We start from the raw sequence: 227,622 nt of genomic DNA on the forward strand, positions 1-227,622 counted from the left end.
ACCGCGTTCTTCCAAAGCTGTGATGAGCCGGTGAATACCGGACTTTGACCTCAGATCGAGCGCGTCTTTCATTTCATCGAAAGACGGCGGCACACCAGTTTCCTTCAGTCTTTCATGGATGAACATGAGCAGTTCATACTGCTTGCGCGTCAGCATATCAGCTTCCCCTGAACTTGAGGATCAATTGGTACAAATCAAGAACACCCTACCTGTTCTCATTGTGTTCTGCAAGGGTAAACGTTCTCTTACTGTTCTAATAATCTGATGCAGTTGTCAGAATTGAATGGCATTGGAAGCTATACTTCAGGCCGCAGTTAACTGGCCTCAGTCTGCCAAGTTTGTTTTGGTTTCCATAAATCGTGTTCCTGAACCGGCTCCAATTGTGCCAAGAGGCACACTCTCCGTTATACAGGAGCTTGAGCACCAGCAGGCTACTCGTCCCGTGCATCGCGCCCCTCGTTCTGTGAGAGAAGACGTACTCCACCATCGTGAGATCGCTGAAGTTCGAGATATCTTCATCCGCACAATAGGGAAGTTTTGATGAGCGAAGCATTGAAAAAGGGGGGGACGGGTGCTTTTAGGTTTGTTGACATCTTGGCGAGCCGGGAAATCAGAAAAGCCATGGATGTTGCCCGGGAAATCTCGAATTACCCCGTGCTCACCCGTTCCAAACCGGGCATGGGTAAATCCACTGCCTTGCGGCACCATGCACGGAACCTGAACGCCTATTGTTGTGAGGTCGGGCACGCAGACAAGACCGTCAAGGGTATACTGAATGTTATCATTGAGGCGACCGGCTTTTGAACATCCTATCGTTTTGTGAAAGATCTCAGCGATACAGCTGTGGCGCGCCTGTGTCCGGGGTATCGATCCAAACAACTCTTGATCGTTGATGAGGAGCAAAATCCGGACTTGTCGGCGTTTCGTGAACACCTGTGCATTCATGAAGAAGCTGATTGCGCGCCGGTGCTGAGCGGTAACGACAAACGCTTTGCCAGAACTTGGATTCACGATTCTGCTTTGGACCAGATCGTCAGCCGTTTGGGGTTCCGTGTCGAACTGGGAGTGCCACTGGAAGAAGACTGCAGGGATATCGCTGTGGACTTTAATGGAGAGGGCGCAGAGGCTTATCAGGCCCTTGCTCGCTTTGGCTGTCAGATGTCGTTTTGGGATCTGGTGCGACTTCTGCTTTTTGCTGAAAAGCTGAGGGGCCAATCCGGCGGTATCAGTTTGCACCACCTCAAGGCTGCATTCCTAACTATCTATGGCAGCAAACGGGTTCTGAAAATATTGGTCCGATAGGTTGTAATACTTATCCGAAATCTGATAGTCCGTTTGAGATCCCTAGCGGACGATTATGTGTTTTCCCAGCATCGGCTGCTTTTTGCAGGCAACACTGGAAGCTAAAGACTTCCTATCCCATCGCTGCGAGCGTGTGCTCTACGCCATTGTTAATATGACTTTCGAGCATCTTACAGGCGGCTTTTGTGTCTCTTGCAAGGGCTGCTTCAAACATATCCTTGTGTTCTTTGGCTGCTATTTCACCTCGATAGGTTAATACAAGCATCTGGTAGCGCAGATACTTGTCATACATAATTGCATGCAGCGAAAGCAGGTTGGCGTTGTTGCAAGCCTGGATCATGGCAAGGTGAAATTCCCAGTCATAGCGTTTCCAGGTTTCCTTTTCGCTCTCATCACCAGCGAGCATTTTCTGCTCCATCAGATGCAATTTATGATGCGCGGCCACAAGATTGCCCTCCCAATCTGTGTCGCCGTTTTCGACGGACAGTTTCAAAGCGTGACATTCCAGGAGAACACGAAGCCCTCCGATTTCGACCAAGTCCTCCTTCGAAACGGGTGTCACCCGAAATCCGCGCTGCTCAGGAGCTTCAACAAAACCTTCGCTTGCCAGACGGCTTAAGGTTTCACGCAAAGTCGAGGGACTGGTTGAATAGCGTTGCTTGAGGGCTTCGAGTTTCAGTTTCGAACCGGGCTCGAGTTCGCCGAAGATAATGTCGTGTTTGATCTTCTGATAGGTGCTGGATCCGATTGTCGCGGGTGTCTGCTGTATCATTTTTTTGCCGATTAAATGAAAATCGTCCTGCATTTACCATATTCGATTCTATAGGGCAAATTCCAGAAATATAAGTAAAAAATAAAAATATCAGATATTATTGCAAATCATATTGTTTGTCCCTAACATCAGCGACATTGATCCGGCGACAGCCGAAAGCTGGCGACCGCACAAGATACAGGTGCATAGGAGCCTTAAGTGCAATCAACTTTACGACTTGCCATTGTCGGTCTCGGCTTGGTGGGCAAACGTCACGCAGATGCGATAGCTCTTGTTCCGGATGTTGAACTGGTCGCAGTGGTCGATCCGAACGAAAGTGGCCAAGATGCCGCTGTGGGAATGGGAGTCCCGTGTTTTGAGACAATTGATGGCATGTTTAAGAGCGTCCAGTTGGATGGTGTTATTCTTGCAACACCGACGCTTTTACATATCGAACAGGCGATCACATGTATCGAAAACAAATGTCCTGTTTTGGTTGAAAAGCCGATTGGTGCTTCCGCAAAGGAAGCTTTAGCGCTTGTGCAGATGGCCAGAGCTCGGGACATACCGCTTCTTGTCGGTCATCACCGGCGGCACAATCCTCTCATTCAGAAGGCAAAGGAAGCTCTCGACAGCGGGTTGATTGGTACTATCCGCGCGGTTCAGGGTACTTGCTGGTTCTACAAACCTGATCACTATTTTGAGGCGGCCCCTTGGCGGAAACGCAATGGAGCCGGTCCGATTTCGGTGAACTTGGTTCATGACATTGATCTGATCCGCTATCTTTGTGGTGAGGTGACTGCGGTGCAGGCCGTTGCTGCCCCCTCTGTCCGAGGATTCGAAAATGAAGATGTTGCAAGCGCAATCTTGGAGTTCAGCAATGGTGTGATTGGAACCATCTCTGTTTCCGACAGTGTGGTGGCGCCGTGGAGCTGGGAGTTTACCTCTCGCGAGAACCCTCAATATCCGCCGATTCCAGAAAGTTGTTACCTCATAGGCGGTTCGGAAGGGTCTCTTTCACTGCCCGATCTTCGGCTCTGGTCACACCTGGAAAGGCAACAAGATTGGTGGACACCACTTTCATCAACGACATTAACGCGCGCGGCATCTGATCCTCTCGTCAACCAGATCGCTCATTTCAAGGACGTGATTATGAAGAAAGCGATCCCGCTTGTTTCCGGGGAGGAAGGATTGCGAACACTAGAGGTGATCGAAACCATTCAGCTCTCAGCCAAACACCGCACCCGGTTGGATATTCGAGATCTCACCGCTTCGGATGTGGGGGCGTATCGGACAGTAGTTTCATAAAATATCCGATATTTTTAAAAATATCTTGCAAAACAAAAATAGTCAGGCATGCTCAAAATTGAACAGTGAATATTGAAATCTCAAGGAGGAAGAGATGATCACGTATTTTACGCGCCGGGCCGCGCTTTCGGCTTTTGTTGCCGCTGGGGTACTCGCTGGTAGTTCTGCTGCTGGCTTAGCTGCTGACAAAGTTCAGCTGCGCCTGGCTACATCCGGGTCGGAAACCGATCAACGTTCCGTCGCCATGCGCGATGTATTTGGACCCATGGTGGCCGAATTTGCTGACTACCAGCCGAGTTACAATGGAACCATTTTTGCCCAAGGCACTGAATTGGATGCTATCAGCCGTGGCAATTTGGAGATGTCGATAGCATCAGCCCAGGAGCTTGCGCAGTTTTTTCCTGAGTTTTCAATTTTTACCGCAGGTTATGTCCATCAGGACGCTGCCCATCAGGTAGCTGTCTTCAATGATGAACTGATGGATGCCTTCAAGCAGAAGGCTGAAGAAGAGCTTGGCGTGAAACTCCTGTCAGTGATGTATCTTGGGCGCCGCCAGGTGAACCTCCGGCAATCAAAAGACGAACTAACGGTTAAGACACCAGCAGACCTGGCAGGTGTGAATCTGCGCATGCCTGGCACGGACGCTTGGCAATTCCTGGGCAAGGCGCTGGGAGCATCCCCAACCCCGATGGCATTTGCTGAAGTCTACACAGCCCTTTCGGCCGGGGCGGTCGATGGCCAGGACAATCCACTTCCTACAGTGGTGGATGCAAAGTTTTACGAAGTGACAAATCAGATCATCCTGACGTCGCACCTCGTCGATTTGAACTACATTGCCATGAATGCAGAGGTTTTTAACAATCTGACACCTGACCAGCAGGCTACTGTCCAAGAGGCAGCCGACGCAGCCGCAGAGGCCGGGCGCAAAGCGCAATTGCAAAAAGAACAGGAACTCGTCGCCTTCTTGGAAGAGCAGGGCATGGCGATCTACGAGCCGGATCTTGATGCGTTCCGCAATCAGGTTCAGTCCATGTATCTTGAAAGTGAATTCGCGGCCACATGGCCGGAGGGAGTTCTGGAAAAGATCAACGCACTCGGCAAGTAATCAGGTACTCGTCCCCGCAGGAGAGCTGATATGAAACGCATTTCGACTTGGTTCACCTGCGGGGCTGAAGGGGTCGCCGCGGCCATGCTGGCGGCGATGTTCTTCACCTTTTTGCTTCAGATATTCTCCAGGTATGTGCTTGTCACACCATTTGGATGGACACTTGAACTCTGTCTGATCCTGTGGGTTTGGATTGTGTTTTTCGGCAATGCTTTCATCGTGCACGAGAAAGACCACGTCACCTTCGACATACTCTATCTGGCGATGCCTCGCCGCGGCCAAAAAACCCTTGCCCTGATCGCTGCTGCATCCATTGTTGCCGGAATGGCTTGGTCCTTCCTGCCGACTTGGGACTACATCGACTGGATGAAAATCCGGAAGACCACAACAGTTGAAAATCCGCTTACTGGCAAGAAAATCCCCTTACGCACGATTTTCTCCATCTACCTCATATTCATGATTGCCATCATTATCCGATATTCTTGGCGCTTTATCGACATTCTGCGCCACGGACCACCAAGCGGCGAGCACGACATTCCCGGGCATGACCATGAACCGCCCTCCATTCAGCACGGAGACGAAGCGGTATGAGTATGGAACTTGCCCTCTGTCTGGTCACCCTCTTCGGGTTAGCCGGGATCGGTACTCCGATTGGATATTCTATAATCCTGGCGTCTCTCGTTTACTTAGGGGCGGCGGATCTAGACCTTGCGTTGGCAGGAGAAAAAATTCTGCAAGGTCTTTATAAGAGTTTCGTTTTGCTGGCTGTGCCGCTTTTCATCGCAGCTGCCAACATCATGAATGCAGGTACGATTTCCGAACGTCTGCTCAGCTTTTGTGTTGCCGCCGTCGGGCGCTTCAAGGGCGGGCTAGGACATGTGAATGTGGTTGCCTCACTTATCTTCTCCGGCATGTCCGGGTCCGCGGTCGCCGATGCGGCCGGGATCGGCAAGATCATCATTGGAATGATGACAAAGGATGGCCGATATTCGAGAGGATATGCTGCGGCAATCACGGCGGCTTCAGCCACGATTGGCCCCATCATTCCGCCGTCAATCCCCATGGTTCTCTATGCACTTGTCTCCAATGCTTCGATCGGAGCGTTGTTCCTGGCCGGAATCCTGCCTGGCCTGGTGATGGGTGCAGTGTTGATGGCCATGAACTACTACCTGGCGAGCAAGCGCGGCTTTGCGCTTGAAGAACCTGTGCCCTTGAGGGAGCTACCCCGGTATACGGCCAACGCGTTTCCCGCGCTGTTGATGCCAGTCATCCTGCTTTTTGGCATCTATGGCGGCGTTACGACCCCGACAGAAGCTGCGGCTGTTGCAGCGCTTTATGCCCTGTTGCTTGCAGGGCTCTTCTACCGGGCTCTGTCGCTGCATGGCCTTTACCGGATCTTTGTCGAGAGCGCCCGCTCGTCAGCAGCAGTTGGTGTCGTCATTGGTGGCGCATTGATCCTCAACTTCGTGGTCATTTCGGAAAACATCCCGGGAATGATGTCTGAGTTTCTTCAGGGCATCGATGTTCATCCGCTGGTGTTCCTGATTGGCGTGAATATTCTCGTTCTCCTTTTGGGATGCATCCTGGACGCGACAACAATCATCCTGGTGATTGTCCCGCTGTTTATCCCAACCTGTAAGGATCTCGGCATCGATCTGGTTCACTTCGGTGTTCTGGTCGTTGTCAATTCAATGATCGGTCTGATTACGCCGCCGTACGGCATCCTGCTCTTTGTCATAAACGCTGTGACCGGCATTCCGTTACGGGAGATCATCTCTGAGGTCTGGGCCTTCCTGGTGGTGCTCATCGGGGCGCTAATCTTGATGATCCTATTCCCGGAAATCGTACTCTTTCTGCCCAGGCTTCTTGGATATGTAGGCTGATGTCCCTCTGCATCTCGACAACATCCATTCCCGGCGACTTGCCGACGAAACTGAGAGCTATTGCCTCAGCTGGCTTCGACAGCGTGGAACTTCACGATCCCGACTTCACCGGCTTTCACGGAACTGCCGGGGAAGTCCGGGAAATTATTTCCGGGCTCGGCTTGAAGGTTGCATTGCTGAAACCGTTTCATGACCTGGAGGGTCAGGCTGACCAGCAAGTCGCCTTCGACCGGCTCGAAGCCAAGTTCGATCTCATGGAAGCCCTGGGAACGAAAATGCTGCTGGTCGGTTCCGCCAGGACCATGCAGACGGGGATCGAGCGGGACAGCATCGTTGAAGACCTCAGCAACGCGGCCGACCGGGCACAAAGGCGTGGATTGAAGATTGCCTATCTCGCGCTTCCCTGGGCGCAAGCTACGACACATGACCTTCAGGCAAGTGAATTGGTCGAAGCCGTTGGGAGCGACAGTTTCGGCCTTGCACTGAACAGTTTTTTTTCGCTTGCCGGCGGTCGTCGACCTGCTGATTTGCGTGATCTGGACCTGTCCGCGCTCTTTCATGTGCAGCTGTCCGACGCCCCGCGGCTCGACACCGATATCCGGATGTTGAAACGTCATTTCGGCCTCCTCCCTGGACTTGGCCGGTTGAATCTCTCCGGTTTTGTGAAAGTCTTGGCACGTAGCGGATACCGCGGACCCTGGTCGATAGCGCGTTTGAATGAGCAGGATCAGGAGGTCCGGGCCGAACAGATCACCCGAGACGGGTATCGTGCTCTTGCCACTTTGCTGGACGACGTTTCAGGCTCGGAACCCGGGCTTGGGCTAGGCACACCTACTCTGCCAGATCGCGGACATGTCCGAGGCTTCGAGTTCATCGAATTTGCCACGGATGACAAAAGCCATCGGCTACTGGCCGGCATTCTCCAATCCTTGTGCTTCAGGATGGAACGGCGACACGTTTCCAAATCCGTAGAACTCTGGCGCCAGGGCGCGATTAACATCGTCATCAATTCTGACCAGACCGGCTTTGCCCATTCCGCCTTTCTAAGTCATGGTCCGTGTGTTTGCGACGTGGGTATGCGTGTTGATGATGCCAGCCAGACTGTCGCAAGGGCGACTGAACTCGGAACAGAACCATTCACGCAAGCAGTTGGTACCGGCGAACTTGAAATCCCCGCAATTCGCGGCGTTGGTGGATCCGTGGTTCACTTTATTGACGAGAAGTCGGATCTTCACCGGGTCTGGGACATCGAGTTCGAACCTGTGAAGAAAACAGCTGCGACACGCCCGGCTGGTCTCCGGAGGGTCGACCATGTCGCCCAGACGATGGCTAGCAGTGAAATGCGTAGCTGGGCGATTTATTACATGACGACATTCGATATGCGTAAATGTGAGATCGTCGATGTCGCCGATCCGGCTGGCGTCGTCCGTTCACAGGCGCTGGAATCCCCGGAAGGGGAACTGCGCCTGAATCTGAACGGGGCAGCCGGGCACCGAACATTTGCTGGCTCATTCCTGGCCGACCAATTCGGAGCTGGGGTTCAGCACATCGCGTTTCTCTCTGACGATATCTTCGAAACATCGAGCATCCTGGATGCTGCTGGTTTTCCGAGGTTGGAAATGCCTCGTAATTACTATGAGGACCTTAAGGCCCGGTTTGGCCTCGATAAGGATCTGGTAGCGGCAATGCGCGCAGCCAGCATTCTATATGACCGGAATGGGGACATGGAGTACTTCCAGATCTACAGCCGCCCAATCTTTAACGGCTTCTTCTTTGAAATCGTCGAACGACGCTCTGGATATCAGGGATACGGTGCGTCGAATGCACCGATCCGCCTGGCTGCCCAGATGCGTCTTCAGCGCGCAGAAGGAATGCCTTTGCGATGAGAGCAGCTCTTCTGGGGGACCATATCGGCCCCTCCTTGACCCCAGCACAACACGAACTCGAAGGAGCCGCGCTCGGGCTCGATTACCGATACTCGCGAATTGATACCGGAGGAAAGAAGCTGTCACCGGCAGATTTAGAACAGTTTCTCGTCGATGCTGAAACAGACGGTCTTGTCGGTCTCAATGTCACGCATCCTCATAAGTCTGCCGTTGTCGAATTTCTCCACCGGCTTGAAGGGCCGGCTAAAGAGCTTGAGACAGCAAATACCGTTGTACTGCGGGCAGGAGAGCGAATTGGCTACAATACAGATTACGTCGGTTTTCGCAGAGCAATTCAAAGCAAAATTGCCTCCATCGCTGGAGACAGTGTCATCATGTGCGGTGCAGGTGGAGCAGGTGCGTCCGTTGCGCTCGCACTTGCCGACTTGGGCGTCGGATCATTGTTCATCATTGATCCAGTCGCAAAACGAGCAAGCGATTTGAAAGTGAGGTTGAAGAAGCTCCGTCCCCGGTTTCAGACCGTTGCGTCTGAAAACGTTGATAGCGTCCCGTTCGATCAAATCTCCGGCGCAGTAAATTGTACGCCCCTAGGTATGGCTTCGCACCCAGGCATGGCGTTTGATCCGGTGCGGTTGAACCGTGCAGCCTGGGTCGCAGATATTGTCTATTTTCCTCGAAAAACGACCTTTTTGAAGCTCGCAGAAGCTCATGGGTGTCAGGTGATGGATGGCACGACAATGGCACTTTGGCAGGCAGTGGAAGCCTTTAGGCTGATTACGGGTCATGAGCCCGAAGCGGAACGCATGAAGGCCACTCTTGAAGGTCTCTTGCAGGAAAACAACAACGAGAACAAGGAAACGGCTGCATGACCACGGATAGCGAGGCAATCCAGAACTGGTGGCGAACCTCCATCATCGACATGGAACCCGGGAAGATCGTTTTCCGCGGAACACCGATCGAGGAGCTGATCGGGACAGTCAGCTTTCCGCAGATGATCTGGCTCATGGTTCGCGGAGGCACGCCCACCGAAGAGGAAGCAAGGCTCTTCGAAGCGGCTCTTGTGGCGGGCGTAGATCATGGACCCCAGGCCCCTTCGATTGCTGCCGGGAGAATGGCGGCTACCTGTGGGCTCGGCCTCAACAACGTCATGGCGACGGGCATCAACATGCTTGGCGACGTTCACGGGGGAGCCGGCGAACAATGCGCTGAGCTCTACTATGATATCGCAGATCGGATGGATGCGGGGGCGCGGCTGGAGACGGCGGTTGTTCAAGGTCTTGATCACTGGCGCTCTGAATACGGCAAGATCGTCTCCGGTTTCGGTCATCGGTTTCACAAGCCGACCGATCCACGTGCCCCTAGGTTGATGAAACTCGTCCGCGACGCGGCAGCAAAAGGAACCGTCCCTGGGCGCTTCGCGGACATAGGAGAAGCGGTACAGGCTGAACTGGGACGTTCGCGCGGCGTGCCGATTGCAATGAACATCGACGGTGCAACGGCTGTGATCTTTTGCGAGTTGGGATTCCCCGTACCTCTTTCCAGAGGATTGTTCTGCCTGTCACGCTCTGTCGGAATTCTCGCCCATGCCTGGGAACAAATGGGCCAGGGCGGGCGCAACAAGGGGCCAATGCCGCCTCGTTTTCTCCCTCAATACGAACCTGAAGACAATGCTGGATGAAAGAGCGAAATCCTTCCGGGTCGGCCTGATTGGATGTGGCCGAATAAGTGACATTTACCTGAAAACGCTTGCAAAGTTTCATGAGATTGACGTGATCGCTTGTGCGAGCCTCGATATTGAGGAAAGCCAGGCGAAGGCGGTGGAATATGGGATACCGAAAGCGTGTCTGCCGGACGAAATCTTTGCAGACGCTGAGATTGACTGTGTGTTGAACCTGACGGTTCCCGCCGCACATGCCGATGTTTCCTTGCGGGCTTTAAAGGCGGGGAAGCATGTCTATTCCGAAAAGCCTTTTGTGACGGATTTCGCGGACGGAGACCGAATTCTGGACGTGGCGGCTTCGAAAGGACTGCTTATAGGGAACGCACCCGACACATTCCTCGGTGGCCGTTGGCAGACCGTCCGATCGCTCATTGATGAGGGTGTGATCGGAAAACCGACCGGTGTCTTTGCGCATGTCGGAACGCACGGCACCGAGCGGCATCATCCCAATCCTGACTTCTACTATGCAAGGGGCGGCGGCCCGCTTCTGGATCTAGGCCCCTATTATCTGACAGCCATGATCTTCTGCCTCGGACCGGTTTCGCGTGTCGCTGGAATGTCCCGCCGAACCTTCGACAGGCGCATGATTGAAAACGGACCGCGCCACGGACAATGGATGCCGGTTGAGGTTAATACCCATTCGTTGAGCCTGCTGGAGTTCGAAAGCGGCGCCATTGGCGACATGACGATGAGTTTCGATATCTGGGACAGTGAAACACCGCGTTTCGAGATCTATGGCGAGGACGGGACCATCTGCATTCCGGATCCCGATCCGGTTCATGGAGCAAATGTCTTTCAAGGTGATGTTCTCTACAGAACCAGGGAGACAGCTCGTTGGACACATCAGCCAAGACCGGTCGGTCGCGACGCCTGGCAAGTTGCCAACAACCGCCACGGCTTTAACGAGGACAGCAGGGGGCTGGGCTTACTCGATCTGGCTCTTGCCGTTTCCGAGGGGCGCGAGCCGCGAGCCAGTGGAGCGCTCGCCTATCACGTCTTCGAGGTGATGGCCGCAATCGAAAAGGCTCCGAGAGAAGGCATTTATCAATCGATTACAAGCCGTTGCGATCGCCCGGAACCCTTGCCCCTGAATTTCAAGAAAGATCTGACCGAGACTTCCCATGCCTGTTGAATACCTTGAAATTGGCGAACCGTTTTTTGGCCTGCGCCACGTGACCGGCGAGGCGGCCTTTCAGCTTGAAGGGCGGGCAATTGTTCTCAATCTCGGCACTGACTCCGTTTTTGTCGAGGGCCAGAAGCTTGCGCCCCTACAGTCGACCATTCTCGAGAGCTGCACGATTTCGGAGATCGAGAAGATCATCGTTATCGATCGGTTCGATGCTGAAGATGATGATGCGGAACTCATGACACGCATCCGAGACAAATGGCCCTCAGCATTCGAAGTGCGAGGTGAAGAGCGATTGCGCGGTGTCGAACATTACATGTCGCCAAAGACCTGGGTGGATAGGATCGGCTTCACCATTTACCACTCTGCCTCCGTTCCACTCAATGTCGGCCTCCACAAGGAGCATCCGTTCTGTCCCGTTCCGGGGTTCCGGGAAGTGCACACACAGATCGTCGGTTTAGGCAAGATGCAACAATGCCGGGAGAAGGACCTCTCCACCCTTTACCTGGAAGAGGTGATGGCACCTGGTCACACGCACCGGCCCATGTTCGACGCAGATGGCAACTACCCATGGCATCAGTTTGAAACAATCACGCCGAGCGTGTTCATGGCAGTGGAGATGCTGCCGGAAGGTGCGCAGGTTCCAGTTTGAGGTGAGGCCATGAGCAGAATTTTACCTGAGAGTTTGGACTTCGACGGACCGTTCCCCCGCCAGAGTCGTCGGCTGAGGTTGGGCGTTATCGGCGGAGGGCGCATCTCTGTTACACAGGCAACCGCCGCCCGATTGACCGACCGTTGGGAGGTCGTCGCTGGGGCGCTTAGCTCAGACCCGATAAAGGCACGTCAGCGATCCGAAGAGTGGTTCATTCAGCCGGATCGAAGCTACGCATCGTTCAACGAGATGGCATCGGTCGAAGCCGGTCGGCCGGATGGTGTCGACGCAGTCATGATCACGACACCCAATCACGTTCATTTCGATGCTGCCAAGGCCTTTCTGGATCAGGGTATCGACGTTTTGTGTGACAAGCCGCTGACCAATGATCCCGGTGAGGCGGATCAGCTCGTCGCGATTGCCCGGGAAACAGGCCTCGTCTTTGCGGTCGGTTACACCATGTCCTGTTTTCCCATGATCCGTCAGGCACGGGAAATTGTGAAACAGGGCGGCATTGGAAGGATCAATCAGATCCATGTCGAGTTCATGCAAGATTGGATGACACCAGAGACTGTTGCCGAAGCCGATCATGTCAAATGGCGTCTGGACCCGGCCAAGTCCGGAAGAACCAGCTGTACAGGTGACATCGGCACGCATGCGGCGCACCTGGCCAGTTTTGTTTCAGGGCTGGAGATGACGCATCTGCGTGCGGAAATGCATGTTTGCGGTGCTCCAAAACCTCTTGAAGATACGGTCTTCATGTTTACCAGGTTTGAAAACGATGTGCCCGGTACATTGATGGCAACGCGGCTTGCTCCCGGAAATCGCGGTGGTTTGCGTCTGCGTGTTTTTGGCAGCGAAGGGGGGCTGGAGTGGGATCTGGAAAAGTCGGAACAGCTCAAGTTCAACCGTTTTGGCGAACCTGACCGGATCATCAGCCGGGGGCATGGCCACGGTGTCAGCGCTAAAACGGAACGTTTCGTGCGTGCGGCACGGGGTTTCCCGGAAGGGATCATCGAAGCCTGGGCGAACCTCTATACGGAATTTGCCATGGCGGTCGCGGCACGCAGAGACGGCGTAACGCCTCCCGAGGGCTGGCTCGATTACCCGACGGTCGCTCAGGGGGCCAAGGGCGTTCACTTCGTGGAGGCCTCCGCAAACTCTGCGGAAACAGAATCCAGCTGGCAAAAAATCTGACAAAAACTCGACCCCTCAGTTGGCAGATGCCGCTAGCTGAGGAGTAGTTGTATGAAAAGAATAGGTTTTCTTCGTTTTTTAAAGTCTTCGAAAGCGCAGGCATAAAATATTTGATAAATATAAAAATATCAGATATTTTTAAAAACACAGGATAAATTGTGTCACGCCTTACGGAGCCCGCGCATGCCCGCGAAACATCAGGCAGACCCGGAACAGCCACTCTATTCCCTCGCTCATCTGACGCTGATCAACGCGACGGTGCCGGAGTTGATCTACGTTGCCGCGCGCGCAGGTTATGATGCGGTGTCGCCGCGCTTTCTTCCCATGCATGTTCCGGGCGAGTTCACCCAGTCACCGATCAGCAAGACCCAGGTCCAGGCGACGAAAACGGCGCTCGCCACGACAGGACTGAAAGTCCTCGATATCGAGCTTGCAAGGATCACGGAAGATTGCGATCCACGAGGTTTCGAACGGGCGTTGGAGCTTGGCGGCGAATTGGGTGCCAAGCGCATGATCGTGAGTGCTTGGACGCAGACGCGCGACGATCGGAACTTCCTGATCGACGTCTATGGCGAAACCTGTGACCTTGCAGAGCCCTATGGATTGACCGTCGACCTCGAGTTTCCTTCCTTTTCCAGGCTGCGCACGTTGGACGAGGCCCTCGATATCGTTCGCGCCGCGGACAGGACAAATGGCGGCATCCTCGTCGATACCCTTTATTTGCACCTGAGCCGAGTGGACATAGGCGAGTTGCTCCACGTTCCGTCCGATCTTCTGCATTTCCTTCACATTTCAGACTGCCTGCCGGGGATCGCAGATACGCGCGAAGGCATGATCCAGCTGGCCCGGGATGCACGGCTTTATCCGGGCGAAGGCTGGATCGACTTTGCCGGCATTATCGAGCGCATGCCGCCGGTCGACTACTCCATTGAACTTCCCAACACCGCACGTATCGCTGAGCTTGGATATGAAGAACATGCTCGCCGCTGCCTGCACCACGCCAAACAGAAATTCGGGGCCGCCCGGTCACAGCGCCGCACGATAGACCTCGTTCCCCTTCAGACCAAAGAGGACAGTTATGGGCAAAGAGCTCACTGAAGAAGACCGCGCATTGGCAAATGTAATGCTGGCGCGTGCACGCGCAGCCATGGCCGAGATCGAGGACTGGAGTCAGGAAGACCTGGACCGACTTGCGCAGGCCATCGGCTGGTATGCGGGCAATGAGAAAACCTTCACGCGGCTGGCGCAACAGGGCGTCGACGAAAGTGGTATTGGCGACAGGGAAGGGCGTCCCGGCAAGCGTTTCAAGATCTATGGTGTATTGCGGGACGCATTGCGCCAGAAATCGACCGGGATCGTGGAAGTGGACGAGGCCAGGGGCCTGGTCAAATACGCAAAGCCCGCCGGTGTGATCGCTTCGCTCATTCCGATGACCAACCCAGCGCTGACACCTCCGGTTACCGGCATCTACGCCGCTAAGGCTCGGAACGCGGTGATCTTTTCTCCGCACCCACGAACCCGAATAACAACCTCCCAGATGACCGATGTGCTGAGGCAGGCCTGTCGGGATGTCGGCGCGCCGGAAGACCTCTTCCAGTGCGTAACCCATCCTTCGATCCCGCTGACCCAGCATTTGATGGAAATTTGCGATCTCACGCTGGCGACAGGTGGCAAGCCAATGGTGAAGGCTGCTTATTCTAGCGGCAAACCGGCGTTCGGGGTGGGGGCGGGCAATTCCTCCATCGTGATCGACGAGACTGCCGATATCGAGATCGCTGCCAAAAACACCCGTATGTCCAAAACCAGCGATTTTGGGTCCGGGTGTTCGGCGGACGGCAACATCATCATTCAAAACTCGATCTACGAGAAGATGGTGAAGGCGCTCGAAGATGAAGGTGGATACCTCTGCAACGACGAAGAAAAGGCCCTGCTGGAAAAGGCAATGTGGGACGAAAAGGGCAACCGGACGTTCCCGACGATTGCCTGCAAGCCACAACAGACAGCGGAAGTCGCGGGTTTTGCCATTCCGGAAGATCGCAAGTTCTTGATGGTGGAAAACCAGGGGTGCATTGGACCAGAGCACAAGTTCTCAAAGGAGAAGCTCACCACTTTGATGGCGCTTTATCACTTTGAAAACTTCGATGATGCGCTTAACACGGTGAGCAAAATCTACGAGGTCGGGGGCAAGGGGCATTCCTGCGGCATCTATAGCCATAACGATGACCATATTGATCGTCTTGCGCGCCTGGCGCCTGTCAGCCGCATGATGGTTCGACAGCCCCAGTCGAAAGCAAATGCAGGCAGCTTCACCAACGGCATGCCCATGACCAGTTCATTGGGATGCGGCATCTGGGGCGGTAACATTACGAATGAGAATGTCACGCTCAAACACATGATGAACTACACTTGGGTCAGCCGTCCTATTGCGTCGGTCGGGAGGTTGCGTGATGGACGCCATCCTGAACAAGCCCAAAACCGTTGCAGAGCACATCGTCGATTATCTGGAAAGGCGTCATGTAAAGCACATCTTCGGTCTTTGCGGTCACACCAACATTGCCGTGCTGGCAGCGTTGGCAGACAGTCCGATCGACTTCGTCACTGTGCGCCATGAGCAGATCGCCAGCCATGCGGCCGACGCCTATGCGCGGGTGACAGGAAAGGCATCCGTCGTCCTGTCGCACCTGTCTCCTGGGTTGACCAATTGCGCAACTGGCGTTGCCAACGCAGCGCTCGACTGTATTCCAATGGTTGTCATCGCCGGTGATATTCCAACTCATTATTATGGCAAACACCCGCATCAGGAAGTGAACCTTCACGCCGACGCGGCGCAGTGGGAGATCTATCGCCCGTTCGTCAAGAGAGCCTGGCGGGTAGATCGCGCAGACCTGATGGCCGAAATTCTGGAAAAAGCCTTTCATCTGGCTGACTCCGACAGTTTCGACCGGATCGCTTCGAACACCCGAGCTCTGGTCAAACCGTCCATAGATGATGAAACAGCGCGACAGATCGTGACCAGACTGGCCGAAGCGGACAAGCCGGTTGCCTATGTCGGAGGCGGCATTCTGCTTGCCAAGGCAAGCGAGGAGCTGCGTGAATTCGTTGAGCATATGGGGATGCCGGTCGCGCATTCGCTCATGGGCAAGGGCGCTTTGCGCGACGATCATCCCCAGGTGCTTGGAATGACAGGTTTCTGGGGAACAAGTCTGGTCAACCAGACGTGTCTCGACGCAGACTATGTCTTTGCTGTGGGAACAAGGTTCAAAGAGGCCGACTGCTCCAGCTGGTATCCGGGCTACACATTCAATATTCCCGGGTCCAAGGTGATCCACATCGACATCGAACCCTCTGAAATCGGTCGCAATTATCCGACCGAAATTGGTGTCGTCGCCGATGCGAAGGCGGCTCTGCGGACCCTAACACGCGTTGCCCGAGAACTTTATCCGGAAGGGCTCAAACGTTCGGACCTCGTTTCCAAGATTTCCCAATTCCGGAAAGACTTCAAAGAGTCCAACACGGAAATGGCAACTTCTCCAGCGTTTCCGATGATGCCGGAACGCATTCTTTCCGATACCCGCATGGCGTTGCCGGACGATGCGATCATCACGACGGATGTGGGCTGGAACAAGAACGGGGTGGGACAACAGTTCGACATCCTGACACCGGGCTCGATCCTCACGCCAGGCGGTTTCGCTACGATGGGCTTTGGCCCTCCGGGTGCTATTGGCGCCAAACTGGCAGCTCCGGAGCGTGTGGTCCTCAGCCTCGTCGGCGATGGTGGATTCGGCCAGAACCCTGCCATGTTGGCGACCGCTGTTGAGCTCGACCTCGGCATCATCTGGCTGGTGATGAACAACAACGCATTCGGTACCATCGCTGGGCTTCAGAAAGCCCATTACGGACTGACCTACGGCACTACGTTTCCAGGCACCTCAGCGGAACCAGAACATGGCCCGGACTACGCTCAAATCGCACGAGCCTACGGCGCAGTCGGCATTAAGGTTGGCAGTGCGGATGAGCTGCTTCCGACGCTCCAGGCTGCCGTTGAGAGCGGCAGGCCTACAGTGCTGGATGTGCCCATGATCAACAACCCGACCCCAACCACGGGTCACTGGAACATCCTCGATATTTACTCACCGGACCGGGAAGTCAGCCATGTTGCAACGTGAGACACGTCACGGCTGCAATATGAGAAGATGAGGCCTGTCGAGAAATCTACACCGGCTAGGGTTTATTTGGCGCCAGAATTGTGCCGCTCCCAGTGTTGTTATGTTGCGCAACGTTGCAAATAATCATTGCGCATCAACTGCCGGACAGAAGTTCTGCTCGGGTATCAGCAACCTTATATGCTGATTTAGAAGTAGATCCTGCCCGGCAGTCTTAGCCCGATGCCACCATCCAGTCCTAATTCCGCTAAGATTCTTTTTCGTCCTTTGAGACGATGGCCAAGTCCTCCAGCATCGACACTTTCGGCCCTAAGTTGTCATTTTAACCAGGTTTGGTGGAGGTCTCGATGGAGTCCTATTTGCTAACTCGTCGGGGTGCAATTAGCGGCGGCTTTCATGCTCTCGCTAAAACGCAGTTCGGGTAGCTTCTTCCATGGCATCAACTGTATGCGCAAAAGAACTGCTTTTTTCAAAAAGTTCAATGCCAACATTTTGCTTGCCGATGCTCGTCCCTTATAAATTGCCCTTGATTTGCGCATTTGATCAAAATATCATGACGGATAATATGCAAGTCCCGGCAATAGTTTGGGCTGATTAGTCCTGGTTTTCCGGTGATTGACAAATGATTGGTGGGGAGCCCCCGGAACAGCAGGGGCAGCTACGGGGATCGGATCTGAAGAGATGGTGACGCCAGACGAGCGCAAAATATTGGCCGAGGGTGCCCCTGACGGAACGCCTGTTCTCCGCCTTGCTGGTTCTCGCGTCACCCTGGCGGATCGTGTTTACTTACAAATCCGAAATGCGTTGATGTCTGGCCAGTTCATGCCTGGGCAAACGCTGACGATCGACCTTCTGTCGAAACAGTTCGGTGTCAGCCATATGCCTGTCCGCGAAGCGTTGCGGCGGCTGAGCGCAGTGGAGGCGCTGGAAGTAGCGCAAAATGGCTCCGCGCGGGTGCCTTTGGTCTCTATCGAACGGCTAAGCGATATCTGCACCAACCGTTTGCACATCGAGAGCCATGCAGCGGCTTTGGCAGCTGGTAAAATCGACGCAGACTCACTTTCAAAACTGACTGCCATTGCCGAGGCACATGAAGACTGCCGCCAAAACAACGAAGTTTACCGGATGCTCGAGCTCAATCAGCAGCTGCATTTCGAAATTTACGCTTTGGCCGGATCACCGATCATGATGCAGATCATCGAGAACTTGTGGTTACGTCATGGGCCTTACATGCGGTTGTTGACAGACGATCTGGTGAAGCAGGTCGGGCCGAACTCCAATCTGGAAGTCGGGCCGGGACACAAGATGTTGATGACCGCGCTGAAAGCCGGGGATGAGAGTGCCGCAGCTGCTGCACTCAAAACCGACATTTTGGGTCCGTACGAAATGCTTCAGGAGCTCTGTCGTGAATATATAGAGGCAGAGCGGAGATGACTATTGAGGTGGTAATAATCAGCATAAGCGCAGGTGCATAACAAGAAAAACCAAAGTGAAATACCAAAAGAAAGTGGCAATTAAACAATAACAGCAGCGGCGGGGGGCAAATGGCTGAAGAGATCAGGGCAGAAGTGAAATTGTCGAGCACGGATTTGCGTGCAGATCTACCGTTTATGACTGAGCGCCTGGGTCTAGATCTTGATACGATCTATCCTGCCGATAATCCGCAGGTCGCAGTTCTGTCCGGTCACGGTGTCCGCCTCAGGATACAGGAAGATGGGTCCGGGCCCTCCGGCGAAATCGGGCTGATGGCCAGCAATCCGGATGCGATTGCTGATGGTGCGCGCGACCTCGTATCACCCGGCGGCATCAAGGTGCGGATTGACGAACTCAATCCACCGCTTGTGCTGCCCCAAACCGAACACGCCTTTGTCGTGCGGCGGTTGGCAGACCAAGCGCCTTGGGTCATTGGCCGAGCTGGTATGGAATATCGTGACCTGGTGCCGTCTCGCCTGGGCGGTGCGATGATTGCCTCTCATATAAGGGTTCCCGATGGCCCGGTGCCGGATATGGTTCATTTCCATAAGGTCGGGTTTCAGCTCATTTTCTGTATCCGGGGCTGGGTCGACGTTCTTTATGAAGATCAAGGCGATGTTCGCCGTTTGCATGCCGGAGACTGTTTTATCCAGCCACCGGAAATCCGGCATAGGGTTCTTCATGCTGCGGACGGGATTGAAGTTGTCGAGATTGGGGTTCCTGCCGAACATGTCACCGAAATCGACCACCTAATGAAATTGCCCACGCCGAACTTTCGGCCGGAGCGGGAATGGAACGGGCAAAGATTTGTACATAGTATTGCCAAAGACGGTGTGTTCGCGCCGTTCCGAATTCCAGGTTTTGAAGCACGCGACACAACGATCAACGAAAACACCAAAGGCGTCGCTTCTGTTCTGGTGGCCCGGCCAGTTGGCGGGGATCCTAAATGGACCCGGCATCACGGCGATATTGTCTTCAATTTTGTCATGTCCGGCAGCATGGTTTTGGAGGGTGAGGGCAAAGATCCGTTCCAATTGTCACCGGGCGACGCATTTGTCGTTCCTCCGAAAATGGCAACAAGATACCGAGACATGACAGAGGACCTGCAGCTGATGGAGGTCAGTTTGCCAGGCACTTTCAAAACGGAAATTGAGGGAATTGATTATTGAACGGAGACTTTGGGTTTTTGCTTCTGAGGAGGGGACAAGAACCTGAAAAGTAGATGCGCAGAGAAAAACAATACCGCGCATTTTAATGGGCATTTGCCAGTTGAACGCAGCAATTCACGCGCAAAACTGGATGGGTGTTGACCAAAAAGGGAGGAATGAAATGAGCAAATCAACAAGCTTATTGGCTGCGGCAGCACTGGTCGTAACCGGAAGTGTCGCCTTAGCTGATGACACGAAAGTCGGTATCTTGATGGATATCACAGGGCCGATCGCGAGTTTCATTCCGCCATTGCAAAATGCGGCCAATCTGGCTGTCAATCAAGCGAACGAGCAAGGCGGATTGCTCGATGGTAAAGCCATTGCCGTATTTGGTGATACCACCGGGTCAGCACAAGGCGCTGTCGATGCCGCGGGCAAGCTGGTCAATATTGAGAATGTTCCGATCATCATGGGGTCGCTCATGTCCGGCACGACGATCGCAGCAGCTGAAGCGGTCGCAATACCAGCCGGTGTTGTGCAGATTTCGCCAACGGCAACATCCCCAGCGATTACCGACATTGAGGACAATGACCTGATGTACCGGATCGTTCCATCCGACAATTATCAGGGGGAAGTGCTTGCCAAAATGGTGCTGGAAGCCGGCAACAAGGAAGTTGCCGTCACCTATGTGAACAACGATTATGGTGTCGGCATCGGCCAGACGTTCATTGAAGCTTATAAGGCTGCAGGCGGAAAGATTACCTCCGCTGTCAAACATGAAGAAAAGAAAGACTCCTATCGCTCTGAGCTGGCAACACTTTCGCAAGCTGGTGGCAGTGCGTTGGTCGTCATTGCCTATGCGGGCGATTCAGGCGGCAAGATTGTCAAACAATCGATTGAGGGCGGCCTGTTCACCAACTTCATCGGTACAGATGGTTTGCGCGATGAAGCGTTGATCAACGATATCGGCGCTGAAGCATTGGCGACATCGTTTTTTTCATCGCCAACATCGCCGGCTGACAATCCGAACCAGGGCACGTTGCATGAGTTGTACAACGCCGCTTATGGCGAAGGTGCGGACAAGGCGTTTGTCGATCAGACATATGATGCAACATTCCTGACATTGCTGGCGATTCAGAAGGCTGGATCAACTGATCGCGGAGCCATGGCGGCAGCTCTTCGTTCGGTCGCTTCAGCCCCAGGTGAAAAGGTCGGCCCTGGTGAATGGGCCAAGGCCCGGAAGTTGTTGATGGACGGTAAGGACATTGATTACGACGGTGCTGGCGGGACTTATGACTTCGACAAGAACGGCGATGTGTCTGGATATATCGGCAAGTTCGTTGTTGACGGAAGTACCTACAAACAAACCGAAGTGATGCAATAACTCACGACGGTTTTGACGATATGCATCACCCGGCTCCCGGGTGATGCAAGCGGGTAGGGGGGACAATGATCCGTGTCGAACATGCCACCGTCAGCTTTGGCGGGCTAAAGGCAGTCAACAATCTGAGTTTTGATATCGAAGATGGTCAGATTACCGGTCTAATCGGCCCCAATGGGGCCGGCAAGACAACCATGTTCAATGCCATCGCCGGTCATGTGCCACTGAGCACCGGCAGGATATTTCTGCAAGACACCGATATCACCGCACTGGCACCCCATGCCCGATCAAAACTCGGTTTGGCGCGCACGTTTCAATTGCCGCATGAATTCGCCCGTTTGACGGTTTTAGAAAATTTCATGGTTTCGGCGGCAATGCCCATCGGCGAAAACGTCTTCAACGTTGTGTTTAGGCGGGGGCGGTTTCGCGGCGAAGAGCGTGCGGCCTATCATGAGGCTCGCGAGATGATTGAGCTGCTGGAAATCGACCATGTTGCCGACGAGTTGGCAGGCAATCTTTCCGGAGGGCAAAAGAAGTTGCTCGAGCTTGGCCGGGCATTGATGACCAAACCCTCCATCATTTTGCTTGATGAAATTGGTGCGGGCATCAACCGCACGCTTCTCGCCAAATTATCGGAAAAGATCCTTTATCTGAACCGGGAAAAGGGATTGACCTTCTGCCTCATCGAACACGACCTCGATTACGTGTCCAAACTTTGTAACTCCGTTGTCGTCATGGCGCAGGGCGAGTTGTTGATGTGCGGCACAGTCGACGAAGTGCGGCAAGATGAGCGCGTGATCGAAGCCTACTTTGGCGGTGGTAAATATGAGGCGACGGCATGACCTCTGTGCTCAGTGTCTCGGGCATTACAGCTGGATATGGCGGCGCCTCCATAATCGAAGAGATCAATCTAGATTTGGCTCAACACGAAATTGCAGTTGTCATTGGCCCGAATGGAGCTGGTAAATCGACGCTGCTCAAGACGATCTTTGCTCTGACAAGCATCAGCGATGGTTCCATTCGTTTCATGGGCAAGGACATTACCGGTGTTAAGACCAACGATCTGGTGCCGCTTGGCATTTCCGCGGTTCCCCAGAACCGGAATGTGTTTCCGACGCTTACGATCGAAGAAAACCTTGATATTGGCACATATGCTTCACCGCCTAATGATAAAAAAGCAATACGTGACAAAGTATTGGGACTGTTTCCTGATCTAGTAGATAAGCTGAATCAGCCTGCCGGTGAGCTCTCAGGTGGTCAACGGCAGATGGCTGCTATGGGGCGTGCATTGATGAGTGAACCTTCATTGCTGTTGCTCGATGAGCCGACAGCTGGCTTGTCACCAGCTTACCTGGAAAAGATCTTTGATCTGCTGCTTGATATTCGCAAAAACGGTGTCACCATTTTAATGGTTGAACAAAATGCGAAACAGGCACTGCGCATTGCCGACAAGGGGCATGTGTTGGTGAATGGTCGCAATTTTGTGTCCGACACAGGCGCAGCCCTATTGGCAGATGAGAGCGTACGCCGCTCCTTTTTGGGGGGGATGGACTCATCAACGATATAGTCTTTTTCATAAACCTGTATCTGGTGCCCGGGCTGACCATTGGGTCGATATATGCCTTGGGCGCAGTCGGAATCTCCATGATATTCGGTATTTTGAGGTTCGCTCATTTTGCCCATGGCGATCTGATGACCATCGGTGGCTACGGCGTTCTGACGGCGGTCTGGTTAATCCCGTTGCATCCTTTGTTGCTGCTGCCCTTTGGCATTGCGCTATCCGTAGTTGCTGCGCTGGCCGTTGACCGGTTTTTCTATCGGCCACTGCGCCAGTTGCCGACCATCTACACGGTGATTTCCTCCTTCGGTGTTGCGCTGATTTTCCGCTCTTTGGCACAACTGTTCTGGAGTTCAGGTAATCAGGTTTTCATTCCCGGTGTGCGCCCGCCTTTAGTGCTGTTTGATACATTCCGAATTTCCGTTCTCCATGCCCAGGTGATCGTCCTGACCATCTTGATTGCCTTCGCGTTGCATTTGTTTCTCAGCCGCTCTCGAATGGGCCGGTCGATGCGAGCTGTCGCGGATGAGCCGGAGCTGGCGGAAGTTGCTGGTCTTGATACCGAGCGTGTGGTCCGCTGGACATGGATCATAGGCGCGTCACTGGCGGCAACAGCAGGTGTTTTTGCCGGAATGGACACCAGTATGCACCCTAATCTCGGTTGGAACTTGTTGCTGCCAATGTTTGCCGCTGCGATCTTAGGCGGTATTGGCAGACCTATGGGCGCCATTGCAGGTGGCTTGATCATCGGTCTTGCTGAGGAATTGGTGACCTATCCCTGGATAGGGACAGATCCCTTTATCTCTCCCTCGTATAAAACCGCCATCGCGTTCTTCTTCATGGTTGGTCTGCTGATCTTCCGTCCGCAAGGGCTGTTCAAAGGGAGGCTGCTCTGATGGAGTTGACCGGGCTGTTCTTCTATGTCGTAAGCTTGCTGATTGCCGGTGGTATCTATGCGATCCTGTGTCTGGCGCTGAATATTCAGTGGGGCATGGGTGGTTTGTTCAACGCCGGAATCGCGGGTTTCTTCGCGGTGGGCGCATACAGTTCGGCCATCGTGACCGCGGCCTCCACTCACAAACATCTTGGCGGATTTGAACTACCAATCCCGTTCGGCCTTGCTGCGGCCGCAATGATCGCCGGACTGGCAGGGTGGGCGGTGGCTCGGATCTGCGTTCGGTTGAAGAGCGATTATCTTGCAATGGCGTCGATTGGTATTGCAGAGATTCTACGTCTTGTGATCGTCAACGAAGATTGGCTGACAAATGGCAGTCTCGGGATCTCAAGGATCCCACGCCCCTTTGGTGATTTGGTGCAAGGACGTGCCGGCGACTTTGTCTTCTTGTGTGTGGTTTGGAGCATCGTTGCGATCGTCTATGTGATCGCGCAACGTCTTTATCAAAGCCCTTGGGGCCGTGTTCTGCGCGCGATCCGCGACAACGAACATTCCGCAAAGGCCGTAGGCAAGGATGTGGAGAAATTTCGGCAACAGACCTTCATCATTGGTGCCGCGATTATGGGGGTCGCCGGGGCTTTGTCTGCGCATTATTTCAAGTTTTTGTCCCCAACTGCGACCGAGCCACTGCTGGTAACCTTCCTTGTCTGGGTCATGTTGATGGCTGGCGGATCAGGAAACAATCGTGGGGCGATCCTGGGCGCTATTGTCATCTGGTTCATCTGGTCAGCAACGGAAATCCTAACCAGCAGTTTGCCACCGGAATGGATCACCCGTTCGTCCTACATTCGGATGTTGCTTGTCGGTCTGCTTCTGCAATTCGTGTTGCAGCGGTTCCGTGCGGGGTTGCTGCCGGAGAAACCTCCAAAGATCCACTATGACTAAAAAAGGCCGGCACATGAGTGTTGCGACGAGAAACGCTACTCCAGAGGCTTACTTCCTCTACCATTCCATCGGAATGTATCCGGGCAAGGAAGACGATCTCGTAGCGGCCATGGGCGAATATGCAAGGGTCTGGTCTGCAACGAATGACCAGCAGTGGGGCTATGTGCTGCGAAAACGTCAGGATTTCATTGATCACTGGCGCCAAATCATCAATGCGCCGAAAGGCTCTCTGACAACTTGTGACAGTGTGACCCAAGGGGTGCATTCCATCGTGACCGGCATGCAGCCAAGCCGGTTGAAGGGAAAGAAAGTGCTGGTGGCGGCAGATTGCTTTCCATCGGTACACTTCCTGCTGTCCGGACTGGCGCAACGTTTTGATTTCACACTTGTCACTGTTCCCAAACGGGAGGGCGAAACCTGGGTTGCTGATGAGGATTTCATCAATGCCTGGGACAGGGATGTAGCGCTGGCCTTGGTTACCTGGGTGACCTCAACAGGGTCGTTCCGATGTAATCTGGAAGCTGTCGTGGCTCATGGCCGCGAGATGGGCAGCTTGATTGGGGTGGATATTACTCAGGCAGCGGGATTAATCCCGTTTGACGTCATGGCACCTAAAATCGACTTCGCAGTGTCCACCAGCCTTAAATGGATGTGCGGGACGTCGGGTGCCGGCATGATCTACATGGACAAGGATCTGATCCCTGATTTCGAGCCAGAAGTTCGTGGTTGGTTTTCTCAAAATAATCCCTTCTCCTGGGATCTGGACCGGTTTTCATTCGCGCCCGATATGCGTCGCTTTGACAGCGGAACACCTGCCTCTGTTCCGGCCATCGCGTCTCTTCCGGCGCTGAAATGGCATGCAAAACAAGACAGGGCAGATATGGTTCGCCACAATCGCGAACTCATCGACATGATCATTGGTCACGCTGACAATCTGAACCTGCCACTGCAAAGCCCCCGCGATGCGAGCAACCGCGGCGGTTCAATCATGCTGCAGATGCCAAACAAGGCGGAAGCTGGGGCCGTCGTCGGCGCTCTTGGTGTTGAAGGCATTTCTGTCGACTTTCGCGATCAATTGATGCGCCTGTCACCCGGAGTTCTGACGGAAGCAGATTCTGTTGAGAAAACCTTCGATATTGTTGGTCAGGTGATGAAACGCCGGTCCGCCAGGTTTGCTGGTAAACAACCGGAAAGTGATCAGAAGTCCACGCCCAAATTCAATCCCGATGAAGTACTGGGCAGTCTCGGCACAAAACTCCTGAACGGTGAGATCAAAGTGATTGATTGCACGGCTGTTCTTGGACCGAATACACCGATCCTGCGCTTGCCGGAAGGATTTGCGAAAAACACGCCGAAAGTCGAGATCCACAAAATCAGTGAATATGACTTGGACGGACCATTCTTTGCCTGGAACTGGCTGAAACTGGGCGAACATTCTGGGACCCACTTCGACGCGCCACATCACTGGTTGTCTGGCAGAGACTTTCCCGACGGCTACACCGATACGCTCGATGTTCAACGGTTGATGGCGCCGGTCAATGTGATTGATTGTTCGACGGAATGCGCTGACGATCCCGATTTCCTGCTTACTGCGGAAGCGGTGAAGGACTGGGAAGCAGAGCACGGAGAAATCGGTGCTGGTGAGTGGGTCGTGATGCGCACGGACTGGGATAATCGGGCGGATGTTGAAGACGAGTTCCTGAACGAAGATCCCGATCCGCTGGAGGACGGGGCGCACAGTCCTGGACCGACAACTGGGTGCATCGATTATCTGTTGTCCAAGGGCATCGTCGGCTGGGGCAGTCAGTGTATCGGAACGGATGCGGGAATGGCCGGCAAGTTTTCACCACCATATCCGGCGCATAATCATTTGCACCGGGATAATTGTTTTGGCCTGGCAAGTCTGGCCAATCTCGATCAGCTGCCACCCAAGGGCGCAATCTTGATTGCAGCGCCTCTTAAACTGGAACGTGGTACCGGCAGTCCCATTCGGGCCCTGGCGCTGGTTCCAACCGGGTGAACACTTGATGCATCATGGAATTCGGTTCACTCCCAAACCTGGTTTGGATCTGGGAGTGGGATTGCAGCTAAGAGTTCTTTTGAGTACGCGCTGGCCGGGTGATCAAACAGAGCAGCCGTTTCGGCGTTTTCAACGATTTCGCCATGCTGCATGACGATGATCCGGGTGCAGAGCCGACGGATAACAGACAGGTCGTGACTGATGAAGGCAAGGGTCAGCCCTAGCTCGGTCACGAGATCTGCCAGGAGATTGAGAACCTGTGCCTGGCTGGAGACATCCAACCCGGACACAATTTCGTCAGCTAGAATAAACTCCGGTTTGAGCGCGATCGCGCGGGCGATGCCAACCCGCTGGCGTTGACCACCAGACAGCTCATGTGGGTAGCGGTGGCGGAAATCGCGGGGCAAACCAACATGATCCAAAGCTTCGTCGACGCGTTCACTGATCCGGTCCATATCGTGCAGACGGAGCGGCCCGGCAATAATACCACCAACCCTTCGACGGGGATTAAGTGAAGACATCGGGTCTTGAAAAATCATTTGAAATTTCTGGCGAATAGGGCGTAATTGGTCTTCATTCAAATGCGTTATGTCCTGGCCCGCAAAGTGGATGCTACCGCTTGTTGGCTCCAGCAATCGAAGCAGAGTGCGCCCTAAGGTAGATTTGCCCGACCCCGAGCCGCCCACAATTCCCAATATCTCGCCACGAGGAATGGTGAAACTCAAGCCTTTGAGAATTTCAATGCGTGGCGCAGCACCCACGAGTGGTTTTCGAGCCATATCGGGAAGCGACAATTTCAAATCGTGAATATCAAACAACAAATCACTCATACCTTACCTCGATCGAATGCGTCGACTTCAGCGCGTGTCGCGTCGGTTACGGACTGGGGCACGGGCATAAGGCTGCTGTCGGGGTCGGTATATTTGGGCGTTGCTGCCAGAAGTGCAGCTGCATAGGGATGGGAAGGTCCGTTGAAGAAATCAGAAACGCGCGTGTCTTCAATAACCTTGCCCGCATAAAGGACGGTCAGCGTTTGGCAGACTTTTGAAACCACACCAAGGTCATGTGTAACAAAGACAATTGCGGTGTTGTGTCGTCCCTGCATTTCCTTGATCAGTTTTAAAATCTGTTTTTGAACCACCACATCCAGAGCGGTCGTCGGTTCATCAGCGATAATAAGATTTGGTTCTGCAGCAAAAGCTGAGGCAATCAAGATCCGTTGACGCATGCCACCCGACAACTCATGGGGATACGACTTCATAACCCGATCAGGGTCGGCGATATGCACCTCGTTTAGCAATTCGCGCGCTCTCATTTCGGCATCAGTGCGTTTCCAGTTCAGGATCTGCACCAATCGGTCGGTGATTTGCGGGCCGATACGGCGCGAAGGATTGAGCGCCGTCAGAGGGTCTTGCGGGATCAGCGCCGCCTTGGCTCCAATACGGTTACGCCGTTCGGAATTGGACAATTCAAGCAGGTTTTCGCTGTCCAGCCAGATTTCGCCGCTGCTGATCTCGACGGATCGGGGCAGTGTTCCAAGGATTGCCTTGCCGATCATGGATTTACCTGCGCCGCTCTCGCCAACGAGGCCACGGACATCACCCGCATTGACATCAAAACTGACCGAACGCAGGATTGTCGGCCCATGGCGCAAACGGGCAGTCAGATTGCGAACCTTTAAAAGTGCACTCATCGCAACACCGGATCGAAACGGTCTTTCAGACCCTCGCCTAATTGACTGAAACTGAGCACTGTCAGGAACAGGGCCACAAGCGGAACAACCAAGACCCACCAGGCTTGATGAATAGAAATCCGACCTTCGGAAATCATTCCGCCCCAGGTCGGTGCATCGGTCGAGATCGACAGGTTCACGAAACTAAGGATCGCTTCGACAATGACAGCGATGCCCATTTCCAAGGTGAGCAAGGTGACTATTGTTGCCAGCACATTGGGCAGGATCTCGGCGAGCAATGTTCCCATTCGCGTGCGTCCTGCGACCTGTGCCGACGCGACATAATCCATCACCGACTGGTTCATGGTTTCAGCCCTTATGACACGGGCAAATCGTGTCCAGTCGATCACGACAATGGCGATCACGATCGACCAAAGTCCTGTTCCCAAAACAGCAATCAGCAAGATCGAGAACAAAACTGGCGGGAATGCCATCCAGATTTCGATCAAACGAGAGACAACCAGATCCACCCAGCCGCGATAATAACCTGCCAGCAGTCCCAGCGCGGAGCCGATGAGGCATGTCAGCGTTCCGGCGGTGATTGCAACGATCAGGGCTGTCCTGGCGCCATAGATGACGCGGGATAGGACATCTCTTCCAAGACTGTCGGACCCGAGTGGAAAGCCTGGCTCAGATCCTGAAACCCAGAAGGGGGGGAGCCGAGAGGTGAACAAGTCTTGTGCCAGTGGATCTTGCGGGCTTACCCAGGGGGCAAAAATGGCCACAGCGGCGACCAGCAGCAACCAACCGCCTGAAAGCCAAAGGCGTACACCCAATCCTCTATGAACAGTTCGATTTGCCTCAGCCATGCCGCAGCCTCGGATTCAAAAAGGCATAAGCCAGATCTACGATCAGGTTCACACCCGTGAATATGAGGGCGAATAGTATGACAATCCCCTGAATCAGCGGCAGATCCCGGTTGATCACGGCATCGATGGCCATGTTTCCAAGACCTTCATAGGAAAACAGTCGTTCGATGATCACCGTACCTCCGATTAGGAACGTGAATTGCACACCGACAAGCGTTAGGGTCGGCAGGATGGCATTGGGCAGCGCCTCGCGGGTGATGACGTGGTTTTCGGCATACCCTTTGGTTCGCGCCAGCGTGACATAATCCAGGTGCATGGTTTCCTTCAGGGATTGCTTCAAAAGCTGAGCAATGATCGCCGCAAGCGGGATCGCAAGCGCAACTGCCGGCATGAACATGTGTGAGACAATGTCAGCCCAAATGTCGAAACGAAGCCGCAGAACACTTTCAAACAAATAGAAAGACGTCAGGAAATCGAAATCCAATGACGGTGATATACGGCCGGAAATGTGGAAGATGGGTACTAAAACGCCGAACAGCAGAACAAGCACCAGTCCCCAGAGAAAGTCTGGAATGGAGAGAGCTACGCCATTGGTGACATCAATGGCCGCTTCCACCTTGCTGTGGCGGAAACGCGTTCCTGTCAGGGCCAAGACACCGCCGATGAACACGGCAATTACTAGTGCCATGATCGAGAGTTCAAGCGTGGCGGGAAGGCGGCCCAAGACCAGATCGAGTACCGGTTGGCGTAAAGAAATGGAATTGCCAAAATCGCCTTGAACCACGCCGCCGATCCAGATCACGAACTGTTCTACGATGGATTTGTCGAGGCCATAAAGAGACTTCAAACGATCAATGTCTGCTTCGGAGGCTCCCGGCGGCAGCATCATCGCGATCGGATTGCCTGGGACCACCCGGATCACGAAAAAGACGATCACGGCGGCCCCAAGCAGGGTGACAAATGTGGTCGCCAGGCGTTTTAAGGTACGTCTGAGAATGAGCATGAAACGTCTGTCGCTATTGGCGGACAAGCCCTGCTTCAACACACGGCTTGTCACACCATTTGGCTTCTTTATCCGCGGGTCATCAGATGCGGAAGCAGTGCTCCCGAGGCGTGCGGTGTTACTTTGACGCCGGAAGAATGCAGGATTGGCTGGACATACTGCAGGAGCGGTATGACTTCTGCGTTTTCAGCAATGTGCCGGTCGACTGCTTTCCAGCCTTCAATGCGCTTGGCCTCGTCCTTCTCTCCCCAGAGCGGAAGGATCATCTCCAAAGTTTCCTTTCCGTCCCAGACTGAATGCGGGGAGGGCCCAAACATTGCAAAACCGGTCGATGTGGTTGGATCGCCTACCGAATTGCCCCAGTTGTAAAACGCTGCCGGAGCTAAAGTGTCTGCCGCACGCAGTTCGTAATGTTTGGCAATCTCGTAGACTTCGATTTCCGCCTCGATACCGACCTTGCGCCACAAGCCGACAATGGCTTGAATGATTTCATAGTCCTTCGGTTTGAACCCCCGGGTAGACTGGATCGTGAACTTGACTGGATTGTCCGTCGAATAGCCGGAAGCGGCGAGAAGTTCCTTCGATTTTTCCGGGTCATAGGGAACTTTGATCGATGCATCGAAGGCTGCGTAATCCGGTGTTTGCAACGTATCGATGGCCACGCCATAACCTGACAACAAACGATCGATGATGAGTTGTTTATCGATGGCGTGAGCCGCAGCCATGCGCACATTCGGATCGGTCATGACTTCGATATCGTTGATGAATATCATGCCGATATCTGAAATGGGCTTGGCCACACCGGATATCCCGTTCCCAGACTTCAACCGGTCAAATTCCTCATACGGAACTTCCAGCGTGACATGTGAGTTGCCACTTTCAATTTCTGCGACACGGCTGGCCGCGTCGGTCACGAATTTGATGGTGACGGTTTCGAACTCGGGCTTCCCGCCCCAATAGTTTTCATTGGCTTTGAGACGGACAAAGGCGTTGCGCTCAAAGGAATCGACCATGTAGGGGCCTGTGCCGATCGGAGCGGCTTCAAAACCTTCCGCCCCGACTTTTTCGTAATAGGCTTTTGGTAAAACGTAGCCAGTCAGGAACGACATCCATTTGAAGATTGTCGGCTCATAGGAAATGACATCCGCCGTGATGCGGTTTCCGTCGATTGAAAAGTTTCCGATCTTGCTCCAGATGAACTGAATCGGATTGCCGGTGTCTTCTCTGCCAGCACGTTCCAGGGACCAGACAACATCTTCAGCCGAAAATGCTGACCCATCATGCCAGGTGACGCCTTCGCGCACATCCATGTAGATCTGGCTTGCGTCATCATTCCAGCCCCATTCGGTGATCAGGCCAGGACCAAAACTCAAGTCGGGATTTTGCGCGATAAACAGGTCAAAAACCGACTGATAAATGCCTTGGATGGTCGGATTGACCGCCGATGGACCAACTGTCGGATCCCAGCTCGGCAAATTGACGTTGTAGGCTATCACCAACTCGTCGATATTTTGAGCCCAAACCGGCATTCCAGCCGTGCTCAATGCCATCGCGGCAACAGAAACCTTCAGCAAATTGCGCCTTGAAAGTGTTGTCATTGTTCCCTCCCAGAAATGTTGTTTTTAAATTCCCTGACTCATTTTCCAGCCAGTTTTTGCGCTAACAAAAAGCCCGGTCCAGCACCGGTTCCAGCTCCCGGCCAGACGGCTGCTCCCGTGTGATGCAGGTTGGCGATTGGCGTATTGCCGTCGGCGTGTCCGCGAAATGGCCGAAATAGAAAATGCTGATTGAGGTGGTGGCTGCCGCACACCTGGTCGCCGCCGACCAGGTTTGGATTGTCAGCCTCCAGATCCATCGGGCTGACAATGTGCTTGCCAATGATCTTCGCGCGGGTACCCGGCGCATAGGCCTCTAAGATGTCCAAAGCGCGTTCGGCAAATGGCTCGGCGGCGTCTTGCCAGTTCATGGCTGCAATTTCGCCAGCTGCATCGCCGCGAATTTCGCCAGGCGCCATTCGAACTTGCAGCCACAGAACATGTTTACCTTCCGGAGCCCGGCTGGGATCTACGGTCGTCGGCTGGCCGCAGACAATAACGGGTTCCTTTGGCAAAAGGCCTGCTTGCGCTTCCTGATAGGCCCGCGCCATATAGTCCATCGACGGTGCGATGTGGACATAGGCGAAATCGCGGAGTTCCGGGCCCGCGGTCCAGTCAGGCAAGTCCTCCATCGCCAGATGGATCATCATTGTCCCTGGCGCGTGCCTGAATTTCGAAAGACCCTTGTCGTAGGCCTTGTTGCCCGTCTCACCGGCAAGCCGTGCGAGCGCGCGAGGCGAAACATTGGCAATAACAGCCTTTTTGGCCATCACTTGACGTCCATCAGCCAGTACGATGCCGCGCGCCTGCCCATTTTCATGCAAAACGCGAGTAACGTTGGCGCCGCATTCTATGGTCCCGCCATTTGCATCAATCATGGCTTTCAGCGCGTTCGTGACGGTATTTGCACCACCTTTGCCAAGCACCATGCCAAAGGCTTGTCCGGCCATCGCCTCCAAATAGGGGAATAGGGCACCTCCGGCGATATCGGGTGCAAAGTCCAGATGCATGCCCCAAGCGGCAAGAGTGGCTTTGACATGATTTGATTCAAAGGTTTCATCGAGCCAGCCACGTGGCGACATCATCATAAACCTGGCCAGATCGAGCGTACCGTTTATGCCAAGTTTCGGCAGCGTCTTTAAGGCCAACTTTGCCATAGAGCGCTTGTTCACCGGGCTGCCAAGAAGATCAAATATCGGCGCAGCATCCGAAAAGAAACTTGCGCTCATTTCTCTCCAGGCTCGGGCGTCTGAAGGCGAAAAATCGTCAACGCGCGCTGCGGTCGCCACCGGGTCAGCGCTCACACCAAACCATTTTCCGTCCGGAAAGACGCTTGCAAACGGGTTCTGTGCCGGAACATAGTCCAGCCCGTGACTGGAAAGAACGTCTCCATAGGTCTTGGAGAATTGAGAGCCTGCAAACAGAGACAGGTTCATGGCAGCCCAGTCGTGCCTGAAGCCCGGCAGCGTCAATTCAGCGGTCTTGATCGCCCCTCCAGGTACTGCAGCTTGTTCATAGACAGCCACACTCCAGCCCTTTGTCGCCAGATGAGCTGCGCAGACAAGTGAATTGTGTCCGGATCCGATGATGATTGCGTCTGTCACGAGTGCCTATCGATTTGCTTTATGCTTAAAGAATATTTGCAAATGCATATAATTTTGTCTAGCAAGAAATATGAAAATGAATAAAGTTCTGTAGTCGAAGCCTAGGGAGGAAACCATATGAGCTCCGCAAAAACAGTAGAAATTCTCGGCGCTGCGCTGCTGTCTGGTGATGTTGAAGTTGTCGATTGCTCAGGTGTTTTGGGACCGGAAACACCGATTATTCAATTGCCGCCCGAGTTTGCAAAACCCACTCCCAAAGTGGAGATCAACAAAATCTCAGAATACGATTCCGACGGTCCGTTCTTTGCGTGGAACTGGATGGTGCTTGGTGAGCATTCCGGAACTCACTTTGACGCTCCCCATCACTGGATTACCGGAAAAGACTATCCGGACGGATATACCGATACGCTCAATGTTCAGCGTTTGGTGGCGCCGGTAAACGTCATTGACTGCTCTGAACAGTCTAAAGCCAATCCCGATTTTCTTCTGGATGCTGCCGGTGTGAAAGCCTGGGAGGCTGAACACGGTGAGATCAAGGCCGGTGAATGGGTGGTGATGCGTACCGATTGGGACAGCCGTGTCGACGATGAAGCTCAGTTCCTCAATGCAGATGAGACGGGGCCTCATTCGCCTGGTCCAACTGTTGATTGCATAGAGTATCTGTTGTCAAAGAACATCGTTGGCTGGGGAACCCAGTGTATCGGCACTGATGCCGGTCAAGCTGGCGGGATGGAGCCTCCTTATCCAGCGCACAATCTATTGCACAAAAACAACTGCTTCGGCCTGGCATCGTTGGCCAACCTCAAAAAGGTACCGGCCAAAGGCGCAATCCTGATTGCAGCCCCACTCAAAATTGAAAACGGCACAGGCAGCCCAATCCGGGCACTGGCGCTCGTTCCCAAGGGATAGCGGCATATGGCGCAGCCAGATCACATCATTGTCGGTTCGGGTATCAACGCCCTTGTCGCTGCGGCGATGCTGACAGCTTCCGGAAAAAAAGTTCTTGTGCTGGAACAATCGGACCGGCCGGGCGGGTGTATGCGAACGGATGAAATCACAATTCCGGGATTTCATCATGATGTAATGGCTGCGACATTTGTTTTGTTTCTGACCTCTCCGGCTTATGCAGCGCTTGCAGAAGATTTGACGCGGCATGGTTTTGAACTCTGCCACTCCAATTATCCAACCGCTGTTGTCCGTCCCAATGGCAACGTCGTTCGCCTCACGATGGACCGCGAATTGAACCGAGCTGCCTTCAACTCACTTCATCCCGGAGATGGTGATGTTCATGTTGCAGATGTAGATTCCATCGAACAAGAAGCGCCGTTTCTGTTCACAATTCTGGGCGGGTCTTTGTGGGCCTGGCCAACGGCACGCTTGATGGCCGGACAAGCGTGGAAACGAGGGCTTCGTGGACTTGTCGCCTGGATTGGCGAAGCTTTACGTCCTGCACGCGCCTGGTTGGAGAGCGGCTACCAAAGCCCGGACGTTCAGGCCCTTTGGTCGCCGTGGGTTCTGCATACTGGCCTGACGCCGGAAAGTACGTATTCCGCACAGATGGGCAAGGTGATTGCCTTTGCCCTTGAGGCCGCAGGTGCGCCAATCGTCAAGGGAGGTGCTGGCAAAGCTGCTGAAGCATTTCAGGCTTTGATTGAAGAGAAGGGCGGAGAGATCCGTTGCAATACTGAAGTTGACCGTATTCTCGTTGAAAATGGCCGTGCTGTGGGCGTCCTTACAGCCAGCGGTGAAAAACTCCTGGCAGGCGATGTGATTGCATCTGTTGCGCCCGGTCAGCTCTATCAGCGGTTCTTGCGCGAAGACGTGCCGGCAGATCAAAATGCGGCTCAGGAATTCCGGCATGGTCGGGGCAATTTTCAAATGCATTTTGCGCTCGATAAAGTTCCGAATTGGAAATCTCCGGATCTCGGGGAAGTTGCCCTGATCCATCTAGCGGATAGTATTGATTCCGTTTCAAAATCGGCAAACGAAGCCGAAAGGAGTATGCTGCCCCAAACGCCGACAATTTGTGTCGGCCAACCACACCAGCTAGATCCGACACGCTGTCCTGATGGCAAGGCGATCCTCTGGATACAGGTCCCTGATGCCCCGCGCTTCATCAAAGGTGATGCGGCTGGTGTGATCGAGACCGATGGCTCTTGGAATGAGGCAACGCGGGAGGCTTTTGCGGACAGGGTCGAGGCCATCCTTGAACAGCATATTGAGGAATTCGCTGCAATTAAATTGGCAAGGCGGACTTATTCGCCAGCGGATCTCGCCGAAATCAATCCCAACCTGGTCGGTGGTGATCCGTATGGCGGCGCTTGCACGATCGATCAGTTCTTTGTCTGGCGGCCCTTTTCCGGATCCGTCAACAACGCAACGAAAATATCGAACCTCTATCACATTGGAGCTTCCACACATCCTGGGCCCGGACTTGGTGGAGGGTCAGGCTACAATCTGGCCCGGAAGCTGGGGGCCTGATCAACAACTGATAGATCAGGCAAACGATCTACGAATAACCGAAAAGACTGACACACCGAAGGAGAAGTTGAATGGAACGCAAGGCAGTCAATCCAGCAATTTTGTACGACTCGGTGCAGTTTGGTTTTTCTCATGCTGTCGAGAGCACAGGAGAGCGTCTTCTTCATTTATCTGGTCAGGTGGCATGGGATGCGAACGGCGATCTCGTTGGTCCCGGTGACCTGGCGGCACAAGCTGCCCAGTGTTTTGCAAATTTGACCGAGGTTTTAGCACAGAGCGGTGCTACGGCAGCGAATGTTGTTCGCTTGCGGACATATGTGGTCGGGTATTCGCCTGACAAACTAGAAATACTGGGGCCTGCAATTGCTGCATTTTATGGTGATGTTGTACCTGCGGCCAATACCTTGATAGGGGTTCAGGCACTTGCAATGCCGGAGTTTTTGATCGAAATCGAGGCCACCGCAATTCTCGGATAGCGGGCTGGAATGTGTCGCATAAATTGCAAACCCGCCGTTGGGTTTAGATAATAATTCCAATTGGTTTTCGGTAGGAACTTGTTAGACACTGGCTTCAGTAAGTCCGGCGGAAAACGAAAAGACATCCATGACAAAAACCGATAGTGATGAGCTGACTGCCACCCAATTAACTGAATTTGCGCCCTACCTCATGAACAGAATTGTTCACCGCTACAACCAAACTGCTCAGGTAGCGATGAGCGAACGCGGCATCACCACACCAAAAATGCGCGTGCTGGCGGCTTTGGCATCTCAAGGTGATCTCACAGTCAATGAGCTCACTGTCTTTGCGGTATCCGAGCAGTCCACTATGAGCCGGACGCTTGACCAGATGGAAAAGTCTGGCCTTGTGGTCCGGAAAACCGGCGATCAGGATAGCCGTGTCCGGCACGTCTCGATAACAGAAAGCGGCTTGGCGCTTTACCGGAGTATTTGGCCAGACATGTTGAAAGCGGAAGCGGAGTTGTTTGCCGGGCTAGATAAAAAGAAGAAAACAGCATTTCTCAACACTCTGAACCAGATTTTGCTCAATATCAGGGTGAATAAATTTTAGGTGGTCAGGACTTGGATCGAGTTGGAAATGACCAGGCCAAATTGACTTCGCTTTGCCATAATATATATTCATTTGCATATTATGTGGGGGCGGTATGGCAGAGCGGTCTTTTGCGAAAGAAGTAGAACATCTCAGGATCGGTGCTGGCCAAACCTTTCGCGGTGAGGGCATTCTGGCGATAACAAAAGCCCTGTTGGAAAATGGCGTTGGGTATGTTGCCGGGTACCAGGGATCCCCGATCAGTCATCTGATGGACGTGCTTGCTGATGCCCAGGACATTTTGGGTGAGCTCGGTGTGCATTTTGAGGCGAGCGCCTCCGAAGCGACCGCTGCGGCCACCTTGGCAGCCTCGGTTCACTATCCAATTCGCGGCGCCGTCACCTTCAAATCGACAGTCGGAACCAATGTGGCATCTGACGCCTTGGCAAATCTGTCGTCAGGCGGAGTTACCGGTGGTGCGCTGGTGATTGTCGGTGAAGATTACGGCGAAGGGTCTTCAATCATGCAGGAGCGCAGTCATGCTTTTGCAATGAAAAGTCAAATTTGGCTGCTTGATCCTCGTCCAAATTTGCCGTCAATCGTCAAAGCAGTCGGTGATGGCTTCCGGTTGTCGGAAGCGTCCCAAAGCCCCGTGATGCTTCAAGTCAGAATTCGCTCGTGCCATATGTTGGGTGAATTTGAAGCACAGGACAACATCGCGCCGGCGATGACAGTCAAGGATGCTTTGGAAGCGCCGAAACGCGACATAGACCGGATAGTGTTGCCGCCCGCATCTTTCCTGCATGAACAGGAAAAGGTCACCAAACGGCTACCTGCGGCCCTACAATTTATCAAGGACAACAAACTCAACGAGATGTTCGGTCCCTCCGATCGCAAAGTTGGCATAGTTTGCCAGGGTGGCATGTACAATGCTGTCGTCCGGGCCTTGCAGCGCCTCGGGCTCTGCAATCTTTATGGCGATACCGATATTCCGCTTTATGTCCTCAATGTCACCTATCCATTGCTGGAGGACGAGTTTCTGGAATTTGCCAAAGGCAAGGACAGCGTTCTGGTCGTTGAGGAGGGGTATCCGGAATACATCGAACAGGCACTTCGATCTGCGTTGAACAAAGCAGGTTCGAATACGAAATTGCACGGCAAAGGAGTGTTTCCTCAGGCTGGTGAATTAACCGCTACAGTCATGCTCGACAGTATATCGGCATTTTTGCGGGATACCGCATCTAACCTCATGCCGTCGGTTGCTAGAGCCCCCAATGCCCCCGCATTGGCGCCGTCTACTGAGCTTGCAAATACCGTCCCGGTGCGACCGCCAAGCTTTTGTGTTGGCTGTCCGGAGCGGCCGATATTTGCGGCGACCAAACTGGTCGAAGAGGAATTGGGAGAACATCACATTGCCAGCGACATTGGCTGCCATTTGTTTTCCATCAATGCGCCGTTCAACCTGGGCGCAACGACGATGGGGTATGGACTTGGGCCTGCCTCAGCGTCCGCTTTTAACGACAAGGCCGCAGACAAGCGGTCTATTTCCTTTTTGGGGGACGGGGGCTTCTGGCATAACGGGTTAACGTCATCCATCGGCAATGCCGTATTCAATGACAACGATGGCGTGATTGTCATTGTCGACAATTTTTATTCTGCGGCAACTGGTGGTCAGGACATTCTGTCATCTCGTGCGAACAACAAGACGAAGTCGACCAAACATCCCATCAAGGATGCAGTCGAAGGCATGGGTGTGAAGTGGGTTCGACAGATTGATCGCACCTACGATGTCGGCACCATGCAGGCGACATTAAAAGAAGCCCTGACCACTGAAGAAACCGGTCCCAAAGTCATCATCGCGTCTTCAGAATGTATGCTCAACCGACAGCGCCGCGAGAAACCACTGCGACTGAAAGCTGTTGCGGATGGAAAACGCCTCAAACGCACCCGGTTTGGCGTTGATGAAGATGTCTGTACGGGGGATCACGCTTGTATCCGGCTCTCCGGCTGTCCGTCACTCTCGTTGAAAGAGTTGGATGACCCGCTGCGGGATGATCCGGTTGCCAGCATCGATCAGAACTGTGTTGGATGTGGAAACTGCGGCGAAGTTGCAGATGCTGCAATCTTGTGCCCCTCGTTTTACCAGGCCGATGTCATTGAAAATCCGACCTGGCTGGACCGCTTCTTAAAGTCGGTCCGGTCTTCTGTGATAGGCTGGCTGCAGCGCCGTCGCGATGCCAAACGCCTTGTGTCTGTCAACGGTTCAGCGTGATGGTGCAGGCATTGAAAGAGGACATGACGGACCGCGGGCAGACGTCTGCTGATATCATCAAGATCGCAGTTCTGGCTGTTGGCGGGCAGGGCGGCGGTGTCTTGACCAATTGGATCTCCGATCTTGCCACGCGCGGCGGGTATGCTGTGCAGATGACCTCCGTCGCCGGTGTTGCTCAGCGCACCGGAGCGACCATCTATTACGTTGAAATGGCACCCAAAACCGAGCGCGATCCTGTGTTCGCTCTGAGCCCCTCTCCGGGGGATGTGGATGTCCTGGTCGCTGCCGAATTGATGGAAGCCGGAAGAGCCGTGATGCGCGGCTTTGTTACACCTGATCGAACAACATTGGTGGCCTCGACGCACCGGATTCTCTCTGTTGCTGAAAAACAGGTTCCAGGGGACGGACGATCCGACAGCACATTGGTGGAAGAGGAAATCATAAAGGCATCGTTGTTGAGCGTCTGCTTCGACATGGAGGCAATTGCGACCAATGCCGGCAGCATGATATCGGCCAGCTTGTTCGGCGGATTGGCACGTAGCGGTGCATTGCCTTTCGACAATGCTCTCTTTGAAGAGGTGATAATGGCATCCGGGCGCGGGGTGGATCAAAGCCTTGCAGCTTTCCGCGGTGCTTTGGCGTTCGACGAAAACGCAGGACGAACTGAAGATGTAATTGAAGTTAAGAGTGAGGCAGGACCCGCTAGGCTATTAGAGGAATGGAATGCGCTGCTGAATACAGCTGAGCAGGTTGCACCCGAAAGTCGTGACATGGCGATAGCAGGATTGCGCAAGGTCGTTGATTTTCAAGACACGGCTTACGGCGCTGCGTATCTGCAGCACGTTTTGGATCTGCAAGGATTGGATAGCGCTGATCAAGGCTTCAGGCTCACAACAATCGGCGCCAAATATATCGCAAACGCAATGTGTTATGATGACATTGTGCGTGTGGCGGATTTGAAAACGCGGGCCAGTAGGCACGACCGTTTGTTAAAGGACCAGGAGGCAAGCCGGGATGAGATCGTCCATGTGACCGAGTATTTTCATCCCCGGGCGCAAGAAATTTGTGGCACTTTGCCGGCCGGTCTGGGTGGCTGGATTGAACACTCGCCCAAGGCCTTCAGGATGCTCGATGGCTTGGTGAACAAGGGCCGACGGATCAGAACCGATGGCTTGATCGGCTTCGGACTGTTGTGGTTCGTCAGTTCATTGAAACCTTACCGACGGCGTTTTCTGCGCCATTGCCATGAACAGGCGCATCTTGATCGGCTGTTGAAGGCAGCACATGACGCCAGAGCGTTGGACTATGATCTTGCCGTTGAGGTCTTGTCCGCGCAGCGTCTGGTGAAAGGGTATTCCGACACCCATGAGCGGGGACAGTCAAAGTTTGCCAAGGTACTAGGTGCTCTACCCTTATTGCAGGGCAGAGACGATGCGGCAGAATGGTTGCGGCGCCTGCGGGAGGTGGCCTTAAAAGACGAAGATGGCGCCGCTCTTGATGGTGCCTTGGCGACAATTGCCTCGTTCGTTCAAGAATGACCAATGCAGCCAATTAACTGACAGAAGAAAATCGGTGCGATGGCAAAGCGTTCGCGAACCTGCCAGCGAACTAAAGATACGAGAGCAATGTGTTCCGGACGTCTTCGGGCCAGGTGACGGACGTATGTTTGTCCAAGTCGCTGGCGGCGAGTACCTGTTTGCTACTCCAGCGCTTTTCTTCGCCGCAACTGATCACATGTTCAAAGGTCACTGACGAGCGGCCGACCCTTGTCACCCGCAATTCAAAGGTTAGCAACTCACCAAATAGCGAGGGTTTTGAAAAGTCACAGCTCAGGTGAACGGTAGGCGTGCCCCACCGTTCTTTCCAGATGATCTCGTGCCACGGGTAGCCGATTACCGTCCAGAATTCTTCATTCACGCCATTAAGAATATTAAGATAGGCGGGGAAATAGGCTGTTCCGGAGATGTCGCAATCGCCGAAGCGCAACTCTCTGGTGGTCGTAAATACTTTGGACATTATGACTTCCGACATTCCTAAGTTTGTTGCATTTCTTGCATTGTCGCGCGTGTTCTCAAAAAACTATTGAACCGGTGGGTAGGACACAAGTACGAACTCGCGCCTGAATGACGATACTGTCTTGGTGGAGATTAAATTTGGCTATTCCTGCGGCCGTCGAAATGAGTTTATGAGCAACAAAGCCTGCGCGACGTGAAGATTTTTCGAAATAAATCCGGAAATTTCGCGGTAGAAATAATTGCAGACTTGCCCCGTGGAGCGCTTTTTCGGTTAGTTAATACCGCCAAATCTCACTTAGTCCCGCATATTCCCGGCAAAAAACAACTGGTGCCAAATAATTCCGGCCAGTGCCATTTAATTCTGACAAGTACATGTCTTCTGAAGTTGATTTTGGTTTGGCCTGATCGAACTTGGAAAGGTTTCTTGCGGTTGCTGGATTTGGGGAAACGATCAAATAGGAAACCCGTTCATTTGTAGACGGATCAAACGAACTCAAATTCGGGACTGCGAATACCGGACGGATAGGCACTGCGTCCAGCTACTGCTGGTGTCCGCTCCTGCATTATGTCGATGGGGCGCAGTAGCAGGAGCGGACTGGAGTGCTTCTTATGACCAGCCAATGCCGGTGTAGCAGGACGACACAGGAGCGGTTGACGTGATACGGACCAAGTCCACGATCACTGCGTCTTTCTGCCTGGATTTTAGGGCACTCCTTATCTTTGGTTGGTTTTGAGCGATTACGATCGTATCTGCCGTTTCTAAAGCCGTTTCCGGTGTTTCCGCCAAATAGGTTGGCAGGGCATCTACAACGGCTTTCAAATGCGGGGCGGCATGACGCATGTAATCGAATTGTTTTTCGATATGCGGTCCAGGTTTGATTGCTGGATCATATGCAGTGACTTCAATGCCGTCCTTTTGAAGTGCTGAAATCAATTCCAGAACTGGACTCTCGCGCAGGTCGTCAGTTCCGGGTTTGAAGGCGACACCCAGGATTGCAACCTTTTGCGGCTTCGTGCGCTGAATGAGATCCACAGCCTGATCGATCTGTTCGTCGTTCGAAGGCATCAGGGCATCCATCAAAGGAAGATCGACGTCCAGCTCTCGCGCCAGATGGGTCACCGCACGGACTTCTTTTGGCAGGCAAGACCCGCCAAAGGCAAAGCCCGGCTTCAGGTAGTAGGGGGATAGGTTGAGTTTGGTGTCCTGGACGAAGATGTCCATAACCGCATGACTGTCGATCCCCATCGGTTTGCAAAGACGGCCGACTTCATTGGCAAAACAGACCTTTGTGGCGTGCCAAACGTTGTCGACATACTTTACCAGTTCAGCCACCTCGATGGACGTAACAATCGGATTGGTGTCAACAGGCGCATAGATCTTTGACAGAATGTCGGATGTTTTGACATCAGTGACGCCGATGACCGTTTTCGGCGGGGTATGGAAATCAGAGACCGCTGTACCTTCGCGCAAGAATTCCGGATTGAAGCAGATGCCAAAGCCGTCTCCAGCCCGTTTGCCGGACCATTTCTCGATAACCGGCTTCATGATGTTCAGTGTTGTGCCGGGCGGGACCGAACACCGAAGAACGACGACATGAAAGTCCGGCTTATAACGCAGCGATTTGCCGATACTTTTTGCGACCGCTTCAATCGCCCTTGTATCGCATCCGCCATCTTCGTTGGTCGGCGTTCCAACAGAGACAAAAGTAACGTCGGTCTCCCGAATGGCTCTGTCCAGATCTGTCGTCGCTGATAGCAACTTGTCTGCAACGCCCTGCGTCAGCAGATCAGAAAGACCTTTTTCAACGATTGGGCTGTGGCCCCACGCGATGGATTCGACCTTGGATTTGTCAACATCGACGCCAACGACCTTGTGACCCAACTTGCTCAGGCAGGCGAGGGAAACGGCACCGACATATCCAAGGCCGACAACGCTGATTGCTTCTTTGGTTTCGATTGCTTTGAACTGAAACGGTTCGAATTTTTGAGCCCGTTCGACGTTTCCGACATAGACATTCATTTGACTGCTCCCGTTTGAATGGACTTGCAGGTCAAAGGAACAAGGACTGTGCCATCAGGCTTATTTTGAGAAAATAATATATAGATCAGAATGTTATGGGGATATTGGTTTTGTGGATGTTTGTTCCGCCATTGCCAATATTGAAAACTGTATTCCCAAAACAGAAACAATTTTTGATTGACGGCAAGGACCGCAAGAGGAGGGGCAACATTACCAAGAATTTCTGGTCCGCAGCAGGATCTATTTATAAAGCAATATCCAACTGCGTTTCCGGCATCAGGTTGTTTGCGAATTTGAAATCGGATTTTGGAATTGCGAAGAGTAGCAAGGTTAGAAGACGCGTCTTAGATGCGGTAAATTCTAATTAAATTATTGAATAGAAAAGACTATTTCTTCCTTCTCGGGTCGGTATGGTTGAATGGCCAGGACCTTGCAGTGCTTCCTTCAAGCAACCATTCCGAAGGAGAAAGCCATGTTCCCGCAAGCTGTATTCGCACCAATTGGTCAGGTTTCCGGCCCGGTCATTACACAAGCTTTGCCGCAAGGAGAGGATGTCTTTCTCTTTGATTTGGAGGGGCTCCTGTCCAATACATTGAGTCATATGGACTACTCGTTTGCAGACTATCTGCGCGAATTCCTAGATGAGAGGAAATGTTATCTTCTGTCGCGCAATAACTTCAACGATGCCTGCAGCCGTCTGCCATCGAGCGTCTTGAGGAGATTTGCAGGCGTATTTGCCTCCTGTGGAACAGAACTTTGGGTCGATCAGCAGTTGGTAGACTGTCATGATCATGCGTTCTCTGATGACCTGTACGAGTTCGTCGTCAATGTTGTTCGCAAGAGTGCGTTTTATGAGCGGACCCCGCCACTCGTCGACCAGGGCGCAGCCTGTCTGCGCATATGTTTGGCCGGTGTCCGCGCGTCCGCCGCAGAGCAACGGAAATATGAACTTTGGGAAAAGAAGGCCCAGGAATTGCCGGAGATTGTTCGTGAATTTCAGTTCCGCTTTCCAAAGTACGCAATTTATCAGGATACGGCGACGAGCTTGCTTATTTTACCGGACAGTTTTTCACTCGTCAGCATTCGCGAGCAAATTGAAACACACCAAAAACCGGCGCGTTTGATCAGTTATTTGCACTTAAATACAGCGCAAGGGTTTGCCAAGCCTTTGTGCGATGCCTTGCCACGAACGGATGTTCTTTCAAAGATTGCCGGGCCAAGCGATGTCAGTCAGCTTTTGAGTTACGAAGTCCGGCGCATGTCAGGACGGGACCCTCTCATTCGGTTGCCAGAAAATGCGAGAGAGGAGGCCTGACAATGGGCTCTCTTCTGTCCAAGGAATTCCCCCTGGATCACTGGGCTGTCCTAAATACCAAAAGGGTGTTTGACGCTGGCAAACGCATTCAAGTCAGCAAGCAGATGGTCCGTTTGCCGGACAGCCGGGTGGTGGACGACTATTATCAGGTGGAATTGCCGTCATTTGCCACAATCTATGCCGTCAATGAAGCCAATCAGGTGCTTCTGCTCAGACAGTATAAACACGGCGTGGGCGATGTCTGCCTGACGCTGCCCGGTGGTCAGATCGAAAAAGGAGAGGATCCGGAGTTTTCGGCGCGCCGTGAGATGCTGGAAGAAACAGGCTACGGCGGCGGCCGGTGGTACACTGGGCCGACGCTGGTTCTTCATGGAAACCAGAGAATTGCCCATGCGCATGTTTTTGTCGCGCGCCACGTCATCAAACTTGGTGAGGCTTCTTCAGGTGACCTTGAAGACACGGTGTTGACGACGATGTCGCCATCTGAGGTTCGAACCGCAATCCAGACCGGATTGATGCCGGTGACATCACATGTTGCGACAGCCGGGATCGCGGACATGATCCTCAGTCAGTGAAACCTTTTCATCGTTCTTGAGCGCTCCATCCACTCAAGATGGAGCGTTCTCTTCCAACTGATCGATTACAAAATCCATGTTAGCCGCTCCCTGATCATCAGGCAGATCTGTTGCTGTGTCGTCTTGAGCGGCCCAAATTTCCTTCTTTCGATAAAGGGTCGACGGGCTGACCTGGAGAACTCTTGCGGTTTTGGGAAGACTGCCGCCACAGGCGGTGATCGTTGCTTCGATGAGTTGGCGCTCCAGAGTTTCGAAGGATTGTCCAAGTGCAACAGTGATGGTCGGCCATCCGGCGGGTGCCGGGTTATCCGCGATTGCTGAAACAGCGGGTGAAGGCGATACATTTAAGGGAATTGCAGACGGCGGCGGCGGAGCGATTGGGGCCCTGGTTTGCATCGTGGAGAGCATTTCCGCTTCGACGATCGGTCCTTCATTCAGAACAACCAGATTGCGGATCGTGTTTTGCATTTCACGAACATTTCCGGCCCAACCATGGGCCATCAGCGCTTCTTCGGCTTCTACGGAGAACCCTTCGAACTCCTTTCCTTCTTCTGCCGCAAACTGGGTTAGAAAGTGCTGGGCCAGTTCGATGACGTCTGCGCCGCGCGCGCGCAATGGAGGCAGGCTGATCGGCAGAACATGCAGCCGGTAATAGAGGTCTTCCCGGAACCGGCCAGCTTCAACTTCCTTAAGCGGGTCGCGGTTGGTTGCGCAAACAATCCGGGCGTCCACTTTGCTCAACGTATCGCTGCCAACTTTTTGCACGGTGCCGCTTTGTAGAAAGCGCAAGAGTTTTGCCTGAAGCGACAGCTCGAGTTCGCAGATTTCGTCCAGAAACAAGGTTCCGCCATCGGCCCGTGCCGCGGCGCCTTCACGGTCTGACGTTGCCCCGGTAAACGCGCCTTTCACATGACCAAATATCTCGGACTCGATCAGATCCTTCGGAATTGCAGCACAATTGAGCGGGATGAAGGGCTTTTTAGCGCGTGGGCTCGATCTATGGATTGCCTCCGCACAGACTTCCTTGCCGGTGCCGCTTTCCCCAGTGATGAAGACAGAGGCGTTGGAGCGTGCAACGCTTTCAATCATCTTGTAGACGGCTGTCATGGGCAAAGAAGAGCCAATGAAACCGTGGTTGGCTTTGGAGCGGGCCGGCTTGCGGACTTCTGCCACCACTTCGGTGAGCGTTTCGCGCTCCATCGCGTTTCGTGTGGTGGTGACGAGGCGTTCTTCAGCAACCGGCTTCACAACAAAATCGTAGGCGCCAGCCTGCATGGCTTCGACGGCTGTTTTGATGGAGCCGGAACTGGTAACGACCACAACTGTCACCGGGAGTTGTTCTTCCCGGATTGTGGTCAGGACCTCAAAGCCATTCATGTCCGGCAGTTGTAGGTCCAGGAGGACGACGCTAATGCCGCCTTTACGCAATCTTGAGAGGGCTTCTGCACCGGTTTCGACATGCAGTGTATCCATGCCCGCCCGGGAGAGCTGGTGCTCATAAATGGTTGCCAATGAAAGAGCATCTTCAACAATCAGAACTTTCAACTGAGACGTTCCTCCCTGATTGATTTGGGAAATCATGCTTTAAAATTGATGTCGATCCCAATCTTGTCTGCCAGTGCTTTGACTTCCGTTAATGTACGCTCACATGTTTCCTGAAGTTCATCAACTTTCGCCATGGCGGCAACGGCATTGTTGTTTTGCGCCAGCAAATTTATCTCAGAAGCAATTGTGGTAAGTTCACCGGCGCCAAACGTACCGGCAACGCTCTTCAAAGCGTGTGTCGCCCGCTCCAACATCTCGAGATCATTGTTTTCGACGGCGTCACGTGCAGCCGATTGCCGTTTCAAAGTGTCCTCCACAAATTGACGAAGCAGTTTTGACTGCAGGTCTGCCGGCATCGTTTTCAATATGTCCTGCGCGGCTTGCAGCGTGTTGGCGGCGTGTTTTTCAGCTGTGCTGCGCGCAATTTGGTCCGGCATTTGAATGTTTTTGGTAATGCACGCCAGAAGATCTTCTTTTTCCACGGGCTTGGCCAGGAAATCTGTCATGCCGGCCTCAATGAACCGTTCCCGGTCTCCGCGCAGCGAATAGGCCGTCAAAGCGATGATTGGAGTTCTGGAATTCCTATCGCCTTCCTGGATCTTTTGGGTCGCTTCAATGCCGTCCATTTCAGGCATGGAGATATCCATCAAAATGCAATGGTAGTCCCGGTTCTGTGCGGCAGTCACGGCTTCGCGGCCGTTGTTGGCGATGTCTATGTCACAGCCGGCTTGGGTTAGCGCATGGCTAACGACGATCTGGTTGGTGGCATTGTCTTCCGCCAAAAGAACCACCAGTCCCTCCGGAAGTGTGGCTTCTCCCATGTCTTGTGGAGCGAGTTTTTCGGAAATTTGTTTTTCAGACAACTGGATCGGCACTGTGAAGTGGAACGTGCTGCCCGCACCCGGCAGGCTTTCCAGCGTGACTTCGCCCTGCATAAGGGCCGCGATTTGCCGGCAAATCGCCAGTCCAAGACCTGTGCCGCCATGTTTCTTGGTGTAGCTGCTGTCGACTGTGACGAAATCGCCGAACATCTCGTTCTGCCGGTTTTCCGGGATCCCGACACCCGTATCTTTCACGGAAAAACGGAACGTTGGCTTGTAAGGATGATCCTGTTTCACCTTGACCGAAATCTCGACAGATCCGAGCTCTGTAAACTTGATTGCATTGGATACGAGGTTGAGGATGACCTGTCGTAACCGGCCCGCGTCACCGACAACATTTACCGGAATGCTTTCGGGATAATGCAGGCTCAGATTCAAACCTTTTTCTTGGGCGGTTGGCTGGAATAAATCGACGACACTGCGGACAACCGATTTCAGGCGGAAGGGAGTTCTCTCCAGTTCCATGCGGCCCGCCTCCAATTTGGAGAAGTCCAGGATGTCGTTGATCAATTCCAAAAGCGACCGACCAGATTCCCTGGCTGTTTTCACATAAGCCGATTGTGCGGGATTGAGGTCGGTGTCCCGCAAGAGACTTAGGATTCCCAGGACACCGTTCATGGGGGTGCGGATTTCGTGACTCATCATGGCAAGAAACTTGGCTTTTGCCTCGTTGGCCGCTTCTGCCTTTTCCTTGGCTTCCCTTAAGGCCGCATCTGCTGCCTTTCTTTCCGTCACATCGCGGACGTAACCCAAAAACAATGGGCCGTCAGAGCCTTGCGTATGGCGGATTGCCAATTCAACGATGATTTCGTGGCCATCCTTATGAAGGCCTTCTATTTCAAATCGTTTCCCAAGAACCGGGCCGTCACCGGTTTCCATGAATTTCTTCAACCCCGTGTCATGCGCATCGCGGTATTTTTCGGGAATTATCATGCTGGACATTTTCTGGCCCACAACCTCTTGAGACGTCCAGCCAAAGACGTCTTCAGCTGCGGGGCTGAAGTCCAGCACGGTGCCGTTGCCATCCATGACGATGACACCGTCAAACGAAGCATCGACGACGTTCCTGAGGAGATCTTCACTGCGGCGCAGGTCTTCTTCGCGGTGTTTTAACTCCGTAATGTCCACCCTGAATCCGACCAGGCCACCTTCGCTGGTCCGGGATTCAATGACACGCAACCACCGGCCGTCATCTAGGTGCTGTTCCATCGGCGAGCCCGGATTGACGTGATGATCCATTCTGGCGGCAATCCAGTCTTCCAGGTCCTCGTTGGGAACCTGATATTGGCCTCTATTGGCACCTTCTCTGATGATGGATTCAAACGTTCTGCCTGGTTCAATGAGATCTGCGCTGCTGGCGTAGAACTCGCGGTATTTCTTGTTGCAAATGACCATCCGGTCGTCCTTGTCGTAAAGGACAAAGCCGTCGGGCAGGGACTCGATGGCATCGATCAGGCGTGTTTCGGCCTGCCGGAGTTTTTGTTCTGCGAGTTTTTGATTGCTCAAGTCCCTGAAGATGGCCGTGTAGTTGTCGGTCTCTTCTGTTGGAGCTTCTGAGAGGGACATTTCAACCGGGTAGATATCTCCGTTGATCCGTTTGCCGAGCGTTTCAAACCGGCCATCTTTGGAAACTGCGGCAGCTTGTTTTCCGTTACAGCAGGCAAAGGGGAGGTTCGTGTCTGCGATATCCGGCAGGATCTCGGTGATCAATTTGCCTTTCAACTGATCTGGCATCTGCGCACCGAACATGGCAAGTGCTGACCTGTTGACGTTGCGGATTTCGCCGTCCGCATTGATTGTCAGCAAACCATCCCGCATGGTGTCGAGAATGGCGCCGACTTGAGCTTCTCCGACTTCTGCCCGGTGGATTGCTGATTGAAGTGCTGCGTTCTTTTCCCGTTCCGCATCCGCAAGATCGGCAACCCGTTGCACGGCTCTTTTGCGTTGTTTGGACAGGACATAGGTCAGAGAAAGCGCGGCGCCGAACGCAACGATCAGAAGAAAAACGAGATTGTTTGTCTCCCCAAGTCCCGATCCATAAAACGATGACGCAGGTATGGAGACGGCCTGAATGCCCCGAATATCTCCAACTTCCCAATCGGTCTTGGGCGAGGATTCATGTGTGTTGTGGCAGGCAACACAGCTGCCTTCCATTTTGACCGCGGTCGCACTTCGGTAGACAGATCCGTCGTCCGTGTCTTCAAGCCGTTCAAAAGGCTTATCGGGATTTTGTTGAATGGCGGACAGCGCTTCTATCTCGAAGTCATCCAGTTGCCTGTCAGTGCGCCACGGCCAGGGATAGTCCGATAACATCCGGATGCCGCTTTCTGCGCCGGTATCCTTCAGCTCTTCTTCGAGTGCCAGCGTCATGGATACGGGCGCTGGAATGGTCAAATCCCGGCCGTGAAAATCGTGACTGACCTTCACATCGTCTGATGAATAGAGCTTGTCGACAACTTCACGCGAATAAAACGAGCGGGTCGCAGACAGAAGTTCGGACTGCGCTCTTGCTGCCGCTGAAAGATCTGCTGTCCGGACCTTTTGGCCAAGATCGACGGCCAGCACATAGGCTGCGATTGCCGATGCGGATATGAAAATCAAAACAAGCCAGAAGGTCGCGTCGTGGCTTAATTCCCGAACAATTTTCTGCATGGTTCGATTTTCTCGCCTATGGTCTTCTGGGCCGTCGCTTAAGCCGGGGTCAGTTTGCATATGCTTGCTCACCGGATATGAATTTTCAATTGAGAACAGAATGCTGGCACCATCTGAGTTGTACCGGCTGTCACTCTGATAAGCTCAACTTGAAGAACGGATTTCGATCCAGAAACATCATCCAGCTGCTGTAAGTGAACCTATCTTCGATACGGCAGATGTCGGTACAGCGATGGACATCAATGCTAAGCGAGAAATCGTCCATCGGGTCAAACAGTTGAGCATAGGCATAGATGGAATCTGCCGCGCTTCTATTTGGAATAGGTGTTGTGTAACGCGTCCGGAACGCATCCGTTGCGAAATTCGCCCATCCGCCGGCGGGAAACCATTTTGGTGACTTGGGGCCGGCGCCGTCCAAGTCCCTCGGCGTTCGTACGCCGGAAGCCAGCAGCATATTCAGCCGGGACTGAATGTCTCGAATCGGCAGGGATGAACCCGCGCTGGGAAGCTGAGCGAGCGACAGCAGACTGATCCCGGCGTGCCCAGTGTCTTCGTATCGTTGGCCAGCGATTTGCGCAGCTGTCCGGCCCTTTTCCAGGTGATAAGCGTCGGGCCAATACCGCCAGAGACTGCCATCTTGATTGTCCGACCATGAGGCAAGGAATTTTTCTGTTATGGTCTTCGCGCGGGTTCGATACCGAGGTTCATCGAGATCGCTGAGCAGTCCGGCAAAGGATGTTTGCCAGTTCCAGGGCGCGGCGGCTCCCGCAAACCTGAATTCGGCATCTGCTGCAATCCTGTAAAGTTCCAGATCGTTGTCAAAGTCGGGTTCAAAGGTTTCGGCAAGACAGGATTGGGTCTTGGCGATTTGGGACCGAAGGGCAGTCGGACATGCTTTCGCCAGATCGTTACACCCGTCAGAGAGAGCATTAGCAATCATGGCCTGATTGATCATCAGGTTGAGCCTGTCATCTTCGCCCTTTGAATAGATGGTCGAGCTCCAGGCACATGAAGGGCCTGAGCGTTTTGTTGCACCATTTTGGGCAGCCAAAGTCAGGCGTATGGATTTTTGCGCAAGTGCCGCAAAAACCGGGTGTTTTGTTTTACGGTAAAGTTTTGCAAGCGCGCGGGTGCGATAGCTCTGGTTCCAGCTTTGCAGGCCTTCCGCATCAGAAGAACAGGCACGAACCTCACCGGTTTGGCCCAAAAGAAGTCCTGTTACCGCGTAATAAAACTGCATTGCCGACTGAGAGCCTGAGAGGGTAGCGACAGCTAGGCCCTTTCGGCCCTTTCGTTTCGGTAAGCTGACGAACTCGGCTGTAGGGCTGGAAAGCACTGGTGTGCCGATTTCGCCGGTCTCCAGAGAGATTTTGTAAAGTCCGGAGCCGCGTTCAGGGCAAGACATGCGTGCCCACAAGCTTTCGCCAGAAAGCCGTAATCGCTCCGGCTGGCAAGACTCGAATTCTACCAGCGTGGTTGTGCTCTGATCATCTGAACCGGTGCGATCAATCCGCTGGGTGATGAGACGGGGGGCTTCAGTTGAGCTGTCCAGGAGCAAAGTCACCTGATCCTGGCGCGCGCGGATCAGCTTGACGGCAATACCACGCTTCCAAGTGAGCAATATTTCGCCGTCCTTTAGAAGTTCGGTTTGCTTGTCACCTGTTTTCCAGGTTCGCAAAGAGATCAGAGAACCATCGCGCAACAGCCGGAGTGTTCCCAGGCGCGCCTTGGCCGTCTCTTTGGCCTGGAGCGGTCTTATCTCTCCATTGACCGTGATGGTCGGATGATCATCTCCCGGCGATTTCGCAGCGATGAGTTGGTGGCCTCCCGCATTGGATACGGTTTCGATGCACTGACCCGTGACACCCTTTTTCAGCAGCAAGCCGGTCTGCAGATCGACGGTGACGTCCTGAGCGGGCACCTCCAGAAGAAATTCATTGGACTGATCGGCGGACGCAGGTGCGGTCCATAAACCGGCTAGAGAACTGACCAGAAACGGATAAATCGATTTTCTCATGACTGTGCCCTCAGAAATTGAAGTAGATGAACTCGGTCATTTCTGCGAGCCGATACGTTTGGATCAGAGCGATGCCAAATAGGATCGAGACGCCCAAGGCCCATTGTGGTGACGGCTTCCAGCGGATCGGCAGGAAGTTTTCCGATTTCCGTTGAGACAGCAGTTTTTTAAGACCCAAAACGGGGTTGTAGTTCTCTGTCAGTTCGATGGAGTTCGGAAGTAGGAAAACGATCGCTGCAAGTGCAGTCATGGCCGCCCAAACCGGCAAGGTTCCTGTTGCGAAAGCCTCCCATAGCTTGGGTTCGTAGACGGTGGAGAAACCTGTCATTCCGGCCAGGATGTTGCTGGCCCCGTCGAAACTTTCCGCACGGAAAAACACCCAGGCAACGATCACGGCCAAAAGTGTGAGGCCACGGCTAACGAGAAGCGCTGCAGGCCGCGGTAGTATGTTTGGCACATACCCTTTTTCAGAAAGCGCAGACCAGCCGTGGTTGATGGCCAGATAAGCACCGTGAAGACCGCCCCAGAAGACGAAGGTCCAGCTCGCTCCATGCCACAGGCCGCCGAGCAGCATGGTCACCATCAAATTTGCATATCGGCGGACCGGCCCTGAGCGGTTGCCACCGAGCGGGATGTAGAGGTAGTCGCGCAGGAAATGCGACAGGGTGATATGCCACCGGCGCCAGAAGTCGGAGATGCTGGTCGCTTTGTAAGGTGAGTTGAAGTTGACCGGCAGGCGGATGCCGAAGAGACGCGCCAGGCCAAGCGCCATATCGCAGTAGCCGGAGAAGTCGAAGTAAAGCTGGAAGGTGTAGGCGAGGGCGCCGATCCAGGCCGCCTCCAAAGGAACGCCATTTGTGGTTTCGGCAAGCGCAAAGACACTGTTGGCGTAAGGAGCAATTCCGTCCGCCAAAACGATCTTCTTGAACAGCCCAATCGCAAAGAGCGTGCTGCCAACCGCGAGGTTCAAGACCAGTTTGTTCTGGAAGACAGGCAGCCGGAATTGCGGGATTGTCTCCTTCTGCATCACAATCGGGCCGGCGATCAATTGCGGAAAGAACACGACAAAGAGCATGTATCGCGGAAAGTCGCAGTGTGTGATGTTGCCCTTGTAGGTGTCGATCAGGAACGAAATCTGCTGGAAGGTGAAGAACGAGATCGCAAGCGGCAGCACCAGGTGCAGCATTGGGAAATCGGTTCCGGCAAGAAAGTTGGCGTTGCCAATAAAGAAATCGGCGTATTTGAAGACCGCGATCAAGGAGAGATTGAAGGCAATTCCAACCGTGAGGAGGTAGCGGTCCGGGTATTTCCGCAAAACGCGGTGGAAGCCGAAATTGACGGCAATAGAGCCGAGCAGAAGCGGCAGATAAATGGGCGTCCACCAAGCATAGAAAACAAGGGACGCGATGGTTAGCCACCAGATGATGCCGTTTTCCCATCCCCAATGACGCAGCAGCAGATAGCCGAGCAGAACCGGCGGCATGAAAAGATACATGAATTCGAGGGAACTAAAGACCATGACTTACCCCTCCTTCTGATCATCGGGGTTTAATGGAGACCGCTCGATTGCCGTCACATTTGGCTGATCGGCTTGCATCAAATCTTTGAGGAGGTTTTTGCAGCCGATGTGACCTCGATCGGCTCCTTTTTGGGCGAGTTCGATGGCCTTGGAACGGTCCTGACTAAGAAATGTGCCGGTGGCATAAAGCCGGGCGAGTTCTTCCATCGCGCCGGGATGACCGACAGCAACACTGCGCTCCAGAAGATCAACCGCCTCCATCGGGTCGAGCCCGTACTCAGATTTCAGATGCAAACGAGCAAGGGAGGTCAGGGCACCGCCGTGTTTTGCCTTGGCGCCAAGGCGCAGCCATTTCAAACCTTCAGGAGCTTCGCTGGTCTTGCCGCCGCTGAGCAGCAGATGCCCCAAATCATGCATGGCCCCGGCATCTCCGAGCTCCGCGGACCGCAAAAACCAGGTCTTTGCCTGGGTTCGATCTGCATGTAGAAATTCGCCGTCGCGATAGATGCGGCCAAGGGTCTTGGCAGAGCTTGCAGAGCCGTCACGGGCCTTTCTTTCCAAGCCTTCGATAGCTTTTGCAGCCCAGAAACGGGCTTTGACCGGATCCGGCGTTGACCCGTAGCGGCCTGTCAGGAGAATGCGGGCGTAATTAATCGTCGAGGACGGATAGCCGGCAATCGCGGCCTTTTCATAATGATGAAATGCCAAATCCAGATCACGGTCGGTGCCAATGCCGCGTTCAAAATGTTTGGCGAGTTGCACATGGGCTTTTGGGTAATCCCATGCAAGGGCTTTTTGAAACCACTGCAAAGCGATTTCCGCGCAGTGTTCTCCGGTTGACCGCTGAAACAGGCGGCCGAGTTCGTAGGCAGTTTCGCCGCGATAGGCAAAAGCGTATTTGACCGCTTCCAGGAAGATCAGACGGGCTTGATCGAGGTCTGCCTCCACACCCCAGCCATTCTTGTAAGCTCTGCCTAGATGATAGAGTGCGGTCGGGTGCCCATCGTTTGCGATTTGGGTTAAAAGATCGGCTGCGGCTTCCCAGCGGCCGACTTTTTGGAGGCCCCGCGCTTGCTTGAGCATTTCTTCAATAGATGGATCGATCCGGGCTGATTGGGACTTGCGTTGAGCCGGTGTGTCGATCAATGCCACCGTGCCTGATACACCCAAGATCGTACCAAGAAGGAGCAGCTTCCAAAGCATTGGTTTTGTCGGTGCTTTTTTCATTGTGGTCGCTCCACGAAATCAAAGGTTGCGTAGCGAATTTCAATCATTTGCTCTTCATGAACGTGGCCGCGATCCAACAACCAATCGATCATCTTCAGATCATGATTGAGGGTGTCTTCTGGCCCCATGAGGCTTGCGCCGATGACCACACCAATGGCGAAACCGGTCAGGCTGAGCAAAGTGTCTTCGACAATCCGTCTAACCATTGACTTGCCTCCATATCCGGCAGTTCTGACCTTCAATGAGCTGAAGGGTTCCATGTGTTTGGATTTGAGAAATATCTTCTTGGCGAACCGGGCATGCGAGGTTGGACCGGCGCTTCAATGCCAAGGCTGTAGAGGCACTGTCAGAGGTGATGATCTGCAGAAGTTCGCCCACGATCCGGCGGGCCGGTGTCGATCCGAAATGATAAGCGTCTGTGAAGTTGTTGAGGTCCCGTGTGAAGGGCGTGTCGAAATCCAGATCGACGACAAGTGCCAGGGTCGATAGCCGGTCCCGGAATTGGTGATTGGCACCGTTCAGACCGAAGTCCGCGATCCGGCGCTGCATTTCTGAGATCGTTGGCGGGATCAGGAAAATCAGCTGAACGCCATTTTCGTCAGTCCAGTCTGCGATTTCTTCGATCTTGGCCCAAAGTTCATCGGATTCCTTAAAGCGGCGCCAATCGGCCGCTCCGTTGGTTCCGACCTGCTTGGCAAAAAGCTGAGGCAAATCGCGATCAAGGTCGATGCGCGGCCAATAGGCTCCCCATAAGCCGAGGCCGATGCCGTAACCACGATGGAGTACCGGCAGGATAAGTTTGCCAGGAGGAGTCTTGAGAGCACATTCGTCACAAAGTGCTGGATCGAGCAGGGCTTCAAGAGACAACTGAGAAGGAGCGGTGAAATCGGCAGCTTCTGCTCTTGCGACACTCATCAAAGAGATCCGGTCAAAAGCAGCAAATGCTTCTGGAAATTGGTCTTCCAGAAGACGCCATCCCGTCTTTGCGACAAACCAGTTTGAATAATAGCTGAATGGATTTTCAGCGAGGGAGATCGCTTCAGGGACCCGGTTCATACCGCCCTTGAACCTGGCGTCCATACTGCGCAGCGGCAGGCTAATGATCAGGGTTTCAAGGTCTGCGTTTTCCTTCAAATATTGGAAGGTGTCGTAGATCTCGTAAACCGTCGCTCCGCCATACGCGAAATTGTAGACATCGTTCCTGCCAAGCTCTTGCCAGTATTTGTCCTGCAGCGCACGCGCCCGGCTGTCCCCAAGAATGACTGTCGGTGCCTTGATCCTGGGATATTCGATCATCTTGTAAAGCGGGTAGTGCGCCTTGACGCTGATCTCTTTTTTGTTGAGGCCCAGATCGACAAGTTTGTTGTGATCAAATGAGTCCACGACTGCATTAAAAGCGATCGGAGCCAAAGCAGCCAAACCCGTCAGAGCCAATGCAGCCGTATAAAGTTTTGGTTTGAACCTCATTTGAAACACCCCGATCGATTGCTTTTCAGGGAGTCACATTCAAGATGAAGGCCAGCTAATTCATTTGATGAAAAGATATAAGAATCAGATGGTTATAATAACATTTTGAATTTGCGAACTGGTCCGTTTTCCGATGTTGGAAAGTTGCCTTTGCAAAACGGGAAAACTGAGATGTGCATGGGTCTATGCCGATACGCCAAGCACATGGAAAATCATCCGGCTGCTTGGCGGTTCGATGAGCCCGGCCATTAGGCAGACGCCGACAAAAAGTATGGTGACGTAAAGCAGAGTCAAATATCCGGCCATCAAGTTCTGCAATGTTGCGATCAATCCATCGCCTTCGCCTGCGCGTTGATCTCCCCGGTTCGACCAGCGTTGTTTGGAGAGACGGAAGATGCAGTAGACCTTCACCGATGCATTGATCAGTTGGTTAAAATAGAGAATGAACGGATAGCTGAGATCCACCTTGCGGGCATATCGATACAAAAACAGCGATAGCAACATGCGAGTGATGCAGATGAAGACAACATAACCAAAGATATAGAAGGGATCGAAAAGTACGGTTGTGCAGACCGCCAGAACTGGACTGACGAGCATCGTCCACATGGAGACCCGCTGGTCCAACAGGCACCACCAGATAAAAAACGGCATCCGGCCGGGCCCGAGCGCCAAAGCGCGGCTTCCGTTACGCAGCATGTTGCCGGACCAGCGGCGGAAATTCTGCACCATCCGATCCATGCCGGAGCCTTCGATCACCTCGACCGTGTAGCCCATGGCATCGGGCACGTAGAGCATGCGGCAACCGGACTGCAACATGTAGTACCAGGTGCTTTTGTCATCGCCGGACAGGAATCTGAATTTGCCCCAAAGCCAATGTTCCAAGTGATCGGCTTCCAGCAGGCGGATGAATTTCAGTTTGGTGAGGTGATTGGCGCGAAAGACCGACATCCGGCCCGTCAACGTAAGAACGCGACCGGACAATGAGTGCGATTGCATCGCAAGGCGGCGCTGGGCGAACCGCATCGTCAGCCAGTTGGCTATCCAACGCGGGCCGATACACAACACTTCTTCATCTGTCGTACAAGCTTGTAGGTCCGGATAGAGCTTGAACAGCGGCAAGCACGCACCGACAGCATTCTTGGCAAGAATGAAATCTCCGTCCATGAAGATAATCAGATCGTCGTCTTCAACGTCGCCGCGGCTCATTGCCCTGAGGACAAGGCCAATTGCGAGCCGTTTGCCGGGCTGGTTTTGACGAACAACATGCAGTGTTACGGCCAGGTCAGGCCATTCCCGGATCAGGAGATTTTCAATCAAATCTTCATCATATCTGTCGCCAGAGCCGAGCCAGATGGTTCCTGGAACGCCTGCATCACGGATTTCCCGGCAAATCGAGCGGATGACTTTTTCCGTGATGTCCCGGTGTTCTTTGTAGGTGGTCATCATGAAATGCAGATGCCGTGGCCGCCAGCCGTCCGCCCAGACCTTTTTGCCGGCATCGCGCATGGACGGATAGACAAAACGGCCATAGATCCAGGCCCGGACAGCATGGGTAAACCACCAGCCGTAGCGCCAAATCCCAAGAAGGCCGATCACAAGGGTAATTTCCTTGGTTGTCGGACTGAAAAACACGTTTTCAAAGGTCGTCAGGCCGACAAAACACAGACCGAAATACAAGGTGATCTGAAGCAGGGCGAACGGTGTCCACTTGTTCAATCCCTTCGGCTGGTCGGTGATTTCGTCGACAATAAAACTCTGATGCTGGCGCTGAGTCATTCCGTGCGTCCAAAGTAGCGGGACACCAATCGCAGCACCTTGTTGGACCGATGACGTTCGAAATAGACGATCACTGGTGTTCCGGAGGCCGGCAGCTCGCCTTCACTTGTATTGAGTTGGACTTTCGCAGACCGTGAATCAGGGGCTCTGAACCGGTGCATTTGAGTGATTTCATCGACAAAACCATCTGTCCGGTTGATCTGGCTGACGGTCGCCTCAATCCATCTGTCTTCCGCGGAAACATAGATCCGCGCTGGGCTACCTTTGCGGATTTGAGGTACTTCTTCTTGGGTGAGGAACGCAGTGATCGTCCTGTGAACATCCTCTTCGAGGACAGCGATGGGAGCACCCGCCTTCAATGTCTGGCCTTCGGCGGCAATGACATCGACAACCGTTGCGGTCGAACCGGCTGAAATCGGAATGGTGATCGGCTGGTTCTTCAGGTGATTCAGATCCGCAATCCGGAAGTCGACTTCCTTCTGCCACCGAGCAACTTCGGCAACGCGTTCCGGTTTCAGGCCATTGAACTTGTCACCATTCAAAACGCCAGTGTCTTGTGCGGTCGCGCCAAGCTGCTCCAGTTCAGCGACATGAATGAGATGTTTCTCAAGTCCACTTTCCGCAGCAGCCAGCTCCAGCTGGGCTGTCGCCAGGACATCGCGTTTCAGATACCCTTGGTCAAACAAGTTTTTGTAACGTTCCAGCCGGTCGCCTGCAGTTTCAACTGCTAGGATGAGGGACACCGTTTCGGCGCGAGCCTGACGCAGATTGTTTTTGGCGACCAAAGTGTAACCGGTTTCCCGGTCCGCCTCGGCCTTAAGGTAGAGCTCGTGTTCAGCAAGCTCGACTTGAGCCTGCATCAAGGCTGTTTCAGCTTTGCGGATGTCTGAAACCAGCTGGACATTTTCGATAAAGGCGAGGGGAAGGTGTGCGGCGGCAATGTTACCGGCGCGGACGTTCAAAGACGTCAGGCGACCGCTTACCGGTGCCGTCACCTCGTAGCGGTCCGCACTAACGACTGCCGTGGAAACCTCGAGACGGAAAAGGGTCGCGAAGATGTAGACGCCGACATAACCGAAAACAGCGAGCCCAAGGATCAAGTAAAACAGTGTCATGATAATCTGTCTGACCGGCCATCTGCGCACCGGGATGCTTTGTGCTGGATTGGGGTCCGGTTTGGTTGGAACCGGTGTGACCGGAGTGTCGATCCGAACGATGGTATCCGTCACTTCAGTCATCTTGCCGCGAACAAGATCTTCGATGAAGTGTTGCATCAAGGCGGTTTCGCGCTCGCCAAGTTCGACAAACTTAAAAGCTGTTTCGCGGGTCTCTTGCTGCGTGCGGACGACCTCTGCTTCCGCTTTCAAGGTGATATTGAAGCCTTGGAAGGGGAGTGTGCAGAACAGCGTGTGGCGCGAACCGATTTCCGGAAGCGGTTCTGAAAGGCCGGAGATCCGGCAGCCACCGAGCCCCCAATCCACAGCATCGACGGTCTGCGCATCAAGGGTGACACGCATCGGTGCTGTTACCCTGTAGTGCAGCCTTTGGCTGGGCCTTTCGTGAATAATGTTCACTGGTGCTTCCCTTGATGTCGCCGGTATCCGGAGAGACGCAAGGACAATGCCAGTTGTTTTTGCTTAGGAAACCCAAAATCGCTAGTTTTTGATATCAGTCCAAGTGGTTGAAATAATGGATAATATTCAAACAGACGTTTGCGGGAAAAGATGGGGTTTGCAAAATTGGAAACCTAGCCGCCGGCAGGCAGGAGGTTCAAGTTTCCCATTTTGCAAAAATGTAAGCGTCCTATCTGATAACCCGGTCGCGACTTTGAAGGTCACGGCCGGGCTATTTCTTGATTAAAAAATGAAGCAGTCATTTTCGAACAAGGTGGTCACTGTTTCGTTGTTCGCATTGTTGAGAATACAGACATCCGTATAGGCACCGCCTCCCGACAAATCCGCAGACAGTGTCAGGTTCCCGCTCTCAGATGAGGACTGAAGGCGGGACAAAAACGTCTGATCGTCTGTGCTGCCAGCCAAGTGGCTGAAGTCCAGCAGATCGGTGCCGATTTCAAAGTCGGTAATGATATCGGCTTCATCCAGATCGTAGGTTCGGAACACGAAGGTGTCGCTCCCGGCTCCGCCGGTCAGGGTGTCCGCACCTTGCAACGACCGGATTGTATCGTCGCCGGCGCCGGCCTCGATCACGTTGACGCTTCTCGACCCTTTCAACGTATCATCACCGCCTCCGGAGACGATGTTGTCGATGAACCTGATGGTGTCGGTACCGATCTCGAGCCCGTGGGCCCGGGCGTTGTGAAGCGACACGGACAGGTCAACGTCAAAAGCGGAATAGTCGACTGTGTCGTTGCCGCGCCCGCCGTGTATCATGTCATCGCCGGCATCGCCGTAGAAGACATCATCGTCATGGCCGCCGTAGAGGCTGTCGTTGTTGTTGCCGCCACGAAGCTCGTCATTGCCAGCCCCGCCTCGGATGGTGTCTTCACCATACCCGCCGGTCAGAACATCGTCGCCAGATCCACCAATGAGGCTGTCATCCCCATCGCCACCATCAAGCTGGTCGTTGCCGGCTCCGCCTGTCAGGTCATCTTCTCCATTCCCTCCAGTTAGAATGTCGTTGCCGGCGCCGCCCACGAGTTCGTCGTTGTCGTTTCCGCCGTCGAGCTGATCATTCCCCGCTCCGCCACGCAGTGTATCGTTGCCATATCCGCCGAGCTGAACATCGTCGCCGGATCCGCCGATCAGGGTGTCATCACCATTCCCGCCTTCAAGATAGTCGTTGCCGGTACCTCCTATCAGGGTGTCATTGCCAGCTTCGCCGTATAGAGCGTCGTCGCCGTTGTTGCCGTTCAGATTGTCATCGTGGTTGCCGCCATAGAGGTGATCATTGCCGGAGTTGCCATAAAGATTGTCCTGGCCTGCGTTGCCGTTGAGTTCATCATTGCCCGATCCGCCATGAAGGTCATCGTGGCCGTTGTTGCCGGATAGATCGTCGTCACCGGAACGTCCGTGCAGTTCATCAGCACCGTCACCTCCGATCAAAACATCATTGTCCGAGCGTTCGATTTCGTCGACAGTGTTGCCGTTTCCCGGCTCAGGTTCTGGATCGGTGCTGTCCGTTTCCTGCTGATAGTGTGCGTTGAGAACGAGGGAGTTCGCCAAACCGATATCGACTGTAAATACACTGTCGTCGAAATCCCGGTCGCCGCCATTGTAAAGGTCCTCAAAACCAAGGGTAATGGTACCGGCGTCGGCTTTCAGAACGCCCGTAGTGTGCAGGATCCCATCCGGGTTGAGGTCGGCGGTCTCATCAAAGGCTGCCGTGTGGTAGGCATGCGTGCGGATCCAGGTTTCCGAGCCATCGGCCGCAATATGATAGAGCTTTGGGCCGTCGCTATGGATCGTTGCCTGATTGCCGTCATTGTCGCGGAACACCAGTTCTGGAGCATTTTCTGTGTCTTGAGTGACATCGAGGTCCAGACCCTGGTAGCCGTTGTTTAAGTTGTAGCCGTTGGAGATGATGAAAAAGCCGATCCGGTCGCCGGCCTCCACATCCAAAAACTCCCGGCTCTCGCCTTGAACCAAATCTCCGCCGCTGCCTTGCAGGGAGGCATTGGGCCAAAGGATCTCGACATCGGTGATCAATCCATCGTCCTGGACCTTGTAGTCGCCGAATGTGTTGCGGTAACCGGCCGTTTCCCCTTCAAAAACCACTGAAACGGGATGGTCATCAACAATCTCAATGCCGGTGACATCTATGAGATCCGGTCCGCCCGACCCGTAAAGGATGTCGTTTCCGTTGTTGCCGTAGAGCGTGTCATCTCCAGTGCCGCCCCAGACTTCATCATTGCCGTTCTGGCCTGTCATGATGTCGTCACCGAACCGGCCGGACATCACGTCAGAGTGCCGTGTGCCGGTGAGAACGTCGTCTTCGTTTGTGCCGATCATGGGGCGTGTTGCAGGCAAGCTTGCCATCTGTACCACTCCTTCTTTTGGTGCGTTTAGTCGCAGATCAGAAGGAGAGGTGCAGGTTGAAGGCCAGTTCTGGTGGCCAGTGTTCGTTTTATTTTCTGCTTAAAAAACAACACGCAGAGCTGGGGTGCCGATAAAATAAAACTATCCCAGTTTGCAAAATCGAATTTGAAAAATCCGAATTGGGAACTTCCATCTGGGCGGCACATTAATGTGGAACAGGTTTGCCGGTTGCTGATCCGGCTCGCTAAATATGTCTCTGACGCGATCTCTTGCTCATCCGTTTTTCCGAAACCGCGTTGCCCAAAACTTGGGTTTACCGGGAGAAGGTTGGCGTGACCCGGATCAGGCCTTGGCCCGTGCTGCTGAATTCCAGGGGCATCTCAAAGGCGGGGCTCAGGATGTCGCTTGAAAAGACCTCCTTTAAGACGCCGTGCCGGATTTTGGTTCCCGACTTCATGATGAGAACTTTGTCGGCAAAAGCGCTCGTCAGATTAAGGTCATGCATGACTGCAACAACGCCGCCGCCGCTCTTGGCGTAATCCCGGGCAAGCTGCATGATCTGATACTGGTGTTTGATGTCCAGGCTGGACACAGGCTCATCCAAAAACAGCCAGCGCGGGGTGCCATCTGGCGCAACGGGGTCCCAGACTTGGCACAGAACCCGGGCCAGTTGAACGCGCTGCTGTTCGCCGCCGGAAAGGTCCTGATAGGTCCGGCCGTCAAATCCGGGTAAACCAACTTTGGCCAATGCCTCTTTGATCCGTAGCAATCGAGCAGCCCGTCCGGCGTTTCTTTCAAGGATGCCAAGCCCAATGACTTCTGACACGGTTAGTGGAAAGGAAAGTTGGCTGGCCTGAGGCAATACTCCGCGCACGAGTGCTTGTGCTTCCGGCGTGGTCGAAGAGATTTCGGTGCCGTCCAGGGCCAGTCTGCCAGTGTATCCGCGCTCGCCGGTTATCGCCTTCAAGAGCGTTGTTTTGCCCGAGCCGCTTGGGCCGATAATCGCAAGGAGTTCGCCAGCCTGCGCTGAGAACGACATGTCCTTGACGATCTGCGTCCGGCCAAGTGTGACGCCGACTTTCGATACGTCCAATATCCCACGGGGCCGGTGATCGATGTTTCCGCTGGCAATGTGTGATGCTGCTGAAGTCATAGCCCCATTTGCCCCCGGTTTCTCAGGAGGATCCACAGGAAGAACGGTGCACCAACGAAGGCGGTGATGATGCCAATCGGCAATTCCGCAGGCGCAACAATGGTGCGCGCAAGCGTATCAGCTGCAATCAATAGACAAGCACCCAAAAGGGCGGAGGCGGGCAGCAGGTAGCGGTGATCTGGCCCAATGGTCAGGCGTAGAAGGTGCGGCACGACGATACCGACAAAGCCGATACCGCCACTGACCGCAACAGACGCGCCAGTGGCAGCTGCGACCAGCAGAATGCTGATGTTTTTAAGCCGCTGGACACGAATGCCGATATGCGCTGCTGCAGCTTCGCCAAGCGTCAAACCGTTCAGTCCACGTGCCAGAAAGGGTGTTGCAAACAGCATGAGAAGGATAACCGGCGCGACCGATGCCATCTTTTCCCAGTTCGCGCCGGCAAGAGACCCTAGGCCCCAGAACTGCAAATCCCGCATTTGCTGGTCATTGGAGATGTAGACAAGAATGCCGGTAATTGCGCCGGCCAGGGCGCCGAGCGCAATACCGGCCAAGAGCAGGGTGGCAACGGAGGTAAACCCACCGTGTGTCCCGATCCGGTAAAGCAAAAGGGTGGTGATCAAGCCGCCCGTGAAGGCCGCAAAGGGGGCCGCATAAATCCCCAGGATGGCCATGATAGGAGCCAGAGTAGTGCTGCCCAAAACGATGAAAAATGCAGCACCGAGCCCGGCTCCAGCCGATACACCGACGATGCCGGGATCGGCAAGCGGGTTTTGGAAGAGACCCTGCATCACCGCACCTGAGACAGCCAGCGCCGCTCCGATCAAGGCGCCAAGTAGGATGCGAGGAAGCCGAATTTCCATGACAACGATCCAATTGCGCAAGGAAATACTCTCCGGCAGCGGGCTGCCCGGATCAAAAATCTGACCTGGAATGTGCGGCAGGATCGATAGAACCGGGATTGGAATTGGCCCAATCGCAACACTGGCGAGCATTGTCGCCGCCAGTGCCATGCCCAAAAGCCCGATCATCCAGCGCGCCAGACCGGCCCGGTCACCGTTTTTCACGTTGGTCCGGCCGAGGATATCGGAAAACCCGCGGCTCGGCCGCGTTGAAAAAACGTCACTCACAGCCATGTCAGCTTTGCATCCCGCTCAGCTCCTGTGCCAGATCCCGGATGGCATCGGCCGTGCGCGGACCAAAACCCAAGAGGTAATCTGGCGGCATTTTGATAAGACGGCGCGCTTTGCCGGCCGGCGTTTGGGCAAGGGCAGGGTGGCTGAAAAGTTCATCTGCGGAAGCGCCAAAACGGCCGTGGCGGTCCATCATCAGCACAACATCGGGCATTGCGCTCAAGATGGCTTCATCACTGAGTTGTTTGTATCCGGGAAAATCTTGAACCGCGTTCGTGGCTCCAGCCAATTCCAAGATGCCGTGGGCGGCCGTGTCCCGGCCCGCAGCCATAATGCGTCCGCCCCGCGTCGATAGCACAAACAGAACCCGTAAATCCGTGTCCCTGTCCTCAGCTTCTTTCTGCGCGGCTGCAAGATCAGCTTCCAGCGCCTGAGCCAGCATTTCCGCTTTTTCCGGAACCCCAAGCGCCTTTCCGATGACCCGGACTTTTTCCGTAATGCCTTCGGCTGTAAAGTGATTGGGAATATGCGCGATACCAACGCCGGATTTTTTAAGAACATCAACGGCTTCCAGTGGACCGCTGCCATCCAGCATTAGCAGAAGGTCCGGATCTACCGAGAGGACACCTTCCGGTGAAAGCGCGCGGATATAGCCGATGTCGGGCAGGTCGTGGACTTCACGTGGATGCACGCTGGTCGAATCCCGGGCAATCAGCCGGTCTTGTTCTTCCAACGCATAAACCACTTCGGTTACGGATCCGCCGACGGCAACGATCCGCTTGGCGATCTGTTGTGCCGAAAGCGGATTTATGGTCAGGAGCAGCGCAAGGAGTGCGAGCAGCAATCCGGCTGTCACATCCAGATAAGGCAAACGCAGGATGGTCTTCATTCTGCTGCTCCGAGGCTGATGGCACGATCCAGTTTGGGAAGGTTTTCGGCCAGAGTGCGCCAGTCATCACGTTCGGCGTTGCCTTCTCCGCGCGCGCCAAAGAATTGGATGATCTGTTTGCCATCGCTGTCGAAAGCTTCAATCGACGTTACATGACCGACATCGGCTCTTTTGCGAACCGCCCAAACGTCATGGATGTGATCGGTTCTCAAGTGAAGATGGAACGTTGGGTCCATGATGTTGATCCAAGGTCCCTTTGCCATCACGGTTTTGATTTTTCCGGTGTGAATCTGGATGCAACCTTTGTTGCCGACAAAACACATGATCGGGATATCCTCGGCTGCAGCGAGGCGCAGAAGCGCTGGAACCGAGCCGTTGTCGAGCCGCCAGGCCCAATCGTCCCCGACAAGTTCAAACGCGCTGACCCGGTCAAGGTCCAAATCTCTTAGGAGGCCATGGAATTGATGGATATCGGTCAAGGATTTCCAGCGATTGCGGAGCTGCACCTCCACGCCATCAGCCGGTGTCTTGCGGGTGAAAACTGGTGCCGGCGTGATATACGGCAATGTGCCGGGTTGCTGATCGCAGAACGCCAATTCGCCGATCAGCCGGTCCCAGGCCTTCATATCCGTTTCCGGGCGGGTATGGATCTTCTGAACTGCATCGCCATGAGCATCAAAAAACTGCAATGACCGGCGAACATCCTTGCCATCTTGTTTTTCAACGGCAAATCCATGGACCCAGTTGGAGGGGAACATTCGTGTGTCGATCTGTTCTCCGAGCATCAAGGCTGCCCGTTCGCCGTTGATGAATTTTTCGAACGGGCCGATCTTCTCGTGAACAGCGCTTTCGTTGCGGGTGAGCGCCATCACTTTTCCGACTTGCTGAAGACCGGAAAAAAGGTTTTCGAAACGTGGCTCTATCCGCCGGGTTCCATAGCCAACAAAAGCTCCGGCAAGCTCCGCTTCCGAGATGCCCAGAGATTGCGCAAAGTCACGTTCCCGCATCTTCGGATTTTCTGCGCGTGCTTTTCGGATTTGCGCTGCGTCCAGCCCGCAAACGGTTTGAACTTGGTCAGTGGTCATTAAAAAATTCTCCTTCTCACTTACCAACACAGACGCCGTTACTGAAACGGGGCGGTCTTCTGCAAGACTGTAAGTCCCTGCGTTAACTTGGTAATTTGGAACATTTCTAAAGAGTGTGTCTCTTGGTTTCATTACCAATCCAATGCTTGACTCTCATATTCATGTTTTATATTTGGCGCAATACCTGAGTTTGAGACTCAAGTTAAAAATGCTGCGAGGCAGGCGGCAAAACGGACGCTGAACGCGCACTCTTGGAGAAATAAATGGGGCACAAGAATTCCCGTCATGCTCAGCTTTTGGGCGGCGTTGCTCTTTGGACTTTTGCAGTATCGGGGACAGCTCACGCGCAAGACGAGGTTGCGACCCTGCTGCAGCGGATCGTCCTTGGCAGCGGAGTGGAAAAGGTTGCGATCGACACGCCGCAAGCCGTCACAATTCTCGATCAGGAAGCGATCGACAATGAGCAGGCCCAAACAATCGGGGAGCTGTTTCGCGACATTCCCGGCGTGACAGTGACTGGCAGTGACCGGGCCATCGGTCAATCCTTCAATATTCGCGGTATCGGCGCCCTGAGTTCATCGGATGAATCAAAAATCATCGTCACAGTCGATGGAGCAACCAAATTCTATGAGCAGTACAGGGTCGGTTCGTTCTTCTCCGATCCCGAGCTTTACAAACAGGTTGAGGTTCTGCGTGGGCCTGCGTCTTCGACACTCTATGGATCAGGTGCTATCGGCGGTGTGATCAATTTCACCACGAAAGATCCGAGCGACTTTTTGAAACCGGACGACACCTTCGCAGTTCGCTTAAAAGGAATGTACGATTCCAACAAATATGGCTTCATGACGTCTGCGGTTGCAGCGGCCCGGCTGTCGGAGCAGACGGAAGTTCTTTTGAACGGAAACTTCCGCAAATCCAACGATTATGAAGATGGTCAAGGCATCGAAATTCCAGGGTCCGCATTCAAATCCTTTTCCGGGCTGGCCAAGGTCGTTCATCGCTTTGGAGACAACAACGAACAGGCCGTTCGCCTGTCCTATCAACGCTGGCAGAGTGATGCAGATGGGACGGAGTATTCCCAAACCAACACCTCAGGCTTTGGCACAATCGACCGGGACGTGACAGACCAGACTGTGGTTCTGAACTATGAGAATCCGGCCAGTGACAATCCGTACTTGGATTTGGCGGTGAACCTGTCGTTTTCCGATACCGCGGTTGATCAGGAAAACGCATCCTTAGGTGCTTTCTCTTCATCCCAGCTGTTTGAAGATGCCGAATACGGCTACCGGACCTGGCAAGGGAAGGTGGAAAACACCTTTGAGCAGTCCGGCTCGGGTTTTGAGAACTTCCTGACGGTCGGCACTCAAGTCTCTTATCAAGAGCGGATTGCGGAAACGACCAGCGGGGGAGTTGGTTTTCACCCGGAAGGAACCGACACAAAGGTTGGTTTTTATGTTCAAGACGAATTCATCTGGCAGGACCGCCTGACGCTTATTCCTGGGGTTCGGGTGGATATGATCGAACTCTCTCCGGACAGTTCAATCGCTGAAGCCTCCGATCAGTCAGAAGTCGCGTTTTCTCCCAAATTGGCTGCGCTCTACAAATTCAATGACACATTCTCGATCTTTGGGTCTGTCGCACATACAGAGCGTGCAGCGACGCTGGACGAGATGTTCTCAACGTCCGGGCCGGCCAGAGGGTATCCAGGAGGCCGGACCGCAAGCCTTAACCTGGATAAGGAAAAATCCAACGCCGTGGAAGCCGGGTTCTCTGTTTCCGCCTGGGATTTACTTCAGGACGGCGACGGGCTTCAGCTAAAAACAACCGCTTTCTATAATGACTTGAAGGATCTGATCTCGACCAATCCGAACCAGGGACAGATCACGCCAGTTCGCTATTACGTCAACATCGACGAAGCCGAGATTTACGGTGTTGAACTGGAAGCGGCCTATAACTCCGAATATGTCTACAGCACCGTCGCCTTAAGCCTTGTGCGCGGTGAGGACAAGGCAACCGGCGAGACCTTGACCTCAATTCCGGCTGATACGCTGGCGGTCACGCTGGGCGGGCGGGTTCCCGATTACGACATCGATTTCGGCTGGCGCGGTCTGTTTGCGGCAAGCATCGATTCCGGCGCCACGACCGGACCGTTCGCCGGTTACGCCGTGCACGATGTGTTTGCCAGCTGGACGCCGGACGAAGGCCGGTTCGCCGGCATGGAGCTGCGGGCAGCCGTCGAGAACATCTTTGACAAGTCCTATCAGAATAATCTGGCCGGCGATAAGGGGCGCGGCCGGACATTCAAACTCACCTTAAACAAACAAATCAGCTGGTGAGTTGAATGAGGTGCCGTCCGGCACTGGAAAATGGCTTTTCGTTTTCCCATGCCGGGCGGCCTTAATTCCAAGGTTTGGAGTGTGTGATGATCACAAAAATCTTAGAGCAAGTTGTGTCGATTCTTCAGCTGGGCGGACCCGTTGTCACGGTTATCGCCGGTTTGTCCGTGATTGCATTGGCCTTGATCCTGGTGAAGGTCTTTGAATTTCTGTTCTGCGGCATCGGCAACACCCGGCGGGAAAAGGAAGGAGTTCAGGCTTGGCTGTCCAATCAGCAAAGACATGCCATTACACATATTCAGCGGTCCAAGAGCGCCGCCGGGAAAGCTGTCCTGACCACCTGCCAACTCTTGGAAAAACGGGCCCAAAAGCCCGAAATCGAAGAGCGGGTATCGGTCCAGGCCGCTAGCGACCTTCATCATTTTTCCAAAGGCATCCGAGCGCTTGAAGCGATAGCCCAAGTCGCACCGCTGATCGGTTTGTTCGGGACGGTATTGGGAATGATCGAAGCCTTTCAGGCGCTGCAATCTGCCGGAAGCAATGTCGATCCATCGGTGCTGGCAGGCGGCATCTGGGTCGCCCTTATGACGACCGCCGCCGGGCTCGCGGTTGCCATGCCGGTCTCATTGATCGTGACCTGGCTGGAAGGGCGCCTCGAAGCGGAACGCATTGCCATTCAAACCCTGACATCGCGTCTGCTGCTGCCAGAAAGCGGCATTCTGGACTATCAGCCGGATGGGCCGGTAACCGAACCGGCCTTTGCCTATGCACATTGAACCGCTGCCCAAGAAACACAAGCCGATCTCTCTGACACCACTGGTCGATGTGATTTTTCTGCTGTTGCTGTTTTTTATGCTGTCTTCAACGTTCAGCCAGTTTGGCCAGGTCGAAATCGGCGCACCGTCTGCAGGGGGAGGCAGTGGGGCCGTGCCCAAAGCGATCCTCTCCATAGAGCCGGACTTGATGCGCTTAAACGGGGAAACTGTGTCGCATGACCAGCTCTTGAAGCAGGTCCGAGATCTTTTGGATCGGGATATCGACAGTCTGCTGGTTTTTATGAAAAGCGGCAGCACAACGCAGCAGTTTGTCACGGCGATGGGCGTTTTGAGGCCGGTTGACGGTCTGAACGTGTCTGTAGCCAGTTCTCAATGATCAAACTTCCGCAAAAGGTAGAAAAACGGCCGCTGGAAACCACGATTTCGCTCATCAATATCGTGTTTTTGATGCTGATCTTCTTTCTGGTGGCGGGTCAGCTGGCACCGCCGCAGGACCCAGATGTTGTGCTTTCAAAATCGGAAGATGCGCCGCCCTTGCCACCTCCCGATGCACTCTATGTGCGGAAAGACGGCAATTTGATTTACCGGGACGAGACAACAACGGCTGCGGCCTATTTTCAGGCGCACGGCAAGACCGTCGAAGGTGAGCGTGAGCCGGTTCGGCTTGGTGCAGATGCAGATCTCCCGGCGAAGAAGCTGCTGGAACATGTGGCCGCGCTTTATTCGGCTGGAGCGTCAAACGTTGTGATCGTTACCCGGATGAGCGCTGAATGAGCGGGCTGCGCAAGGCGTTTTTGGCGGCGTTGTGCCTGTCCTTGGCAATCCACATCGGCGCTGTCGCGCTCACCATCCAATCAAAACCGGACCTTGAGATTGCCGGAGCAGGGGAGGTTCAGAGTATTGTTCTGGGCAGTTCCCCTTTCAGCACGATTTCCGCAGGCGCTGTACCCCAAGCTGAAACCGTCCCGCCAGCAGAAAATCCCGTTGCAGAACAGCCGGTCGTGCGACCTCTGACGGATGCCGCTGAAATTTCCCCACCGCAATCAGTCTTGCCGGTTCAGCCGCCAAAGGTGGTTCAGGCCGTTGCCGCCGCTGAGGTTCCGCAGATGGAGGCAACACCGCTTGCTCAAACAGGCGGAGAACTACTGGTCACGCCAAAAGAAGAGGTGAAGGCTGACGTCACATCCCCGCCTGAGGCACCTTCTCATGCTGAGGTTCTGCCTGTCCCAGAAGTTGTGGCCGCGCGCCAGATGAAGGAGCTGGAGCGTAAACATGCCGAACCGGCAAAGGAAGTGTCGACGGAAGCTGCTCTTCAACCCAAAAAACTTAGCGATTCTGCGCAACAAACCGAGGTTAAGGACCAAGCTGAACCCCTGAAGGAAGTTCAAACCTCTGTCCCGGCACCAAAACTGAAACCCGCTCCGTCTAAACGGGAGATTGTTCAAAAATTCAAGACGGCCAAGAATCAGAAAACCGCAAAGAACTCGAAGAAAAAACGGAAAAAAGTCCAAAAGGCACAAAAGGCCAGCCGGGCAGGGGCGGGCGGTCAATCGAGCCGGACTGCGCAAAAGGGGGGCTCCGAACGCAAGGGCAAAGGCAAGACCGCCGGCAATTCAGATGTAACCAACTATCCGGCCAAGGTGCATCGCAAAGTCTTGAGGTCGGTCCGCGCACCCCGGAGCATCGGCCGGCTTAAAACAGATGCGCATGTCCGGTTCACTGTTCAGGCAAACGGCGCTGTAGCAGGTGTTCGCCTCGTGAGATCCTCAGGAAACAAAGCCTTTGACCAGGTGGCGCTGAAGTCGGTCCGCCGGGCGGCCCCTTTTCCAGCGATCCCGGCTGCGTCAAAACGCGAGACCTGGACCTTTACATTGCCGATCGGAGCAAGGTGACAAACGTTGGCAGCCAAAGCCATCATGTTTCGCCAAGTCCACACGCAACGCGTTTGTCATAGCGGATCAGCTGACTGCAAGCTGCGCAGTTTCATATCCGACCTCCCGGAGTGTCTTTTCCACGACTTCTGGGTTTTTCGGTCCATCAACAGTAACGGTCCTGTTTTCCAGATCGCAGATGACGATTGCTGCAGGTTCGAATGAGGTGATGGCTGTCTCGATGGCCGCAACGCAATGGCCGCAGCTCATATCCGGAACGCTGAATTTCATGACGACTCTTCCTTTCGATTGTGTCCCGGTTATCAAGGTTCTTGTCCGGGGAAGGTCAACAGGTGGAACTACGTATGGAGAAATTTGCGCTTTCGTGTTGACCTTCCAGTGACTGGAATCCTTATGTGAGGAAACAACGATCAACATCCCATTGGACTCATCCATGTCCCCAAAACAAAAATTGTCGTTTTCCATTGAAGGAATGTCCTGCGCGTCCTGTGTCGGACGTGTGGAGCGAGGTCTTTCCGGGCTCGACGGCGTGGCAGGTGTCACAGTGAACCTTGCAACAGAAAGCGCGCAGCTGACTGTGGACGATGCCGAACACGCGGTCACAGCAATCAAAACGCTCGAGCAACTGGGGTATCCGGCGCGGATTGAAACACTCACGCTCAGTATTGGGTCGATGTCTTGCGCCTCCTGTGTCGGCCGAGTGGATCGCGCTCTCAAAGCTGTGCCCGGTGTCGTGGAAGTGAATGTTAATCTCGCCGCTGAAACCGCCAGCATTTCCTATGCCGCGGGATCCGTGACACCCCAGGCTCTCATGAATGCGTCTGCTGCGGCCGGGTATCCGGCAACGCTTGTTGAAGCCGGGGCTGCCTTGGACCGCAGCGAGCGTAAGGAAGAAGAAGCGCGGGCCCTGTTCAGAAACATGATTGCCGCGGCTGTTTTTGCGCTTCCGGTATTCGTCATTGAAATGGGCAGCCATGTCATTCCCGGAATGCACCATTGGGTCAATATGACGGTCGGGCAGCAAACCAGCTGGATCCTGCAGTTCATCTTGACCACCATTGTCCTGGTTGGTCCGGGAAGAAACTTCTACATCAAAGGGTTTCCAGCTCTGTTGAAGGGCGCGCCGGATATGAACAGTCTGGTCGCAGTGGGGACAGGCGCTGCTTATGCCTATTCCGTTGTTGCGACCTTTCTACCGGGATTGATCCCGGATGATGTCAGAGCTGTGTATTTTGAAGCTGCGGCCGTGATCGTGGTCTTGATCCTTCTTGGACGGTTCCTGGAAGCAAGGGCCAAAGGACGGACGGGAGCTGCAATCCAAAAACTTCTCGGGCTTCAAGCAAAGACGGCGCGGGTCTTGCGCGATGGTGAGCAGAGTGATGTCGCGATCGATGCCCTTGCAATTGGCGATATGATCATTGTGCGCCCCGGTGAGCGGATCACGGTTGATGGCGAGGTGATCGAAGGGGTGTCCCATGTAGATGAAAGCATGATCACCGGAGAACCTGTGCCGGTGGAAAAAGCCGCTGGTGCCTCAGTCACAGGCGGTACGGTCAACGGTTCGGGCAGTTTGCAGTTTAAGGCGACCCGGGTTGGGGCGGACACGACGCTTTCGCAGATCATCCGTATGGTCGAGGAAGCACAAGGGACAAAACTCCCGATCCAGGGATTGGTCGACAAGATCACCCTCTGGTTCGTGCCTGCTGTCATGGTGACGGCTGTACTGACAAGCCTTGTATGGCTGATTTTCGGCCCAGATCCCGCGCTCACCTTTGCACTTGTTGCCGGTGTGTCAGTGCTGATCATTGCTTGTCCGTGTGCCATGGGGTTGGCAACACCGACCTCGATCATGGTCGGCACCGGCCGTGCCGCCGAAATGGGAGTGTTGTTCCGGAAAGGCGATGCGCTTCAGCAACTGGCAGATGTCGATATCGTCGCGCTCGATAAAACCGGAACTGTCACGGAAGGGCGCCCGGAACTGACAAATCTCATCCTGGCTGACGGATTTGACCGGCAAACCGTTCTGGAGAGGATTTCCGCTGTCGAAAGCCGGTCCGAACACCCCGTCGCAGAGGCAATTGTGCGGGCAGCTGCCATGCAGGGTGGGAAACAGCTGGCGGCAGAAGACTTTGTGTCGATCACCGGCCATGGCGTCAGTGCATTAGTTTCCGGCCAGAAGGTCCTGGTCGGCGCCGACCGCCTGATGATCCGGGAAGGCGTTGAGATTGAGAGCTTGCGCGGTCAAGAAGAAGATCTTGCCCGGCGTGGCCGGACGGCCCTGTTTGCTGCCATCAACGGTCAGGTTGCGGCAGTGATCGGCGTTTCCGACCCGGTTAAAGCCTCGAGCCGGGAGGCGATCGCTGCCCTTCAAGCGCAGGGGCTAAAGGTAGCGATGATTACCGGTGACAAGCAGGAAACCGCCGAGGCGATTGCGGCAGAGACCGGCATCGACACTGTCATCGCCGGTGTGCTGCCGGACGGCAAGGTCGCTGCTTTGAACGGCTTGCGCAAAGCTGACAATAAAATCGCGTTTGTCGGTGATGGGATCAATGATGCGCCGGCCTTGGCCCATGCGGATATCGGCATCGCGATTGGGACCGGAACCGATGTCGCGATTGAATCTGCAGATGTTGTCCTGATGTCGGGCGATTTGCGCGGCGTGGTCAATGCCCTTGAGGTCTCCAAACGCACGATGCGCAACATCAAGGAAAACCTCTTCTGGGCGTTCGCCTATAACACTGCTTTGATCCCGGTGGCAGCGGGCGTTTTGTATCCGGCACTGGGTGTGCTTTTGTCGCCGGTTCTGGCGGCCGGTGCGATGGCCTTGTCGTCTGTGTTTGTCCTCACCAACGCCTTGCGATTGCGCGGCATTAAGCCCTTGATGGACGAAAGGGCAGCACCAAAACCACACCTGACAACGCCGGTCCCGGCGGCAGCTGAATAGGGAAACAAAAATGAACATAGGTGATGTTGCCCGCAAGTCCGGGTTGCCTGCAAAGACCATCCGGTATTATGAAGATATCGGTCTCGTGACCCCGCCGCGCAGCGAGAACGGCTATCGGACTTTTCGCGATATCGAACTACACAAATTGACGTTCTTGGGCCGGGCCCGGGAACTCGGATTTACCATCGAGGACTGCCGGACCCTTTTGGCCCTTTATGAAGACGATGGCCGGGAAAGCGCACAGGTGAAGCGGGTGGCTGAAGACCATTTGCAGAAGATCGATGAAAAGATCGCGCAGCTGCAGTCCATGCGTGGAACCCTGGCTCACCTCGTCCACGAATGTGCCGGGGACCACCGCCCGGATTGTCCGATCCTGGAAGATCTTGCAGGAGAGCAGGGGTAAGTCAGCGGCAGTTTCGCTGCTTGCCCCTTTACCCGGAAGGCTGGCTAATCAGTGTTTTTGAGCTTACCGGTGGCATAGCTGATGATCCGGTCGGCGAAGGTCAGCACCACGAACACGGCCAAAAGACCTGCAAAAAACCGCAGGTCTTTCAAAAGAGCGAAGAACTCCGATCCCCTCGGCAATTGCCGGACACCGATATTGGTGTAAATCCAGGCGTAATACGCCAGCGCGGCCAAAGCACCGGTCAGCACAAGCGACAGGAGGAGGGCTTGCCACTGCGGACGATTTTTGTCTGCGCTCATTTCAAGATCCTCGCCGTTGCCAGATCCGCCTTGAAGACCATCAGATCGTCCAGACGCTCCACGTCACCTTCCACCTCGATATAAAGCGCCAGCAAATCCTTGATCTCATCGCCGAGCAGATTGCCGTTTTTGTCGGCCATCAAAAAGAAGGTTCGGCCTTCAACGGGGCCGGTGGAGACAAACACTGGTGGGATGCCGCCCGTGAGGCAGAGGTCCGCACAGGCTTTATGTGCCAGCCCGCGGCCCGGGCGCATGGCCCCTGCGTAACACTTGCCGTCACAGATCTCGCCAGAGAGTTTCCAACGGCCGAGCGGAACTGGATCCGATGGTTGAAAGCCCGTAGGTCCGTCTTCCGTGGCTTCGACCTTGCCGATCTGGATCATGGTGAGATCGCCGCGGTTGACCGGCACACCCCGCAGATTGACGGGTGTTTCCTTGTTGGCCTTTGCTGGCCCAAACACACCGCGTTTGCCCTGGCCCGAAAGCATGTAGGTTCGGGCAGGAGTGGTGCCATCAGCTGGTACACGGAATACCGGATACGGCCGGAGTTCCAATAAACCGGCTTCTTCAAACCGGTTGCCCCACTGAAAACCACCGCTGCCGGGGTCGTTTTGCGTTGAAGACAGCGCTAGAGCCGCCAGGCCCATGCCGCCGGCGAAACACACGGCAAACACGCTCAGAAAAACCAAAAGTGGTTTTGGAACCGCGTTCAGATAGCCAACATAAAACGGTGCGTCTTTGGTTTGCCGCCAAGTCATGCCGCACCTCCAATTTCCACCGGATCCACATGGGTCCCAGGTGGCAAAGCATTGGGATCAAGAAGGACTGTCGACCCAATCAGTTTCAGCCGGTAGGTCGAGATTTTCTCAGTAAACGGAGCCGGTGCCCGGCCGTCAGCCAGGTTGTACTGATAGCCGTGCCAGGGGCAGGTGATGCAACCCCACAGCACCTTGCCTTCTCCCAAGGGCCCATTCTGATGCGCGCAGGCGTTGGTGATGGCAGAAAGTTTGCCGTCGTACTTGAAGATTGCGACACGCTCATCCTCATCCAGTGTTACGACCTTGGCGCAGTCCTCATCGATGTCGTCGAGCTCTCCGGCAACAACCCATCCCTTTTCTTGAAGAGAGGCTTTAGCCGTTTCCTCACCGCGTTCGCGCGCGGCTTCCATCCGGCCGGTCACAAAATGCAGCCCGCAGACAAGAACTACGCTAGCCGCCACCACACTGGTGAAAATCGGGTCGGCGGGGCCTTGCAATGCTCCCAGCGCAACATGCAGCACGACAAAGGCGTAGGCGGCATAAATCGACATGTGCAGCGCCTTCCAGATCGGCGCCCCGAGAAAACTCAGCCAAAAATCGTGGCTGGTCGCCGCCAGAACAAACAAGATTAGGAGAGCTGCGATGCCAAGGGTTTCAAAGGGAAAACCAAGAACTTGGCCGTAACTGGTGTTGGATGACAGAAGAGCTGCATATTTGCCGGTTGGTGAAAAATTGAAATACCAGCCGAGAACGTAATTTGCATGGACTGCGGCAATACCTGCCGTCATGACGCCGAAGTGGCGGCGGTTATAGAGCAAGGGCAAAAAGCGCCGGTCGAGCCGGGCGAGGGGGCCAATACACAAGATGACCGTCAGCATCAGGAAGGCGCAGCTGCCAAAGGCCCGCATCCTGAGAATTGCGCCGTCGATGGGTTTGCTGACATCTTCAAAGGCGGGGGCGACTCGGATGAACACGAAGAGATACAGTCCAACGGCAATCAACAGAACAGCGTCGTAAAAAATCTTGTTCCGGTTCCACATGACCGGCATGTATTGAACGCTCATTGGGAGGCCTCCCCAGAGGTTTCTCCGTTGGATGGTTTTTCGAGAAGGACGGCTGGCCGGTCCGCAGGCGGGGATTGGCGAAGCGCCAGGATGGTGAAGAAAGCCAGTGGCAGCGCGATGCCAAGCGCTGTCCAGATGCGGGCATGCGCGGTCCGGTGAGCCCGTTTCATTCTTCAGCCTCCTTTTCCCGTTCCAAATGGAACCAGCGATAGAGTACCAAGGGCCAGATCAGGCAAATGCCGGGGATCAGCAATGGCCGGAAAGCGTAAGACCCCTGTGCAGAAGGCTCGACCCGCTCAATTCCGATGACAAGAAAAATCGCTGCAACGGCCCCGCCGCAATAGAGATAATAAAGGCCGATTTCGATCAAAAGTTCAGCGGTTTGCACTCTTCTTCCCCTTTACCGATTACGGGATGCGTCAGCAGTTCCGGCCCTGAACCGGGACCTTTATGTGAGTACTGGCCCCGTATCAGACGAGATCTGCGTCGGTGATGATTTCCACCAGCGACGGACCATCATGAGCGATGGCTTCCGCAAGAGCGGTGTTCAATTCCGTAGCATCTGTGACCCTGTGTCCATGCCCGCCGCACAGCCGGGCGAACGCGGCAAACGACGGGTTGGTGAGATTGGTTTCCCAGACCGGCCATTCCCCTGACTTTTGCTCCTTGGTGATTTTGCCGAGCTGGCAGTTGTTCAAAAGAATATGCGTGATGTTCATGCCGTATTTGACGGCGGTGGTGAACTCCATTGCATATTGGCCAAAGCCGCCGTCGCCAGAGATGGAGATGACCTTGCGGCCCTTGAACTCGTCGAAATCCTGAGTCGCGCACCAGGCGCCCAAAGCGGCCGGCAGACTGAAACCGATGGAGCCAAGATATCCAGACATCAGGATCCGCTGGCCACGCGGCTCGAAATAACGTCCGAAAGAATAGGTGTTGTTGCCAACGTCGACCGGAATGATCGCATCTTCAGGGCAATGATCGGTGAGGGCCTTGAAAACGGCCGCGGAGTGAATGCCCCCGCCATGATCTTCTGCCAGGCGCCGGTCCTTTTCTTCACGCCAAATCGCCCAGCGTTCCGTGATTTCGCTGATCTGATTGGGCGCATCCGCAGGTTTGCTCACCTTGTCTTGGATTGCATCACAGAAGGTGCCGATTTCGCCCCAGACCGGCAACGTCACCGGATGAAACTTGCCGAGCTGCATGCGTTCAAAATCCACCTGAATGATCGGCTTGTAGGGGGCAATGCCGGTGTGGTTGGCAAAAGAAGACCCAAGTGAAACAATCAGATCAGCTTCGTTCATGAACCAGCTGGCAATTGGTGTGCCGGACCGGCCCAGAACACCGCAAGACAGAGGATGGGTGTCCGGAATGAGCCCCTTGCCTTTAAAGGTGGTAAGGACCGGAGCTCCGATTTTCTCCGCCAGCGCTATGACTTTATCGCGCACATCCTTGGCGCCATATCCAAGGACGATCACGGGACGTTTGGCGCCGTTGATCAAGGTGATGGCGTCAGTTAGGTCGTCATTCGACGGTGTCACCTCAATGCGGCTCAATCGGCCTTCGGGCTGTCCCGCATCCTTGGTGCTTGGCAGGGTTTGCACATCGTCGGGAAAAATCAGATTGGCGACGTCCCGCTCGACAATTGCGGTTTTTAAGGCCAGCGACATCAGCTCGGCGTGTTTGGAAGAGCTGAGCACCGGCTGGGAGAATTTGGAGACCGCTTCAAACGCGGATTTCAGATCGATGTCTTGAAAGGCGCCCGGGCCGAACACCTGGGTCTGAACCTGTCCCGTTAATGCCAGAACGGGCGCACGGTCGACTTTGGCGTCCCAAAGGCCGGTCAAGAGATTGGTTGCCCCAGGTCCGGCAATCGTCAGGCAGGCCGCGGGTTCGCCGGTCAATTTGCCGTAGGCGGATGCGGCAAAAGCGGCGGCACCCTCATGGCGGATGCCGATAAACCCGAGCGCTCCCTTGTTGGCCTGCAGACGGATGGCATCGGCGAGGCCGAGATTGGAATGCCCGACCATGCCGAACACCCGTTTGACGCCCCAATTGACCATGGTCTCGGCCATCACATCGGTGACTGTGCGCTCATGCTCCGGTTCAGCTTCAAGTCCGACCAGAATGTCCCCATCCTCGATCTTGAGCGGATAGACTTTCTGGCCACTGTCTTCATGGCCGCCGGGTGGTTTGCCTGTGAGCGGATCAAAATCCCAGCCGTGCCACGGGCAGCGGATCCAGCACTTGCCGTCGGTTCCCTTTTCGATGGAGCCTTCGCCGAGCGGCCCGCGCTGGTGCGGGCAATGGTTGTCCATTGCGGCCCATTGACCACCAAAGTGGGACAAGCAAATGGACGTTGTTCTGGCAGTGACCGTTTTGACCCGGCCTTCCAGCAGATCATCCACGTGGCCGACTTTGATCCAATCGAGATTTTGAGCGTCCATGAATTCCTCCCTCAGAACCAATCAGCTGGATCGGGCTATACCACCGTACGCGACGCCGGACAGATCTGCCATCTCGCGTTTCCAGGTTGTCAAATCATCCGGATTGAATTGATTAAGGTGCGAGTATCCGCAGGCACGTGCCATCACTTGCATCAGTTCCACGGAAGCTTCGAAAAAGTTGGTGAGCTGGCGGGCCGATTTTTCAATGATCAGCCGGTTCACCAGATTGGGTTTTTGGGTCGCAATCCCGACCGGACAGTTGTTTGTGTGGCAGGCGCGCATGGCGATACAGCCAATCGCTTGCATTGCCGCATTGGAGACCGCGATTGCATCCGCTCCAAGCGCCATGGCTTTGATGAAGTCGGCAGGTTTCCGCAAGCCGCCGGTAATCACCAGCGATACGTCGGCACGACCTTGTTTGTCCAGATGACGCCGGGCTCTCGCCAGTGCTGGAATCGTGGGCACAGAGATATTGTCGCGGAAGATGATTGGGGCGGCGCCCGTTCCCCCGCCGCGGCCATCCAGGATGATGTAGTCGACCCCGACCTCCAGCGCAGCATCGATGTCTTTTTCGATATGCTGGGCAGAGAGCTTGTAGCCAATCGGAATGCCGCCGGTTCGACTACGGACTTCGTCTGCAAATTCTTTCACCTGGGCGCAATTGGTCCAGTCGGGAAAACGCGGCGGAGAGATGGCGTCATCGCCTTCGTTCAGTCCACGGACTTCGGCAATCTTTCCTTTGACTTTGGCGCCGGGTAAATGACCGCCAGTGCCGGTTTTGGCACCTTGTCCACCTTTGAAATGAAAGGCTTGCGCCTTGCCAAGTTTATCCCAGCTGAAGCCAAACCGGGATGACGCCAATTCATAGAAATAGCGGGAATTTGCTTCTTGCTCTTCCGGCAACATGCCGCCTTCGCCCGAGCAAATACCAGTGCCGGCAAGTTCCGCGCCGCGGGCCAGAGCGATCTTTGCAGGTTCTGAAAGGGCGCCGAAACTCATGTCGGAGACAAACAACGGGATCTTCAGATGGAGCGGCTTTTGTGCGTTTGGTCCAATGACAACATCGGTTCCGACCGGATCCTCGTCTAAGAGCGGGAAGCGTTGCAGCTGGGCGGTCAAGAGTTGAATATCATCCCAGTCCGGCAGTTGGTCCCGTGGCACTCCCATCGCGTCAACCACACCGTGGTGGCCGGTTTTTGAAAGGCCATCCCGCGCGTAGGATTGGATCAGTCCAGTGTAGGGTTCTTCTTCCGTGCCATGGCTGGTGTCCGCATAGAGCCCCAGATATTTGTCACGCTGAAATGGCTGCGGATTGTCATTGGCCCATGCTGCAATTTCGTCGGCATCAACCAAGATCTGATCGCCTTCGACCCAGCTTTTGAATTTCGGCAAGGCCTCGGAATTGTTGTATTCAGACACACCGCTGTCGATCCGGTAATCCCAGTAGTGAACCCCGCAGATCAGGTTGTCACCATCCACGTAGCCATCGGACATCAATGCGCCGCGGTGCAGGCAACGGCCATAAAACACCGACACCTCTTCATCAAACCGGACCACAACGAGATCAACATTTTCAACCAACGCATATTGCGGATCCCGATCCGGCAAAGAGCTTAATTTGGCGACAACTTCAGTTCTCATTGCAATCCCCCAGCTAGTGGCGTGTCCGCCTTGGCGTTAAAGGTTTTGTGCTTTCAATCTTCCGTAATATTGGGCCGCATCGGTGGCATGGCAGCCATTTCCGCAGCACCGTCATTCCCCGCCATTCGGGCGCCGTATAACTTGGCAAGAGGCACTGCGCTGATGCCATGCAGAACAGCGCTGATCCACACCGCGTTGATCGCAAGGTTCAAAAGGGTCTCGCCAATTTCATGATCGATCTGATCGACAATCAGCAGTGCAAACAAGGCGGTCGCCAGCCCGCGCGGACCGAACCAACCAAAAAACAGCTTCGTTGTCGGCGCGGCATCTGTCCCTAGAAGCGAGAGCCAGACCGCCAGAGGACGCACCACAAACAGGCTTGTCAGAATAATCGTGAGACTAAGGGCATCAAGGTGCGCAACGGCGTTGGGCAACAGTGCCAGGCCGATCAAGAAAAATGCGCCCCAGCTCAGCATCTGGCCTTCGCTTTCGGTGAATTCGTAGATGAATGCACATTGGCCCTTGATGACATTGCCAAAACATAATCCGGCGACGAAGGCCGCGATAAACCCGTTGCCATCAATCATTCCGGCCGAGAGATAGGCGCAGCCGGCCATTGCCAGCGCACCAATGCCTTCGATTTCGGCGGTGGTCATTTTTCGTTGTTTCGCCGCAAGGAACAAAACACCACCGATTCCACCGATGATAGCACCGACCAAGGGTCCGAAAATCAGCTGTTTTGCGCCAAAGAGCACCCAATTGGTGGCATCTTGTTGCATCATTTCTGCAGTCAGGCTGGCAAACAGCAGGATGACTGGCAGCGCTAGCCCGTCATTCAGCCCGCTTTCCAGCGTCAGGGCGCGGCGGACACGTTCAGGTACAGCTTTGTTTGTTACGACAGCTTGACCGAGAGCTGCATCGGTTGGGGCAAGTAATGCTGCAACAAGCGCTGCAACAATCAGCGGATATGCCGGTAACAGGAGTGCGGCAAACGCGGTTCCAATCAAAACCGACAAAGGCAAACCGATGACCAGCATACGAAAAGGCCATTGATGCCGTTCCCTCAGGCTCTTGAGATTGATTTGAGCAGCGTCCAGAAACAGAAGAACAATCAGCGCGAGTTCAGCAACGATGTGCAGCAGGTGTTCAGCTTCCGCGATGGGCATCTGACCGGCTTTTGCCATTAGAAACCCAAACCCCAGAAACAGCATGGGAGCAGTGAGGACGCCATTCGACAGCTTCTTGGCCAAAAGCGTGTAGACCATCGTGAATGTGCCCAACATCAACAGCCCAAGTGCCACTGCAATTCACCTCCCGTTGTTCGAGCCATTATTGGTCCGGTTTTATTCAACGTCTCAAATCATTTCGGCTTGACGATCCTGTGCGGCTGGTTTGATGGGCTTTCAAAAGGAATTGCAGCAATTTGTGACCCTGAGCACAAAAGCTCCTGGAAACCGGAAGCTTAGCTGCATATTGCCAGGTTAGTGGGATCACAATCGCTTGATTGGATCTCAATAAGATCCAAAAGCAACGCTTTTCACAGTCGGGCGTTTATGTGGGGCAAACGGCTATTTCGATTGTTTTAAAAGTTAAATCCCGAGCCGGTCCCTGACCCGGTAGACCATCACAGAAGGTGCAAGGAACCAAGGGTTTCCGGTGTAGAGTGGTCTGGTGTTGTTTGGGATTTTCTCGAATGCGGAAAGAGCAGTTTCCCGACCTGCTGCTTTTTGGCCGATGCGCATGCCAAGGTAACTCGCCATGCCAACACCAGAACCGCAATAGCCATTGGCATAGAAGAGGCCCTTGTCTTCGCCGCAGTGGGCGAGCGTGTCAAAGGTGTAGCCGACAAACCCCATCCAGCCATGACTGACTTTGTATCGGGCAAGATCCGGGAAGAGGGCGCACATGTCCCGGTGTAGTTTGCTGGCGCTGTTGCATGGATCCGTTTCGCTCAAAGACACCCGGCCGCCAAAAATCACCCGTTTGCGGTCCGGCGACAGCCGATAGTAGTAGACCAGCTTGCGCGTGTCTGAGAGCACACGGTTGGTCGGAAACAGCCTGTCGACGAGATCTTCCGGCAACTCTTCGGTCGCAATGACGTAAGAGCCAATCGGGATGATGCGGCGTTGATGCCAAGGCGACAGCGGCCCGGAATAACCATTGGTTGCCAGAATAACTTTTCCGGCTGTAACAACGCCTTGTTCCGTGAGCACCTTGAAGCTCGATCCAGCCCGCTCTAGCGATAGCGCCCGGCATTGGCCTTTGACCTGTGCCCCGAGTTTCAATGCGCGGGAGAGAAGCGCCGGCAAGTATTTCGACACGTCGATGCTGCAATGATGCGGATAGACGATGCCGCCGTGATAGGCATCTGTGCCAAGCTCGCTTACCATTTCAGATTTCGGCACCATGAAGGCGTCCGGTTTCCAAACCGGATGACCAGCTGCAGCTTCTTTGGAGAGTTTGTCGTAAAGATGCGGCTTATGGGCACCGTGAAACCGGCCCACGTCCTTCAATCCCATATCCAGGCCGTCCGTTGACAGCTCATGCATATAATCGAGCGATGCCTGACCTTCTTCGCAAAGCTGGGTCGCCAACTCAGGTCCATACCGGCGGGAGAGAGCCAAAAAAGTGGGTTTCAGGCTGGTGGAGAGCTGGCCGCCATTTCGTAGGCTGCAGCCCCAACCCGGGTCCTCAGCGTCAATCACCAGCGTGCTCATCCCTTCGCGCGCGGTTTGAAGGGCAGCGTTGAGGCCGGTATATCCAGCGCCGACAATCAGGACATCAATTTCGGCGGGAAGTTCATGTTCGGGAAGCGGGACCTTGGGGGCGATGTCCTGCCAATAGGGCTTTGACTGAAAATCCGCCGCAAACACATCGCTCCCCATTGTCTTCAATCCTCTTAAGCGTTTCGGGTGTCTTCCAGAATGAGATCCGCGCCTTTTTCACCGACCATGATGGCTGGCGCATTGGTGTTGCCGGAGGTCACTGTCGGGAAAATCGAGGCATCGACTACCCTGAGGCCATCAACACCATAGACCCGCAGACGCTGATCGACGACGTTCTCGGTTTTGTCCGTTCCCATCCGGCATGTGCTGACCGGGTGGAAGACGGTGGAACAGCGGTTGCGGACATCTTCCAGCATGTCCTCATCGCTTTGAACCTCCGGTCCCGGTGCGATCTGGCTGTCGATGACCTCTTGAAAGGCTGGGCTGGCAGCGATCTTGTGCAAGAGCTTGCAGCCTTCGATCATTTCCTTGCAGTCATGGTCTGTGCTCAAGGAATTGGGATGAATGGCCAACGGCTCAAATGGATCGGTCGATTTCAGCTCCAGATGCCCGCGGCTGGTTGGCCGGGTTGGCTGCATGCCAAACAGGAAACCTGGGAAGGGATCGGGGTTCATCAGAGGCCGTTCTCCCTTTGGTGCCTTGGTGTAGCTGACCGGTGAGAAATAGAGCTGCATGTTCGGCCGTTTGCAGTCCGGATTGCTCTTCACAAATCCGCCTGCCTGATTGAGGCTCAGCGCTAAAGGACCGCCGCGTGTCAGAACATAGCGGATGCCTTGCGCCAACTTGCCCCACCAAGGGTAAAGTTGCTGGTTTAAAGTCGGCACCTTGGACCGGTAGAGATGATCAAGGCCGAGGTGGTCCTGCATGTTCTTGCCGACAGCCGGGCTGTGGACTAGCGAGGTAATGCCCTTGGACTGTAGTTCGGCTCCGTCGCCGACCCCCGACAGCATCAGGATTTGCGGCGAGTTGACCGCTCCTGCACTCAAGATCACTTCGCGCCGTGCCGAGACCGTTTGTTCGCGGCCAGCTTTTTCGTAGACAACACCAGTTGCCCGGCCGTTTTCCAGAAGAATGCGCTTGGTGTGGGCTTTGGTAAGGATCGTTACGTTGGAACGCTTCTTGGCCCGGGCAAGATAAGCCCGCGCAGTGGACATGCGGAAGCCGTCCTTGGCCGTGATCTGATAGTGGCCGACCCCTTCCTGGTCCGCTCCATTGAAGTCCGGATTGAATTTGAACCCGGCTTGTTCGCTCGCCTTGAAGAAGTTCTGGCACAAAGGGTGTGTGTGCTTCGTCATGCTGGACACATGAAGGGGGCCATCACCACCACGGAAGGCATCGGCGCCGGTGTCATTGGTTTCGGACCGTTTGAAGTAGGGCAGGACATCGTCCCAGCCCCAACCGGTGTTGCCCATGGCTTTCCAGTCGTCGAAATCCGCGTGCTGGCCCCGGATATAGACCATGGCGTTGATCGAGCTGGACCCGCCAAGCACCTTGCCGCGCGGCCAATACCCTTCGCGGTTGTTCAAGCCCGGATCCGGCTGGGTGTAGTACATCCAGTTGATGTGCTTGTTGTAAAATGCCTTGCCGTAGCCGACCGGAACCCAAATCCAGAAGTTCAGATCCGAGCCGCCGGCCTCCAGGACGCAGACGGAGTATTTGCCGTCTTCAGACAAGCGGTCTGCGACGGCGGCACCGGCAGAGCCGGCGCCGACGATGACAAAGTCAAACTCAGCCATGATGTCCCTGCGTTTAAGCGTTTTTATCGCGCTGGATGAGAATGGACAGCAGCGCCAAGAGACCGGAGCCAACCATCAGGAAGAACGACACGGCGTTCAGAACCGGCGTGGAGCCGACCTTGGCCATGCGGTCATACATGGTGATGGTGAGTGGGGCCTCGGAGCCAACCAGGAAGAGTGTCGTGTTGAAGTTTTCAAAGGACACCAAGAAGGCAACGATCCCGGCTGCGAACATCGCCGGCCGCAGGAACGGCAGGGTAATTGTTCTAAGGACACGGGCCCGGCTTGCGCCCAGGTTAAACGCCGCTTCTTCCATAGTTTCATCAAACTTTTTCAAGCGTGCAGTGATCACCAGAGAGGTGATCGTGGCGATGAAGGAGAATTGTCCGAGAACAACAAGCAACATGCCCGGGCGCAGGAATTCCAGTTCCAGATCGAACTTGTTTTCCATGAAGTTCGCCGTGTCGCTGGCGAGAACCAGGATTGAGATGCCCAGGATCACACCCGGGATCACGAGCGGCACGACCATCATGATGTAGAAGAAGTTCTTGGCCGGAAAATCCCCGCGCACAAACAGGAAGGCGTTGGTGGTGCCGACAAAAACCGAGAGCGCTGCAACGAAAATCGCAATCACAAAGGAATAGTACAATCCTTGGAGAAGGCGCCGATCGTGGAACATGCCCAGTTTCGGTTCGGTATCTGAAAAGAACCAGTCCAGCGTGAAGCCTTGCCACGGCAAGGCCGGGAACAAGCTGTCATTGAACGCAAACGCGCCGGCAGAGATAAGTGGTGCTGCCAAAAAGATGAAGAAGGCAAGCACATAGAGCCGGTAACCAAAGAGGAACGGCGTGGTCTTGTTGGTCGCAAGCATGATCGTCCTCCTCAGCTCTTGGCAACAGTGTTGGCGAGCGTCTGTCCGCTAAGCTTCAAGCCCAACCAGATGACGAACGAGGTGAACATCAACAGCAGCATGCCGAAGGCCGCGCCACCTTCCCAGTTAAACCGGGTGATGAACTGGTTGTAGATCTGTTCGGTAAACCAGCTGGAGTTTTTGCCGCCCAGAAGGATCGGGGTGAGGTAGGAACCAGCGGTCAGCATGAAGGTGACAATACAGCCAGCAACAATCCCCGGCATGGCGTAAGGCACGATGATCCGGCGCAGAACTGTAAAGCCGTTGCCACCCAGATTGTAACCTGCCTCGATCATGGAATTGTCCATACCATCCAGTGTTGAGACCAGCGGTACGATCATGAACAGGATCACCGTGTAGACCAGGCCGACGATGACGGCTGCGTCGTTGTAGAGGAACTCAATCGGTGTGCCGGTGGCGCCAGTCCATAATAGAAAGTTCGATATCACGCCTGTTTCCCGCAAAAGGAGAATCCAGCCGAAGGAACGGATCAGATCGCTGACCCAAAGCGGGATCAGGCACAGCAGAAACAAGCCGCCGCGCGCCCGCGGCCCGGCGATCTTGGCAATGTAATAAGCAATCGGAAAACCGATCAGCAGGGCCAAGGCGGTCACCAGAAGCGACATCGACCCAGTGCGCAGGAGTGTGTTCCAGTAGATCGGTTCGTTGATGAATTCCAGATAGTTGGCAAAGCTGTATTCATAGACCCGCGGCGCGACTTTCTCGCGCAGCGACAACATCACCATGCCGATGTGCGGCAGGATGATCAGAAGAATGATCCAGAGTGCAAAGGGCGCAAACAAAAGGATCAACGACAGGCGTTTGATGTCCTTTTGCATCAGGCGGGCTCCTCATTTGCAAAGCACATGGCTTGCTTGGAGGACCAGACAAGTCGGACGTCTTCACCCGGTTTGATGTCATTATGTCCAGTTAGGGTCACATCGGATTCAATCAGTTCCCCATTGCCGGAGCGCACAAGAACGCGGCTGTTGGCGCCGTTGAACAACAGGCTGTCGACAACGCCATCCATCTGGTTGTCGCCGTCAACACCGCTCTTTGCCGCCTCAGACGCGCGCACGGTGTGAATGAATTCCGGCCGCACGAAGATGTCGACTTTGGAGCCTTCGCCGATCTTGCTGCCGCCAGCGGCGGAGAAGTTCATCGGCAGGCCTTGGCTTGTTTCCACCTTGCCGCCAGTGCCATCGCTGGATTTGACCGTGCCGGACCAACGGTTGCTGTCACCGACAAACCCGGCGACAAACGCGGTCTTTGGCTCGTGGTAGAGTTCCTGCGGTGTGCCGATCTGTTCGAACTGTCCTTGGTTCATGATCGCGACATTGTCGGACATGACCAATGCTTCGGACTGGTCGTGGGTGATGTAGATGAAGGTGGTGTTGAACTGGTGCTGCAGCAGTTTCAATTCGATCTTCATCGCTTCGCGCAGCTTCAGATCGAGCGCGCCGAGCGGTTCATCGAGGAGAAGGACATCCGGGTCGAGCACCATGCAGCGGGCAATCGCGATGCGCTGTTTCTGACCACCGGACAGCTGGTGAATTTCGCGTTCGGCAACATCCGGCAGCGCGATCCGTTCCAGAACGTCGTGAACCTTTTTCTTGATCTCCGCATTGCCAACGCCGTTGCAGCGCAACCCGTAGGCGATGTTTTCATAGACATTCATCATCGGGAACAACGCCAGGTGCTGGAACACCATCTTCACGTTGCGCTTGTTCGGCGGGGTCCCCAGAACGGATTTGCCCTTGATCTTGATCTCGCCGGATGTCGGCTCCTCAAAGCCGGCGATCATACGCATCAAGGTGGTTTTGCCACAGCCAGACGGACCCAGAATGGAGAAGAACGAGCCGCTTGGAATATCGAAGGACACGCCTTTGACCGCCTGGAAAGACCCAAAGTTCTTGGTCAAACCGGCGCATTCGAGGTCGTAATGGGGAGGATTTGTCATTGTTTTGTAGACACTACTGGAGAGATGATGAAGTTGGGGGGACACCGTTTCTGGCGGCATCCCCCGAGATTTAGGCTTTCGCTCTTCGGCGTATGGGCCAATTGGCGGCCGCAGTTAAGTTCGTCCGCCAATTTTTCTCTTAGAACAGCCGATTAGCCGCCGGTTGCTGCTTTGATTTTTTCCAAAGTCTTGCCTTCCATGTCTTCCACGCCCGGAGGAATGTTGGCAAAGAACTTGAGGTTGTTGATGTCGGCGTCGGTGAAGGCCGCGTTCACGGCAGCTTTCTTGTCTTCCGGAAGCAGGTCCTTGCCGCCTTTGACAGCCGCAATCGCGCCGGTGCTGGCAGACATCAAAGTGACGTTTTCCGGCCGTAGCACGAAGTTGATCCACTTGTAGGCCGCGTCGTCAGCCTTGGCCTTGCGCGGCAGGGCAAAGGTGTCGATCCAGGCAAGAGCGCCTGTTTCCGGCGGAACAAAGGTGATGTTCGGGTTCTGGTCGAACAACTTGTATGCCGTGGAGTCCCAGGTCTCGGAGGCCACGATTTCGCCGGAGAGCATCATCGCGCTGAGGTCATCGCCACCTTTCCAGTAGGCTTTGATGTTGGCCTTACATTCGATCAGTTTGTCGGCAACCTTGTCGAGGATACCCTGGTATTTTTCGAGGTCAGAATAGGCCTCGAACGGGTTTTCACCCATGGCGAAGGCCGTGCCAAGCAAGATTGTGCGCTTCAAGCGCATAGAGGTCTTGCCCTTATAAGCCGGATCACAAAGATCGCCCCAGCCTTTAAAGTCAGGCGCCTTGGTCTTGTCGGCCATCAGGCCGGAGGTGCCCCACTGGTGCGGAACGGCGTAGACTTCGCCTTCAATGGTGGTGTTTTCCTTCACGCCATCCAGAAGGCTTGCTTCCATGACGCCGGTGTCGATCTTTGACAAATCAAGCGGCTTATAGATGTCGTATTCAAGCTGAGCTGCGTAGATACGGTCATGGCTTGGTTGAGCAAGGTCAAAACCTGCGCCTCCGGTTGCGCGCAGCTTGGCAATCATTTCCTCGTTGTTGGAAAAAGTGACTTCCACATCGATGTCCGGATATTCGGCTTCGAATTTCTGGATCAATTCATCGGGAGCATAGGAGCCCCAGGTCAGAAGGCGCAGGGTTTCGGCCTGTGCCGAACCCGCGCCCGCCAGCATAGTTGCCGCCAATAGGCCGGTAAGAGTTGACTTTAGATGCATAACGTCCCCCTGAAATCATCATTTTTGTCAGTGAATACGGTAGGTTTCAATTGGACTGCGAAATATATCCATTCCAGATATTTTTACAGACCAATTTGCGCCTCAAAAACGTTAGCCTATTTTGCAGGCGGGTAAAACATCTTTAAGTGTCTGAATGCCTTTACGGATATCATCCGGGCTGGCGCTGCCGAAGCCAAGAACCAGTCCGCGTTGGCTGAGATCGGACAAAGCGTAGCGTGCCAATGGCGCTGTTGTGATGCCACGAGTGGCCGTTTCGGCGACAAGTTTGTTTTCATCCAGTCTGTCATTGATCAGGCCTACGGCATGAAATCCGCTGCTGGTCGGCTGTAGATCTATATCGCCGGCAAGGTCGGCGGCAGCGCTCATGAGCGTATCGTGGCGGTGTTTGTAAAGCTGGCGCATCGTACGGATGTGAGTGGCAAACATGCCTTCATCCATAAATTCGGCAACCATTGCCTGGGTCACGGTTGGAACGCCGCTGAGCCAAGTCAGAAAGATGCGTTCAAAACTTTCCACGAGTCCTTCTGGTGCCAGCAAAAAACCAAGCCTGAGAGCCGGAAACAGCGATTTGGAAAAGGTGCCGACGTAGATGACCCGGTCATGGGTGTCGATGCTTTTGAGGGTCGGAGGCGGCTGGTCGCCGTAATAGAATTCGCCGTCATAATCGTCCTCGACAATCATGGCATCAGCTTCGCTGGCCGCTTTCAACAACGCCAGGCGGCGGGACAGGCTCATGACATGACCGAGCGGTTGTTGGTGCGATGGTGTAACAAAAGCGAGGCGGAAGTAGGGTGCTTTTGCAAGCCCATCTTCAACGCACAGGCCTTCTTTATCTACAGGTACTGGGACCGGCTGAGCACCGATTGCGATAAAGGCGTTTCGCGCGCCAATGGCGCCAGGATTTTCAAACCAGACAGATTCTCCTGGATTAACCAGCGTGCCGCCGATGAGGGAAAATGCACGCTGAGCGCCGTTGGTCACAAAAATCTGTTCCGGTGCGCATTTTATGCCGCGCGATGCATTGAGTTGACGGGCGATCGCCTCGCGCAATGGCGTATAGCCGAAGGGTTCGCCATAGCCGGTAATGTTATCCCGGTCTTTCCGCCAATGACGGGCCGACAGCTTCGACCATTGCGCCATTGGGAATGCGTCAAGCGCCGGGAGAGCGGTGACAAAGGCCTGAGATTTGTGCGGCAGGCGCTTGCGAACGGCAAAGTCCGGGATTGCGTGTTTGGCGGCGTGCGAAATACGTGGAACTGCTTTGATGACGTCGCTGGTCGACGGCAAGGGTTTGGGTTCCAGCCGGGCTTGTAAAGCTTCGCTGACAAAAGTTCCGGCGCCGACCCTGGCTTCCAGCAGGCCTTCGGAAATCAGCCTGTCGATGGCATCGATCACTGTCGTGCGCGAGACGCCGATCTCCTGGGCCAGTGTCCGGGTTGCCGGCAGCCGGTCGCCCGGCATAAGCGCGCCTGTCAAAAGAAGGTCACGCAAAGCCATATAGAGTTGGATCGAGATTTTCTTTTCGGCGCTCTTGTCAATCTTGATGGAGGACAGGACCGCGCCCGCATGCCGTTTCATAGAATTCTCCCAATTGGTCTGGGAGATTGCGCAAAACGGACCTTCTATCAAGTCCAATTCTGGATAACTTGACAGTCCAATCTACAAAAACTGCGCTCCGGGAGCCCCGTTCAAGGACCTCAAGCCCCATGAAAATACAATCAATTGAGACATTTACCAACGAGTTTGTCTGCTTCACCCGTGTGACGGCAGATTCTGGCGAAACCGGTTGGGGCCAGGTCGCGCCGTACTATGCAGACATCACGGCGGAAGTTGTCCACCGTCAGGTAGCGCCTTATGCACTTGGCGAAGACGCGCTGAACATCGAACATCTGATGGACATCATCCCGGACCGCGAACACAAGTTCCCGGGATCTTATCTTCGCCGGGCCATGGGCGGTCTGGATACCGCGCTGTTTGACCTGCGCGGTAAGCTAGAAGGTAAGCCGGTTTGCGAACTTTTGGGTGGCACCGCAGGGCCGGTGCGCGCTTATGGCTCGTCGATGAAGCGGGACATCACACCGCAAGATGAAGCGGACCGCCTGAAGCGGCATCAGGACGAGCGCGGTTTTACCGCGTTCAAATTTCGGATTGGTGCCGAATGCGGCCGCGATCAAGACGAATGGGAAGGCCGGACAGATGAGATCGTGCCCCTAATGCGCAAGAGCTTTGGCGATGAAACTTCATTGCTGGTGGATGCCAACTCCTGTTATTCGCCAGCCAAGGCAATCGAAATCGGCCGTTTTCTGGAAGCCAACGGCATCTCTCACTATGAAGAGCCTTGCCCCTATTGGCACTATGACCAGACAAAACAGGTCACGGATGCGCTCGATATTGATGTCACCGGCGGGGAACAGGATTGTTCTCTGATCGACTGGAAACGCATGATCGATCAAAAGGTCGTCGACATCATCCAGCCGGATATCTGTTATCTCGGCGGCATGGTGCGCAGCATGAAAGTTGCCCAAATGGCGCATGAGGCGGGGATCCCGTGCACCCCGCATGCAGCCAACCTGTCGCTGGTGACTCTGTTCACCATGCACTTGCTGCGCGCCATTCCGAACGCCGGAAAGTATCTGGAATTCTCCATTGAAGAGGAAGACTACTACCCGTGGCAGTACGACCTCTTCGTCAAATCTCCATTCGATATCGTTGACGGCAACGCCATCGTGACAGATGCCCCGGGCTGGGGTGTTGAAGTCAATCCGGAATGGCTTGCCAAGTCCACATACAAAATCAGCTCCCTGGAGGGCTAATCATGGCGTCTCAACAAGACCTCATCGCCGAATACGAACAGACTGGCACGCTCTCTGCGTTGCCATTGGGCCACTTCATCGACGGCGCGTTTTCGCAGCCCTCGCACAACCGCACCATGGAAAGCTTCGATCCGGGCAAGGGGGCAGCGTTTGCGCGGTTCACGGCCGGAACGTCTGAGGATGTGGATGCAGCCGTTCTTTCCTCGCGGAAAGCGTTTGAGACCGTCTGGCGCGACATGGCACCGGTTGAACGTGCGCGTATTCTTCTGAAAACTTCCGAACTGATCCTGGAAAACTTGGATCTGCTGGCGGTTGTCGAAACACTCGACTGCGGAAAACCGCTTCAAGAATCCATCGGCGATGTTCGTGGTGCTGCACGCACGTTCGAATACTATGCCGGCGCCTGTGACAAGCTACAGGGCGACAGTTTCCCGCTCGCGGGCGATTACATAGGCTATTCGATCCATGAACCGGTCGGGGTGACCGCGCACATCATTCCGTGGAACTTCCCGATTTCAACAGCCGCCCGCGGCTTTGCACCAGCTCTGGCGGCTGGATGTACCGTTGTGGCAAAACCGGCCGAACAGACCCCGTTCACCGCGCTGCTTTTGGCCAAGATCTTGTCGGACGCCGGCTTGCCGGATGGGGTTTGCAATGTGGTCACCGGAACAGGCATGGAAACCGGTGCGCCTTTGACCCAAAACACTGGTGTTGATCACATCACCTTCACCGGCTCTGTCCAGACTGGCAAGGCAGTGATGAAGGCGGCTGCCGATGACATCACCCGCGTTGTGCTGGAACTTGGCGGCAAATCGCCGGTGGTCGTTTTGGCTGATTGCAACAAGGAACAGGCGCTCAACGGCATTATGGGCGCCATCTTTGAAAACGCCGGTCAGATCTGTTCTGCAGGCTCCCGTCTTGTCATCGAAAAATCGATCCATGAGGAGTTCGTCTCTGAACTGGTCAAGCGCACCAAGGCGCTGAAAATCGGTCATGGGCTCAACCAGCCTGAACTTGGTCCGGTCAATTCTGCCGAACATCTGGCCAAGATTGCTGGTTTCATTGACCGGGCGAAAGAGCGCGGCGCAACTGTTGCAGTCGGTGGCGCCATCACCAACGATCCGGAAACAGGCGCTGGCTGGTTCTTTGAACCGACCATCGTAGACGCTGTTCCGGCCAAGGACGAGCTTGCCCAGGAAGAGATCTTCGGTCCGGTGCTGACCGTTCAGGTCGCAGAGGACGCCGATCATGCGCTGGAACTGGCCAATGACTGCCAATACGGCCTGGTCGCTGGCATCTACACTTCGGATTTTTCCAAGGCTCACCAGCTCGCCCGCAAGATTGACGCAGGGCAGATCTACATCAACGAGTATTTCGCTGGCGGCATTGAAGTGCCATTTGGCGGCAACAAGAAATCCGGTTTCGGCCGGGAAAAGGGCATCGAAGGTCTGAAGAGCTACTGCAAGACCAAGAGCATTGCGGCAAAAATCGGCTAGGAGATCCAATCAACCAGGCGATGGGGCGCGGCAGATACTCTCGATCACATCCCACCTAGAAAGAGATGAGCTGCTGCGGCCTATAAAACGGGACGGAAAGACCTGCCCAATTATGTTTTGAGGCAGTGCGCATGAGGCCCTCGGATTGAGGGGCGGCGGACGTGCTGTCTGGCCTGGTAAACCGGATCCCTCGGCAGATTTATTCCGCGAAAGGCCAGTTTTCCGTTCCCCGGAGCTGGCCTTTTCTTTTTTCGCTTATCGATCCTTTGCTACAAGAAGCAACTCGTTGGTCACCAGCGTCGGGCAACCACCTGGCAGTGCATTGCCCTGAAACTGGTCTTTGTTCAGATCGATGGTGCGCAGAGGCAGACGCAAGTTGCCATCTGCGGTGAGGCCAGCCCCGCTCTGAAGGAGAATTTCCGATATCAGTCCGGTCATGGGCGGGCCTTCCGCAAAGGCTGCTCCAGCGAGACTGCCGAGGCCATGAACAGAATAGATGGAACCAGGTAATGCGGCTCCCAGCTCTTCGATACTGGAATGAAGGTCGGTAAAAGGCGCCAAAGTGGTGATCACCGCATTGCAAACCTTGCCATCTGTCCCTTCTGGATCGGATTTGACGCGGAACAAGGTGAATTCGGTTTCTGGATCAAGAGCTGCTTCAAAACGGGCACCGGTGATGCCATGCCCAGAGATTTGAGCCTCTTCTGCAAGTGAAAGGGTTTCGGGCAACAAATGCGCAAAATGCGTGTGGCCGTCTTCCTGCCAAAAGGCATGAATATGAGCGAACCAGCCGCCGTCCCGCCAGCCGAGGATCGCGACAGCCTCGTCAAGCTTTGCGCCCTTGGACGCATGGGTATCGCTGTACCAGGCTGCATGGCGGTCATCAATGGCACGGTCCGGCATGACATAGTCGAAGGGCGTCAGGTGAAGGCCCGAGAGATCCAAGACGGCAGAACCATATCCTGCGTTGGTTGCCCAGTGTCCCAAAGCGTTGAGCAGCGGTTCGTTGCCTGACAGCTGAAAGGATACCGGTTCTGCGTGGCACAAGGCATGCGGCAACCGGTTTTCCGCCTTTGGACCGGGATGCCGAACGTCTTCCAGGGTGCGTGGCGCCGGACGTCTCATAACAGGCCTTTTTCGGTGAGGTATTCACGCACCAGCTTCTTGGTGATCTTGCCATAGGCGCTGGTCGGCATTTCCTCAATGAAGAGATAGCGTGCCGGCATCTTGTAACGGGTGATCTTGTCCTTCAAAAACTCAGAAAGCTCCGCGCTATCGGTTTGATTGCCCTGTTCCATGACACAGACTGCTAGGCCGACTTCGCCCCATTGCGGATCAGGAATGCCGAGAATGGCAACTTCTGAAATGGCGGGATGGGTCAGAAGGATCTCTTCGACTTCCTTCGGATAAACGTTGGAGCCGCCAGAAATATACATGTCTGAGGCCCGGCCGGTGAGATAGAGATAGCGGGCCTCATCCATATGGCCGATGTCGCCAGTGCGGAACCAGCCATTTCTAAACGACTTCTGGTTGGCGCCGTCATCATCCAGATAACCGGAACATACGGCAGACCCGACGACACAGACTTCGCCGGTTTCCTGCGGACCTAGGACCTTGCCCGTATCATCTTGAATGGAAATCTCGATCCCGGTGCGTTCCACACCACAGGTACCGGTCCGTGTATGAGGCCCGTCCTCCATAGAGTGCTCACTGGGCCTTAGAACCGTAATGTTTCCGGTCACCTCGCCAAGGCCATAATACTGCACCAGCACCGGGCCGAGTTTTTCCAAGGCCTGTTTTTGATCTTCCCTATACATGGGGGCGCCTGCATAGATCAGATGCCGCAGGCTGGAGTGATCAAACTCATCAACGGCTGGATCTTCCACCAGCCGCTTTACGATTGTCGGAACAGTGAACATGTTCGAGATCTTGTGCTCTTCGATCAGGCGAAAGGCATCGGATGGCTTAAACCCGCCTTGCGGCATCAGGATATGGGCAGCGCCACAAGATAGCTGTGCGATCAGTTGTAGACCGGCCCCATGGGAGAGAGGGGCAATCACTAGAGCGGCATCTGTCTCGGAAGTTCCGGGCAGAAGGTCGGCCATGTAGTTGACTGTGACAATGCCGATCTGGCCATGGGTGAGCACCACCGCTTTCGGACGGCCAGTTGAGCCAGAGGTGAAGAAATACCAGCAGGGATCATTGTGATCGACGTTCGCATTGCCAATGGACGTGCCTGCATGTTTGGCAATCAAGGTCTCATACGACTGCCCGAATGCGCTTTCCCCGATGGTGATAACACCGGCTATATCCGGGCAAGCCGTTTTCACCGCGTCCGCTTGAGCCGCATAGTCAGCATCACACAGGAAAAGATTGGCCTTGGACTTCTCCGCCGCATAAGCGGTTTCACCCGGAGCCTGGCGGAAATTGCAAGGAACCCAAATGGCGCCAAGCCGGAAAGCGGCCAGCATGATCTCCACCATCTGATTGGAGTTTTGTGCCTGAACCAGTATGCGGTCGCCCTTGGTGATCCCCAAGTCGGTTGTAAGGGCAGCACACAGAGCTGAAACGCGTTGATCAAGGTCCTGCCAGCTCCAGGTTCTATTCCCCCAGACAAGCGCCGGACGTTCCGGCCAGCGGCGGGCATTGCGAGTTAGAAAATGCGCCAGGTTTTGCACACGATTGGAACAGCGCTCGATCATACGGTTTGAAACCTCCCAGATTATCCGTGCCGCCAAGGTAGGGGGTACTTGCGTGATTTGACAAGCAATATGAATGGCCTAAGCGGCATTTCAATTCGCTAGAAAATCAGGCAAGGTTGCCAGTTCAAATAGGAACGCATGTGAGTGCAGGAAAGATTGATGACACTTTCGCCAGATTTCGATTGGGACGATGCCTACGCCAATGGCGCATATATTGAGAACGCCGACAGTTATCCCGCGCGCTGGGCTGATGAAGCGCTGAATTTCCGGTCTAGCTGGATCAAAAAAGATCTGGACATCATTTATGGCGACGGCGACCGGCAACGCCTGGATCTGTTTCACCCAGATGGGTCAAGTAAGGGGCTGGCGGTTTTTGTTCATGGCGGTTATTGGCGCCGGTTTGACAAGTCCTATTGGTCTCATCTGGCTGCCGGTGCGCTGGGCAACGGCTGGTCCGTCTGCATGCCGAGTTATGACTTGGCGCCGGCGGTTCAGATTTCAGAGATCACATCTCAGATCGGTGCCGCGCTCAACAAATCCGCACAACGCGTCGAGGGGCCGGTCCGCCTCTCTGGGCATTCTGCGGGCGGGCACCTGGTCACCCGAATGGTTTGCAAGGACACTCCGCTGAAGCCGGATGTCTTGGACCGGATCGAAATGGTCGTGTCGATCAGCGGCCTGCATGACTTGCGGCCCTTGATGAAGACCGCGATGAACGATGATTTTCTGCTCAATGAAGAAGGCGCGGAAAAGGAAAGCGCAGCGCTGCTTGCGCCGGCTACCTCGTGTCCGGTGACCGCCTGGGTCGGGGGAAGTGAACGGCCGGAGTTTATCCGCCAATCCCAGCTGTTGGCCGATGCCTGGGAGACGGCAACTTTTCATGAAGATCCGGGCAAGCACCATTTTGATGTAATTGAGGGTCTGGCCGATCCGTCAAGCCAGCTGACGTCGGAACTTTTGGGCTAAGCCTCAGTCCTCAAGTGCATAGAAGCGCTGGGCAAGCCGACGTACACCAGTGTTTTCATAAAGTGCGATGCTGGCGGGCGGCACCAGATAGGCCACACCGGCTTCCAAGCCGTCCCGCCAGCACAGCCGGACTTCCGAAATGGTCCGTTCCGTGACATCGAAGACGTAGAATTCCTTGGGCAGCGGCAGGTCTTCGTTGAGCAAGAGCCGCAAGCCGCCCTGGGAGATGTCCCGGGTGGTGCAATCGCAAATGTAATCGTTGGTCAGGCTGGCGAGTTTCGCCGGCCGCAATCGTGTGCGCCAGCGCGGGAAAAAACGTTTTTGAACGGCATTCATAGCCGTCTGCCTGTTGAGGCTTAAACCTTTGAACATTTTGGACCTCAACGACGTGGAGCCGCCGGTGGCGGGGGAGGTGGTGATGGAGGAGGTGGCGGCGCGAGCTGCTGCCGCGGCTCGAGAGCAGGTGGTGGAGCTTGCTGTTTGATCAGCGGCCGCCCTCGGTACGTCGGATCGCCAAGAGTTGTCGGGCGATGATTGACGCTGGACTGGTCATTGACGCACATCCGGTAAGCAAGGTCATAAAGACTTCGCCAGCCGGCCGGATAATTGCCTAAGTTGTCCAGAACCGCGAGCGCGCCGCCGATCTTCGCACCGCGTTCCGCACCACTGGGTCCAGCCCAGATACCGCCGGCAACAGCGCCACGGGATCCGCGGTCATAGATCTCCAGATCCGTCCCGCCGGGATTGACATGGGCGTCCGCATAAGCACGCGCATACGCATGACAATTGTAAGGTTGAGCAAGCGCGCCCGGGATCGGGGCGATGCAGACGGCAGCAACCACGCCAAACGTCCACCGCCTGGCCGCTGCAATTGGGTATGCAGGCGCCGTCTGGCGATTTAGTGGCTCTTCGATCAACGCGCCGTCCTTGGGACGCCATCGCTGGGTCATTGTGGTCTCCGCTCGTCAGGATTGGGCCGGCGTGGGTGTGCCGGCACTCGGAAAGTTATCAGCGTGATCCATGCCCTACGGAGATTGCGCGAGCCTTACGGTGCCACGGTTCAGTGGAACAGCCTCAGACAAGCTTGGAGTTTTAGAACTGCTGCGATCCCGGCTGAATGGAGGTTTTTATGGAACCGGTGTTCCTGAACAAACTGGTCTCGCAGAACAACGAATGGCTGTCTGTCCGCCAGGCGGCAATTGCGGAAAACATCGCCAATGCGAACACCCCAGGTTTTGGCGCAAAGGATGTCGAGCCGTTTACGTCTGTGATCAGCAAAAGCCAGCTGGCGATGACCGCAACGCACGGCAGTCACCTCGGCCAGACCATGGAAGCGGCGCGAGCCTCGGATGTCGAAAAGGCCGACAGCTGGTCCGTGAGCCACTCCGGCAACTCTGTCAGCCTGGAACAGGAGCTGATGAAAGCCGGTGAGGTCGCGCGTGATCATTCGCTGAACGCGTCCATCGCCAAGTCGTTCCACAAAATGTACCTCACAGCCGTCAAACCCTAAGCCCAGGTGATTTCAAGCTATGTCCGATCCTCTTTCCGCCACATTAGAAATTGCCGCTTCCGGGTTGAAAGCCCAGTCCGACCGCATGCGGATCGTGTCAGAAAACCTGGCCAACGCCCGGTCGACCGGCGAGACATCCGGTGACGATCCCTACCGCCGCAAGACGATCACGTTCGAAAGCGAATTCAATCGGGCGAGCCAAGCCAATCTCGTGTCTGTGAAAGGCATTGGCACGGACAAGGCGCCGTTCACCGTTGAATACGATCCCGGACATCCGGCAGCGGACATCGATGGCTACGTGAAGATGCCGAACGTCAATACGCTGATGGAACTCGCGGATATGCGCGAAACCAACCGATCCTATGAAGCCAATTTGAAAGTCATGACCCAGGCCCGCGAAATGGTCATGCGCCACATCGACCTGTTGAGGACCTGATCATGATCAACGAAATCTCTGCCCTGACATCGGCATCGTCGACGGATGGGATTTTGAAATCAACGTCAACCACGCGCTACATGTCCGGTCCCCCGGATCTTGGCGGAACCGAACAGGTTTCCGGCCCGTCTTTTTCCGATGCGATTGCAGAAGTGTCGCAAACGGCAATCGACAAGGTCAAGCAGGGCGAAGCTGCAGCGATTGCCGGTGTGGATGGCCAAGCCTCCGTTCAGCAAGTTGTTGAAGCCGTGATGCAGGCGGAATCCACCCTGCAGACCGCCATTGCCATTAGGGACAAGGTCGTCAGCGCCTATCAGGAAGTGAGCCGCATGACGATTTGATCTGCCTTGAAAAAATCGAGAGCGATTAAATCGCCTTTTCAGCGACTTTAGGAGACAAAAGATGAAAGCCCTTGCTATCGCGGCGACCGGAATGAGCGCTCAGCAGCTCAATGTGGAAGTGGTTGCCAACAACATCGCCAATATGAACACCACATCGTTCAAACGGGCCCAGGCCGAGTTTTCGGACCTGCTTTATCAGGCAGAACGCTTGCAGGGTGTTCCAAACCGCGGCGGCGAAGATCCGGTGCCGGAAGGCGCGCAGCTGGGTCTTGGTGTGCGCACGGCAGGTATCCGCAAACTGCATGTGCAAGGTCCAATGAACAACACCGGCAACCAGTTTGACGTGGCACTGGATGGCCGGGGCTGGTTTGAGGTCACCGGACCGGATGATGAAACGCTTTTTACACGGGCAGGTTCCTTCAACAAGAATGCAGACGGCCGCCTCGTCACCATTGATGGCTACACGGTAGAGCCGGCGATTATCATTCCCAATGACACGATCGAAGTTGTGATCAACGAAAGCGGTCAGGTCTATGCCAAGATTGATGGCGAATTGAACCCGCGTGAACTTGGCCAGCTGACCCTCGCTAACTTTGCAAATGATGTCGGCCTGGAACCGGTCGGTGGCAACCTCTTCCGCGAAACACCGGCGTCGGGCGCACCGGTTGCCGGTGTCCCGGGAGATCCGGGGTTTGGCGTGGTCCGTCAGGGCTATCTTGAAACATCCAACGTCGACCCGGTGAAGGAAATCACCGCGCTCATCTCCGCCCAGCGCGGTTATGAGATGAACTCTAAGGTCATGAAAGCGGCCGACGAAATGGCCAACACCGTCACCAACGGCATCCGATAACCAGGCACCGGGGGCGAACCTCATGACCAAAGTCCTTAGAACCCTGACAGTGCTGTTTGCTGTGCTTGGCTTGACGCAGGCCGTCCAGGCGGCGGGCATTCAATTGCCGGTCCCGCGCCAGACAATCCCGCCGGGAACGGAACTCAGCCACCAGGATTTGATTGAACGCAAGTTTCCGAGCCGTGCTGCTCAGCAGTTTGCCGTGGCAGCGCATCGCAGTCAGGTCGTGGGGCTCGTTGCCCGGAGGACCTTGCTGCCGGGTCAGCCAATTCCTGTCAGCGCTGTCGAAAAACCGCTTCTGGTGAAGCGCGGTGAACCGGCCCGGCTGGTGTTTCACGAGCAGGGTTTGATGATCATCATGCAGGTGGAAGCGCTTCAAAATGGCGGTGCCGGGAGTTTTGTCCGTGTCCGCAACGTCGACAGCGGTCTGGTGGTGTCCGGCAGGGTTCAGCAAGACGGTTCGATCCGCGTGGAGAATTGATAGATGGTCCGGATTTTCATTTGCCTGCTGGCGCTTTTGACCGCCATGCCGGCCACCGCAATGGTGCGGATCAAGGACATTGCCAATCTTCAAGGGGTGCGTGACAACCAGCTTGTCGGCTACGGCCTGGTGATTGGGCTGAAAGGCTCCGGCGACACCTTGCGCAATTCGCCTTTTACAGAGCAATCTTTGCAATCGATGCTGGACAGCCTGGGCGTCAATGTCCGCGATACACCGCTTAGGACCCGCAATGTGGCTGCTGTCGTGGTGACCGCCGAAATGCCGTCGTTCATCGGCAAGGGATCGACGATCGACGTCAGCGTGTCTTCGCTGGGCGATGCAACATCACTTGCTGGCGGCATGCTGGTTGCCACACCGCTTTTAGGCGCGGATGGTCAGATCTATGCTGTGGCGCAAGGTCCGGTGGCTGTTTCGGGATTTGCCGAACTCGGAGCTGCGGAAAGCCTCACTCAAGGCATTCCAACCGTTGGCCGGGTGCCGAACGGTGGCCTGATCGAACGCAATTTACCGGCAAAGTTTGCGCAAATTCCCGACCTGGTTCTTGAGTTGTCCAACCCTGATTTCAAGACCGCAGTGCGTATCACTGATGCCATCAACCGCTATACCAGAGAACGGTATGGCATTCGGGTTGCCAAAGAGCGGGACTACCGGTCGATTGATCTGACCCCGCCGAAGAAGGTGAGCATGACCCGGTTCATTGCGGAAATCGAATCCATCCGCGTCCGGCCGGACCAAAGCGCCAAGGTCGTCATCGATGAACGCACAGGGACAGTGGTGATTGGCAAGGATGTTCAGATTTCGACGGTGGCGATCACCCACGGCAATCTGACCGTCCGAATTTCCGAAGCGCCTGAAGTGTCTCAGCCTTCGCCGTTTTCGCAAAACGGGGAAACGGTGGTGGTGCCGCGGACTTATGTGGATGCTCAGGAGAGCGGCGGGCGGCTCGCCGTTGTTGGCGGCACTGATCTGCCTACCCTGGTGCGCGGTCTTAACCGTATCGGCCTGAGGCCAACCGGGATCATTGCCATCCTGCAGGCGATCAAGACTGCAGGGGCCCTTCAAGCCGAGCTTGTGGTCCAGTAGGCATCCGCTAGATCTGGATACGCAAGAAGAAGCGCCGCGCCCAGCGGCGTTTCTTTTGTTTTGTGCAGCCGACAGCCTCGCACAAGCTCGATCAGTGATTGTCCAATCAAACTGGTCACTCGCAAAGGACAGTGCTCACATGCCTACTCTCGTGGATGGATGCCGGACGGCCGGCATTCTGACATGCCTGGCTCTCCAGATCGTTTGCGCAGGCAGCGCCGCGCGAGCTGAGACACCGCCGGCCAAGCCGGTGAAAGTCGAGACGGTTGAGATCCAACACAAGGATCAACACGGTCAGCCGCTGCGCGATAGCGAACTTTATTGCAAAAACATCGCGGACGCTGCCAGCGATGCCCGCATCCAATGGCAAACCTGGAAGATGATTGCTCTGGAAGGCCGCCTGCAGGCCCGCATTGCTGAACTGCAGCGCAAGGAACGGGAGTTTGAAGCCTGGGTCGCGCGCCGTGAGGAACTGCTGGAACAGGTTGAAGATCAGGTGGTCACGATCATTGGCCGGATGCGTCCAACGGCGGCTGCTGAACAACTGTCGACCACAGAAGATGAAGCTGCCATCGGTGTGCTTCTGAAACTAAAAGCCCGGGTTGCCAGCGCGATCCTTGACGAAATGGAGCCGGCCCGAGCGGCCCAGCTGACCCAATCCATGATGGGCTTTACGAACCCCGTCGTACAACGGAGATTTTAATGCGTTTGATGCTCATGTCTTTGGGAGCAGCTGTGCTTTCTGGCTGCGCCGGGCAACTGGAAGATCTCGGCAAGGCGCCGGAAATGTCCCCAGTTGGGTATGGATTGGCCAACCGGCCGGCTAAGGTTTATCCGCTCAGCACCTTCGCGCCTGGCGGCGTCAAGGACTACAACTCGCTCTGGCGCAATGATCGTGAAAACTTCTTTGCCGACCCGCGCGCAAAAAAAATCGGCGACGTTCTGACTGTCGCGATCCAGATCGATGACAAGGCGGAATTGGACAATTCGTCCGAGCGCGGCAGGAATTCCGACATCGGGATTGGCGGGTCTTTTAACGCCGGCAGCAACGGCAGCACATCCGGCGGCCAAGCGGACCTGAGCGGCAATTCTGCATCGACCTCAGCTGGTTCTGGATCCATCGACCGATCTGAGGAAATCAACCTGTCCGTTGCCGCTGTTGTCACTGACCGCTTGCCCAACGGCAATTTGGTTATCTCCGGCTCCCAGGAAGTGCGCGTCAATTACGAAATGCGCATCCTCAATGTCAGCGGCATCGTGCGTCCACGAGACATCGAAAGCAACAATATCATTCCCTACGACAAGATCGCGGAAGCCCGGATTTCCTATGGCGGCCGAGGCCGGATCACTGAAGTTCAGCAGCCGGGTTGGGGCCAGCAGGTCTATGACATCATTACACCGTTTTGAGCTGCGGGGGGCACGACTATGACCAACAGTGTTGTTCCATACAGCTTTGCTGAAACAGAAAGCGGTCGCTCCAGCTTCTTCGCTGCCCTGATCTTGATCGGGTTGGTTGGCGCCGGAGCTGGGGCCGGTCTGGCGAAATTCGTCTCTGACATGACAGAAACCGCAGTGCATGGACGGATCCGTGAGGCTCAGGCGTTCAGCCAGACCTTGCCATTTGCACCTTCAACGCGGTTGCAGCGGTTGGAGCCGCTGGTCACCAATCTGGCAGTTCCGAACAAAGCCTGGATCCGTCTGCAGGCCTCGCTCCTGCTCGAGGATGATCCAGATGGCGATGTCGCGGTTTTGCGCAAGCGTATCGAAGACGATTTCATGAGTTATCTGCGGACGCTGACGATGGCTCACCTGGAAGGCAGCGTCGGGCTTCAACACTTGCGGGAAGACCTGAATGAACGCGCCAAAGTGCGCAGCAAAGGCCAGGTTCGCGAAGTCATTTTGGAGTCTGTGGTAATTCAATGATCCGATTGTTTGTAACAGCCGCCGCGCTTTTAATCCTCCCTTTCGGCATGTCCGGCGGCGCTTTGGCCCAGGTACCCGATCTCTCCGCGCTGCTGCCTGAAGGCGAGGGAAGTGCGTCCGGACGTATCATCCAAATGGTGATGCTTTTAACGGTGCTGTCTCTGGCGCCCGGCATCTTGATCATGGTCACCAGCTTCATCCGTTTTGTGATCGCCTTTTCCTTCTTGCGCTCTGGAATTGGTCTTCAGACAACGCCGGGTAATCTGATCCTGATCTCCCTGGCGCTGTTCATGACGTTTTATGTCATGGCACCGACTTTCGACAAAGCCTGGGAAGACGGTGTGCAGCCGCTCATGAACAACGAGATCAGCGAACAGGAAGCTTATGGGCGGATCACTGACCCGTTCCGCGATTTCATGCTTAGCCAGGTGCGTGAACAAGATCTGGTGTTGTTTGACGATCTGGCCGCCGGCCGGGTGACGGAAGAGCCGGCTGAATCGGCAGAAGAAGTCGAACTTCGAGTCCTAGTCCCAGCATTCATGATTTCTGAGCTCCGCCGCGGCTTTGAGATAGGATTTCTGATCGCGCTTCCGTTTCTAGTGATCGACATGATCGTTGCCACCATCACCATGTCGATGGGCATGATGATGTTGCCTCCCACGGTTATTTCCTTGCCATTCAAGGCTTTGTTTTTCGTCTTGATCGACGGCTGGAACTTGCTGGTTGGCAGTTTGGTGCGGTCGTTCTTCTGACATTTAATCCGGATTGAAGAGACAAAGGCGGAGCCAATGGCTCCGCCTTTTTTGTGTGATATTATCGCGCGCGATAAAGATATCTTGGGTTGCTGATACAGGGCATATTTGTTTCTGAGCAGGATTGGCTGCTTGAATGTGTGTTGTTTGAATGATCGCACTGGAAAGAAAATACGTGAAGCAACCTGCAAAAAAATGGCGTTTTCCTCAAAAGAACGAAAAACTTTAATTTGAGGGTAAAGACGCAAGCTTCGCGCAAGTTTTGATGTCTAGTCTCTAAATCACACGACGGGTTGAGCCTCACTGACCTTGAAGGGCTCAAAAGCATGACGCTGCCCCGCCGTCCCGGTGAAACTCCGGAATGTCCCAATCCAAGTACCAGTACCTACTGTAACACTGAAAGGGACATATCATGTCTAGTTTGATGACCAACGCTTCTGCGATGACTGCATTGCAGACCCTGACTTCCACAAACAAAAACCTTGCGACTACGCAAAACCGGATTTCCACCGGTTTCCGTGTGGCGGGTGCTGAAGACAACGCCGCTTATTGGTCAATCGCAACCACCATGCGGTCTGATAATATGGCCTTGTCTGCTGTTTCCGATGCTCTCGGGCTCGGCGCAGCGACTGTGGACGTCATGTACACGGCTATGAACAGTACCGTGGACGTGATGAACGAGATTAAGGCGAAAGTTGTTGCTGCCAAAACACCAGGCGTTGACCGCGGCAAGATCCAGTCTGACATCTCACAGCTGCAGAACCAGCTTAAGTCGACAGCAGACTCGGCTGTCTTCAACGGCGAAAACTGGCTGTCCGTTGATTCCAGTGCAGCTGGTTACTCAGCAACGAAGGACATCGTGTCTTCGTTCAGCCGTGCAGGCGGCACCATCACCGTTCAGACCATTTCAGTCGATATTACATCTGCTGCTGGTGGTACTGAATTGTACGATGCTGCTGACCAATCCGGCATTTTGGATCAGGACCGCAGTTTTGCGGCTCTAACCAACATTACCGGTGCCGGTATCGCTGACTTTGACATCTCTGCTGTTACCGATGCAGACCTTGCCGGTCTGGATACGGTGATTGCTGGTGTTGACGCAGCGCTCGGTCAAATCACGGATGCTGCGACGTCCCTCGGTTCGATCAAGTCCCGTGTTGATCTTCAGAAAGACTTTGTCTCCAAATTGACTGACGCGATTGATCGTGGTGTCGGTCAGCTTGTTGACGCTGACATGAACAAAGAGTCCACCCGCCTTCAGGCTCTGCAGACCCAGCAGCAGCTCGGCATTCAGGCTCTGTCCATCGCCAACCAGGGTTCTCAGAACATTCTGTCCCTGTTCCGCTAATCTTCACCGATTACCGGATGAGAGGCCGCGCCCAATGGGCGCGGCCTTTTTCGTTTGGAATTCAACTTCTTCGATCAACGCATGACAGGCTCGCGCAAGCTCCACTGTCGATAGTGCCAGGAACTTGAGACGAACGTGCATGAAGGGGTTATGCATGCCGGGCCGTGAACACGCCGAAAAACTTTGGGCCAACTTGATGGAATTAGGCATGCGCCGCTTGATCGCGCTTGCCTTGATCGGCCTTGCCACCATAGCCACCGTCGGCGCTGGGGCCTTTTATCTGAGCCGGCCGGAAACGACGCCGCTCTACACCGGACTTTCTGGTGAAGATGTGTCCCGGATTGGGTCCGCCTTGCGTGATGCTGGCATCCCGTTTGATGTCAATTCCGCCGGGGATGCGGTTTTGGTCCGTCATGGCCAGACAGCAAAGGCACGAATGCTTCTCGCCGAAAAAGGCCTGCCGCGCGGCGCCAACTCTGGTTATGAGCTGTTTGATGACCTTGGGTCCCTCGGCCTGACATCCTTCATGCAGGAAGTCACAAGGGTCAGAGCGCTCGAGGGCGAACTTGCCCGCACCATCCAGCTGATGAAAGGCATCCGGGCAGCGCGCGTTCACATCGTACTGCCGGAAAAAGGATCGTTCCGCCGTGACAAGCAACCGCCGTCGGCGTCCGTTGTGATCCGTTCCGATATTCCTGATGATGTCCGTACCGCTGATGCCATCCGCCATCTTGTTGCGGCAGGGGTACCCGGTATGGAAGCGGCCAAGGTAACAGTGCTGGATACATCGGGTGGTATCCTGGCGGCCGGGAAGGATCCGACGAAAGCGTCTGCTGGTCAGATGGCCAGCCTTGAAATGGCGGTTAACAACCGCATTCAGGAAAACATTCGCAAGACCCTGACACCGTATCTGGGGCTCGACAATTTCCAAGTCAGCGTTGCTTCCGAACTGAACACAGACCGGAAGCGGATTGCCGAGACGATCTTCGATCCGGACTCGCGGATCGAGCGATCCGTGCGGACCATCCGCGAAAATGAAAACGCTGAAAATTCCAGCACGACTGAACCGGTAACCGCCGAACAGAACCTGCCGGAAGAAAATGTTACGGCTGATGGTGGTGAGCGTTCATTGGAAGAAACAGAACGGCGGGAAGAAACCGTCAATTACGAAATTTCGTCCAAACGGATCGAAACCTCTCAGGACGGCTATCGGGTTGACCGGCTGTCAATCGCTGTCCTGGTCGACAAAACCCGTCTGTCAGACTCCCTTGGCGGATCCCCGACACAGTCACAAATTGAAGAACAGGTCCGGGAAATCGAAGCGCTGGTGGCCTCATCCGCTGGGGTGACACCCGACCGGGGCGATCTCGTAAAAGTGTCTGTGGTCGATTTTGTCGACGGCGGCCGTGATCTTGAACCGATCCCGCCGATTGGTGTGACCGAATACCTGCTGCGTCAGTCCGGTAACATCGTCAATGCCTTGGCCATTCTGACGGTATCCATGCTGGTGATTTGGTTTGGCCTGCGACCGGCTGTGGCCGCCCTGGTTCCGCAAGTGACCAGTGAACAGGCCGAAATGGCTGAAATCGGGTTGCTGCCGGAGGGCGCTGAGGCGCCTGCCGAGTTGGCCGAGGGCGAACAGGGGTTCCTCGTGCCGCCGGATCACTCAGACCTGCTTCAAGACCTCAACAGCAAGCGCAACCAATCCGCGCTGAAGAAACTGGAATCTCTCCTGGAATTCAACGAAGAGCAATCTGCCGCAATCCTGCGCCAGTGGCTCTATGACACGGAGCGTACCTGATGACAGCATCCGCAGCCGCGCACATTCCGGTTCTATTAACACCGACTTTCAAATCCTTCGAAAACCTGGATGGAGTCCTGGCTGACGTTATTGAGCCAGAAAACAGCGCAGAGGCTCCGGCAGGCGAGGAAGATCTCCGGCTGGCGAACTATGAGCGCGGCTTGACCGAAGGGGATACCCGCACCCGGGCGCACTTCGAGGTGCTCCTTGAACAAGAACGTGAGGTTCACGCCAAACAGCTCGAAGAAGAACGTCTTCGGTTTGAAATGCGTGAGGCCGCAAACATCAGCGCTGCGATCGAGGGCTTTCTTCAAATCACCGAACAGCGGCTATCTTATTCACTCTCCAAGCTCTTGATGCCGTTCTTGAAACAGAAAGTCGCCGATCAACTTGTCGAGTCCTTTGCAGGCCGGCTCCGCCAATTGTCGGAAGTCCCAGGAGGGACAACCATCCGTCTTCGCGGTCCTGAAACACTCGTTGCTCAAGTCTTGCAACAGCTTCCAGGCATGAAAGACCGGATCGATGTTCAAACCGCCGGTCAGGTTGAGCTGCAAGCAGTGTTTGACGAAACCACGATCGAAACCCGCCTCGGCGATTGGCTGGGACAGTTGGATAGCTTGCAGGCGGAAGGAAAAGACTGATGGATAGCCTGCCGAATGAAATTGTCATTGTCCGGCGCCGCAACGCTAGGGAAGAAGATCATCAACCCCACGGTGTGTGGAAAATCGCCTATGCGGATTTCATGACCGCCTTGATGGCCTTCTTTCTGGTTATGTGGCTGATCAATGTGACGGATGAAAGCGTGCGCCGCGGCGTCGCTCAGTATTTTAATCCAGTCAAACTCGCCTCGACTGCGCCCAACCGTAAGGGGCTGAACGATCCGATCGTTAATGGTGATACCAACGAAAACGGAACCAAACTCTTTACTGGAAAACTGGGCGGTTCGGATGAAAAAGCCGATGAAAATCCGAAATTCGGGGAAGGTGAAAACAAAGGGAACACGGCGGTTGAAGCTGAGGAAATTCGGGAGCAGGGCGGGGCTCCGGCTGCTGAGGGGCAGTTTACCCAAACGCACGCGGAATCAATCCTGTTCACGGATCCCTACGCCGTTCTTGATACGCTCTCCCAAACAATTCAGGTGGCAAAATCGGGCGAAGCCAATCCTGACGGCATTGGATCAGGCCTGCAAAAGCAACAAGGCGCTCTTGGCGGTGAAGCCTACCGGGATCCGTTCGATCCGCAATTCTGGCAGTTCCGGCCTGGCCGTGGTGTCGATGGAGCTGCAACGGTCACCAAAGGTTTGCCATCAGACACGGGGACCGGAGGAGGTTCCGGGCCAAGCGATGTTCAGCAAGATGGGGACAAAGCCTGGGCAGCACCGTTTGACAAGGATGGCACATCGACGACGGAAGAAACCGGTAACAACACGGACCCGGCAAGCTTTGCGAAAACCGGTACTCGAATCCCATCGGATAACACAACTGCCCTGCAAGTTGATCCTTTGATCGCCCATGTCTCTGGTAAGCCCATGGACAGGACCACGAACTTCCAATCAAAGGCTTCTGAGGCCGCAAGTCGCAGCGCAGGTGTAGCTGAAGCTGAAGGGGCATCAGCAGCTCGTTTGGTGGCGGATCTGAGCCAAGTTCTGAAATCAGCTGAAGGGACGCTCCTTGAAAACACGGCCGCTCAAATCACGGTAAGCCGTCAGGATAATGGTGCGCTAATCAGCCTGACGGACGATCAGAGCTTCGGCATGTTTGCCATCGGATCTGCAGAGCCGCGCCCGGAACTGGTGAAACTGCTGGAGCACCTGGGCAAGGTGATTGCCGGCACCGAAGGACAGATCATCATTACAGGACATACGGATGCGCGCCCGTTCAAGAGCAAGAGCTACGACAACTGGCGCTTGTCCTCGGCCCGCGCGCACATGGCGCTTTATATGCTCAACCGGGGCGGTGTTGGCAAAGACAGATTTATCCGGATTGAAGGGGCAGCTGATCGTCACCTGAAAAACCAAGATGATCCGTTTGCTGCGTCCAATCGGCGGGTTGAGATTTATCTTTTTGAGGAGGGGGCGGAATGATCACGGGCAAGTCCGCAATTCGATCGCTTCATATGGCGCGTGCGATAATCTTGGGTGCGATATTATTGGTAGGTGCACCAGTATTTGCGCAGGAAACAAAAGGCAGCCATAGCCCGAACGCACCTTTCAAGATGGTGCGGGTCCTACAGTCTGCACAAGAGCAGATTGCATCAGGAAACAACACTGCAGCCTCGGCACAGCGTGCTTTGCTGATGAAGATGGACGAAAATTTTCTGGCAATGCCCGGAACTGTTTGGCAGGATCCACGCAATGCCCGCGCAGCGATCATCCATTTGCTTAGCGGCGGCAATCCCTCTGTCATGCGGCACTTGCTTAAGCTCGATCCTTTGCCCGCGATCGATCACAACTTGATGAAAGCGTCTTTGGCGTATGTGGAGGGGCGGGAGCAGGAGATGCTCAAGCTGCTGGTCAACATCGACCCGCTCGATTTGCCTGCAAGCCTGGGAGGTCATATCGCACTGGTGAAAGCTGTTCCCTATATCCAAGCCGATCCGCTGAAAGCCATGGAACTTCTCCAGATTGCGAGCCTCTTGATGCCCGGAACCTTGGTGGAGGAAGCTGCTTTGAGGCGCGAAGTTCTTGTCGCCGGTCTGGTCGGCGATATTGAACGGTTCCGCACTCTGTCGATCCGGTACCTGCGCCGCTATAGCGGCTCGGTCTACGTCGGTGATTTCCGGCGCAGGTTCGCAATAGCGCTCGATACGCTCGGATTCATTGAAAACACCGACAAGTTTGAACTGCTTTATGGGGTTTTGGAGGAATTTGAGGAAGACAGCCGCCGGGGCCTTTATTTGCGGCTGGCACGGTCGGCGCTTCTGGGCGGCAATTTACAAGTGGCAGCCAAAGCGACGGAACAGGCCCGGATCCTGGCGATCCCGGGAACTGCGGAACATGAGATTCTGAAAATCTACCAGGTCGCAACGCGGCTTGAACCGGAAACGGTCCAGTCGAACCGGGAGCTGCTCTGGTCGATCGATAAATCTTCTCTCGCGGCGGAAGACCTCGATTTTCTATATGCCGTTTATACGGTGCTCAACTCCATCCGCCATTTCCCGGACCCGCCGGACAACTTCATTGGTGATTTCAATTCCGGCGGCAGTTTGAAAAAACCTGCCGAACGGGACTGGCTGACAAGTGATATGGAGCTTGCCGAGCTTTTGCTAAGGCGGACAGAAACGATGCTTGCCCTTGCAGGAGAGCAAAAATGAGTGTGAACACACAAGCGCTTGTGCGATCTGCACAGAATGGGTCTCTGGCGGTTGATGGCAAGTCCGGTGAGGGCGGGCAAAACGACCCCAAGGATGCGGCTGAAAAGTTTCAGTCCATGATGACAAGTCTGCGTGATGGAGAAGCCTCCAAATCGAAGGACGGCACAGCTATAAAGTCGCCCGATAATCATCCTAATTCGGAAGACGGTTCCGCTCAGGGTGACTTCTCCAACGGTTCTACCTCCAATAACAGCCCAAAGAATGTGGATTCAGCCTCACCAGAAGCATCTTATCCGGTCACCAATCTAGCTGACGCCATCCGGACGGTTTCGCAAACCGTTATGGGGAGACCTGCAGACGGTGAAGTTGCGACCGGCACTGCTGGCGCAGGCTCAGAGAGCGCGGATGCGAGGCCGCAATTGCCGTCCGGTTTGTCCGGGGCGCTTCCTCTGGGAACTGTGTTGGCGGCAAGGTTGCAAGGGAGCCAAAACCAGCCGACCGCCGGACAAATAGCAGCTCAACAAGGAGCTGCTCAGCAAAATGGCCCCACGTTTCCAACGGGTTTCGCCGTTAGTGAAACTGCAGCGGGGGAGGGCGCGGCCAAAACCGGAACATCTTCTTTGTTCGCCCAATTCGGTATCGAGCCTGAGCAGGTTAGCGAAACAGGTCAACGGGCTGCCAGGAATGCTTTGCCCGAAGAGGCGGCCGGGACAGTCAAGCTTCTCCGTCAGGAAACCCATTTTGCGCCGAACCTGCGTTTGTCTCCGGCGCAACAGATTGGTGAGCAGATCGCAACAGCCTTGAAAGATATGCCGTCTGAAATGGGGCGCCTGCAGGGCGGGGTGACTGCCACAGCCGAAGGACCTGTCCTCAAAACGCTCGACATTCAGTTGACCCCGCATGAACTCGGCACAGTGAAGGTGTCGTTGCGGATGGTCGGGGACAACGTCGAAGTTACACTTGCCACAAGCAAGGTCCAAACGGCAGAACTCTTAAAGCAGGACCGGCAGTTGCTCGACCAGATGCTCAGGACCACCGGGTTCAAGGCCGATACGATCACTATACAGGCTGCCGATGACCGCGGCGGAGCAACGTCTACGACCTTGTCTAACAACAGCTCCGCACAAGCTCAGCAAGGTACAAGTGGCGGTGCCTTTGGTGATAACCAGAACCAAAATGCATCTGGAAACAGTGCCGGCGGACGCGGTGGACAAACCAACGGCCAGGACGATCCCAGTGACACTTCCGGATATGAGCCGGCAAGGGAGCAAAGTGATGAAGAAGGTATGGGCGGCCGCCTGTCTGACGGCATCTATCTATAGCGCTTATGGAGTGCTTATCGTTCCTGCGTTTGCGGTAGACCAAAACATCTGCGAGCGTGAAATGGTGGCCGCTGCCCAGAAATACCGGGTACCGCTCGGCATTTTATATGCGGTTGGTTTGACGGAAACCGGACGGCGCAATTCACTTTATCCTCATGCCCTGAACATTGAGGGAAAATCCGTTTTCCCGCCCAGCCGGCAAGCCGCCAAAAGCGATATTGAGGCTGCCCGCAAACGTGGCAAGAAACTGATCGATATTGGCTGTATGCAGATCAATCATCACTATCATGGCGATCGGTTCAACTCCTTGGAGCATATGCTGGAACCCAAGGCGAATGTGCAATACGCGGCCCGTTTCTTGAAAGAACTGCGCGGCCGTCAGGGCTCCTGGACCATGGCTGTTGCCCGCTATCACGCAGGGCCGAACAACAACCCGGCACAAAAGCGCTATGTCTGCACGGTGATCCGCAACATGGTGGCCACCGGGTTCGGCAATTGGACTACGCAGTCCAAGGCGTTCTGCGGCGCCTGACAAACATCTTTCGGTCCGGCTGTTGCCGGGACTGTTCTTTGCCCCGATAGTTAAAATTTTAGCTAAATAAGCTATTGTAATTATTTAGAAAAATGGCGGCGGCGAACAGCTTCGCGCAAGTTAGATCGGTTTGACTGGCTCCAGTTGATTTTGAAACTGGAGATTATCCATGGGTCTTTCAGGTATTATGCGCAGCGGTGTATCCGGCATGAACGCGCAATCGAGCAAGCTTGCCGCTGTGGCCGACAACATCCAAAACTCGAGTACGACCGGCTACAAACGGGCCGAGACCGAGTTCTCGTCCATGGTCTTGTCTCAAGGGGCGGGCACTTATAATTCCGGTGGCGTTCAAGCGCATACCAAATATGCCATCTCCGATCAGGGGTCCATGAGCTTTACGACCTCGAAGCTGGATCTTGCGGTTGATGGAAACGGATTCTTTATCGTGTCTGATGGGACTGGGGCCGCAGCCTCCCAGGGGCTGACACGCGCCGGGTCTTTTGTCCCGGATGGTAACGGTTATTTGGTCAACACGGCCGGCATGTACCTGCAAGGCTACCCAATCACAAACGGCGCGGCACCGTCCGTTGTTGCCAATGGTCTGGGTGGTCTGGAGCCGGTGAACATCACGCAGAACCAGCTGGAAGCAACGCCGACCAGTACAGCGACCCTCCATGTCAATGTCGATGAAGACTCCGCCATTGTAGCAGCTGCCAACCTGCCGTCCGCGAACGCGGCCACTGCTGAATATTCCCACAAGACATCTTTGGTGGTTTACGACAACCTCGGCAACGAGCTGACGCTGGATGTCTACTACACCAAGACAACAGACACACCGCCAACAACCGATTGGGAGGTCACGGTTTATAACGCAGCTGACCGGGATCCAACGTCTGGTGGGTTCCCATATGGTGCCGGCAACATCGGCACAAGTACGATCCAGTTCGACACCACGACCGGTCAGCGGACCGGTGCCACCACGGCGGTCAACATCACCGTGCCGAATGGCGGTACCTTCGATATTGATCTGACCAATTCCACCTACACGGATGCAGATTTTACCGTCACAAACGTGGATGCGGACGGCAATGTTCCGAGCTCTGTCGAGAAGGTGGAGTTTGGGGAAGATGGCACCTTGTACTCCATCTACACGAACGGTGACCGCCGTGCGATCTACAAGATCCCGCTGGCCGATGTCCCAAGCCCGGACAAGCTCGATCCGGTGTCTGGCAATATCTACCGGCCATCGATCGATTCCGGCGATGTCCGGGTCGGTTTCCCCGGAGATGGCGGAATGGGCAATCTGGAAGTTGGTGCACTCGAAGGATCCAATGTCGATCTGGCGGGTGAACTGACGTCGATGATCGAATCCCAGCGGACCTACACGGCCAATTCCCAGGTGTTCAAGGCCGGTTCCGATCTGATGCAGGAACTGGTGAACCTGGTTCGCTGATGTTTTCCCGTGATGAAACCCGAAAGTCTTAAATCATGAGTTTGTCCGTCGCCCTGCAGGTGGCTCAGTCCGCGCTGGCTGCCCGTCAGACAGAATCTTCAGTGGTTGCCCGCAACATTACGGGCGCCCAGGATCCCGGATATTCGCGCAAATCCGTAATGCTCAGCACGGCCTACACCGATTCCGGCCAAGCCGGCGGTTTGCGGGTCAACGGAGTTTCGAGGCTGGCGGACAGCGCGCTCTATTCTTCGTTGCTGGCCTCAACCTCGACCGGCTCCTCTCAACAGGCAATCCTCACCGGTTTGGGGCGGCTGGCCGAAACGGTGGGCGATACCGGTCTTGAAATGTCACCGGCAGCCAGGCTGGGAGAACTGCAACTGTCTTTGCAAAATTATGCTTCTGATCCGAACAATATCGTTATGGCGCAGGAGACCTTGCAGACCGCCAAGAATATGGCGGAAAGCCTGAAATCCAGTTCCGCTCTCGTACAGGACGTACGGGCGAATGCCGACGCCGACATGGCGACATCCGTCAAGGATATCAACACGCTGCTTGGTAAGCTTGAAGATCTCAATTCCGTCATAGTCAAGGGCACACAATCTGGAGCCGATGTCACCGATGCACTCGACAGCCGGGATCAGGTTCTCTTATCGCTGTCCGAAGAAATCGGGATAACAACGCTGGACCGCGCAAACGGCGATGTCGTTGTCTATACCGACAGCGGTGTGACGCTATTTGAGACGACAGCGCGGTCGGTCACGTTTGCGCCGACGACGGTCTATGACGCTACAACGGTGGGAAATTCGGTAATCGTCGATGGGGTTCCTGTCTCGGGGCCGGGGGCCATCATGCCGATCTCATCCGGCCGCTTGCATGGACTGGCAGAGCTTCGGGACACGACTGCCGTGTCCTATCAAAACCAGTTGGATGAAGTCGCCCGCGGTTTGATTGAAGCCTTTGCTGAAAGTGATCAAAGCCTGGGCGGTAATCCGGATCAGGCAGGCCTGTTCACTTGGTCCGGGGCACCAGCCGTACCGGCGACAGCCACACTGTCCGTTGGCCTTGCGTCGGATATCATCGTGAACCCCAACGCGGATCCGGACCAAGGCGGCAGCCTGGATCGCATTCGCGATGGCGGATTGTCCGATCCGCTCGACCCGAACTACGACTACAACCCGGCAAATGCTGCTGGCTATTCAGACCGGCTTCAAGAACTGGTTGGTGCATTGGACAGCGACCGGACCTTTGACCCAGCAGTTGGACTTGACCCGGATGCAAGCCTCTTGGGCTTTGCGGCGTCGTCGGTGAGCTGGGTTGAAAGCGGCCGCAAGACGATGACGAGCAACGTCGAAATCCAATCGGTGATTGTCGGCCGGACAGCAGAAAATCTGAACAACACCAAAGGTGTCAACATCGATGAGGAGTTGTCGCTGCTTCTTGAAATCGAGCGGGCCTATGCAGCTGCATCCAGGCTGATCACCGCCGTTGACTCCATGCTAGATGATCTATTGGCCGCTGCGAGGTAACAGCCATGAAAACGACCTTCATATCAACGTTCTCGCTCGCCGATTCCTCACGGCGGAACATCATGAGCCAGTCCAACCAGGTCAACAAGTTGAGTGTTGAACTGTCCTCGGGGCGCAAGTTCGATGTTGGTTTGGACCTGGGAACGAAGACCGGCGAAAGCGTAGCACTGCGGTCAGAGTTCCATTTTCTACACGGGATCATTGATACCAATGCACTTACCGCATCGCGGCTTGATGCAAGCCAGGCTGCAATGAGTGACATGCTGACTGATGCTCAGGATTTCTTAGCATCTTTGGTCGCCTTGCAGCAAAATCCCGCCAGCGCCGACATCCTCGATACGGATGCTACGGGCAATTTGGGGTTGTTAACATCGCGGCTGAACACACAGTTGAATGGCAGCTATCTATTTGCCGGTATCAATACAGACCAACAGCCCATTGCTGATTATGCGGACCCGGCATCAGCCAACAAAGTTGCTGCAGATGCGGCATTTCTCGCTGAGTTCGGGTTTACACAAAGTGACCCGAACGTCGCCACGATCACACCGGCAGCTATGTCGGCCTATTTGACCGGTAACTTCGAGACAATGTTCCAAGACCCGGTTTGGGGCACAACCTGGTCGTCCGCATCTGACACGCCGACGACCAGCCGGATTGCTGCAAATGAGTCTGTGTCTTCGTCCGTCAGTGCCAATGAAGAGGCCTTCCGCGAGTTGGCGCAGGTTTATACAATGATGTCGGATCTTGGAAACGCAGATCTAGGCCAAGATGCGTTCAAAGTTGTGATCGATACGGCAACCGAAAAACTCGGCTCCGCCATTGGCAAATTGACTTCCGAAATGGGCAAGCTGGGCACGGTTCAGCAACAAGTCCATCTGGCGAGCGAACGGCTAACGGTTCAAACCGACATCTTGAATGTCCGCGTCAATGACCTGGAGACGGTCAATCTGGAAGAAACTTCCGTGCGTCTCAACACCGCGCTCACCCAGCTCGAAACCACTTATGCCGTTACGTCCAAGATGCAGGGGATGAGCCTCCTGAATTACATCTAACTGACTGACCGGGCACCGAGAACTTCAACTGAGCACCAGAGAGGGGCCATGTATAATCTGTCTTACGCCGAGGTGATCGAAGACCTTTGCGCCGACGAACGGCTGAATGAGCACGAGGCGATGTCTATCGTCATCGGAAAGTTGGCAAATGCGCAGGAGAAAGGCGTTCGGTCCGCAGAGGCCATCGATGCGCTGTTCTATACCCGCAGAGTATGGGGGTACTTCATGGAGCACCTGGCGGATGATGCCAATCAGCTGCCCGATGAGATGCGGGCCAACCTGATCTCCGTTGGAATCTGGGTGTTGAAGGAAGCCGAAGCCCTGCGGCAGTGGGAGAAAGACGACTTCGCCGACATCATCGAAATCAATTCCATCATCCGGGACAGTTTGGCGGGGTAAGACCATGAAAATTGCACTGAAGTCGGGTGAACGTCTGTTTATCAACGGTGCGGTGATCCGCGCTGAGCGCAAGACCAGTTTAGAACTGCTGAATGATGCTGTGTTCCTGTTGGAATCTCACGTTCTGCAGCCCGAACAGGCCACAACTCCGTTAAAGCAGCTCTATTTCATTTTGCAGACGATGATCATGGATCCGGTGTCAGCGCCAGCCGCCAAGGACATGTTCCATCTGGTGATGGCATCTGTATCCGGTGCTTTTTCGAGCCCGGAAGTTCTGGACCAGCTTGGGACCGTCGAGGACCTTGCCCAAAACGACCGCTGGTTTGAGGCCATGAAGATCGTTCGTGGTCTCTATCCAATCGAAGCGCGTCTTATGGCAGCCGATCATCGGGCCCGGCAGGAGGACGATAACACGCCGCCTCTGCGGGGCAGGGAAGTGGTGCACCAGGGACCGCAATTGGCGGTGGTTTAAGGAGTAACAGGTATGACCAGCGTAAATCCGGTGGCTGCAGCAAACACACAAGGTACGGCCTCTGCCGCTCAACAACAGTTGACGGTAGATTACAACGCTTTCTTGCAGCTGATGATGGCGCAGATGCAGAACCAGGACCCGACCAACCCGATGGATGCATCTGAGCAGCTGTCACAGCTCGCCAGTTTCTCTCAAGTCGAACAAACCATTCAAACCAATCAGAAGCTGGAAACCATGCTGACCAACATGTCGTTTGGGCAGGTGGACGATCTGATTGGCCGGACGGTCACGGATCCCAATGGCATCACTGGTGTGGTGGAGCGGGTGGAAGTCTATTCTGACGGTACACTTCTCGGCTTGGACAATGGTCAGGGCATTTTGCTTGGACCGGGCGTCTCCATTTCTTGAAGGTCGACGCGCAATATGAATGAAGTTGATGCCCTGGATCTGGTGCGCTCTGCGATTTGGACAATCCTGATTGGGTCCGCGCCGGCAATTGTCCCCGCGATGGTGGTCGGGATTGGGATCGCCCTCCTGCAGGCCCTGACCCAGGTTCAGGAAATCACCTTGACGTTCATCCCGAAGATTGTCGCCATCCTGGTGATGATCGTTGTGGCGGGACCCTTTATCGGCGGGCAGATCTATACGCTCACTGGACTGATTTACAGCCGGATCGAAAACGGCTTTTAAGGCATCTATTGCCTGATCTTTTTTTAACGGCGGCCGCCGGGTTTTTTTAACCGGAGGGCCGCCGTTTCTGTTGTGCCCGCATAAAATGCACTGCCCAAATGAACCGGAAAAAGCCTCGCGCAAGTTTGAGCAGTGATTTTTGCACCAGCAGACACGCGCAAGAGAGTAGGCATGACAGACACTTCCCTTACATCCGGCGTAGACGGGGTTCCAGAAAGCCGCCGGGACGTAGGCTTCGCACTTGGTATCGTGGTGATCCTGGCGGTTCTGTTTCTTCCGATTCCGACGTTTTTGATTGATGTGGGCCTCGCCATGTCGATTGCCCTGTCCGTGCTGATCCTGATGGTTGCCTTGTGGATCCAAAAGCCGCTGGATTTCTCTTCCTTTCCGACAATCCTGCTGATCGCGACGATGTTGCGGCTATCGCTCAATATCGCAACAACCCGGGTGATCCTGGCCAACGGCCATGAAGGTCTGACCGCGGCCGGGTACGTCATCAACGGCTTTTCCCAGTTCGTCATGAGCGGTGATTTTGTCATCGGCCTGATCGTTTTTGCGATCCTGGTTACCGTGAACTTCATGGTGATTACAAAGGGCGCAACCCGGATCGCGGAAGTCGGCGCCCGGTTTACGCTGGATGCGATCCCCGGCAAGCAGATGGCGATTGACGCCGACCTCTCAGCCGGGCTGATTGATGACAAGGAAGCCCAGAAACGCCGGAAGGAACTGGAAGAAGAAAGCTCTTTCTTCGGCTCGATGGATGGTGCCTCGAAATTTGTACGCGGCGACGCGGTCGCTGGCTTGATCATCACTGCTGTCAACATTCTGGGCGGCATTGTCATCGGGGTAACCCGCTATGACATGACCGTTTCGAATGCTGCAGATGTCTTCACCAAACTGTCCGTGGGCGATGGCCTGGTTTCCCAGATCCCGGCGCTGATCGTGTCGCTCGCAGCTGGTCTTCTGGTCTCCAAAGGTGGCACCCGCGGTTCTGCCGACAAGGCAGTTTTGGGGCAGCTCAGTGGTTATCCGCGGGCTCTGTTCGTGGCCGCAGTCCTGATGGGTGTTTTTGCTCTGATGCCAGGTCTGCCGATGCTGCCATTTCTATTGCTGGCTGGGGTTTTGGGTTTCATGGGGTATACAATCCCGCGACGCTTGGCCGCCCACAAAGATGCAGAAGAGAAAAAGCGGCAGGCCGCCGAACAAAAAGCCAGATCGGAAGAAAAAGACTCCGTCAAGGAATCCTTGAAAACCGCCGAGATAGAGCTGGTCCTTGGCAAGCAGTTGTCTGCAGAGCTTGTTGCAAATCATGGCGAGCTTTCCCGCCGGGTCGCCAAGATGCGGCGGAAGTTTGCTGAGCTGTATGGCTTTGTCGTCCCGGAAATCCGAGTTTCAGACAGCCTGACGATTGATCCGAAGAGTTATCAGATCAAGATCCACGGTACGATTGTCGCGGCACAGCAATTGAAGGTGGGCGAACTCCTGGTTATTCCTTCGGGAGATCAAACCTTGCCGGTCCCGGCGGATCAAACCCGCGAACCAGCCTTTGGCATGCCGGCGCTCTGGGTGCCGCCTGCCTACCGGGACGAATTGAAACGCTATGGTCTGGAACCGGCGGAAAACAACACGGTTGTTCTGACACACCTCAGCGAAGTGATCCGCAACAACCTGCCGCAGCTGCTCTCCTACAAAGACATGCGCAACCTGTTCAACCGGCTGGATCCGGAATACCAAAAGCTGCTCGATGACATTTGCCCGGCGCATACCTCGTTCTCCGGTTTGCAGGCGGTCATGAAACTGCTGCTGGCAGAACGGATATCGATCCGCAATCTCAACCTGATCCTAGAGGCGATTGCCGAGATCGTGCCGCACGTGCGCCGGTCCGAACAGGTGGTGGAACATGTGCGCATGCGTATCGCCCAGCAAATCTGTGGCGATCTGGCCGAAGGTGGCCCATTGCAGGTGCTGCGTCTGGGCAACCGTTGGGATCTGGCATTTCACAATGCGCTGAAACGCGATGCCAAGGGTGATGTCACTGAGTTCGACATTGAACCGCAACTGGTCGAAGACTTCGGATCGCAGATGTCGGACGCCGTCAAAAAACACATGAAGGACGGCCAGAAATTTGCAATCGTCGCAGCGCCCGACGCCCGGCCTTACGTGCGTATGATTGTGGAACGCATGTTCCCGACATTGCCGGTCTTGTCCCATCTGGAAATTGCACGCGGGGTTGATGTCACCTCTCTCGGAACCGTGTCGTGATCCCCGGCGGAATGCTCTTCAGCGCCTATGGATCCTCGCTGATCCTGGCCATATTCCTTCTGTTTTGCCGGATCGGAGCCTGCTTGATGGTGATCCCGGGCTTCGGTAGCAATCGGATCCCGATGCGGGTGCGTTTGTTCATCGCGCTGGCGATTTCCCTGGCCCTGTCGCCATTGCTGGCGGAGGACATCCAGGGGGCGTTGCCGGATGAAACCCTTGGCACCGTTTCCACCTTTATCGGTGCGGAGCTGTTGACCGGGGTGTTCATTGGGTTTCTCGGCCGGATTTTTCTAGCGGCTTTGGAAACCCTAACAACCCTGGTTTCCATGGCAATCGGCCTGTCCAATATGCCGGGCATGCCGATTGATGGTGTTGATGCGCTGCCGCCGGTTGCCAACCTCTTCACGCTCACCGCGACGGCCATGGTGTTCATTGCCGATCAGCATTGGGAGATCCTACGCGGGCTGGTGTCGTCTTATGAGGTCATACCGGCCGGTCAGCCGCTGGCCGCGGTCGCCAGTCTGGAACAGTTTGCCGAACAACTTGGGCGAACTTTTGTACTGGCGCTTCGGGTGGTCAGCCCGTTTGTCTTCTACACGATTGTGGTCAATCTAGCGATTGGCCTCATCAACAAACTGACACCGCAGATACCGGTCTATTTCATCTCACTGCCGTTCGTGATCGCGGGCGGCCTTTACTTCCTTTATCTCGTCGCAGCCGAAGCCATCATGATCTTCCTCGACGGGTACTTCACTTGGCTTCAACTAGGATAGTTCAATGGCAAGAACCAGTCAGGAAATCGAACGCATGTTCAAGATGCAGCAGCAGATATTGAAGCTGTCATCCTGGATCCTGCAAAACCTCGATGACCAGGCCTATCAGCTCAATGAAAAGGAGCGGCGGATCCTGACCGCGCTCTCTACCGGGGATCTGGCTCAGCATGACCGATTCATTGCCAATGCGGCCGCGCGTTTGCGGATGATCATCGAAGACATGGCCCGCATCAACTCCGCGCGCGAAAAGGTCAGCTCCGAATTCGACCGGCAACGGATGATGCTCAAGGTGATGTCGGAACGGCTGGCTGTGATGCGGGGCGAAGAACAACGCGCCGAGGATGAGCGTGATCTGCAAGAGATCCTGGAACGCCGGTATGGGTGAAATCCGCCTTCTAGTGCGCAAGCTTGCCGCAAGCTGCAGGCTCTAGAACTTAAAGAAATTCAAGACGCGGCATGTCCGCATGAGATGGAGACCGGCGATGGCTATTTCGCCCCCTTCAGATTTGATCCTGGATGTCGCCAAGGCGGCTGATCCGATGGAAATCAAACAAGCGGCCAATCGGCTAAAGACGATGGCTGCAACTGCAAGCGGCGCCGATTTTAGTTTGGCATTTGACTCAGCAAAAGCTGGCATTCCGGGTGCTGCGGCCTTCGATTTGTTCCGCCCGGGTAGTGCCGCGGAAACTCCGGCGCAGAAATCGCCGGCGGAAAAATTCGAGGCGATGATCCTCACCCAGTTTGTTGAAACCATGCTGCCGAAAGACGCCGAGATGGTGTTCGGCAAGGGCACTACCGGTGAAATCTGGAAATCGATGCTGGCCGAACAGGTTGCCGGTCAATTGGCCGCCAGCGGCGGTGTTGGTGTTGCCGACCTAATCTCAGATACTCTCACTCAAGGAGCTAAAACCTGATGGACACCGCACAGGACCTTGCCGAGCAAACCCCAAAGGCGAACCCGGCGGCTTCAGCGCCTCTGCTCGTTGCCGTTGAACGCGCCATAGAAGTGGTGGACGCTGAAACCAAGGCTTTGCGGGCTGATCCGACAACGGATCTGAAACCGTTTGAATACCGCAAGAGCCAGGCACTTTTGGACCTGACCCGCGCCCGGTCGGCCGTTCCCGCGCCAGCTTACACAGATGAGTTGAAGGACGGTCTGCGCGACTTCAAGGCAGCTCTGGAAGAAAACGTCAAACTTCTGGGATTGCATCTGGATGCGGTGTCCGAAGTTGTTCAAATCATGTCGCGCACGATGATTGATCAAGAGTCGGACGGTACCTATGAAGCGCCGTTCCCGGAGCCCGCCCGATGATGAAGATGCTGGCGGCAGGTCTTTGGATGTCGTTCACAATGCTGGTGTCCGGATATGGAACGGCCAAATACATCTCGGCTCAGAACCAGACTGGTCAGCCGGAAGAAACGGCCTTTGTCGGGCTTGATTACGAGACCTTGAAGCCAGTGAACGTGCCGATCCTGTTTGAAGGTGCTCTGCAAGGCTATGTGGTTGCCAAGCTAGTGTTCACCGCTGATGGCGACACGCTGCGCCGCTTACCTGTACCGCCGCATCCGTTCCTGGTCGACGAGGCCTTCCGGGCGCTTTATGCGGATGAAACCCTCGATTTCCGCAACTTGGAACGCTACGACCTCGACAGCCTGACCAAACATCTGAAAAAAGTGACCAACCAGCGCATTGGCCGAAAGGTCGTGCAAGATGTTCTGGTGGAGGAATTCAATTATTTCGACAAGGAGGATGTGCTGAGCCACTAGAGCCTGTCGCATCTGATTGATTTCATTTGACCGTGACACATTTGATCACTGGCTAGGCGGTTTGCGTGCGATGGTGTAATCACCATAAGCGCAAAACAACGACGCAAGTGATCAAATGTGTCCGGCCCTTATTCTTTGCCTTTTTTTATAGGGAAGGGTGCTGAAAAACGGCTCATCGGCAGCGTTGCGCCGCTCACCCGATCAACCAGATCGCGTTTCACGATCGCGCCTAGCCGAAGGAGCCGTTTTTCAGCATCAAATGAATTCAATTAGGTGCGACAGGCTCTATCGCTTCGGCAATCGTCCCTTGTCATCCGGTCTCCGTCCCGCCTCCCGGGCGACCAGCCGGCGTTTGCTTCGTGCAAGTGCCGGTTTTTTTGTTCTATTGGATTAGGAAAACGGTCCCGGCTCAAGGCCGGGACAGCGATATAGTGCGAATTAGGCTGCGGCCAAGCCGCGTTTTTCCAAAAGGGCATCGATTTTCGGGGCGCGGCCGCGGAAGGCGATATAGGCATCTTCCGGATCAGGCTTGCCGCCTGCTGAATAGATGTTGTCCAGCAGCTTTTGAGCTGTTTCCTTGTCGAAGATATCGCCTTTTTCTTCAAAAGCGCCAAAGGCATCGGCATCCATCACTTCCGACCACATGTAGCTGTAATAGCCGGAGGAATAGCCGTCACCGGAAAAGACGTGCTGAAAGTGCGGAATGCGGTGGCGCATCGTGATCGCCTTCGGCATGCCGATCTTTTGGAGTTCCGTCTTTTCAAATTCGACCGGGTCAAAGCTGGAGGGATCATCCAGAAGATGCAGATCCAGATCGAGCAGCGCGCAAGCCGTATATTCGACCGTGGCAAAGCCCTGATTGAAGTTGGCGGCGGCCAAAAGTTTGTCCAAAAGCGCTTTTGGCATGGCTTCGGCGGTCTTGTAATGAACCGCGAATTTGGACAGGACTTCCGGCTCCGACAGCCAGTGCTCATAAAGCTGGGAGGGAAGTTCGACAAAGTCGCGTGCGACCGATGTTCCGGAAATCATCGGATAGGTGACATTCGACAAGAGCCCGTGCAGCGCATGGCCAAATTCGTGGAACAGCGTGCGGGCATCATCAAAGGTCAAAAGCGTCGCTTCACCTTCCGCGCCCTTTGAGAAGTTCATCACGTTGACGATCACCGGTGTGATGTTGCCGTCGAGCTTGTGCTGAGAGCGGAACGCGCTCATCCAGGCGCCGGAACGCTTGGACGGACGGGCGAAATAATCGCCGAGGAACAGGCCCGCGTGGTTGCCGTCTGTGTCCAAAACCTCGAAGACGCGGACATCTGGATGATAGACCGGCATATCGTCTAGTTCACGGAAAGAGATACCGAAGAGGCGTGTTGCCGTATCAAAAGCAGCCTCGATGATCTTGTCGAGCTGCAGATAAGGTTTCAGTTCGGCTTCATCGAGATCATGTTCGGCCTTGCGGACTTTTTCAGAATAAAACCGCCAGTCCCAGGCTTCGATGTCATGGTTCTCGCCGAGGCTTTGGGCCATCTCACCGAGTTTTTCCGCTTCCTCATTTGCGCGTTTGACAGCAGGCGCCCAGACTTTGGTGAGCAGATCCCGGACATTCTCCGGTTTTTTGGCCATCGTGTCGTCGAGCTTGAAAGCCGCGAAATTTTCAAATCCCAGAAGCTTGGCTCTTTCTGAGCGCAGTTCCAGGGTTTCCTTGATGATCGCACGGTTGTCGGTTTCACCGCCATTTTCCCCGCGGGCGGACCAAGCCTTGAAGGCTTCTTCACGCAAACGCCGGTTGGTCGAGAACTGCAAGAATGGTTCGATTGAGGAGCGGGAGAGGGTGATGACATGTTTGCCGTCATGTCCACGCTCCTTAGCCGCCTCCGCAGCTGATGCAATCAGGAAGTCCGGCAGGCCCGCTCGGTCTTCTTCGGTTTCCAGAACCAGCTGGTACTCAGATTCGTCCTTCAAGACATTCTGAGAAAAGGACGTGCCCAGCGTTGCCAGTTTTTGGGAGAGGTCCGCCATGCGGGTTTTGCCACCGGCATCAAGGCCGGCACCAGCGCGCTGGAACATCTTGTAATATCGTTCCAGAACCTTGGCGTCCTCGTCGTTGAGGCCGAGCGTTTCTTGCTGATCCCAAAGAGTGGCAATGCGGGCGTAGAGTTTGGCGTTCAGCAGGGTATCCGAGCTGTGTTTGGCAAGCTTTGGTGCAAGATCGCGCTCAATCTTCTGCAGCGCTTCATTGGTGTGGGCGCCGGTAAGATTGAAAAAGGTCCGGGCGACCTTGGTCAGAACTTCGCCGGATTTTTCCATGGCAACAACGGTGTTTTCAAAGGTTGCTGCGTCCGCCTGATCCGCGATTTGGTCAATCTCGGTACGTGCTTCGGCCATCGACTTTTCAAACGCCTTTTCGAAATGGCTCGGCTCAATCTCAGAAAACGGCGGTAGCTCGAACGGTGTGGTCCAGTCGGAAAGAAGCGGATTGACGGTCATGAAAGTCCTCGAAGCAATCGGAAAATGTTTCCTCAGATATGGCGCGACAGAGCGCCGGTTCCAAGAGGCAATTGTTTTGATTGGATCTTATGCCCAATGGAAACTGCCTCAACACAAATGATCCGTGAGAATCAGGAAAATCAGGACCGTTTGAGCGCAAGTGACCCAAGGCCGGACAGGGCGATGAAAGAGAGACCGGCGAGGGCGATTGGGTCGGGCCAGTCGTCAAAAACCAAAATACCGAGAAGAGTTGCGGAAATCAGCTGTGTGTAGACCAATGGCGCGACAAGGCTGGCATCGGCCATCCGGTTGGCGACAACAAGCAGGTAATTGCCGCCGGCCGATCCAAGAGCGCTCGCCACAATTAGAAGCCAAAGGACGGTGTCATTCGGTGGCAGCGGTGAATTCAAGCCAATAGGGGTGAGCAGAAGCGTGCCGATAATAAGCTGCGAAACCAGCAAGACACTTGCGCGCATGGCCCCGGCCAGCAGTTTGGTCATGAAGAGATAACAGCCGTAAAAAATCCCGGCGAGGATCGCAAACAATGTCCCCGTCGACATGCCAAATCCGGGTTTGACCACCAAAAGAACACCGAGGAATCCAAGGCCGAGCAACAGCGAGTGGAGAGGTGTTGGCCGCTCTTTCAAGAAGATGATGGCCAGGATGTACGAGATGATTGGGCCGATAAAGAACGCACCAAAAACATTGGCGATGGGTTCCGTCTTCAGCGCTGTCAGGATTGAGCAAATGCCACCGGTGATGAAGACTGCGCGGAGAAGAACGCGCCAGTCTTTCAGTACGATCAAATCGCCCCAACTAAACCGCGCCAGCGGCAAGAGCGCCAAAGCTCCGATGGCAAACCGGGACCAGGCCACCACAAAGGGGGCGACACCTGCTTGGGTCAACAGTTTGCCGCAGGTGTCTCCAACAACCACCAAGGTGACGGCGAGAAAGACAGTGCCCGCAAGACGGCTCAGTTCGACTAAGGGCATGAAAACAACTTGAAAAGACGAGGAAGGATTTCTTCAGCGGTCCGTCATCAGAGGCCTAAAGATCTGCCTTGGCAAGGCCGGAACTGCGGTTTTGGTACGGTCTGATCCAATGCAAACCTTGCAAAAAAGAAGGATCAGCCGCCAAAGAGAACCTTATGCATCAGCCTGCCGGGCATGAAGGCGAAAAAACCAGCGATCACCAGCGCCCCGGAATAGAGCAAAATCATTGTTTTGCGATGTTCCGGCACATTTTTGTTCCGGGCTTCGCGAACGCCGTTGAGGACCCCAGCAAGTGCCAGCAGCGACAAAAAATGGATCGGACTGAACGGCCCCCAGAGGCGGATGTCATAGATGAAAAAACTCGACCCGGCCGTCCAAAGCATCAGGGCGATCCATAAGTAGCCAAGTGTTCTGTGCTGGCCGGAGCCCTTGGAGGCTGCGAGTTGATAGGCTCCCACAAAAAACGCAGATGTTGCAGCGATTGCATGGCTGGCGATCAGAAAGCCAGCGTTGAAGAGTGTTTCAGGTGCCATAAAGCCTCTGTTGGCAATCATTTGAAGATAAAGCAGCTAGCCTGATAAGATCGGCAGAGGTTAACAATACCAATGGTTCGGTTTGGCAACACCCAAAATGAGACATTGGATTCCGGATTTCCAAACCCATCCGAGCGAGCTATTTGCTTGCGGCGAACCCGTAGAAAAATTTACGGTCCATCCCAATGTTCCGGCACCACAATCCATCCCAGGCAACGCGATCAGTGGCGGTGATGCGCGACGTCGATAAGACCAGGCCTTGTGCATTGCTCAGGCAAATTTCTGTCTCATCCAGATTATAGTCTTTCCGGCGCTCCGCACTCACAATGGTGCCGGCGACGACGGCAATGGTTACGTTTTTGAACTCCGAAAAGGAATAAATCTGAAACTCATCTCCACTGCGCTGAAAGTAGCAAGGAACGCCAACGCCAAGCGATACCGGTACTTCCTGATCGTCAATCTTAAGAGTGCATACCCCGTCGATGTCCGACAGTTTAAGTTCCTTGCCGCCCCAATTGACCTCATCGAGGTCTTGGCCGAAGGCTTGGACGGATATCAGGCAAAGGAGGCCATAGATCAAAGCCGCAATTTTCAACTGATTTCCCAAAACCATACTTGTTTCCCGAGCGTGAACCAGGTGTTTTCGCCGCCTTTCAATATACGGCCATTCCAGACATCAATATGATCCCCGCCACTTTCCCAGCCATCTTTTATGAACACAATTCCGGACTTGTCAGCGAAGTCGCTCGCATTGGCTTTGCGATGAACACTATGGGTTCCGAATACAAGTGTTTGATCTTTCATCCATTTTGCTAGTTCTTCTGCGCGTAAGATATGCCGCGGAGAGTGTTTTAGCCCTGGGTAGCATTTTGCACCCCGAAAACTATCTAAATTAACCCCAGCGCCCCGCAAAGCAACGCTCATTCGAATAGCGCATTGGTTTTTGAATAACTTCCCGTCGCAGGGCTGAACAGGATAAGGATGGCTGTCCCAAAGATCTTGAAACTTCACTGTTGGCATGAGGTGCCTCCGAAAAATTAGGCTGCGCAGTTGTACAAAAGTGTTTTTCCCGGCGGGAAAATGGCAGTTCCGGGAAGTAACTCGATGTGCAATCAAAGATTGTTTTATCCGATAAAGTTGGACCCAGCAATGCTGCTGAATTTCACTTAAAGCCGGTAGGACGCCGGACCTCGATCAATTTGGGGCAGAGCAGCGGCGGACTACACATCATTCATATGATGTTATGACCCCTAACTTGGGACAGGGATTCAGCTTCCAGGAAGGGAGCAATGACCTGGATGTGCATTCACGCGTTACAGTTTCATACTGTTTTCGGTTGCTGCTGGGTGGCGCAATGAATGCCGCCGCCTGTTTCTCCAAGAGGGTCGACATTCAAGGTGATGACTTCGCGGCCCGGATGCAACGCCTTTAGCGTTGTAATAGCTTCCTGATCCGTCTCCGGGTCACCAAACTGGGCGCAGATGACGGCGCCATTACAAACATAATAATTGACGTAGGAGGCAACGAAATCTTCTGAAGTCACACGGGTGCGGTCAGGTGAGGGTATTTCGGTGATTTTTATGGGGCGGCCACGGGCATCTGTTGCTGACCTCAAGATGGATAGTGTTTTTCTGGCGGAGACGGAAAAGAAATCATCTTCTTCAGGATAAGGGACTTGGATGATGACTTCACCCGGCCGGACGAACCGAGCCAAAGCATCGATGTGATCGTCCGTGATGTCGTATCCGGGGACGCCTGGCGCCCAGATCATTTTTTCTGCGCCGTAGGCGGACAGCAATCTGTTTTCGATTTCAGCTTTGGAAAGCGCGTTCCTGTTGTCATTCACCCAGCAGCTTTCATGGGTGAGCAAAGTGCCGCCGCCATCCCATTCCACACCGCCAGGTTCGCCAAAAAGGCCGCTGGGATAGATCTCCAGGCCGAGCCGGTCCGCGACACGCGCAGCAATCTTGCCATCGTTGCCGTGAACCTGTTTGCCGCCCCAGCCGTTAAACTGAATGCCGGAGATGGCAAGACCGCCGTTATCGTTGATGACAAACAGCGGACCGGCATCCCGGCACCACAAATCGTCTGTCGGAATGTCCCAGACTTCGACCTGATCAGAAAGATGGCGGCGAGCGGTCGGCAAGTACTCTTTGCTCATGAGCATCACGACCGGCTCAAATTCGGCGATTGTGTTGGCGATATCGGCGATCGTTTGTTGCAGGTCTGCAAGGAACCAACGGTCCGGATGCACTGTGCTATTGACTGGCCACTGCATGAAGGTGCGCTCATGCTGCTCTTCTTCGGCCGGCACATAAAAGCCATCCGGTAATCCATGGATTGAAGCCCGTGCTGGCATAAGCGAACCACCTCCAGAAACTGCTGCCGTCATCAATGTGGCAGTTGCACCGCTTCGCTTCAAAAACTGCCGCCGTGAGAGCTTTGTCTTCGTCACCACATGGTTCCCTTCGCCCGGTCCAGCCATTCTGAATCATAGGTCTTGCCGTCGAAACTATCCCTAATTTCCTGAATGATCTGGCCCGGTGGTGGCACATCGTTTTTGGTGACCTGTTTGTCGGGGTTCCAGAGATCGGCCCGCATGATGGCGCGGGCGCATTGGAAATAGACTTCGTTAGTCGTTATTTCGATGACCGATCGTGGGTGTTCGCCTTCCTTTTCAAAGGAGGCCAGCAAAGCCGGGTCAACTGAAATGACCGCTTGTCCATTGATCCTGAGAACATTGTCCCAGCCGGGGATCATGAACATCAGCGACACACGGGAATCGCGAATGATATTGCGCAGGGAATCGATGCGGTTGTTGCCGCGCCGGTCGGGCATCTGCAGGGTACGTGGATCTTTTATACGTACGACAGGTCCGGCATCGCCGCGCGGGGAACAATCGAGCCCTTCAGGACCAGCTGTTGTCAGGGTGCAAAAACACGATTTTTCGACAATGTCCCGGTAGGCAGGTGTGAGTCGGTCTGTGACCTTGATCAGAGACGCTTCGCCCGGAACTCCATAATGATTTTCCAGTTCATCAATGGTTTTAACGATAGTCATTTTACACTCATAGGCTTGGCTAATTGGGCAGGAAATAAACAAATGCTGTTTTTATGGGCAGATTCGGAGACTGTCCAACGGTTGAACCGATGCTCTGATACCAGATTCTCATATAACTTTTGTCTAATAGGTCCCAAACAGGCTGATTGTAGAGGTTTACGTAAACGTTATAGTGCGGTGCAGCGTGTTGTGAAGCCGGATGGCTGTATTGGTCGCGCGTTGAATGTTTGCGCTGCATCATGAATGCTCTCTCATAAGCAGTATTTAGCCGGTGTTACTTCGAAAGTATTATGCGTCCTCGTAATAGGGCGATCCGATAGTCGTATTGCTGTCCAGTTCTCAACTTTTTTACAGTCGGCGCAGCTCGCAGTTTTGACTCAGAGGATCCGGATTACCGGACGGGGAACAGGTCGAACCTGCTGGCCGCTGTACAGCTATTGCAGGCATGCTCAAAGGGAGCATGTCATGCCTTTCGGGAGGAAAGAATGAGCTTAATTCGCAAACCCCTTAATCGCCGTTCAATCTTGCGCGCTGGCGCGATGGGCGGGGCTGCTCTTGCAACACCGACTATCTTTACCAGCAAAGCATGGTCAGCTGGATACTTGAATGAGCCGAAGGGCGCTGAAGTTATCCTGGGTTTCAACGTCCCGCAGACCGGCGCTTATGCCGATGAGGGCGCTGATGAACTGCGCGCCTATCAGCTTGCTGTTAAGCACCTGAACGGTGAAGGCGACGGCGGTATGCTGAACACTTTCTCGTCCAAAGTGCTGGGCGGTGAGGGCGTAAATGGGAAAAAGGTTGCCTATGTAACCGGTGACACGCAGACCAAGTCCGATGCGGCCCGTGCATCCGCTAAGCGCATGATCGAAAAAGACGGGGCGGTGATGATCACCGGCGGTTCGTCTTCTGGTGTGGCGATCGCGGTGCAGTCTCTGTGTCAGGAAGCTGGCGTCATCTTCATGGCTGGCCTGACGCACTCCAACGACACCACCGGCAAAGACCGCCGGGCTAACGGTTTCCGTCACTTCTTCAACACGGAAATGACCGGTGCTGCTCTTGGTCCGGTGCTTAAGAACGCATTCGGCTCTGACCGGAAAGCGTATCACCTGACCGCTGACTACACCTGGGGCTGGTCTCAGGAAGGGTCGATCAAGAAGTACACCGAAGCCATCGGTTGGGAAACCGCAGCTGCTGTCCGCACGCCGCTCGGCGCTGGTGACTTCTCCCAGTACATCACTCCGGTTCTGAACTCCGGTGCTGACGTTCTGGTTCTGAACCACTACGGCAAAGACATGGTGAACTCCCTGACACAGGCAGTTCAGTTCGGTCTGCGCGACAAGCAGGTCAACGGCAAAGATTTCCAGATCGTTGTGCCGCTGTTCTCGCGTCTGATGGCGCAGGGTGCTGGTGAAAACATCAAGGGCATCTTCGGTTCCACCAACTGGAACTGGTCACTGCAGGACGAAGGCTCCAAGGCATTCGTCAAGTCCTTCGGTCAGGAATACGGCTTCCCGCCGAGCCAGGCAGCTCACACCACCTACTGTCAGACTCTGCTTTATGCAGATGCTGCTCAGCGCGCTGGTACGTTTGAGCCTTGCGCAGTTGCTGCTGCTCTTGAGGACTTCGAGTTCGACGGCCTCGGCAATGGTCCGACCCTCTACCGCGGTGCTGACCACCAGTGCTTCAAGGACGTTCTGGTCGTGAAGGGTAAAGAAAACCCAAGCTCGCAGTTCGACCTTCTCGAAGTGGTTGAAGTGACCCCGCGTGCACAGGTTGAGTACGCACCGGACATGGCAGATGTCGCTGGTGAACTCGGCACTTGCAACAACGGCGCTTAATCGCCCGAACTAAAGCAGCCGCCGGAGGTGTATCTCCGGCGGCTGTTTTCTGAAATGAGCCTATGGCTTTGGAACGAGCGGCAAAATCATGGATGTGATTCTACTTCAACTGCTTAACGGGCTGGACAAAGGCGGAGCCTATGCGCTGATCGCCCTTGGATTGACCCTTATTTTCGGTACCCTCGGTGTCGTGAACTTCGCTCATGGCGCGTTGTTCATGCTTGGTGCTTTCTGCGCGGTGACCTTCAACAGACTGTTGAGTGTTGAATTGGTGACCTTGGACCCAACCAAAACAACAGCCTGGGGAACACCTCTGGAGGTCCGGGTTCCTTATGTGGAGGCTTATCTCGGCGATTTTGGCGCCTGGATCCTCAACTACTCGGTTCCTGTCTCCATCCTTGTCGCTATTCCGGTGATGCTGCTGATCGGCTTCATCATGGAACGTGGACTGATCAAACACTTCTACAATCGGGCGCACGCTGACCAGATCCTCGTGACATTCGGTCTTGCGATCGTAATTCAGGAAATCATCAAGTCTATGTATGGCGCAAATCCGATCCCGCAAACAGCACCAGAGGCTGTTCGCGGCGCTGCGGATATCGGCGCTATTTTCGGATTTGATCCTGGGGTCATCGTTTACCCTTACTGGCGTATGGTCTATCTCGGCTTTGCCGCTGCCGTGATTGCCGCTGTCTTTGCTTTCCTACAATTCACCACCTTTGGTATGGTGGTCAGGGCCGGCATGGCGGACCGCGACACAGTTGGTCTTCTCGGCATCAATATCCAGCGCCGTTTTACGATTGTTTTTGCAATCGCTGCCGTCGTCGCGGGACTTGCCGGGGTCATGTACACACCGATCCTGCCACCTGATTACCACATGGGCATGGACTTCCTCGTTCTGTCGTTCGTTGTGGTTGTTGTGGGCGGAATGGGCTCGCTGCCAGGCGCTGTCTCAGCCGGTTTCCTGCTTGGAATTCTACAGTCATTTGCCTCCATGAACGAGGTCAAGGCAATCCTGCCGGGCATCGACCAGATCATCATCTATCTTGTTGCCGTGGTCATCCTACTCGTGCGTCCGCGCGGGCTGATGGGCCGCAAAGGCGTCATGGAGAACTAAGAACATGGTCAAAAACTCATCTCCTTCGCTTGATCTGATCTACTTTCTGGTCTTTGCAGGCGCCGTTCTGACAATGCCGATTTGGCTGACCCCGATCGGGGCTGGTTATCCGGATCTCTTGCAGAAGTTCGCAATCTTTGGTCTCTTTGCCACTGGCTTCAACTTGCTGTTCGGCCTGACAGGTTACCTGTCCTTTGGTCACGCGGCATTCTTAGGCGTCGGCTCCTATACTGCGGTTTGGTCGTTCAAGCTTCTGGGTATGAACCCGATCCCGGCCGCGATCCTGGCGGTGCTGACAACCGGCTTGTTTGCCTTGGCAATCGGCTACATTTCGCTGCGCCGGTCGGGCATCTACTTCTCCATCTTGACGCTCGCCTTTGCACAGATGTCCTACAATCTGGCGTATTCTGTGCTGACGCCGATCACCAACGGTGAAACCGGCCTGCGCGTTCTGGAAAGCGATCCTCGGATTTTTGACGGCGGCGGGGCTGCCGACGGTCCGCTGATTTCCAATCTCTTTGGCATCGAAATGACGGGCTATTCTGGCTTCTATTTCTGCGCCGTTGTGATGCTGATCGGCTTCTTTGTTGCCCAGCGGATCTTCCGCTCGCCGTTCGGTATCATGCTGCGCGCAGTGAAGACCAACCAGAACCGGATGACATACACAGGGCTCAATCCGCGTCCTTATACGTTGGCCGCGTTTGTCATCTCCGGCATGTATGCCGGTCTTGCCGGCGCGTTGATGTGTATCACGGATCCGCTGGCCGGTGCTGAGCGCATGCAGTGGACGGCGTCGGGTGAGGTGGTTCTGATGACCATTCTCGGCGGTGCTGGCACGTTGCTCGGACCGATTTTCGGCGCGGCCTTGATCAAATACTTCGAGAATATCTTCTCGGCATTCAATGATCAGACCTTGCATGAAATCTTTGGTTTCTTGCCGGATTTCCTGGAAACGCCTGTCGTGGCCATCTCTGGTCTGTTTGTCGGCGAAGGCTGGCACCTGACCCTGGGTGTTCTGTTCATGTTGATCGTGATCTTCCTGCCAGGAGGCTTGATGGAAGGGTTCGCACGGATCGGACGTTTGTTTAAGCGCATAACGTCAAAGTCTGACACAGACACCCGTGGTGCGACCACGGCCCCTGCAGAGTAAGGAAAACATAGATGGATATCCTTAAAGTAGAGGGCGTGAACAAGTCGTTCGGCGGACTGAGAGCCCTTAATGAAGTGAACTTTTCGGTGGAAGAGGGAATTGTTCACGCAATCATCGGGCCAAATGGGGCCGGCAAGTCGACGTTCCTGAACTGCATGATCGGCCGGTTGGCGCCAGATACCGGCACCGTGATGTTTGGCGACATCTCGCTCACCGGCATGAAGCCTTATGAAATCAACCAGGTCGGCGTGTCCCGCGTGTTCCAGACACCGGAAATCTTCACGGATTTGTCGCTTTTGGAAAATGTCATGATCCCGAGCATGGCCAAACGCGATGGCGTCTTCGCACTTCAGGCATTCAAACGCCTGGACCAGGATGCGGAGATCATCGACAAGGCCATGCACATGCTGGAAGACGTTGGTCTGGCAGAGAAAAAAGACATTGTTGCTGGTTCGTTGTCACGCGGTGATAAACGGCGCTTGGAGCTGGCGATGTGTCTGTCTCAGGATCCGAAACTTCTGCTCCTGGATGAGCCGACTGCGGGCATGTCCCGTGCAGATACCAACAACACCATCGATCTTCTGAAACGGATCGGCGATCGCGGCATTACCAAGGTGGTCATCGAGCACGACATGCACGTTGTGTTCTCGCTGGCCGATAAGGTCTCTGTGTTGGCTCAGGGCGCGATCATCGCCGAAGGCAAACCGGAAGACATCAAAGGCGATCCGCGCGTACAGGAAGCCTATCTCGGAGGAGCGCACCTGTGACGACTATTCTGGAAAACCAGTTTGAGGGCAAATCCGCGCCGGGTATGAAACCGGTGACGGCAAAGGGTGGTGCACCTGCCTTTTTCTCCGCTTGGGATTTGCATGCTTACTACGGCGAAAGTTACATCGTTCAGGGTGTGAATTTCGATGTTCGTGAAGGTGAAATCCTGGCCCTGTTGGGCCGGAACGGCGCCGGCAAGACGTCGACATTGCGCGCAATCGCAAGGATGGATGATCCGCAGCTGACACGTGGCGAGATTTGGCTGGATCACCAGCCGCTGCACGATATGCAGAGTTATCAAGCGGCTCGGGTCGGCGTTGGTCTTGTCCCTGAAGACCGGCGGATTATTCCGGGTTTGACGGTTGAGGAAAACCTTGAGCTGTCGCAAATTGCCGAGCCGAAGGGCTGGTCGATTGAGCGGATTTATGAGCATTTCCCACGTCTTGCCGAACGTCGGATGCAGGAAGCGGTGACCATGTCCGGCGGCGAGCAGCAGATGCTCGCCGTTGCCCGGATCCTGGCCCGCGACATCAAGCTGCTGCTGCTGGATGAGCCTTATGAAGGTCTGGCTCCAGTGATCGTTCAGGAAATCGAGCGGATCTTGGAAGGCGTCAAAGAGCTTGGCATGACCACGATCATCGTGGAGCAAAACGCCATCGCTGCGCTTCACCTGGCAGATCGTGCTGTGATCTTGGATATGGGTGAGGTGGTGTTTGACGGCACAGCCCAGGAAGTTCTCGACAACGCTGAACTTCGCCAGGAGTATCTCGCGATCTAAGTTTCTGGACACTGTTTTTGAGAAGCCGGCGCTTTGTGCCGGCTTTTTTTGTTTGTTGGTCCCGTCGAAGTTCACGCCTATAGTCAATATTACCATGACTATGGCCGAGGGCGACCGTTTGTCTATTCTAAGATCTGAACTTCCCAGCATCGTAGCATTTCTTGTATTTGCCGGATTTAAAGTTGCAGGCGATGCGGTGAAACCGGATACGGTTGGAACGGCGGGCAGTCTGATTCTGCTGGCGCTGATTTTTGCCGTGGTAATGTGGTGCGCGTTCTCTGTTGTCCGGCATGCAGAGTGTTTGGCAACGCTTTTTGGTGAACCCTATGGCACTTTGATCCTGACACTCGCCGTAATCGGCATCGAAGTTGCCCTGATCGTTGCGATTATGTTGTCCGGCGATGCGGTCCCCACCATGGCGCGGGATACCATGTTTTCCGTCATCATGATCGTTTTGAACGGGCTTGTCGGCTTGTGTCTCCTGCTGGGCGGGCTCCGGCACAGGAACCAAACTTACAATCTGCAAGGGGCCAACGCCTTTTTGTCAGTCCTGTTGCCTTTGGCGGTGTTCGCGCTTGTTTTGCCGCGCATCACGCATTCCGCGCCGGGCGGTGAACTGTCGAGCGTCCAGGCAGGTTTTGAGATCGTCATGTCTGTATTGCTCTATGGCGTGTTCCTGGCGATCCAGACGGTCACCCACAGCGATATCTTTCAGCAGCCCGATGCAGGCGGCCATGATGATGGCCATCATGATGTCGTTGTTCGGACAGTGCCGTTCCATGTCGTGGGGCTTATGGGCGCGCTGGTGCCAATCATTTTGCTCTCCAAAAGCCTGGCACTTTATGTCGAGTTTGGCATTGAAGCGGTCGGAGCGCCGATTGCGTTTAGCGGGTTCATTGTAGCGGCGCTTGTTTTGATGCCGGAGGGGATGAGTGCAGTTCAGGCCGCGCGGGACAACAAACTGCAGCGGGCGGTCAATATCTGTCTCGGCTCAGCTGTTGCGACTATAGGCCTGACGGTGCCTGCAGTGCTGATCGTGGGCTGGGTCACCGGCCTACGGATCGAGCTGGGCCTGGAAACTGCGGACATCATCTTGCTGATGCTGACCTTGTTTGTCAGCCTGTTGACCTTCGGCAGCCGAACCACAAATTACCTTCAAGGCGCGGTTCATTTGGCTTTGTTTGCCGCCTACATCATGATGATCTTTGATCTGTCCTGAACCTGATTCCGGTAATGTGTGTTTATTCCGTTCTGGTGCTTGGTCTGGCGGAACAAATATGATTTGGTGGCGCGATCTTTTTCACATGTACCGGTAAACCATGCTGCTTTTGTCCGAAGACCAAACCCGTCAGGCCCTGCCATTTCCTGAGTTAATCGACAGTTTGGACGAGATTTTCCGCACCGGTTGCGTGATGCCGACCCGTCATCACCATGACATCGAGATGCAAGGTGAACCGGATGCGACCATGCTGTTGATGCCGGCCTGGGTCCCCGGCGAATACAGTGGTGTAAAGGTCGCAAATGTCGTACCGGGCAACTCAGATCGCGGCCTGCCAGCTGTCTCGGCCCAATATCTGCTTTGTTCTGCCAAAACCGGTGAAATGCTGGCCTTGATTGACGGGGGTGAACTCACAGCGCGCAGGACAGCGGCCGCATCGGCTTTGGCCGCGCGGTACCTGGCACGCGAAGACGCGGGTCACCTGCTTATTGTCGGCACTGGCCGGTTGGCGCCCAATTTGGTTGGCGCGCATATGGCTGTCCGGCCGATCTCCAAAGTTACAATTTGGGGAAGATCTCAACATAAAGCGGCTGACTTTGCTCGGCAAATCAGTGCCACTTATTCCATCAATGTGGCAGTTGCTGAGGAGCTGGAAGCGGCTTTGGGAGAGGCCGATATCATTAGTGCTGCCACCTTGTCGAACGACCCACTGGTAAAGGGAGCCAAGGTCAAACCTGGCGCACATGTCGATTTGGTCGGAGCCTTCAAGCCGTCAATGCGCGAAAGCGATGATGATCTCATCAAACGCGCCGATCTATTTGTCGACACCCGCGATGGCTGCCTGGTGGAGGGGGGCGACATCGTCCAGCCGCTGAAGGCTGGGCTGATCACACCTGAAGACATTCGGGCAGACCTTTATGATCTTTGCCGGGGAACATATCCGGGCCGGCAAACAGATGACGCGGTCACACTTTTCAAATCCGTCGGTGCTGCGCTCGAAGATCTGGCTGGAGCCATGCTCGCTTATAAAACCGCGAGTAATTAGAACAGCCCGTTAGCCGAGTTCAAATGTTGTGATGCCAAACATCTGATCGAGTGGAAGATCAGGGGCAGGGCCCTTGTACATGCGGAAAGTCTCAAACTCCGGCGACATCTCGTATTTTTCGACGAGCAGCAGCGCTGCGGCGTTTGGTTCAGGTGTGTCCAAAATGACGGTCTGTCCTTTCACCTTGCCTGCAAAGGCCTTGAAAAGGGTTTCTGCGATCTCCGGGGTGTCGGCAAAGAGCGGGCCGATTTTGTATCCATCTCCGCATTGACGCAGGACGCCGTAACCTTGCACCTCTCCATCTTCAACAAAAGCAAAGCCGTTGCGGGTTTCTGCCGTTGGTGAGGTCCACAGTTTGAGAAAATCGCTTCGTTCTGCCGGGAAGAAACGCCGGTCATACTCCTGGAGAGACGGAAACAAATCCTGATCCAGCGGAGTGAGCCGAGGGTCCATAGGCGTGCCACAAGTTGACGTGCCGACATACCGGACATTCCGGTAGACGGGTTTGAACCCATGTTTGGCGTATCGTGGGGTCTGTTCCTTGACGGCATCGAGCCCCAAGGTCCGGCCGTCGAGGTAACTCATGGCATGGTCCCAGATGAGCTGCCCATAGCCTTTGGCCCGATGTTCCGGTTTTGTGATAAACAGCCCGATAAAGCCGAAGTCATGACCGTAGCGCACAGCTGAGATAACGGTGACCAGTTGTCCGTCTGCCTCGCCGGCAAAAAAACCAGTTTGATCCGCTTCTAGAAATGCGGCCGCATCTTCGAGCCCAGGGTTCCATCCTTCATTCGCTGCCAAGTCGATGGCGGTTTGAATATCTTCCGGGCCGAGATTTCTGATTTTTAGGTCGGTGGTCATGATTTCTCCGGGAGATTGGGGCTTGATAATGGCACGCGGTGTGAAAAGGCTACCATAGGCAAAAAGGGAGTTATCTTTTCATTTCTATGATAATCTGAGTGGATTCAAGAGTTTGGGCAAGGTAACAACAAATGAGTCTGGAAGAAAATTTTCTATTTGGACCGGAAACAGTCATTTTGTGACAGCCGCCACATGAAGATCCCAGACAGTTGTTATATTAAATTACACAAGGCCTCTGCACAGGACGCAGTGCCACAGAATTATTGTACAGGAGACTGACATGACGGTCCTATCCGGTTTCTTCTTCGCCTGTCCGAAGTCCGCCCGGATGAAAGCTGCCGGTGCTGCCATCGGGGGCATTCTGGCAGCCGGGGCTGCGCAGGCTGAACCAATCGCACTTGTTCTGGACAAATCCGAAGCAGTGACGTTTCCAGCCTTTACAGAATTGTCTCCCGGCGATGTCGTGGAACTTGGCAATTCCGGGCATATCGATCTTCTCGACTACAGCGCCTGCCGCGAAGTTCGGATCACATCTGGCCGGGTCATGATCTCTTCGACAGGCTATGTTGTTGACGGCGGTGTCGAAAAGGAACTGCGCGCCGGAAATTGCCTCCAGGCTGACAGTGGCAGCACTCCGAGCGCCGATGAGAAAAAGGGCCTTACGGTCACTTTGCGCAGCATAAAAGCGGCCAACAAGACGGCCGCATCGTTGATGCTGCGCTTTGATGAGCAACTGAAGACAGATTACGATACGGTCTTTGTTGCCTTTGAGGGCGGCGCGCCGAAACGCTTCGAACTTGGCGAAAACATTTTGACTGACATGCCTGTCCGCAGTGAAGAAACGGACAAGGTCGATGTCGAGTTGTTCTTCCAAGGTAAGGCACCGGACTTCGGTGTGGTTATGCGCAAGTTCACCATCGACCCGGCTTCTGTTGGACGGAAGACCGCTGTTGTCGTGGTAAAATGACAGCCGACAGGCGCATATCAGATCAGTTTACCAGCCGGAAACGGCTTGTTGTGGCGATCGCAATTCTGGCGATCGCCGCTGGTACTTTGCTTGGGTTGACTGCCGACAAGGCGATCTGGGAAGGCTGGGTCACCGACCGTATCTTTCAGCTGCGTGCGCATTTGTTCAAGTCAGACGCACCTCCGCCGTCTCCGGTTGCGGTGGTGGGACTGGATCAGGTTTCCCTCGATTCTAAACGTCTGGCGACCGTGCCGCGTGTCTTCATGACACCGGTTTTTGCCGAAGCTGGGCAGGCTATTTTGGACGCTGGCGCTGTCGGGGTCGGATATGACTTTGTCTTTGCGTTTAGTGCAGATTCTTTTGCTGATCCAAATTCCGGCGAAGCCCGGCTACGCGGATTTGACCGGCCGTTTCTCGGGTTTTTATACCGCAACCGCGGCAAGGTTTTTGTTTCCAGAACAAGCACGGGTGTCCCGCACCGGTCTGTGTCCGCAGCGGCCGGGGCATCCGGTGTCCGGTATGCGGAAGTAACGCCTGATAACGATGGGGTGGTTCGCCGTCATACGCCGCAGCCGCCGCTTGATGAATCTCCCTTGCTGATTGATGCGTTGCTTGCGAGCGTACGGTCATCGGCATCTGACAGTTATGTCGCAGTACCGGAAAACCGACTGGCGACGTCGTTGCCGTATCTCTCCCTGCTAGATGTTCTGGCTATGGCGGAGACAGAAACTGGCCGGGAAAAACTGCGGGACTTTGCAACCGGCCGGGTGGTTCTCTTCGGCAGCACAATGCCGAATGAAGATGAGCACCTTTATTCCGACCGGTTCTTACCTTGGCTGCCAGACACCCTTGCAGAGACCGGTGAAAGCGGCCGGCCGTATGTCCGCCATGCAACTGCCGGGGTATATGTCCTGGCCGATTTGATCGGGGCCGCATTATCAGGCCGCACGGCTTTAGATCCGCCACCCGGGACGCTCTCAGTAATTGCCGTGTTATTTGCGATTTTTGGCGCGTGTGCGGGCCTTTTGTTGCCGCTCTCCGTTTTACCCATCGTTGCTGCAATTGGTATGAGTGCTGGATTGAGCCTGAGTTTTGTTGGCCTCGATTTTGGCTATTTGTTGGCCCCAGGCGTCGCACCAGTCGCGGCCATTTCTGGTATGGTTGTCGCTGCGATCGGCAAGGTTGGCGTACTGCAACGGCGGCAGCGGTCACTGGTGCGCCTCTTCGGTCATTACTTGTCTCCGGATGTCATTCAGCAAATGGCCCAGTCTGAGGAATTGCCGGAGCTTGGCGGGGAGACTCGTTATGTCGTGGTTGCCTTCATCGATATCGTCGGTTTCACCAAGATGTCCGAACGGTTGCCGGATCATGAAGTGGTGCGGGTGGTCAACACAAGCTTTGATGCCATCGGACAGGTGATCACCAAACACGGCGGTTACATCGACAAATACATTGGCGATGCCATCATGGCCGTGTGGAACGCCCCCAATACTGTTGAATTTCCGGAGCAGGCAGCGGTTGATGCGTCGCGCGAGATCGTTGAGCTGCTGGATGGCATTCGATCCCAAACCGGTCAGACCGCGCTGGATCTTCGCATCGCGCTGAACTCCGGCCCTGTCCTGGTTGGGGATATCGGTGGCCAGCACCGGCGGTCTTTCACTGTGATGGGCACGACTGTGAATACTGCGAGCCGGATCGAAAGTGTTGCTAAGGATAAAAAGGTGCGCCTGGCCGTGAATGATACGGTCGCCAGCAAATTACCGGAAGATTATCCGGTTAAAAAGATATGGAGCGGGCAGCTTCGTGGTTTAAGCCATGACACGCATGTGTTCACTCTGGACGTGCCAGCGATGTACATGGAGCCGGATAAGGAAACCGGTGACCAAAAAGACCGGCGGCAACCTCCGAAACTGGTCAAGTTTCCGCGTTAGTTGTTTGAATTATGCGCTTTTTCGGGCATCATTTGATTGCTACCTGTAATCAGGACAATCGATTGTGATGCCAGTGAGGCCGTATGGGTGAGTGGCCGGACAATCCACCAGGCGGACAGCCGCGGCCGGAGTTTGACAAGACCATCATCCGGCCTGCATCGTCGACTGCGTTTAAAGCTGCCGAAATTGTCCAAGCTGACCCAGGGCCGCTCGACAAAAGTCCTGCAAAGCCCCAACAATCCAACGGAAAATCCAACCTCTGGAAGTTTGCTGGCATCGCGGTAATCTTTTTGCTCTTGGGAGCTGGTGGTGGCAGTGTCGCGCTCCTCATCAGTTCCGGTGCGATCACGTTTTCTTCGCCAGAGGACGGTCAACAGAGCACAGCTGAATCCGTAACAGAGCAGGCGAGGGTGGAAGACCCTGCGGTCAGAGACTCACAATCTGAACAGGCAATACCGCCAGGCCAATCTGAAGACGCGCAGGAACAGGTGACTGCTGAGGTCAATTCTGACGAGCTCGAAACGCCGGCTGATCCGTTTTATGACATGGCCTTGTCTGCGGTGATCCCGCTGGCTGGTGATCCGGTATTGCTCCGTTCCTCCGACGCCCATCAACGTATCGAATTGTCGGAACGCCCTCTGGGACTGGACAGCGGCAGCGACAAGTTTGGTCTTGCCAATGCGGCGGCTGCCTATGTGCTCGACAGTCAGATGCTGGATGAGAGCGGAACACTCGTGATCCGCGCGCCTGGGACCGAGGCAGATTTTCAGTTTGGCAATTTCGGCGGCGGTCAGGATTCTGATAGCCTGGATATTGTTGAAGAAGATCCCGCGGATGCCGGAGCCGCACTGCCGGTGTTTTTGAAACCGGCAACCAATACCTTGGATCTTTATCTGAATGAGCGGCCGATTGGTCAGGGTGCCCATCGGATTGAAATTCGGGAAGCTGTTTACAAGGCGGTGCCAATTGAGTCCTATTTGACCGCGCACGGGTTCGACAAAGACATGGCGGCGGACGCCGCAGGGTTCATGAAATCCGAGTTTGGACGGGGCGATTTTGTCGCGGGCGATAAAGTCGCTGTTCGAGGTGTTCGTTTGCCCAATAAGATAGGCCGGATCGGCGACTATTACCGGCCGGTTCAAATGTCCCTCTATGCCGCCGACGGCTACTTGGGAACGGCCTCGCTTTCCACCAGCCGGGATCAGGCGGGGTATGTGGCGGGCGCAGATCCCTGGTTCGGTAAACCCTTTGAGCAGGAAGAACCAGCTGAGGACAAAAAAGACGGCAAAACCAAAAGCCACCGCCTGATCGACGGTCTTTACGCAACTGCTATCCGAAATGCGGTTCCAGCCTCGATTGTCGGTGAGGCGATTGCTTATCTCGCCCCAACCACAGACCTGAAACGCGCCGTCAAACCGGGCGAACGGTTTACGCTGCTGTTTTCAGCTCAGCCCAGGGATGAAAAACGCGGTGGTGGCCGGGTTCTTTTTGCCGGTGTCCGGCGGGGCGACAATTGGTCGGTCCGCTGTTATGTCCTCAAAGCTCCGGGAAGTCCGCGGTTCGCCTGCGTCAACGAAGGCGGCAAAGTCAGCATTTCCGGTGCGATGCTGGTTCCGGTCAAAGGTGTTTTGACATCGAAATTCGGCATGCGGTTTCATCCGATCAAAAAGACCTCCCGCCTTCACGCCGGTGTGGATTGGGCCGCGCCGACGGGCACCCCCATCCGGGCGGCCTTTTCAGGCAAGGTCAGTTACCGCGATGTCCGCGGCGGCTACGGCAATTTCATTGAACTGCGTCACAAAGACGGCATCACCACACGCTACGCACATTTGCATGAGTACGGTGAGGGTATCGAACTGGAGTCGGTCGTGCAGGCAGGAGATCTGATCGGCTATGTCGGGACGACAGGCCTCTCCACCGGACCGCACCTTCATTTTGAAATCCGCCAGCGCGGCGAGCCGACCGATCCGTTGGCTTTTGAGATGGAGACCGGAACCGATGCGCCGCAGACGGTGTCTAGTCCGGCTTTGAAAGGGTACCGGGACTTTGTTCAGACGGTCCTGACGACACAATAGGCTCGGTCAAACTCCGTTAGTTTGTGATGTAAATCGCAATCAATGGACCAGTTTTGGAGTATAGTGAGCCAACGAACCGAGACAGGAGCTTTTAATGAACCGTCCGGCTGCCCGATTGGGCGATTTTCACGTGTGCCCCATGACACCGATCCCTCCCGGATTGCCAATCATTCCGCCGTGTGCGGTGACAACGCTGATCGGAAAGCGCCCGGCCGCGCGGATGACAGATCTTTGTGCCTGCGTCGGTCCGCCGCCGGCGAATGTCGACCCGATCATCATGGGATCGATCACAGTATTGGTCAACGGATTGCCCCTTGCCCGGATTGGGGACCCAACCCTGAAAGGTGGCGTGATCACCACCGGTGACTTCACCGTCTTGGTTGGCGGTTGATTGTTCATCGGAAAAAATATCTCAGCATCCTATGGAATGTTTGAAGAGAATTTAGATGCATATTTTTGTGCGTTACCTGGATTGCATGTAAAGAAAATCACATTTAGAATATTTACTATGTAATTTCTGTTTTTTGTATTCAATTTAAATTTAATATCTGCGTCTAAATTCGCTGATGTGTGTTCTGTAGCACTTAAAAAATCTTCGAAATCAAATAAATTGTTTGCGTGGGCAAAGAAACCCGGAAGCAAACTTCCCGGCCCTGAAAAGTGCCGTCGGAGTTTGGGAGAGTTGCCGTGCCAAACAATACAGAATTTGACCGTCTTGCCGAAATGTCCGCTCAGCTTATGGGAAAAACCTCTGCTCTGGCCGCTGTTGCTGCTGCTCAGGAGCGGCTGGAGATGCGGGTCGTTTATCATGGGCAAAATCTTGAAACAGAACGCCATGTCCGCCATGCGCAGCGCATGGATGACGCGGTCAATCAATTGATTGTCCATGTCGTCGTGTCGATCGCAACGCTCGGTCTGACAGCGGCTGTGGAAGCCGTCATGGCAGGCGCCTATGTCGCCGAAGGGGCCTATGCAACAACGCAGGGCGTTCGATATGCCCAAGCAACAGCTGCCGTTGAAGAGGCGTTGGCCGCAAAGGCCATTCTGGACAAGATCAACAATGTTGTCGCGATCGCGCGGAATCCGGCCCTGCGAAACATTCTGATTGAATACCACGCAGTCAAACTCATGGTTGAAGCGCCAGTGGTCGGGGTTCAATACGCCCTGGAACAATGGGCTGAGCAGCGGCAAGGGCATGCTTATGAATTCGATCTTTTGGATTCCCCGGAAAATGATGGTGGCACTTTCTTCCGGGAACGCGATGGCAGCGCCCGGCGCCCCGGGGTGGGCGATCTAAAGGATGCGGCTGAATTTTTGAGATTGGCCAAACAAGTCTATGACCGCTGGGGCCGGGATCAACAGACAGAGCGGGCTTTCCTGGAACGGTTGGCGCGGATTTGCGGCGAAGCATGCCGGACGACATTGAACCAGGATATCGGCGGAATTCAGCAAGACACTCAGGTCTTTCTAGGTCTTGATGGAATGCGCTTTGGCGAAATCGATGATGTCTTGAACAGGGAGGTATCTGCCCTGGTTCGCCGGGAAAATCCGGATATCAGCGATTATGACCTCCGGCTCGCCGTCTCTTCGGTACTGGTGCAGTACTGGCAGCGCCCCTACAGCGAGCTGACGCAAATGAAGGCTCGATTACAGGTGCAAATTCAGAGTCTGACGACCGAAATTGCTCGATTAGAGCGGCGGATCCGTTTGGCGCTGAACAACCAGCCCGCGCTTCGGTTCGGTTACCGTCCGACGATCGGTGAACCGGCTTATTGATCGGCGTTAACCGCATTTCTTCCATCAAAACATTGCTTACGGAGGCAAGAAGTCCATGGCCAACATCACTGAAGCCACAGCCAACAGATGGGTGCAGACTGCCCGCGCAGCCTATAGCAGCCAAGTCATTTCACCATTCTGTGCGGCCTATCAGCAGGCCTACACAAATTTCACCAAAACTCTTGAAGCTCAAGACGCTGCAGACAAGGCGGAGGCCGAGGCAAAAGCTGAGATGGCCGTCCTTGCCCTGTCATTGATTGGCGGGTTTGGGCTCGGAACTGTCATGGGAGCAGCCTGTGCAAAGGCCTGCGCCGGGAAAATATCCCAAAAGATGCTCAACGGACCGGTCTTGGACTATGTATCAGCAAACTTAGGAGAACGGTCCTTCAAAACACTGGATTTCGTCGCCAATGATATCCGGTCGGAATTTGTCGCCGGCGCCTTGTTTGATGTTGTCAGCGCCAAGGCCGGGGACAAGTTGAAAGCTGCCCTCACAAACCAGCCGCAAGACATCAAGCATGCCAAAGGATTTATCGATGAGCCCTTGACGGTGCTCGTCAATATGACCGGATATGTGGACGGCCTGTGTCACACAGCCTTGTTGTTGATTGAGGAGATCTTCAACGGCAAACTGAAGGACAAAGAGCAGGAATATCTCAAGAAGTTTCACCAGTCGTCCAAGCTCTTAAAACTCAGCCATAAGATGCCCGACAAGTTGAAAGAGCGGATCGAGCTGTCGTTCTGGATGCGGTATCTGCTGACGCTGGATCAAATCAAAGTTCAGGAGTGGCGCTGGAACCGGACCCCGTTTGGGTCCTTTGCCGAAGAATACACCGTGACCAAGGGAATCCCGCAAAACCCGACGGACAAAAACTATCCGAAAACAGGACGCGACCACCGCCGCCACCAGCAAGAGGTGATTTACAACGACGCTGGTGAGTTGGTGAAAAAGCGGATCGATACACTCTATAAGGCGCTGGTCGGTCACAACTTTTTCGGCATGGACGCGACATACGGCGGTTTCAGCAGTTCAAAGGAAACGGTCGACAAGCAATTGCTCATGCGCGCTCAGTTTGCTTTGAAGAAGTTACAACCTGCCTATGCGCCGGGGTCCAAAGGACGGTGAACCAACGCGGGCGCTAGACACCGGTCTTAACAACGGGCGCTGCATTCGCAGCGCCCGTTTCCTTTGACTGAGTGCCTGGTCCAGCCAGGGGGGCGATTTGGACTGGCAATGAATTGGCGGTTCGTACTGGCTCTAGTTCCCGGGGACTGCAGTATCAAAGGGATAGGTGTCGCTGCGCAGCTTCACATATCCCGTTTTCAGCCGCCATGGCACATCGACCGGCGGGAGTTTCAGGGCGCGGATCGGTTCTTTGCCGGTCTTGAGTTTTAACTCGCTTCTGACTTTCCAAAGTTGCCAGTGCAGGTCGCGGATTTGGGCCAGTTTGTTGAAAAGCCGTTTTTCGAAGGCATCGGCTTTTTTCGCCAGGGCTTCATGCTGGGTGTTGTACTGATTGTATGTTTTGTGGGTTTTGTTTTCCTTGGTGACATAAGACCTCAGGACGCTGACAAACTTCTTGTGGTCCTTTTTGCGGTAAACTTCACCTTCCCAAAAAACGATGCCCTTTTCATGAAACTTCCGATGTTGTTCGGTTCCCTGGTTCAGTTTCTTCAGGTTTATTTTCCATTTGCGTTGGGACTCCGCACGCCATCCCTCAACGATGTCAGCATCGCGGTCCATCTGCACGAATTTGCCGATCATGATCCGGAGATCTGCAAGCGCGTTGACGAGTTTGAACTGGATCTGATCCTTTAGAGCGTTGCGGCCCTTCTGTACCTCGATCCGCTTCACACGCGCGTTTTCCAGCTTCTGTAGCCGAGCCCGAAGATCGGCTTGGAGCTTCTTGTAAATCGGTTTCCAATCGACAGAATTTGCCCAGCTTTCAGGGACACCGGCGACCAGGTGAATAACATTACCAGCTTTTGCTGGCGGTCCGCTTTCATTGATCTTCGTCAGATACTTTTGGTACTCACGGTCTACGGCTGTATCAATTGTACCGAGCATGCCTTTCAACGTGTCTAAAAGATCATCCGCTGGAAGCATTGGATAGCGGTTCGCCTCTCCAAACACATTGGCAACAGCTAAGGAGTAACTCAGTCCGGTAACGGCTGCATCCGCGTGTTTGCCGAATGCCTTTTGGAGTTCTTTGCCTTTTTTTGTCAGCTGGCGCCGACGCATGTCGCGGCTTATTTCAGTATCCGCCAGAGCTTTGCTGATGCCATAAGCTTCGGCTTTCAACGCTTCGTTGATGGCCAGGCCGATCAACTCGTTGATCAGCTTTTTTGCACCTTCTTTTGCCGCTGCTTTGGTGCCCTCTGAAAAGATTTTACCAACTGGCATGTCGTCAACCTTTCGTTTGAGTTCATGCCAATTGTGGGAGTTTTTGAAAATACGTCAGTGATTACAGACACATCTTGTTTGATTGAAGAGTGTCTATGTGGATTGTGTGTTGTTGAGGGATGACGCACTTAAGGTGACGGTCGCCGTACAATGGCGGCGACGCCTTCTCAAAAGGTCAGAGATCTAAAGCTCATTCAGCCCTGATCGATTTCGATCCCATCATCCCCGGCCTTCAACGTGACACTGGTGAGTTCCTCGCCGTTCATTTCCGCGGTCAGGAATGCACGGGACAGTTTGGGCAGCAAATCATTCGTCAGAATGTTGTCGATCATGCGCCCGCCGCTGTCCGGGTCGCGGCAGAGCGACACGATGTAGGCGACAACATCTTCGCCATAAGTGAGATCGGCGCCGCGGTTCTGTTTGACCCGTTTGACGATCTTGTTGAGCTGCAGGCGGATGATGAAGCCGAGCATGGACGGCGACAGCGGATAGTAGGGGATTGTAACGATCCGGCCGAGCAGCGCCGGCGGGAAAACCTCCAGTAGCGCCGGCCGCAGACTTTCGGCGAGTTTTTCCGGATCCGGTGCATTCGGATCCGTCGCAGCCATTTCCGGATCATCAGAAACGGGTGTGTCCAGCATCTGGCTGGCCGCGCTCATGATCAGGTCGGTGCCGACGTTCGACGTCAACAAGATCAGCGTGTTGCGGAAATCGATCTTCCGGCCCATGCCGTCTTCCATCCAGCCTTTATCAAACACCTGGAAGAAGATTTCATGCACGTCCGGATGGGCTTTTTCGACTTCATCGAGGAGCACAACCGAATAGGGTTTGCGGCGGACCGCTTCTGTCAAACGGCCCCCTTCGCCATAGCCGACATAGCCGGGAGGCGCGCCTTTGAGGCCGGAGACGGAATGCGCTTCCTGGAACTCCGACATGTTGATGGTGATCAGGCTGTCTTCGCCGCCATAGAGCGTTTCAGCGAGTGCAAGGGCTGTTTCTGTTTTGCCGACGCCAGACGGGCCGCACAGCATGAAGACGCCAATCGGCTTGTCCGGATTGCCGAGCTGCGCGCGGCTGGTCTCAATGCGCTTGGCGATCATGGCGAGACCATGAGACTGGCCAATCACCCGTTTGTTCAGGCTCTCCGTCAATGACAGGATGGTCTGCATTTCATCCTGCACCATGCGGCCAACCGGAATGCCTGTCCAATCGGAAATGATGCTGGCAACTGCCTCGTCATCGACATAGGCATAGACCATGCGGTCATCTTCCGGGATTTTGGCAAGTTCCGCCCGTTTGTCATGAAGGGCATCACGGATTGCTTGTTCGTCAGCAAGGTCGATACCGAGATCCAGATCAATGTCATCAATCGGCACCAGGGCAGGGCCTTCGTGTTCAGGATCCGCGATTTCGGCAGCGTCTGGATGGGGCGCAGGTTCGCCGCCGCTCAGATCCATCAACGCTTTGTTGAGGCGCCGGATGCCGGCAACCAAGAGGCGTTCGGCTTCCCATTCGCCGCGGAGCGTCTCAATGTCCTGCTCCGTCTTTTCAATGGCCTCGGTCAGCGCACTTAGTTGCTCCTCGTGCTCCATACCAAGTTCGGTATCATTGCTGAGCGCCTTGTGTTCGGTTTCCAGAAATCCCTTCTTGGCGACAAGATCGAGCAATTTGGCTGGCTGAGCGGCTTGCGAAATATTGACCCGGGCCGAGGCTGTATCCAGAACGCTGACCGCCTTGTCGGGGAGCTGGCGGGCTGGAATATAGCGGTGCGACAGCGATACGGCGGACCGCACGGCGCTGTCCAAGATACGGACTTGGTGATGGTCTTCCATGGGGCCGAGAAGGCCGCGCACCATGGCAAAGCATTTCTCTTCATCCGGTTCATCGACTTGAACCGGCTGGAAGCGGCGGGTGAGGGCTGGGTCTTTTTCAAAATGCTGCCGGTATTCGGACCAGGTTGTTGCCGCAACCGTGCGCAGTGTTCCCCGAGCTAAGGCCGGTTTTAATAGGTTGGCGGCATCGCCGGTGCCGGCGGCACCACCAGCGCCGATCAAGGTATGGGCTTCATCGATGAACAAGATCGTCGGGACGATAGAGGCATGGACCGCATCGATGACCGCGCGCAGGCGTTTTTCAAACTCGCCCTTCATCGAGGCGCCTGCCTGAAGAAGACCGAGATCAAGGGCGCAAAGCCGGGTCCCGAGCAGAGATGGGGGCACGTCGCCTGCGACGATTTTTTGTGCAAAGCCTTCGACGATAGCGGTTTTGCCGACCCCGGCCTCCCCAGTCAGAATTGGATTGTTCTGGCGGCGGCGCAACAACACATCGATGACCTGGCGGATTTCTTCGTCACGGCCGACGATCGGATCAAATTCCTCGGCCCGGGCGCGAGCCGTGAAATCGACGGTGAATTGCGAAAGCGCATCTTCACCGGCGCCGCTTCCAGGGGCTGCGGCTTCCCCGGGAGCGGCAGCTGCGGCCGTCTGTGGACCGGAACCATCTATTGGCCGGGCGCCGGTTTCAGCCGAAGCGCCCGCTATCGCATCCAGATTCTTCACCAGGATATCCCGGTTCAGTTTCTCAAAGGCACTGGAATAACTTAAAAACTGGCGCCAGGCCGATTTGTCGCCCATGGCGGCGATCAACACATAGGCGGAGCGGATTTTATAATCGCCATACCGGAGCGTGCCTTCAAACCAGGCGCGTTCCAACGCTTCCTGAAAAGGCGCTGCCATGCCCGGCAGTTCCGTCTGGTTGATCTTAAACTTGGCAATGGCGGTCTGGAGGTCGCTGTCGACCACAGAACTATCGATGTCGAAGTGGCGCAAGATGTGGGTCAGATCTGAATTCTCGTCCCGGAGCAGATAATAGAGCCAATGGACGATCTCCAAATGTCGGTGGCCGGAGCTTTTGGTCAACCGCATGGCATTTTCCAGGCTCTCATAACTGACTGTTGTGAGCTTGTTGGCTACTGTTTCGACCAGAATATCACTCATCACGTCGGCCTTTCTGATAGAAATCCTACTGATAAACGGCGGTGTGACGGCGCACCGGACGGAATCTCGTGTCCGTCAGCAGTTCGTCGTCCTCCATGTCCTTGTCTGTTGGCGTTTCCGGCGCCGCTGGTTTCAGCCATCCAATGTGGCCAAGGGTGGCAGACCCGGTCTTGTCCATACGCACGGCTGAGGCGCAGCGTTTGGGCAACGCCAGTTCGATTTCATATTCGAGTTCCAAACCCAGATAAAAGTCGATCAAGTCGAACAGTTTTTCTGTAAATGGATTGGGTTTGGTACGGGTTGGCGGCAGGAATTTCCGATATTGATCAAGATCTTCGGTATAAATCCGGATCCGGATCTTGTCGCTGACACTGTAGATCTTAGCGCCGACGATTGTATCGCGTCCGAGACTTCCGGCACCGCCAGGACCAAAACCGCCAAGGGCCAATTGATCATCCGGATCCAGATGCAGCCAGGTGCCGACGCATTGTTCTATTTCAACACGCACGCCGAAGGTTCCAGAGACCAGCGCTTTCAGCCGCGCGGCGCTCTTAACCTTGGGCGCCATCAGGCCGGCATAATGCAGCTTAAGCCGGTCATCCAGCGTGTCTTGATCGCGATAGAGCGGGGTTCCGATGCCTATGGTCGAGCCGAGGTAAGCCAGGAACCGGTCGTCATCCGGCCGGTCATGCTGGACAATCGGGCGGGCATCGGCCCAGGCGCGGAAGAACAGCTGGATGAACCTACCATTAAAAACATCCAGGAAACGTGGGAAACTGTCTTCGCCGCGCAGGCCCCGCATGATCGCTTCATCGGTGAGCGGGGCGGGAAGGGCACCATGCGGTCCGAGCAACCCTAAGAAGCGCTCCATCAGAACAAGGCCGCCTTTGACGTCCCTTTGAACCCGTTCAATTGTGGAGGGCGAAAACTCGCTGGAGGGGTCCTGGCCGAAGCGGACGATGTCTTCGTTGAGCCGGCGGCTTTTGCCGATCCGCGGTGGTGTACCCGGATCTGTTTTCTTTGACCCTTCATTGGCGGTGGATGGCTGTGCGGTTTGACCCTCCAGCATTCGAAGGACCGCCAGAAAATCATGACCGCCCGGATGGTCTTGCAAACGGGTTTCGAGGGCATTCAACAACGACGCATATTGTTGCTGGACCGGTGGGGCCGGTTCGATGGGTTCCTCCGGTATTTCCGGGGTCCCAACCTGTTCCGGTTCAGTCTCCGGTGTCAGGTCTTCTGTTTTTTCAGGTTTTGCGTTTGCTATTTCTTGGTCTGCTTCAGTCTCACCGGATTTGGTCGCGTCCGATAAAGTCGTGTCAGTATCTTCTATCCTTTCAGACAGGTCTTCTTCGGAGGGCTGTGCTAAGCCGGTGGCGGGTTCCCAGGTTTCCCGACCAAACCCGCCTGGCCGGATTACAGTTTTATCGGCCGCAGGCTGGGGTTTCCGGTCTGTTTCCGGTGGCTGTGCAGATTTGTTGCCAGCGTCGGTCATATGATCCCCTGCGCGCCCACCCGAGGAGGCCATTTCATGATGGTGCCGCGTTCCGTCGTCGCGATGATGCATTGGGTGAAATGGTTGATCGACGCGTATTCGGCGAGGAACCGGTCAAGCACGGCGCCAAGCAGAAAAGCGCTGGCACCTTCAAACGCCTTGTCATCCAAGGTCAGCGTAATCTCCAAACCACGGGCAACACCGGTGCCGGTTTTTTGCTGGAGACGCCGGACAACTGGCCGGGTTGAGACGGATAGAACCGATTGTGTTTGCCGGTCGGCCGCACTGTCGGAGAGCGGGGCAAACACACTTAGAATATCCCGGAAGGACCGGCCGTCTTCTCCCGCCGCATCATGGATGAGGCCGGAGTGGTTGAGAGTCATGATGTTGATGAGCCGCCAGACGATCGCTCCGACGTGGCCATCTTCACCCAATCGTTCGTTATAAGATAGGAGTGGAGGCCGCGGCGCAGTGGGGCCAGCAATACAATCAACCTTCAGGCCGACGTCATCCAAGATCCGGAAGTCCCCCAGTTGTGATGTGTCGGGATTTGAGCCAACGGGCAGATCAGCCGCGAGTGCCCGGTTGGAGGCGATCACCTTCAAGGAGAGCTCGGACAGTTTTTTGTCGCCACTGTCCAGCAAAGCCGCGGCATGAGCGCCGCTGGATAGCGAAACATAGGTCTCTGTCCCGATATAGCCGCTCGGCTGACGGCGGCGGACTTCGGAAGACGATTGGCGGCGCGGCAGGCGGCGGATGGTGTAGAACCAATCGTGGCCAGCTTTTTCAGCATCGGGGGCAACGCTGTAAAGCGGCTCGACACCACGCTTTTCACCGCCAGCGAAATGGGCATTCACTTCGGTGACCGAATGGACCTCATAATCAAGCGGCCGGGTCCGGTCCGCGATGACTGGAAACTCGTGCTGGCCTTTTTTGATCGGGATCCGGTCCGTCTGGCGCTCAAACAGATTGACGGCTGGGGCGGCATGTAGGGCGAAGATCTTGGGCTCAACGTGCGCGGGCAGGCGGCTTTCTGCTTCATCAAAGACAAAAACCAGATCAAAGGATTTCGCGTGAACCCGGTCGAGGTAACGGCGAAGCCCGGTCAGGCGCATGCCGAGAAAGCTGCGCGGAAAATTAAAATAGTCCCGCAAATAATCAAAGCCGGTGAACAGCCGCTTGCTGTTGCGTAAAAGCGCGTCTTCTTCGTCAAATCCCAGCTGTTCAATCCCATTCACAGGGAGCCGTTGCAGGGTGACTTGCCCGAAAGCATCTTCGGTACGGATAAATAGCGCGATCGTGTGGCCGAAGATCTGTTCGTAGATTTTGGCAGCAAGATCCAGGGCACCGGTAAAGCGGATCGGAAGGCTATCAATACGGCATCCAGCGACCTGGTATTCCGGTTTTTTCAATGCTTCTTCGGCCGAGACCTCCATTTCCGGATCTTCAGACATCCGGTGGGTGAAGGTTAGGGCGAGCCCGGCCCGGGCCCGCCGGTCTTCGGCCATGTCTGCGCCCATCCCGGAGATCTGGGCGGCGGAACTCAAATACCGCGCACCGGTCAATTCCAAAGGCGTCAACGTCACGGGCGACGTGAAGGTGAACCGGCAGCGCACTTCGCCCTGGCGTTCCCGGAATACGGCCTCCATCAGCGCATGGCGGTCGATCGTAATACCGGTCCTGAGATTGGCATCGCCATATTTCGGAGTAATCCGGGTCAGCACCATGGAAGGGATCGGTGCTAAGGCGGAGGGGTATAGCTGCTCGAAGAAATTGGATGTGAATTCGGAGAACTCGTGCTTCATCTTCAGCTGCACGCGGGCTGCGAGAAAAGCTGTGCCTTCCAGCAATCCGGAGAGCATCGGATCTGACCGGTCTTCCAAAAGATCGCCCAGGCGCTGTGCCACAGCGGGATAGGCTTCGGCGAAAGCTGCGCCCTGTTCGCGCAGATAAGTGAGTTCCTGGTTATAAAGATCGAGAAATTCGCGGTTCATGATGAGGCCCCGACAATCTTGATCCGTCCAAACGCCGGGTCGACATCGGCGACAAATTCGCTGCCCACCCGGACGGGGTCACATCTGATTTCCGCCTTGATCAGAAATCGGACTTTCAGATTGTCCTTTTCAAATTCGCGATCGCGCTCAACAACGAGGGTGCGCGGGTCCATTCGGGGTTCAAATCGGATCAAGGCCGTGCGGATATCGACCGCCAATTGTTCGATGCGGATCGTGTCAACCACATGCACAGAGAGATCCGGAAGACCGTAATTGAGGATTGAATTTTCCACTTCCGGAAAGTCGGACAAGTCCTGAGTGGAGTTCAATTGCACGGTATTGAGGAGGGCTTGTAAGTCCCGGCGGACTTCTGAAAGCAAAGCATGATCTGAAATGCCGTAGGCTCTGGTAAGGCGACGCCCTGTTTTGAGAGCCTGGTTTTCGTTTTCAGCTTTTTGGCGCGCTTCTGCCGCCTTGAAGTCCGGATCATCCATTGCCCGGAAGGCCCACATCAGCGGCGAATGCAGTTTTGTCGTTTGTTTCGCCATTCACTGGCCCCACGCTGGCTTACGATCATCATTTTTTGAAAATTCGGATTATGAAAACTTAGCGGATGCCAAACCAAAAAGGCTCCAGCTGCCGGACATGTCCAGCAGCTGGTATTGCGATCTTATTTCTTTTCGTTTGCGGCAATGTCCCAGGCAAATTCTGGAGCCGCGCCTTTGGACCCGTCTGCGTTTTGGACGGTGTAGATATATTTGTACTCACCAAAGTTCAGCGTGGCGTTTTCAGTAATCCGGTCTTCAGAACCGGCACCACCGGATTGCAAACTGGTGACAATAATGTCCTTCATCTCAATCTTGATGTACTCGAGCGGGCTGTCACCGGCCGCTTTGCGGACATAAAGAGTGCCTTTGGTAATATGTTTGCCGGTCGACAGATGCTGAAGCAGCACTGGGGTGGATTTGTCGACAAATTTGGTTATCGCCAGATCCTGGAAATGGGCCTTACCGGAACCAGAGCCACCACCCATATGTGTTGTGCCGGACTGGGAGGCGCCCCATGACCATGACAGGACGTCAATTTTGTCCTTATGGGTTTTGTCCTGTGCTTCACCGTTAATACCATCAAGTTCTAGAAAAAAATCTACAGCCATTTTCTTAGGTCCTCTTGGGTGTTGACAACCGGCCAAATGGGTCCGGCCTTGTGTCTGTTACTTTCCTGACAACTCTTTCGAACCAATTGGTTCGATCCCCAAGGCGCATTCGCGTCCCGTAGTTACCTCCGCCCGGAAATCCGGGGATGCATCCGCTTGGGATGCCTGCCGGGCGGAGGGCTTAACCCCGTCCGGCAGATCTCATTCAGCTTGCGTCTTGCGGAATGCGCGACGCCAGGCTCATGCCAATGTCCATGCCTTCAAGCTGATAGTGTGGTCTGAGGAAGAACTGGGCTCTGTAATATCCCGGGTTTTCCTCGTCATCGATAATCGTGACTTTTGCTTCCCGCAGCGGCTTGCGCGCCTTTGTTTCTTCGGTCGAATTGTCCGGATCACCATCGACATAGTCCATGATCCAGTCGTTCAACCAGCGCTGCAGTTGGGCTGCTTCTTTGGTTGAGCCAATTTTGTTGCGGACCATTACTTTCAGATAATGGGCAAACCTTGTGGTCGCGAACATGTAGGGCAGGCGGGCCGATAGGTTGTCGGATGCCGTTGCATCCTTGCCGTCCGGGCCAGAGAACTGCCGCGGTTTGAAGACCGACTGCGCGCCCAGGAAGGCAGCCTGATCGGTGTTCTTACGGTGGATCAACGGGATCAATCCAAGCCGGGAGATTTCATGTTCCCGCCGGTCAGTGATCGCGACTTCCGCCGGACACTTCTGATCGACACCGCCATCGTCTGTCTCAAAGACATGGGTCGGCAATTCTTCAACCAGACCGCCGCTTTCCACGCCGCGGATCCGCACGGTCCAGCCGTATTCCTTGTAGGCCCGGTTGATGTTGGCTGCCATGGCATAGGCGGAGTTCATCCAGCCGTAGTTGTCATGGCTGTTGTCTTCGAATTCTTCTTCAAACGCGAATTCTTCAACCGGATCAGATTTGGCACCATAAGGCTGACGGGCCAGGACCCTTGGAAGACTGAGGCCGAGATAGCGGGCATCTTCAGATTCGCGAAGCGTCCGCCACTGAGCGTGAAGTTCGGTGTCAAAGACCTTCGACAAGTCCCGTTTTGCCGGCAATTCCGTCCAGCTTTCCATCTGCATCAGCTTTGGATTGGCGGCTGCCAGGAACGGTGCGTGGGCTGCTGCAGAGATCTTCGCCATGCCGCGCAGGATCGTAATGTCTTGCGGTTCATTAGAGAATTCATAGTCGCCAACCAGACATCCATAGGGCTGACCGCCAAGCTGACCGAATTCGGCTTCATAGATCTGTTTGAAGAGCGGGCTTTGGTCCCATTTGGCACCGCGATAGCTCTTGAAGACACCGGCCAGTTCATTTTTCGAGATGTTCAAAAAATGCAGTTTCAAGGACGCATCGGTCTCTGACTGATGCACAAGGTAATCGAGACCGCGCCAGGCGCTTTCCAGCTTCTGATACTCAGGTGCATGAATGATTTCATTCACCTGGTCCGTCAGGGCGCTGTCCAATTTGGCGATCATTTCGTCGATGGTGTCGTAAACATCGTCCTTGATCAGCGTCTGGTCGGCCATCGCCTCTTCAAGGAAGGTCGACATGGCGTTGTCGACCAGCTTGTTGGCCGTGTCGTTCTTGTCCTTGATCCGGAAATTCTGCTTCAAAATTGAGGCGAATTCCTCAGGACTTTTTTCGGTAACCGCACCACCAGCCGGGGCGCCTTGTGTCTGGGCGTTGGTATCCGGATTGGTCATTTACGCCTCCTCTGCACCGCCGTTTTCAGCGGCATTTTCATCTGCATCGGACTTATCCGCTTCGATCTGTTTGGCGAGCGCCGCCATCAGAGCTGGGTCACGGGTCAGTTCTTCCAGCTGACTGATTGCCTGAACGCGGCCGTCCATCATGGTGCGCAGAGCTGCCAGACTGCGGCGGGCTTCCAGGAGTTTGTTCAAGGCCGGGACCTGCTCGGCAACGCGGCCAGGACTGAAGTCGTCCATGTTTTCAAACCGAAGCTGAACGCTCATCTTGCTGTCGTCTTCACCAGAAAGGCGGTCCTTTACGGTGAAAGAGGTGCCCGGCTGGATTGCTTTCATGCGCGAGCTGAAATTGTCCATATCAATGTCGGCCAGCTTCCGGTCGCCAATATCTGGCTTTTCGACGCCGGGACTGTCGCCGGAGAGGTCGGCCATGATCCCCATGACAAACGGCAGTTCCACCTTTTCTTCCGCGTCGAACGGATCTTCATAGAAGATATGAACCCGGGGAGGCCTATTGCGCTTAATAAAGCTTTGCCCGCTCTTAGATGCCATTGTACTTGCCTTTCATTTCCTGTTCGGCGTCGTCGCCGGTCAAAGACAATCAAATACAAGCGCAGGTAAATTCTATGTTTTGTTGTTTCTTTTTGTTCTGCGCTTCATCTTGTGTAGTTTATATAACTTAGGAGTATTCATATTTAAGTGATCGTGGTCACATGATCGCGATTTTTCGAAGGACAGTCCAAATATTGAGGACCGGTTCTGGGTCTGTGTCAAGATCAATAGTGTCAGTCAGTTACGTCAGCCTTTCATCCATATTTTTTTAAGTTAAGTATTAGTCGTCATCCGGCCTTAGGAACAAATTCAATAGGCCGGTGAAGGATCCCGAGCTCATGTTCTGAGCCTCCTCCAATAGAAGAGGGATAGGGCTGGTGGGCTCGTTGGTCGAAAAATAGGCTTTGACGGCTGTAATCGCCTTCATTGCCTCATTGCGGTTTGAGATTGTTGGCGCTTCATATCCATCGACGTCGCCCAGGTCTCCGGTGCCGCTGTCGTTCAGGTCCCGCAATCGGTCATTGGAGAGCTGCAGGCCGCTGGTGCCAAGCAGCAGGCTGACATCGTCAAAGCGCCGGGGCATGAGGATTTTCAGCGCGTCCAGATATGTGCGTCCAACAAGGCCGTGGGCTTCGCGGACAAGGAACAGGGCTGGATGGGACGGCTCCCGGGTCGCGAAATAGGTTTCCACTGTTTGCAGAAGCTGTTTTGCTTGAGCAGCGTTGGTCAGGTCGGCTGTCGATGTCGGCTCAGAGGTTTGTTCGGTTTCATCCGCATCAGCAGAGGCGGCGTCCTCGCTACCTGCTTCGGTGTCATCACCAGGCTCGATCCGGCCAAGGCGCAGGTTCAGTTCGGAGGACATTTCCCGCAGCAGCGTGCAAAGATTTTCAAAGTTGGGTGCAGCGGCTTCTTTTCCTGTTTCCTCTAACTTTGCTGCGCAGACACCGGAAATGGTCTCCAGGAGATCTGGCAGCTCCGCCAGGTCCTTGAGAACAAGGTCGATTTGCTCTTGTTCCATTTCGCCTGACGTCAATGCCGCCTCGATGGCGCCAAGGGATATGGTAGGTTCATCCGCGCGCGCGGTGGCGGTGCCGGCTGCGATCTGAATGGTGCGGTAGCTGATTGGGCCGCTGCGCCGGGTTTTTAGAAGCGGGGCCGCTTCCAGGGGCAAAAACACTGTCGGGCGGCTGTTGAGTCCTTCCAGCGCACCGAGTCGCTCCATGTGATCGAAATCCGCATCGTCCGGCTGGACGCTTTCCCAATGGTCGTTCAGGAGTTTTTGGATTGTTCGAATGGAATTTGCGAACTGGTTGAGGTTGCCGTTTAGCAGGCTGAATCGGCCGAGATAGGCAAGTAGTCTGATGTCGCGGGATTGCTTTAAAAAGCCATCCATCTGATTGAATAAATCCGGAAAATCAAATTCAGTCCGGTCAAAATCGCCAAAACGTTCCGGCAGTTTTTCTTCGCAAAAATCCATCAAGGCGGCGAATGCGGGGTCCGTGTCGAAAAGGTCCGGTCCGCAGCCAGCGCCTGGCGCGATCTCCGTGCCGTATGTGTCCGGGTCTAGATCCATATACGCCCCCACCTTGAGCCGGTTTGCCTGGTGAGGCGGGGTGTTTTTCGTTGCCTTCACCAGGATTGCCGGCCTTATCGTTCAAATCACTCAAATATCAATTTGCTCTCCACCCGCCGGTTCGCCGGGTCGTTGATGTCGGCCACTTTCGGCCGTGTTTTGCCGTAACCAATGGTTTTCAGACGATTCCTGCCAACGCCAATGGAGACAAGAAATTCGGTGACGGCGCTGGCGCGATCTTCAGACAGGCGTTGATTGTAAGATGCTGAACCAATGCCGTCGGTATGGCCTTCGATCACAAATGCCGCAGTGGCTAGATCCGGATCGGAAATGCCCTTGGCAAATTCCCGCAAATTGGCTTTTGCAACGGAACTCAGCCGCGCAGAGGCGTATTCAAACGAGACAAGCAGGTTGAACCCTTCGCCAATAGCCTTCGTTTCCGGGTCTGCGACCAGGGCTTCCTCACCGGAATCCTGCGTTACAGCAACCTGGCCGCCGGTGTCTTTTGCCGCCTGGTTCGGATTGCACTCATCTCTGGTGCCAATGCACAGCGCGCGAGATTTTCCTGCCGGCTTTAACGAGCGTGTTTTGAGCTGCTTGAAATGCTGTTTCACATCATCGGCGGAATATGTGGCGTCCTGGGCCGCAGCTGGTGATATTGCCGCAAGCGTGAAGGCGAGGGCGGCGGCTGTAGCCATTTTAACGAGCGTACCGCGGATAGCCGCGAAGTCTATGGTCGTTTCTGCGGTCCTGTCCTGAGACAATGTCATTGGTCAAACCTCCCTGTTGGACTTGAGATCAAGTCATTTCGTGGGTGTCAGGTAGCAGTCTGCCGGGTTCAAAAAAAAATAATGTGGCGAAAGTCACTAAAGTGCTGTTTGATGGCATTATGTCGTAAATCAGTGCAAAGAAGCAAGAGGACATTCAGTACGTTACGCAGGTGTGGTTCGCGGTTGCGGTTTTATGTATTTGTTCTGAACTTAGATCGGAGGGGCGGTAGTATTTACGGTGTGTGAATTAAATTTGGTCGGCAAAATATAATATTTAGACGAAACGTGTTGCTGAGCACATTTTTGGATTTCGATGTGACTTAATTCTAGGGAAGGTATTTTTTCAACAGGCGCTCCGACCGCGCCGATATTCGCTGGGAGAGAGATGTGGTTTCAGGTCAACTCAAACAATCACAGCGGATGGCTCAACTGACCTCTGTCTTCGGTAAAGACGAAGTTTCACTCGTCAAAATCGAAGTCGATGAAGGGATCAGTCAGGACTTTGAGATTGTGCTTGAAGTCTATAGCCAGCGTGAAGATCTGGATTTTGATCAGGCAATTGCCACGCATATGACCGTCAAAGTCACGACCAACAATGGTGATACGCGCCATTTTGATGGTCTGTTGACCGACGCACGCTGGCTTGGCCACCGGGATGCCTATTATGTCTACCGGCTCACGCTGCGTCCCTGGTTCTGGTTGCTCACTAAGAATGCCAATTGCCGGATTTTTAAAGATATGTCGGCGCCGGACATTATTTCCGAGGTGCTGGGCGAACACGACTTTGCTGATTACCGCAAGACCCTGACCGAAAGCTACGAACCAATCCACTATTGTGTCCAGTACCGGGAGTCTGACCACGATTTTTGCTGCCGTTTGATGGAAGAGGAGGGGATCTCCTACTTTTTCGAGCACAAGGATGGCAAACACACGATGATCCTGGCGGATGCCAAGTCGTCTTACAGTCCAATTGAGGGAGATCCGGTCATTCCATTCATTCCTCTTGGCGGTGAAAGCCAACGGGACGAAGAGCATCTTTATCACTGGGTGCCTGGACGGCGGTTTAGAACCGGAAAATTCGCCGTCAACGATTACGACTTTGAAAAACCAAGTGCGTCTTTGGAGGCAGACCGGGAAGCCGGGGCTGCCTATCGGGCCGGTACACTGGAACATTATGATTATCCAGGCCGGTACACGCAAAAAGACAAGGGCACAAACTTCAGCAAAATCCGTCTAGAAGCCGAGCAGGCCGCCGACAAACGTGTTGAGACGGCCGGTGAAGTCCCAAGGCTTTTTGCTGGGGGGCTGTTTACGCTCAAGGACCATTTCCATGGACCGCAAAACAAGGAATATCTTGTTGTGCGGGCGAGCCACCAAATCATCACCGAACAGTACCGCACCGGCGGTGGCGGCGGGTCTCAAGGCGAGGCTTATACTGGATCCTACGACGTGTTGCCGGCTGAAATCCCATTCCGGACACCTGCAACCACCCGCAAACCCCGCATTCCTGGGCCGCAAACGGCCAAAGTGGTCGGGCAGGGTGAAATTGATGTCGATGAATACGGTCAGATCATGGTTGAATTTCATTGGGATCGCGACAAGACCCAATCCCGCCGGGTGCGGGTCGGTCAGATCTGGTCCGGCCAGGGCTGGGGCGGTATCGTTATCCCTCGCGTGGATCAGGAAGTGATCGTCCAGTTTTTGGAAGGTGATCCGGACCACCCCATCGTGGTCGGGACGGTGTATAATGCGGAAAACATGCCGCCTTATCCGTTGCCGGGTGAAAAGAACAAAGCCGGTGTCAAATCGGATTCCACCTTGGGCGGTGGCGGCTACAACGAGTTCGTGTTCGACGACACCAAAGGCCAAGAACTGATTGGTGTTCATGCCGAAAAGGATCTGGATACGGTTGTTGAAAATAACGAAACCCGGGAAGTGAAGAACTGCCGCAGTTCGACAATCGGTGTTGATGAAACACTCGATATCGGCCGGGACCGGGAAACAACCATTGGCAAGAACGAAAAACTCGTTGTCGGCATGAAGCGGGAAACCGAGGTCGGGATCACACGCGATGAAACCATCGGAGTTGACTGGACCGTACAGGCCGGTGCGAAAATCGAGTTTGTTGTTGGTGCCAGCAAAATCCTCATGACGCCGGCGTCGATTTCGATCGAGTCTCCCGTGATCGACATCAAGGCGTCGGGGATGTTGAATGCCAAAGGCACAATAACAAACGTTGAAGGCACTGCGCTGCTGCGGCTGAAGGGCGGCGTGATGATGTTGAATTGATCGTCGGGACGAGCGGAAATTAGATTGTAGGGTCGGGAGGTGCGTATATGGCAACGTCCAGGATCAGGTTCACAAAAGCGAGCCAGGTATTTGAGACCTATCCGGATTTGGATGAGACGGTGGCCAGGCCGGAAACCGACATGGCCCCACAAGCCTATCTGGACGAACTCCGGAAGGTCGATCCGCCGTTCAGCGCGCTTGCCTATTTTGCCCATGTTCTGCCAAAGCGTGAAGCGGTTTGGTGGGGGCATCAATGTGTGACGGGTTTGCTGCCAGATCTCACCGGCACAGAAGCCGAAATCATGGAATTGTGCGAAGCCTGGGTGCGCGACGGCGACGATGACAGCCGTGCGGCAGTCAAAAAGGCGGCAGAATCCATCAAAGCGGACTCAGCCGCTGTCTGGGTCGGATTTGCCGCTGGATGGTCCGGTGGATCCTTGTCTCCGAATGAAGACCATCGGGTCGAAACGCCCGATGATTTGACCGCCAAAGCGGTGAATACGGCGTTGCTGATTGCGGTGGGACAGGTCGGCCCCGGAGATCGTTCCGAAGCAATCGATGCGTGTCTGAATGCCGGGCTTGCGTTTGCAGAAGGCGCTACAATGCCGGCCGTTTCAGCGGGTGCTGGCCTTACCAAAGCTGAGGCTATTGCGGCTGGGACCGGAGGAGGATAAGCACGGATGCAAATCACTCTCCGAATTGAGAATGTTGATCGGCTCGAGACCGGTGGGCAGGTGTCTTATACTTGCTCTGACCGTGGTTTTGATATTGGGCGGCATGAACATCTCGATTGGAGCCTGCCGGATCCGCATAGGGTAATTTCCGGCAAACACTGCGAAGTCCGCTTCGAGGGCAACGGGTTTGTCCTTTATGACATGTCGACAAATGGCACCTTTATGAACGGCAGTCCGAACCGGATGGATAAACCGCATGGTTTGAAGTCTGGTGACCGGTTCATGATCGGCGATTACATTATTTCGGTGGATTTGGAAGGAGTGGATGCGGTTCAAGCCGCGCCTGATCCTGCAGGTGCTCCGGCCGGTAATCAATGGGCCTCTCCTTTTGAAAGCGCGCCGGAACCGGCCGTTCCGCAAAGTGCAGGTTGGCCCGCAGCTGCGCCCGCAGCCCAAGATCCATCGTATCCCATCCCAGAGGCTCATAACCCTTGGGGCACGCCGCAAACTGGGATGGAAGGCCGCCACGCACCGCCGTCAGATGCGCCGGGGATCGGTACTCCGGCGGATGATGTCTGGAGCCAACAAGGTCACGGCTGGGGAAATGCCGATCCGGCACTTTATTCGCCGCAACCGGAAACGCCAATTCAACAGCCGCCGCGCCCGGTGCAGGCAGACCCGATGGACCATCTGGCACCTCAGCCGGACTTACAGCCTTCGTCAGTTCTTCCACCATCAGCGCCGCAACCGTTTGCGCACAGTGACCCGGCGCCGCAGGACCCGCCACCCGCATCGCCGTTTGCGAGCGAGGACAGGAGTGCTGAACTGGCCGCGCCATTGTTCGGAATGCCGGATCTAGGGCCAGAGAAACCTGCGCCAACACAAGAAGCCCCACCTTTGCCAGAAGCTCAGGTAGAGAGCTCGCCCAGTGTCACCGATGCGGCTCCAGAGCCGGTTTTCCCAGATCCGGCAGCTCCGCCCGCACCTCCAGTTCAATCTGGCACGCCGGACCCGTTTGAAGAAGTGATTAAGGCTGCCGAGGTCTCCAGTGCGCCAGAGACATCTGCGCCAGCTGAACCTGTCGTGCAACCAGTTGAGATAGTTGCCGGTTCAGAACCTGGTGAGGCTGAGCCAGCTGAACAAGTCGCTGTTCAATCACATCCAGCCGCGGTAGAGCCGGTCACTACGGCGATTGATTTCTTGAAAGCCTTTGCAGAAGGCGCCGGCATTCCGCAATCGGCGCTTGAGGGCCGGGAGCCGGAAGAGCTTGCACGTGAACTCGGAGAAATCCTGACCGGGATAACAGGCGATTTGATGGGTCTTTTGGCGGCGCGCAGTCAGGTGAAAGCCATGACGCGCAATGCCAACCGGACCATGATCAGCCGGAGCGGCAACAATGCGCTGAAGTTCTCGCCAACACCTCAGGCCGCTTTGCAAACCATGCTGTCCAAGAGCGCCGAGGAAAATGGCTATTTGCCGATCCGCAAAGCCATGTCGAGTGCCTTCAAGGATATTCAAAAACATCATGTCTGGACCTATTCGGCCATGCAAAAAGCTGCGGCCCGGTTCGAGGAGACCTTGTCGCCCAAGGCCATTGAGTCTGAGGGCCTGGTTCAGAAAAGCACTTTTGGAAACCTGAAAGCCAAACAATGGGACCGGCTGGAGGAACGCTGGACGTCCTTGGTCAGCGCTCATGATGATGGTCTGGTGGGTGTGTTCACCCAGTATTTTACGGAAAATTATGAGGAATTGAGCCGTGCAGACGAGGGGGACGCCCCTGGGTTCTAGGTGCCAATTGTTGAGGTGCCGTCAAGCATGTGCCGTTTGTTGAAGGAGCAGTGCTTATATGTCGTGGTATAGCAAGGTCGCATGGACCGAAGGCCTGTTTTTAAGGCCGCACCATCTGCAGCAAAGTGACCGGTACGCGGAACATTTGCTCGACGAACGGGTGCGCCTTGCTTCGCCCTATCCTTGGGGCTTTGCTAACGTGGAAATCGATCAGGATGTCGGTCAGCAGTGCCGGTTTGCCCTGCGCCACGGCCGCGGCATTTTTCCAGACGGTACGGTTTTTAATTTCCCGGCAGATGGAACGTCGCCGCCGGCGATTGATGTCCCCGAAGATGCCGCTGGACAAATCGTTTGGCTCGGGATCCCGGAAACCACCGTCAATGCGGTTGAAGTCGCAAATGGCCGGGATGATGCGGCGACCCGGTACGTTCAAGGGCGGGAAACGATTATTGATTCCACCTCGGCCTTGCGCCAGGAAGAAGAAATCGATGTTGCCCATCCGCGGCTGATGTATTCGATCCGCTCAACCCCGCATCCCGGCCATGTCTGCCTGCCGGTGGCGCGGATCACGGAAATCAAGGACCGGATTGTGATCACCGACGGGTCCTTTGCGCCGCCAGTTCTGGCCTGTCACGTTCATCCTGTGGTGACTGGGTGGATCGATTCCGTGATCGGCTGGGTGGAACGCAAGCTCAGTGAATTGGCGCGTTATGCCGCTGATACATCTGCTGGCGGCGGATTGCAGAACTTTGATTATCTGACGCTGCAAATGTTGAACCGGATGCATCCGATGCTGATGCATCTGCGCAAATCGGCGTACATTCATCCGGAACGCCTTTACTGCGAACTGCTGCAGGTTGCCGGAGAACTGGCAACCTTTGCCACGGAAGAGCGCCGGGCGCGGAATTATCCGGTTTATGATCACGACCGGTTACACGACATCTTCAAGCCTGTACTGGCTGACATACAGGCGTTTCTATCGGCTGGTTATGACCGGCGTGCGATCCGTCTGCCGCTCGAACAGCTTGCACCGAATGCGTTCAAATCGACGATTGTCGACCGCAATCTGTTCTCCCAAGCCAACTTTGTTATCGAAGTTGCGGCGCGCCGCCCCTTGACGGAAATCCAGACAGAGTTCCCAAGGCTCTTCAAGGTCGGCCCGTTCAGCCAAATGCGCCAGATTGTTTATTCGAACCTTCCGGGCATCCCGCTCATTCATATGCCTGTGCCGCCGGCACAAATCCGGGCTTTGACCGACCGGGTCTATTTCCGTCTCGACAAGACAACACCGCTGTGGCGCGAGTTCAGCCAGGATTCAGCAATTGGCCTTCAGTTCTCAGGCAATTGGCCGGACCTGCAGCTTGAATTCTACGCCATTCGGGAGGACCGTTGATGGCCGACGATGACGATCCCTTTGGTGTTTCCAAACGCAAGGGCAAAACCATCGTCCGGCCAAATCCTGGCGGCCGGTGGAGCGAAACACCGTCTGACGCCCCGCCGCCTGCACAAGCGACGCCGCCGCAAGCGCCGCCCGGTCAGATAAACCAACCGCCGCCCAACCCGCCGCCGCAACAACCGCCGGGACAGGCTGCGGGAGCTGATCCGTGGCAACGCGGTGGTGCGGGCCAAGATCCATATGCCCCGACCCCAACCGGCTATGAATATGGGCAGGAAAAAGCGCCGGACCTGCATCATCCGCCGCAGGCGGCACCAGCCGCGCCACAACAACCGCCGCCGCCCACTCAAGGGCAATTGGCGGCAACACCTGATTTGGCGCAGATCCGGGTCGCGAACCGAAATCCGATTTCGCGTGCGGCCGCGCCGCTGTTGCTGCTTTTGGGGCGTCTGCATCTGACCATGACGGATGCGCAGTTCGATGCGCTGATGCGCGACGTTTATAACGCGATCAAGAGCTTTGAAAAGGAACTCAGAAATTCCGGCATAACCGACGATCAGATCCGCTCAGCCGCCTATGCCCTTTGCGCAACATCGGACGACATTGTCCAGAATTTGCCATCTGCCGGCCGCCACCAGTGGACCCAATATTCGATGCTGACCCAGTTTTTTGGGCAGGCGACCGGCGGTGTCGAGTTTTACCAGCTTCTGGAAAAGGCCAAACAGGATCCAGGCCGGAATTATGGCGTTCTGGAAGTCATGCACTCCTGTCTGTCACTCGGGTTTTTCGGCAAATACCGGGCCATCCAGGGCGGGCAGCAAGGCCTGGAACGCGAACGTCGCGATCTTCATGAAATCCTGCGCCGCGTCCGGCCACGTCCGGGCGATGATCTCTCGCCCCATTGGCGCGGCCTGGAACTGATGCAGAAGAAATCCGGGTTTTCCATCCCGATTTGGTCGGTCGCCGCAATCTGCGCGGCAATCCTGATGGGGGGATACATCACATTGCTTCTGCTGCTCTCGGGAGGAAGTGAAGTTCTGGCAAGCCGGGAAGCCGCGCTTTTCCCGAGCGGGCCGATTGAGCTTGCCCGTGCTGGCTATCAACCCAAGCCGCCGCCACCACCGCCTCCGCCAGAGGACGCTCTGATTGACGTTTTGAACGACCGGATCGGCGGTTTGGACGGCCTTGAGATATCGCAGGCGGGCCCTGCTGTCCTTCTGCGCATGCGCGCGCAATTTGATGTGGCCGCAGCGACCTTGAAACCGGAGTTCGAGGACTTGGTCATTCAGGTCAGCGCAACATTGAATGAAGAGGGCGGCGAAATCCTAGTTGTCGGGCACACGGACAGTGACCCGATCCGCAACAATCCGCGGTTCCCGAGCAACTGGCACCTGTCCGTCGAACGCGCCAAATCGGTCGCCGCTATCATGCAAGGGATCCTGGAAGATCCGGACCGGATCACGGTCGAAGGCCGAGGCGCCGATGAACCGATTGAGCCGAACACAAGCCGCGAGGGAAAGGCGAAAAACCGGAGAGTGGATGTCTTCGTCAAACCCTTGCCCGGACGGCCGGTCGCGGCCCTGCAACTTGGTGAGAAAAACCAGGAATAAAGGCTATTTGGATGAAGTTCTGGTTTGGAATTATTGCGATTTTCTTAGGCATTTTTGCCTTGATTGCCTTGATCTGGTTTGGCGGACCGTTCTTGGCGATCGCAGGCGTGCGACCGTTCGAACCCTTGTGGGTGCGCTTAACGCTGGCCTTGCTGATCCTGCTCAGCATCGGCGGCTGGCAGGTTTACCGGATTTACAAACGGATCAAGGCAAACCGGGAACTGGAACAGGAAATTCTTCAGCCCAAAGCGAGCGAAGAAGATCTGCAAATCATGTCGGAGCGGATGGCCGATGCGCTGAAAACGCTCAAGAAAGCGAGCGGGAATTCCAGAACCTACCTTTATGATCTGCCCTGGTATTTGATGATCGGTCCGCCGGGAGCCGGCAAAACGACCGCCTTGATGCAATCCGGTCTGAAATTCGCCAATTCCCGCGGAAAGGGCGAAGCGCAAAAACTGGAAGGCCTGGGCGGCACCCGGTTCTGCGACTGGTGGTTTGCCGAAAGCGCGGTGCTGATCGACACGGCCGGGCGTTATACAACGCAGGATTCAGATGAGGAACACGACCGGGAGGCCTGGCAAGGGTTCTTGAAAATCCTGCGCAAAGCGCGGCCGAAGCAACCGATCAATGGGGTCATGGTGTCGATCAGCTTGGAAGACCTGATGACGCTTCCAGAAGAAGATCTCAAGCTGCACACCGATGCGATCCGGGCCCGATTGGTCGAACTCTATAAGACGCTCAAAATCGATTTTCCAGTCTACATGATTTTTACCAAGGCCGACACGATTGCCGGCTTCATGGAGTTTTTTGGCTCCTATCCGGAAACCCGCCGGAACCTGGTGTGGGGCGCAACGTTTCAGACCCGCGAAAAAAACAAAAATATGGTCGCTGAAACTCCCGCCGAATTTGATCTTCTGATTGAACGCTTGAATGAGGAACTGCCGGACCGCTTACAGGAAGAACCGGATCCACGCGCGCGGCTGATGTTGTTCGGCCTGCCGACCCAAGTCGCATCGCTGAAGGACCGGGTGATCGGCTTCATGAACGCCATTTTTGAGCCAAGCCGCTATTATCCGAATGCCGTTCTGCGTGGGTTTTATTTTACCTCTGGGACCCAGACTGGAACCGCGATTGACCGGGTAATCGGTTCGATGAGCCAGGCGTTCGGCACAGCTTATCAGGCCGCGGCCCTTTCAGGGCAGGGCAAAAGTTATTTCCTTCGCGATTTGCTGACAAAGGTGATCATCGGAGAATCCGGCTGGGTCTCGAACAACCGGCAGGCGGTGCGTCTAGCGACCGCCGCACGGATTGCTGCTTATGCGGCCATCGGACTGCTGACCGTTGGGTTGGGAACTGTGTGGACCATCAGTTATCTGAACAACAAGGCCTTGATCGAAGAGACGAATGCGGCGGTTGCCACAGTCCGGTCGAACGGGGAAGGGGTGATCGATCAAAGGATCGTGCGCGACAATAACTTAGTCGATGTAAACGCCATCTTGTTGTATTTGCGTTCACTTCCCGCCGGATACAACACGCGGGATGACGACATTCCTCTCATGGAGCAATTTGGACTCAGTCAGCGGGAGCGGCTGGTGGCAGCCGGGATATCGTCCTACCGGAGCGGTCTGGAGCGGCTCTTAAGACCCCGGCTGTTGCTGCGCATTGAAGAACAGATGGCCGATGTTCTGGATAACCGGCAAGGGCCGGACCGCAGCGAAATTGATGTGCTCTATAATCTTGCCAAGCTCTACAGGATGGTTGCGGGCGACGCGCCGGAGATCGACAAGGAGCAGATCAAAAATTCCTTCCGCGCGGATTTCCTGGCAAGTTTCCCTGGACCTGGAAATGAAGCCCTGCGGTTCCAGTTAAACAGCCATATTGCGGCGATGCTGGATCTGGATTTCGGCGGCTCTGTGCTGACCAGCCAGCTGGACGGGGTTCTTGTTGAGGAAGTCCAGCGTGAACTGGCACGGGTCAGCCTGGCCGAACGCGGCTATGCCTTATTAAAATCCCGGGCCAAAGGTCTCAGCGCTGAACACTGGATCGCCAAACAGCGCGGCGGTCCGGATATGGAAACGATCTTTGAAACGGAAAACGGCGATACGCTGGATACAGTGGTTGTCGATAAGTTCTATACCTATCCAGGCTTCCATTTGACTGTTTTGCCGAATTTGGCCGGGATCCGGGAAGAGCTGGAACGCGACAACTGGATTTTCGGCAAGATCGGCGAGGCGACCGCTTTCTCCGGCCAATACCAATCTCTGCCGGCGGAAATCCTGGGGCTTTACACCAAGGACTTTATCGCGGCCTGGGACACAGCGCTCGGAAATCTGAAATTCAAGTCGATGAGCAGTGACAAGCCGCTGTATACGACCCTGCAAGCGGTCTCTGCGCCGACGTCGCCCATCGTCCAGCTGTTGGAAAGTGTCCGCAGCGAAACATCGCTGACAAAAGATCAATCCGCAGGTGACGGCGGCGGACTTGGTGCCTCCAGCGGCCAGGCCAAGGAAGTCGGGGCTGGGGCTGCAGAGAAAGTCTTCCAGCGCTATGTGATTGATTCTTCGGGTGGTCTGAAGCGCATTGGCCTGGAAGCGGGATTGAAGTTGCTGGCGCCCCAAGGCATTTCAGGCGCAATTGGCGCAGCAGGTGGCCAAAACGATCCAGGTGTTGTGCCTGGGCAAGCCATCGAGGATTATTTCCGGCCCTATCATGTTCTTGTTGAAGGAAACAACAGCCGCAAGATCGATGCGTTGCTGCTCAACTTCAAAAACATTCTCGACAATCTGCTGGTCGTTGCGAACAACCCGCTGCAGAGCGAAACCGCGAACTCTAACGTTCAAATCCAAGCTTCACTTTTGCGCAGCAACGCCACCAGATTTCCCAGCCCGATTGACCGTTTGATCCAGCAAGCGGCAAAAGAATTCGATGAGGAATACAAGGAAACTTCGATCTCGCAGCTCAACGAAAAACTTAAAATTAATGTCGTTGGCAGCTGCCAGAAAATCGTTGGCCGAAATTATCCGTTCAACAATGGCCGCTCTGAAGTCGCGATGACGGATTTTGCAAAGCTGTTCTCTCCGTCCGGGATCATGCAGCAGTTTTTTGATCAGAACCTGAAGCCGTTGGTGAATACAAGCGCGCGGCCGTGGACCTGGAAACCGGAGGTGACCCAGGCGGACCGGCTGTCCAATGCCACCTTGCGCCAGTTCGAACGGGCCGCTTTGATCCGGGATGCGTTTTTTCCGACCGGCAACGCCTATCCCTCGGTTGGCTTGCAAGTGGTGCCCCGCGCATTGTCGCCGCAGGCAGATGCGGCAAGCATGGAAGTGAACGGCAATCTTGTTTTGGTCAATCGCGGGCCAGGCTTCAACGCTGAAATTCAGCCACTGCCAGCCAGTTTTGACTGGCCTGGCAATTCGGCAACTCCCCGGATGGTTCTGGTGGTTGTCCCGGAAGTGCCCGGCTACAAATCCCGCCAGGAAATTCATGGTGACTGGGCGTTCTACCGGTTCGTGCGGGCAAACCGGGTCAGTTCGAAAGGCAAAAGCTTCGTCATTCGACGGACATTGGGCGGCCGGCAAGTGGCCTTTACCGTCACTTTAGGCACAAAACCCAATCCATTCTTTTTGTCGGCCGTCGGTGAGTTCCGATGCCCGACCAGTTTTTGACGTTATGGGGTGCGGATATTTCGGCAAGTTGCCCATGCGCGGGGACTTCGTCAGCCGGGATTGTCCGGCCGGGTTCTTGGAGATCTGGGAGCCGTTTTTACAAGAGGGCCTGAGCCAGGCCCGCCTCGATCTGAAAGAGGCATGGGAGGAGGCTTATATGACCATGCCGGTGTGGAGGTTTCTGAATGAACCGGTTGGAAAGGACAGCCCTTTGCAGGCTGCCGTAGCCGGGGCTTTCATGCCGAATGTCGACCGGATTGGACGCAAATATCCCTTGGCACTTGTGGCTGAAATCAAGCGCTCTGGGGACGGAGACTATCCCTCAGACAAATGGTTCGCTGACTTGGAAAACACGCTTTTGGCAACGTTGAGGGACGAAGCGACATTCGAGCAGTTTTTGAGCGATGTTGATGCGTTGCCGGAGGCGGAAACTGTACAAGTCAGCTCGAAAGAAAAAGATCGGACTGGCTTTGCTCTGGCCGGACCTCAGGTGGACGATTTGCAGTCTGAATTTTGGACCGGGGCGCGTGGGAAAACCTATCGGTTCAAGTTTTCCGGAATGCCGGAGGCAGCGGCTTTCAAAATGTTGGTAAGACCCGAGTTATCTGATCAAGAAACTGGGGGAAGTTCGGCAGGGGATGTTCATGGGCAGTCTCGGGAGGATCTGCAGACATGACGGCTCGTTTGAAGGCACAGGACAATCTTCATGGATTTGCAGTTGGCTTGACCGATGTCGGGCGCATGCGTCAGGAAAACCAGGATACGTTTTTCATCGATGAGGACTTAGGGGTCTATGCCGTGATGGATGGTGCCGGCGGTATGAATGACGGTGCCCGCGCATCTGGACTAGTCCGTGAAGCGTTGACCGGCATCTCCAATCCAACAAGTGCGGAAAACCTGTTTGACCAGTTCGAAAACCATGTCATCCGGGCGAAAGACCAGATCGAGCGGGCAGCCGAACACGCTAATGGTGCCGGGATGGGAACCACAATTGCCGCACTTCTGACCTACGGATCCCACTTTGTTTGTCTTTGGGCTGGAGACAGCCGGGTCTACAGGTTCCGCAACGGGCGGCTTGAACAGCTGACAACAGACCATACCGAGGCTCAGGACCTGGTCGACAAACGGGTTCTGACGCCAGAAGAAGCCAAGAAGTATCCGCGCCGCCATGTGATCACCCGGGCCATCGGATCTGGGCTGGATCTCGAACTGGATGCAGTATCCGGCAATTTGCGGTCTTCTGACCGCTTTATGCTGTGTTCAGATGGTTTGACCGGCCATCTGGACGATGCCGTTATCGAGACGTTTTTGATGAACAGCGCGGCAAAAGCGACCGCAAAAGGGTTGATTGACGGTGCGCTTGAAAGCGGTGGATCCGACAATGTGACCGTTGTCATTGTTGACATCGACCAATCATCCTCGTCGCAGGCAGAGGACCGCAAATGACACCTCCCGACAATCTGCTGCCCAAAGGAACGCGGCTGAACAATCTGTATGAGATTGAAGAGCATATCGCAGACGGCGGTATCGGGACCGTCTACCGGGCACGGGATGTAGAAAGCGGCGATCCGGTCGCCATCAAGGTATTGCTTGCCAGCTTCGCTCGGGATCAGATGATCGTCGATTTGTTCCGCCGGGAAGCCAAAATTCTCAAGAAACTGACCCATGAGGCACTGACTCAATATTTCGTCTTCGCCAAGGAGCCGGAGCTCGGCATCTATTATCTGGCAATGGAATTTGTGGCTGGCCCATCGCTCAGTTCGCGACTGGAACAGGGCGCGCTGGAACCGGAAGCCGCTTACCGGTTGTTAAAGCGGCTCGCCGAAGCCCTCCAGGCCGTGCATGATTGCCAGGTCATTCACCGGGATCTTTCGCCGGATAATATTATCCTGCAAAACGGAGATGTCGGTCAGGCAAAGATCATTGATTTTGGCATTTCCAAATCGAAGGCCAGCGGGCCGACCATCATTGGGGACGGATTTGCGGGCAAGGTCAATTATGTGTCGCCGGAGCAAGTCGGCATTTTTGATGGCAAGGTGACATCGCGCAGCGACATTTATTCCCTTGGTCTGGTGATCGCGGAATCCTTGACAGGGAAACAGCTCGATATGGGCGGAACACAAGCCCAGATTGTGGAAAAACGGCGCATCCTGCCGCCGCTAGAAGGGATCGACTTGCGGTTCCAACCTTTGCTGGAAGCTATGCTGCAGCCGGACCCGGCAAACCGTCCGGCATCAATGCGAGAAATCGCCAATTGGACGATGGGCGCGCCGATGCAGTCCGGCATTCCGGATAAGACCGTCATTCAATTCCAGCCTGGCCCACCGCCCGAGCAGGAACTTTTAGATCAGGACCTTGCCAAACCGAATTGGCCGCGCCGGATATTGCTCGGTTTGTCCTTGATCGGTTTTGCTGGGCTTGGGGCGGCCGGTGTTTTCTTCATCGCGGGACCAACGGTGGAAGACACCGGGCCCGAACGGCCGTTCCTGGCGGCAACTCCTCGGGAAAATGCCCCGGAGGCTCCAGATCAGCCACCGGACCCCGAACCAGTACCGGCTGTTACGCCAGAGCCTCCCAAAATTTCTCCCGATATTCAGGATACGGCCGGACAACAGGCGCCAGAAGATAAATCGCAGGATGAGCAGATTATCGGCAATCTACAGGATCGGACAAACGTCATCATAGAACAGTCTGTAAAACCGGCCGACCCTGCGCCCAGCACAGATCAGATGACACCAGAAGACCGGATCCGGAAGTATGTTACGGGTTATAAATCCGGAGAGTGCATGTATCTTCAGCCGGTGAAGATCGCGGCCAACTCTGCTGAGATCGAAGGATTTGCCGCGCGGACACCGCCGTTCATCGCGTTTGATGGTGATTTCAAAAAGTCTCAAGGATTTGAGGCGACGATCCAGGCCAATTTGGTCACGGATGCGCAGTGTGCGGCTGTTACGTTTTTGCGGGCAACGCCTCAAGGCACCGGGCGGACTGAGCTTCAATTGGATATGCAAAGAACCGTTGTTCCAAACGGCAGCAATATGGCTGGCCGGATCTCCGGGTTTGATCCCGCTGCCGGGGATTTGGGATTGATTATCGTTGCAAGCGACGGACAGGTCTCAAATCTCAGCGCCTATCTGCTGTCAGATGATGGCGGGGCGGGGTTTGTGATTCCGCTGCAGCTCAACAGGTCTACTGAAGAAACCGGACTGATCATTGCCCTTGTTGGCAAGAACCTTCAAAGTGCCTTGGCGAGTGCCGCCAAAAACCGGGCGGCGAGCTTCTTTGAAGGACTTGAACGGGATGGAGCGGTCTTGCGGGCCACAGCAACAACGATCAAGGTCTTGCCGTAAGAGCATGTGATGGCAGATGAAGCGTTTCAGCAAACCGATCCACCTTCCAGAGTTGATTAAGGGGCCAAAACGCGACAGCTCATTGGCCCTGATCAATGTTGTGTTTTTGCTGCTTGTGTTCCTTCTTGTGTCCGGCACTCTCCGGCCGCCTTTGCCGAATGAGTTCGATTGGGCTGAAACAACATCCGACAATGGAGGCGGTACGCTGCAAGGCAGTTTGGTACTCGACCGGACGGGAGGCATCTGGCTGGGCGCAGAAAAGCTCTCTGACCCAGAAATTGACAAACTTCTTGCTGATCTTGCGGTTGGCGGAGGCAAGCTATCTTTGCAGGTGGACCGCCGCGCGCAGATGAGTTCTGTGAGTGCAGTAGCGAAGCGCGCAAAAGAATTCGGGCTGAAAACACTGTCGTTGATCACCGTGGAGGCCGCAGGTCAGTGACAACGGCGATCCTTCCCTATTCCAGAGAAACATCCGACGGGCGATTGTCGGCCGGATTATGGGCCGCGGGCTTGTGCGTGTCCCTAGCGGTTCATTTTCTCGTTCTTGTCTACGGGTTTCCAGATCTTGCACCGTCGGAGCAGCTGGATGAGCCAAAACCGCTCGAAACGGAAATCATTTTGGAAACCGGCGGACCGCTCTTTGACAGTGTGGCGTCCGTCGAAACAGATCCGCAGACTGTCACCGAACCCGAGGCTCTTAAGGCTGCTGAGACGGCTGAGACTGACCAGATCGCCGAAACGGTTGCCGCGGAAACGGCAGCGCCGGTGACCTCAGAGGCCGTTGTGGCCGCTCCGGTCGCCTTGGAAAGTGTTGCTGAACACGTCACAGAGCCACTGGTGGAAACGCCCCCCTTAGACACTGATCAATCAATTGAACCGCTGGTCACAGAGCCCATCACACCCTCTGTTGCTGAACCCACGCCAACGGTTGAAGCAATTGAGGCTGTTGAAACAATTGAGCCAGCGGGGATTGTCGAGGAGACAGACGTAGCAGCAGTTGATGCGGTGAATATCGCGGAGACACCGCTGAATGTGATTGGAGTGATAACCGACGCCGCCGCCACAACACCGCCTGAAGTGGCAGGGCGCGTCGGTACTGTCGAAGTCGTAACAGCTCTGCCTGATGCGCAATCGGCGCTAGAGAACGTCCCGCTCTCATCAAGTGAAGCAATCCATGATGTTGAGGAAGTTGTGACTGCGGTCGGTGTCGAAGCGGCTTCCAGCGATCCGGTCACCACCAATCAAACAGAACAGATTGAAGTGGTTGAGACTGTGCCCGCAGTTTCTGGCGACGTATTAGTGGCCCTTGCTCCGGATAACACAGCCCAGACTGAACAAATTCAAGTGGTCGAAACTACGCCAACTGTCTCGGCTGATGTGCCTGTAGGTCTTGGTATAGAGACCTCGGTCGCGGTTCCTGAGGCCGTTCGACCGCCCGCTCCAGGAGCCGGCCCAGTCCCTGTGACTGTTCCCGAGCCCGTTATACCAGAACCTGTAAGTTCGAACGGTGTTGTGGTCGATCAACAGATTGCGTCGGTCGATCCGCTTGAGGGTGTCGATGCCCTGACGCCAACAGATTTGGAGCCAGAACCGGTTCCGAACGCCCCTCAGACCACGGTTGAGCCGGATACCGTCGCTCCGGCCGATGTTGAAACGCTCGACCCGACTGAACGGATCGAATCTTATGTTGCAGCTTATCAGCTCGGAGACTGCGCGCATCTGACAGTGCAGTCGGCAGGGGCTGACACCGCGCTGATTACGGCCTTTGGCGCTTCAATCGCGCCCTTCGTAATGTTTGACCAGAGATTCTCTCAAGATCAGGGGTTCGATGCCAGTATCGAGGTCCGGATTGTAACTCGGCCCCAATGTCAGCTTTTGAATGCCCTTGGTTTCTATCAAGGTATTGAAGTGGCCGATTTGATCTCACTGGATAAAACCCTGGTGAGGAGCGGGACGGCCGTTTCGGGTGTGATTGGGCGGGATCTCCCGATCGGCAAAATTGTGATTGCGGAACAAAATGGGGTTGATCTGACCGGACGAGGGCCACCGGAACTTTATTTGGTGGATGACGCCGGGCAAATTCATGATGGCCGGGCGTACATCTTGCCGGAAACAAACCCGGGCCGGGCTGGAGGGTGGAAGTTCGGGATCCCGGTGACCATGTTGTCTGCCGGAAACGAGGAAACCGCGCTCGTGCTGGCCGTTTGGAACCGGCCCAAAGGCAAGCAGCCGGGCAAGTTCGGAAAACTGCCGGCCAGCCGCATTTCAAGCGTTTTGGATCAACCGGGTGTTTATTCGCTCGCAGCCTTTAAGGTAACCCGGTGAGGCGTCATTTGGCCGGCCCGGCCGTGAAGACGCCGGTCAGCAAAATCTCCAGGGTTGCCCGTTCCTTTTCCAGCCGGGTTTCGAACCAGGTGACGGCGACGGAGACCGGGATCGCGACTGCGAGTCCACAAGCGGTCGTCAGTAGTGCGACCCAAATTCCGCCCGCAAGGCTGGCCGGGTCAGCCGAAGCACCCGATTCCTGAAGCGATTGAAAGGTTTCGATCATCCCGAGCACGGTGCCAAACAGCCCGAGCAAAGGTGCGACCTGGGTGACCAGATCCAGGGCTTTTAGCCAACTTGCCAATCCAAACAGCCGGTCTGCGGCCCGCGCAGACACTTCCTCGCGCAATCGCTCCTCGCGGATGTCCCGCTCTTGGAGAGCCAATTGTTGCCGGTCCAAGGCCTGAAGAGCGTCCATTGCGCTGCGCACAAGTGCGGCAGACAACGATCTGTCTTTCAAAAGGTTCTGGGCGGCTCCAGCCCGGTCGCCGGTCCTCCACTGGGTGACAGCTTTTCGAACGCTGGTGTGGCGTCCGACCCGGACGAACCAGAATTGCGCGATTTTGCCGAGAATTACGGTCAGCGCGATGACAGAAATGCACAGCAGCAAAAGAACAACAGGACCGCCAAATTCAAGGAGGGACGCAGGCGATGCAATCATTTTGCCACTTCTCCAACCAGCTAGCAGGATCAAATAAAATACAAATTAGTCGCCGAATTGAACACTTGTCCGGTTCGACAATTCCAAAAGGTCTGGGCAATAGACGCCGGTAATTGCCGGGGGGACACAGTTTAGAACATCATTGATGTGCAGCCGGGAGAGACCGTCACAAGGAACATCTGTCAGATCGAATTGTTGAACCTTGGTTTTACCCGCAGACATGCGCCTAAGATCAAGCCGCATCAAGCGGTCAATGATGCCGTCCTTGTTAAAGACAACTAGTTCCAATCCCAGTTTATCTATAGGTCGTTCCAATCCATTGGTGGCAATCACTGATAACCGGCAGCCGCCAGCTTGATTGGGCTGAACATGATTGAGTTCCAGGCCGATTTTTCCTGAAACGTCCTGCGCAATTGCTAAATTGACTGGAATGACTGTTGCGAGAACCATCAAGGCTGCAGCCGTGACCCTAAAAAATAACATCTATTCCCCCGAACCCCGAATTCTGGCTCTTCCGTATACTACGCAAAAACCATGCAGTTTATGTTCAATCATAGGACAGCAAAACCGTCCAGTCTTGTGCGCCTTCCGTATCGACCTGATAAAAATCGGCTTCGATCAAACCACGTTGCCAGCATTGGTCACCATCATACAAAACGAATTTTTCTTCCCGGATGCAAAGTGTGATGTCACCGGCAAGACGGCTCTCACCAAAACCATCGGCAATATGAAGATAGTACTTAGAATGGTTCAAATCGCCTTGAATCAAATGGGTGCAGGCGTTTGCAGTTACGGTCCACCAGCCTTCGGTCCGGATCCCGTCATCGGTCTCATAGCCGACCGCGACATTCACCAGATCAAGAGATCCGTTGCAGATTTTAAGGCCTGCTCTCGCATCTTTCGACGCCAAAAGTTGAAGCAAGATAGCTGCTGAAACAACCAGTCCGATCCGCACAACGGCGGTCAGTTGAGTTCGATTATCAAGTTGTGCGCACATCTTTGACATTCGCCGGAACTCTGTGTGGGATCCAGCCTATGAAACCTCTTACGCCTGGTCAATTTGGTTCCCAGTGTTTGCCTTCAAGCCAAAAATCTGCGTGACTATAAAAAAGTGCAACAACGGACACCACCAATGCTGCGGATCGATAAACCTTTAAAGGCGCGCAAACGGCTTGCACTGACCCCATTGATCGATGTGATATTCATTTTGGTGATGTTCTTTTTGTTGTCGTCGACCTTCGGAGTTTGGCAGCCGCTGGATGTGTCTTTGCGTTCGGAGCAGGGCGCGGGGGGCACAAACACTGCGGCGCCAGCAAAAGCACCGTCGGTGCTGATGACAATCCGGTCTGGACAGGAACCGAACACTTCCTCCGTCACGATCAACGGTATCGATTTTCCGAAGACCAAAATGGTTGAGGAACTGAACCGGCTGGCGGGTTTGGGCGCCGAAGATGTGTTTTTGCTCCCGGCAGACGATATCGACTTTCAGGAAGTTGTGACCCTACTGGATCTTGCGCGAAGTTCGAACATCGCACGCATCAGCATGAAAGTGGATTAGCATTTTACGCGGGAGAGATATGCGTGTCACACCTGTTTCACACAAAAAAAGGCCGGTCTCGCGACCGGCCTTTGATATCAGATCTGGAGGGGTAATCAGCGTCCGATTGCGCCGCCAATGATACCGCCGACAACACCGCCAAGGAAGGCCGCGCCGGCCGGGTTCATACCGCCGCCACTGTTGTTGTTTCTTTGTGTTGTGGTGCGGTTCGATGTGGTGTTGTTTGCGCGCCGGGTCGTGCTGCGGGATGTCGTCTTTGCAGCGGCCCGCTTCCGGTTGACTTCCGCAATATACGCTGAGTACTGAGTGGCGGTCTGGGACGTTAGCAGTACATACTGAGCGGCAGTGAAATACCCTGTGGCGATCAGCCCGTTCTGGGTCTGCCAGGCGCTGACGCCAGCGCGTGTTTTGGGACCAAAGGCACCATCTGGGCGTCCAACGTTATTGCCAGTCAGGTTCAGACGAGTCTGGACTTCGCGGCGGGACGAACGGTTCCAGCCAAGTGCAGCTTCAGTTTGTGCTGTGCCTGGCACCGCTTTTTGTGGATCGGGCAAAGCCTGTGCCGTCGTTGCAACGCCAGTATTCTGGTTGGCGGCCGCTGCATCGGTTGCTGACGAGTTGCGGGCGGCAACTTGAGAACCGGATTGCAGGCGTTTTATGGAATTACGGGCGAAATTAGTGAACGTGCCATTTGGATAAGCCGAGAGATAGGCTTCGTAATCGGCGATCGTGTCACTTTCTTTGACCGTATTCCACACCAGCTTTTCGCGTTCCCAGTCGATAGTCGATTGGGTGGCGGCAGCTGATGGTGCAGGTGTTGCAGGTTGTGTGGTCGTGGCCGAATCGCCAAGGCTTGCGACCTGTGTGGTCGCACTATTGGCCTGTTTGTTGAGGAAGACCTCACCAATGAGGGATGCATTTACCCAAGGCCGTTGGCGTTTTTCGGTAGAGTCGTAAACGTCACCGGTTACCCGTGTCATAACGGTCTGGATCGAGGCATTCGGCGTATCAATGTGCCGGATCAAAGCAGATGTAAACGGAGAGTTTGCACCATCGCCGTCCAGGGCGACATCGCCAGGGCTCGTTGCAAAGGCGATCACAGAGCCTTCACCGCCGGTTTCCTGGACCTTGATTTCCGCCAAGCCGCTGCCAACGCTGCCGGACCGGCTCGGGCCCATGCGGCGCGCCAAAGTGCGGGCGAGCGGGTTATCGCGGCAGGCATCCAGGAACACCATCTGCACTTTCACGTCTTTCGACATCTGGCGCATGATGAAATCCACGGAAATGGTTTCAAAATCGAGAGATGTTTCGTCTTCGATCTTAGCGTCAACCGGAACAAGAAGATTTTGCCCGGCGATTTGCATGCCGTGGCCAGCATAAAACAAAATCGCGATATCAGCACCGTAAGCTTTTTTCGCGAATTTCATAACTGTCCGGCGCATGTCGCCATAGGATTGGTCCGTACCGGAAACCACATCGAAGCCAAGGCCGCGCAGTTTACCGGCCATAACTTCCGCGTCATTTGCGGGATTGGGAAGAGCAACAGTGTGCTCATAAGCGCCATTGCCAATAACCAAGGCAACGCGTTTAGCTAATGCAGGTGCAGTGCCCACCACTAGGATAGTAAGCACGGCGATCACGTGTTTGAACATCTCCATGTCCTTTCGTCGATCTGATATCGCCGGTCGGTTGGTCCGATCTTGTTCAGGTATTGGTTCAAGTATGACTACAAATACCTACAATGGCGTTATTAGACTGTAATACGGGTCACAGGATTTCGGAATTCGCTGTGAAGAGGTAAATGAATTAAAAATTGCCCAACTAACCGACGTATTCCGACCCCAAAATCAAGGTATATTATAGACGGAGCGGACAAAAAACGCCACGGCTGAATACGAGCTAAAACGCACGCAAATGAAAGCTTATGTGAATTTTAAGGGAGAAATTGGCACGCCCAAGGGGAATCGAACCCCTGTTTCCGCCGTGAAAGGGCGGCGTCCTAACCGCTAGACGATGGGCGCGCGGTCGACGCGGTTGCGTCGTGGGGAGGCTTATAGGCGGGAAATGAATTGCCTGCAAGTGCCTTTTTTTGAAAAAATCGCAAGCCCGGTTTTCCGGGCTTGCAGCTGTTGAAATCTTTATAAACTCACCATTCACCGGTGTTCGGCATAGACGCCCAAGGTTCTTTGACTTCAAGGGCTTTGCCCTTTTGCAGAAGTTCAAAGGAAATGTTGTCCGGCGAGCGGACAAAGGCCATACGGCCGTCGCGCGGTGGACGGTTGATGGTGACGCCTTTCGATTGCAGCGCGTCGCAGAAAGCGTAGATATCGTCAACTTCATAAGCCAAGTGACCGAAGTTGCGGCCGCCGGTGTATTCTTCCGGATCCCAGTTGTAGGTGAGCTCTAGAACGGGCGCGGCGTTGGCCTTACCAGCTTCAACATCGTCTGAGCTTGCTAGAAAAACCAATGTGAACCGGCCTTGTTCATTTTCATAACGCCGGATCTCAGTCATGCCCATTTTGTTACAATAAAAATCGAGCGAGTCGTCCAGGTTGGAGACCCGGACCATCGTGTGCAAATAACGCATGTCTTACCCTCTTTGGCAGCGTCTTCAGTTAATTAAGGAGCAACGGACCGGCTCATGAATATCATCACCGAACTGGCCGAAGCGCAGGAATTTGTTTCGTCTTTGGCCCAAAAACCCGAAGGCTCGATTGTGGCGCTTTCGGGCGCAGGGATTTCCACTGAGTCCGGAATTCCGGATTTCAGATCACCCGGTGGTATTTGGTCCCAACGCGCACCTGTTCAATATCAGGATTTTCTAGATTTTGAAGAGAGGCGCCTGGAAGATTGGGACCGGCGCTTTGAAATGCTCAGCTTTTTTGAAAAGGCCGAGCCCAATTATGCGCATCGCGCTTTAAGCCGTTTATGTGCCTCCAGACAATTGAATGTGCTTATCACGCAGAACGTTGACGGTCTTCATCAGCGCGCAGGCGTGCCAGAAGACAAACTGATCGAATTGCATGGAAATTCCACCTATGCGACCTGCCTTGACTGCGGTGCCTATGCGGCTTTGGAAGAGCAAGAAGATCTGGTTGCGCGCAACATCAGTCCAACTTGCGGCAAATGCGGGGGGCTTTTGAAAGCTGCCGTGATCAGTTTCGGCCAATCCATGCCTCAGGACGAACTCCAAAAAGCTGCAATTGCCGCACAAAACTGCGAGACATTTCTCGTCCTGGGGTCTTCATTGGTTGTGCATCCGGCTGCGCAGTTGCCAGTGATTGCGGCGCAGAATGGTGCTGATCTGGTGATTCTCAACCGGGAGGAAACACCACTTGATTCGCTTGCTCACACTGTCGTTAGAACCCCACTTTCCGAAACATTCGCGATTTTTCCTATGAAATAGCAAAAAAAACTGGAAATGGTCTGTGGTTAGTCTGTTAATTTTTCTTCCTGGCTTAAAGGGCGGTGTTATCCTTTTGTTAGGAATCGGCTGAAAGGCACTTTGAAATGGACCTTCAGCTATTTAATGCGGACCAGAGACGGGACATTTGATTATGGGGGTTAAAACCGCACCGGATCCCCGTGCACTTGAGAACCTGGCGGATGATGTTGCCGTCGATGTGTTCGAGATTGCCGGAACAATTAAATGGTTCGACGTCGGTAAGGGCTACGGCTTTATCGTACCGGACAGCGGGGAAGGTGATATTCTTCTGCATGTGACCTGCCTTAGGCGCGACGGTTTTCAGACCGCCTATGAGGGGGCCCGGGTTGTATGCGAGGTTCTGGATAGACCGCGCGGGCTTCAAGCTTTCCGGATTCTATCCATGGATGAAACCACTGCGGTTCATCCGTCTCAGCTGCCGCCGTCGCGCACCCATGTTCAGGTGGTGCCGGAAGGTGGTTTTGAAACAGCCAGCGTGAAGTGGTTCAACAGAGTGAAGGGCTTTGGCTTCCTGACACAGGGCGAGGGCAGCGAAGATATCTTCATTCACATGGAAACCCTGCGCCGCTATGGCATCACCGAGCTCCGGCCGGGTCAGGAAGTCTTGGTGCGCTTTGGGACGGGACCGAAAGGGCGCATGGCGGCTGAAATTCGGCCGGTTGGCGTGGGAACACATATACCAGCCTCCCATTGAGGGAGTATATCTCAGCAGCGTTTTATCGGCCGGGACATGTTCCGGCCTTTTTTAATGGCTTTTCTGCCGCCTGTATGCGCTCGGAGCTTTCATGACCCAAAATCGTTTTTCAATTCTTCGCGTTGGAGCCATTGTTTCAGCCCTTCTTGTGGTTGCGCTCCTGCAGCTCCCGGGGTTTGCCCAAAGCAGCCAAAACTTGCCGAGCGAAGCGCTCAAAGTTGTTTCGGCAGATAAAACCCACATCTTCACAGCGGAGATTGCGGCTACAGATCGGCAAAGGGCGCAAGGCCTAATGCACCGGGAAGAGATGGCCCTGGATCATGGCATGCTGTTTGTTTTTGAAAGGGAAGCCGAGCAGTTCTTCTGGATGAAAAACACCCCTTTGCCGCTCGACATCATTTTTATTTCCAGTGCCGGGCGGATCGTCAGCATTGCTGCTGACACCACGCCCTATTCAGAAAAAGTGATTCCGTCTGGCGTTCCGGCGAGATTTGTCCTGGAGCTTAACGCCGGGACGGCCGCCAAACTTGGTATCGCTGTGGGTGATCAGGTGAAGAGCCAGTCCATGGGGTTGGAGCCGTCCTGACCTGAAATTTGTTCAGCTTTTGCGCCTGGATCCGTCCTGAACGACGTTTAGTTTGCGAGCCTCGTCTGTCTCCTGGCGCGGCTTCGAATCTAAAGGTCCCGGATTTTGCTGCAGAATCCAATCGCGGACTATGCGCGAATTGGCGTCGAGTTCTTTGTGTTTTGGCCAGACAACATAATAGCTGTTTCCCGTTCGAAACGTATGGCTGGTCACTTGTTTGAGACGGCCGTTGCGGATGAACTCGCCGACCAGATGACGCCAGCCTAGCGCAACAGCGTCCCCATCAAGGGCCATTTGTAGAACGGCGACATATTCATTGGCCCTTGATCCACGCACCTTGTTGGCGCCATTCACCCCGGCCGATCGTAACCAGTCTTTCCATGTCGCAGCATACCGGTAGGGTTCGTCGAGATGGGCAAGGTGATGTTCAAGCAAGTCTCTTGGCTGCTCCGGCGTGCCATGGATCTGTAGATACGACGGTGCGGCCACAGCGATGATTTCTTCGACTTCAAACCGGTCGCACGCATAACCCGGCCAGTCCTTTGGCCGTCCCGCCCGTATTCCCAGCGGAATGTCCTCAGCAACAATATCAAGATCCCGGTCGGCGGTATGCAGCCTGAGTTCGATGCCCGCCAAGTCCGTGCGCATCAGTTGCAAACGGGGCGCGATCCAGAGTGTTGCAAAGGCCGTCGAGACCGAAACCGTGACCACATAGTCTGAAGGTTTTGTCCGAACCGCGGTGATGCCGTCAGCGAGCTGATAGAGGCCGCGTGACACATCTGCATGCAAGCGATCCCCAGCAACAGTCAGCCGCACTTCCCGGTGACCGCGTTGAAACAGGGATTGGCCGATCTCTTCCTCAAGCGCCTTGATGGAGTAGGAAACCGCCGATTGTGTCATGCCAAGTTCCTCTCCCGCCCGGGTAAAAGACCCAAGCCGGCCTGCGGCTTCAAAAGCCACAAGGCCCCGAAAGGAAGGAAGCAAATAACGCAAGTTTGCCATGAACAAACCTTATGCCAAGCATGACATTTTTCAAGCGTCACAAGTCATCTTCGCTCGTTTAGCATCAAAAATGAAGATGCTACTGGGAGGGCAAAATGATGGGTGTCGAAGCAAGTGCCGTGAGGCCTTTCGGTGAAACTTCCAACCGGGCAGGGCGCTCCGGTGGCCGGGCAGGGCGCCGGGCGAAACGATCAGTAAGCTCTGCGCATCTCGGCAAACCCTTCATTCACCGGAAATTGCCGCCGTTTAGTATTTTGTCCGAAGACAGCCTTCAGCGTATTGAAGACACAACCTGGACACTGCTTGCCGAAGTCGGGATTGAATTTCGTGACGATCCGGAATCTTTGGCACTTTGGAAAACGGCAGGGGCTGAGGTTGATGGCGTCCTGGTGCGCTTCCCCCATGGCCTGATCCCGGAGCTGTTGAAAACCGCACCTGCGCAATTCACCCAACATGCACGCAATCCGGCCAACAGTGTCGAGATTGGAGGGGAGAATGTTGTCTTTGCCCCAGCTTATGGCAGCCCGTTTGTCATGGATCTCGACGAAGGTCGCAGATACGGCACCATCGCTGACTTCAAGAATTTCATAAAACTCGCCCAGTCCTCGCCGTGGCTGCACCATTCGGGCGGAACCATCTGTGAGCCAGTCGATGTGCCCGTCAACAAACGGCACTTGGACATGGTTCACGCTCATATCACGCTATCGGACCGTCCATTTCTCGGTTCTGTCACGGCACAGGAGCGCGCCGAAGACACCATCAATATGGCACGGATCCTTTTCGGCACAGAGTTTGTCGACAACAATTGCGTCATCATGGGCAATCTGAATGTCAATTCGCCGTTGGTTTGGGACGGCACCATGACCAAGGTTCTGCGCGCCTATGCTGCTGCCAACCAAGGCACGGTTTTGGTGCCTTTTATTCTAGGCGGGGCAATGGGACCGGTCACAACGGCTGGAGCCATTGCGCAGGCCCATGCAGAAACGCTGGCTGGCTGTGCCTTAACGCAACTGGTGCGCCCGGGCGCACCAGTCGTCTACGGCAATTTCCTGTCGTCCACCAGTTTGAAATCCGGTTCGCCAACCTTCGGAACACCGGAACCGGCAGCTGGATCTCTCGTGGTCGGCCAGTTGGCGCGCCGCCACAAACTACCGCTGCGCTGTGCGGGGAATTTCACCACATCCAAGCTGCCCGACGCGCACGCCATGAACGAGGGCACCATGTCGATGCTCTCGGCGATTCATTGCGGGGCCAATTTCATTCTCCATTCTGCTGGTTTCCTCGATGGACTTTTGTCCATGTCCTACGAGAAATTCATGATGGACGCAGATTTCTGCGGCGCGTTACACACCTACCTTGGCGGCGTTGCGGTCGATGACAATGCGTTAGCGCTCGACGCCTTTCGTGAAGTCGGTCCGGGCAACCATTTCTTCGGCTGCGAGCACACGATCCGCAATTACGAAACAGCCTATTTCGACGCTGCCATTGCCGACAACACCCCGTTCGAGACATGGCAGGAGGCCGGGTCGGTCGATGCTGCGACGCGGGCCAATCGTGCCTGGAAAGAAACTCTTGCTGCTTATGAGGCGCCACCCCTGGACGCCGCGATTGAGGAACACCTGATAGAGTTCGTTGACCGCAAAAAAGCATCAAGTGAAGACCGCTGGTATTGAGGGCATCATGAAGATCACGAACATCCGCGTCACACATGTGAATGTGCCTTTTGATGCGCCCTTTTGGTGGACTGGCGGGCTTTATCCTGGGGCCTCGAAGTCGATCATTGAGGTTGAAACTGATGAGGGAATTACCGGGTTGGGCGAGGCGCCCTGGTATCATTTCGGGGACATCATAAAGAGCGAGATTGCTCCAGCTCTCTTCGGAGCGGATCCGCTCGACATCGCCGATTGTGAGGCGCGCTGCGTGCCTCCGTGGCAAATTACGGCAAATACCGGGGAGGGCGCGGCGTCCGTTGCTTTTGGCGCTGTTGAAGTGGCGCTGTGGGACATCAAAGGCAAGATGTTCGACCTGCCACTCTATAAACTTCTTGGCGGAGCTGTGCGCAAGGAGATCAAATTCTCCGAGTATTTCTCGTTCCGGCCGGAGCACAATGGCGCAGGCGGTGAAATGAGCCCAGAGGCGATCCGCGACTATTGCCTGAAAATGCGGGAAATGCATGGCTCCAGCATTTTTGAAGGCAAGCTGATCCTTGGCGATCCTGACCTGGAAATCAAAACGGTTCGGCTCCTACGCGACGCTTTGGGAGACGCGGCCCAGATCAAGCTCGATTCCAACATGCAATATTCGCTGACAACAGCGCGCTGGCTGCTGCGCGAGCTGGAACCTTACAACATTCGGAATTATGAGGATCCTGTTGCCACCTTTGAGGAAATGGCAGAGCTGCGCCGGCACAGCACCATTCCGTTTTCCACCCATGTGCCGGATCTCAGGCGTGCGGTGGCGCTCGGCGCCCCGGACAATTTTGTCTGCAATTTCGCAGCGCTTGGCGGTATTGCGAAATCCCTGAAATTCATTGCGGCCTGTGAAGCCATGGGGAAGGGGTTTTGGTGTTACTCCAACGATCTTGGCATCATGACGGCGGCCTACTTGCACGTCTCTGCCGCTACGCCGTTGATTTCTGAGGCGTCTCAATCGTTGTTCCGCTGGCAAATCGGCGACGTCATCCGGGATGGGCCGTTCCGCCAGACCAACGATGCTGTTCGTGTTCCGGAAGGGCCGGGACTTGGTGTCGAACTGGACCCGGCCGAATTCCGCCGTTGGGCAAAGCTGTTTGAAGACGAAGGGCCGATGAGCCACTTTTATGATCCCGCACATCCAACCCGGCACCGCACCCTGCCGCTGCATTAATGTCTTGTTTTTACGGAATACTCGGCGTCGAACGCTACAAATGCGGATGCTAAACTGGCGCTAAGAGCCGGTCTTTGGACCAGTTTTTCCGTCATGCCATCAACTGTCCACAAGCGCTGGAAATGTCGTTGTCATTCTCTCTTGACGAACGGAGCAAACGCGGATACACCGCCCAAACCAGCCGTCGGGGTATAGCGCAGCCTGGTAGCGCATCTGGTTTGGGAGTTTTCTCCCCAAAAACAGCAAGTCCCTGAAATTCTTTCCAAAAATCACTGTTCTTTGAGCGTTCCAAACGCCAGTCCGGGACTATTCTGGGACTCTGAAAACAGGTTTTCCGTTTGTTCCAGCTTTGGTGCCGACTAATGAAGCGGTCGAGCCAGAGGACAACCCGCCCGGCCTGGCCGGCCTACTTATTCGACTTCTTCACGCGACCAGTTATGAACGCCCCTACGACACCCAGGACACTCGTTCCCAGGAATAGTCCGGCAGCGACATTGTTGCCGAGAAAAGCAAAGAGGCCGCCGAGACCTAAGACGACAAGCAACGCAAGCAGGCCGTAGTTCATGCCGCGTTTTTGGTCGTCAATCTGTGCATCAACGACTTTTGCTTCCATGTTGATATTATGGTCCTGCGCCTTTTCAGCCATCCGTATTATACGTTCGGCAGATCCAGGCGCGATTTCATCATATTCTCGGAAGTGTCGTGGATGCGGAAGTGGTCCAGAAAAGTGTTCCCTCAGGAGCACTGACTGGACCACATTCATCACTTGTGTCGTTTGGTTTTTTTGAAGAAGCGGCTCGATACCGTGCTTGATTTCTTCAGCGAGCTGCGGCCGCAGTTCAGGCAGGGATTCTGTTTCTGCGTTTTCTGGTTTGTTGGACGCCTTCTCGGGCGTTGCCGCGGACGGTTTTCTGTCCTTTGCCAATACGCTGACCTTCTTCAATCAATGTTTCCTGCAACAAGCGCCCTGTATCGCGCCATGCGCTCACCACGCTTGCATCAAACTTTGCAGGCCGTTCGACTTTCAGCGGGCTAAAAATTCGGCTCGGAGAAGTGAAGCCGCGATAGAAGCCCGACAGGAATGAACCTGACTTCATAGCTGTGTTCTCCCTTTTTACGCGTTACTGCTATACATATTGCACCCAAAAAATGGCAATTCAATAGATTGCACTATAAATAGAAACAAACCGTTCTAAATGTTTTGTTAGCATTTGGTGGTTTGTTCTGGATTCTCAATCCGCTCAGTTTCGTGCGATTTCAATTGTTGCCGACATAAACACGCGATTGCGCTTGGACCCGGCCCTTCATGGTCGCAATATGCTTTTGAAGCATGTCCCGTTTCTGACACTCGTGATCCAGCATTATCTGTTTCAGATCATCGTCATTGGGTATTGGAACTCTGTCGTGCTCGATATGGTCGATCTGTTCGAGACACCGCTGCAGCTCTTCCTCTTCCCTTTGGATGTAGGCTTCCAGCTCGGTCATAGATTCCTCCTAAGTTCAAAAGCCATCATATGCCCATAGCGGATCGTTGAGGAAACGTCGGCATGGCGCAGCGCCTTTTGCACCAGCGCCAGGTTTTCGGTGAGGCCGGTCAGCGCCCGTTGCAGGCGCCCGATCTTCCAGATGCGGGCTTCGGCATCATCGATCAGTGTAAAGGCAGAGAACAGACCATACGGCTCACTTCCGTCCTCGGCTCCACTACTCACGCAATGATAACTGTTCTTTCATCATTGCGACCTAAAGTTCAGTCAGTGGTTGAAAGAGCCACATGACCCCTCCTAAACTTTCCGGCTCCGCGCCGGTTTCTTTTTGCACTCAATCAAGATCGTGGTGGCGTGTCTGTCGGTTCCGGCAGCGGCATCAACGCAGCTTGATAGCCGTCATCAAACTCAACGGTGTATCCGCGATCTGTTGTGAGCTTCGAAATCTCAGCTCGAAGTCTCTTGTTTTCTTCTACTAGATCTGTGTTTTTGCGCAGTTCCCGCTTAAAAGCGGCATCAATGAGTGCGACGATTTTCGACATGCCTGGTTCCAAATACTGTGAGCCGTACAATCCATGCAATTCGATTTAAATCTTACGATGTGCCGAGCCGTGTCTACAATCCTCACTACAACTTTAAAGTTAATATATTCTGTAGTATTGTTTATTTTGACAATAATATTTTATATATTAGAAATAATTCTTTCTATTATCAATTTCACAGGAAAAGTAACAACTAATACTAATCGTATTCTTTAACTGTATGAACTAATATATATAAGAATCAAAAAAAACCCGGCCGAGACCGGGTTGGTAAGTTTGTGCACGTGGCCCCAAAGACCACAAAACAATGTATGCATTAATAGCAATGCATAGCAATAAGGAATATTACGCTCTGGTAATATACTAGGAGTTGTCGCATCGGCAACTTACTTAATTCAAGTATCTGAACTGGCATCGCTGGTGTGGTCAGGTGCCGCATGGGGCCCCGGCCACCGGCCCAAGCGTCCCGAAGTCTGATTGGGGCGCAATTTTTGTCTTTTGGCATTCGGTTCATCTTCGTTGCCCCCCAAATCCGAGTTGCCAAATTTTCTCCGCCGACTGGCCACAGGCGCAGGAGCTGCGACCGGTGGCGGTGACATCGATCGGGTCCGAAGGGTCGTTAAATGATAGGCCTGCGCGCCTTCGCGGTTTTCCGCAGCCACTTCAGCGGCAGTTTGCTTGCCCTTAACTTTACCTGGCGCTGTTGCGGCCGTTGCCGTTGCCGTTGCCGTTGCCGCTGTCGCTGTTGCTGGACCAGCTGCACTGGCATCTTCAAACCGTGTCGTCCCGTCCCATTGCCACTGACGGCTTAATAAGCGGGCATTTCTTTTGTTGTGGGCCTCCGCCACGTCTTTTGCGCACTCCCGGTGAGCCTCCAGCATCCGTTGGTGATCCCGAATGTCGAAGAAGTTCTGGAGATCCGATACGGTTTCAATGTTGGCTTGCCGAATTCTCACACGCCAGATATCAGACGAACTGCTCAGATTCTTCTGTTCCAAAGTTTCTCCCAAAATCCGATCCGCTTTTTGTTGATTGCAACCGTAGCCATGGGCCCAGATTAGATTATCGAGATCGCTGCAGTATAAAGCCCCCAGCACCACTGATGGGTGAAAAGACGTCGGCTCCCCCGCTCCATCTACATCGCTAACGATAAACAGGTCACTGAATTCAAATTCAGAGTCTTCGATCCAATCGTAGTCCCGCTCCAACTCTTCTTGGGTTTTAGTATTGCCGTCTTCGATCAACTTCTCTTTTATGCGCTTCCAGTCGATGATGTGTTCTCTGTCGCAGGCGACACCATTTCCAAAGAGCGGAGATGCGTCGCCGCACAGGTAGCAAATATAATGATCCTGGCCATAGGGATTTTCGATGAGGAGCCTTGCCAGCCGTGTATTGTTGGTGATGTGAGAATGTAGTCCTGGCAACCAGATTCGCGCGGCCCGCGCCGTCAACCGTTCCGTTCGATTTGAGCGGATATTTTTTGTGTTTCTAGGCAATTTATAATCTGGTTTACCCGGCGGAAACATCACTACCTCCCCATATTAAATCCGATCCCAACAACCATCGTTTAAAGACTACTAAAAACTCAACCACGCGTCCGGCTTATCCTTCGGATTCGTATCCTTCTCAGATTGAGAATGATCGCGGCAAGCCATAGGCCATTCCCGCCATTCTTTTGCTACTATAAGGCGTTCCACCTCTGAAATGATCGGCTCCTACTGCTTTTGAAACTTGCCGGAATTGTGGCCGATCCGTGCATGTGCCGGCGCCTCCAGCGCTTCCAGGCCGTCGCGGACGTCTTCATCCAGCACATGAGCATAGCGGATCGTTGAGGAAATGTCGGCATGGCGCAGCGCCTTTTGCACCAGTGCCAGGTCGCGGGTGGCGCGCAAAAGTTTTGAGGCAAAATCATGCCGGATGTCGTGGATCCTGAAATCAACAATCTGGGCGGTCCTTAATGTGGTGGTCATGGTGCGGCGAAACCCGCTGTAAGTGATCGGGCGGCGCTTTCCCCGGTTCGGATACCGCTGCATTTGATAGCTCCAGACCGCTTTGCCGGGCGCTTTGGCCGCTTCCGCGGCAATCACCTTCATCTGTTCGCGGGTCACCGGCACCCAGGTAAATCCTTCCCCCTTGATCCAGATCTTTATGCGGTTGCGCGGCTCGTCCAGGTGGTCCGTGGTCATGCCGATCGCCGCATTGACGCGCAAGCCGCGCGACCCCAAGAACCAGACAAAGGCGCCATAGTCTTCGCGCAAGGCGCCCCAGAACCGGTCGGCTTCATCACCTACAAATTCACGCACCCGTTCCTTGGGTTCTTTGAGTTTTAGTCCGGTCCAGTCAAACGCATCGAGATCCAAGCGGACATGCCAAACACGTTTGGCGCGGGTCAAAATCTTGCGCATGATTTCAATAATCTGGCGGTTGACGGTGGCCGGTGCGATCAGCTGCGGGGTTTTCTTGCCCTTGGTCTCTCCGGCGCGTTTGCGAACCGCGATGGAAATGTCGTCATTTGTCAGGGTGACCAGGCGTTTTTCGTCGCCGATCAGCCGGCCGCAATGTTTCATGGCGTTGAGTTCATCGATCTCTGAGGGTTTGCCCTTGATGACCTCCTCGTGATAGCGCAAGCACGCCTCGCCGAGGGTCATATGATCGTTGGGACCTTGGTCCCTTACGCGCCGTTTTTCCCGCTCTTCGAATTTTTGCGCGCGGCCTTTTGTCGTTTCTCCAGTTGAGCCGTGAAATCGACAACGGTGCCCGTCGATCGTGAGGACGAAATCATATTGATAGTACGGCGACTTGAGGATCCGCTTGCCGGTTTTCCGGTCGGTTTTCCATTGGAGATAGATGGACATGACGCATTTCCTTCCATCGCCCCGTTCAGGGCCTCGGCAATGTCTTCCTTGGCATAGGCGCGCCGGTTTCCGCGCAGCCGGTAGAAAATCAGGCCATCATCGCCCCAGCGTGTCAATGTGCGGGCGTGGATCCCGATGAATTTGGCCGCCAACGCATGCGACACCAGCGGCCGCGCGCCAAAGAGCGTGTCCATGGATTTTCTGACGCTGTCGGGCAGGGGCTGCATGTCTTTTGGCCTCCTTCTAGTTGCGCAGGTAGATGCCGATCATCTTCAGACGCAGGGCCAGCTCAGCCCGCGCCTTGTCTTCGCCCCAAGCCTTCACCGGGATTGGAAACGGCTCCGGCAGGTGCCAATGGTCTTGCGCTTCCCGGCTTGAGGCCATCAGATCGCGGCGCTCTGATGCCGTCAGGCGCTTGTCGAGCTGGCCCAAATAGGCCGCCCGGTCGAGCGAGGCCGTATCGCTTTCGCCTTTTTCGGATAATCCGGCCGCTTCCCAGATGGTTGCCGTCACCTCGTCGCGCGCGAGGTAATAGCTTTCCAGGAAGGCTTGAGGGTCGCCGGACAAATGCGCGGCGAAATGGCGGAAGGAGCGGCTGATCTCGCCGAAATAGGCGCAATAAAAATCGGCCAGCAACGCCCAAGGCTTGTGGACGTCCTCGGCCCGGTCATGCATCAAGCAGCAATGCTGCGCCGTTGTGTAGGTGACGTGCGCCGTTGCGCCATTAAAGCGCGGCAGCTTCACCAGGCCTTCCAAAAGATCGGGCCAATAAACGTTGTCCGGTTTTAGATTGCCAAGGTCGACAACGCGTCCGGAGGCCATTTGCATCGGCGCGATCGGCAAGCTTGCCGCCTTGATGGTTTTGTCCGGGGTCATAGGGCAACTCCCAAGCTGGTGGCCACATCTGAGCGCAAGCGATCCACGCAGGTGGTCAGCACCCCAAGATCGCCGACTTGACTGGCGTCGAAGTGCGCGACGGTTGCGTGTTTCTCAAGCCAGTTGCTCGGGAAGGAATCGTCCTGGATCCGGCCGTCTGCATCCATCCAAGTGCATTGGATCACCGTGCCTTTCACGTCGGAAACGACCATCAGCTTGCCGCCGGAGATCAGGTGAACAAGGTCTCCATTCGAGAAGTTGCTTGCTTCAGGTACGTCATCCGCACGGAGGTTTTTTAGCCGCTCTTCTTCAAGGCGCGACAATTCAGCATCTGGCACCGGCTCAGGATCATGCCACCGGGCGTGAAAGATTGGATCGCGCAAGATCAAATCGCGCAATTGAGAAAACTGATAGACCGAGTCGCCCTCGCACAAGATGCTTGGCAACTCGGTGGTCAGGACAAGCACATGCGTCGCGTTGTATCCGGCCTGGAACGGGGTTCCGATGTCCCCGAACGCATCACAGCCCAAGAAATCGGCGATCAGGCGGCCGTTCAGCGTCTTGCCACAGGCCTTGGGTCCAACAACAAAAGAATTAATCATCGTCCACTCCGGATGTTTTGGAAGGCGGCGACGGCCTGGCCGTGCAGGGTCATCGCCCGTTTCTTCAGGTTTTCGACCAGGCGAAGGATTTCCGTCTTGTCGTGTGGCCGCTTGTCGAGACAGCGTTCCAGATCGGTCTGGAGCTTCGCGATTTCGGTTATCAGCGGTGCGGTGGTTTCCGCCATCAGCCCCGCCCGATGAGCGGCCGGCGGCGCGATTTTTTGGGCGTCCAACCTCTGGATGGCGCTCGCCCGGGTCATTCGGCTGGCCCGGTCATGCCGAGCGCATGGAGATAAAGGTCCAGAACGGCCTCTTCCTCTTCCCGCTCGTGCGGCTGTTTTTTGCGAAGAGAAACAACCTTGCGCAGGATCTTCACGTCATAGCCGTTGCCCTTTGCTTCGGCATAAACGTCCTTGATGTCATCGGAGATGACCGTTTTTTCTTCTTCCAGGCGCTCGATGCGTTCAATGAAAGCGCGCAGCTGATCGGCAGCGATGCCGCTAGGATCACTCATGTTTTCCGCTCCGGTTTGGGAAGTCCTGCGAAACAGATTCATTTTTTAAAAAATCTGCTTGGCAGGACGGCGCGCCCAGAGGTGTGCGTTCATCCACGCGCCGCCCGTCATCACACGCCTTAAGGCGGCGGGTGATGGTCTTGTGCCGATAGGGCAGGTGCCGGGCTTTGGCCCGTTGTTGTCAGAAGAGCCCGGCCGGACCCGCTGTTGGGGCCAAGTCCGGCCGGGCAGGAGCCTGCGGTCATGCCCGACGTGACGAAAAGACATTGTTGCAGGAGGGAGGAGGGGAAACGGCCGGTCATGATGCGGCCTCTTGGCGGTCAGCCTGGTCAGCGCTGGCGGCCAGCTTGGCGCGCAGCTCGTTCAGGGCTGCCGGGCCGTTGGTCTGATGGCCGCTTTGCGCCAGAACTTCGGCGACAAAGGCAAGGGCGTCTGCGCGGCCATAAATCACCACGTCATGACCGGGGCCATCGATCGGCACATGCAAGGTTTCGACGGCCATGCCGCGGATCACGTCGCCGTTTTCATCGATCAAGGCGCGGCCGTGATTGGTGGCGCCTTGCAGATATTTCAGCTCGCCCGCCAGGCTTTCAAAACACTTGCGGGCCGTGTTGAGCAAATTCCGCATATTGAAGGCAAACCCCAGCTCGGCCTTTGTCAACCCGTCCCTCGGCCCGCCCTTGGGCGCCGGGTCGCGCTCATAAGCTTCCAGCGCCGTTTCCAGGACCTTCATGGCCGAAAGTGTGTTTCGAAGGTTCGCCGTCATTTGCGTCTCCTGATTGTTGTTGTCCGGAGACGCTACCAACGCAGGTGTCAAATTGCTCGCAAGCGCTGATTGTATTGCTTTCCCTTCCAAGACTGAAACTGGGGAGAGGCAAACTGCTGATGAAACGATGTTCATTGTGCTTCCTCCTGTTTGTGTTTTGCGGTTGTGGAGCTTTCAGGGAGCTCTACGCCCGCATATCCACCCAGCCTGTGGTGGCGCAGCAATATTGCCGCAAATATTGCCACATAATTGCCAATAAGGCAATATTGAAGTGACTAACTGTGCAAATATCTGGCGTTGGCTTCGCGTCAGCTAAAAAAATGAATATGTTTTCTGCGGGAATCGGCGGCTAGATGTCGATGTGGGCGGAAGAAATGGCGACCAAACAAGTCAATAAATTGGATCTACAGCATGCTGCAGGGCTGCTGCGTCAGCAAATATTAGCCGTTGACGGGGTTATAAGTGTTCGGCTTTTGCATGAAGTGTCAGAGATGGAGCGCGTGGCAGACGCAATCGGAAAAGGTGCGCTTGGTCCGCACTTCTCACGTTCAATGAATGACATTTCACCAGGTCATGCGATGGTGATGGTCGCTTATGGAAAAAGCTCTCAAGGTGATGTGCCAATTGGTATGGTTGCGGCGCGATACGATGATAAACCCGGCTGGGATCTAAAAGACTTCTTGTCCGCTCATTGGGCGAGGCTCTATCCGGCCGATGAGCCGGGAGCATTTGCTGAGTTTACGCCGGAAAGCTGCCAATATGCACGCGGAGTTGCCGGGCCATTCGCATATATAGGGGACGGCTGGATAGCAAAAGCATTTCGGGGTGGAAACCTTCTCGGTCTCATACAAAAGCTTTTGATATTGCTTGCTTATGACGAGTGGAAGCCGAACCTCACTTATGGCTGGATGCGCCCAGATAAGGTCCTGTCGGGATATGCGGCCAGGTGGGGGTATACGATTGTTTATCCGCGCGGGATAGAATGGCGCATTCCGCCGGCGCAGGTGGACTTACGAGATGTGTATTTTGTCGGTGTTGATCGAATTGGCATTCATCAGATGATCCTCGATATGACTTTTGAGCACTGAAGTTTGGTGCAAAACTGTAGCAGTAGAGGAAGAGAGAGCCTGCCAAGGTGGTGACCGGCAGGATTAGCCGCTCATATCTGAAGTTGTATGGCGTTTCGTTGACGATTGTCGGCGCGGACACAAGGTCAAAAACTGGCAGTTCTGTTTTTTGAGCTTTTTCGTAATGGCGACCTACAAGTTTCCGGAACTCCGTCTTAAACGCGCTGACTTTGGTCGGCTGCTCTAACCAGCTTTGCCCAATTAGCTTTCCTGCAAGGGCATTTTTCCCGCAATAAAGAATATCGGGAGAAGGCTGGTCTGCCCGTGGCGCGTCGAGCATCACTAGCCGATCTAAGTCCAGGTTTTCAGCAAAATCGGAAGTTAAATAACCATCAGATCTGGACCATCTCCGCACCAAATTTCGCGCGAAGTCATCTCCGTCACCATCACGAAGTAGAGTCAGTGGCTGCTCTATTACAAAACCATTCATCTGCGCTACTTTTTGTTAGAGGTGATCCCTTTGAGCATCATCAGTTTTCGTTGTTTATTTGATGCCATTAACAATGGCCTTAGATACTCATCGAACTGTATGATTTGCTCTCCCTCAAGATCTGTTAGCCGGTCGTGATCTGCGATTTTTTTGCAGAACTCTTTTGCAATTGGTTCAAGGTGTTCCTGGCGTACCCATGCGATAGTATCAAGCAATGTCTCTTCATAGTTGTAGGGAGTCTTGCACCGGTAGAGTGCAAGGAAGTCGGGCTTGGGCATGCTCAGTCTTCCTCGCGCTTCAAAAGATCTGCATAAACTTCTTCGAAGATGACAGCGAAATCGGCATTGGAGCCGCGGCCACCAAGCATGGTTTCTTCGATCACGCGCGCCCGGTCATAAGCCTTTTTGAAAGTGTCAGGATCGATCATCAGTGGCTCGCCAGCCGGATGGCCGGAAAGAACTTCGGCTGCTTGTTCAACTTCGCCCTGTGTCGTGCCGAGAAGTTGGTAGAACTCCTCCGTGGATTTACCAGAGACATGCGCAAGCCGTTCGATCAACTGCGTCGTTATACGCCTCTTGTTGTTGCTCATCCGGGAAAGATGTGCGGGTGAGATCCCGAGCTCTTCTGCTAGGCGCTCTCCGGTATAGCCAGTTATTTGTTTGGCGAGTTTGATCGGGCTTTTATGCATAACGGCATTATTGTCTAATTGGCACAACGGTCTAGCGCCTATTTGGTAATCTTGCCGCAAGCAATCTTGATCAATCATATTGCCTCATAGTCAAATTTGTGGCATTTATTGCCATTATGGCAAGGCTTGAGACCTATCTATATGCACGTAAGACCACTCTGACCGAGTTCGCTGATTTAGTCGGCTCTTCGCAATCAGTGGCCGTCGATCTTGAGCGATCTCCGATACGCCCAACAGTAGGAGGCGCGTGATGTCCGTGTCTCGCAAATTGAACCCGCACACTTGCGTAAATCGGTGCGCGCCTTTGCGGTGTGCGGCAGGGCGCTTACTGGTTAGGACGACCCACGCTGAAACGCTGGTTATGGGTTTAGGTGCAACAGCCTCAGCGTTTTATTTTGCGATTTCCATCAACATAATTGGCCTCGCGCAGATAGGCGCCGGATTCAGATGTTTGCCGGATCACTTCGATGAATTCATCAAGATCCCGGACGGCGTCATGAGAATTCAAACTCGCACAAGCTTCAGCGCGTGCTCTATCCAGTTGAAGGGCGATTTCGCCGAGCTTTGCGCCGTTCTTCCGGGCCGTTGCGCCAAGCAGGCAGCTGATATGGAAGAGAGCGTTCACCGCGATTGTGACGTCATTCGGCACCTTGTGGCCGAGGACGCGGCCAGTGCCTGGTGTGTTTTTCGGCTTCAAGGACTTGGTTCCTTCTTTCCTCAAGAAGGAGACCACGCGTGAGCGCATCAAGAAAAATCAACGGATGCATCTCCTCCTGGTGCTTGCAGGGGTGGGTGACAGGAGCCGGTGCGCACGCCTATGCGCGCCGGTTCCGGAAACTATATACACGTTTTGTTCTCAAAATTACTATCAAAAAGAGCGATTCTGTCGACTTTCCATTTAAAGGGGAGGTGCTGGCATGAGACCGCACATGAGCAAATCCAAAAATATCACGGGATGCATCTCCTCCTGGTTGGTGCAGGGGTGGGTGACAGGGTCTGGCCTGTGCTGTCACACGGGCCGGACCTGCCGGGATCCTATCACATTTGTTCTTTTTTTGTTCCTGAAAATGCAGAGGAGGGCCATATGACCATTTCCTGCGGAAACGACACGCACATTCTCCGGAACGGTCCGCAGGAATTGCGGGTTCATGTTGAACGGATCGCGAGCTTTTTAAGACGCAAACACCCGGCCAATACAGCTGCAGAAGTCGCCTGCCGGATCCCGGTGCCCGTGCGCACGGTTGAGCGCTGGTTCAGTGGGTCACCGTCCGTTCCCTCATCCGAAGCCATTTTGTGGCTGATTTGGGTCTATGGCCCGGAGTTTCTGACCGTCTTGATGCCGGAAACACCGGACTGGCTTTCCAAGGCCGCACGCAACGCCAAGCGCGAAAAACTTCTTTCCGAAATCGAAGAGCTGGAACAGCAACTCAACAACTGACGGCTTTGCCCGAAGAAGGGCGCCGCTTGGGTAGGGGATAGTGAAGATGGCAGGGTGGAACAAACCCAGATCAAAGCGGCGGCCAAACCTGGCCGGGCTTCTGTTTGCAGCCCTTGAAGCGGCCTGCCGGGGGATTGCGTTTTTGGGGGTCTGGTTCGGCAAATGGTGGGCCAAATCCTGGCACGCGCTCGCCGACTTCTTCCGCAGCGCCGCAGAAGCGCGCGGGGCTTGAAATGGCACAGCCGCAGCGTATCCACGTTGATGAAACGGCAGACGCCCGGCAGCTCAAAGAGAGGCTGGAGCGGGTGCTTGAGCCTTATGTGTTTTCTTGCCTTGCTGCGCGCCGCCCCGACGGCGTGCGGGTGCAGGACATTGCCGATTGTTTTGATCTTACCCTTCGAGAAGCAAGCCAACTGGTGCGCCTGGCCGAAGTTATGGGGCGGGTGAAACTCCGCCGGGCAGTCGATGACGCGATTGTTTTTGTCTGGCTGCCGGGCACGATCCCGCCGCTGACCTGTGCTGAAAAACGCATTTTAAGAGCCGCGCAACGCGATCTTGCCGCAGGCCCGGCAGACCTCTGGCTGACCGGGATCGCACATGAATTGGGCCTTGCAACGCCCACCGTTTCCCGTGCGCTCGACTTTCTCGTTTTCGCTGAGCTTTTGAGCCGCACCGGCACAACCTATTCGCTCACAGACCTCGGCCAGGAGGAGCCCTCATGATGCCTTGCAGACTGAATTTGAACGCAGTTTCAGAGTGCGACCGGGAGCTGGCGGCGCTGAAGGCGGCCTATCCGGACGGGCCGCCGGCCGATGTTTTTGAGCCGGCCGAACCGGAGACCACCGTCATTGCCCGCAGCGGCATGCTGGAGCTATTTGGCGCGGTGTCTGCGACCCGTGTGTTTCCGCATCTGTTCCCGGATCCACGCTGGAGGGCCGGGTCATGAGTCTCTTGGACCGGTTTTCCGACCTTTTGCTTCATTCGCCAATCGGCTGGGCCAATCTTTTGTTTTTGGGGATTGCCGCCGTCCTAATGGTGATCTGCGTTTTGAAAGAGCGCCGGGCGCAACAGGGCAAGCGGGAGGACCGGCCATGAGCGGTTCTTTGTCCCAGCATGCGCGTCAGACGCTGGCGCTCTTCACGCAGGCCCGCGCTCTCCACACCTCCGCGAGCCCGGCCGCGATCGCCAAAAGCGCCGGGGTGACCCGCTCTGAGGCGGTCAACGCCATGCGCGGCGCCCCGGTCTCGGCTCGGGCCGCTGAAAGGCTGTTTTCCTGGAACGGGCTCGATCTGGAAACCGTCCGCGCGTGCCAGCCCGGCGCGCCGGTCATCGTCAAGAAAACCTCCGGCATCGGCAAATCCGAACCGGCTGACGTTTGTCTGCCGCGTGCGGAGGATTTCAAACACATCTTTGCAGAATGGTTCCGCCCATGAGCAAGCAGTCCCTCGATTTTTCCGGGCTTGGTCAAGCCTTTTTCAAGGCCCGCACAAGCCGCGGCTGGACGATCGACAGTGTTGTCGCCGACACCGGTCTTTCCAAGGCAACCGTCAGCCGCGCCGAGCGCATGTGTGAGGATACACCCGTCAACCTCCAGAGCGGGGTGATCCTGTGCCAGTATTACGGCATCGATCCGGTGAAATACCTGTTTCACGGGAATACACCCCTGAAACACGTTGAAATCCTTGAAGAAAAAATAGAGGCCCGGATATGAAGGCCTCAGAAACCTTCGCTGGCGGGTTGATCCGGCTTTATGAAGGCGATGCGCGTGACATAGCGCCAGGCCTTCCCAAAACCCACAAACTTGCCTGCACGGATCCGGCCTACAAGCTCACCTCCGGCGGCGCTGCCAAACCGTCCGGCAAACACAAGGTGATGCAAGGCGGATGGATGTCGGATTACGACAATTCCGGCACCTTGATGATCTCCGACATTACATGGCCGGAAATCATGGAGGTCACCACCACCGCACTGGCGGACGACGCCGATGTTTATGTATTTGCCAATGACAAAAACCAGTTTGCCGCGCAGGTGGCCGCGCGAGAAGCGGGCCTGAAATTTCACAATCTTCTGGCCTGGAACAAGGTCAATGCCACCGCCAACCGCTGGTACATGAAGAACCTGGAATTTGTTCTTTATCTCTATCAGGGCCTGGCACGCAAAATCGCCAATTGCGGCGACAAGCAGCTGATCGGCTTTCCGCACAAGGATGAAACCGATCATCCGACGGAAAAGCCGGTACCCCTGATCGAGCGGTATATCCGCAACTCCGCCCGGGCCGGTGAGGCGGTGATTGATCCCTTTCTCGGATCTGGCACGGCGGCCATCGCCTGCCTCAGAATCGGCAATCCTTTCACCGGAATTGAAATCGATCCGAAGCATTTCGACACGGCCTGCCGGCGTGTGGAGCGCGAGATCGCGCATCCGCAAAGCGACCTTGAGGCCTTTTTGGAGAAACAAGGAGACTTGGCATGCTGATTGAGACGACAGCAGGTGATTTGCGCCTGGCCTTGGACAAGGTGAAACCGGCGGTTCAGCGCCGATGCACGGTGCCGGTCCTTTCCTGTGTTCTGCTGGCAGACGGCGGAGTCACAGCGACCGACCTGGATCATGAGATCATGGTCAAGTTTGCCGCAAAGCGGTTTCAGGGCCGGGTTGCAATCCCGTTTCAATCCCTGTTTAGTCTGATCAAGGCGCTGCCGACCGGCACCGATATTCGCCTGCAGGACAGCGATCGAAAGACACTCAGCGGCAAAGAAGGTTACGGCGTTTTTGTCACCTTCACCGGCGGCCGGTACTGGTTGCCGTCGATATCTGCGTCGGATTTTCCGGAGTTCCCGAAAGCGGGCACGCGGATCAAATGCAAGGCGCCAGACAATTTCCTGGCCGCGGTCCAGGCATGTCAGCCGTTCATCTCAACCGAAGAAACCCGCTATTATCTGAATGGCGTTTGTTTCACCAAAAACCCGGAGGGGCGTGACGTTGTCGTTGCGACCGACGGGCACCGCATGATTGCCCATGACCTGGATCACGGCATGGAGGGCAATCTGATCTTGCCGCGGAAGGTTCTGCCGTCTTTGCTCGGCCTGCCGGTTCCGACACGGATTTATCGCACGGAGACCCGGATTGAGTTCGACATGCCGGGCGCCCGGCTGCGCACCAAACTCATTGACGGCGCGTTTCCGGATTGGACACGTGTGATCCCGACCATTCCGGAGAACGCGCCGGAAGTGGGGTTCGATCCGCGCAAGATGCAGGCGGTTCTAAAACGCATGCGGATCGGCGCATGCAATCGGTCCGGCAATACGGTGGATATCTGTGCAACTGCCTCCGGCGAGACGGTGGTCATTACATCAATGGCGCCGGACGGTGAGGAATGCAGCGAGCGCCTTGAGGGCGCAATCGCCAGCAACTGGTCCAAGCTCAGCAAGGGCATTATCAGTTTCAACAGCCGGTACCTCATCGAGCTTTGTCAAACCCATGCCCAAGAAGATGAAATCGTCCTGACCGGGGCCGATGCCGGTGGCCCGGTCCGAATTGGGGCTGAAAACAGCAAAAAACTGACGATCCTCATGCCGATGCGCGGCGGCAACGGGCTTGGTCGCCAAGCACTCATGGCGCTCAGCCGCGCCAGCAATGACGCGGGTCACCTGGCTCAGGAGGTGGCGTGATGCAAAATTTCCGGCCGATCGCAATCCTTGCTGGCATTACAGAAAATGAAGTGGATCCAGGTCCATCCCCCATGCTGCAATGGATCGACATTGAAAACCTGGTGGTTGATGACGCCTATCAGCGCCCGTTGGAGCGCTCGAACTGGACGACCATCCGCAAGATTGCCCGCGAATTCCGCTGGTCCAAGTTTTCTCCCGTGTTTGTCGCGCCGGTTGATGGCGGAAAATTTGCGATTATCGACGGCCAGCACCGGACACATGCCGCTGCGGCTTGCGGGTTTAGCCAAGTGCCTTGCCAGGTGGTTCAAATGGTACAGGCCGAACAGGCTGCCGCCTTTGCCGCGGTCAATGGCAATGTCACCAAAGTGACCACATTCCAGGTTCTCAAGGCGGCGCTGGCGGCAGGGGAAAGTTGGGCGACCGAATTGGAGTCGGCTGCGGAATCCGGTGGCTGCAAGCTGATGGTTTACAACAAATCAGCCGATCAGAAGAAAGCCGGTGAGATTTTCTGCATCAAGGCGTTCCGGCAGGTTCTGAGCCGGCGCGGACGGGATTTCATCGTCTCGGCTCTGCGTGTTCTCATGAACACTGAAGGCATGGATGAAACACCGGAGTTATGGGGCTCCTTTTATCTTATACCGGTTCTCGACAGCCTTTGTCAGCGTCCAAAACTGTTCAAACGGGCGGATTTGGAGGCAAAGCTGGCAACGCTTGACCTCTGGCAGCTTGAAGGCGAGATCACCGCAGAAAACCGGGAGCGACAGCGCCAGGGCATGCCGACACTTTCCCGTGGCGATCAGATGGAACTCCGGATCCTGGAGTGGCTGGATGATCAGTTTCCCGAACAAGCCGCGCTGCCCACTCCGGGGAGGGCGGCATAATGGCGGATCACTCAAAAATCGAATGGACCGATGCCACCTGGAATCCGATCACCGGATGCACATTGGTCTCCAAGGGCTGCGAGAATTGTTATGCGGCGGAAATGGCCGCAAGCCGTCTTAAAAACCATCCGTCCCGGCAAGGCCTTGCCCGGCGCAATGCCGCGGGCATTGCCAAGTTCACCGGCGCCGTGCGGTTTAACACCGAGTGGCTGACCCAGCCGCTGGCCTGGAAAACCCCGCGCAAAGTCTTTGTCTGCGCCCATGGCGATCTTTTTCATGAAAGCGTCCGGCAAGACTGGATAGATCAGGTCTTTGCCGTGATGGCGCTCTCACCGCGCCACATCTTCCAGGTGCTAACCAAACGGCCGGACCGCATGCGGGAGTATTTCGCAGATCAGCCGCGCGCGCGCCGCCGCTGGGAAGACATCATCCGCGAAACGTATGGCCGCACAACAAAATCACCGCCGCCGACCCTGCCTAATGTCTGGCTGGGCGTGTCGGTCGAAGATCAGGAAACGGCCAATGAGCGCATTCCCGCGCTTCTGGAAACCTCGGCCGCTGTCCGGTTTTTGTCGGCCGAGCCACTGCTTGGGCCGCTGGATCTGAATTCAACTTATGGAGGAACGCTCTGGATTGGTGGACAGCGGGGCTGCGGCGGAACCCATCGTCATGATGGCTGCGCAGGCCAGACCATCCATGATGTTTTGCATTATGAGGATCCGAAGCTGCCGCATCATCATCATGATGAGCGCTGCAGACGCGGTCTTGATTGGGTGATTGTTGGTGGCGAAAGCGGAAAAAACGCGCGGCCCATGCACCCGGAATGGGCGCGCCAGATCCGCGATCAATGCCAGCAAGCTGGCGTGCCGTTTCTGTTCAAGCAGTGGGGTGCGTGGCACGCCATCAGCCAGATGGCCGATGGGGCTGCAGACCGGCTTTATAAATCAAACCGGATCGCGCGGGGCGGTCAGAGCCAGATGGCGCTGGATGATATCTACGGCCTAACCTGCACGGTGCCGCAGCTGGTTCTTCAGAACGACGGCGATCATGTCGATGTGTGTCACCCGAACGCCTTTAAGCAGGAATTTCAGTCTGTCCAAGGATTCCGCGTCGGCAAAAAGGCCGCGGGCCGCTTGCTCGACGGCGTTCAGCATGACGGCTTTCCGGAGCAGGGAGCGGAGGTGGCAGCATGAGTGGTCATTACAAACTGCCGGATGGGTTGGTTCAAATTGCCTTCAGCGGCGGCCGGACCAGCGCTTACATGCTTCACCAAATCCTTCAGGAAAATGGCGACTTGCCGGGTCGGTGTGTGGTGTCGTTTCAAAACACGGGCCGCGAACTGCCAGAAACACTGGATTTTGTTGCTGAAGTCGGGCGCCGATGGGGCGTTAAGATAATTTGGCTTGAATACCGTCCTCAGAAGCCATTTTTCGCGATCGTTGGGCACAATTCTGCCAGCCGGTCCGGCGAGCCATTTGAGGCCTTAATACTTAAGAAAAAATACCTTCCCAACCAACATGCGCGCTTTTGTACTGCCGAACTTAAGGTGCGGACGGCCAAACGATATCTAAGGTCGCTTGAATGGGATAATTGGACGAACGCTGTCGGCATCCGTTCAGACGAGCCGCATCGGTTGAATAAGCCAAAGCCCAAAGATCGCTGGACAGATTGGATGCCACTGGCGGAAGCTGGAGTGTCTCGCAGAACTATCACAGAGTTTTGGGTGCGGCAGGCCTTTGATCTTCAGCTGCCAAATGTGCGCGGAAACTGCTGGCTCGGAAATTGTGATGGTTGCTTTCTTAAATCGGAGGCAAACATCGCGGCCCTTGTTCGGGATTATCCTGATCGGGCCATTTGGTGGGAACGCATGGAAGGCTTGGTCGCAGAAGTGACTACTTCAAAAGCCGCGGGACAATTCTCAAAACGCTATAGCCGTAAAGAGCTGCGCCGATACATGGAGCGGCAGGGAGACCTAGTTTTGTCCAACGAAGGCGCACTTTGTCAGGCAAGTGAGGGGGAGTGCTTTTCATGACAACCCATCTTGCCATCCGGGATCTCTATGAAGCTGGGCGTAGCTACAAGATTGACGCCTTTGAGGCGGAGCGCCGCGGCCTGCCGGTGATTGTTGTGCCGGAAGAGCCGGAAATCCGGGAAGACCCGCGCGCGGCGGCCGAAACCCGCGAGGGCATGTTTTACCGCATGGCCCGCGATATCCAGGCAGCAAAGCAGCTCGGGGTCGTCCAGGGCTGTCAGTTGATCGCGCTGAAAGTGGCGTACCGCTCCGGCATGACCCTTTCTGAGTTGATGGTAAACTCTGACTTGCGGGGGCGTGTCCTGTCCTCTGTCCGCCATCGGGCCTGTTACGGCATGCGCAAAGGGACGGGTAAGTCACTCCCGACGATCGGCCGGTTTCTCGGTGTTGATCACAGCAGCGTTTCTTATGGCATCGCCCAACACAAAAAGCGGCTCGCAGCACAGGCGGCCTTCGCATGAAGCGCTTTTCCGACGCCGAGCTGCAGCGCATCAAGGATCAAAACCCGATCTCCGGCGTGGTTGGCCGCTATGTCACGTGGGACCGGGCCAAGACCAATCCGGGGCAGGGCGATTTTTGGGCCTGCTGCCCGTTTCATGACGAAAGCACGCCGTCCTTTCACTGTGTCGACACATCCGGCACCTACAAGTGTTTCGGGTGCGGCGCCTCCGGGGATCAGATTTCCTTCCTGCAAGCGCATTTGGGCCTTTCCTTTGCCGAGGCTGTCGACCAGCTCGGCGGCAAGGCCGAAGCTGAACCTCTGACGCCAGAACAAATCGCCGCGGACCAAAAAATGCGGGCCGCGCGAAGGGAAGAAAAAGAAAAGGCCGACAACAGCTTCCGGGCTGAGGAAATCCGCCGCGCAGCAAAGCTCTGGAACCTTGGCGGTCGGGTCGGCGGTACGGAAGGCACGGGCTATTTGCGCGGCCGGGGGCTTGTGCCGCTGCCGTTTAGACTGCCGCTCCGATTCAATCCGCATTTCAAATATTGGCACCAGCGCGATGTACCAGGCCAAAAGAAGAAAGAGCGCTATGTGCTCTTTTCCGGGCCTGTGATGATGGCGCCGATCACCGGGCCGGATCACACCTTTTTGGGCGTGCATATCACCTATATCGACCCGGCCAGGCCAGGCAAAAAGATTGCAATCGAGGACCCGGAAACCGAACCGCGGGACGACGGCCGGCGCGTCCTGATTGCGCCAAAGAAAATCCGCGGTTCCAAACGCGGGGCCTCGATCAAACTGATCCAGCCACGCGGCTTCACGCGGCTGGTTTTGGGCGAGGGCTGGGAGACAACGGTCTCCGTTGCGCTGGCTGAATACGGCACGGAAATTTTTGAAAAAACAACCTATTGGACCGCGATCGATCTTCAGTCGATGGGCGGAAAAGCGGCCGCGACTATAGCGCACCCGACCCTTAAGAACAAAGCAGGAAAACCGCTGCGCGTGCCAGGTCCGGAGCCGGATTTTGGCGATCCAAAAGTGCTGTCACTTCCCGATCAGGTTGCCGAGCTGGTGCTTTTGGGCGACGGCGACAGCGACCGGTTTACAGCCGAACAGGTGCATGCACGCGCCTCTCGCCGGTTTGCGGCGCCAGGGCGCACAATCCGCAGCGTATGGGCGCCCGACGGCATGGATTTCAACGACATGATCAATACTACACTTGAGGGGGCGGCGTGAGCGAATCCAACACTGAAACCGGTGGCCAAAACGGCGCCGGAGAGACCCCGCGCGCCGAAGACATCCGGCAGGATGGATTGGACCAAATCCGCTCCATAATGGAGGCTGGTGCGGCAGCGGCCAGCCCACTCGCATCGCCCCCCATGCCCCCCCCGATCCCGCCGGCAGATGGCATGGCCAACGACAATGCGCCTGATCCGGATGGAGCGAACCCGGATATCTTATGCGCCCAGGAACCGGAAACGGACATCGGCAATGGCCGCCGGTTCTTGCATCGAAACCGGCAGGATGTCCTGCATGTCTCCAACATCGGCTGGCATGTTTATGACGGGCTGAGATGGGCTGAAGATGAAGACGGCCGGTTTATCCGCCCACGCGCGCATTTCACAGCCGAGGCGATCTTGTATGAAATCGACCATGTGCTGCCGACCCGGCGCGAAGAACTGGCGATCGCGGCCGCACAGGACGCCGAGACCGAGTATTACGAGCTGAAGGGCAAGGGCAGCAAAGCAGACCCAAAGGAAAAGGCACGGCTTTTGGAGCTGACGCCGGTGATCATGACGGGCGAGGACGCGGAAAAGGCCGTCTCCGGCCGCAAAGCTGCGCGCAGACGATATGCCAAAACGTCTGGCGCTTCGGGCAAGATGGACAACATGTTGCGCGAGGCCGCACCGTATCGGGCAAAGCTTTTGCGCGAGTTGGACGCCGATCCGCTGGCGGTGAACTTAAAAAACGGCACCTTGCGGTTTGTTGAGGAAGATGATCCCGACAACCCGGATCCCGATGTGCCGCGCTCGATTTGGGCTTTGCGTCACCACCCGCACAACCGCGAGGATCATATTTCCAAGCTTATGCCGGTTGAATATGACGGCCAAGCGCAAGCGCCGCAGTTTCTAAAGTTTCTGACGGACGTTCAGCCACACCGGGACATGCGGGCCTTTTTGCAGCGCTATTTCGGATATTGCCTGACGGCTTTGACCTCCGAGCAGGTGTTTGTTTTCTTTTATGGCGAAGGGCGCAACGGCAAGTCCACGCTGGTGGATCTCCTGGCCAAAATCATGGCGGATTATTCGACCACGGTGCCGTTTGAGACCCTGGCAGGTGATGACCGGCGCAAAGGGGGTGAAGCCACGCCGGACCTGGCCCGACTGCCGGGCGCCCGTATGGTGCGTGCAGCCGAACCCGAGCAGGGCATGAAATTTCGCGAAAGCATGATCAAATCGCTGACCTCCGGCGAACCGATCCTGATCCGCCGTCTTCATGCCGAATTCAACGAGGTTTATCCGACATTTAAGCTTGTGATTTCCGGCAATCACAAACCGGATGTGCGCGGCGCTGATGACGGCATCTGGCGCCGCGTTTTGCTGGTGCCGTGGGACGTTCAGATCGCGAAAGATCAGGTCGACAAAAGCCTGCCTGACAAACTGTGGGAGGAGCGCGCCGGCATCTTGAACTGGATGATTTCCGGGGCGTTGGAATATCTCACGCACGGGCTGATGATCCCTGATGAGGTGCGCGCTGCAACCGATACCTACCGGGAGGAAAGCGACCCTGTCGGGGCCTTTATCGAGGCCTATTGCGAGGTGACGAACAACCCGGATGACACCCTGGAGCCGCGCACGCTCTATACCGCCTACAAGATGTTTTGTGAGGCGGAGAACCACAACATTTGGTCCGCTGCCGCCTTCAACCGTCAGATGCCGCATAAGGCCAAAAAGCTCGGATTTCAAAAATCAAAAACAAAGGGCATGACCGTCTATCGCGGCATTCGGCTGAAGGACGATATCTCCACCTCCGTGGATGCACCGGAGCAAGGCGGGTTTGGTGTTTGACCCTTTTGCCCCCTCGACACCCCCATTGGGACACCCCTTCGGAGCAGGCCCGGAGAGCAGGCATGTGATTTGGCCGGAAAAGAGGCCGAAAAAAGAGGGACGCAAGGGACGCAAGGGACGCAAGCCAGACCACTGAATAGCTTGCATCCCTTTAGAATTCGCAACGAAAGCAAAGATTTAGGACGGAAGGGACGCAAGGGACGCAGATCGCGGGTACGCGCGTGAGTGGGGTGTGGGGTCTGGGGTTTAATGCAGGCAAAAAAACGTCTCATGCGTTTTGTTCAGAATTGCTTCCCTTCCGTCCCTAATCACACTTTTTTGTCAAAAACCAGCATGGAAACAATAACATAACCAAGGGAAGCAAGCAGGGAAGGAAGGGTTTTTGAGGGTTTGCTTGCGTCCCTTCCGTCCCTCGGCACGAATATCAGGAGATTTGGGCAATGAAACAAAAGATCTGCATCGAAAAGCTGCTGAAATGGGCCTATTGCGAAGAACTGCCCAAGGCGGGATTTGAGCCGGGTGGAGCGGTGCGCTCCGGTTGGGCCTCGATCGAAACGTTCGCGCAGCTCCTGACCAAGATTGATGACAACGAATATGGAGTTGTGCCGTCGTTGAACGTGAATGACGGTGACCCGCATGAGGACGCTTTGCGGGTGCATGCCGCCGTGTGCGGGCTTTCCGACCGTGTTGTTGATTTCCCGGACGGCTGGAACCCGATGCCGGAGATCGGGATCCATGAAAAGCACTGCGCCATGGCGTTGAGCGCGGCCCGGTTCGGAATAAAGAACGCCAACCGCCAGCCGTTTGACCTGATCCGCAGACACGCCATTTTGGGTGGCTGTCCGGGATGGGAGGGCGAGGTGCCGGAACTGAAAACAGCAAAGACCCGGAAAGGCACGGATGCCTGGTTCCGGATGCGGGTGGACCATTCGACAGATGCGTTCGGGCGGCCTGTTGAGCGCAAATTCGAAACAGAAGACGGCTGGTGTTATGTCCGCAAGGCGCCAAAGATTGGGGCTTACCGGAAGTTTTTTTTCGATCCTGATCCTGTGTCTGTTTTGATCGGCCGTGGTGAATATCAAATGTGGTGGTCGCACCTGGTCAAATTGGCGGAAAACCTGAGCGGACAGCTGGAGAAATGGGACGTGCAACCCAGCCCGCGCGTGGCCATTCCATGGGAGACCGGGGCGCCGGAACCGGCCCGCATCCTCCTGGCGGTCTCAAAAAATTCTTGACTTAAGGTTTCAGCTTGACATAGAACAACCGCACTGAAAAAGGATTTCGACCCCGTGAGCAGCCCTCGCGGGGTTTTTTATTGGCCGATATCGGGCTGGAGCCATCTTTCATGACAGCGTTAGAACATCTGAAGGCGCGGGCCAAAGCGGTCTGTGCGTGCGAAGCTGTGTTCGCCGCGACAAAACACAAATGGCAAGTGCTGGCTTCGCGTGCGCGGCTGATCGGCAAAGACGCATCCATCATTGAAGAGTTGTTGTTCGGGTGATGTTCGATATCATCGACAAAGCAGCCAAGTATTGGCCGGACATGTCGTTTGATCCGGAATTCTATGCCGCGAAGGCCTATCTGCGCAAAGAAGTTCCGGGCATGCGCGGTGTTGAAATTGTTCCCGGCGAGATGGGCGGCGCGGATGTGACCCTCGTCGATGCCGACGGCGACCGGTTCGAAGTCACGATCTGATGCGGGTAACGGTTGCTTGGTCAGACATTGAGGGATTGCGGCGGTTTGATAATGCCTTGAAGGCTCTTGGTGAAAAGAAAATGCGCCAAGTGGCCAATCGGGCATTGAACCAGACCGGTGACCAGGGACGCACCAAAGTGCTCCGCGCTTTGGCCAGGCAGACCGGCCTCACGCAAAAGGTGGTTAGACGCCACATCAAGGTGAAGCGGTCTGATTGGGGGAGCTTGGCCTACCGTATCAATTCCAGTGGCCGCGATATCCCACTGAAGTACTTCAAGCCAAAGGAAGTTGATGGCGGAACGACTGCCAAGCCTTTCGGCAAACCGACTTTCTACCCTGACGCGTTCTTCCGCGGTGGCCGCTTCCCTGATCGCCGCGTCGCCTTGGGCGGTAAGATGAATGGCCATGTGTTTGTCCGGAAGGATACAAAAGGCCGGGTGATCATGAAGGCGAAGTCCGGGGTGAATATCTCCGAGCAGATGGTCAAGGATGCGAGCGCGGCAGCGTGGCGGTCGACCGTCGGCCGTGTGTTGCCCCGGAAACTCGAAGATCAGATCGAGCAGGCAACCGGCGGCATCTTCAGCTGATCGTTTGCGTCTCTGTGAAACACCCTGTGAAACATTTAGGGACCGTATCCCGCTAAGCCAGCCCACGGGGTGCAAACCGGGCGGGATTTCATCAGTCTGACCCTAAATTCAAAGCCTAAAGTCTAAAGTGCAGGCTAAAGAACTAAAGTTGAGAACTTGAGGAGCGGGCCGGTGGAGCAAGCCGTACCGGAACTCATGAGCAAGGGCGACTTTGCGAAACTGATCAACGTGTCAGCCGGGCGCGTTTCTCAATACATCTCCGAGGGTAAACTCTCCGGCGATGCGCTTGAAGGGGAAGGCCGTCGAGCGAAGATTTGCACCGGACCGGCGCTTAAGCAGCTTCAGCTCAAACTCGATATCTCGCAGATGCTTGGGAACGGCTTGGACACGCGGTTGGATCCGCCAAACATGCCCGTGGCGCCTGTTAGCACCACCTCAACTGGCTTGCCGTTCCGATCGCAAGACACTCCGACGGTATCGGCCGACACACAGGATCGCCGTCCACCAGTTGAGGAACAGCTAAAAAACCAAAAGCTGTTTCAGGCCCAGATCCGAAGCCGTAAGGAAGCGGAAGAAGAGGAAAAACGGAAAGGCCGGTTCACCGAAACCGATAAGGTTCAGGCACAAATGGCCCGTCTTTTGTCGAAGATGATCCAGACCTATGAAGGTTCATTGCCTGATATCGCAAATGCGATTGCGGCAAGATTTGAAGTTCCAGGGCGTGATGTTCTGCATTTGCTCCGCGGTGAATTCCGAGGTGTTCGGGAAAGAGCCGCTGAGCAGGCTCGCCGGGAAGCCGAAGAGCTTCCGCCAACGGTCGAAACAGAAATCGTTCAGTAGGTCAGCATGACCTCAATGATTGTTCACACGGCAAACGCCGAGCGTTTGGCGGAAGAAGCATTTGCCGATGTTGTCAAACCGGCACCGCCGGTCGACTATCTCAAATACGCTGAGGAGAAAGTATCTTTTTCGGAACGGGAAAGCCCGTTCCCTGGTCCCTACAACCGCGAGACCTTCATCTATTTTGATGAAATCCTCCGGGCTCTGTCTCCAGATGACCCCTGTAGGATCGTAACGCTCTCCAAATCCGCTCAACTCGGCGGGACGGTGCTTGCGAATATCTTCCTTTGCGGTTCGTTGGAGTTGGACCCCGGCGACATCATGATGACGCATCCCACTGAGGGGAATGCGAAACGCTGGTCTAAAATGAAGCTCGCGCCGATGTTGCGAAACTCGGTCTCACTGCGAGCACTCTTCCCCGCTAATCAGCGGGATGGCGCGGACAGCGTTCTTTACAAAGAGCGCAAGGACGGCCGAGGCGCTATCCAAATTTCTGGCGCCAACAGCCCGGCTTCTCTCAGCCAGGTTTCCATGAAACGTCAGGTTCAAGATGACCTGGCGAAATGGGAAACGAACACTGGCGGCGATCCGGAAGGCCAAGCGGACAGCCGCTCGCAGGCTTTCGAATTTGCCAAGATATTCAAGATCTCGACACCACTGGTTATGCCGGGGTGCCGGATCACTCGGTCCTTTGAAGAAGGCAGTCAGGAACTCCCATACGTGCCGTGTCCGCATTGTGGGCACATGCAGGTTCTCGAATGGGAAAACATGCTCGAACATCTGGATGAAGAACATCCGGAAAATGCCTGCTTCCACTGCATAGATTGCGGCGCTGCGATCCAAGAACACCACCGTCCAAAGATGTTGGCCGGGATTGATTGGGTTGCGCAAAATCCGAAAGCAAAACGGCACCATCGATCGTTTTGGATTTGGAGCGCTTACAGCTACCTGCAAACCTTCGAGCGAATTGCTCGGGCTTGGATAAAGGCCAAGGGTGATCCGGCTTCTGAGCAGACCTTCTTGAACGATACGGTCGGAAAGGCCTACCAAACTCAAGGCGAGGCGCCGCCTTGGGAAGAATTGCGAGACCGCGGAGCAGCTTCAGACTATCCCCGTGGTCGTATTCCCTCCGGCGCGCTCATCATTACCATCGGCATCGACTGTCAAGATGATCGTGTTGAATGGCAAGTGGTCGGCTGGGGGCGGAATCGTGAGCGGTATACGATCCAATACGGCGTTTTTCCTGGCCATATTTCGGAAGACGATTGCCGGGAGAAACTGGACGCACTGATCAAGCAAAGCTGGCCAAACGCCTATGGCCGAAAAATCTCCGCCGATCGGCTTGGTATCGACGGAAACGCGTATACAGAAGATGTTTGGGATTGGGTGAAGAAACACCCGGCGAGCCTGGTGATGATGGTTCGCGGGAACAATTCGGACAACGCTCCCCTGATCATGCCGGTTAAGAAAGAGCGGCACAAAAAGACCGGCAAGATACTGAAGTGGTCGAAGCGTTTCTATTCATTCAATGCATCAGTCATGAAAATGGCGCTTTATCGAAACTGCCGGAAAGAAGACCCGCTCGAAACGGGTTATGTGTCCTTTCCGTCTGGTTTTGACGATGAGTATTACCGGCAGCTCACTGCAGAGCGCAGAGTTGCCAAGAAAAACAAAGACGGTTTCGACGTTTACAACTGGGAAAAAGATCCCACGCAAGCCAACGAAGCATTGGACACCATGAACCAGGCAGAAGCTGCCGCCGTGAGGTTTGGTGTTCGCGATATGCCTGATGCGTTGTGGGACAAGTACGAAACCGAACGCGAATCCTATCCGGAAGAAGCACAGGGCGATTTGGAAGACCTGTTCAGCCAACCGACTGAGCCAACGTCTCCGGAGAAAACCCAAAAACAGAAATCTGACACCAGGCGCAACAAATGGCGAAAACGAACGGGCTGATCGATGCGCAGGGCAATCCTCTGCGTGCTCGCACAAGCCAAAGGCCTGTTGCCCGCTATATGCGCGACACCACGTCTGGCGTGATCGCATCGCGTATGGTTCCGCTGGTCGAAAGCCGAGATGATATTCGGGCGTCCTGGCAAAGATCAGCGGCTCTCGCTCTTGATCTAATCAAAAACTCTGGCCGACTTCGCGGAGCCGCCGATCAAGTGATCGCGGACACAGTTGGTACCGGTCTGAAGCTATCCCCAACACCAGACTTTACCGGTATGGGCTGGTCTGACGATCAGATCCGGGACTGGAAGAAGATCGTCAAAAAGCGGTGGGCGCGTTACCGGACAAATGCCAAAGAAGTTGATTTTCGTGGCAAGTTCACTTTAAGCCAACTGACTGACATCGCCCTTCGTTACAACATGGCATATGGCGAAGTCACAGGGCTTCTGGAGTTTATGCCTGCGAGTGTGCGGCGCCGTTATGGTATCAAGACCGGGACTAAACTGTGCCTGATACCGCCACATAGGTTGGTACAAGACACAAATCAGAACCTGAATCTCTTTCAGGGTGTCCACTTGGACGAGAACGGAAGGCCGATCGGCTACCTGTTCCAGGACCGTGAAAACGGGATCACCTCAAAAACCCGGTACAACGCATTTGATCAAAAGGGTCGAACGGCGGTATTGCATGTTTTTGACCCACAGGACGCTGAGGATGTAAGAGGCATTTCGGTTCTGGCGTCAGCTTTTCGCTCGCACATTCAACATGAAAAACTGAATGACGTGACGCTGCAAACCTCCATTTTGCAGAACATTTTTGCCATTACGCTCACCAGCGATAAGCCGACTATGGAAGCGTTTGAAGCGTTGGAAACGCTGAAGAGCGAGAAGATCGAAGGAGCTGACGACTACGCCGAGCAGTATGTCGATTATCTGAAGAGCAATTTGGAATCTGCGGCTGAACAAGAGATCAAGGTCGGTGACAGTCCGCAGATTTCGCAGTTGGTGCATGGCGAGGAACTGAAGTTCCAGACTTCGGGTATTCCCGGTCCTCATTACTTTCCGCTTTCGAGTGATCTTTCCCGGATTACAGCTCGGGCAATCGGCATCACGCATGGATCATTCACACTCGACCATAGTTCAGCGACTTATTCGTCCGTGCGTATGGATAATTCTTCGATTTGGCCGGTTGTTGAGCGTCGTCGTGAACGGTGTGCAGTTCCGGTGGAGCGCCCGGTCTATGAAGGTTGGCTGGACGAGGAGATTTTCGCCGGGGAGATCCCATTCATTGAAGGTTACAGAGCCTTCGACGCCAATCGTGAAGCGATCCTTCCGGCGAGCCTTCATGGCCCTGCGAAGCCCACTGCAGACGATGGCAAAAGCGCAAAAGCTGCTTCAGAGCGTTTGGAGAACGGTACTAGCTCGGTGGAATTGGAGTCGGCCGATCTTGGAATTGATTCCGAGACTCTGTTCGACCAGCGGTTAGATCTCCACCGGCGATATGTTGATGCTGGTATGGACTCGCCTTACGCGCGGCGTGGGCGGGGTACAAGCGAGCCAAAGAGTAAAACTGCGCCTGATCAAGAGGATCCGCAAACATGACGGTTTCCACGACGATCAACATCGGAGGTGAGCTGGTCGATCTCAATAAGCCCTGCGACATGGTATTGGCTCTCAAAAAGCAGCGTCTTCTCGTCTCACTCGGAAAGTCGGTGCTGATCATTCGCCTGGGCGGTGAAGAAGTTACTTACAACAGAGCAAACCTTGCAAATCTCGACGCTCTGATCGCCGATTATCAGAGGGAATGCGATAGCGCGACGGGAAAGACCAAGCGTGGTCGTGCTCGCAGTATCCGCTGGGTCTAAACCAAGGAACACCAAAAATGCCGGTTTATGTGAACGGCGAACTCGTCTTGTATGGGTTCGTTGGTGATGACTTTTGGCGTGAAGGCTTCACTTCTACGGAAGTATTGGAGGCTCTCGCGGAGCATGGCACTGAAAACGACTTGCCGGTGAGGTTGAACTCTGGCGGCGGTTTGGCGTTCGAGGGTCTTGCCATCTACAACGCGCTCCAGGCGCATCAAGGCAAAGTCACGATCACTGTTGATGCAATTGCCGCCTCGGCCGCTTCCATCATTGCGATGGCCGGAGACGAGATCATCATGCGGGCCGGCTCGGAAATGATGATCCATGATCCATCTGGCGTCACTTTTGGTACTGCGGAAGATCACGAAAAAGCAAAAACCGCGCTCGACAAACTCGGATCCCAGATGGCGTCGATTTATGCCGCGCGGAGCGACAACAACGCGGAAGACGTCCGTCAGACCATGAAGGACGAAACTTGGCTGACAGCTGATGAATCTGTCGCAGCCGGGTATGCGGATTCGGCAGAAGCGGCGAAGGCCAAGCCGGTGTCTGCATTTGATTACCGCATCTATTCCAACGCCCCAGATCGATTGGTGGCCCTTTCTCTCGAAAAAGGTTGGTCGCTCCCTACAGCGGTTAGCCGATCTGCGGCGTCCGCCGCATCCACAGGCCAGCAGGAGACCATCATGCCTGACAAAACCAAGGCGGACGATAAGGCCGCTGAAACAGACAAGCTGAAAGCGGATGTTGCCGCTGAAACCAAGGAGCGGATCAAGGCTATTACGGGTCTTGCTGAAGCCGAAGGGCGAGGTGCTCTCGCAAGTCACCTAGCCTTTAACACCGAAATGGATGTTGAGGCGGCCAAGGCGACCCTTGCCACAGCTCCGAAGGAGCCGGGCTCTGTTGAGGAGGGGCAACAAAACAGCGACCTCGACCCCACCGCCTATGAGCAGCAGCGTTTGCTGGCTTCAGGCCAGGCATTGCCGGGCGGTTCACCCTCAAACGTCAAGGCGGAGGTCAAGCCTGGCGAGATCTATGCGGCGCGGCGCCAATCTCTGAAGGAGGCTTAAGCCATGGATATGAAAATTGAACAGGCGCGCAATCTTGCCTTCATTCTGACTGAGGCAAACGGGTTGCGCTCTCGGGAAACCGTCACGATCGCATCGGGTGAAGGTGTTCTGGAGCCTGGCACCCTCCTTGGTGAGGTAACAGCCACCGAGAAATACGTTGCATCCCCCAACGGCGTGACAGTTGGCAAAGAGGGTGCAGAAACAGCCAGCGCGGTGCTTGCCTATCGCGTTGATGCAACATCCGCCGACGCCCCCGCGGTCATTGTGTCCAATGACGCTGAGGTTAAGGCGCCGATGCTCGTCTATCACGCATCCGTTGATGACGAGGCGAAGAAAACCGCAAAACAGACCCAGCTTCGCTCGGTCGGAATCAAGTCCCGCTAACCGGCGCAGAACCGACAAGGAACGCACGCAATGCCAGAAGTAGATATTTGGAGCGGCGACGGCTTTTCGATGCAAAGCCTAACCGCAGCGATCAATTCGGAACCCTACCGGCCCGGGCAGGTGTCCGCCTCCGGGATCTTTGATGAAGATGGGGTCTCTACCATTCGCATATCCATTGAGATGCGCGACGGAAAACTCTCACTTGTTGAACCATCGGAACGTGGTGGAAGCGGTGAAACAACGGATGACGAAAAGCGTCGTAAGTTGCCCTTCGATATCCCGCACTATCAGCGTGATGATTCAGTTCTTGCTGATGAAGTGCAAGGAATCGTCAGGTTCGGTTCTACTGAAGAGCTGGAAACACTTCAGGGCCGCGTTGAGCGCAAAGCAATGCGCCATGCCGGTGATTTGACAATGACGTTGGAGCATCAGCGGGTCGGGGCAATCAAAGGCATCATCACGTCGAAATCGGGCGGTGTTCTTGAAAACCTTTATAACCGGTTTGGTCTTGCTGTGCCTCCGGCTGTTTCCTTGGAACTTGATGTGGATTCAACGCTTGTCACTGATCTTTGGCAAGATGTTGTGTACTCCATGGAAGACACGCTGGATGAACCGTATGGCGGCATTCACGTGTTCACCGGCCGGGAGTTCCACAAGAAGCTCTGGCAGCATAAATCGGTCCGAGAAACATTTATGTACAACGGCGGTGCTGCGGTGTTGCGTCAAGATGTGCCTGACGTGTTCCAATTCGGTGGTGCTACCTGGGAACGGTACAAAACCGGTGCTAGAGCGACGGCTGACCTTGGATCTCCATACATCGCTGCAGATGAAGCACGAGTAGTGCCGACGGGTGTTTCGGAATTGTTCATTACACGATTTGCGCCGCCCGACTATGAGGACACAGTCAACAAGATGCCTCCGCTGGGTGTGCCATTTTATGCGCATCAATACCGGAAAGCGAATGGCAAAGGCCGCAATCTTGAAGTGCAGATGAACGCAATTTCTTTGTGCACGCGGCCGCAAGTGCTCCGCAAGCTTACCCTGACCTAACCGGGCCTCAACCTACTGTGAAATGAAATCAGGCTCTGGCACCAGCCAGCGCCTGTTTTTGCATGCTCAAAGCCTCGATGTGCCGGTGTTTCGACCATGCAAGGAGAAATCAAAAATGTCTCGCAAAACTAAACTAATCGCGTTCCCCGGTGGCGGCATTATCCCTTCGGTTCTTAATGATGGAAAGGGTGACAAGGAGATCCCGCCTCATGAACCAGTGCGGGTGCCCTTCGAGTATGGGGAAAGCCTCATCAATGATCGGTTCGCGGTTGAAGTCACTCAACCTGAGGCGAAAAAACCTCGAAAGAAGAAGGCTGCGACTGCCCCGAACATCACAGCGTTGAAAGCCAAAGTGGCGCAAGCCGAGAAGGCTGTTGCTGCCGCGAAGACCGATGAGACCAAAGGCAAGGCCCAGGCTTTTCTTGATGAAGCCAAGCAAGCACTAGCCGACGCTCAATCTACGAGATAACTGATCAAATGGCGGGTTTATTCAACACTTTACGGAGTAGCTTGGTCACCGCTGTTGACGACGTCTTTGCAGAAGAAGTCGCGCTCAAATTTTTAGCCGATGGCAAGGCGGATCCTGAGCGAGAAAACATCAGCATCGTTGCGCCTTTGCGGACTGACCCAGTCAGAACCGGAGGTTTCGGCCGTGAGCAATCTGAGAACTGGTCTTCACAGATCAATGGCCAGGGCGGGATGTTGAAAGTGGATCGGGCTACATATCCCGATCTTGATATTCGAGAGGGCGACAAAGTCCGGGCAATCGAGCGAACAGGGCAGCCCTGGTTCGTCGTGAAGTCTGTTGATAGTCGCCACCATGTTCGACTGATTGTTCATCTGGGGGCCGCATGAGCCTAGTGAGGATCGCACTCAGGATCGCCGCCACGAAGGCTTTGATGGACAAAACCTTTGTTGGTGACCGCGTTTACAACAGCCGGATTGACGCCATTCGCTCCGACGCCAAGGGTGGCTTGGAGATGGCGGAAAAAAAACCCTTTGTCACGATCTATACAGACTCAGGAACCAATGAGCCGGAAGACGGAGCGGACCATTTCTCCAATGGAATGGTCGAACTGAACTTCGAGATGGGTATTGCAGAGCAGCTGCAAATCATGAACGAAGATACCGGCGAGACCTTTGCCGTTGTGGGTGAATATCAGTTTATCGCGACTGACGGCGTCATGGACGACCAACTCGATCTGCTGGCAAGCCAGGTGTGGCGCGCTCTAAACGACGCCGATGATGTATGGGCAAACATCTATCGGTCCTTGCTTATGAGCGTTTCAAGTGTCCGGCGTAGCCGGATCGCAACAGGCCAAGGCGACTCTCGAAAGGCGGCACATCAAATAAGCGTTTTGGCGGAGGCTGTTGAAGATCCTATCTCCGGCGAAGAGCTGCCCGATGACGCGCCTTTCGCCCGATTTCTGATCGAGCTTGCAAAGGGGGATGCAGACGAAGTTCTTAAAGCCACACTTTTGGGTGAAGAAATTGCCGGCACCGCGCCAGACTGGAAAAACGTTCAAACACGTCTTGGTTTGACACAGTCGGATTTGATGGCGATCGGGCTTGGTCCGATCAGAGATGATGAGGATCGGGCTACACCTGATCACTCTGATGGATCTCTGGAGATTTCCCGTATTGCACCAGAGGACATGTCCTGATGTTGCATGAAATCCTAATTGACCTGCGCACCGATCTAGAAATGCTTCGCACCGCCTTCGGAAATTCTCTGAAGGTCGGACCGATTTCTGAAGTTGATGCGGAAAAGGGATACCGGATCAAGTGGGGCGAGGGGGCAAACGGTCCCTATCTGTCGCCCTGGTATCCACATCCGGAATCGGGGGGGCAAACATCGACATGGTTTCCGCTGTCTGTTGATCAAATCGTCGGAGTAATGCACCCGCATGGTGATATGCGTCAGGGGGTTATGTTCCGGGGTGGTTTTTCTGAGAAAAACCCTCCGCAGAGCCAGGACCTTGAGCTGAACCTTTACAAAGCTTTGGGCGTTCTTTTCACCGTTAAAGATGGTGTTTTGACGATTAATGGCGACCTCGTTGTCAAAGGTAATGTCGATCTCGGCGATCTTGGTGGTCAGAAAGTGGCTCGGATTGGGGATCGCGTGGACGTCAAGGAAGGCTCATCCCAAGGACTTTGGGAAATTGTGGAAGGCTCCAGCCTGGTCAAAGCCGCAGGCTGATTTCTTGGAGAATCTCTAATGGAAAAGAAACGCTGGCTCGTAGCGGACGGCTGCAACTGGATCAATGGTGCGCGTGTTCCAGAAGATCGCATTGTCGAACTGACCAATGAAGAGGCTTTGTACGACAAAGGCCTCGGTCGGATAACATTGGTTGAACCGGCAAAGAAACCCACGGGAAAGTCTCGTGGTTCAAAAGACTGATGGTCGATATCAGCCGAAGAGACGGCTCGATCATCAGCAATCTTGAATCTGCGCTGCAGGGTGTGGAAGTCATTTTGATCACCCGATTGGCAAGCCGAATTATGCGCCGGCAATTTGGCGGAGGCGTGATTGAGCTTCTTGGCCGTCTAGTCAATCCGCATCTCTTTGGCGTGTTTTATCAAATTGTTGGAACCGCGATCGACTTGTGGGAGCCGCGTTTCAAAGTCCGTCAGGTGATATTTGACGGGTCTGCCGAAGAAATCCGCCGAGGGCATGCCACTTTGCAAATTCAGGCCGATTACAGGCCGCGCGGCCATCTTGGCGATTTCACAGTCGAACGGGTTCTTGGTTTCGGCGTGAGCTTTGCCGGGGGCAATGTCCGTATCGTCCCTTAGACATCTCTAGTCAGTTTCACTTTGCAAAAGGTTTGTTGAATGAGCCGTTTTGTTGATATCGACCTTTCCCGGTTGCCCGTGCCGGATGCGATCACGTTTCCGGATTATGAGGTGACGCTGGCTGGCCGGATGGCGGATCTGACAACCCGACTTACCGAAAAAGATATTAATTATGACGTTGGTGGACTTGAAACCAGTCCGCTAAAAATCACGGAGGAGCATGCCTCCTATTACGATATCCTGCTGACGTCACGAGTGAACGATGCCGTCCGTGCGACACTGCTTTCTTCAGCCGAAAAATCGGATTTGGATCACAAAGCTGCTGAATTCGGGGTGGTTCGCCGGGTCGTCACCCCAGCTGACCCGACCGCTAATCCTCCTACAGAAGCGGTCATGGAGGATGACGACATCCTGCGCCGTCGCCGGCAGCTGGCACCCGAGGCGCTGTCAACAGCTGGCCCTGCCGGAGCTTATGTTTTCCATGGCCTTGCGTCACATCCTCATGTTGCCAACGTGAAAGCCTATGGGCCGGAAAGCCTGCTTTGTGAACCAGGTGAAGTTCTACTCGTTTTTGCATCCAACCAGGGGGATGCCATACCGACCGATCAACTCCTGGACAGCGCTGCTGAATATCTGGACGCACGGATCATCAATTACGCCGTAACACCGCAGAGAGTGCGCGAGGTCAGTGACGACAAAGACCAGCGCCCCCTGACGGATAAGGTCATTGTCGAGGCCTGTACAGGTCTGGATTATTCCGTCGACGTTGTTCTGAAAGTACCACCAGGTCCAGGGATTGAGATCATCCGGGCTGAAGCGGAGAAAGCCCTCTTGGAAGAATTGGCTTCCAGGAGAAAGATTGGCTTTCCGGTCTATGGGTCTGCGGTCACCGCCGCGGTGCATGTCGAACAGGTCGAGGATACCGACATCACCATTACAGTTGATGGCAACCCTGTCGAAGATGTTGTTCCGGACCAGAAGCAACTGGCCCGCGTTACCAATGTCAATGTAACGGCTGAGGTCGTTTCATGAATGTGCAGCTCGAACTACCGGCGGAATCGAGCGATCTTGAATTTGCGGTTGCGCAGATTGACGCCAACCGCATTAGCGGGATTGATGTCGATATCATCCGGCGCATTCATTCGATTGATGACACGCCGGAAGCCTTTCTCCCAATCTTGGCTTGGGAGTATTCCGTTGATGAATGGGATCCGGTCTGGCCGATCGATACCCAGAAGGCTGTGATCAAGGTCAGTTACCAGGTTCACAAAGTCAAAGGCACATCTGGCGCAGTCAGAAAAGCAATTGAGGCGCTCCAGCTTGGTGCGCGCATTCAGGAGTGGTTTGAATACGGCGGCGGAGCTTACAGGTTCCGGCTTTTTGTTGATTTGCAGCCTGAACAACCGTGGACGCCGGACAATCAAAACCTGCTAATCCGCACAGTGATGAAAACCAAAAACGTCCGGTCGTTTTTGGAAGAGGTGCGCTTGAAGCGGACGGCTCTTTCCGAAGGGCCGTACATAGCTGGCATCATCCGTGTGCGTCAGAGTGTTCGTGTGGCGCCCTATGTTCCGCGTGAAGTGGAGGCACGTCCTTACGTCTATGTCGCGGCAACAGCGCGGGCGAAACAAACAATTCGGCTGCATCCGGAGTTTTAGAAATGAGTGTAATCACGACCCTTGTCGGTCAGAACAAGCTTGCCTCATCGGCCGCCACAGGTGGTGCGCCTTTGAACCTCACGCATATGGCCTTTGGTGACGGTTCCGGCGCAGCGATCACACCTCTGGAAACGATGACAACGCTTGTTGGTGAGGTATATCGGATTGGGCTGCAAACCGTTTCAGTAGACCCGAAAAACGCCAATTGGCTTGTGTGTTCAGCAGTGGTGCCGAATGAGGCTGGCCCTTTCACAATTCGAGAAATCGGGTTGTTTGATGCCGATGGCGATCTCATAGCAATTGGCGACTATCCGGCTACGGAAAAGCTGGTTGCAGCGCAAGGTGTGTCAACATCTTTGGATGTCGAGATGATCCTGATCGTCAGCGATACAGCCAATGTGACTGTCACGCTGTCAGACGACACCTTCGCCACTCTGGAATATGTGAACGGCGCAATTCCGAGCTTTGCAACGATCGAAGAGCACCTGGCCGGCGAATCAGAAACCAAGATGACGCACCCCAAGGGTGTCAACGCCATGATCGACAGCGCTTTCGCCAAAACTGATATTGAAAACAGAACCACGCGGATCCTTTCGCGGGTCGGACTTTGAGGCCACAAATGGACACTACACAAATTCGCGCCAAGCTTCAGAGTGAAATTGAAGCTTTTGATCCGTCAACAGCAACCGCAGAAAAAACCGAACTCGCAGGTGCGCAAGTGCTGCTGTATGACGCGCTTTTGAAAAGTGCGACGGAAAACACTTCCGTAAGTTCTTCAAAATCAACTTCTCCAGCACTCGTTTCAAATGGTGGTCAGTTGTTCACGCCGAACTATCCTAAGTTTGCCGTCCAGGAGCTGGGATATATCCATACGACGGGTAACTACCATCCGCCCAAGATCGTTGATGGGGTGCTGGTCTTTGGCGGCGCGCAGGGTACATCTGCTGGCGGCACAACCAGCTTTACCTTTATCGCTGGGCCGGTCGCAGGCAAGAAACAGCTCTTGCGGTCGAGCATCGCCAACGTGCTGGTAAAGATGCAAAACGCGGCGACCTGTTACGACACAGAAAAGCGGATTGTGTATCACCCGACCCAAGACGGCTATTTCGGCCATGCGAGTATTGTTGATGGCTCGACAGGGGTCGCAAACCGCGCAGAAATCACAGGGCAGACCGTCGCCGCCGCCTATCATCAGGGCTTCAAAAAATCCTTTGTTGCCACCGGCAACACGGCAGTTTGGGTCGGCGATGATATCCTGGAAGCACACACGGCAATGACAATGCCGGATATGTCCGGAGTTACTTACAGTACCGCATCCGGTCATATCGCCTGCACCGACACCGCCGTTTTGGTGTTTGCGCATCAGCGCGGAGATGCCGCCAAAGGCATTCAACGGTCCACGAACGGCAACACATGGGAAAATGTCCCGGGCATTACCGGCGCTGGAACCGGCCTTGTCATATATTGCTCAGAGTTTTACGCTGGCCGCTTGTGGCTGGCGATGGGCGGAGCGGTCTATTCGACAGATGATGACGGCAGCACCTGGCGCGAAGATATTGCGGCGGCCGCCAACATCCGGCGCTTGGGTTTCGACAGCGCCTCAGCCAAGGTGATCGCTTGGGGGCCGGATGAGGTCTGGCACATCGTGGGCGCGGCCGCGACCAAAGTCTCCGATAACGGGAGCAACTTCACCGGGTCCTTCTACGCAGAAGACCACCGCTGCATATATTCTGAAGGTACAATTCTGAATGACTTTGGTGTCGCACTTCTGGACAGCGATGATTTCCAGATCGATCCTTGGGTCGATCAATACTCCAACACCTTTGATCAGATCTGCGCGGTCATCCCGCATGGGGAAGACCGGATCTGGCAGCTGACAGCAAAGTCGTCTTCTCAGGCCTATGCCGGGGTGATTGAGCAAGCTTATGGCATTTATGTCCCGCCAAGTGGCGGCGCGGAAGTCCGTATTGAGGCGATCGGCTCCGGCGGAACCGTCAATGTCGGAACACCGATCAACGGCCTGCCAACTTGTGTTTCGCACCTCGCTCTGGCAGCTGGGGGCAGTCATTCGGAAACCGATCCGAAAGCCGCCACCAGCGCCAATCGCGGACAATTTCCCGTTTGCATTGCTGGCGCTTCCAACGGCGGTACTTTTGCTTGGCGCGGCGGCGCGGGGCTGGCCCATCAGGGCAAGACTTATGGCGATGGCGAAACGGTCATCGGCAACTCCACCAGCTTCCTGCCGAGCAACATCGCCGGGTTCACTGGCTTGGCTGCAACACACCGCGGCGGCTTTCCGGGGGCCATTGCAACATGGCAAGGATGGTTGACTGACCCTGTGCCGATGCTACCAGCGCAAGGATGTCCCGATAGCGCGGACTACGACAAGTCCGGCGCCGGCGCTGTTGTGATCAAGGAGTACTAAGATGAAGGTTCTTTTGCAGGACAATGTTGTCGAGCGGGTTGTCGAAAAGGTTCCTAGTGTTGTGGCTGGCTACCAGGTCATGGATTGGGATGGAGACCGTCCGGACAAAGGTCAGATCTGGAACCCGGGGGCTCAGACCTTTGAGGATGCCCCTGCGGCAGCGGGGCCGCCTACACACCGGACAACCGTCACAGCGCATGAGTTCAAGCGGCTGTTCACCTTGACCGAACGCATGGCGATAGACCAGGCGCGCGATCAGTCGGTCATTGATGCGCTCAGTGATGACCTTGCAAAGACAGCAGCCCGCGAATTGAAGCGGGCGCTCGACATCTTCTTCGGTGACTTGGACAATCCGCTTCTGCCGCCTCTCGATGTCACACATCCGGATGTTGCTGTTGGTCTGGAAAATGTCCGGGCAGCTGCGTTGATCGAAGATCACCGCCCGGCAGAAATCCAACTGGGCGTGCCGCTGTGACCATCCGTTGGCATGTGATCCAGATCGGCCGGGCACTGTCCCGGCTTTTTAATGCGCTTACAGGCGGAGAGGGTGACACGACCACCTCCGCCTATGTCTACCGGCTGTCGGAGAGCGGCGGCCGCAAGCTCCTCCTGCCAGCCCGCTGGTGGGTGGCGTTTGTCGATTGGCTTTTGCGCGAGCCGGGTCACTGCAAATCCTCTTGCGAGTGGCACCAGGAACGGCGTCTGTTCCAGGACGATCTCTGAGCAACCCAAACACTTGACCCAATTTCAACCCGTCCTTTGAGGCGGGTTTTTTCATGCCCCATCCGGCCCTTGGGCAAGGCCAGACAGCAGCGCTGGAAGCGCCGCGGCCCTTAGAAGGAGCCCTCTCAAAATGTCCGCACCGCAATTTGGCATGACGTTTCCTCGTCCGCAGGATGAGGTTGTCCCGGCGCTCGGAGCTGATTTCTCCAAGGCGCTGATTGTCGAAACTTCGGAAGATGCATCCAACACTGAGTTTCCTGTTGGTGTTGCAAAACGCTTTTCCACCTCCGACACCGCTGCCGTCGAAGCCCTCGGCACAGGCATGTTGAAGTCCTACGTGCAGGGCATCAACGATCAGCTCGACGGCCTCAACTCCGGCGCG

225 protein-coding genes, 1 tRNA gene and 1 pseudogene (2 of these 227 cut by a window edge) are annotated in these 227,622 nt (G+C 55.0%); 142 read left to right on the plus strand and 85 right to left on the minus strand.

The window, feature by feature from the left end; genetic code table 11:
- A protein-coding gene (lexA, locus tag ACOOFE_RS10855) for a transcriptional repressor LexA (protein WP_420414923.1) crosses the window boundary here: on the minus strand, positions 1-156 show its beginning. Its footprint begins 561 nt before the window's first position; 156 of the gene's 717 nt are visible here — the first part of the coding sequence; it begins with the start codon at positions 154-156; its stop codon lies beyond the left edge, outside the window.
- A 384-nt stretch (positions 157-540) separates the two neighbouring features.
- On the opposite strand from lexA, the gene ACOOFE_RS10860 reads away from it, so the two are divergent.
- Positions 541-804 (plus strand): hypothetical protein, encoded by a 264-nt coding sequence (locus ACOOFE_RS10860; protein ID WP_420414924.1) that lies wholly within the window; start codon positions 541-543, stop codon positions 802-804.
- A gap of 15 nt (positions 805-819) precedes the next feature.
- Entirely contained in the window at positions 820-1,302 is a 483-nt protein-coding gene (locus ACOOFE_RS10865) for a hypothetical protein (protein ID WP_420414925.1), read from the plus strand.
- Positions 1,303-1,414: 112 nt separating this feature from the next.
- Here ACOOFE_RS10865 and ACOOFE_RS10870 read toward each other — a convergent pair whose 3' ends face one another.
- A complete protein-coding gene (locus tag ACOOFE_RS10870; protein ID WP_420414926.1) occupies positions 1,415-2,074 on the minus strand; it encodes a GntR family transcriptional regulator in 660 nt (219 codons plus the stop codon).
- 198 nt (positions 2,075-2,272) lie between these two features.
- On the opposite strand from ACOOFE_RS10870, the gene ACOOFE_RS10875 reads away from it, so the two are divergent.
- The 22 genes and pseudogenes from ACOOFE_RS10875 (at position 2,273) to ACOOFE_RS10980 (ending at position 26,513) form a co-directional block, all read left to right on the plus strand.
- A complete protein-coding gene (locus ACOOFE_RS10875; protein ID WP_420414927.1) occupies positions 2,273-3,361 on the plus strand; it encodes a Gfo/Idh/MocA family protein in 1,089 nt (362 codons plus the stop codon).
- Between the two features lie 94 nt (positions 3,362-3,455).
- Positions 3,456-4,466, plus strand: coding sequence for a TRAP transporter substrate-binding protein DctP (gene dctP / locus ACOOFE_RS10880; RefSeq protein WP_420414928.1), 1,011 nt, complete (start codon positions 3,456-3,458; stop codon positions 4,464-4,466).
- 30 nt (positions 4,467-4,496) lie between these two features.
- Positions 4,497-5,057 carry a TRAP transporter small permease gene (locus tag ACOOFE_RS10885; protein WP_141187604.1) on the plus strand — a complete coding sequence of 187 codons (561 nt, stop codon included), beginning with the start codon at positions 4,497-4,499 and terminating at the stop codon, positions 5,055-5,057.
- A complete protein-coding gene (locus ACOOFE_RS10890; RefSeq protein ID WP_141187603.1) occupies positions 5,054-6,349 on the plus strand; it encodes a TRAP transporter large permease in 1,296 nt (431 codons plus the stop codon). Before ACOOFE_RS10885 ends, ACOOFE_RS10890 begins: the two co-directional genes overlap by 4 nt.
- A complete protein-coding gene (locus tag ACOOFE_RS10895; RefSeq protein ID WP_420414929.1) occupies positions 6,349-8,235 on the plus strand; it encodes a bifunctional sugar phosphate isomerase/epimerase/4-hydroxyphenylpyruvate dioxygenase family protein in 1,887 nt (628 codons plus the stop codon). Before ACOOFE_RS10890 ends, ACOOFE_RS10895 begins: the two co-directional genes overlap by 1 nt.
- Entirely contained in the window at positions 8,232-9,104 is an 873-nt protein-coding gene (locus ACOOFE_RS10900; protein WP_420414930.1) for a shikimate dehydrogenase, read from the plus strand. The genes ACOOFE_RS10895 and ACOOFE_RS10900 overlap by 4 nt, the downstream gene beginning before the upstream one ends.
- The gene (locus ACOOFE_RS10905; protein WP_420414931.1) at positions 9,101-9,913 is read left to right on the plus strand and encodes a citryl-CoA lyase; all 813 of its coding nucleotides are present in this window, start codon (positions 9,101-9,103) and stop codon (positions 9,911-9,913) included. The genes ACOOFE_RS10900 and ACOOFE_RS10905 overlap by 4 nt, the downstream gene beginning before the upstream one ends.
- On the plus strand, positions 9,903-11,087 hold the full coding sequence (locus ACOOFE_RS10910; RefSeq protein WP_420414932.1) for a Gfo/Idh/MocA family protein: 1,185 nt from the start codon (positions 9,903-9,905) through the stop codon (positions 11,085-11,087). Before ACOOFE_RS10905 ends, ACOOFE_RS10910 begins: the two co-directional genes overlap by 11 nt.
- Positions 11,077-11,733, plus strand: a complete 657-nt coding sequence (locus ACOOFE_RS10915) for a hypothetical protein (RefSeq protein WP_420414933.1) — start codon at positions 11,077-11,079, stop codon at positions 11,731-11,733. The genes ACOOFE_RS10910 and ACOOFE_RS10915 overlap by 11 nt, the downstream gene beginning before the upstream one ends.
- Before the next feature lie 9 nt (positions 11,734-11,742).
- On the plus strand, positions 11,743-12,930 hold the full coding sequence (locus tag ACOOFE_RS10920; protein WP_420414934.1) for a Gfo/Idh/MocA family protein: 1,188 nt from the start codon (positions 11,743-11,745) through the stop codon (positions 12,928-12,930).
- 183 nt (positions 12,931-13,113) lie between these two features.
- Positions 13,114-14,028, plus strand: a complete 915-nt coding sequence (locus tag ACOOFE_RS10925; protein WP_420414935.1) for a sugar phosphate isomerase/epimerase family protein — start codon at positions 13,114-13,116, stop codon at positions 14,026-14,028.
- Positions 14,009-15,541: an aldehyde dehydrogenase family protein gene (locus ACOOFE_RS10930; RefSeq protein WP_420414936.1), complete on the plus strand. Its 1,533-nt coding sequence runs from the start codon at positions 14,009-14,011 to the stop codon at positions 15,539-15,541. The genes ACOOFE_RS10925 and ACOOFE_RS10930 overlap by 20 nt, the downstream gene beginning before the upstream one ends.
- Positions 15,432-17,096: a thiamine pyrophosphate-binding protein gene (locus tag ACOOFE_RS10935; protein ID WP_420415567.1), complete on the plus strand. Its 1,665-nt coding sequence runs from the start codon at positions 15,432-15,434 to the stop codon at positions 17,094-17,096. Before ACOOFE_RS10930 ends, ACOOFE_RS10935 begins: the two co-directional genes overlap by 110 nt.
- 678 nt (positions 17,097-17,774) lie before the next feature.
- On the plus strand, positions 17,775-18,527 hold the full coding sequence (locus ACOOFE_RS10940; protein WP_420414937.1) for a GntR family transcriptional regulator: 753 nt from the start codon (positions 17,775-17,777) through the stop codon (positions 18,525-18,527).
- A 110-nt stretch (positions 18,528-18,637) separates the two neighbouring features.
- Positions 18,638-19,735 (plus strand): cupin domain-containing protein, encoded by a 1,098-nt coding sequence (locus ACOOFE_RS10945; protein ID WP_420414938.1) that lies wholly within the window; start codon positions 18,638-18,640, stop codon positions 19,733-19,735.
- A gap of 160 nt (positions 19,736-19,895) precedes the next feature.
- A complete protein-coding gene (locus tag ACOOFE_RS10950) occupies positions 19,896-21,098 on the plus strand; it encodes an ABC transporter substrate-binding protein (RefSeq protein ID WP_420414939.1) in 1,203 nt (400 codons plus the stop codon).
- Positions 21,099-21,163: 65 nt separating this feature from the next.
- Positions 21,164-21,937, plus strand: a complete 774-nt coding sequence (locus ACOOFE_RS10955; protein WP_420414940.1) for an ABC transporter ATP-binding protein — start codon at positions 21,164-21,166, stop codon at positions 21,935-21,937.
- A complete protein-coding gene (locus ACOOFE_RS10960) occupies positions 21,934-22,662 on the plus strand; it encodes an ABC transporter ATP-binding protein (RefSeq protein ID WP_420414941.1) in 729 nt (242 codons plus the stop codon). Before ACOOFE_RS10955 ends, ACOOFE_RS10960 begins: the two co-directional genes overlap by 4 nt.
- Positions 22,663-22,739: 77 nt before the next feature.
- Positions 22,740-23,549, plus strand: a complete 810-nt coding sequence (locus ACOOFE_RS10965) for a branched-chain amino acid ABC transporter permease (protein WP_420414942.1) — start codon at positions 22,740-22,742, stop codon at positions 23,547-23,549.
- On the plus strand, positions 23,549-24,493 hold the full coding sequence (locus ACOOFE_RS10970; RefSeq protein ID WP_420414943.1) for a branched-chain amino acid ABC transporter permease: 945 nt from the start codon (positions 23,549-23,551) through the stop codon (positions 24,491-24,493). The genes ACOOFE_RS10965 and ACOOFE_RS10970 overlap by 1 nt, the downstream gene beginning before the upstream one ends.
- 109 nt (positions 24,494-24,602) lie before the next feature.
- Positions 24,603-25,493 (plus strand): annotated as a pseudogene (locus ACOOFE_RS10975) (aminotransferase class V-fold PLP-dependent enzyme); the annotation flags it as partial.
- Between the two features lie 150 nt (positions 25,494-25,643).
- On the plus strand, positions 25,644-26,513 hold the full coding sequence (locus tag ACOOFE_RS10980) for a cyclase family protein (RefSeq protein ID WP_420415568.1): 870 nt from the start codon (positions 25,644-25,646) through the stop codon (positions 26,511-26,513).
- 26 nt (positions 26,514-26,539) lie between these two features.
- On the opposite strand, the gene ACOOFE_RS10985 is transcribed toward ACOOFE_RS10980, so the two are convergent.
- The 6 genes from ACOOFE_RS10985 to ACOOFE_RS11010 form a co-directional block, all read right to left on the minus strand.
- The gene (locus ACOOFE_RS10985; protein WP_420414944.1) at positions 26,540-27,343 is read right to left on the minus strand and encodes an ATP-binding cassette domain-containing protein; all 804 of its coding nucleotides are present in this window, start codon (positions 27,341-27,343) and stop codon (positions 26,540-26,542) included.
- Entirely contained in the window at positions 27,340-28,206 is an 867-nt protein-coding gene (locus ACOOFE_RS10990) for an ABC transporter ATP-binding protein (protein WP_420414945.1), read from the minus strand. The genes ACOOFE_RS10985 and ACOOFE_RS10990 overlap by 4 nt, the downstream gene beginning before the upstream one ends.
- Positions 28,203-29,054, minus strand: coding sequence for an ABC transporter permease (locus ACOOFE_RS10995; protein WP_420414946.1), 852 nt, complete (start codon positions 29,052-29,054; stop codon positions 28,203-28,205). The genes ACOOFE_RS10990 and ACOOFE_RS10995 overlap by 4 nt, the downstream gene beginning before the upstream one ends.
- A complete protein-coding gene (locus ACOOFE_RS11000) occupies positions 29,047-30,057 on the minus strand; it encodes an ABC transporter permease (RefSeq protein ID WP_420414947.1) in 1,011 nt (336 codons plus the stop codon). Before ACOOFE_RS11000 ends, ACOOFE_RS10995 begins: the two co-directional genes overlap by 8 nt.
- A 68-nt stretch (positions 30,058-30,125) precedes the next feature.
- On the minus strand, positions 30,126-31,655 hold the full coding sequence (locus tag ACOOFE_RS11005; RefSeq protein WP_420414948.1) for an ABC transporter substrate-binding protein: 1,530 nt from the start codon (positions 31,653-31,655) through the stop codon (positions 30,126-30,128).
- A 38-nt stretch (positions 31,656-31,693) separates the two neighbouring features.
- The gene (locus tag ACOOFE_RS11010) at positions 31,694-33,256 is read right to left on the minus strand and encodes a phytoene desaturase family protein (protein ID WP_420414949.1); all 1,563 of its coding nucleotides are present in this window, start codon (positions 33,254-33,256) and stop codon (positions 31,694-31,696) included.
- A 117-nt stretch (positions 33,257-33,373) separates the two neighbouring features.
- Between ACOOFE_RS11010 and ACOOFE_RS11015 the strand changes: the two genes are divergently transcribed.
- The 6 genes from ACOOFE_RS11015 to ACOOFE_RS11040 all read left to right on the plus strand — a co-directional run bounded on the left by ACOOFE_RS11015 (position 33,374) and on the right by ACOOFE_RS11040 (position 40,594).
- The gene (locus tag ACOOFE_RS11015) at positions 33,374-34,165 is read left to right on the plus strand and encodes a cyclase family protein (RefSeq protein WP_420414950.1); all 792 of its coding nucleotides are present in this window, start codon (positions 33,374-33,376) and stop codon (positions 34,163-34,165) included.
- Between the two features lie 6 nt (positions 34,166-34,171).
- Positions 34,172-35,737, plus strand: coding sequence for a phytoene desaturase family protein (locus ACOOFE_RS11020; RefSeq protein WP_420414951.1), 1,566 nt, complete (start codon positions 34,172-34,174; stop codon positions 35,735-35,737).
- Positions 35,738-35,808: 71 nt separating this feature from the next.
- Positions 35,809-36,213, plus strand: coding sequence for a RidA family protein (locus ACOOFE_RS11025; RefSeq protein WP_420414952.1), 405 nt, complete (start codon positions 35,809-35,811; stop codon positions 36,211-36,213).
- Positions 36,214-36,340: 127 nt separating this feature from the next.
- Positions 36,341-36,805 carry a MarR family winged helix-turn-helix transcriptional regulator gene (locus ACOOFE_RS11030; protein WP_141186491.1) on the plus strand — a complete coding sequence of 155 codons (465 nt, stop codon included), beginning with the start codon at positions 36,341-36,343 and terminating at the stop codon, positions 36,803-36,805.
- A gap of 94 nt (positions 36,806-36,899) precedes the next feature.
- Positions 36,900-39,056, plus strand: coding sequence for a thiamine pyrophosphate-dependent enzyme (locus ACOOFE_RS11035; protein ID WP_420414953.1), 2,157 nt, complete (start codon positions 36,900-36,902; stop codon positions 39,054-39,056).
- A gap of 23 nt (positions 39,057-39,079) precedes the next feature.
- On the plus strand, positions 39,080-40,594 hold the full coding sequence (locus tag ACOOFE_RS11040; protein ID WP_420414954.1) for an indolepyruvate oxidoreductase subunit beta family protein: 1,515 nt from the start codon (positions 39,080-39,082) through the stop codon (positions 40,592-40,594).
- A gap of 70 nt (positions 40,595-40,664) precedes the next feature.
- Here the strand turns inward: ACOOFE_RS11040 and ACOOFE_RS11045 are convergent, their stop codons facing one another.
- Together ACOOFE_RS11045 and ACOOFE_RS11050 are read right to left on the minus strand one after the other, a co-directional pair.
- On the minus strand, positions 40,665-41,072 hold the full coding sequence (locus tag ACOOFE_RS11045) for an acyl-CoA thioesterase (RefSeq protein WP_141186494.1): 408 nt from the start codon (positions 41,070-41,072) through the stop codon (positions 40,665-40,667).
- A gap of 606 nt (positions 41,073-41,678) precedes the next feature.
- On the minus strand, positions 41,679-43,091 hold the full coding sequence (locus ACOOFE_RS11050) for a nucleotide sugar dehydrogenase (RefSeq protein WP_420414955.1): 1,413 nt from the start codon (positions 43,089-43,091) through the stop codon (positions 41,679-41,681).
- Between the two features lie 472 nt (positions 43,092-43,563).
- On the opposite strand from ACOOFE_RS11050, the gene ACOOFE_RS11055 reads away from it, so the two are divergent.
- The gene (locus ACOOFE_RS11055; protein WP_420414956.1) at positions 43,564-44,406 is read left to right on the plus strand and encodes a hypothetical protein; all 843 of its coding nucleotides are present in this window, start codon (positions 43,564-43,566) and stop codon (positions 44,404-44,406) included.
- 2 nt (positions 44,407-44,408) lie between these two features.
- On the plus strand, positions 44,409-44,981 hold the full coding sequence (locus ACOOFE_RS11060) for an NUDIX hydrolase (RefSeq protein ID WP_420414957.1): 573 nt from the start codon (positions 44,409-44,411) through the stop codon (positions 44,979-44,981).
- A 33-nt stretch (positions 44,982-45,014) separates the two neighbouring features.
- On the opposite strand, the gene ACOOFE_RS11065 is transcribed toward ACOOFE_RS11060, so the two are convergent.
- From ACOOFE_RS11065 to ACOOFE_RS11130, 14 genes are all read right to left on the minus strand, one after another.
- Positions 45,015-46,526, minus strand: a complete 1,512-nt coding sequence (locus tag ACOOFE_RS11065; RefSeq protein ID WP_420414958.1) for a sigma-54-dependent transcriptional regulator — start codon at positions 46,524-46,526, stop codon at positions 45,015-45,017.
- Positions 46,527-46,558: 32 nt separating this feature from the next.
- Positions 46,559-50,059 carry a PAS domain S-box protein gene (locus ACOOFE_RS11070; protein WP_420414959.1) on the minus strand — a complete coding sequence of 1,167 codons (3,501 nt, stop codon included), beginning with the start codon at positions 50,057-50,059 and terminating at the stop codon, positions 46,559-46,561.
- A gap of 130 nt (positions 50,060-50,189) precedes the next feature.
- Positions 50,190-52,076: a hypothetical protein gene (locus ACOOFE_RS11075; RefSeq protein WP_420414960.1), complete on the minus strand. Its 1,887-nt coding sequence runs from the start codon at positions 52,074-52,076 to the stop codon at positions 50,190-50,192.
- 10 nt (positions 52,077-52,086) lie between these two features.
- Positions 52,087-53,595 carry an MBOAT family O-acyltransferase gene (locus ACOOFE_RS11080; RefSeq protein WP_420414961.1) on the minus strand — a complete coding sequence of 503 codons (1,509 nt, stop codon included), beginning with the start codon at positions 53,593-53,595 and terminating at the stop codon, positions 52,087-52,089.
- A gap of 3 nt (positions 53,596-53,598) precedes the next feature.
- Positions 53,599-54,822 carry a hypothetical protein gene (locus ACOOFE_RS11085; RefSeq protein WP_420414962.1) on the minus strand — a complete coding sequence of 408 codons (1,224 nt, stop codon included), beginning with the start codon at positions 54,820-54,822 and terminating at the stop codon, positions 53,599-53,601.
- Positions 54,819-55,028, minus strand: coding sequence for a hypothetical protein (locus ACOOFE_RS11090; RefSeq protein ID WP_420414963.1), 210 nt, complete (start codon positions 55,026-55,028; stop codon positions 54,819-54,821). Before ACOOFE_RS11090 ends, ACOOFE_RS11085 begins: the two co-directional genes overlap by 4 nt.
- Positions 55,021-56,289: a hypothetical protein gene (locus tag ACOOFE_RS11095; protein WP_420414964.1), complete on the minus strand. Its 1,269-nt coding sequence runs from the start codon at positions 56,287-56,289 to the stop codon at positions 55,021-55,023. The genes ACOOFE_RS11090 and ACOOFE_RS11095 overlap by 8 nt, the downstream gene beginning before the upstream one ends.
- A 183-nt stretch (positions 56,290-56,472) precedes the next feature.
- Positions 56,473-58,065: a glycosyltransferase gene (locus tag ACOOFE_RS11100; protein WP_420414965.1), complete on the minus strand. Its 1,593-nt coding sequence runs from the start codon at positions 58,063-58,065 to the stop codon at positions 56,473-56,475.
- The gene (locus tag ACOOFE_RS11105; RefSeq protein ID WP_420414966.1) at positions 58,062-59,639 is read right to left on the minus strand and encodes an HlyD family efflux transporter periplasmic adaptor subunit; all 1,578 of its coding nucleotides are present in this window, start codon (positions 59,637-59,639) and stop codon (positions 58,062-58,064) included. Before ACOOFE_RS11105 ends, ACOOFE_RS11100 begins: the two co-directional genes overlap by 4 nt.
- Before the next feature lie 282 nt (positions 59,640-59,921).
- Positions 59,922-62,060 carry a DUF4114 domain-containing protein gene (locus ACOOFE_RS11110; protein WP_420414967.1) on the minus strand — a complete coding sequence of 713 codons (2,139 nt, stop codon included), beginning with the start codon at positions 62,058-62,060 and terminating at the stop codon, positions 59,922-59,924.
- 313 nt (positions 62,061-62,373) lie between these two features.
- Positions 62,374-63,213 carry a heme ABC transporter ATP-binding protein gene (locus tag ACOOFE_RS11115; protein WP_420414968.1) on the minus strand — a complete coding sequence of 280 codons (840 nt, stop codon included), beginning with the start codon at positions 63,211-63,213 and terminating at the stop codon, positions 62,374-62,376.
- Entirely contained in the window at positions 63,210-64,349 is a 1,140-nt protein-coding gene (locus ACOOFE_RS11120) for a FecCD family ABC transporter permease (protein ID WP_420414969.1), read from the minus strand. The genes ACOOFE_RS11115 and ACOOFE_RS11120 overlap by 4 nt, the downstream gene beginning before the upstream one ends.
- 1 nt (position 64,350) lies before the next feature.
- Positions 64,351-65,235 carry a heme/hemin ABC transporter substrate-binding protein gene (locus ACOOFE_RS11125; RefSeq protein ID WP_420414970.1) on the minus strand — a complete coding sequence of 295 codons (885 nt, stop codon included), beginning with the start codon at positions 65,233-65,235 and terminating at the stop codon, positions 64,351-64,353.
- A complete protein-coding gene (locus ACOOFE_RS11130; protein WP_420414971.1) occupies positions 65,232-66,320 on the minus strand; it encodes a hemin-degrading factor in 1,089 nt (362 codons plus the stop codon). Before ACOOFE_RS11130 ends, ACOOFE_RS11125 begins: the two co-directional genes overlap by 4 nt.
- 263 nt (positions 66,321-66,583) lie before the next feature.
- Here ACOOFE_RS11130 and ACOOFE_RS11135 point away from each other — a divergent pair, with 263 nt between their 5' ends.
- From ACOOFE_RS11135 to ACOOFE_RS11155, 5 genes are all read left to right on the plus strand, one after another.
- Complete coding sequence (locus ACOOFE_RS11135) at positions 66,584-68,656, plus strand: TonB-dependent receptor domain-containing protein (protein ID WP_420414972.1); 2,073 nt, start codon at positions 66,584-66,586, stop codon at positions 68,654-68,656.
- A gap of 86 nt (positions 68,657-68,742) precedes the next feature.
- The gene (locus tag ACOOFE_RS11140; protein ID WP_420414973.1) at positions 68,743-69,432 is read left to right on the plus strand and encodes a MotA/TolQ/ExbB proton channel family protein; all 690 of its coding nucleotides are present in this window, start codon (positions 68,743-68,745) and stop codon (positions 69,430-69,432) included.
- Positions 69,422-69,808: a biopolymer transporter ExbD gene (locus ACOOFE_RS11145; protein WP_420414974.1), complete on the plus strand. Its 387-nt coding sequence runs from the start codon at positions 69,422-69,424 to the stop codon at positions 69,806-69,808. The genes ACOOFE_RS11140 and ACOOFE_RS11145 overlap by 11 nt, the downstream gene beginning before the upstream one ends.
- The gene (locus ACOOFE_RS11150) at positions 69,805-70,206 is read left to right on the plus strand and encodes an ExbD/TolR family protein (RefSeq protein ID WP_420414975.1); all 402 of its coding nucleotides are present in this window, start codon (positions 69,805-69,807) and stop codon (positions 70,204-70,206) included. The genes ACOOFE_RS11145 and ACOOFE_RS11150 overlap by 4 nt, the downstream gene beginning before the upstream one ends.
- Positions 70,203-71,324 carry a TonB family protein gene (locus ACOOFE_RS11155; RefSeq protein WP_420414976.1) on the plus strand — a complete coding sequence of 374 codons (1,122 nt, stop codon included), beginning with the start codon at positions 70,203-70,205 and terminating at the stop codon, positions 71,322-71,324. Before ACOOFE_RS11150 ends, ACOOFE_RS11155 begins: the two co-directional genes overlap by 4 nt.
- Positions 71,325-71,390: 66 nt before the next feature.
- Here the strand turns inward: ACOOFE_RS11155 and ACOOFE_RS11160 are convergent, their stop codons facing one another.
- Complete coding sequence (locus ACOOFE_RS11160) at positions 71,391-71,594, minus strand: heavy-metal-associated domain-containing protein (RefSeq protein WP_420414977.1); 204 nt, start codon at positions 71,592-71,594, stop codon at positions 71,391-71,393.
- 163 nt (positions 71,595-71,757) lie between these two features.
- Here ACOOFE_RS11160 and ACOOFE_RS11165 point away from each other — a divergent pair, with 163 nt between their 5' ends.
- Together ACOOFE_RS11165 and cueR are read left to right on the plus strand one after the other, a co-directional pair.
- Positions 71,758-74,268: a heavy metal translocating P-type ATPase gene (locus tag ACOOFE_RS11165; RefSeq protein WP_420414978.1), complete on the plus strand. Its 2,511-nt coding sequence runs from the start codon at positions 71,758-71,760 to the stop codon at positions 74,266-74,268.
- A 10-nt stretch (positions 74,269-74,278) separates the two neighbouring features.
- Complete coding sequence (cueR, locus tag ACOOFE_RS11170; RefSeq protein WP_420414979.1) at positions 74,279-74,671, plus strand: Cu(I)-responsive transcriptional regulator; 393 nt, start codon at positions 74,279-74,281, stop codon at positions 74,669-74,671.
- A gap of 44 nt (positions 74,672-74,715) precedes the next feature.
- On the opposite strand, the gene ACOOFE_RS11175 is transcribed toward cueR, so the two are convergent.
- The 15 genes from ACOOFE_RS11175 to ACOOFE_RS11245 all read right to left on the minus strand — a co-directional run bounded on the left by ACOOFE_RS11175 (position 74,716) and on the right by ACOOFE_RS11245 (position 91,103).
- On the minus strand, positions 74,716-74,973 hold the full coding sequence (locus ACOOFE_RS11175; RefSeq protein ID WP_420414980.1) for a hypothetical protein: 258 nt from the start codon (positions 74,971-74,973) through the stop codon (positions 74,716-74,718).
- Complete coding sequence (locus ACOOFE_RS11180; protein ID WP_420414981.1) at positions 74,970-75,731, minus strand: hypothetical protein; 762 nt, start codon at positions 75,729-75,731, stop codon at positions 74,970-74,972. Before ACOOFE_RS11180 ends, ACOOFE_RS11175 begins: the two co-directional genes overlap by 4 nt.
- Entirely contained in the window at positions 75,728-76,795 is a 1,068-nt protein-coding gene (locus ACOOFE_RS11185) for a Rieske 2Fe-2S domain-containing protein (RefSeq protein WP_420414982.1), read from the minus strand. Before ACOOFE_RS11185 ends, ACOOFE_RS11180 begins: the two co-directional genes overlap by 4 nt.
- Positions 76,792-76,965 (minus strand): hypothetical protein, encoded by a 174-nt coding sequence (locus ACOOFE_RS11190; protein WP_420414983.1) that lies wholly within the window; start codon positions 76,963-76,965, stop codon positions 76,792-76,794. Before ACOOFE_RS11190 ends, ACOOFE_RS11185 begins: the two co-directional genes overlap by 4 nt.
- Positions 76,962-77,183 carry a hypothetical protein gene (locus ACOOFE_RS11195; RefSeq protein WP_420414984.1) on the minus strand — a complete coding sequence of 74 codons (222 nt, stop codon included), beginning with the start codon at positions 77,181-77,183 and terminating at the stop codon, positions 76,962-76,964. Before ACOOFE_RS11195 ends, ACOOFE_RS11190 begins: the two co-directional genes overlap by 4 nt.
- An 82-nt stretch (positions 77,184-77,265) precedes the next feature.
- Positions 77,266-79,242 carry a thiamine pyrophosphate-dependent enzyme gene (locus tag ACOOFE_RS11200; RefSeq protein WP_420414985.1) on the minus strand — a complete coding sequence of 659 codons (1,977 nt, stop codon included), beginning with the start codon at positions 79,240-79,242 and terminating at the stop codon, positions 77,266-77,268.
- A gap of 21 nt (positions 79,243-79,263) precedes the next feature.
- Positions 79,264-80,883: a glutamate synthase-related protein gene (locus tag ACOOFE_RS11205; protein WP_420414986.1), complete on the minus strand. Its 1,620-nt coding sequence runs from the start codon at positions 80,881-80,883 to the stop codon at positions 79,264-79,266.
- A 53-nt stretch (positions 80,884-80,936) separates the two neighbouring features.
- The gene (locus ACOOFE_RS11210; protein ID WP_420414987.1) at positions 80,937-82,184 is read right to left on the minus strand and encodes a cation:proton antiporter; all 1,248 of its coding nucleotides are present in this window, start codon (positions 82,182-82,184) and stop codon (positions 80,937-80,939) included.
- A gap of 288 nt (positions 82,185-82,472) precedes the next feature.
- Complete coding sequence (locus ACOOFE_RS11215) at positions 82,473-83,768, minus strand: NAD(P)/FAD-dependent oxidoreductase (RefSeq protein WP_420414988.1); 1,296 nt, start codon at positions 83,766-83,768, stop codon at positions 82,473-82,475.
- Between the two features lie 14 nt (positions 83,769-83,782).
- Positions 83,783-85,405 carry a GMC family oxidoreductase gene (locus tag ACOOFE_RS11220; RefSeq protein WP_420414989.1) on the minus strand — a complete coding sequence of 541 codons (1,623 nt, stop codon included), beginning with the start codon at positions 85,403-85,405 and terminating at the stop codon, positions 83,783-83,785.
- A gap of 13 nt (positions 85,406-85,418) precedes the next feature.
- Positions 85,419-86,276 carry an ABC transporter permease gene (locus ACOOFE_RS11225; protein WP_420414990.1) on the minus strand — a complete coding sequence of 286 codons (858 nt, stop codon included), beginning with the start codon at positions 86,274-86,276 and terminating at the stop codon, positions 85,419-85,421.
- Between the two features lie 11 nt (positions 86,277-86,287).
- The gene (locus ACOOFE_RS11230; protein WP_420414991.1) at positions 86,288-87,154 is read right to left on the minus strand and encodes an ABC transporter permease; all 867 of its coding nucleotides are present in this window, start codon (positions 87,152-87,154) and stop codon (positions 86,288-86,290) included.
- A complete protein-coding gene (locus ACOOFE_RS11235) occupies positions 87,154-88,275 on the minus strand; it encodes an ABC transporter ATP-binding protein (protein WP_420414992.1) in 1,122 nt (373 codons plus the stop codon). The genes ACOOFE_RS11230 and ACOOFE_RS11235 overlap by 1 nt, the downstream gene beginning before the upstream one ends.
- A 152-nt stretch (positions 88,276-88,427) precedes the next feature.
- Complete coding sequence (locus ACOOFE_RS11240; protein WP_420414993.1) at positions 88,428-89,504, minus strand: extracellular solute-binding protein; 1,077 nt, start codon at positions 89,502-89,504, stop codon at positions 88,428-88,430.
- A 111-nt stretch (positions 89,505-89,615) separates the two neighbouring features.
- Positions 89,616-91,103, minus strand: a complete 1,488-nt coding sequence (locus ACOOFE_RS11245) for a PLP-dependent aminotransferase family protein (RefSeq protein ID WP_420414994.1) — start codon at positions 91,101-91,103, stop codon at positions 89,616-89,618.
- Between the two features lie 128 nt (positions 91,104-91,231).
- Between ACOOFE_RS11245 and ACOOFE_RS11250 the strand changes: the two genes are divergently transcribed.
- Both ACOOFE_RS11250 and ACOOFE_RS11255 read left to right on the plus strand, forming a co-directional pair.
- A complete protein-coding gene (locus ACOOFE_RS11250; RefSeq protein ID WP_420414995.1) occupies positions 91,232-92,338 on the plus strand; it encodes a mandelate racemase/muconate lactonizing enzyme family protein in 1,107 nt (368 codons plus the stop codon).
- A 2-nt stretch (positions 92,339-92,340) separates the two neighbouring features.
- A complete protein-coding gene (locus ACOOFE_RS11255; protein WP_420414996.1) occupies positions 92,341-93,834 on the plus strand; it encodes an aldehyde dehydrogenase family protein in 1,494 nt (497 codons plus the stop codon).
- A gap of 255 nt (positions 93,835-94,089) precedes the next feature.
- Here ACOOFE_RS11255 and ACOOFE_RS11260 read toward each other — a convergent pair whose 3' ends face one another.
- Positions 94,090-94,959, minus strand: a complete 870-nt coding sequence (locus tag ACOOFE_RS11260; RefSeq protein WP_420414997.1) for a hypothetical protein — start codon at positions 94,957-94,959, stop codon at positions 94,090-94,092.
- Positions 94,956-96,536: an acyl-CoA synthetase gene (locus ACOOFE_RS11265; protein WP_420414998.1), complete on the minus strand. Its 1,581-nt coding sequence runs from the start codon at positions 96,534-96,536 to the stop codon at positions 94,956-94,958. The genes ACOOFE_RS11260 and ACOOFE_RS11265 overlap by 4 nt, the downstream gene beginning before the upstream one ends.
- Before the next feature lie 159 nt (positions 96,537-96,695).
- On the opposite strand from ACOOFE_RS11265, the gene ACOOFE_RS11270 reads away from it, so the two are divergent.
- Complete coding sequence (locus ACOOFE_RS11270) at positions 96,696-97,502, plus strand: alpha/beta hydrolase (RefSeq protein ID WP_420414999.1); 807 nt, start codon at positions 96,696-96,698, stop codon at positions 97,500-97,502.
- A gap of 3 nt (positions 97,503-97,505) precedes the next feature.
- On the opposite strand, the gene ACOOFE_RS11275 is transcribed toward ACOOFE_RS11270, so the two are convergent.
- Both ACOOFE_RS11275 and ACOOFE_RS11280 read right to left on the minus strand, forming a co-directional pair.
- Positions 97,506-97,874, minus strand: a complete 369-nt coding sequence (locus ACOOFE_RS11275) for a PilZ domain-containing protein (protein WP_420415000.1) — start codon at positions 97,872-97,874, stop codon at positions 97,506-97,508.
- 8 nt (positions 97,875-97,882) lie between these two features.
- Positions 97,883-98,452 carry a hypothetical protein gene (locus tag ACOOFE_RS11280; RefSeq protein WP_420415001.1) on the minus strand — a complete coding sequence of 190 codons (570 nt, stop codon included), beginning with the start codon at positions 98,450-98,452 and terminating at the stop codon, positions 97,883-97,885.
- A gap of 179 nt (positions 98,453-98,631) precedes the next feature.
- Here ACOOFE_RS11280 and flgB point away from each other — a divergent pair, with 179 nt between their 5' ends.
- The 30 genes from flgB (at position 98,632) to ACOOFE_RS11430 (ending at position 123,608) form a co-directional block, all read left to right on the plus strand.
- Complete coding sequence (flgB, locus tag ACOOFE_RS11285) at positions 98,632-99,012, plus strand: flagellar basal body rod protein FlgB (RefSeq protein ID WP_420415002.1); 381 nt, start codon at positions 98,632-98,634, stop codon at positions 99,010-99,012.
- Positions 99,013-99,031: 19 nt separating this feature from the next.
- A complete protein-coding gene (flgC, locus tag ACOOFE_RS11290; protein WP_420415003.1) occupies positions 99,032-99,448 on the plus strand; it encodes a flagellar basal body rod protein FlgC in 417 nt (138 codons plus the stop codon).
- A 2-nt stretch (positions 99,449-99,450) separates the two neighbouring features.
- On the plus strand, positions 99,451-99,789 hold the full coding sequence (locus tag ACOOFE_RS11295; RefSeq protein WP_420415004.1) for a flagellar hook-basal body complex protein FliE: 339 nt from the start codon (positions 99,451-99,453) through the stop codon (positions 99,787-99,789).
- Positions 99,790-99,850: 61 nt separating this feature from the next.
- Complete coding sequence (flgG, locus tag ACOOFE_RS11300; RefSeq protein ID WP_420415005.1) at positions 99,851-100,639, plus strand: flagellar basal-body rod protein FlgG; 789 nt, start codon at positions 99,851-99,853, stop codon at positions 100,637-100,639.
- A 22-nt stretch (positions 100,640-100,661) separates the two neighbouring features.
- Positions 100,662-101,120, plus strand: coding sequence for a flagellar basal body P-ring formation chaperone FlgA (flgA, locus tag ACOOFE_RS11305; protein WP_420415006.1), 459 nt, complete (start codon positions 100,662-100,664; stop codon positions 101,118-101,120).
- 3 nt (positions 101,121-101,123) lie between these two features.
- On the plus strand, positions 101,124-102,224 hold the full coding sequence (flgI, locus tag ACOOFE_RS11310) for a flagellar basal body P-ring protein FlgI (RefSeq protein WP_420415007.1): 1,101 nt from the start codon (positions 101,124-101,126) through the stop codon (positions 102,222-102,224).
- A gap of 139 nt (positions 102,225-102,363) precedes the next feature.
- Complete coding sequence (locus tag ACOOFE_RS11315) at positions 102,364-102,927, plus strand: MotE family protein (RefSeq protein ID WP_420415008.1); 564 nt, start codon at positions 102,364-102,366, stop codon at positions 102,925-102,927.
- Between the two features lie 8 nt (positions 102,928-102,935).
- Positions 102,936-103,631, plus strand: a complete 696-nt coding sequence (gene flgH / locus ACOOFE_RS11320; protein ID WP_420415569.1) for a flagellar basal body L-ring protein FlgH — start codon at positions 102,936-102,938, stop codon at positions 103,629-103,631.
- 18 nt (positions 103,632-103,649) lie between these two features.
- Positions 103,650-104,147 carry a flagellar basal body-associated FliL family protein gene (locus ACOOFE_RS11325; RefSeq protein WP_420415009.1) on the plus strand — a complete coding sequence of 166 codons (498 nt, stop codon included), beginning with the start codon at positions 103,650-103,652 and terminating at the stop codon, positions 104,145-104,147.
- Positions 104,144-104,899 (plus strand): flagellar type III secretion system pore protein FliP, encoded by a 756-nt coding sequence (fliP, locus tag ACOOFE_RS11330; protein WP_420415010.1) that lies wholly within the window; start codon positions 104,144-104,146, stop codon positions 104,897-104,899. Before ACOOFE_RS11325 ends, fliP begins: the two co-directional genes overlap by 4 nt.
- A gap of 412 nt (positions 104,900-105,311) precedes the next feature.
- Positions 105,312-106,247 (plus strand): flagellin, encoded by a 936-nt coding sequence (locus ACOOFE_RS11335; protein WP_420415011.1) that lies wholly within the window; start codon positions 105,312-105,314, stop codon positions 106,245-106,247.
- A gap of 154 nt (positions 106,248-106,401) precedes the next feature.
- On the plus strand, positions 106,402-108,048 hold the full coding sequence (gene fliF, locus ACOOFE_RS11340; RefSeq protein WP_420415012.1) for a flagellar basal-body MS-ring/collar protein FliF: 1,647 nt from the start codon (positions 106,402-106,404) through the stop codon (positions 108,046-108,048).
- Positions 108,048-108,689, plus strand: a complete 642-nt coding sequence (locus tag ACOOFE_RS11345) for a hypothetical protein (RefSeq protein WP_420415013.1) — start codon at positions 108,048-108,050, stop codon at positions 108,687-108,689. Before fliF ends, ACOOFE_RS11345 begins: the two co-directional genes overlap by 1 nt.
- Positions 108,689-110,131, plus strand: coding sequence for a MotB family protein (locus tag ACOOFE_RS11350; RefSeq protein ID WP_420415014.1), 1,443 nt, complete (start codon positions 108,689-108,691; stop codon positions 110,129-110,131). Before ACOOFE_RS11345 ends, ACOOFE_RS11350 begins: the two co-directional genes overlap by 1 nt.
- Positions 110,128-111,360: a chemotaxis protein gene (locus ACOOFE_RS11355; protein WP_420415015.1), complete on the plus strand. Its 1,233-nt coding sequence runs from the start codon at positions 110,128-110,130 to the stop codon at positions 111,358-111,360. The genes ACOOFE_RS11350 and ACOOFE_RS11355 overlap by 4 nt, the downstream gene beginning before the upstream one ends.
- The gene (locus ACOOFE_RS11360; RefSeq protein WP_420415016.1) at positions 111,357-112,682 is read left to right on the plus strand and encodes a flagellar hook-length control protein FliK; all 1,326 of its coding nucleotides are present in this window, start codon (positions 111,357-111,359) and stop codon (positions 112,680-112,682) included. Before ACOOFE_RS11355 ends, ACOOFE_RS11360 begins: the two co-directional genes overlap by 4 nt.
- A 61-nt stretch (positions 112,683-112,743) precedes the next feature.
- Positions 112,744-113,214, plus strand: a complete 471-nt coding sequence (locus tag ACOOFE_RS11365) for a transglycosylase SLT domain-containing protein (protein WP_420415570.1) — start codon at positions 112,744-112,746, stop codon at positions 113,212-113,214.
- Between the two features lie 169 nt (positions 113,215-113,383).
- On the plus strand, positions 113,384-114,667 hold the full coding sequence (locus ACOOFE_RS11370) for a flagellar hook protein FlgE (protein ID WP_420415017.1): 1,284 nt from the start codon (positions 113,384-113,386) through the stop codon (positions 114,665-114,667).
- 35 nt (positions 114,668-114,702) lie between these two features.
- Positions 114,703-116,193 (plus strand): flagellar hook-associated protein FlgK, encoded by a 1,491-nt coding sequence (flgK, locus tag ACOOFE_RS11375; RefSeq protein WP_420415018.1) that lies wholly within the window; start codon positions 114,703-114,705, stop codon positions 116,191-116,193.
- A gap of 5 nt (positions 116,194-116,198) precedes the next feature.
- Positions 116,199-117,245, plus strand: coding sequence for a flagellar hook-associated family protein (locus ACOOFE_RS11380; RefSeq protein ID WP_420415019.1), 1,047 nt, complete (start codon positions 116,199-116,201; stop codon positions 117,243-117,245).
- 48 nt (positions 117,246-117,293) lie between these two features.
- Positions 117,294-117,644 carry a flagellar biosynthesis regulator FlaF gene (gene flaF, locus ACOOFE_RS11385; protein WP_141186553.1) on the plus strand — a complete coding sequence of 117 codons (351 nt, stop codon included), beginning with the start codon at positions 117,294-117,296 and terminating at the stop codon, positions 117,642-117,644.
- Positions 117,645-117,648: 4 nt separating this feature from the next.
- Positions 117,649-118,116, plus strand: coding sequence for a flagellar biosynthesis repressor FlbT (flbT, locus tag ACOOFE_RS11390; RefSeq protein ID WP_420415020.1), 468 nt, complete (start codon positions 117,649-117,651; stop codon positions 118,114-118,116).
- Between the two features lie 12 nt (positions 118,117-118,128).
- Complete coding sequence (gene flgD, locus ACOOFE_RS11395; RefSeq protein ID WP_420415021.1) at positions 118,129-118,524, plus strand: flagellar hook assembly protein FlgD; 396 nt, start codon at positions 118,129-118,131, stop codon at positions 118,522-118,524.
- 15 nt (positions 118,525-118,539) lie between these two features.
- Positions 118,540-118,806, plus strand: a complete 267-nt coding sequence (gene fliQ / locus ACOOFE_RS11400) for a flagellar biosynthesis protein FliQ (RefSeq protein ID WP_420415022.1) — start codon at positions 118,540-118,542, stop codon at positions 118,804-118,806.
- A 171-nt stretch (positions 118,807-118,977) separates the two neighbouring features.
- On the plus strand, positions 118,978-121,068 hold the full coding sequence (gene flhA, locus ACOOFE_RS11405; protein ID WP_420415023.1) for a flagellar biosynthesis protein FlhA: 2,091 nt from the start codon (positions 118,978-118,980) through the stop codon (positions 121,066-121,068).
- On the plus strand, positions 121,065-121,841 hold the full coding sequence (fliR, locus tag ACOOFE_RS11410; RefSeq protein WP_420415024.1) for a flagellar biosynthesis protein FliR: 777 nt from the start codon (positions 121,065-121,067) through the stop codon (positions 121,839-121,841). The genes flhA and fliR overlap by 4 nt, the downstream gene beginning before the upstream one ends.
- Before the next feature lie 4 nt (positions 121,842-121,845).
- Entirely contained in the window at positions 121,846-122,226 is a 381-nt protein-coding gene (locus ACOOFE_RS11415; RefSeq protein ID WP_141186559.1) for a flagellar biosynthesis protein R, read from the plus strand.
- Between the two features lie 97 nt (positions 122,227-122,323).
- Entirely contained in the window at positions 122,324-122,755 is a 432-nt protein-coding gene (locus tag ACOOFE_RS11420; protein ID WP_420415025.1) for a rod-binding protein, read from the plus strand.
- A complete protein-coding gene (locus ACOOFE_RS11425) occupies positions 122,755-123,153 on the plus strand; it encodes a hypothetical protein (RefSeq protein WP_420415026.1) in 399 nt (132 codons plus the stop codon). The genes ACOOFE_RS11420 and ACOOFE_RS11425 overlap by 1 nt, the downstream gene beginning before the upstream one ends.
- Positions 123,150-123,608, plus strand: a complete 459-nt coding sequence (locus ACOOFE_RS11430; RefSeq protein WP_420415027.1) for a hypothetical protein — start codon at positions 123,150-123,152, stop codon at positions 123,606-123,608. The genes ACOOFE_RS11425 and ACOOFE_RS11430 overlap by 4 nt, the downstream gene beginning before the upstream one ends.
- Positions 123,609-124,046: 438 nt before the next feature.
- Here the strand turns inward: ACOOFE_RS11430 and ACOOFE_RS11435 are convergent, their stop codons facing one another.
- The 7 genes from ACOOFE_RS11435 to ACOOFE_RS11465 form a co-directional block, all read right to left on the minus strand.
- Positions 124,047-126,092 (minus strand): M3 family metallopeptidase, encoded by a 2,046-nt coding sequence (locus ACOOFE_RS11435; protein WP_420415028.1) that lies wholly within the window; start codon positions 126,090-126,092, stop codon positions 124,047-124,049.
- 140 nt (positions 126,093-126,232) lie between these two features.
- Positions 126,233-127,084, minus strand: coding sequence for a DMT family transporter (locus tag ACOOFE_RS11440; protein ID WP_420415029.1), 852 nt, complete (start codon positions 127,082-127,084; stop codon positions 126,233-126,235).
- A gap of 134 nt (positions 127,085-127,218) precedes the next feature.
- Positions 127,219-127,617, minus strand: a complete 399-nt coding sequence (locus ACOOFE_RS11445) for a DUF2306 domain-containing protein (RefSeq protein WP_420415030.1) — start codon at positions 127,615-127,617, stop codon at positions 127,219-127,221.
- 139 nt (positions 127,618-127,756) lie between these two features.
- Positions 127,757-128,230, minus strand: a complete 474-nt coding sequence (locus ACOOFE_RS11450) for a hypothetical protein (RefSeq protein ID WP_420415031.1) — start codon at positions 128,228-128,230, stop codon at positions 127,757-127,759.
- Positions 128,209-128,637 (minus strand): type VI secretion system amidase effector protein Tae4, encoded by a 429-nt coding sequence (locus tag ACOOFE_RS11455; protein WP_420415032.1) that lies wholly within the window; start codon positions 128,635-128,637, stop codon positions 128,209-128,211. Before ACOOFE_RS11455 ends, ACOOFE_RS11450 begins: the two co-directional genes overlap by 22 nt.
- Before the next feature lie 301 nt (positions 128,638-128,938).
- Positions 128,939-130,072, minus strand: coding sequence for an agmatine deiminase family protein (locus ACOOFE_RS11460; protein WP_420415033.1), 1,134 nt, complete (start codon positions 130,070-130,072; stop codon positions 128,939-128,941).
- Positions 130,069-130,677: a pyridoxamine 5'-phosphate oxidase family protein gene (locus ACOOFE_RS11465; protein WP_420415034.1), complete on the minus strand. Its 609-nt coding sequence runs from the start codon at positions 130,675-130,677 to the stop codon at positions 130,069-130,071. The genes ACOOFE_RS11460 and ACOOFE_RS11465 overlap by 4 nt, the downstream gene beginning before the upstream one ends.
- A 485-nt stretch (positions 130,678-131,162) precedes the next feature.
- Between ACOOFE_RS11465 and ACOOFE_RS11470 the strand changes: the two genes are divergently transcribed.
- The 7 genes from ACOOFE_RS11470 to ACOOFE_RS11500 all read left to right on the plus strand — a co-directional run bounded on the left by ACOOFE_RS11470 (position 131,163) and on the right by ACOOFE_RS11500 (position 138,592).
- On the plus strand, positions 131,163-132,515 hold the full coding sequence (locus tag ACOOFE_RS11470) for a substrate-binding protein (RefSeq protein WP_420415035.1): 1,353 nt from the start codon (positions 131,163-131,165) through the stop codon (positions 132,513-132,515).
- An 88-nt stretch (positions 132,516-132,603) separates the two neighbouring features.
- The gene (locus ACOOFE_RS11475; protein WP_141186567.1) at positions 132,604-133,632 is read left to right on the plus strand and encodes a branched-chain amino acid ABC transporter permease; all 1,029 of its coding nucleotides are present in this window, start codon (positions 132,604-132,606) and stop codon (positions 133,630-133,632) included.
- Between the two features lie 4 nt (positions 133,633-133,636).
- On the plus strand, positions 133,637-134,782 hold the full coding sequence (locus ACOOFE_RS11480; RefSeq protein ID WP_420415036.1) for a branched-chain amino acid ABC transporter permease: 1,146 nt from the start codon (positions 133,637-133,639) through the stop codon (positions 134,780-134,782).
- Positions 134,783-134,793: 11 nt separating this feature from the next.
- Positions 134,794-135,549 carry an ABC transporter ATP-binding protein gene (locus tag ACOOFE_RS11485; protein ID WP_141186569.1) on the plus strand — a complete coding sequence of 252 codons (756 nt, stop codon included), beginning with the start codon at positions 134,794-134,796 and terminating at the stop codon, positions 135,547-135,549.
- 44 nt (positions 135,550-135,593) lie between these two features.
- Positions 135,594-136,328, plus strand: a complete 735-nt coding sequence (locus ACOOFE_RS11490) for an ABC transporter ATP-binding protein (RefSeq protein ID WP_141188779.1) — start codon at positions 135,594-135,596, stop codon at positions 136,326-136,328.
- Between the two features lie 94 nt (positions 136,329-136,422).
- The gene (locus ACOOFE_RS11495; RefSeq protein ID WP_420415037.1) at positions 136,423-137,547 is read left to right on the plus strand and encodes a calcium:proton antiporter; all 1,125 of its coding nucleotides are present in this window, start codon (positions 136,423-136,425) and stop codon (positions 137,545-137,547) included.
- 100 nt (positions 137,548-137,647) lie between these two features.
- Entirely contained in the window at positions 137,648-138,592 is a 945-nt protein-coding gene (locus ACOOFE_RS11500) for an ornithine cyclodeaminase family protein (protein WP_420415038.1), read from the plus strand.
- Between the two features lie 9 nt (positions 138,593-138,601).
- Here the strand turns inward: ACOOFE_RS11500 and ACOOFE_RS11505 are convergent, their stop codons facing one another.
- Positions 138,602-139,453, minus strand: a complete 852-nt coding sequence (locus ACOOFE_RS11505) for a GNAT family N-acetyltransferase (protein ID WP_420415039.1) — start codon at positions 139,451-139,453, stop codon at positions 138,602-138,604.
- Positions 139,454-139,733: 280 nt separating this feature from the next.
- On the opposite strand from ACOOFE_RS11505, the gene ACOOFE_RS11510 reads away from it, so the two are divergent.
- The 6 genes from ACOOFE_RS11510 (at position 139,734) to ACOOFE_RS11535 (ending at position 147,328) form a co-directional block, all read left to right on the plus strand.
- Entirely contained in the window at positions 139,734-140,420 is a 687-nt protein-coding gene (locus ACOOFE_RS11510; RefSeq protein WP_420415040.1) for a hypothetical protein, read from the plus strand.
- Positions 140,417-142,351 (plus strand): adenylate/guanylate cyclase domain-containing protein, encoded by a 1,935-nt coding sequence (locus ACOOFE_RS11515; protein WP_420415041.1) that lies wholly within the window; start codon positions 140,417-140,419, stop codon positions 142,349-142,351. Before ACOOFE_RS11510 ends, ACOOFE_RS11515 begins: the two co-directional genes overlap by 4 nt.
- An 83-nt stretch (positions 142,352-142,434) precedes the next feature.
- On the plus strand, positions 142,435-144,426 hold the full coding sequence (locus ACOOFE_RS11520) for a M23 family metallopeptidase (RefSeq protein WP_420415042.1): 1,992 nt from the start codon (positions 142,435-142,437) through the stop codon (positions 144,424-144,426).
- Positions 144,427-144,520: 94 nt separating this feature from the next.
- Complete coding sequence (locus tag ACOOFE_RS11525) at positions 144,521-144,817, plus strand: PAAR domain-containing protein (RefSeq protein ID WP_420415043.1); 297 nt, start codon at positions 144,521-144,523, stop codon at positions 144,815-144,817.
- 296 nt (positions 144,818-145,113) lie between these two features.
- Positions 145,114-146,202 (plus strand): hypothetical protein, encoded by a 1,089-nt coding sequence (locus tag ACOOFE_RS11530; protein ID WP_420415044.1) that lies wholly within the window; start codon positions 145,114-145,116, stop codon positions 146,200-146,202.
- A gap of 55 nt (positions 146,203-146,257) precedes the next feature.
- Positions 146,258-147,328, plus strand: coding sequence for a hypothetical protein (locus ACOOFE_RS11535; protein WP_420415045.1), 1,071 nt, complete (start codon positions 146,258-146,260; stop codon positions 147,326-147,328).
- A gap of 132 nt (positions 147,329-147,460) precedes the next feature.
- Here ACOOFE_RS11535 and ACOOFE_RS11540 read toward each other — a convergent pair whose 3' ends face one another.
- The 10 genes from ACOOFE_RS11540 to ACOOFE_RS11585 form a co-directional block, all read right to left on the minus strand.
- Positions 147,461-148,606 (minus strand): hypothetical protein, encoded by a 1,146-nt coding sequence (locus ACOOFE_RS11540; protein ID WP_420415046.1) that lies wholly within the window; start codon positions 148,604-148,606, stop codon positions 147,461-147,463.
- 194 nt (positions 148,607-148,800) lie between these two features.
- Positions 148,801-151,602 (minus strand): type VI secretion system ATPase TssH, encoded by a 2,802-nt coding sequence (tssH, locus tag ACOOFE_RS11545; protein ID WP_420415047.1) that lies wholly within the window; start codon positions 151,600-151,602, stop codon positions 148,801-148,803.
- A gap of 25 nt (positions 151,603-151,627) precedes the next feature.
- The gene (tssG, locus tag ACOOFE_RS11550; RefSeq protein WP_420415048.1) at positions 151,628-153,097 is read right to left on the minus strand and encodes a type VI secretion system baseplate subunit TssG; all 1,470 of its coding nucleotides are present in this window, start codon (positions 153,095-153,097) and stop codon (positions 151,628-151,630) included.
- Positions 153,094-155,091: a type VI secretion system baseplate subunit TssF gene (gene tssF, locus ACOOFE_RS11555; protein ID WP_420415049.1), complete on the minus strand. Its 1,998-nt coding sequence runs from the start codon at positions 155,089-155,091 to the stop codon at positions 153,094-153,096. The genes tssG and tssF overlap by 4 nt, the downstream gene beginning before the upstream one ends.
- Positions 155,088-155,639, minus strand: coding sequence for a type VI secretion system baseplate subunit TssE (tssE, locus tag ACOOFE_RS11560; RefSeq protein ID WP_420415050.1), 552 nt, complete (start codon positions 155,637-155,639; stop codon positions 155,088-155,090). Before tssE ends, tssF begins: the two co-directional genes overlap by 4 nt.
- Before the next feature lie 122 nt (positions 155,640-155,761).
- Positions 155,762-156,247, minus strand: a complete 486-nt coding sequence (locus ACOOFE_RS11565; protein ID WP_420415051.1) for an Hcp family type VI secretion system effector — start codon at positions 156,245-156,247, stop codon at positions 155,762-155,764.
- A 205-nt stretch (positions 156,248-156,452) separates the two neighbouring features.
- The gene (tssC, locus tag ACOOFE_RS11570; protein ID WP_420415052.1) at positions 156,453-157,976 is read right to left on the minus strand and encodes a type VI secretion system contractile sheath large subunit; all 1,524 of its coding nucleotides are present in this window, start codon (positions 157,974-157,976) and stop codon (positions 156,453-156,455) included.
- Complete coding sequence (tssB, locus tag ACOOFE_RS11575) at positions 157,977-158,531, minus strand: type VI secretion system contractile sheath small subunit (RefSeq protein WP_420415053.1); 555 nt, start codon at positions 158,529-158,531, stop codon at positions 157,977-157,979.
- Between the two features lie 280 nt (positions 158,532-158,811).
- Positions 158,812-160,104, minus strand: a complete 1,293-nt coding sequence (locus ACOOFE_RS11580; protein WP_420415054.1) for an ImpA family type VI secretion system protein — start codon at positions 160,102-160,104, stop codon at positions 158,812-158,814.
- An 86-nt stretch (positions 160,105-160,190) separates the two neighbouring features.
- Complete coding sequence (locus tag ACOOFE_RS11585; protein WP_420415055.1) at positions 160,191-160,874, minus strand: OmpA family protein; 684 nt, start codon at positions 160,872-160,874, stop codon at positions 160,191-160,193.
- A 387-nt stretch (positions 160,875-161,261) separates the two neighbouring features.
- On the opposite strand from ACOOFE_RS11585, the gene ACOOFE_RS11590 reads away from it, so the two are divergent.
- Genes ACOOFE_RS11590 through ACOOFE_RS11640 form a run of 11 tightly spaced genes read left to right on the plus strand, consistent with a single transcriptional unit; the run spans position 161,262 to position 177,974 of the window.
- Entirely contained in the window at positions 161,262-163,163 is a 1,902-nt protein-coding gene (locus ACOOFE_RS11590; protein WP_420415056.1) for a type VI secretion system Vgr family protein, read from the plus strand.
- Positions 163,164-163,210: 47 nt separating this feature from the next.
- The gene (locus ACOOFE_RS11595; RefSeq protein WP_420415057.1) at positions 163,211-163,837 is read left to right on the plus strand and encodes a DUF6931 family protein; all 627 of its coding nucleotides are present in this window, start codon (positions 163,211-163,213) and stop codon (positions 163,835-163,837) included.
- 6 nt (positions 163,838-163,843) lie between these two features.
- Positions 163,844-165,625, plus strand: coding sequence for a type VI secretion system-associated FHA domain protein TagH (tagH, locus tag ACOOFE_RS11600; RefSeq protein ID WP_420415058.1), 1,782 nt, complete (start codon positions 163,844-163,846; stop codon positions 165,623-165,625).
- 58 nt (positions 165,626-165,683) lie between these two features.
- Complete coding sequence (tssK, locus tag ACOOFE_RS11605) at positions 165,684-167,018, plus strand: type VI secretion system baseplate subunit TssK (RefSeq protein ID WP_420415059.1); 1,335 nt, start codon at positions 165,684-165,686, stop codon at positions 167,016-167,018.
- Positions 167,018-168,631, plus strand: a complete 1,614-nt coding sequence (gene icmH, locus ACOOFE_RS11610) for a type IVB secretion system protein IcmH/DotU (RefSeq protein WP_420415060.1) — start codon at positions 167,018-167,020, stop codon at positions 168,629-168,631. The genes tssK and icmH overlap by 1 nt, the downstream gene beginning before the upstream one ends.
- A gap of 11 nt (positions 168,632-168,642) precedes the next feature.
- Entirely contained in the window at positions 168,643-172,299 is a 3,657-nt protein-coding gene (gene tssM, locus ACOOFE_RS11615) for a type VI secretion system membrane subunit TssM (protein ID WP_420415061.1), read from the plus strand.
- Positions 172,300-172,333: 34 nt separating this feature from the next.
- A complete protein-coding gene (tagF, locus tag ACOOFE_RS11620) occupies positions 172,334-172,975 on the plus strand; it encodes a type VI secretion system-associated protein TagF (RefSeq protein ID WP_420415062.1) in 642 nt (213 codons plus the stop codon).
- Positions 172,972-173,745: a PP2C family protein-serine/threonine phosphatase gene (locus tag ACOOFE_RS11625; protein ID WP_420415063.1), complete on the plus strand. Its 774-nt coding sequence runs from the start codon at positions 172,972-172,974 to the stop codon at positions 173,743-173,745. The genes tagF and ACOOFE_RS11625 overlap by 4 nt, the downstream gene beginning before the upstream one ends.
- Positions 173,742-175,649 (plus strand): protein kinase domain-containing protein, encoded by a 1,908-nt coding sequence (locus ACOOFE_RS11630; RefSeq protein WP_420415064.1) that lies wholly within the window; start codon positions 173,742-173,744, stop codon positions 175,647-175,649. Before ACOOFE_RS11625 ends, ACOOFE_RS11630 begins: the two co-directional genes overlap by 4 nt.
- Positions 175,650-175,665: 16 nt before the next feature.
- On the plus strand, positions 175,666-176,088 hold the full coding sequence (locus ACOOFE_RS11635) for a biopolymer transporter ExbD (RefSeq protein ID WP_420415065.1): 423 nt from the start codon (positions 175,666-175,668) through the stop codon (positions 176,086-176,088).
- The gene (locus ACOOFE_RS11640; protein WP_420415066.1) at positions 176,085-177,974 is read left to right on the plus strand and encodes a hypothetical protein; all 1,890 of its coding nucleotides are present in this window, start codon (positions 176,085-176,087) and stop codon (positions 177,972-177,974) included. The genes ACOOFE_RS11635 and ACOOFE_RS11640 overlap by 4 nt, the downstream gene beginning before the upstream one ends.
- 4 nt (positions 177,975-177,978) lie before the next feature.
- Here ACOOFE_RS11640 and ACOOFE_RS11645 read toward each other — a convergent pair whose 3' ends face one another.
- The 3 genes from ACOOFE_RS11645 to ACOOFE_RS11655 form a co-directional block, all read right to left on the minus strand.
- On the minus strand, positions 177,979-178,635 hold the full coding sequence (locus tag ACOOFE_RS11645; protein ID WP_141186598.1) for a MotA/TolQ/ExbB proton channel family protein: 657 nt from the start codon (positions 178,633-178,635) through the stop codon (positions 177,979-177,981).
- Between the two features lie 45 nt (positions 178,636-178,680).
- Entirely contained in the window at positions 178,681-179,118 is a 438-nt protein-coding gene (locus ACOOFE_RS11650) for a hypothetical protein (RefSeq protein ID WP_420415067.1), read from the minus strand.
- 64 nt (positions 179,119-179,182) lie between these two features.
- The gene (locus ACOOFE_RS11655) at positions 179,183-179,632 is read right to left on the minus strand and encodes a DUF1036 domain-containing protein (RefSeq protein WP_420415068.1); all 450 of its coding nucleotides are present in this window, start codon (positions 179,630-179,632) and stop codon (positions 179,183-179,185) included.
- Positions 179,633-179,767: 135 nt separating this feature from the next.
- Between ACOOFE_RS11655 and ACOOFE_RS11660 the strand changes: the two genes are divergently transcribed.
- Entirely contained in the window at positions 179,768-180,193 is a 426-nt protein-coding gene (locus ACOOFE_RS11660; protein WP_420415069.1) for an ExbD/TolR family protein, read from the plus strand.
- Positions 180,194-180,288: 95 nt separating this feature from the next.
- On the opposite strand, the gene ACOOFE_RS11665 is transcribed toward ACOOFE_RS11660, so the two are convergent.
- The 3 genes from ACOOFE_RS11665 to gloA all read right to left on the minus strand — a co-directional run bounded on the left by ACOOFE_RS11665 (position 180,289) and on the right by gloA (position 182,780).
- Positions 180,289-181,845 carry a caspase family protein gene (locus ACOOFE_RS11665; protein ID WP_420415070.1) on the minus strand — a complete coding sequence of 519 codons (1,557 nt, stop codon included), beginning with the start codon at positions 181,843-181,845 and terminating at the stop codon, positions 180,289-180,291.
- A gap of 294 nt (positions 181,846-182,139) precedes the next feature.
- Positions 182,140-182,214, minus strand: a tRNA-Glu gene (locus ACOOFE_RS11670).
- 125 nt (positions 182,215-182,339) lie between these two features.
- A complete protein-coding gene (gene gloA, locus ACOOFE_RS11675; protein WP_420415071.1) occupies positions 182,340-182,780 on the minus strand; it encodes a lactoylglutathione lyase in 441 nt (146 codons plus the stop codon).
- 54 nt (positions 182,781-182,834) lie between these two features.
- Here gloA and ACOOFE_RS11680 point away from each other — a divergent pair, with 54 nt between their 5' ends.
- From ACOOFE_RS11680 to ACOOFE_RS11690, 3 genes are all read left to right on the plus strand, one after another.
- Entirely contained in the window at positions 182,835-183,599 is a 765-nt protein-coding gene (locus ACOOFE_RS11680; protein ID WP_420415072.1) for an SIR2 family NAD-dependent protein deacylase, read from the plus strand.
- Between the two features lie 151 nt (positions 183,600-183,750).
- A complete protein-coding gene (locus tag ACOOFE_RS11685) occupies positions 183,751-184,332 on the plus strand; it encodes a cold-shock protein (RefSeq protein WP_141186605.1) in 582 nt (193 codons plus the stop codon).
- 91 nt (positions 184,333-184,423) lie between these two features.
- Positions 184,424-184,918: a DUF192 domain-containing protein gene (locus ACOOFE_RS11690; protein WP_420415073.1), complete on the plus strand. Its 495-nt coding sequence runs from the start codon at positions 184,424-184,426 to the stop codon at positions 184,916-184,918.
- A 12-nt stretch (positions 184,919-184,930) separates the two neighbouring features.
- On the opposite strand, the gene ACOOFE_RS11695 is transcribed toward ACOOFE_RS11690, so the two are convergent.
- Complete coding sequence (locus tag ACOOFE_RS11695; protein ID WP_420415074.1) at positions 184,931-185,920, minus strand: LysR substrate-binding domain-containing protein; 990 nt, start codon at positions 185,918-185,920, stop codon at positions 184,931-184,933.
- A 95-nt stretch (positions 185,921-186,015) separates the two neighbouring features.
- On the opposite strand from ACOOFE_RS11695, the gene ACOOFE_RS11700 reads away from it, so the two are divergent.
- Both ACOOFE_RS11700 and ACOOFE_RS11705 read left to right on the plus strand, forming a co-directional pair.
- Complete coding sequence (locus ACOOFE_RS11700; RefSeq protein ID WP_420415075.1) at positions 186,016-187,593, plus strand: trimethylamine methyltransferase family protein; 1,578 nt, start codon at positions 186,016-186,018, stop codon at positions 187,591-187,593.
- 7 nt (positions 187,594-187,600) lie between these two features.
- Entirely contained in the window at positions 187,601-188,785 is a 1,185-nt protein-coding gene (locus ACOOFE_RS11705; protein ID WP_420415076.1) for a mandelate racemase/muconate lactonizing enzyme family protein, read from the plus strand.
- 406 nt (positions 188,786-189,191) lie between these two features.
- On the opposite strand, the gene ACOOFE_RS11710 is transcribed toward ACOOFE_RS11705, so the two are convergent.
- The 13 genes from ACOOFE_RS11710 to ACOOFE_RS11770 form a co-directional block, all read right to left on the minus strand.
- Entirely contained in the window at positions 189,192-189,728 is a 537-nt protein-coding gene (locus ACOOFE_RS11710) for a DUF2335 domain-containing protein (protein ID WP_420415077.1), read from the minus strand.
- A gap of 314 nt (positions 189,729-190,042) precedes the next feature.
- Entirely contained in the window at positions 190,043-190,270 is a 228-nt protein-coding gene (locus tag ACOOFE_RS11715; RefSeq protein WP_420415078.1) for a hypothetical protein, read from the minus strand.
- Positions 190,267-190,494 carry a hypothetical protein gene (locus ACOOFE_RS11720; RefSeq protein WP_420415079.1) on the minus strand — a complete coding sequence of 76 codons (228 nt, stop codon included), beginning with the start codon at positions 190,492-190,494 and terminating at the stop codon, positions 190,267-190,269. The genes ACOOFE_RS11715 and ACOOFE_RS11720 overlap by 4 nt, the downstream gene beginning before the upstream one ends.
- Before the next feature lie 113 nt (positions 190,495-190,607).
- Positions 190,608-190,811: a hypothetical protein gene (locus ACOOFE_RS11725; protein ID WP_420415080.1), complete on the minus strand. Its 204-nt coding sequence runs from the start codon at positions 190,809-190,811 to the stop codon at positions 190,608-190,610.
- Between the two features lie 395 nt (positions 190,812-191,206).
- Positions 191,207-192,235: a hypothetical protein gene (locus ACOOFE_RS11730; protein WP_420415081.1), complete on the minus strand. Its 1,029-nt coding sequence runs from the start codon at positions 192,233-192,235 to the stop codon at positions 191,207-191,209.
- Between the two features lie 291 nt (positions 192,236-192,526).
- On the minus strand, positions 192,527-193,459 hold the full coding sequence (locus ACOOFE_RS11735; protein ID WP_420415082.1) for a tyrosine-type recombinase/integrase: 933 nt from the start codon (positions 193,457-193,459) through the stop codon (positions 192,527-192,529).
- 23 nt (positions 193,460-193,482) lie between these two features.
- Positions 193,483-193,893 (minus strand): hypothetical protein, encoded by a 411-nt coding sequence (locus ACOOFE_RS11740; RefSeq protein ID WP_420415083.1) that lies wholly within the window; start codon positions 193,891-193,893, stop codon positions 193,483-193,485.
- Between the two features lie 16 nt (positions 193,894-193,909).
- Positions 193,910-194,542: a hypothetical protein gene (locus ACOOFE_RS11745; protein WP_420415084.1), complete on the minus strand. Its 633-nt coding sequence runs from the start codon at positions 194,540-194,542 to the stop codon at positions 193,910-193,912.
- On the minus strand, positions 194,539-195,144 hold the full coding sequence (locus ACOOFE_RS11750; protein ID WP_420415085.1) for a DUF2158 domain-containing protein: 606 nt from the start codon (positions 195,142-195,144) through the stop codon (positions 194,539-194,541). The genes ACOOFE_RS11745 and ACOOFE_RS11750 overlap by 4 nt, the downstream gene beginning before the upstream one ends.
- Positions 195,141-195,404: a hypothetical protein gene (locus ACOOFE_RS11755; protein ID WP_420415086.1), complete on the minus strand. Its 264-nt coding sequence runs from the start codon at positions 195,402-195,404 to the stop codon at positions 195,141-195,143. Before ACOOFE_RS11755 ends, ACOOFE_RS11750 begins: the two co-directional genes overlap by 4 nt.
- Positions 195,401-195,658: a DUF2312 domain-containing protein gene (locus ACOOFE_RS11760; protein ID WP_420415087.1), complete on the minus strand. Its 258-nt coding sequence runs from the start codon at positions 195,656-195,658 to the stop codon at positions 195,401-195,403. The genes ACOOFE_RS11755 and ACOOFE_RS11760 overlap by 4 nt, the downstream gene beginning before the upstream one ends.
- A 119-nt stretch (positions 195,659-195,777) precedes the next feature.
- Positions 195,778-195,960, minus strand: coding sequence for a hypothetical protein (locus ACOOFE_RS11765; RefSeq protein WP_420415088.1), 183 nt, complete (start codon positions 195,958-195,960; stop codon positions 195,778-195,780).
- On the minus strand, positions 195,957-196,424 hold the full coding sequence (locus ACOOFE_RS11770; protein ID WP_420415089.1) for a hypothetical protein: 468 nt from the start codon (positions 196,422-196,424) through the stop codon (positions 195,957-195,959). Before ACOOFE_RS11770 ends, ACOOFE_RS11765 begins: the two co-directional genes overlap by 4 nt.
- Before the next feature lie 353 nt (positions 196,425-196,777).
- Here ACOOFE_RS11770 and ACOOFE_RS11775 point away from each other — a divergent pair, with 353 nt between their 5' ends.
- Complete coding sequence (locus tag ACOOFE_RS11775) at positions 196,778-197,512, plus strand: hypothetical protein (protein WP_420415090.1); 735 nt, start codon at positions 196,778-196,780, stop codon at positions 197,510-197,512.
- Between the two features lie 474 nt (positions 197,513-197,986).
- Here ACOOFE_RS11775 and ACOOFE_RS11780 read toward each other — a convergent pair whose 3' ends face one another.
- The 3 genes from ACOOFE_RS11780 to ACOOFE_RS11790 form a co-directional block, all read right to left on the minus strand.
- Entirely contained in the window at positions 197,987-198,259 is a 273-nt protein-coding gene (locus ACOOFE_RS11780; RefSeq protein ID WP_420415091.1) for a hypothetical protein, read from the minus strand.
- A 2-nt stretch (positions 198,260-198,261) separates the two neighbouring features.
- Positions 198,262-198,669 carry a helix-turn-helix domain-containing protein gene (locus tag ACOOFE_RS11785; protein ID WP_420415092.1) on the minus strand — a complete coding sequence of 136 codons (408 nt, stop codon included), beginning with the start codon at positions 198,667-198,669 and terminating at the stop codon, positions 198,262-198,264.
- 382 nt (positions 198,670-199,051) lie between these two features.
- Positions 199,052-199,366 carry a hypothetical protein gene (locus ACOOFE_RS11790; RefSeq protein ID WP_420415093.1) on the minus strand — a complete coding sequence of 105 codons (315 nt, stop codon included), beginning with the start codon at positions 199,364-199,366 and terminating at the stop codon, positions 199,052-199,054.
- 387 nt (positions 199,367-199,753) lie between these two features.
- On the opposite strand from ACOOFE_RS11790, the gene ACOOFE_RS11795 reads away from it, so the two are divergent.
- The 39 genes from ACOOFE_RS11795 to ACOOFE_RS11985 all read left to right on the plus strand — a co-directional run.
- Positions 199,754-200,107: a hypothetical protein gene (locus ACOOFE_RS11795; protein WP_420415094.1), complete on the plus strand. Its 354-nt coding sequence runs from the start codon at positions 199,754-199,756 to the stop codon at positions 200,105-200,107.
- Positions 200,108-200,153: 46 nt separating this feature from the next.
- Positions 200,154-200,339, plus strand: coding sequence for a hypothetical protein (locus ACOOFE_RS11800; protein WP_420415095.1), 186 nt, complete (start codon positions 200,154-200,156; stop codon positions 200,337-200,339).
- 1 nt (position 200,340) lies between these two features.
- On the plus strand, positions 200,341-200,829 hold the full coding sequence (locus ACOOFE_RS11805) for a hypothetical protein (protein WP_420415096.1): 489 nt from the start codon (positions 200,341-200,343) through the stop codon (positions 200,827-200,829).
- A complete protein-coding gene (locus ACOOFE_RS11810) occupies positions 200,826-201,053 on the plus strand; it encodes a hypothetical protein (RefSeq protein WP_420415097.1) in 228 nt (75 codons plus the stop codon). The genes ACOOFE_RS11805 and ACOOFE_RS11810 overlap by 4 nt, the downstream gene beginning before the upstream one ends.
- The gene (locus tag ACOOFE_RS11815) at positions 201,050-201,202 is read left to right on the plus strand and encodes a hypothetical protein (RefSeq protein WP_420415098.1); all 153 of its coding nucleotides are present in this window, start codon (positions 201,050-201,052) and stop codon (positions 201,200-201,202) included. Before ACOOFE_RS11810 ends, ACOOFE_RS11815 begins: the two co-directional genes overlap by 4 nt.
- Positions 201,199-201,540, plus strand: coding sequence for a hypothetical protein (locus ACOOFE_RS11820; protein ID WP_420415099.1), 342 nt, complete (start codon positions 201,199-201,201; stop codon positions 201,538-201,540). Before ACOOFE_RS11815 ends, ACOOFE_RS11820 begins: the two co-directional genes overlap by 4 nt.
- A complete protein-coding gene (locus ACOOFE_RS11825; RefSeq protein WP_420415100.1) occupies positions 201,537-201,818 on the plus strand; it encodes a hypothetical protein in 282 nt (93 codons plus the stop codon). The genes ACOOFE_RS11820 and ACOOFE_RS11825 overlap by 4 nt, the downstream gene beginning before the upstream one ends.
- Positions 201,815-202,582: a DNA-methyltransferase gene (locus ACOOFE_RS11830; protein ID WP_420415101.1), complete on the plus strand. Its 768-nt coding sequence runs from the start codon at positions 201,815-201,817 to the stop codon at positions 202,580-202,582. The genes ACOOFE_RS11825 and ACOOFE_RS11830 overlap by 4 nt, the downstream gene beginning before the upstream one ends.
- Complete coding sequence (locus tag ACOOFE_RS11835; protein WP_420415102.1) at positions 202,576-203,775, plus strand: DNA polymerase III subunit beta; 1,200 nt, start codon at positions 202,576-202,578, stop codon at positions 203,773-203,775. Before ACOOFE_RS11830 ends, ACOOFE_RS11835 begins: the two co-directional genes overlap by 7 nt.
- On the plus strand, positions 203,775-204,656 hold the full coding sequence (locus ACOOFE_RS11840; protein WP_420415103.1) for a DUF6551 family protein: 882 nt from the start codon (positions 203,775-203,777) through the stop codon (positions 204,654-204,656). Before ACOOFE_RS11835 ends, ACOOFE_RS11840 begins: the two co-directional genes overlap by 1 nt.
- Positions 204,656-205,849, plus strand: coding sequence for a DUF5131 family protein (locus tag ACOOFE_RS11845; RefSeq protein WP_420415104.1), 1,194 nt, complete (start codon positions 204,656-204,658; stop codon positions 205,847-205,849). The genes ACOOFE_RS11840 and ACOOFE_RS11845 overlap by 1 nt, the downstream gene beginning before the upstream one ends.
- Positions 205,846-206,688 (plus strand): phosphoadenosine phosphosulfate reductase family protein, encoded by an 843-nt coding sequence (locus ACOOFE_RS11850; protein ID WP_420415105.1) that lies wholly within the window; start codon positions 205,846-205,848, stop codon positions 206,686-206,688. The genes ACOOFE_RS11845 and ACOOFE_RS11850 overlap by 4 nt, the downstream gene beginning before the upstream one ends.
- Positions 206,685-207,149, plus strand: a complete 465-nt coding sequence (locus ACOOFE_RS11855) for a helix-turn-helix domain-containing protein (RefSeq protein ID WP_420415106.1) — start codon at positions 206,685-206,687, stop codon at positions 207,147-207,149. Before ACOOFE_RS11850 ends, ACOOFE_RS11855 begins: the two co-directional genes overlap by 4 nt.
- Complete coding sequence (locus tag ACOOFE_RS11860) at positions 207,146-208,366, plus strand: CHC2 zinc finger domain-containing protein (RefSeq protein ID WP_420415107.1); 1,221 nt, start codon at positions 207,146-207,148, stop codon at positions 208,364-208,366. The genes ACOOFE_RS11855 and ACOOFE_RS11860 overlap by 4 nt, the downstream gene beginning before the upstream one ends.
- Positions 208,363-210,198 carry a DNA primase family protein gene (locus ACOOFE_RS11865; RefSeq protein WP_420415108.1) on the plus strand — a complete coding sequence of 612 codons (1,836 nt, stop codon included), beginning with the start codon at positions 208,363-208,365 and terminating at the stop codon, positions 210,196-210,198. Before ACOOFE_RS11860 ends, ACOOFE_RS11865 begins: the two co-directional genes overlap by 4 nt.
- A gap of 440 nt (positions 210,199-210,638) precedes the next feature.
- Positions 210,639-211,433 carry a hypothetical protein gene (locus ACOOFE_RS11870; RefSeq protein ID WP_420415109.1) on the plus strand — a complete coding sequence of 265 codons (795 nt, stop codon included), beginning with the start codon at positions 210,639-210,641 and terminating at the stop codon, positions 211,431-211,433.
- A gap of 110 nt (positions 211,434-211,543) precedes the next feature.
- Complete coding sequence (locus ACOOFE_RS11875; RefSeq protein ID WP_420415110.1) at positions 211,544-211,699, plus strand: hypothetical protein; 156 nt, start codon at positions 211,544-211,546, stop codon at positions 211,697-211,699.
- Positions 211,699-211,893, plus strand: coding sequence for a hypothetical protein (locus ACOOFE_RS11880; protein WP_420415111.1), 195 nt, complete (start codon positions 211,699-211,701; stop codon positions 211,891-211,893). Before ACOOFE_RS11875 ends, ACOOFE_RS11880 begins: the two co-directional genes overlap by 1 nt.
- Positions 211,893-212,480 (plus strand): phage tail protein, encoded by a 588-nt coding sequence (locus ACOOFE_RS11885; RefSeq protein WP_420415112.1) that lies wholly within the window; start codon positions 211,893-211,895, stop codon positions 212,478-212,480. The genes ACOOFE_RS11880 and ACOOFE_RS11885 overlap by 1 nt, the downstream gene beginning before the upstream one ends.
- A 171-nt stretch (positions 212,481-212,651) precedes the next feature.
- Positions 212,652-213,320, plus strand: a complete 669-nt coding sequence (locus ACOOFE_RS11890) for a hypothetical protein (RefSeq protein WP_420415113.1) — start codon at positions 212,652-212,654, stop codon at positions 213,318-213,320.
- 6 nt (positions 213,321-213,326) lie between these two features.
- Positions 213,327-215,276, plus strand: a complete 1,950-nt coding sequence (locus tag ACOOFE_RS11895) for a phage terminase large subunit family protein (RefSeq protein WP_420415114.1) — start codon at positions 213,327-213,329, stop codon at positions 215,274-215,276.
- The gene (locus ACOOFE_RS11900; RefSeq protein ID WP_420415115.1) at positions 215,255-216,871 is read left to right on the plus strand and encodes a phage portal protein; all 1,617 of its coding nucleotides are present in this window, start codon (positions 215,255-215,257) and stop codon (positions 216,869-216,871) included. The genes ACOOFE_RS11895 and ACOOFE_RS11900 overlap by 22 nt, the downstream gene beginning before the upstream one ends.
- On the plus strand, positions 216,868-217,134 hold the full coding sequence (locus ACOOFE_RS11905; RefSeq protein WP_420415116.1) for a hypothetical protein: 267 nt from the start codon (positions 216,868-216,870) through the stop codon (positions 217,132-217,134). The genes ACOOFE_RS11900 and ACOOFE_RS11905 overlap by 4 nt, the downstream gene beginning before the upstream one ends.
- 17 nt (positions 217,135-217,151) lie before the next feature.
- A complete protein-coding gene (locus ACOOFE_RS11910) occupies positions 217,152-218,204 on the plus strand; it encodes a head maturation protease, ClpP-related (protein ID WP_420415117.1) in 1,053 nt (350 codons plus the stop codon).
- A gap of 3 nt (positions 218,205-218,207) precedes the next feature.
- Positions 218,208-218,588: a head decoration protein gene (locus ACOOFE_RS11915; RefSeq protein ID WP_420415118.1), complete on the plus strand. Its 381-nt coding sequence runs from the start codon at positions 218,208-218,210 to the stop codon at positions 218,586-218,588.
- A gap of 30 nt (positions 218,589-218,618) precedes the next feature.
- Positions 218,619-219,638: a major capsid protein gene (locus ACOOFE_RS11920; RefSeq protein ID WP_420415119.1), complete on the plus strand. Its 1,020-nt coding sequence runs from the start codon at positions 218,619-218,621 to the stop codon at positions 219,636-219,638.
- Positions 219,639-219,753: 115 nt separating this feature from the next.
- Positions 219,754-220,107 carry a hypothetical protein gene (locus ACOOFE_RS11925; RefSeq protein ID WP_420415120.1) on the plus strand — a complete coding sequence of 118 codons (354 nt, stop codon included), beginning with the start codon at positions 219,754-219,756 and terminating at the stop codon, positions 220,105-220,107.
- A gap of 41 nt (positions 220,108-220,148) precedes the next feature.
- Positions 220,149-220,493: a hypothetical protein gene (locus tag ACOOFE_RS11930; protein ID WP_420415121.1), complete on the plus strand. Its 345-nt coding sequence runs from the start codon at positions 220,149-220,151 to the stop codon at positions 220,491-220,493.
- Positions 220,490-221,302: a hypothetical protein gene (locus ACOOFE_RS11935; RefSeq protein ID WP_420415122.1), complete on the plus strand. Its 813-nt coding sequence runs from the start codon at positions 220,490-220,492 to the stop codon at positions 221,300-221,302. The genes ACOOFE_RS11930 and ACOOFE_RS11935 overlap by 4 nt, the downstream gene beginning before the upstream one ends.
- Positions 221,302-221,838 carry a baseplate assembly protein gene (locus ACOOFE_RS11940; protein ID WP_420415123.1) on the plus strand — a complete coding sequence of 179 codons (537 nt, stop codon included), beginning with the start codon at positions 221,302-221,304 and terminating at the stop codon, positions 221,836-221,838. Before ACOOFE_RS11935 ends, ACOOFE_RS11940 begins: the two co-directional genes overlap by 1 nt.
- Before the next feature lie 18 nt (positions 221,839-221,856).
- Positions 221,857-222,039: a hypothetical protein gene (locus ACOOFE_RS11945; RefSeq protein ID WP_420415124.1), complete on the plus strand. Its 183-nt coding sequence runs from the start codon at positions 221,857-221,859 to the stop codon at positions 222,037-222,039.
- Positions 222,039-222,434: a GPW/gp25 family protein gene (locus ACOOFE_RS11950; protein WP_420415125.1), complete on the plus strand. Its 396-nt coding sequence runs from the start codon at positions 222,039-222,041 to the stop codon at positions 222,432-222,434. Before ACOOFE_RS11945 ends, ACOOFE_RS11950 begins: the two co-directional genes overlap by 1 nt.
- Before the next feature lie 39 nt (positions 222,435-222,473).
- Complete coding sequence (locus ACOOFE_RS11955; protein WP_420415126.1) at positions 222,474-223,466, plus strand: baseplate assembly protein; 993 nt, start codon at positions 222,474-222,476, stop codon at positions 223,464-223,466.
- Positions 223,463-224,092 (plus strand): phage tail protein I, encoded by a 630-nt coding sequence (locus tag ACOOFE_RS11960; protein ID WP_420415127.1) that lies wholly within the window; start codon positions 223,463-223,465, stop codon positions 224,090-224,092. The genes ACOOFE_RS11955 and ACOOFE_RS11960 overlap by 4 nt, the downstream gene beginning before the upstream one ends.
- 2 nt (positions 224,093-224,094) lie before the next feature.
- The gene (locus ACOOFE_RS11965; RefSeq protein WP_420415128.1) at positions 224,095-224,703 is read left to right on the plus strand and encodes a phage tail protein; all 609 of its coding nucleotides are present in this window, start codon (positions 224,095-224,097) and stop codon (positions 224,701-224,703) included.
- An 8-nt stretch (positions 224,704-224,711) separates the two neighbouring features.
- Positions 224,712-226,517: a hypothetical protein gene (locus ACOOFE_RS11970; protein WP_420415129.1), complete on the plus strand. Its 1,806-nt coding sequence runs from the start codon at positions 224,712-224,714 to the stop codon at positions 226,515-226,517.
- A 1-nt stretch (position 226,518) separates the two neighbouring features.
- Positions 226,519-226,992, plus strand: a complete 474-nt coding sequence (locus ACOOFE_RS11975; RefSeq protein WP_420415130.1) for a hypothetical protein — start codon at positions 226,519-226,521, stop codon at positions 226,990-226,992.
- A complete protein-coding gene (locus tag ACOOFE_RS11980) occupies positions 226,989-227,240 on the plus strand; it encodes a hypothetical protein (RefSeq protein ID WP_420415131.1) in 252 nt (83 codons plus the stop codon). Before ACOOFE_RS11975 ends, ACOOFE_RS11980 begins: the two co-directional genes overlap by 4 nt.
- 130 nt (positions 227,241-227,370) lie before the next feature.
- Positions 227,371-227,622, plus strand: partial view of a phage tail protein gene (locus ACOOFE_RS11985; RefSeq protein WP_420415132.1) — the 5' portion only. The gene runs 984 nt beyond the window's last position; the window shows 252 of its 1,236 coding nt (coding positions 1-252); its start codon is at positions 227,371-227,373; the stop codon falls past the right edge of the window.

Origin of the sequence: Roseibium sp. (genome assembly GCF_965216085.1) — a bacterium.
In the GTDB taxonomy this organism is placed as follows: domain Bacteria; phylum Pseudomonadota; class Alphaproteobacteria; order Rhizobiales; family Stappiaceae; genus Roseibium.

Excerpts from the sequence above, each read along its gene's own strand:
- ACOOFE_RS11965 (WP_420415128.1), top strand. The coding sequence starts at position 224,095 with ATGAGTGTAATCACGACCCTTGTCGGTCAGAACAAGCTTGCCTCATCG.
- ACOOFE_RS11215 (WP_420414988.1), bottom strand. The coding sequence starts at position 83,768 with ATGGGGAGCGATGTGTTTGCGGCGGATTTTCAGTCAAAGCCCTATTGG.
- ACOOFE_RS11230 (WP_420414991.1), bottom strand. The coding sequence starts at position 87,154 with ATGCAAAAGGACATCAAACGCCTGTCGTTGATCCTTTTGTTTGCGCCC.
- ACOOFE_RS11005 (WP_420414948.1), bottom strand. The coding sequence starts at position 31,655 with ATGACAACACTTTCAAGGCGCAATTTGCTGAAGGTTTCTGTTGCCGCG.
- ACOOFE_RS11820 (WP_420415099.1), top strand. The coding sequence starts at position 201,199 with ATGAGCGGTTCTTTGTCCCAGCATGCGCGTCAGACGCTGGCGCTCTTC.
- ACOOFE_RS11955 (WP_420415126.1), top strand. The coding sequence starts at position 222,474 with ATGAGCCGTTTTGTTGATATCGACCTTTCCCGGTTGCCCGTGCCGGAT.
- ACOOFE_RS10890 (WP_141187603.1), top strand. The coding sequence starts at position 5,054 with ATGAGTATGGAACTTGCCCTCTGTCTGGTCACCCTCTTCGGGTTAGCC.
- ACOOFE_RS11760 (WP_420415087.1), bottom strand. The coding sequence starts at position 195,658 with ATGAGTGATCCTAGCGGCATCGCTGCCGATCAGCTGCGCGCTTTCATT.
- ACOOFE_RS10905 (WP_420414931.1), top strand. The coding sequence starts at position 9,101 with ATGACCACGGATAGCGAGGCAATCCAGAACTGGTGGCGAACCTCCATC.
- ACOOFE_RS11830 (WP_420415101.1), top strand. The coding sequence starts at position 201,815 with ATGAAGGCCTCAGAAACCTTCGCTGGCGGGTTGATCCGGCTTTATGAA.
- ACOOFE_RS11265 (WP_420414998.1), bottom strand. The coding sequence starts at position 96,536 with ATGATCGAGCGCTGTTCCAATCGTGTGCAAAACCTGGCGCATTTTCTA.
- ACOOFE_RS10950 (WP_420414939.1), top strand. The coding sequence starts at position 19,896 with ATGAGCAAATCAACAAGCTTATTGGCTGCGGCAGCACTGGTCGTAACC.
- ACOOFE_RS10885 (WP_141187604.1), top strand. The coding sequence starts at position 4,497 with ATGAAACGCATTTCGACTTGGTTCACCTGCGGGGCTGAAGGGGTCGCC.
- ACOOFE_RS10925 (WP_420414935.1), top strand. The coding sequence starts at position 13,114 with ATGCCCGCGAAACATCAGGCAGACCCGGAACAGCCACTCTATTCCCTC.
- ACOOFE_RS11915 (WP_420415118.1), top strand. The coding sequence starts at position 218,208 with ATGGATATGAAAATTGAACAGGCGCGCAATCTTGCCTTCATTCTGACT.
- ACOOFE_RS11355 (WP_420415015.1), top strand. The coding sequence starts at position 110,128 with ATGATCACGGGCAAGTCCGCAATTCGATCGCTTCATATGGCGCGTGCG.
- ACOOFE_RS11020 (WP_420414951.1), top strand. The coding sequence starts at position 34,172 with ATGGCGCAGCCAGATCACATCATTGTCGGTTCGGGTATCAACGCCCTT.
- ACOOFE_RS10960 (WP_420414941.1), top strand. The coding sequence starts at position 21,934 with ATGACCTCTGTGCTCAGTGTCTCGGGCATTACAGCTGGATATGGCGGC.
- ACOOFE_RS11900 (WP_420415115.1), top strand. The coding sequence starts at position 215,255 with ATGGCGAAAACGAACGGGCTGATCGATGCGCAGGGCAATCCTCTGCGT.
- gloA (WP_420415071.1), bottom strand. The coding sequence starts at position 182,780 with ATGCGTTATTTGCACACGATGGTCCGGGTCTCCAACCTGGACGACTCG.
- ACOOFE_RS11435 (WP_420415028.1), bottom strand. The coding sequence starts at position 126,092 with ATGACCGTCAATCCGCTTCTTTCCGACTGGACCACACCGTTCGAGCTA.
- ACOOFE_RS11565 (WP_420415051.1), bottom strand. The coding sequence starts at position 156,247 with ATGGCTGTAGATTTTTTTCTAGAACTTGATGGTATTAACGGTGAAGCA.
- ACOOFE_RS11035 (WP_420414953.1), top strand. The coding sequence starts at position 36,900 with ATGGCAGAGCGGTCTTTTGCGAAAGAAGTAGAACATCTCAGGATCGGT.
- ACOOFE_RS11445 (WP_420415030.1), bottom strand. The coding sequence starts at position 127,617 with ATGGCACCTGAAACACTCTTCAACGCTGGCTTTCTGATCGCCAGCCAT.
- ACOOFE_RS10870 (WP_420414926.1), bottom strand. The coding sequence starts at position 2,074 with ATGATACAGCAGACACCCGCGACAATCGGATCCAGCACCTATCAGAAG.
- ACOOFE_RS11335 (WP_420415011.1), top strand. The coding sequence starts at position 105,312 with ATGTCTAGTTTGATGACCAACGCTTCTGCGATGACTGCATTGCAGACC.
- ACOOFE_RS11855 (WP_420415106.1), top strand. The coding sequence starts at position 206,685 with ATGACAACCCATCTTGCCATCCGGGATCTCTATGAAGCTGGGCGTAGC.
- ACOOFE_RS11840 (WP_420415103.1), top strand. The coding sequence starts at position 203,775 with ATGCAAAATTTCCGGCCGATCGCAATCCTTGCTGGCATTACAGAAAAT.
- ACOOFE_RS10945 (WP_420414938.1), top strand. The coding sequence starts at position 18,638 with ATGGCTGAAGAGATCAGGGCAGAAGTGAAATTGTCGAGCACGGATTTG.
- ACOOFE_RS11415 (WP_141186559.1), top strand. The coding sequence starts at position 121,846 with ATGGCAAGAACCAGTCAGGAAATCGAACGCATGTTCAAGATGCAGCAG.
- flaF (WP_141186553.1), top strand. The coding sequence starts at position 117,294 with ATGTATAATCTGTCTTACGCCGAGGTGATCGAAGACCTTTGCGCCGAC.
- ACOOFE_RS11945 (WP_420415124.1), top strand. The coding sequence starts at position 221,857 with ATGGAAAAGAAACGCTGGCTCGTAGCGGACGGCTGCAACTGGATCAAT.
- ACOOFE_RS11015 (WP_420414950.1), top strand. The coding sequence starts at position 33,374 with ATGAGCTCCGCAAAAACAGTAGAAATTCTCGGCGCTGCGCTGCTGTCT.
- ACOOFE_RS11085 (WP_420414962.1), bottom strand. The coding sequence starts at position 54,822 with ATGAAAAAAGCACCGACAAAACCAATGCTTTGGAAGCTGCTCCTTCTT.
- ACOOFE_RS11060 (WP_420414957.1), top strand. The coding sequence starts at position 44,409 with ATGGGCTCTCTTCTGTCCAAGGAATTCCCCCTGGATCACTGGGCTGTC.
- ACOOFE_RS11350 (WP_420415014.1), top strand. The coding sequence starts at position 108,689 with ATGGATAGCCTGCCGAATGAAATTGTCATTGTCCGGCGCCGCAACGCT.
- ACOOFE_RS11970 (WP_420415129.1), top strand. The coding sequence starts at position 224,712 with ATGGACACTACACAAATTCGCGCCAAGCTTCAGAGTGAAATTGAAGCT.
- ACOOFE_RS11370 (WP_420415017.1), top strand. The coding sequence starts at position 113,384 with ATGGGTCTTTCAGGTATTATGCGCAGCGGTGTATCCGGCATGAACGCG.
- flhA (WP_420415023.1), top strand. The coding sequence starts at position 118,978 with ATGACAGACACTTCCCTTACATCCGGCGTAGACGGGGTTCCAGAAAGC.
- flgD (WP_420415021.1), top strand. The coding sequence starts at position 118,129 with ATGACCAGCGTAAATCCGGTGGCTGCAGCAAACACACAAGGTACGGCC.
- ACOOFE_RS10900 (WP_420414930.1), top strand. The coding sequence starts at position 8,232 with ATGAGAGCAGCTCTTCTGGGGGACCATATCGGCCCCTCCTTGACCCCA.
- ACOOFE_RS11920 (WP_420415119.1), top strand. The coding sequence starts at position 218,619 with ATGCCAGAAGTAGATATTTGGAGCGGCGACGGCTTTTCGATGCAAAGC.
- ACOOFE_RS11485 (WP_141186569.1), top strand. The coding sequence starts at position 134,794 with ATGGATATCCTTAAAGTAGAGGGCGTGAACAAGTCGTTCGGCGGACTG.
- ACOOFE_RS11260 (WP_420414997.1), bottom strand. The coding sequence starts at position 94,959 with ATGAGACGTCCGGCGCCACGCACCCTGGAAGACGTTCGGCATCCCGGT.
- ACOOFE_RS11695 (WP_420415074.1), bottom strand. The coding sequence starts at position 185,920 with ATGGCAAACTTGCGTTATTTGCTTCCTTCCTTTCGGGGCCTTGTGGCT.
- ACOOFE_RS11090 (WP_420414963.1), bottom strand. The coding sequence starts at position 55,028 with ATGGTTAGACGGATTGTCGAAGACACTTTGCTCAGCCTGACCGGTTTC.
- icmH (WP_420415060.1), top strand. The coding sequence starts at position 167,018 with ATGGCCGACGATGACGATCCCTTTGGTGTTTCCAAACGCAAGGGCAAA.
- ACOOFE_RS11815 (WP_420415098.1), top strand. The coding sequence starts at position 201,050 with ATGAGTCTCTTGGACCGGTTTTCCGACCTTTTGCTTCATTCGCCAATC.
- ACOOFE_RS11680 (WP_420415072.1), top strand. The coding sequence starts at position 182,835 with ATGAATATCATCACCGAACTGGCCGAAGCGCAGGAATTTGTTTCGTCT.
- flgG (WP_420415005.1), top strand. The coding sequence starts at position 99,851 with ATGAAAGCCCTTGCTATCGCGGCGACCGGAATGAGCGCTCAGCAGCTC.
- ACOOFE_RS11850 (WP_420415105.1), top strand. The coding sequence starts at position 205,846 with ATGAGTGGTCATTACAAACTGCCGGATGGGTTGGTTCAAATTGCCTTC.
- ACOOFE_RS11505 (WP_420415039.1), bottom strand. The coding sequence starts at position 139,453 with ATGACCACCGACCTAAAAATCAGAAATCTCGGCCCGGAAGATATTCAA.
- ACOOFE_RS10910 (WP_420414932.1), top strand. The coding sequence starts at position 9,903 with ATGCTGGATGAAAGAGCGAAATCCTTCCGGGTCGGCCTGATTGGATGT.
- ACOOFE_RS10970 (WP_420414943.1), top strand. The coding sequence starts at position 23,549 with ATGGAGTTGACCGGGCTGTTCTTCTATGTCGTAAGCTTGCTGATTGCC.
- ACOOFE_RS11960 (WP_420415127.1), top strand. The coding sequence starts at position 223,463 with ATGAATGTGCAGCTCGAACTACCGGCGGAATCGAGCGATCTTGAATTT.
- flgK (WP_420415018.1), top strand. The coding sequence starts at position 114,703 with ATGAGTTTGTCCGTCGCCCTGCAGGTGGCTCAGTCCGCGCTGGCTGCC.
- ACOOFE_RS11645 (WP_141186598.1), bottom strand. The coding sequence starts at position 178,635 with ATGATTGCATCGCCTGCGTCCCTCCTTGAATTTGGCGGTCCTGTTGTT.
- ACOOFE_RS11725 (WP_420415080.1), bottom strand. The coding sequence starts at position 190,811 with ATGTCGAAAATCGTCGCACTCATTGATGCCGCTTTTAAGCGGGAACTG.
- ACOOFE_RS10985 (WP_420414944.1), bottom strand. The coding sequence starts at position 27,343 with ATGAGTGATTTGTTGTTTGATATTCACGATTTGAAATTGTCGCTTCCC.
- ACOOFE_RS11585 (WP_420415055.1), bottom strand. The coding sequence starts at position 160,874 with ATGACATTGTCTCAGGACAGGACCGCAGAAACGACCATAGACTTCGCG.
- ACOOFE_RS11140 (WP_420414973.1), top strand. The coding sequence starts at position 68,743 with ATGATCACAAAAATCTTAGAGCAAGTTGTGTCGATTCTTCAGCTGGGC.
- ACOOFE_RS11625 (WP_420415063.1), top strand. The coding sequence starts at position 172,972 with ATGACGGCTCGTTTGAAGGCACAGGACAATCTTCATGGATTTGCAGTT.
- ACOOFE_RS11470 (WP_420415035.1), top strand. The coding sequence starts at position 131,163 with ATGAGCTTAATTCGCAAACCCCTTAATCGCCGTTCAATCTTGCGCGCT.
- ACOOFE_RS11875 (WP_420415110.1), top strand. The coding sequence starts at position 211,544 with ATGACAGCGTTAGAACATCTGAAGGCGCGGGCCAAAGCGGTCTGTGCG.
- ACOOFE_RS11905 (WP_420415116.1), top strand. The coding sequence starts at position 216,868 with ATGACGGTTTCCACGACGATCAACATCGGAGGTGAGCTGGTCGATCTC.
- ACOOFE_RS11275 (WP_420415000.1), bottom strand. The coding sequence starts at position 97,874 with ATGTTCAAAGGTTTAAGCCTCAACAGGCAGACGGCTATGAATGCCGTT.
- ACOOFE_RS11055 (WP_420414956.1), top strand. The coding sequence starts at position 43,564 with ATGTTCCCGCAAGCTGTATTCGCACCAATTGGTCAGGTTTCCGGCCCG.
- ACOOFE_RS11800 (WP_420415095.1), top strand. The coding sequence starts at position 200,154 with ATGGCAGGGTGGAACAAACCCAGATCAAAGCGGCGGCCAAACCTGGCC.
- ACOOFE_RS11940 (WP_420415123.1), top strand. The coding sequence starts at position 221,302 with ATGTTGCATGAAATCCTAATTGACCTGCGCACCGATCTAGAAATGCTT.
- ACOOFE_RS11705 (WP_420415076.1), top strand. The coding sequence starts at position 187,601 with ATGAAGATCACGAACATCCGCGTCACACATGTGAATGTGCCTTTTGAT.
- ACOOFE_RS11495 (WP_420415037.1), top strand. The coding sequence starts at position 136,423 with ATGACTATGGCCGAGGGCGACCGTTTGTCTATTCTAAGATCTGAACTT.
- ACOOFE_RS11885 (WP_420415112.1), top strand. The coding sequence starts at position 211,893 with ATGCGGGTAACGGTTGCTTGGTCAGACATTGAGGGATTGCGGCGGTTT.
- ACOOFE_RS11150 (WP_420414975.1), top strand. The coding sequence starts at position 69,805 with ATGATCAAACTTCCGCAAAAGGTAGAAAAACGGCCGCTGGAAACCACG.
- ACOOFE_RS11165 (WP_420414978.1), top strand. The coding sequence starts at position 71,758 with ATGTCCCCAAAACAAAAATTGTCGTTTTCCATTGAAGGAATGTCCTGC.
- ACOOFE_RS11635 (WP_420415065.1), top strand. The coding sequence starts at position 175,666 with ATGAAGCGTTTCAGCAAACCGATCCACCTTCCAGAGTTGATTAAGGGG.
- ACOOFE_RS11175 (WP_420414980.1), bottom strand. The coding sequence starts at position 74,973 with ATGAGCGCAGACAAAAATCGTCCGCAGTGGCAAGCCCTCCTCCTGTCG.
- ACOOFE_RS11515 (WP_420415041.1), top strand. The coding sequence starts at position 140,417 with ATGACAGCCGACAGGCGCATATCAGATCAGTTTACCAGCCGGAAACGG.
- fliQ (WP_420415022.1), top strand. The coding sequence starts at position 118,540 with ATGAATGAAGTTGATGCCCTGGATCTGGTGCGCTCTGCGATTTGGACA.
- ACOOFE_RS11135 (WP_420414972.1), top strand. The coding sequence starts at position 66,584 with ATGGGGCACAAGAATTCCCGTCATGCTCAGCTTTTGGGCGGCGTTGCT.
- ACOOFE_RS11315 (WP_420415008.1), top strand. The coding sequence starts at position 102,364 with ATGCCTACTCTCGTGGATGGATGCCGGACGGCCGGCATTCTGACATGC.
- ACOOFE_RS11785 (WP_420415092.1), bottom strand. The coding sequence starts at position 198,669 with ATGCATAAAAGCCCGATCAAACTCGCCAAACAAATAACTGGCTATACC.
- ACOOFE_RS11465 (WP_420415034.1), bottom strand. The coding sequence starts at position 130,677 with ATGACTATCGTTAAAACCATTGATGAACTGGAAAATCATTATGGAGTT.
- ACOOFE_RS11280 (WP_420415001.1), bottom strand. The coding sequence starts at position 98,452 with ATGACCCAGCGATGGCGTCCCAAGGACGGCGCGTTGATCGAAGAGCCA.
- ACOOFE_RS11685 (WP_141186605.1), top strand. The coding sequence starts at position 183,751 with ATGGGGGTTAAAACCGCACCGGATCCCCGTGCACTTGAGAACCTGGCG.
- ACOOFE_RS11810 (WP_420415097.1), top strand. The coding sequence starts at position 200,826 with ATGATGCCTTGCAGACTGAATTTGAACGCAGTTTCAGAGTGCGACCGG.
- ACOOFE_RS11325 (WP_420415009.1), top strand. The coding sequence starts at position 103,650 with ATGACCAACAGTGTTGTTCCATACAGCTTTGCTGAAACAGAAAGCGGT.
- ACOOFE_RS10995 (WP_420414946.1), bottom strand. The coding sequence starts at position 29,054 with ATGGCTGAGGCAAATCGAACTGTTCATAGAGGATTGGGTGTACGCCTT.
- ACOOFE_RS11825 (WP_420415100.1), top strand. The coding sequence starts at position 201,537 with ATGAGCAAGCAGTCCCTCGATTTTTCCGGGCTTGGTCAAGCCTTTTTC.
- ACOOFE_RS11345 (WP_420415013.1), top strand. The coding sequence starts at position 108,048 with ATGACAGCATCCGCAGCCGCGCACATTCCGGTTCTATTAACACCGACT.
- tssC (WP_420415052.1), bottom strand. The coding sequence starts at position 157,976 with ATGACCAATCCGGATACCAACGCCCAGACACAAGGCGCCCCGGCTGGT.
- ACOOFE_RS11525 (WP_420415043.1), top strand. The coding sequence starts at position 144,521 with ATGAACCGTCCGGCTGCCCGATTGGGCGATTTTCACGTGTGCCCCATG.
- ACOOFE_RS11835 (WP_420415102.1), top strand. The coding sequence starts at position 202,576 with ATGCTGATTGAGACGACAGCAGGTGATTTGCGCCTGGCCTTGGACAAG.
- ACOOFE_RS11240 (WP_420414993.1), bottom strand. The coding sequence starts at position 89,504 with ATGCATCTAAAGTCAACTCTTACCGGCCTATTGGCGGCAACTATGCTG.
- ACOOFE_RS11630 (WP_420415064.1), top strand. The coding sequence starts at position 173,742 with ATGACACCTCCCGACAATCTGCTGCCCAAAGGAACGCGGCTGAACAAT.
- tagH (WP_420415058.1), top strand. The coding sequence starts at position 163,844 with ATGCAAATCACTCTCCGAATTGAGAATGTTGATCGGCTCGAGACCGGT.
- ACOOFE_RS11650 (WP_420415067.1), bottom strand. The coding sequence starts at position 179,118 with ATGTTATTTTTTAGGGTCACGGCTGCAGCCTTGATGGTTCTCGCAACA.
- ACOOFE_RS11870 (WP_420415109.1), top strand. The coding sequence starts at position 210,639 with ATGAAACAAAAGATCTGCATCGAAAAGCTGCTGAAATGGGCCTATTGC.
- ACOOFE_RS11750 (WP_420415085.1), bottom strand. The coding sequence starts at position 195,144 with ATGATTAATTCTTTTGTTGTTGGACCCAAGGCCTGTGGCAAGACGCTG.
- ACOOFE_RS11475 (WP_141186567.1), top strand. The coding sequence starts at position 132,604 with ATGGATGTGATTCTACTTCAACTGCTTAACGGGCTGGACAAAGGCGGA.
- ACOOFE_RS11740 (WP_420415083.1), bottom strand. The coding sequence starts at position 193,893 with ATGCAGCCCCTGCCCGACAGCGTCAGAAAATCCATGGACACGCTCTTT.
- ACOOFE_RS10990 (WP_420414945.1), bottom strand. The coding sequence starts at position 28,206 with ATGAGTGCACTTTTAAAGGTTCGCAATCTGACTGCCCGTTTGCGCCAT.
- ACOOFE_RS10940 (WP_420414937.1), top strand. The coding sequence starts at position 17,775 with ATGGTGACGCCAGACGAGCGCAAAATATTGGCCGAGGGTGCCCCTGAC.
- ACOOFE_RS11045 (WP_141186494.1), bottom strand. The coding sequence starts at position 41,072 with ATGTCCAAAGTATTTACGACCACCAGAGAGTTGCGCTTCGGCGATTGC.
- ACOOFE_RS10920 (WP_420414934.1), top strand. The coding sequence starts at position 11,743 with ATGAGCAGAATTTTACCTGAGAGTTTGGACTTCGACGGACCGTTCCCC.
- ACOOFE_RS11665 (WP_420415070.1), bottom strand. The coding sequence starts at position 181,845 with ATGTTCAAACACGTGATCGCCGTGCTTACTATCCTAGTGGTGGGCACT.
- ACOOFE_RS11125 (WP_420414970.1), bottom strand. The coding sequence starts at position 65,235 with ATGAAGACCATCCTGCGTTTGCCTTATCTGGATGTGACAGCCGGATTG.
- ACOOFE_RS11245 (WP_420414994.1), bottom strand. The coding sequence starts at position 91,103 with ATGAAACGGCATGCGGGCGCGGTCCTGTCCTCCATCAAGATTGACAAG.
- flgH (WP_420415569.1), top strand. The coding sequence starts at position 102,936 with ATGCTCATGTCTTTGGGAGCAGCTGTGCTTTCTGGCTGCGCCGGGCAA.
- ACOOFE_RS11755 (WP_420415086.1), bottom strand. The coding sequence starts at position 195,404 with ATGACCCGGGCGAGCGCCATCCAGAGGTTGGACGCCCAAAAAATCGCG.
- tssG (WP_420415048.1), bottom strand. The coding sequence starts at position 153,097 with ATGACCGACGCTGGCAACAAATCTGCACAGCCACCGGAAACAGACCGG.
- ACOOFE_RS11795 (WP_420415094.1), top strand. The coding sequence starts at position 199,754 with ATGACCATTTCCTGCGGAAACGACACGCACATTCTCCGGAACGGTCCG.
- tssK (WP_420415059.1), top strand. The coding sequence starts at position 165,684 with ATGTCGTGGTATAGCAAGGTCGCATGGACCGAAGGCCTGTTTTTAAGG.
- ACOOFE_RS10930 (WP_420414936.1), top strand. The coding sequence starts at position 14,009 with ATGGGCAAAGAGCTCACTGAAGAAGACCGCGCATTGGCAAATGTAATG.
- tssF (WP_420415049.1), bottom strand. The coding sequence starts at position 155,091 with ATGAACCGCGAATTTCTCGATCTTTATAACCAGGAACTCACTTATCTG.
- fliF (WP_420415012.1), top strand. The coding sequence starts at position 106,402 with ATGCCGGGCCGTGAACACGCCGAAAAACTTTGGGCCAACTTGATGGAA.
- ACOOFE_RS11185 (WP_420414982.1), bottom strand. The coding sequence starts at position 76,795 with ATGAGCGTTCAATACATGCCGGTCATGTGGAACCGGAACAAGATTTTT.
- ACOOFE_RS11365 (WP_420415570.1), top strand. The coding sequence starts at position 112,744 with ATGGTGGCCGCTGCCCAGAAATACCGGGTACCGCTCGGCATTTTATAT.
- ACOOFE_RS11490 (WP_141188779.1), top strand. The coding sequence starts at position 135,594 with ATGAAACCGGTGACGGCAAAGGGTGGTGCACCTGCCTTTTTCTCCGCT.
- ACOOFE_RS10895 (WP_420414929.1), top strand. The coding sequence starts at position 6,349 with ATGTCCCTCTGCATCTCGACAACATCCATTCCCGGCGACTTGCCGACG.
- ACOOFE_RS11040 (WP_420414954.1), top strand. The coding sequence starts at position 39,080 with ATGACGGACCGCGGGCAGACGTCTGCTGATATCATCAAGATCGCAGTT.
- ACOOFE_RS11030 (WP_141186491.1), top strand. The coding sequence starts at position 36,341 with ATGACAAAAACCGATAGTGATGAGCTGACTGCCACCCAATTAACTGAA.
- ACOOFE_RS11270 (WP_420414999.1), top strand. The coding sequence starts at position 96,696 with ATGACACTTTCGCCAGATTTCGATTGGGACGATGCCTACGCCAATGGC.
- ACOOFE_RS11420 (WP_420415025.1), top strand. The coding sequence starts at position 122,324 with ATGGCTATTTCGCCCCCTTCAGATTTGATCCTGGATGTCGCCAAGGCG.
- tssE (WP_420415050.1), bottom strand. The coding sequence starts at position 155,639 with ATGGCGAAACAAACGACAAAACTGCATTCGCCGCTGATGTGGGCCTTC.
- ACOOFE_RS11425 (WP_420415026.1), top strand. The coding sequence starts at position 122,755 with ATGGACACCGCACAGGACCTTGCCGAGCAAACCCCAAAGGCGAACCCG.
- ACOOFE_RS11360 (WP_420415016.1), top strand. The coding sequence starts at position 111,357 with ATGAGTGTGAACACACAAGCGCTTGTGCGATCTGCACAGAATGGGTCT.
- ACOOFE_RS11540 (WP_420415046.1), bottom strand. The coding sequence starts at position 148,606 with ATGCCAGTTGGTAAAATCTTTTCAGAGGGCACCAAAGCAGCGGCAAAA.
- ACOOFE_RS11745 (WP_420415084.1), bottom strand. The coding sequence starts at position 194,542 with ATGACCCCGGACAAAACCATCAAGGCGGCAAGCTTGCCGATCGCGCCG.
- ACOOFE_RS11895 (WP_420415114.1), top strand. The coding sequence starts at position 213,327 with ATGACCTCAATGATTGTTCACACGGCAAACGCCGAGCGTTTGGCGGAA.
- ACOOFE_RS11450 (WP_420415031.1), bottom strand. The coding sequence starts at position 128,230 with ATGGTTTTGGGAAATCAGTTGAAAATTGCGGCTTTGATCTATGGCCTC.
- ACOOFE_RS11115 (WP_420414968.1), bottom strand. The coding sequence starts at position 63,213 with ATGACTTCAGCAGCATCACACATTGCCAGCGGAAACATCGATCACCGG.
- ACOOFE_RS11075 (WP_420414960.1), bottom strand. The coding sequence starts at position 52,076 with ATGAGAAAATCGATTTATCCGTTTCTGGTCAGTTCTCTAGCCGGTTTA.
- ACOOFE_RS11775 (WP_420415090.1), top strand. The coding sequence starts at position 196,778 with ATGTCGATGTGGGCGGAAGAAATGGCGACCAAACAAGTCAATAAATTG.
- ACOOFE_RS11295 (WP_420415004.1), top strand. The coding sequence starts at position 99,451 with ATGATCAACGAAATCTCTGCCCTGACATCGGCATCGTCGACGGATGGG.
- ACOOFE_RS10915 (WP_420414933.1), top strand. The coding sequence starts at position 11,077 with ATGCCTGTTGAATACCTTGAAATTGGCGAACCGTTTTTTGGCCTGCGC.
- ACOOFE_RS11430 (WP_420415027.1), top strand. The coding sequence starts at position 123,150 with ATGATGAAGATGCTGGCGGCAGGTCTTTGGATGTCGTTCACAATGCTG.
- ACOOFE_RS11160 (WP_420414977.1), bottom strand. The coding sequence starts at position 71,594 with ATGAAATTCAGCGTTCCGGATATGAGCTGCGGCCATTGCGTTGCGGCC.
- ACOOFE_RS11860 (WP_420415107.1), top strand. The coding sequence starts at position 207,146 with ATGAAGCGCTTTTCCGACGCCGAGCTGCAGCGCATCAAGGATCAAAAC.
- flbT (WP_420415020.1), top strand. The coding sequence starts at position 117,649 with ATGAAAATTGCACTGAAGTCGGGTGAACGTCTGTTTATCAACGGTGCG.
- ACOOFE_RS11380 (WP_420415019.1), top strand. The coding sequence starts at position 116,199 with ATGAAAACGACCTTCATATCAACGTTCTCGCTCGCCGATTCCTCACGG.
- ACOOFE_RS11050 (WP_420414955.1), bottom strand. The coding sequence starts at position 43,091 with ATGAATGTCTATGTCGGAAACGTCGAACGGGCTCAAAAATTCGAACCG.
- ACOOFE_RS10980 (WP_420415568.1), top strand. The coding sequence starts at position 25,644 with ATGAAACGCCGGTCCGCCAGGTTTGCTGGTAAACAACCGGAAAGTGAT.
- ACOOFE_RS11255 (WP_420414996.1), top strand. The coding sequence starts at position 92,341 with ATGGCGTCTCAACAAGACCTCATCGCCGAATACGAACAGACTGGCACG.
- ACOOFE_RS11715 (WP_420415078.1), bottom strand. The coding sequence starts at position 190,270 with ATGACCGAGCTGGAAGCCTACATCCAAAGGGAAGAGGAAGAGCTGCAG.
- ACOOFE_RS11180 (WP_420414981.1), bottom strand. The coding sequence starts at position 75,731 with ATGACTTGGCGGCAAACCAAAGACGCACCGTTTTATGTTGGCTATCTG.
- ACOOFE_RS11935 (WP_420415122.1), top strand. The coding sequence starts at position 220,490 with ATGAGCCTAGTGAGGATCGCACTCAGGATCGCCGCCACGAAGGCTTTG.
- ACOOFE_RS11480 (WP_420415036.1), top strand. The coding sequence starts at position 133,637 with ATGGTCAAAAACTCATCTCCTTCGCTTGATCTGATCTACTTTCTGGTC.
- ACOOFE_RS11130 (WP_420414971.1), bottom strand. The coding sequence starts at position 66,320 with ATGACCACTGACCAAGTTCAAACCGTTTGCGGGCTGGACGCAGCGCAA.
- flgI (WP_420415007.1), top strand. The coding sequence starts at position 101,124 with ATGGTCCGGATTTTCATTTGCCTGCTGGCGCTTTTGACCGCCATGCCG.
- flgA (WP_420415006.1), top strand. The coding sequence starts at position 100,662 with ATGACCAAAGTCCTTAGAACCCTGACAGTGCTGTTTGCTGTGCTTGGC.
- ACOOFE_RS11780 (WP_420415091.1), bottom strand. The coding sequence starts at position 198,259 with ATGCCCAAGCCCGACTTCCTTGCACTCTACCGGTGCAAGACTCCCTAC.
- ACOOFE_RS11095 (WP_420414964.1), bottom strand. The coding sequence starts at position 56,289 with ATGAGGTTCAAACCAAAACTTTATACGGCTGCATTGGCTCTGACGGGT.
- ACOOFE_RS11910 (WP_420415117.1), top strand. The coding sequence starts at position 217,152 with ATGCCGGTTTATGTGAACGGCGAACTCGTCTTGTATGGGTTCGTTGGT.
- ACOOFE_RS11595 (WP_420415057.1), top strand. The coding sequence starts at position 163,211 with ATGGCAACGTCCAGGATCAGGTTCACAAAAGCGAGCCAGGTATTTGAG.
- ACOOFE_RS11110 (WP_420414967.1), bottom strand. The coding sequence starts at position 62,060 with ATGGCAAGCTTGCCTGCAACACGCCCCATGATCGGCACAAACGAAGAC.
- ACOOFE_RS10965 (WP_420414942.1), top strand. The coding sequence starts at position 22,740 with ATGATATTCGGTATTTTGAGGTTCGCTCATTTTGCCCATGGCGATCTG.
- dctP (WP_420414928.1), top strand. The coding sequence starts at position 3,456 with ATGATCACGTATTTTACGCGCCGGGCCGCGCTTTCGGCTTTTGTTGCC.
- ACOOFE_RS10955 (WP_420414940.1), top strand. The coding sequence starts at position 21,164 with ATGATCCGTGTCGAACATGCCACCGTCAGCTTTGGCGGGCTAAAGGCA.
- ACOOFE_RS11145 (WP_420414974.1), top strand. The coding sequence starts at position 69,422 with ATGCACATTGAACCGCTGCCCAAGAAACACAAGCCGATCTCTCTGACA.
- ACOOFE_RS11080 (WP_420414961.1), bottom strand. The coding sequence starts at position 53,595 with ATGGTCTTTAGTTCCCTCGAATTCATGTATCTTTTCATGCCGCCGGTT.
- ACOOFE_RS11690 (WP_420415073.1), top strand. The coding sequence starts at position 184,424 with ATGACCCAAAATCGTTTTTCAATTCTTCGCGTTGGAGCCATTGTTTCA.
- ACOOFE_RS11205 (WP_420414986.1), bottom strand. The coding sequence starts at position 80,883 with ATGAGAACTGAAGTTGTCGCCAAATTAAGCTCTTTGCCGGATCGGGAT.
- tssH (WP_420415047.1), bottom strand. The coding sequence starts at position 151,602 with ATGAGTGATATTCTGGTCGAAACAGTAGCCAACAAGCTCACAACAGTC.
- ACOOFE_RS10860 (WP_420414924.1), top strand. The coding sequence starts at position 541 with ATGAGCGAAGCATTGAAAAAGGGGGGGACGGGTGCTTTTAGGTTTGTT.
- ACOOFE_RS11510 (WP_420415040.1), top strand. The coding sequence starts at position 139,734 with ATGACGGTCCTATCCGGTTTCTTCTTCGCCTGTCCGAAGTCCGCCCGG.
- ACOOFE_RS11440 (WP_420415029.1), bottom strand. The coding sequence starts at position 127,084 with ATGCCCTTAGTCGAACTGAGCCGTCTTGCGGGCACTGTCTTTCTCGCC.
- ACOOFE_RS11925 (WP_420415120.1), top strand. The coding sequence starts at position 219,754 with ATGTCTCGCAAAACTAAACTAATCGCGTTCCCCGGTGGCGGCATTATC.
- ACOOFE_RS11535 (WP_420415045.1), top strand. The coding sequence starts at position 146,258 with ATGGCCAACATCACTGAAGCCACAGCCAACAGATGGGTGCAGACTGCC.
- ACOOFE_RS11070 (WP_420414959.1), bottom strand. The coding sequence starts at position 50,059 with ATGCAGAAAATTGTTCGGGAATTAAGCCACGACGCGACCTTCTGGCTT.
- ACOOFE_RS11220 (WP_420414989.1), bottom strand. The coding sequence starts at position 85,405 with ATGGCTGAGTTTGACTTTGTCATCGTCGGCGCCGGCTCTGCCGGTGCC.
- cueR (WP_420414979.1), top strand. The coding sequence starts at position 74,279 with ATGAACATAGGTGATGTTGCCCGCAAGTCCGGGTTGCCTGCAAAGACC.
- ACOOFE_RS11880 (WP_420415111.1), top strand. The coding sequence starts at position 211,699 with ATGTTCGATATCATCGACAAAGCAGCCAAGTATTGGCCGGACATGTCG.
- ACOOFE_RS11455 (WP_420415032.1), bottom strand. The coding sequence starts at position 128,637 with ATGCCAACAGTGAAGTTTCAAGATCTTTGGGACAGCCATCCTTATCCT.
- ACOOFE_RS11200 (WP_420414985.1), bottom strand. The coding sequence starts at position 79,242 with ATGGACGCTCAAAATCTCGATTGGATCAAAGTCGGCCACGTGGATGAT.
- ACOOFE_RS11770 (WP_420415089.1), bottom strand. The coding sequence starts at position 196,424 with ATGACGGCGAACCTTCGAAACACACTTTCGGCCATGAAGGTCCTGGAA.
- ACOOFE_RS11100 (WP_420414965.1), bottom strand. The coding sequence starts at position 58,065 with ATGACTCAGCGCCAGCATCAGAGTTTTATTGTCGACGAAATCACCGAC.
- ACOOFE_RS11660 (WP_420415069.1), top strand. The coding sequence starts at position 179,768 with ATGCTGCGGATCGATAAACCTTTAAAGGCGCGCAAACGGCTTGCACTG.
- ACOOFE_RS11250 (WP_420414995.1), top strand. The coding sequence starts at position 91,232 with ATGAAAATACAATCAATTGAGACATTTACCAACGAGTTTGTCTGCTTC.
- ACOOFE_RS11805 (WP_420415096.1), top strand. The coding sequence starts at position 200,341 with ATGGCACAGCCGCAGCGTATCCACGTTGATGAAACGGCAGACGCCCGG.
- ACOOFE_RS11735 (WP_420415082.1), bottom strand. The coding sequence starts at position 193,459 with ATGACCCTCGGCGAGGCGTGCTTGCGCTATCACGAGGAGGTCATCAAG.
- ACOOFE_RS11950 (WP_420415125.1), top strand. The coding sequence starts at position 222,039 with ATGGTCGATATCAGCCGAAGAGACGGCTCGATCATCAGCAATCTTGAA.
- ACOOFE_RS11975 (WP_420415130.1), top strand. The coding sequence starts at position 226,519 with ATGAAGGTTCTTTTGCAGGACAATGTTGTCGAGCGGGTTGTCGAAAAG.
- tagF (WP_420415062.1), top strand. The coding sequence starts at position 172,334 with ATGCGCGGGGACTTCGTCAGCCGGGATTGTCCGGCCGGGTTCTTGGAG.
- ACOOFE_RS11155 (WP_420414976.1), top strand. The coding sequence starts at position 70,203 with ATGAGCGGGCTGCGCAAGGCGTTTTTGGCGGCGTTGTGCCTGTCCTTG.
- ACOOFE_RS11000 (WP_420414947.1), bottom strand. The coding sequence starts at position 30,057 with ATGCTCATTCTCAGACGTACCTTAAAACGCCTGGCGACCACATTTGTC.
- ACOOFE_RS11120 (WP_420414969.1), bottom strand. The coding sequence starts at position 64,349 with ATGGCTGTGAGTGACGTTTTTTCAACGCGGCCGAGCCGCGGGTTTTCC.
- tssM (WP_420415061.1), top strand. The coding sequence starts at position 168,643 with ATGAAGTTCTGGTTTGGAATTATTGCGATTTTCTTAGGCATTTTTGCC.
- ACOOFE_RS11845 (WP_420415104.1), top strand. The coding sequence starts at position 204,656 with ATGGCGGATCACTCAAAAATCGAATGGACCGATGCCACCTGGAATCCG.
- ACOOFE_RS11580 (WP_420415054.1), bottom strand. The coding sequence starts at position 160,104 with ATGGATCTAGACCCGGACACATACGGCACGGAGATCGCGCCAGGCGCT.
- fliP (WP_420415010.1), top strand. The coding sequence starts at position 104,144 with ATGATCCGATTGTTTGTAACAGCCGCCGCGCTTTTAATCCTCCCTTTC.
- ACOOFE_RS11655 (WP_420415068.1), bottom strand. The coding sequence starts at position 179,632 with ATGTGCGCACAACTTGATAATCGAACTCAACTGACCGCCGTTGTGCGG.
- ACOOFE_RS11235 (WP_420414992.1), bottom strand. The coding sequence starts at position 88,275 with ATGACAAATCCTCCCCATTACGACCTCGAATGCGCCGGTTTGACCAAG.
- ACOOFE_RS11520 (WP_420415042.1), top strand. The coding sequence starts at position 142,435 with ATGGGTGAGTGGCCGGACAATCCACCAGGCGGACAGCCGCGGCCGGAG.
- flgB (WP_420415002.1), top strand. The coding sequence starts at position 98,632 with ATGGAACCGGTGTTCCTGAACAAACTGGTCTCGCAGAACAACGAATGG.
- tssB (WP_420415053.1), bottom strand. The coding sequence starts at position 158,531 with ATGGCATCTAAGAGCGGGCAAAGCTTTATTAAGCGCAATAGGCCTCCC.
- ACOOFE_RS11225 (WP_420414990.1), bottom strand. The coding sequence starts at position 86,276 with ATGCTTGCGACCAACAAGACCACGCCGTTCCTCTTTGGTTACCGGCTC.
- ACOOFE_RS11765 (WP_420415088.1), bottom strand. The coding sequence starts at position 195,960 with ATGACCGGCCGTTTCCCCTCCTCCCTCCTGCAACAATGTCTTTTCGTC.
- flgC (WP_420415003.1), top strand. The coding sequence starts at position 99,032 with ATGTCCGATCCTCTTTCCGCCACATTAGAAATTGCCGCTTCCGGGTTG.
- ACOOFE_RS11700 (WP_420415075.1), top strand. The coding sequence starts at position 186,016 with ATGATGGGTGTCGAAGCAAGTGCCGTGAGGCCTTTCGGTGAAACTTCC.
- ACOOFE_RS11500 (WP_420415038.1), top strand. The coding sequence starts at position 137,648 with ATGCTGCTTTTGTCCGAAGACCAAACCCGTCAGGCCCTGCCATTTCCT.
- ACOOFE_RS11025 (WP_420414952.1), top strand. The coding sequence starts at position 35,809 with ATGGAACGCAAGGCAGTCAATCCAGCAATTTTGTACGACTCGGTGCAG.
- ACOOFE_RS11190 (WP_420414983.1), bottom strand. The coding sequence starts at position 76,965 with ATGAAACGGGCTCACCGGACCGCGCATGCCCGCATCTGGACAGCGCTT.